The sequence below is a fragment of the Antarcticimicrobium sediminis genome (assembly GCF_004348975.1).
GTDB lineage: Bacteria > Pseudomonadota > Alphaproteobacteria > Rhodobacterales > Rhodobacteraceae > Antarcticimicrobium > Antarcticimicrobium sediminis.
In genome coordinates this window covers 286,368-508,307 of the sequence record NZ_SMFP01000001.1, presented here as the reverse complement: position 1 = coordinate 508,307, position 221,940 = coordinate 286,368, and the positions used below count along the sequence as shown (strand labels likewise).

At 64.1% G+C, this 221,940-nt stretch carries 226 protein-coding genes, 4 tRNA genes and 2 pseudogenes (2 of these 232 running past the window's edge); 150 read left to right on the top strand and 82 right to left on the bottom strand.

Annotated features, from left to right (window positions below):
• From rsmH to murD, 7 genes are all read left to right on the top strand, one after another.
• Positions 1-279, top strand: partial view of a 16S rRNA (cytosine(1402)-N(4))-methyltransferase RsmH gene (gene rsmH, locus E1B25_RS02425; protein ID WP_132827077.1) — the 3' portion only. 720 nt of this gene lie to the left of the window's left edge; the window shows 279 of its 999 coding nt (coding positions 721-999); its start codon lies off the left edge, out of view; the stop codon is at positions 277-279.
• On the top strand, positions 276-629 hold the full coding sequence (gene ftsL, locus E1B25_RS02420; protein ID WP_132827076.1) for a cell division protein FtsL: 354 nt from the start codon (positions 276-278) through the stop codon (positions 627-629). Before rsmH ends, ftsL begins: the two co-directional genes overlap by 4 nt.
• Positions 626-2,410: a peptidoglycan D,D-transpeptidase FtsI family protein gene (locus E1B25_RS02415; RefSeq protein ID WP_132827075.1), complete on the top strand. Its 1,785-nt coding sequence runs from the start codon at positions 626-628 to the stop codon at positions 2,408-2,410. The genes ftsL and E1B25_RS02415 overlap by 4 nt, the downstream gene beginning before the upstream one ends.
• Positions 2,411-2,438: 28 nt before the next feature.
• Complete coding sequence (locus E1B25_RS02410; protein WP_132827074.1) at positions 2,439-3,920, top strand: UDP-N-acetylmuramoyl-L-alanyl-D-glutamate--2,6-diaminopimelate ligase; 1,482 nt, start codon at positions 2,439-2,441, stop codon at positions 3,918-3,920.
• Positions 3,917-5,326 (top strand): UDP-N-acetylmuramoyl-tripeptide--D-alanyl-D-alanine ligase, encoded by a 1,410-nt coding sequence (locus E1B25_RS02405; RefSeq protein ID WP_132827073.1) that lies wholly within the window; start codon positions 3,917-3,919, stop codon positions 5,324-5,326. Before E1B25_RS02410 ends, E1B25_RS02405 begins: the two co-directional genes overlap by 4 nt.
• 30 nt (positions 5,327-5,356) lie before the next feature.
• On the top strand, positions 5,357-6,439 hold the full coding sequence (mraY, locus tag E1B25_RS02400) for a phospho-N-acetylmuramoyl-pentapeptide-transferase (RefSeq protein ID WP_132827072.1): 1,083 nt from the start codon (positions 5,357-5,359) through the stop codon (positions 6,437-6,439).
• Positions 6,440-6,649: 210 nt separating this feature from the next.
• Entirely contained in the window at positions 6,650-8,050 is a 1,401-nt protein-coding gene (gene murD / locus E1B25_RS02395) for a UDP-N-acetylmuramoyl-L-alanine--D-glutamate ligase (protein ID WP_132827071.1), read from the top strand.
• 304 nt (positions 8,051-8,354) lie between these two features.
• Here the strand turns inward: murD and E1B25_RS02390 are convergent, their stop codons facing one another.
• Complete coding sequence (locus E1B25_RS02390) at positions 8,355-9,536, bottom strand: BaiN/RdsA family NAD(P)/FAD-dependent oxidoreductase (protein ID WP_132827070.1); 1,182 nt, start codon at positions 9,534-9,536, stop codon at positions 8,355-8,357.
• Between the two features lie 131 nt (positions 9,537-9,667).
• Here E1B25_RS02390 and ftsW point away from each other — a divergent pair, with 131 nt between their 5' ends.
• The 17 genes from ftsW (at position 9,668) to E1B25_RS02305 (ending at position 28,964) form a co-directional block, all read left to right on the top strand.
• The gene (gene ftsW, locus E1B25_RS02385; protein ID WP_132827069.1) at positions 9,668-10,831 is read left to right on the top strand and encodes a putative lipid II flippase FtsW; all 1,164 of its coding nucleotides are present in this window, start codon (positions 9,668-9,670) and stop codon (positions 10,829-10,831) included.
• Positions 10,832-10,901: 70 nt separating this feature from the next.
• Positions 10,902-12,011, top strand: coding sequence for a UDP-N-acetylglucosamine--N-acetylmuramyl-(pentapeptide) pyrophosphoryl-undecaprenol N-acetylglucosamine transferase (locus tag E1B25_RS02380; RefSeq protein ID WP_132827068.1), 1,110 nt, complete (start codon positions 10,902-10,904; stop codon positions 12,009-12,011).
• Positions 12,008-13,405 (top strand): UDP-N-acetylmuramate--L-alanine ligase, encoded by a 1,398-nt coding sequence (murC, locus tag E1B25_RS02375; protein WP_132827067.1) that lies wholly within the window; start codon positions 12,008-12,010, stop codon positions 13,403-13,405. The genes E1B25_RS02380 and murC overlap by 4 nt, the downstream gene beginning before the upstream one ends.
• A gap of 47 nt (positions 13,406-13,452) precedes the next feature.
• Positions 13,453-13,806, top strand: coding sequence for a hypothetical protein (locus E1B25_RS02370; protein WP_132827066.1), 354 nt, complete (start codon positions 13,453-13,455; stop codon positions 13,804-13,806).
• Positions 13,799-14,992 carry an APC family permease gene (locus E1B25_RS02365; protein WP_132827065.1) on the top strand — a complete coding sequence of 398 codons (1,194 nt, stop codon included), beginning with the start codon at positions 13,799-13,801 and terminating at the stop codon, positions 14,990-14,992. The genes E1B25_RS02370 and E1B25_RS02365 overlap by 8 nt, the downstream gene beginning before the upstream one ends.
• Positions 14,989-15,258, top strand: a complete 270-nt coding sequence (locus E1B25_RS02360; protein WP_132827064.1) for a DUF2484 family protein — start codon at positions 14,989-14,991, stop codon at positions 15,256-15,258. Before E1B25_RS02365 ends, E1B25_RS02360 begins: the two co-directional genes overlap by 4 nt.
• On the top strand, positions 15,255-15,515 hold the full coding sequence (locus E1B25_RS02355) for a DUF2484 family protein (protein ID WP_132827063.1): 261 nt from the start codon (positions 15,255-15,257) through the stop codon (positions 15,513-15,515). The genes E1B25_RS02360 and E1B25_RS02355 overlap by 4 nt, the downstream gene beginning before the upstream one ends.
• Positions 15,516-15,637: 122 nt before the next feature.
• The gene (gene murB, locus E1B25_RS02350; protein ID WP_132827062.1) at positions 15,638-16,579 is read left to right on the top strand and encodes a UDP-N-acetylmuramate dehydrogenase; all 942 of its coding nucleotides are present in this window, start codon (positions 15,638-15,640) and stop codon (positions 16,577-16,579) included.
• 136 nt (positions 16,580-16,715) lie between these two features.
• A complete protein-coding gene (locus E1B25_RS02345) occupies positions 16,716-17,609 on the top strand; it encodes a D-alanine--D-alanine ligase (RefSeq protein ID WP_425358915.1) in 894 nt (297 codons plus the stop codon).
• Positions 17,597-18,487 (top strand): cell division protein FtsQ/DivIB, encoded by an 891-nt coding sequence (locus tag E1B25_RS02340; protein WP_132827060.1) that lies wholly within the window; start codon positions 17,597-17,599, stop codon positions 18,485-18,487. Before E1B25_RS02345 ends, E1B25_RS02340 begins: the two co-directional genes overlap by 13 nt.
• Before the next feature lie 3 nt (positions 18,488-18,490).
• On the top strand, positions 18,491-19,825 hold the full coding sequence (gene ftsA / locus E1B25_RS02335; RefSeq protein ID WP_132827059.1) for a cell division protein FtsA: 1,335 nt from the start codon (positions 18,491-18,493) through the stop codon (positions 19,823-19,825).
• A gap of 466 nt (positions 19,826-20,291) precedes the next feature.
• Positions 20,292-21,965: a cell division protein FtsZ gene (ftsZ, locus tag E1B25_RS02330; RefSeq protein WP_132827058.1), complete on the top strand. Its 1,674-nt coding sequence runs from the start codon at positions 20,292-20,294 to the stop codon at positions 21,963-21,965.
• Between the two features lie 212 nt (positions 21,966-22,177).
• On the top strand, positions 22,178-23,098 hold the full coding sequence (gene lpxC / locus E1B25_RS02325; RefSeq protein WP_165937532.1) for a UDP-3-O-acyl-N-acetylglucosamine deacetylase: 921 nt from the start codon (positions 22,178-22,180) through the stop codon (positions 23,096-23,098).
• Positions 23,099-23,238: 140 nt separating this feature from the next.
• Positions 23,239-24,081 carry an outer membrane protein assembly factor BamD gene (locus E1B25_RS02320; protein ID WP_132827057.1) on the top strand — a complete coding sequence of 281 codons (843 nt, stop codon included), beginning with the start codon at positions 23,239-23,241 and terminating at the stop codon, positions 24,079-24,081.
• A gap of 36 nt (positions 24,082-24,117) precedes the next feature.
• Positions 24,118-25,761: a DNA repair protein RecN gene (recN, locus tag E1B25_RS02315; protein WP_132827056.1), complete on the top strand. Its 1,644-nt coding sequence runs from the start codon at positions 24,118-24,120 to the stop codon at positions 25,759-25,761.
• Between the two features lie 244 nt (positions 25,762-26,005).
• Positions 26,006-27,694, top strand: coding sequence for a chloride channel protein (locus E1B25_RS02310; RefSeq protein ID WP_132827055.1), 1,689 nt, complete (start codon positions 26,006-26,008; stop codon positions 27,692-27,694).
• A gap of 190 nt (positions 27,695-27,884) precedes the next feature.
• Positions 27,885-28,964, top strand: coding sequence for a calcium-binding protein (locus E1B25_RS02305; protein ID WP_132827054.1), 1,080 nt, complete (start codon positions 27,885-27,887; stop codon positions 28,962-28,964).
• 121 nt (positions 28,965-29,085) lie between these two features.
• On the opposite strand, the gene E1B25_RS02300 is transcribed toward E1B25_RS02305, so the two are convergent.
• Positions 29,086-29,430 carry a DUF427 domain-containing protein gene (locus E1B25_RS02300; RefSeq protein ID WP_132827053.1) on the bottom strand — a complete coding sequence of 115 codons (345 nt, stop codon included), beginning with the start codon at positions 29,428-29,430 and terminating at the stop codon, positions 29,086-29,088.
• Between the two features lie 121 nt (positions 29,431-29,551).
• On the bottom strand, positions 29,552-31,342 hold the full coding sequence (locus E1B25_RS02295; protein WP_132827052.1) for an aminopeptidase P family protein: 1,791 nt from the start codon (positions 31,340-31,342) through the stop codon (positions 29,552-29,554).
• Positions 31,343-31,720: 378 nt separating this feature from the next.
• Here E1B25_RS02295 and E1B25_RS02290 point away from each other — a divergent pair.
• Positions 31,721-31,969, top strand: a pseudogene (locus E1B25_RS02290) (integrase core domain-containing protein); the annotation flags it as partial.
• 24 nt (positions 31,970-31,993) lie between these two features.
• Here the strand turns inward: E1B25_RS02290 and E1B25_RS02285 are convergent.
• The 13 genes from E1B25_RS02285 to cobS (E1B25_RS02225) form a co-directional block, all read right to left on the bottom strand.
• Positions 31,994-32,069: transfer RNA gene (locus E1B25_RS02285), tRNA-Ala, on the bottom strand.
• A 48-nt stretch (positions 32,070-32,117) separates the two neighbouring features.
• Positions 32,118-32,702, bottom strand: a complete 585-nt coding sequence (locus E1B25_RS02280; protein WP_132827051.1) for a hypothetical protein — start codon at positions 32,700-32,702, stop codon at positions 32,118-32,120.
• A gap of 224 nt (positions 32,703-32,926) precedes the next feature.
• Positions 32,927-33,781: a F0F1 ATP synthase subunit gamma gene (locus E1B25_RS02275; RefSeq protein WP_132827050.1), complete on the bottom strand. Its 855-nt coding sequence runs from the start codon at positions 33,779-33,781 to the stop codon at positions 32,927-32,929.
• On the bottom strand, positions 33,778-35,301 hold the full coding sequence (locus tag E1B25_RS02270) for a F0F1 ATP synthase subunit alpha (protein ID WP_132827049.1): 1,524 nt from the start codon (positions 35,299-35,301) through the stop codon (positions 33,778-33,780). The genes E1B25_RS02275 and E1B25_RS02270 overlap by 4 nt, the downstream gene beginning before the upstream one ends.
• Positions 35,291-36,028: a F0F1 ATP synthase subunit B family protein gene (locus E1B25_RS02265; RefSeq protein ID WP_132827048.1), complete on the bottom strand. Its 738-nt coding sequence runs from the start codon at positions 36,026-36,028 to the stop codon at positions 35,291-35,293. Before E1B25_RS02265 ends, E1B25_RS02270 begins: the two co-directional genes overlap by 11 nt.
• A 4-nt stretch (positions 36,029-36,032) precedes the next feature.
• Positions 36,033-36,278, bottom strand: a complete 246-nt coding sequence (locus E1B25_RS02260) for a F0F1 ATP synthase subunit C (protein WP_132827047.1) — start codon at positions 36,276-36,278, stop codon at positions 36,033-36,035.
• A complete protein-coding gene (locus tag E1B25_RS02255) occupies positions 36,278-37,009 on the bottom strand; it encodes a F0F1 ATP synthase subunit A (protein WP_132827046.1) in 732 nt (243 codons plus the stop codon). The genes E1B25_RS02260 and E1B25_RS02255 overlap by 1 nt, the downstream gene beginning before the upstream one ends.
• Positions 37,006-37,311 carry an ATP synthase subunit I gene (locus E1B25_RS02250; protein WP_132827045.1) on the bottom strand — a complete coding sequence of 102 codons (306 nt, stop codon included), beginning with the start codon at positions 37,309-37,311 and terminating at the stop codon, positions 37,006-37,008. The genes E1B25_RS02255 and E1B25_RS02250 overlap by 4 nt, the downstream gene beginning before the upstream one ends.
• Entirely contained in the window at positions 37,293-37,586 is a 294-nt protein-coding gene (locus E1B25_RS02245) for an AtpZ/AtpI family protein (RefSeq protein WP_132827044.1), read from the bottom strand. Before E1B25_RS02245 ends, E1B25_RS02250 begins: the two co-directional genes overlap by 19 nt.
• Complete coding sequence (locus tag E1B25_RS02240) at positions 37,583-37,987, bottom strand: F0F1 ATP synthase subunit epsilon (RefSeq protein ID WP_132827043.1); 405 nt, start codon at positions 37,985-37,987, stop codon at positions 37,583-37,585. The genes E1B25_RS02245 and E1B25_RS02240 overlap by 4 nt, the downstream gene beginning before the upstream one ends.
• Positions 37,984-39,432, bottom strand: coding sequence for a F0F1 ATP synthase subunit beta (gene atpD, locus E1B25_RS02235; RefSeq protein WP_132827042.1), 1,449 nt, complete (start codon positions 39,430-39,432; stop codon positions 37,984-37,986). Before atpD ends, E1B25_RS02240 begins: the two co-directional genes overlap by 4 nt.
• Positions 39,433-40,226: 794 nt before the next feature.
• Complete coding sequence (cobT, locus tag E1B25_RS02230; RefSeq protein ID WP_132827041.1) at positions 40,227-42,098, bottom strand: cobaltochelatase subunit CobT; 1,872 nt, start codon at positions 42,096-42,098, stop codon at positions 40,227-40,229.
• Positions 42,099-42,323: 225 nt separating this feature from the next.
• Entirely contained in the window at positions 42,324-43,310 is a 987-nt protein-coding gene (gene cobS, locus E1B25_RS02225) for a cobaltochelatase subunit CobS (RefSeq protein ID WP_132827040.1), read from the bottom strand.
• Between the two features lie 306 nt (positions 43,311-43,616).
• Here cobS (E1B25_RS02225) and msrB point away from each other — a divergent pair, with 306 nt between their 5' ends.
• Positions 43,617-44,087: a peptide-methionine (R)-S-oxide reductase MsrB gene (gene msrB, locus E1B25_RS02220; RefSeq protein WP_132827039.1), complete on the top strand. Its 471-nt coding sequence runs from the start codon at positions 43,617-43,619 to the stop codon at positions 44,085-44,087.
• 27 nt (positions 44,088-44,114) lie between these two features.
• On the opposite strand, the gene E1B25_RS02215 is transcribed toward msrB, so the two are convergent.
• Positions 44,115-44,741, bottom strand: a complete 627-nt coding sequence (locus E1B25_RS02215; RefSeq protein WP_132827038.1) for a DnaJ domain-containing protein — start codon at positions 44,739-44,741, stop codon at positions 44,115-44,117.
• Between the two features lie 125 nt (positions 44,742-44,866).
• On the opposite strand from E1B25_RS02215, the gene E1B25_RS02210 reads away from it, so the two are divergent.
• Positions 44,867-45,124, top strand: coding sequence for a BolA family protein (locus tag E1B25_RS02210; protein WP_132827037.1), 258 nt, complete (start codon positions 44,867-44,869; stop codon positions 45,122-45,124).
• Positions 45,125-45,178: 54 nt separating this feature from the next.
• Here E1B25_RS02210 and E1B25_RS22480 read toward each other — a convergent pair whose 3' ends face one another.
• Positions 45,179-45,868 (bottom strand): DUF4177 domain-containing protein, encoded by a 690-nt coding sequence (locus E1B25_RS22480; protein ID WP_245510584.1) that lies wholly within the window; start codon positions 45,866-45,868, stop codon positions 45,179-45,181.
• 212 nt (positions 45,869-46,080) lie between these two features.
• Complete coding sequence (locus E1B25_RS02200) at positions 46,081-47,835, bottom strand: serine protease (RefSeq protein WP_132827036.1); 1,755 nt, start codon at positions 47,833-47,835, stop codon at positions 46,081-46,083.
• A gap of 168 nt (positions 47,836-48,003) precedes the next feature.
• Here E1B25_RS02200 and E1B25_RS02195 point away from each other — a divergent pair, with 168 nt between their 5' ends.
• The 7 genes from E1B25_RS02195 (at position 48,004) to folP (ending at position 57,680) form a co-directional block, all read left to right on the top strand.
• Positions 48,004-48,936, top strand: coding sequence for a glycine--tRNA ligase subunit alpha (locus E1B25_RS02195; protein ID WP_132827035.1), 933 nt, complete (start codon positions 48,004-48,006; stop codon positions 48,934-48,936).
• Positions 48,937-49,054: 118 nt separating this feature from the next.
• Positions 49,055-49,600: a DUF6446 family protein gene (locus tag E1B25_RS02190; protein ID WP_132827034.1), complete on the top strand. Its 546-nt coding sequence runs from the start codon at positions 49,055-49,057 to the stop codon at positions 49,598-49,600.
• Positions 49,601-49,676: 76 nt separating this feature from the next.
• On the top strand, positions 49,677-51,896 hold the full coding sequence (gene glyS, locus E1B25_RS02185) for a glycine--tRNA ligase subunit beta (protein WP_132827033.1): 2,220 nt from the start codon (positions 49,677-49,679) through the stop codon (positions 51,894-51,896).
• A 335-nt stretch (positions 51,897-52,231) separates the two neighbouring features.
• Entirely contained in the window at positions 52,232-54,781 is a 2,550-nt protein-coding gene (locus E1B25_RS02180; RefSeq protein WP_132827032.1) for a putative PEP-binding protein, read from the top strand.
• A 186-nt stretch (positions 54,782-54,967) separates the two neighbouring features.
• Positions 54,968-55,615, top strand: a complete 648-nt coding sequence (locus tag E1B25_RS02175; protein ID WP_132827031.1) for a cell wall hydrolase — start codon at positions 54,968-54,970, stop codon at positions 55,613-55,615.
• A 131-nt stretch (positions 55,616-55,746) separates the two neighbouring features.
• A complete protein-coding gene (locus E1B25_RS02170; RefSeq protein WP_132827030.1) occupies positions 55,747-56,682 on the top strand; it encodes a dihydroneopterin aldolase in 936 nt (311 codons plus the stop codon).
• Complete coding sequence (gene folP, locus E1B25_RS02165; RefSeq protein WP_132827029.1) at positions 56,679-57,680, top strand: dihydropteroate synthase; 1,002 nt, start codon at positions 56,679-56,681, stop codon at positions 57,678-57,680. Before E1B25_RS02170 ends, folP begins: the two co-directional genes overlap by 4 nt.
• A 215-nt stretch (positions 57,681-57,895) precedes the next feature.
• Here the strand turns inward: folP and ilvC are convergent, their stop codons facing one another.
• Positions 57,896-58,918, bottom strand: a complete 1,023-nt coding sequence (gene ilvC / locus E1B25_RS02160; protein ID WP_132827028.1) for a ketol-acid reductoisomerase — start codon at positions 58,916-58,918, stop codon at positions 57,896-57,898.
• 132 nt (positions 58,919-59,050) lie between these two features.
• Between ilvC and E1B25_RS02155 the strand changes: the two genes are divergently transcribed.
• The 3 genes from E1B25_RS02155 (at position 59,051) to E1B25_RS02145 (ending at position 61,154) form a co-directional block, all read left to right on the top strand.
• The gene (locus E1B25_RS02155) at positions 59,051-59,506 is read left to right on the top strand and encodes an Lrp/AsnC family transcriptional regulator (protein WP_132827027.1); all 456 of its coding nucleotides are present in this window, start codon (positions 59,051-59,053) and stop codon (positions 59,504-59,506) included.
• Positions 59,503-59,961, top strand: a complete 459-nt coding sequence (locus E1B25_RS02150; protein ID WP_132827026.1) for an Lrp/AsnC family transcriptional regulator — start codon at positions 59,503-59,505, stop codon at positions 59,959-59,961. The genes E1B25_RS02155 and E1B25_RS02150 overlap by 4 nt, the downstream gene beginning before the upstream one ends.
• A gap of 68 nt (positions 59,962-60,029) precedes the next feature.
• Positions 60,030-61,154, top strand: coding sequence for an aminotransferase class V-fold PLP-dependent enzyme (locus E1B25_RS02145; RefSeq protein ID WP_132827025.1), 1,125 nt, complete (start codon positions 60,030-60,032; stop codon positions 61,152-61,154).
• Positions 61,155-61,227: 73 nt separating this feature from the next.
• Here the strand turns inward: E1B25_RS02145 and E1B25_RS02140 are convergent, their stop codons facing one another.
• Positions 61,228-62,088, bottom strand: coding sequence for a helix-turn-helix domain-containing protein (locus tag E1B25_RS02140; protein ID WP_132827024.1), 861 nt, complete (start codon positions 62,086-62,088; stop codon positions 61,228-61,230).
• A gap of 104 nt (positions 62,089-62,192) precedes the next feature.
• On the opposite strand from E1B25_RS02140, the gene E1B25_RS02135 reads away from it, so the two are divergent.
• Genes E1B25_RS02135 through E1B25_RS02125 form a run of 3 tightly spaced genes read left to right on the top strand, consistent with a single transcriptional unit; the run spans position 62,193 to position 64,209 of the window.
• Entirely contained in the window at positions 62,193-62,396 is a 204-nt protein-coding gene (locus E1B25_RS02135; protein WP_132827023.1) for a DUF2061 domain-containing protein, read from the top strand.
• Positions 62,389-63,285, top strand: a complete 897-nt coding sequence (locus E1B25_RS02130) for a fatty acid desaturase (protein WP_132827022.1) — start codon at positions 62,389-62,391, stop codon at positions 63,283-63,285. The genes E1B25_RS02135 and E1B25_RS02130 overlap by 8 nt, the downstream gene beginning before the upstream one ends.
• Before the next feature lie 21 nt (positions 63,286-63,306).
• Positions 63,307-64,209, top strand: coding sequence for an EamA family transporter (locus E1B25_RS02125; RefSeq protein WP_132827021.1), 903 nt, complete (start codon positions 63,307-63,309; stop codon positions 64,207-64,209).
• 48 nt (positions 64,210-64,257) lie between these two features.
• Here the strand turns inward: E1B25_RS02125 and E1B25_RS02120 are convergent, their stop codons facing one another.
• Together E1B25_RS02120 and E1B25_RS02115 are read right to left on the bottom strand one after the other, a co-directional pair.
• Positions 64,258-64,968, bottom strand: coding sequence for an NUDIX hydrolase (locus E1B25_RS02120; protein ID WP_132827020.1), 711 nt, complete (start codon positions 64,966-64,968; stop codon positions 64,258-64,260).
• Between the two features lie 32 nt (positions 64,969-65,000).
• Positions 65,001-65,399 carry a DUF983 domain-containing protein gene (locus E1B25_RS02115; protein WP_132827019.1) on the bottom strand — a complete coding sequence of 133 codons (399 nt, stop codon included), beginning with the start codon at positions 65,397-65,399 and terminating at the stop codon, positions 65,001-65,003.
• Positions 65,400-65,608: 209 nt separating this feature from the next.
• Here E1B25_RS02115 and E1B25_RS02110 point away from each other — a divergent pair, with 209 nt between their 5' ends.
• From E1B25_RS02110 to E1B25_RS02095, 4 genes are read left to right on the top strand one after another with little or no spacing between them, the layout of a single operon-like run.
• Positions 65,609-66,211: an EF-hand domain-containing protein gene (locus E1B25_RS02110; RefSeq protein ID WP_132827018.1), complete on the top strand. Its 603-nt coding sequence runs from the start codon at positions 65,609-65,611 to the stop codon at positions 66,209-66,211.
• A 5-nt stretch (positions 66,212-66,216) separates the two neighbouring features.
• Positions 66,217-66,882, top strand: coding sequence for an RNA polymerase sigma factor (locus tag E1B25_RS02105; RefSeq protein WP_132827017.1), 666 nt, complete (start codon positions 66,217-66,219; stop codon positions 66,880-66,882).
• Positions 66,875-67,270 carry a hypothetical protein gene (locus E1B25_RS02100; RefSeq protein ID WP_132827016.1) on the top strand — a complete coding sequence of 132 codons (396 nt, stop codon included), beginning with the start codon at positions 66,875-66,877 and terminating at the stop codon, positions 67,268-67,270. Before E1B25_RS02105 ends, E1B25_RS02100 begins: the two co-directional genes overlap by 8 nt.
• Before the next feature lies 1 nt (position 67,271).
• Positions 67,272-67,751 (top strand): periplasmic heavy metal sensor, encoded by a 480-nt coding sequence (locus E1B25_RS02095; protein WP_245510583.1) that lies wholly within the window; start codon positions 67,272-67,274, stop codon positions 67,749-67,751.
• A 42-nt stretch (positions 67,752-67,793) separates the two neighbouring features.
• Here E1B25_RS02095 and E1B25_RS02090 read toward each other — a convergent pair whose 3' ends face one another.
• The 8 genes from E1B25_RS02090 to E1B25_RS02055 all read right to left on the bottom strand — a co-directional run bounded on the left by E1B25_RS02090 (position 67,794) and on the right by E1B25_RS02055 (position 76,966).
• Positions 67,794-69,221 carry a diguanylate cyclase domain-containing protein gene (locus E1B25_RS02090; RefSeq protein WP_132827015.1) on the bottom strand — a complete coding sequence of 476 codons (1,428 nt, stop codon included), beginning with the start codon at positions 69,219-69,221 and terminating at the stop codon, positions 67,794-67,796.
• Between the two features lie 182 nt (positions 69,222-69,403).
• Complete coding sequence (locus E1B25_RS02085; RefSeq protein WP_132827014.1) at positions 69,404-71,608, bottom strand: 3-hydroxyacyl-CoA dehydrogenase NAD-binding domain-containing protein; 2,205 nt, start codon at positions 71,606-71,608, stop codon at positions 69,404-69,406.
• Between the two features lie 24 nt (positions 71,609-71,632).
• Complete coding sequence (locus E1B25_RS02080) at positions 71,633-72,844, bottom strand: acetyl-CoA C-acetyltransferase (protein WP_132827013.1); 1,212 nt, start codon at positions 72,842-72,844, stop codon at positions 71,633-71,635.
• An 11-nt stretch (positions 72,845-72,855) separates the two neighbouring features.
• Complete coding sequence (locus E1B25_RS02075; protein WP_132827012.1) at positions 72,856-73,494, bottom strand: glutathione S-transferase family protein; 639 nt, start codon at positions 73,492-73,494, stop codon at positions 72,856-72,858.
• 319 nt (positions 73,495-73,813) lie between these two features.
• Complete coding sequence (locus E1B25_RS02070) at positions 73,814-74,026, bottom strand: hypothetical protein (protein ID WP_132827011.1); 213 nt, start codon at positions 74,024-74,026, stop codon at positions 73,814-73,816.
• A 55-nt stretch (positions 74,027-74,081) separates the two neighbouring features.
• The gene (locus tag E1B25_RS02065) at positions 74,082-75,863 is read right to left on the bottom strand and encodes an acyl-CoA dehydrogenase C-terminal domain-containing protein (protein ID WP_132827010.1); all 1,782 of its coding nucleotides are present in this window, start codon (positions 75,861-75,863) and stop codon (positions 74,082-74,084) included.
• A gap of 59 nt (positions 75,864-75,922) precedes the next feature.
• Positions 75,923-76,324 carry a MerR family transcriptional regulator gene (locus tag E1B25_RS02060; protein ID WP_132827009.1) on the bottom strand — a complete coding sequence of 134 codons (402 nt, stop codon included), beginning with the start codon at positions 76,322-76,324 and terminating at the stop codon, positions 75,923-75,925.
• 273 nt (positions 76,325-76,597) lie between these two features.
• Complete coding sequence (locus E1B25_RS02055; protein ID WP_132827008.1) at positions 76,598-76,966, bottom strand: MerR family transcriptional regulator; 369 nt, start codon at positions 76,964-76,966, stop codon at positions 76,598-76,600.
• Between the two features lie 122 nt (positions 76,967-77,088).
• On the opposite strand from E1B25_RS02055, the gene E1B25_RS02050 reads away from it, so the two are divergent.
• From E1B25_RS02050 to E1B25_RS02040, 3 genes are read left to right on the top strand one after another with little or no spacing between them, the layout of a single operon-like run.
• Positions 77,089-77,508, top strand: a complete 420-nt coding sequence (locus E1B25_RS02050; RefSeq protein ID WP_132827007.1) for a PaaI family thioesterase — start codon at positions 77,089-77,091, stop codon at positions 77,506-77,508.
• Positions 77,508-78,032, top strand: a complete 525-nt coding sequence (locus E1B25_RS02045) for a PaaI family thioesterase (protein ID WP_132827006.1) — start codon at positions 77,508-77,510, stop codon at positions 78,030-78,032. The genes E1B25_RS02050 and E1B25_RS02045 overlap by 1 nt, the downstream gene beginning before the upstream one ends.
• The gene (locus E1B25_RS02040; protein WP_132827005.1) at positions 78,029-79,360 is read left to right on the top strand and encodes an MATE family efflux transporter; all 1,332 of its coding nucleotides are present in this window, start codon (positions 78,029-78,031) and stop codon (positions 79,358-79,360) included. The genes E1B25_RS02045 and E1B25_RS02040 overlap by 4 nt, the downstream gene beginning before the upstream one ends.
• Before the next feature lie 150 nt (positions 79,361-79,510).
• Here the strand turns inward: E1B25_RS02040 and arsC are convergent, their stop codons facing one another.
• The 3 genes from arsC to E1B25_RS02025 are packed head-to-tail and all read right to left on the bottom strand — an operon-like array spanning position 79,511 to position 81,245.
• Entirely contained in the window at positions 79,511-79,855 is a 345-nt protein-coding gene (gene arsC, locus E1B25_RS02035; RefSeq protein WP_132827004.1) for an arsenate reductase (glutaredoxin), read from the bottom strand.
• Complete coding sequence (locus E1B25_RS02030) at positions 79,852-80,910, bottom strand: quinone-dependent dihydroorotate dehydrogenase (protein ID WP_132827003.1); 1,059 nt, start codon at positions 80,908-80,910, stop codon at positions 79,852-79,854. The genes arsC and E1B25_RS02030 overlap by 4 nt, the downstream gene beginning before the upstream one ends.
• Positions 80,907-81,245 (bottom strand): DUF952 domain-containing protein, encoded by a 339-nt coding sequence (locus E1B25_RS02025; protein WP_132827002.1) that lies wholly within the window; start codon positions 81,243-81,245, stop codon positions 80,907-80,909. The genes E1B25_RS02030 and E1B25_RS02025 overlap by 4 nt, the downstream gene beginning before the upstream one ends.
• 128 nt (positions 81,246-81,373) lie before the next feature.
• Between E1B25_RS02025 and E1B25_RS02020 the strand changes: the two genes are divergently transcribed.
• Complete coding sequence (locus E1B25_RS02020) at positions 81,374-82,948, top strand: bifunctional metallophosphatase/5'-nucleotidase (RefSeq protein WP_132827001.1); 1,575 nt, start codon at positions 81,374-81,376, stop codon at positions 82,946-82,948.
• A gap of 61 nt (positions 82,949-83,009) precedes the next feature.
• Here the strand turns inward: E1B25_RS02020 and E1B25_RS02015 are convergent, their stop codons facing one another.
• Positions 83,010-84,755 carry a tetratricopeptide repeat-containing sulfotransferase family protein gene (locus E1B25_RS02015; RefSeq protein ID WP_165937531.1) on the bottom strand — a complete coding sequence of 582 codons (1,746 nt, stop codon included), beginning with the start codon at positions 84,753-84,755 and terminating at the stop codon, positions 83,010-83,012.
• 113 nt (positions 84,756-84,868) lie between these two features.
• Between E1B25_RS02015 and E1B25_RS02010 the strand changes: the two genes are divergently transcribed.
• Positions 84,869-85,543: an SOS response-associated peptidase gene (locus E1B25_RS02010; RefSeq protein ID WP_132826999.1), complete on the top strand. Its 675-nt coding sequence runs from the start codon at positions 84,869-84,871 to the stop codon at positions 85,541-85,543.
• Here the strand turns inward: E1B25_RS02010 and E1B25_RS02005 are convergent.
• Positions 85,540-86,022 carry a MarR family winged helix-turn-helix transcriptional regulator gene (locus E1B25_RS02005; protein WP_132826998.1) on the bottom strand — a complete coding sequence of 161 codons (483 nt, stop codon included), beginning with the start codon at positions 86,020-86,022 and terminating at the stop codon, positions 85,540-85,542. The two genes, E1B25_RS02010 and E1B25_RS02005, sit on opposite strands and share 4 nt — an antisense overlap.
• A 142-nt stretch (positions 86,023-86,164) precedes the next feature.
• On the opposite strand from E1B25_RS02005, the gene mnmH reads away from it, so the two are divergent.
• Positions 86,165-87,235 (top strand): tRNA 2-selenouridine(34) synthase MnmH, encoded by a 1,071-nt coding sequence (mnmH, locus tag E1B25_RS02000; protein WP_132826997.1) that lies wholly within the window; start codon positions 86,165-86,167, stop codon positions 87,233-87,235.
• A gap of 118 nt (positions 87,236-87,353) precedes the next feature.
• On the opposite strand, the gene selD is transcribed toward mnmH, so the two are convergent.
• From selD to E1B25_RS01925, 15 genes are all read right to left on the bottom strand, one after another.
• Positions 87,354-89,516 (bottom strand): selenide, water dikinase SelD, encoded by a 2,163-nt coding sequence (gene selD / locus E1B25_RS01995; protein ID WP_132826996.1) that lies wholly within the window; start codon positions 89,514-89,516, stop codon positions 87,354-87,356.
• A gap of 24 nt (positions 89,517-89,540) precedes the next feature.
• Positions 89,541-89,936 (bottom strand): Na+/H+ antiporter subunit G, encoded by a 396-nt coding sequence (locus E1B25_RS01990; protein WP_132826995.1) that lies wholly within the window; start codon positions 89,934-89,936, stop codon positions 89,541-89,543.
• 13 nt (positions 89,937-89,949) lie between these two features.
• Positions 89,950-90,219: a K+/H+ antiporter subunit F gene (locus E1B25_RS01985; protein ID WP_132826994.1), complete on the bottom strand. Its 270-nt coding sequence runs from the start codon at positions 90,217-90,219 to the stop codon at positions 89,950-89,952.
• Positions 90,216-90,713 carry a Na+/H+ antiporter subunit E gene (locus E1B25_RS01980; RefSeq protein ID WP_132826993.1) on the bottom strand — a complete coding sequence of 166 codons (498 nt, stop codon included), beginning with the start codon at positions 90,711-90,713 and terminating at the stop codon, positions 90,216-90,218. The genes E1B25_RS01985 and E1B25_RS01980 overlap by 4 nt, the downstream gene beginning before the upstream one ends.
• The gene (locus tag E1B25_RS01975; RefSeq protein ID WP_132826992.1) at positions 90,710-92,266 is read right to left on the bottom strand and encodes a monovalent cation/H+ antiporter subunit D; all 1,557 of its coding nucleotides are present in this window, start codon (positions 92,264-92,266) and stop codon (positions 90,710-90,712) included. The genes E1B25_RS01980 and E1B25_RS01975 overlap by 4 nt, the downstream gene beginning before the upstream one ends.
• Positions 92,263-92,607 carry a Na+/H+ antiporter subunit C gene (locus tag E1B25_RS01970; RefSeq protein ID WP_132826991.1) on the bottom strand — a complete coding sequence of 115 codons (345 nt, stop codon included), beginning with the start codon at positions 92,605-92,607 and terminating at the stop codon, positions 92,263-92,265. Before E1B25_RS01970 ends, E1B25_RS01975 begins: the two co-directional genes overlap by 4 nt.
• Before the next feature lie 4 nt (positions 92,608-92,611).
• The gene (locus tag E1B25_RS01965) at positions 92,612-95,467 is read right to left on the bottom strand and encodes a monovalent cation/H+ antiporter subunit A (RefSeq protein ID WP_132826990.1); all 2,856 of its coding nucleotides are present in this window, start codon (positions 95,465-95,467) and stop codon (positions 92,612-92,614) included.
• Positions 95,468-95,664: 197 nt separating this feature from the next.
• Positions 95,665-95,910, bottom strand: a complete 246-nt coding sequence (locus tag E1B25_RS01960) for a MoaD/ThiS family protein (RefSeq protein WP_132826989.1) — start codon at positions 95,908-95,910, stop codon at positions 95,665-95,667.
• Positions 95,903-98,152: a xanthine dehydrogenase family protein molybdopterin-binding subunit gene (locus tag E1B25_RS01955; protein WP_132826988.1), complete on the bottom strand. Its 2,250-nt coding sequence runs from the start codon at positions 98,150-98,152 to the stop codon at positions 95,903-95,905. Before E1B25_RS01955 ends, E1B25_RS01960 begins: the two co-directional genes overlap by 8 nt.
• Positions 98,152-98,631: a (2Fe-2S)-binding protein gene (locus tag E1B25_RS01950; protein ID WP_132826987.1), complete on the bottom strand. Its 480-nt coding sequence runs from the start codon at positions 98,629-98,631 to the stop codon at positions 98,152-98,154. Before E1B25_RS01950 ends, E1B25_RS01955 begins: the two co-directional genes overlap by 1 nt.
• The gene (locus E1B25_RS01945; protein ID WP_132826986.1) at positions 98,628-99,494 is read right to left on the bottom strand and encodes an FAD binding domain-containing protein; all 867 of its coding nucleotides are present in this window, start codon (positions 99,492-99,494) and stop codon (positions 98,628-98,630) included. The genes E1B25_RS01950 and E1B25_RS01945 overlap by 4 nt, the downstream gene beginning before the upstream one ends.
• 143 nt (positions 99,495-99,637) lie before the next feature.
• Positions 99,638-100,333 (bottom strand): CbiX/SirB N-terminal domain-containing protein, encoded by a 696-nt coding sequence (locus E1B25_RS01940; protein ID WP_132826985.1) that lies wholly within the window; start codon positions 100,331-100,333, stop codon positions 99,638-99,640.
• Between the two features lie 188 nt (positions 100,334-100,521).
• The gene (locus tag E1B25_RS01935) at positions 100,522-101,370 is read right to left on the bottom strand and encodes a class III extradiol dioxygenase family protein (RefSeq protein ID WP_132826984.1); all 849 of its coding nucleotides are present in this window, start codon (positions 101,368-101,370) and stop codon (positions 100,522-100,524) included.
• A 2-nt stretch (positions 101,371-101,372) separates the two neighbouring features.
• On the bottom strand, positions 101,373-101,732 hold the full coding sequence (locus tag E1B25_RS01930) for a protocatechuate 4,5-dioxygenase subunit alpha (RefSeq protein WP_132826983.1): 360 nt from the start codon (positions 101,730-101,732) through the stop codon (positions 101,373-101,375).
• Positions 101,733-101,746: 14 nt separating this feature from the next.
• Complete coding sequence (locus E1B25_RS01925; protein ID WP_132826982.1) at positions 101,747-102,625, bottom strand: amidohydrolase family protein; 879 nt, start codon at positions 102,623-102,625, stop codon at positions 101,747-101,749.
• Between the two features lie 153 nt (positions 102,626-102,778).
• On the opposite strand from E1B25_RS01925, the gene E1B25_RS01920 reads away from it, so the two are divergent.
• The 11 genes from E1B25_RS01920 (at position 102,779) to E1B25_RS01870 (ending at position 114,582) form a co-directional block, all read left to right on the top strand.
• On the top strand, positions 102,779-103,990 hold the full coding sequence (locus E1B25_RS01920; RefSeq protein WP_132826981.1) for a LysR family transcriptional regulator: 1,212 nt from the start codon (positions 102,779-102,781) through the stop codon (positions 103,988-103,990).
• 97 nt (positions 103,991-104,087) lie between these two features.
• Positions 104,088-104,489 carry a protocatechuate 4,5-dioxygenase subunit alpha gene (ligA, locus tag E1B25_RS01915; protein WP_132826980.1) on the top strand — a complete coding sequence of 134 codons (402 nt, stop codon included), beginning with the start codon at positions 104,088-104,090 and terminating at the stop codon, positions 104,487-104,489.
• The gene (locus tag E1B25_RS01910) at positions 104,489-105,340 is read left to right on the top strand and encodes a class III extradiol dioxygenase subunit beta (RefSeq protein WP_132826979.1); all 852 of its coding nucleotides are present in this window, start codon (positions 104,489-104,491) and stop codon (positions 105,338-105,340) included. Before ligA ends, E1B25_RS01910 begins: the two co-directional genes overlap by 1 nt.
• A 46-nt stretch (positions 105,341-105,386) precedes the next feature.
• The gene (locus E1B25_RS01905) at positions 105,387-106,331 is read left to right on the top strand and encodes a Gfo/Idh/MocA family oxidoreductase (protein WP_132826978.1); all 945 of its coding nucleotides are present in this window, start codon (positions 105,387-105,389) and stop codon (positions 106,329-106,331) included.
• Positions 106,332-106,411: 80 nt separating this feature from the next.
• Positions 106,412-107,980, top strand: a complete 1,569-nt coding sequence (locus E1B25_RS01900) for an acetolactate synthase large subunit (RefSeq protein WP_245510582.1) — start codon at positions 106,412-106,414, stop codon at positions 107,978-107,980.
• Between the two features lie 230 nt (positions 107,981-108,210).
• Positions 108,211-108,405: a hypothetical protein gene (locus E1B25_RS01895; protein ID WP_132826977.1), complete on the top strand. Its 195-nt coding sequence runs from the start codon at positions 108,211-108,213 to the stop codon at positions 108,403-108,405.
• Between the two features lie 22 nt (positions 108,406-108,427).
• Positions 108,428-109,690, top strand: a complete 1,263-nt coding sequence (locus E1B25_RS01890) for an imelysin family protein (protein WP_132826976.1) — start codon at positions 108,428-108,430, stop codon at positions 109,688-109,690.
• Between the two features lie 76 nt (positions 109,691-109,766).
• Positions 109,767-110,777: a hypothetical protein gene (locus tag E1B25_RS01885; protein WP_132826975.1), complete on the top strand. Its 1,011-nt coding sequence runs from the start codon at positions 109,767-109,769 to the stop codon at positions 110,775-110,777.
• A gap of 116 nt (positions 110,778-110,893) precedes the next feature.
• A complete protein-coding gene (locus E1B25_RS01880; RefSeq protein ID WP_245510581.1) occupies positions 110,894-112,468 on the top strand; it encodes a di-heme oxidoreductase family protein in 1,575 nt (524 codons plus the stop codon).
• Positions 112,469-112,471: 3 nt separating this feature from the next.
• A complete protein-coding gene (locus E1B25_RS01875) occupies positions 112,472-113,488 on the top strand; it encodes an imelysin family protein (RefSeq protein WP_132826974.1) in 1,017 nt (338 codons plus the stop codon).
• Between the two features lie 2 nt (positions 113,489-113,490).
• Positions 113,491-114,582: a DUF1513 domain-containing protein gene (locus E1B25_RS01870; protein WP_206338487.1), complete on the top strand. Its 1,092-nt coding sequence runs from the start codon at positions 113,491-113,493 to the stop codon at positions 114,580-114,582.
• A gap of 145 nt (positions 114,583-114,727) precedes the next feature.
• On the opposite strand, the gene E1B25_RS01865 is transcribed toward E1B25_RS01870, so the two are convergent.
• The 5 genes from E1B25_RS01865 to E1B25_RS01845 all read right to left on the bottom strand — a co-directional run bounded on the left by E1B25_RS01865 (position 114,728) and on the right by E1B25_RS01845 (position 118,692).
• Positions 114,728-114,802 (bottom strand) — tRNA-Glu (locus E1B25_RS01865).
• A gap of 175 nt (positions 114,803-114,977) precedes the next feature.
• Positions 114,978-115,052, bottom strand: a tRNA-Glu gene (locus E1B25_RS01860).
• Between the two features lie 111 nt (positions 115,053-115,163).
• Positions 115,164-116,906: a single-stranded-DNA-specific exonuclease RecJ gene (gene recJ, locus E1B25_RS01855; RefSeq protein ID WP_132826972.1), complete on the bottom strand. Its 1,743-nt coding sequence runs from the start codon at positions 116,904-116,906 to the stop codon at positions 115,164-115,166.
• A 125-nt stretch (positions 116,907-117,031) separates the two neighbouring features.
• Positions 117,032-118,318 (bottom strand): homoserine dehydrogenase, encoded by a 1,287-nt coding sequence (locus tag E1B25_RS01850; RefSeq protein ID WP_132826971.1) that lies wholly within the window; start codon positions 118,316-118,318, stop codon positions 117,032-117,034.
• Between the two features lie 89 nt (positions 118,319-118,407).
• A complete protein-coding gene (locus E1B25_RS01845; RefSeq protein ID WP_132826970.1) occupies positions 118,408-118,692 on the bottom strand; it encodes a hypothetical protein in 285 nt (94 codons plus the stop codon).
• A gap of 100 nt (positions 118,693-118,792) precedes the next feature.
• Between E1B25_RS01845 and E1B25_RS01840 the strand changes: the two genes are divergently transcribed.
• Positions 118,793-119,383 carry a TetR/AcrR family transcriptional regulator gene (locus E1B25_RS01840; protein WP_132826969.1) on the top strand — a complete coding sequence of 197 codons (591 nt, stop codon included), beginning with the start codon at positions 118,793-118,795 and terminating at the stop codon, positions 119,381-119,383.
• Between the two features lie 7 nt (positions 119,384-119,390).
• Here E1B25_RS01840 and E1B25_RS01835 read toward each other — a convergent pair whose 3' ends face one another.
• Positions 119,391-120,371 carry a hypothetical protein gene (locus E1B25_RS01835; protein WP_132826968.1) on the bottom strand — a complete coding sequence of 327 codons (981 nt, stop codon included), beginning with the start codon at positions 120,369-120,371 and terminating at the stop codon, positions 119,391-119,393.
• Between the two features lie 272 nt (positions 120,372-120,643).
• On the opposite strand from E1B25_RS01835, the gene E1B25_RS01830 reads away from it, so the two are divergent.
• A complete protein-coding gene (locus E1B25_RS01830; protein ID WP_132826967.1) occupies positions 120,644-121,114 on the top strand; it encodes a hypothetical protein in 471 nt (156 codons plus the stop codon).
• Here E1B25_RS01830 and E1B25_RS01825 read toward each other — a convergent pair.
• The 3 genes from E1B25_RS01825 to E1B25_RS01815 are packed head-to-tail and all read right to left on the bottom strand — an operon-like array spanning position 121,111 to position 123,898.
• On the bottom strand, positions 121,111-121,662 hold the full coding sequence (locus E1B25_RS01825; RefSeq protein ID WP_132826966.1) for a TadE/TadG family type IV pilus assembly protein: 552 nt from the start codon (positions 121,660-121,662) through the stop codon (positions 121,111-121,113). The genes E1B25_RS01830 and E1B25_RS01825 overlap by 4 nt on opposite strands.
• A 5-nt stretch (positions 121,663-121,667) precedes the next feature.
• The gene (locus tag E1B25_RS01820; RefSeq protein WP_132826965.1) at positions 121,668-122,204 is read right to left on the bottom strand and encodes a TadE/TadG family type IV pilus assembly protein; all 537 of its coding nucleotides are present in this window, start codon (positions 122,202-122,204) and stop codon (positions 121,668-121,670) included.
• Positions 122,201-123,898 (bottom strand): pilus assembly protein TadG-related protein, encoded by a 1,698-nt coding sequence (locus E1B25_RS01815; RefSeq protein ID WP_245510580.1) that lies wholly within the window; start codon positions 123,896-123,898, stop codon positions 122,201-122,203. The genes E1B25_RS01820 and E1B25_RS01815 overlap by 4 nt, the downstream gene beginning before the upstream one ends.
• 383 nt (positions 123,899-124,281) lie before the next feature.
• On the opposite strand from E1B25_RS01815, the gene E1B25_RS01810 reads away from it, so the two are divergent.
• From E1B25_RS01810 to E1B25_RS01755, 12 genes and pseudogenes are all read left to right on the top strand, one after another.
• Positions 124,282-125,709 (top strand): Glu/Leu/Phe/Val family dehydrogenase, encoded by a 1,428-nt coding sequence (locus E1B25_RS01810; protein ID WP_132826963.1) that lies wholly within the window; start codon positions 124,282-124,284, stop codon positions 125,707-125,709.
• 221 nt (positions 125,710-125,930) lie between these two features.
• Positions 125,931-127,184: a sarcosine oxidase subunit beta family protein gene (locus E1B25_RS01805; protein WP_132826962.1), complete on the top strand. Its 1,254-nt coding sequence runs from the start codon at positions 125,931-125,933 to the stop codon at positions 127,182-127,184.
• A 60-nt stretch (positions 127,185-127,244) separates the two neighbouring features.
• Complete coding sequence (locus E1B25_RS01800; protein WP_132826961.1) at positions 127,245-127,508, top strand: sarcosine oxidase subunit delta; 264 nt, start codon at positions 127,245-127,247, stop codon at positions 127,506-127,508.
• Positions 127,505-130,435: a sarcosine oxidase subunit alpha family protein gene (locus E1B25_RS01795; protein WP_132826960.1), complete on the top strand. Its 2,931-nt coding sequence runs from the start codon at positions 127,505-127,507 to the stop codon at positions 130,433-130,435. Before E1B25_RS01800 ends, E1B25_RS01795 begins: the two co-directional genes overlap by 4 nt.
• Complete coding sequence (locus E1B25_RS01790) at positions 130,428-130,973, top strand: sarcosine oxidase subunit gamma (RefSeq protein WP_132826959.1); 546 nt, start codon at positions 130,428-130,430, stop codon at positions 130,971-130,973. Before E1B25_RS01795 ends, E1B25_RS01790 begins: the two co-directional genes overlap by 8 nt.
• Positions 130,974-131,013: 40 nt before the next feature.
• Positions 131,014-131,349: a hypothetical protein gene (locus tag E1B25_RS01785; protein WP_132827239.1), complete on the top strand. Its 336-nt coding sequence runs from the start codon at positions 131,014-131,016 to the stop codon at positions 131,347-131,349.
• A 198-nt stretch (positions 131,350-131,547) separates the two neighbouring features.
• On the top strand, positions 131,548-133,530 hold the full coding sequence (dnaG, locus tag E1B25_RS01780) for a DNA primase (RefSeq protein ID WP_132826958.1): 1,983 nt from the start codon (positions 131,548-131,550) through the stop codon (positions 133,528-133,530).
• 170 nt (positions 133,531-133,700) lie between these two features.
• The gene (rpoD, locus tag E1B25_RS01775; RefSeq protein ID WP_132826957.1) at positions 133,701-135,686 is read left to right on the top strand and encodes an RNA polymerase sigma factor RpoD; all 1,986 of its coding nucleotides are present in this window, start codon (positions 133,701-133,703) and stop codon (positions 135,684-135,686) included.
• Positions 135,687-135,981: 295 nt separating this feature from the next.
• Positions 135,982-136,395 carry a hypothetical protein gene (locus E1B25_RS01770; protein ID WP_132826956.1) on the top strand — a complete coding sequence of 138 codons (414 nt, stop codon included), beginning with the start codon at positions 135,982-135,984 and terminating at the stop codon, positions 136,393-136,395.
• Positions 136,392-136,829 carry a hypothetical protein gene (locus E1B25_RS01765; protein WP_132826955.1) on the top strand — a complete coding sequence of 146 codons (438 nt, stop codon included), beginning with the start codon at positions 136,392-136,394 and terminating at the stop codon, positions 136,827-136,829. The genes E1B25_RS01770 and E1B25_RS01765 overlap by 4 nt, the downstream gene beginning before the upstream one ends.
• Positions 136,830-136,902: 73 nt before the next feature.
• Positions 136,903-137,280 (top strand): annotated as a pseudogene (locus tag E1B25_RS01760) (secondary thiamine-phosphate synthase enzyme YjbQ); the annotation flags it as partial.
• A 487-nt stretch (positions 137,281-137,767) separates the two neighbouring features.
• On the top strand, positions 137,768-138,343 hold the full coding sequence (locus tag E1B25_RS01755) for a hypothetical protein (RefSeq protein ID WP_132826953.1): 576 nt from the start codon (positions 137,768-137,770) through the stop codon (positions 138,341-138,343).
• A 49-nt stretch (positions 138,344-138,392) separates the two neighbouring features.
• Here E1B25_RS01755 and E1B25_RS01750 read toward each other — a convergent pair whose 3' ends face one another.
• The gene (locus E1B25_RS01750; protein ID WP_165937530.1) at positions 138,393-139,097 is read right to left on the bottom strand and encodes an XRE family transcriptional regulator; all 705 of its coding nucleotides are present in this window, start codon (positions 139,095-139,097) and stop codon (positions 138,393-138,395) included.
• A 95-nt stretch (positions 139,098-139,192) separates the two neighbouring features.
• Between E1B25_RS01750 and E1B25_RS01745 the strand changes: the two genes are divergently transcribed.
• The 52 genes from E1B25_RS01745 (at position 139,193) to ribD (ending at position 176,039) form a co-directional block, all read left to right on the top strand.
• Positions 139,193-139,474 carry a hypothetical protein gene (locus E1B25_RS01745; RefSeq protein WP_132826951.1) on the top strand — a complete coding sequence of 94 codons (282 nt, stop codon included), beginning with the start codon at positions 139,193-139,195 and terminating at the stop codon, positions 139,472-139,474.
• Entirely contained in the window at positions 139,471-139,983 is a 513-nt protein-coding gene (locus E1B25_RS01740) for a hypothetical protein (protein WP_132826950.1), read from the top strand. Before E1B25_RS01745 ends, E1B25_RS01740 begins: the two co-directional genes overlap by 4 nt.
• Positions 139,984-140,093: 110 nt before the next feature.
• On the top strand, positions 140,094-140,252 hold the full coding sequence (locus tag E1B25_RS22065) for a hypothetical protein (RefSeq protein ID WP_165937529.1): 159 nt from the start codon (positions 140,094-140,096) through the stop codon (positions 140,250-140,252).
• Positions 140,252-140,491, top strand: a complete 240-nt coding sequence (locus tag E1B25_RS01735) for a helix-turn-helix domain-containing protein (RefSeq protein ID WP_132826949.1) — start codon at positions 140,252-140,254, stop codon at positions 140,489-140,491. Before E1B25_RS22065 ends, E1B25_RS01735 begins: the two co-directional genes overlap by 1 nt.
• Positions 140,484-140,735, top strand: a complete 252-nt coding sequence (locus E1B25_RS01730; RefSeq protein WP_132826948.1) for a hypothetical protein — start codon at positions 140,484-140,486, stop codon at positions 140,733-140,735. Before E1B25_RS01735 ends, E1B25_RS01730 begins: the two co-directional genes overlap by 8 nt.
• Positions 140,732-141,565: a ParB/RepB/Spo0J family partition protein gene (locus E1B25_RS01725; RefSeq protein ID WP_132826947.1), complete on the top strand. Its 834-nt coding sequence runs from the start codon at positions 140,732-140,734 to the stop codon at positions 141,563-141,565. The genes E1B25_RS01730 and E1B25_RS01725 overlap by 4 nt, the downstream gene beginning before the upstream one ends.
• On the top strand, positions 141,562-143,721 hold the full coding sequence (locus E1B25_RS01720) for a transposase domain-containing protein (RefSeq protein WP_132826946.1): 2,160 nt from the start codon (positions 141,562-141,564) through the stop codon (positions 143,719-143,721). The genes E1B25_RS01725 and E1B25_RS01720 overlap by 4 nt, the downstream gene beginning before the upstream one ends.
• 59 nt (positions 143,722-143,780) lie before the next feature.
• Positions 143,781-144,521 (top strand): AAA family ATPase, encoded by a 741-nt coding sequence (locus E1B25_RS01715; RefSeq protein ID WP_132826945.1) that lies wholly within the window; start codon positions 143,781-143,783, stop codon positions 144,519-144,521.
• Positions 144,518-145,084, top strand: coding sequence for a hypothetical protein (locus E1B25_RS01710; protein WP_132826944.1), 567 nt, complete (start codon positions 144,518-144,520; stop codon positions 145,082-145,084). Before E1B25_RS01715 ends, E1B25_RS01710 begins: the two co-directional genes overlap by 4 nt.
• Entirely contained in the window at positions 145,081-145,452 is a 372-nt protein-coding gene (locus E1B25_RS01705) for a hypothetical protein (protein WP_245510579.1), read from the top strand. The genes E1B25_RS01710 and E1B25_RS01705 overlap by 4 nt, the downstream gene beginning before the upstream one ends.
• Positions 145,452-145,973 (top strand): hypothetical protein, encoded by a 522-nt coding sequence (locus tag E1B25_RS01700; protein ID WP_132826943.1) that lies wholly within the window; start codon positions 145,452-145,454, stop codon positions 145,971-145,973. Before E1B25_RS01705 ends, E1B25_RS01700 begins: the two co-directional genes overlap by 1 nt.
• Positions 145,966-146,187 carry a hypothetical protein gene (locus tag E1B25_RS01695; RefSeq protein ID WP_165937528.1) on the top strand — a complete coding sequence of 74 codons (222 nt, stop codon included), beginning with the start codon at positions 145,966-145,968 and terminating at the stop codon, positions 146,185-146,187. Before E1B25_RS01700 ends, E1B25_RS01695 begins: the two co-directional genes overlap by 8 nt.
• Entirely contained in the window at positions 146,180-146,830 is a 651-nt protein-coding gene (locus E1B25_RS01690) for a DUF3164 family protein (RefSeq protein WP_245510578.1), read from the top strand. The genes E1B25_RS01695 and E1B25_RS01690 overlap by 8 nt, the downstream gene beginning before the upstream one ends.
• A gap of 9 nt (positions 146,831-146,839) precedes the next feature.
• On the top strand, positions 146,840-147,067 hold the full coding sequence (locus E1B25_RS01685; protein WP_132826940.1) for a hypothetical protein: 228 nt from the start codon (positions 146,840-146,842) through the stop codon (positions 147,065-147,067).
• Positions 147,064-147,306 (top strand): hypothetical protein, encoded by a 243-nt coding sequence (locus tag E1B25_RS01680; RefSeq protein WP_132826939.1) that lies wholly within the window; start codon positions 147,064-147,066, stop codon positions 147,304-147,306. The genes E1B25_RS01685 and E1B25_RS01680 overlap by 4 nt, the downstream gene beginning before the upstream one ends.
• Before the next feature lie 31 nt (positions 147,307-147,337).
• Positions 147,338-147,475, top strand: coding sequence for a hypothetical protein (locus tag E1B25_RS22060; protein ID WP_165937527.1), 138 nt, complete (start codon positions 147,338-147,340; stop codon positions 147,473-147,475).
• A gap of 11 nt (positions 147,476-147,486) precedes the next feature.
• Positions 147,487-147,750 carry a hypothetical protein gene (locus tag E1B25_RS01675; protein WP_165937526.1) on the top strand — a complete coding sequence of 88 codons (264 nt, stop codon included), beginning with the start codon at positions 147,487-147,489 and terminating at the stop codon, positions 147,748-147,750.
• On the top strand, positions 147,747-147,908 hold the full coding sequence (locus tag E1B25_RS22055; RefSeq protein WP_165937525.1) for a hypothetical protein: 162 nt from the start codon (positions 147,747-147,749) through the stop codon (positions 147,906-147,908). The genes E1B25_RS01675 and E1B25_RS22055 overlap by 4 nt, the downstream gene beginning before the upstream one ends.
• A complete protein-coding gene (locus E1B25_RS01670; protein ID WP_342635582.1) occupies positions 147,905-148,348 on the top strand; it encodes a phage protein GemA/Gp16 family protein in 444 nt (147 codons plus the stop codon). Before E1B25_RS22055 ends, E1B25_RS01670 begins: the two co-directional genes overlap by 4 nt.
• Positions 148,345-148,599 carry a hypothetical protein gene (locus tag E1B25_RS01665; protein ID WP_132826937.1) on the top strand — a complete coding sequence of 85 codons (255 nt, stop codon included), beginning with the start codon at positions 148,345-148,347 and terminating at the stop codon, positions 148,597-148,599. The genes E1B25_RS01670 and E1B25_RS01665 overlap by 4 nt, the downstream gene beginning before the upstream one ends.
• The gene (locus E1B25_RS01660; RefSeq protein WP_132826936.1) at positions 148,596-149,192 is read left to right on the top strand and encodes an MT-A70 family methyltransferase; all 597 of its coding nucleotides are present in this window, start codon (positions 148,596-148,598) and stop codon (positions 149,190-149,192) included. Before E1B25_RS01665 ends, E1B25_RS01660 begins: the two co-directional genes overlap by 4 nt.
• On the top strand, positions 149,185-149,562 hold the full coding sequence (locus tag E1B25_RS01655) for a helix-turn-helix domain-containing protein (protein WP_132826935.1): 378 nt from the start codon (positions 149,185-149,187) through the stop codon (positions 149,560-149,562). Before E1B25_RS01660 ends, E1B25_RS01655 begins: the two co-directional genes overlap by 8 nt.
• 97 nt (positions 149,563-149,659) lie before the next feature.
• Positions 149,660-150,580: a glycoside hydrolase family protein gene (locus E1B25_RS01650; RefSeq protein WP_132826934.1), complete on the top strand. Its 921-nt coding sequence runs from the start codon at positions 149,660-149,662 to the stop codon at positions 150,578-150,580.
• A 1-nt stretch (position 150,581) separates the two neighbouring features.
• Positions 150,582-150,998 carry a hypothetical protein gene (locus E1B25_RS01645; RefSeq protein ID WP_132826933.1) on the top strand — a complete coding sequence of 139 codons (417 nt, stop codon included), beginning with the start codon at positions 150,582-150,584 and terminating at the stop codon, positions 150,996-150,998.
• A 14-nt stretch (positions 150,999-151,012) separates the two neighbouring features.
• Complete coding sequence (locus tag E1B25_RS01640; RefSeq protein ID WP_132826932.1) at positions 151,013-151,354, top strand: DUF2730 family protein; 342 nt, start codon at positions 151,013-151,015, stop codon at positions 151,352-151,354.
• Positions 151,351-151,650, top strand: a complete 300-nt coding sequence (locus tag E1B25_RS01635) for a VpaChn25_0724 family phage protein (RefSeq protein ID WP_132826931.1) — start codon at positions 151,351-151,353, stop codon at positions 151,648-151,650. The genes E1B25_RS01640 and E1B25_RS01635 overlap by 4 nt, the downstream gene beginning before the upstream one ends.
• 3 nt (positions 151,651-151,653) lie before the next feature.
• Positions 151,654-152,235 carry a phage protein Gp27 family protein gene (locus E1B25_RS01630; RefSeq protein WP_132826930.1) on the top strand — a complete coding sequence of 194 codons (582 nt, stop codon included), beginning with the start codon at positions 151,654-151,656 and terminating at the stop codon, positions 152,233-152,235.
• Positions 152,232-152,429 (top strand): hypothetical protein, encoded by a 198-nt coding sequence (locus E1B25_RS01625; RefSeq protein ID WP_132826929.1) that lies wholly within the window; start codon positions 152,232-152,234, stop codon positions 152,427-152,429. The genes E1B25_RS01630 and E1B25_RS01625 overlap by 4 nt, the downstream gene beginning before the upstream one ends.
• Positions 152,426-152,722: a ubiquitination-like system serine protease family protein gene (locus tag E1B25_RS01620; protein WP_132826928.1), complete on the top strand. Its 297-nt coding sequence runs from the start codon at positions 152,426-152,428 to the stop codon at positions 152,720-152,722. The genes E1B25_RS01625 and E1B25_RS01620 overlap by 4 nt, the downstream gene beginning before the upstream one ends.
• Before the next feature lies 1 nt (position 152,723).
• Positions 152,724-154,400: a hypothetical protein gene (locus tag E1B25_RS01615; RefSeq protein WP_132826927.1), complete on the top strand. Its 1,677-nt coding sequence runs from the start codon at positions 152,724-152,726 to the stop codon at positions 154,398-154,400.
• Positions 154,400-154,654: a hypothetical protein gene (locus E1B25_RS01610; protein ID WP_132826926.1), complete on the top strand. Its 255-nt coding sequence runs from the start codon at positions 154,400-154,402 to the stop codon at positions 154,652-154,654. The genes E1B25_RS01615 and E1B25_RS01610 overlap by 1 nt, the downstream gene beginning before the upstream one ends.
• A gap of 9 nt (positions 154,655-154,663) precedes the next feature.
• On the top strand, positions 154,664-156,307 hold the full coding sequence (locus E1B25_RS01605) for a DUF935 domain-containing protein (RefSeq protein ID WP_132826925.1): 1,644 nt from the start codon (positions 154,664-154,666) through the stop codon (positions 156,305-156,307).
• Complete coding sequence (locus tag E1B25_RS01600; RefSeq protein ID WP_132826924.1) at positions 156,300-157,451, top strand: phage head morphogenesis protein; 1,152 nt, start codon at positions 156,300-156,302, stop codon at positions 157,449-157,451. Before E1B25_RS01605 ends, E1B25_RS01600 begins: the two co-directional genes overlap by 8 nt.
• 4 nt (positions 157,452-157,455) lie before the next feature.
• Entirely contained in the window at positions 157,456-157,950 is a 495-nt protein-coding gene (locus E1B25_RS01595) for a phage virion morphogenesis protein (RefSeq protein ID WP_132826923.1), read from the top strand.
• A 102-nt stretch (positions 157,951-158,052) separates the two neighbouring features.
• Positions 158,053-159,120, top strand: coding sequence for a phage protease (locus E1B25_RS01590; protein WP_132826922.1), 1,068 nt, complete (start codon positions 158,053-158,055; stop codon positions 159,118-159,120).
• On the top strand, positions 159,120-159,587 hold the full coding sequence (locus E1B25_RS01585) for a hypothetical protein (RefSeq protein WP_132826921.1): 468 nt from the start codon (positions 159,120-159,122) through the stop codon (positions 159,585-159,587). Before E1B25_RS01590 ends, E1B25_RS01585 begins: the two co-directional genes overlap by 1 nt.
• A 12-nt stretch (positions 159,588-159,599) precedes the next feature.
• Positions 159,600-160,493, top strand: a complete 894-nt coding sequence (locus E1B25_RS01580; RefSeq protein ID WP_132826920.1) for a Mu-like prophage major head subunit gpT family protein — start codon at positions 159,600-159,602, stop codon at positions 160,491-160,493.
• Between the two features lie 14 nt (positions 160,494-160,507).
• Positions 160,508-160,897: a hypothetical protein gene (locus E1B25_RS01575; protein WP_132826919.1), complete on the top strand. Its 390-nt coding sequence runs from the start codon at positions 160,508-160,510 to the stop codon at positions 160,895-160,897.
• Between the two features lie 106 nt (positions 160,898-161,003).
• On the top strand, positions 161,004-161,432 hold the full coding sequence (locus E1B25_RS01570; RefSeq protein WP_132826918.1) for a gp436 family protein: 429 nt from the start codon (positions 161,004-161,006) through the stop codon (positions 161,430-161,432).
• The gene (locus E1B25_RS01565) at positions 161,432-161,863 is read left to right on the top strand and encodes a phage tail terminator protein (protein WP_132826917.1); all 432 of its coding nucleotides are present in this window, start codon (positions 161,432-161,434) and stop codon (positions 161,861-161,863) included. Before E1B25_RS01570 ends, E1B25_RS01565 begins: the two co-directional genes overlap by 1 nt.
• On the top strand, positions 161,860-162,000 hold the full coding sequence (locus E1B25_RS22050; RefSeq protein WP_165937524.1) for a hypothetical protein: 141 nt from the start codon (positions 161,860-161,862) through the stop codon (positions 161,998-162,000). The genes E1B25_RS01565 and E1B25_RS22050 overlap by 4 nt, the downstream gene beginning before the upstream one ends.
• A 1-nt stretch (position 162,001) precedes the next feature.
• A complete protein-coding gene (locus E1B25_RS01560; protein ID WP_132826916.1) occupies positions 162,002-162,937 on the top strand; it encodes a phage tail tube protein in 936 nt (311 codons plus the stop codon).
• 11 nt (positions 162,938-162,948) lie between these two features.
• On the top strand, positions 162,949-163,278 hold the full coding sequence (locus E1B25_RS01555; protein WP_132826915.1) for a hypothetical protein: 330 nt from the start codon (positions 162,949-162,951) through the stop codon (positions 163,276-163,278).
• A gap of 62 nt (positions 163,279-163,340) precedes the next feature.
• The gene (locus E1B25_RS01550; protein WP_245510577.1) at positions 163,341-163,625 is read left to right on the top strand and encodes a DUF1799 domain-containing protein; all 285 of its coding nucleotides are present in this window, start codon (positions 163,341-163,343) and stop codon (positions 163,623-163,625) included.
• 1 nt (position 163,626) lies between these two features.
• On the top strand, positions 163,627-166,200 hold the full coding sequence (locus E1B25_RS01545; protein WP_132826914.1) for a phage tail length tape measure family protein: 2,574 nt from the start codon (positions 163,627-163,629) through the stop codon (positions 166,198-166,200).
• Complete coding sequence (locus tag E1B25_RS01540; protein ID WP_132826913.1) at positions 166,197-166,619, top strand: hypothetical protein; 423 nt, start codon at positions 166,197-166,199, stop codon at positions 166,617-166,619. The genes E1B25_RS01545 and E1B25_RS01540 overlap by 4 nt, the downstream gene beginning before the upstream one ends.
• Entirely contained in the window at positions 166,616-167,131 is a 516-nt protein-coding gene (locus E1B25_RS01535) for a hypothetical protein (RefSeq protein WP_132826912.1), read from the top strand. Before E1B25_RS01540 ends, E1B25_RS01535 begins: the two co-directional genes overlap by 4 nt.
• Positions 167,128-167,541 carry a C40 family peptidase gene (locus E1B25_RS01530; RefSeq protein ID WP_165937523.1) on the top strand — a complete coding sequence of 138 codons (414 nt, stop codon included), beginning with the start codon at positions 167,128-167,130 and terminating at the stop codon, positions 167,539-167,541. The genes E1B25_RS01535 and E1B25_RS01530 overlap by 4 nt, the downstream gene beginning before the upstream one ends.
• Positions 167,542-170,871, top strand: a complete 3,330-nt coding sequence (gene gpJ, locus E1B25_RS01525) for a TipJ family phage tail tip protein (RefSeq protein ID WP_132826910.1) — start codon at positions 167,542-167,544, stop codon at positions 170,869-170,871.
• Between the two features lie 6 nt (positions 170,872-170,877).
• Positions 170,878-174,132: a hypothetical protein gene (locus E1B25_RS22475; RefSeq protein ID WP_132826909.1), complete on the top strand. Its 3,255-nt coding sequence runs from the start codon at positions 170,878-170,880 to the stop codon at positions 174,130-174,132.
• Positions 174,133-174,468: 336 nt separating this feature from the next.
• On the top strand, positions 174,469-174,936 hold the full coding sequence (nrdR, locus tag E1B25_RS01515; RefSeq protein ID WP_132826908.1) for a transcriptional regulator NrdR: 468 nt from the start codon (positions 174,469-174,471) through the stop codon (positions 174,934-174,936).
• Positions 174,933-176,039, top strand: coding sequence for a bifunctional diaminohydroxyphosphoribosylaminopyrimidine deaminase/5-amino-6-(5-phosphoribosylamino)uracil reductase RibD (gene ribD / locus E1B25_RS01510; protein ID WP_280960238.1), 1,107 nt, complete (start codon positions 174,933-174,935; stop codon positions 176,037-176,039). Before nrdR ends, ribD begins: the two co-directional genes overlap by 4 nt.
• Before the next feature lie 140 nt (positions 176,040-176,179).
• Here the strand turns inward: ribD and E1B25_RS01505 are convergent, their stop codons facing one another.
• The 3 genes from E1B25_RS01505 to E1B25_RS01495 all read right to left on the bottom strand — a co-directional run bounded on the left by E1B25_RS01505 (position 176,180) and on the right by E1B25_RS01495 (position 180,715).
• On the bottom strand, positions 176,180-178,189 hold the full coding sequence (locus E1B25_RS01505) for a capsular polysaccharide biosynthesis protein (protein WP_132826907.1): 2,010 nt from the start codon (positions 178,187-178,189) through the stop codon (positions 176,180-176,182).
• Between the two features lie 4 nt (positions 178,190-178,193).
• The gene (locus E1B25_RS01500; protein ID WP_132826906.1) at positions 178,194-179,327 is read right to left on the bottom strand and encodes a polysaccharide biosynthesis/export family protein; all 1,134 of its coding nucleotides are present in this window, start codon (positions 179,325-179,327) and stop codon (positions 178,194-178,196) included.
• A gap of 95 nt (positions 179,328-179,422) precedes the next feature.
• Positions 179,423-180,715, bottom strand: a complete 1,293-nt coding sequence (locus E1B25_RS01495; protein WP_132826905.1) for a capsule biosynthesis protein — start codon at positions 180,713-180,715, stop codon at positions 179,423-179,425.
• A gap of 211 nt (positions 180,716-180,926) precedes the next feature.
• On the opposite strand from E1B25_RS01495, the gene E1B25_RS01490 reads away from it, so the two are divergent.
• The 6 genes from E1B25_RS01490 to E1B25_RS01465 all read left to right on the top strand — a co-directional run bounded on the left by E1B25_RS01490 (position 180,927) and on the right by E1B25_RS01465 (position 185,319).
• Complete coding sequence (locus E1B25_RS01490) at positions 180,927-181,514, top strand: riboflavin synthase (RefSeq protein WP_132826904.1); 588 nt, start codon at positions 180,927-180,929, stop codon at positions 181,512-181,514.
• 182 nt (positions 181,515-181,696) lie between these two features.
• Positions 181,697-182,818, top strand: a complete 1,122-nt coding sequence (gene ribB, locus E1B25_RS01485; RefSeq protein ID WP_132826903.1) for a 3,4-dihydroxy-2-butanone-4-phosphate synthase — start codon at positions 181,697-181,699, stop codon at positions 182,816-182,818.
• Positions 182,819-182,821: 3 nt separating this feature from the next.
• Positions 182,822-183,373: a 6,7-dimethyl-8-ribityllumazine synthase gene (locus E1B25_RS01480; RefSeq protein ID WP_132826902.1), complete on the top strand. Its 552-nt coding sequence runs from the start codon at positions 182,822-182,824 to the stop codon at positions 183,371-183,373.
• Positions 183,370-183,858: a transcription antitermination factor NusB gene (gene nusB / locus E1B25_RS01475; RefSeq protein WP_132826901.1), complete on the top strand. Its 489-nt coding sequence runs from the start codon at positions 183,370-183,372 to the stop codon at positions 183,856-183,858. Before E1B25_RS01480 ends, nusB begins: the two co-directional genes overlap by 4 nt.
• A gap of 128 nt (positions 183,859-183,986) precedes the next feature.
• Entirely contained in the window at positions 183,987-184,319 is a 333-nt protein-coding gene (locus tag E1B25_RS01470; protein WP_132826900.1) for a hypothetical protein, read from the top strand.
• Positions 184,320-184,863: 544 nt separating this feature from the next.
• Positions 184,864-185,319, top strand: a complete 456-nt coding sequence (locus E1B25_RS01465; protein WP_132826899.1) for an MmcB family DNA repair protein — start codon at positions 184,864-184,866, stop codon at positions 185,317-185,319.
• On the opposite strand, the gene E1B25_RS01460 is transcribed toward E1B25_RS01465, so the two are convergent.
• Positions 185,309-185,497 carry a DUF6324 family protein gene (locus E1B25_RS01460; RefSeq protein ID WP_132826898.1) on the bottom strand — a complete coding sequence of 63 codons (189 nt, stop codon included), beginning with the start codon at positions 185,495-185,497 and terminating at the stop codon, positions 185,309-185,311. The two genes, E1B25_RS01465 and E1B25_RS01460, sit on opposite strands and share 11 nt — an antisense overlap.
• A gap of 162 nt (positions 185,498-185,659) precedes the next feature.
• On the opposite strand from E1B25_RS01460, the gene E1B25_RS01455 reads away from it, so the two are divergent.
• Positions 185,660-185,736 (top strand) — tRNA-His (locus tag E1B25_RS01455).
• A gap of 63 nt (positions 185,737-185,799) precedes the next feature.
• On the opposite strand, the gene E1B25_RS01450 is transcribed toward E1B25_RS01455, so the two are convergent.
• Positions 185,800-186,108, bottom strand: a complete 309-nt coding sequence (locus E1B25_RS01450; protein WP_132826897.1) for a DUF6476 family protein — start codon at positions 186,106-186,108, stop codon at positions 185,800-185,802.
• On the opposite strand from E1B25_RS01450, the gene E1B25_RS01445 reads away from it, so the two are divergent.
• On the top strand, positions 186,107-187,153 hold the full coding sequence (locus E1B25_RS01445) for an RluA family pseudouridine synthase (RefSeq protein ID WP_132826896.1): 1,047 nt from the start codon (positions 186,107-186,109) through the stop codon (positions 187,151-187,153). The two genes, E1B25_RS01450 and E1B25_RS01445, sit on opposite strands and share 2 nt — an antisense overlap.
• Here the strand turns inward: E1B25_RS01445 and E1B25_RS01440 are convergent.
• Positions 187,104-187,808, bottom strand: coding sequence for a DUF4386 domain-containing protein (locus E1B25_RS01440; protein WP_132826895.1), 705 nt, complete (start codon positions 187,806-187,808; stop codon positions 187,104-187,106). The two genes, E1B25_RS01445 and E1B25_RS01440, sit on opposite strands and share 50 nt — an antisense overlap.
• Positions 187,809-188,128: 320 nt before the next feature.
• Here E1B25_RS01440 and rpoH point away from each other — a divergent pair, with 320 nt between their 5' ends.
• Positions 188,129-189,025, top strand: a complete 897-nt coding sequence (gene rpoH / locus E1B25_RS01435) for an RNA polymerase sigma factor RpoH (RefSeq protein ID WP_132826894.1) — start codon at positions 188,129-188,131, stop codon at positions 189,023-189,025.
• A gap of 282 nt (positions 189,026-189,307) precedes the next feature.
• Positions 189,308-189,577 carry a DksA/TraR family C4-type zinc finger protein gene (locus E1B25_RS01430; protein ID WP_132826893.1) on the top strand — a complete coding sequence of 90 codons (270 nt, stop codon included), beginning with the start codon at positions 189,308-189,310 and terminating at the stop codon, positions 189,575-189,577.
• 52 nt (positions 189,578-189,629) lie between these two features.
• Here the strand turns inward: E1B25_RS01430 and E1B25_RS01425 are convergent, their stop codons facing one another.
• From E1B25_RS01425 to E1B25_RS01415, 3 genes are all read right to left on the bottom strand, one after another.
• Positions 189,630-191,465 carry a M3 family oligoendopeptidase gene (locus E1B25_RS01425; RefSeq protein ID WP_132826892.1) on the bottom strand — a complete coding sequence of 612 codons (1,836 nt, stop codon included), beginning with the start codon at positions 191,463-191,465 and terminating at the stop codon, positions 189,630-189,632.
• Between the two features lie 154 nt (positions 191,466-191,619).
• Positions 191,620-192,576 (bottom strand): alpha/beta fold hydrolase, encoded by a 957-nt coding sequence (locus tag E1B25_RS01420; protein WP_132826891.1) that lies wholly within the window; start codon positions 192,574-192,576, stop codon positions 191,620-191,622.
• The gene (locus tag E1B25_RS01415; protein ID WP_132826890.1) at positions 192,576-192,866 is read right to left on the bottom strand and encodes an SCP2 sterol-binding domain-containing protein; all 291 of its coding nucleotides are present in this window, start codon (positions 192,864-192,866) and stop codon (positions 192,576-192,578) included. The genes E1B25_RS01420 and E1B25_RS01415 overlap by 1 nt, the downstream gene beginning before the upstream one ends.
• Positions 192,867-192,934: 68 nt before the next feature.
• On the opposite strand from E1B25_RS01415, the gene E1B25_RS01410 reads away from it, so the two are divergent.
• From E1B25_RS01410 to E1B25_RS01385, 6 genes are all read left to right on the top strand, one after another.
• Complete coding sequence (locus tag E1B25_RS01410; RefSeq protein WP_132826889.1) at positions 192,935-193,516, top strand: tetratricopeptide repeat protein; 582 nt, start codon at positions 192,935-192,937, stop codon at positions 193,514-193,516.
• Positions 193,517-193,549: 33 nt separating this feature from the next.
• Complete coding sequence (locus tag E1B25_RS01405) at positions 193,550-196,531, top strand: helicase-related protein (protein ID WP_132826888.1); 2,982 nt, start codon at positions 193,550-193,552, stop codon at positions 196,529-196,531.
• 5 nt (positions 196,532-196,536) lie between these two features.
• Positions 196,537-196,923 carry an RNA-binding S4 domain-containing protein gene (locus E1B25_RS01400; RefSeq protein WP_132826887.1) on the top strand — a complete coding sequence of 129 codons (387 nt, stop codon included), beginning with the start codon at positions 196,537-196,539 and terminating at the stop codon, positions 196,921-196,923.
• A gap of 64 nt (positions 196,924-196,987) precedes the next feature.
• Positions 196,988-197,326, top strand: a complete 339-nt coding sequence (gene fdxA, locus E1B25_RS01395) for a ferredoxin FdxA (RefSeq protein WP_132826886.1) — start codon at positions 196,988-196,990, stop codon at positions 197,324-197,326.
• Between the two features lie 279 nt (positions 197,327-197,605).
• On the top strand, positions 197,606-198,115 hold the full coding sequence (locus E1B25_RS01390; RefSeq protein ID WP_132826885.1) for a CarD family transcriptional regulator: 510 nt from the start codon (positions 197,606-197,608) through the stop codon (positions 198,113-198,115).
• A 151-nt stretch (positions 198,116-198,266) separates the two neighbouring features.
• Positions 198,267-199,070 carry a potassium channel family protein gene (locus E1B25_RS01385; RefSeq protein WP_132826884.1) on the top strand — a complete coding sequence of 268 codons (804 nt, stop codon included), beginning with the start codon at positions 198,267-198,269 and terminating at the stop codon, positions 199,068-199,070.
• Between the two features lie 10 nt (positions 199,071-199,080).
• On the opposite strand, the gene cobS (E1B25_RS01380) is transcribed toward E1B25_RS01385, so the two are convergent.
• Positions 199,081-199,848 carry an adenosylcobinamide-GDP ribazoletransferase gene (gene cobS, locus E1B25_RS01380; RefSeq protein WP_206338495.1) on the bottom strand — a complete coding sequence of 256 codons (768 nt, stop codon included), beginning with the start codon at positions 199,846-199,848 and terminating at the stop codon, positions 199,081-199,083.
• Between the two features lie 85 nt (positions 199,849-199,933).
• On the opposite strand from cobS (E1B25_RS01380), the gene cobT (E1B25_RS01375) reads away from it, so the two are divergent.
• Positions 199,934-200,950, top strand: a complete 1,017-nt coding sequence (cobT, locus tag E1B25_RS01375) for a nicotinate-nucleotide--dimethylbenzimidazole phosphoribosyltransferase (protein WP_132826882.1) — start codon at positions 199,934-199,936, stop codon at positions 200,948-200,950.
• 53 nt (positions 200,951-201,003) lie between these two features.
• On the opposite strand, the gene E1B25_RS01370 is transcribed toward cobT (E1B25_RS01375), so the two are convergent.
• Together E1B25_RS01370 and E1B25_RS01365 are read right to left on the bottom strand one after the other, a co-directional pair.
• Positions 201,004-202,890, bottom strand: a complete 1,887-nt coding sequence (locus E1B25_RS01370; RefSeq protein ID WP_132826881.1) for a monovalent cation:proton antiporter-2 (CPA2) family protein — start codon at positions 202,888-202,890, stop codon at positions 201,004-201,006.
• A 21-nt stretch (positions 202,891-202,911) separates the two neighbouring features.
• Complete coding sequence (locus E1B25_RS01365) at positions 202,912-203,367, bottom strand: Lrp/AsnC family transcriptional regulator (protein ID WP_132826880.1); 456 nt, start codon at positions 203,365-203,367, stop codon at positions 202,912-202,914.
• Between the two features lie 147 nt (positions 203,368-203,514).
• Between E1B25_RS01365 and hppD the strand changes: the two genes are divergently transcribed.
• Entirely contained in the window at positions 203,515-204,630 is a 1,116-nt protein-coding gene (hppD, locus tag E1B25_RS01360) for a 4-hydroxyphenylpyruvate dioxygenase (RefSeq protein WP_132826879.1), read from the top strand.
• A 115-nt stretch (positions 204,631-204,745) separates the two neighbouring features.
• Here hppD and tpiA read toward each other — a convergent pair whose 3' ends face one another.
• The 4 genes from tpiA to rimK all read right to left on the bottom strand — a co-directional run bounded on the left by tpiA (position 204,746) and on the right by rimK (position 207,991).
• Positions 204,746-205,495: a triose-phosphate isomerase gene (tpiA, locus tag E1B25_RS01355; protein WP_132826878.1), complete on the bottom strand. Its 750-nt coding sequence runs from the start codon at positions 205,493-205,495 to the stop codon at positions 204,746-204,748.
• Between the two features lie 152 nt (positions 205,496-205,647).
• Positions 205,648-206,052 (bottom strand): HesB/IscA family protein, encoded by a 405-nt coding sequence (locus E1B25_RS01350; RefSeq protein WP_132826877.1) that lies wholly within the window; start codon positions 206,050-206,052, stop codon positions 205,648-205,650.
• A gap of 99 nt (positions 206,053-206,151) precedes the next feature.
• Positions 206,152-206,514, bottom strand: a complete 363-nt coding sequence (locus E1B25_RS01345) for an SUF system Fe-S cluster assembly protein (protein WP_132826876.1) — start codon at positions 206,512-206,514, stop codon at positions 206,152-206,154.
• Between the two features lie 70 nt (positions 206,515-206,584).
• Complete coding sequence (gene rimK / locus E1B25_RS01340) at positions 206,585-207,991, bottom strand: 30S ribosomal protein S6--L-glutamate ligase (RefSeq protein WP_132826875.1); 1,407 nt, start codon at positions 207,989-207,991, stop codon at positions 206,585-206,587.
• Between the two features lie 296 nt (positions 207,992-208,287).
• Here rimK and tgt point away from each other — a divergent pair, with 296 nt between their 5' ends.
• A complete protein-coding gene (tgt, locus tag E1B25_RS01335) occupies positions 208,288-209,418 on the top strand; it encodes a tRNA guanosine(34) transglycosylase Tgt (RefSeq protein ID WP_132826874.1) in 1,131 nt (376 codons plus the stop codon).
• Between the two features lie 12 nt (positions 209,419-209,430).
• Here tgt and E1B25_RS01330 read toward each other — a convergent pair whose 3' ends face one another.
• Positions 209,431-210,123 carry a winged helix-turn-helix transcriptional regulator gene (locus E1B25_RS01330; RefSeq protein WP_132826873.1) on the bottom strand — a complete coding sequence of 231 codons (693 nt, stop codon included), beginning with the start codon at positions 210,121-210,123 and terminating at the stop codon, positions 209,431-209,433.
• 181 nt (positions 210,124-210,304) lie between these two features.
• On the opposite strand from E1B25_RS01330, the gene E1B25_RS01325 reads away from it, so the two are divergent.
• Positions 210,305-210,679 carry a group I truncated hemoglobin gene (locus tag E1B25_RS01325; RefSeq protein ID WP_132826872.1) on the top strand — a complete coding sequence of 125 codons (375 nt, stop codon included), beginning with the start codon at positions 210,305-210,307 and terminating at the stop codon, positions 210,677-210,679.
• A 37-nt stretch (positions 210,680-210,716) separates the two neighbouring features.
• Here the strand turns inward: E1B25_RS01325 and E1B25_RS01320 are convergent, their stop codons facing one another.
• Positions 210,717-212,177: an SLC13 family permease gene (locus E1B25_RS01320; RefSeq protein WP_132826871.1), complete on the bottom strand. Its 1,461-nt coding sequence runs from the start codon at positions 212,175-212,177 to the stop codon at positions 210,717-210,719.
• A gap of 233 nt (positions 212,178-212,410) precedes the next feature.
• Here E1B25_RS01320 and lon point away from each other — a divergent pair, with 233 nt between their 5' ends.
• Positions 212,411-214,825, top strand: coding sequence for an endopeptidase La (lon, locus tag E1B25_RS01315; RefSeq protein ID WP_132826870.1), 2,415 nt, complete (start codon positions 212,411-212,413; stop codon positions 214,823-214,825).
• Between the two features lie 269 nt (positions 214,826-215,094).
• On the opposite strand, the gene E1B25_RS01310 is transcribed toward lon, so the two are convergent.
• Entirely contained in the window at positions 215,095-217,407 is a 2,313-nt protein-coding gene (locus E1B25_RS01310; RefSeq protein ID WP_132826869.1) for a chemotaxis protein CheA, read from the bottom strand.
• A 138-nt stretch (positions 217,408-217,545) separates the two neighbouring features.
• Between E1B25_RS01310 and E1B25_RS01305 the strand changes: the two genes are divergently transcribed.
• Entirely contained in the window at positions 217,546-218,256 is a 711-nt protein-coding gene (locus E1B25_RS01305) for a thiamine diphosphokinase (RefSeq protein WP_132826868.1), read from the top strand.
• Here the strand turns inward: E1B25_RS01305 and E1B25_RS01300 are convergent.
• Complete coding sequence (locus E1B25_RS01300; RefSeq protein WP_132826867.1) at positions 218,186-219,118, bottom strand: DMT family transporter; 933 nt, start codon at positions 219,116-219,118, stop codon at positions 218,186-218,188. The two genes, E1B25_RS01305 and E1B25_RS01300, sit on opposite strands and share 71 nt — an antisense overlap.
• A 193-nt stretch (positions 219,119-219,311) precedes the next feature.
• Complete coding sequence (locus tag E1B25_RS01295; protein WP_132826866.1) at positions 219,312-220,685, bottom strand: L-serine ammonia-lyase; 1,374 nt, start codon at positions 220,683-220,685, stop codon at positions 219,312-219,314.
• Between the two features lie 167 nt (positions 220,686-220,852).
• Here E1B25_RS01295 and E1B25_RS01290 point away from each other — a divergent pair, with 167 nt between their 5' ends.
• Positions 220,853-221,940: the 5' portion of an NADH:flavin oxidoreductase/NADH oxidase gene (locus tag E1B25_RS01290; protein ID WP_165937522.1), read on the top strand. It continues 76 nt past the right edge of the window; 1,088 of the gene's 1,164 nt are visible here — the first part of the coding sequence; the start codon lies at positions 220,853-220,855; the stop codon falls past the right edge of the window.

Below are 221,940 nucleotides of genomic sequence, written 5' to 3'. Positions count from 1 at the left end.
ATCGAGGATCGCATGATCAAGCGCTTCCTGCAGTCCCGTGCCGGGCAGACCGGGCGCGGCAGCCGCCATGCGCCCGAGGTCGAACATGTCGATCCGCAATTCATTCTGCGCCCGCGCAAGGCGATTGCGCCGGACGAGCAGGAATTGGCGGACAACCCGCGCGCGCGCTCGGCCCGGTTGCGGGTGGCGGTGCGCACCGAAGCGCCCGCCGGGGCAATCGATGCGCGCGAGATCGGGATGCCGCAACCCAAGCCGGAACCGAAGGGAAGAGGGCGATGAGGGGCATAGCCTATGTTCTGACCGCGCTGGCGGTGTTTGGTCTGGCGTTCTGGGCCTATCGCGAAAACTATGCCACGCAACAGGTGTTGAAAGAGACCCGCGCGCTGCAACATGAGATCGGCGCGGCGCAGTTGCGGCTGGGCATGCTGCGGGCGGAATGGGCCTATCTCAACCGGCCGGATCGGCTGGCGGAACTGGCGGCGCTTAATTTCGACCGGCTGGGGCTGTTGCCGCTGCGCCCCGACCAGTTCGGTCGCGTTGACGAGGTCAGCTATCCGCCCAAGCCGCTGCTGCCGATTCTCAACCCGGTTGATGTTTCGACCATGGCCGCCGACGAGGAACAGCCATGACCCGCACGCCGCTGCGCCCACTGGCCCGTATCCTTCCGGCCCGGGCCAAGGGCGAGAACCCCGATATTATCGAACGCGAGAATATCCGCCGCCGCCATACCGAGATGCAGGACCGCTCCCGGGTGCGGGCCGAGGGGCGCTTGCTGGTGCTGGGGTTGTTCTTTTTCAGTGCGTTCCTGGTGGTCGGGGCCCGTATGGGGTTGATGGCGGTCTCGGAGCCCGAAGAGCCGGTCGCCAGCGCCCATGGGGCCGCCATCGCGGCGCAGCGGGCGGATATCGTTGACCGTCAGGGGCGGATTCTGGCAACCAATTTCGAGACCCATTCGCTGTATGCCCAGCCGCCCGAGATGGTCGACCCGGTGGCGGCGGCGCGCGGGCTGGTGCAGATTTTTCCCGATCTGGACGAGGAGCGGTTGCGGAAGGATTTCACCGGCAAACGCAAATTCGTCTGGATCAAGAAACGGATCAGCCCGGAGCAGAAACAGGCGGTGCATGATCTGGGCGATCCCGGGTTGTTGTTCGGCCCGCGCGAGATGCGGCTGTATCCCAATGGCAAGCTTGCCGCCCATGTGCTGGGCGGGGCCGGGTTTGGCCGCGAAGGGGTGAGCGCGGCAGAGGTGATCGGTGTTGCCGGGGTTGAAAAGCAGTTTGACGACTATCTGCGCGACCCGACCAATGGCGCGCAGCCGCTGGCGTTGTCGCTCGACCTGACGGTGCAGGCGGCGACCGAACAGGTGCTGCTTGGTGGCATGAAGCTGATGAATGCCAAGGGGGCGTCCTCGATCCTGATGGATGTGCATACGGGCGAGGTTCTTTCGGTCGTCAGCCTGCCGGATTTCGACCCCAACAACCGTCCGCGCCCGCCGGTGTCGGGTGACCCCAGCGACAGCCCGTTGTTCAACCGGTCGGTGCAGGGGGTGTATGAGCTGGGCTCGACCTTCAAGATCTTTGCGATTGCGCAGGCGTTGGATCTGGGGCTGGTCTCGCCCGAGACGATTATCGACACCTCTGGGCCGATGCGGGTGTCCGGTTATCCGATTGGCGAGTTTCACAACAAGAACTATGGCAAGCTGAGCGTCACGGATGTGATCGTGAACAGCTCCAACCGGGGTACCGGGCGGATCGCGCTGGAGATCGGGCCGGAGCGGCAAAAGGCGTTTCTGGACGCGCTGGGCATGCTGGACCCGACGCCGTTCGAGATCGTCGAGGCGCATGGTGGCCAGCCCTTGGCGCCCGCACGTTGGACCGACCTGAGCACGGTGACGATTTCCTATGGCCACGGGTTGTCCACGACCCCGATGCATCTGGCCGCCGGATATGCCGCCATTGCCAATGGTGGGCAGTATGTCAGCCCGACGATTCTAAAGCAGAACGGCCCGCAGCACGGACCCCGGGTGTTGTCGGAACAGGCCGCCGCTGACGCCCGCAGGATGCTGCGCAAGGTGGTGACAGATGGCACTGCCAGCTTTGGCGAGGTGCCGGGATACGCGGTGGGCGGCAAGACCGGCACCGCCGACAAACCCAAGCCGCAGGGCGGTTACTATAAGGACAAGGTGATCGCCACCTTTGCCGCGATCTTTCCGTCGCATGATCCGAAGTACGTGCTGGTGGTGACGCTGGACGAGCCTTCTGTGCAGGCCTATGACGAGGAACGGCGCACGGCGGGCTGGACCGCGGTGCCGGTCGCGGCCGAGTTGATCGGGCGGGTGGCCCCGCTTTTGGGGTTGCGACCTGACATTGAACCCGCCCCGCGCGCTGCTATAACGCTGACATCCAACTGAGCATCACGAAAACCGCGGACGGGGCATCATGGGCATTGCGGCAAAATCACTGAGCCAACTGGCCCTGACCGCCCGGGGCGGGCGCGACCCGCAGATCACCGGGCTGGCGGTGGACAGCCGACAGGTGCGCGACGGGTTTCTGTTCGCAGCACTGCCGGGCACGCGGGTGCATGGCGGCGAATTCATCCAATATGCGCTGCGCATGGGGGCGGCGGCAGTGCTGACCGATAGTGCGGGCGCGGCGTTGGCCGAAACCGAGCTGGCCGCTTCGGGCGTGGCGCTGGTGGTGGTCGAGGATCCGCGTCAGGCGCTGGCCTGTACCGCGGCCCTGTGGTTTGGCGCGCAGCCCGAGGTGATGGCGGCGGTGACCGGCACCAATGGCAAGACCTCGGTCGCCACCTTCCTGCGCCAGATCTGGTCCGGGTTGGGGCGTCAGGCGATCAATCTGGGCACCACCGGGGTCGAGGGGGCGTGGAGCGCGCCGCTGCAGCACACCACACCCGAGCCGATCACCCTGCACCGGGTGCTGGCCGAGGCGGTGGCGCATGGCATTACCCATGCGGCGATGGAGGCCTCGTCGCACGGGTTGGAGCAGCGGCGACTGGACGGGGTGCAGCTCAAGGCGGCAGCGTTCACCAATTTCACCCAGGACCATCTGGATTATCATGAAAGCTTTGAGGCCTATTTCGCCGCCAAGGCGGGGCTGTTTCGTCGGGTGCTGTCGCCAGATGGGACGGCGGTGATCAATCTCGAGGACCCGCGCGGCGCCGAGATGCGCGCGATTGCGGTTGCGCGCGGGCAGGCGGTGTTGAGCGTGGGGCGCGAGGCCGGGGATCTGCGTCTGCTGGCGCAGCGGTTCGATGCCACCGGGCAGGATCTGCGTTTCGCCTGGGCCGGGCAAAGCCATCAGGCGCGGCTTGATCTGATCGGCGGGTTTCAGGCGGAAAACGTGCTGGTGGCGGCGGGGCTTGCGATCGCCTGCGGTGCCGAGCCCGAGGCGGTGTTTCGCACCCTGTCGGAGCTGACGACGGTGCGCGGGCGGATGCAGCTTGTCGCGACGCGGGACAATGGCGCGGCGGTGTTCGTCGATTACGCCCATACCCCCGATGCGGTGGCGACCGCGCTCAAGGCCTTGCGCCCGCATGTGATGGGGCGGTTGGTGGCGATTGTCGGGGCCGGTGGGGATCGCGACCGTGCCAAGCGCCCGTTGATGGGGCGGGCGGCGTCCGAGCATGCCGATCTGGTCTTTGTGACCGATGACAATCCGCGCAGTGAGGTGCCCGCCAGCATCCGCGCCGCCGTGATGGAAGGCGCGCCAGAAGCCGTTGAGGTGGGCGATCGCGCCGAGGCGATCCTGCGCGGGGTTGACGCGTTGGAGCCGGGCGATGCACTTTTGATCGCAGGCAAAGGCCATGAGACCGGCCAGACCGTGGGCGACGATGTGCTTCCCTTCAATGATGCCGAACAGGCCAGCGTGGCGGTGGCCGCGCTGGACGGGCGGACGGTATGACCCTGTGGACCGCGCCTGAGGCAGAAGCCGCCACCGGAGGTCGGGCGCAGGGCGACTGGGCGGTGAGTGGCGTTTCCATCGACACCCGCACCCTTGCTCCGGGCGATCTGTTCGTGGCGCTCAGCGCGGCGCGCGATGGCCATGACTTCGTGGCGCAGGCGTTGGAAAAAGGGGCGGGGGCCGCTTTGGTCAGCCGTATCCCCGAGGGGCTCGCCCCCGATGCGCCGCTGTTGATCGTCGCGGATGTGCTCAAGGGGTTGGAGGCCTTGGGCCGGGCCGCGCGGGCGCGCACCTCGGCGCGGGTGGTGGCGGTGACCGGCAGCGTCGGCAAGACCTCGACCAAGGAAATGCTGGCGGCGATGCTGTCGGAACAGGGCGCGACCCATGCCAGCGTCGCCAGTTACAACAACCATTGGGGGGTGCCCCTGACCCTGGCGCGGATGCCGCGCGAGAGTGATTTTGCCATCATCGAGATCGGCATGAATCACCCCGGAGAGATCGCGCCGCTGGCGTGTCTGGCGCGCCCGCATGTGGCGATGATCACCACCGTGGCCCCGGCGCATCTGGAGGCCTTCGACAGTATCGCAGGTATCGCGCGCGAAAAGGCGGCGATCCTTGACGGGGTGGAGCCGGGCGGCATCGCGGTGCTGAACGCGGATCTGGAGCAATCTCCGATCCTGTTCGCCAAGGCTGCCGAATGCGGCGCGCAGGCCGTGGGCTTTGGCGCAAAGGCCAAGGAGTATCGCCTGATCTCGGCAGAAATCACGGGCGACGAGACCCGCGTGCAGGCCGAGACCCCTTTGGGGCCTATGGCGTTTTCGCTGGCGACGCCGGGGCAGCATTTCGCCATGAACGGGCTGGGCGCGCTGGCCGCCTGCGCGGCGCTGGGGGCGGATCTCCAGCGTGCCGCCGACAGCCTGGCGCGTTGGACCCCCTATCAGGGACGTGGCGCGCGCGAGCGCATTGCCTTGCCGGGCGGCACGCTGACGCTGCTGGATGATTCCTATAACGCCAACCCGGCCTCGATGGCCGCCGCGCTGGCGGTGCTGGCCGCCGCCCGCCCCGAGGGGCAGGGCCGACGCATCGCGGTGCTGGGCGACATGAAGGAGCTGGGGCCAGAGACCGAGCCGTTGCATGCCGCGTTGGCCCGACTGCCGGCGATGGCGGCGGTGGACAGGGTGCATTGCATCGGCCCGTTGATGGGCGCGTTGCATGCCGCGCTGCCGGTCGAGAAACGCGGGCTACTGAGCGCGAGCAGCGCCGAACTGGCGGCGCAACTGGCCGAGGTGGTGGGCGCTGGCGATGTTGTCTTGGCCAAGGGATCGCTGAGCATGGGGCTGGCGAAATGCGTTGACGCCCTGCGTGGAATGGGCCAAGGGAACGCTCTTTCACGCGACAAGACGTAAGAACAAGACGTAAGAATAGGAACGGCTCACATGCTTTATTGGTTGACCGCGCTGTCGGATGGCGGGGATTTCTTCAACCTCTTCCGCTACATCACGTTTCGGGCGGGTGGGGCGTTCCTGACGGCGTTGCTGTTCGGCTTCCTGTTCGGGCGGCCGCTGATCAACGTGCTGCGCAAGCGGCAGGGCAAGGGCCAGCCGATCCGCGAGGATGGCCCCGAGGGGCATTTCTCCAAGGCTGGCACACCGACGATGGGTGGTCTGTTGATCGTGGGCGCGCTGGTGACGGCGACGGCGCTTTGGGCGCGGCTTGATAACCCGTTCGTGTGGCTGGTGCTGTTCGTCACGCTGTCCTTTGGCGCCATCGGCTTCGCGGATGACTACGCCAAGGTCTCCAAGCAGAACACCAAGGGGGTGCCGGGCAAGCTACGGCTGGCGCTGGGCATTCTGGTCGCGGTGATTGCCGCGCTTTGGGCCGCGCATAACCATCCTGAGGCGATGCAGAACCAGCTGGCCTTGCCGGTGTTCAAGGATGTGCTGGTTAATCTTGGCGTGTTCTATGTGCCGTTCTCGATCTGCGTGATCGTGGGGGCGGCGAACGCGGTCAACCTGACCGACGGGCTGGACGGGCTGGCGATCATGCCGGTGATGATCGCGGCCACCACGCTGGGCATCATCGCCTATGCGGTCGGGCGGATCGACTTTTCCGAGTATCTGGACGTGCATTACGTGCCGGGCACCGGCGAGATCCTGATCTTTACCGCCGCGCTGTTCGGCGGCGGGCTGGGGTTCCTGTGGTACAACGCCCCCCCTGCGGCGGTGTTCATGGGCGACACCGGCAGTCTGGCTCTGGGCGGGGCGCTGGGCGCGATCGCGGTGGCCACCAAGCACGAGCTGGTGCTGGCCATTGTCGGCGGGCTGTTCGTGGTCGAGGCGATGTCGGTCATCATTCAGGTGTTGTATTTCAAATGCACCGGTCGCCGTGTGTTCCTGATGGCGCCGATCCACCATCACTATGAGAAAAAGGGCTGGGCCGAGGCTACCATCGTGATCCGGTTCTGGATCATCTCGCTGATTCTGGCGATGATCGGGCTGGCGACGCTGAAGGTGCGCTAAGCCGCTTTGAGGGGCCGGGGCGCGCGCCGCCCCGGGCCGAAAAACGCCGGTGGAGATTGCCGATGTCGGCGACAGTTTTTCCTGCCTTGCTTCTTCTTTGTTCAAATACTCATGTCCCGCGTCGGGGGCGGTGCAGCACCGGCTCTGCGCGCGCTTCCCATCCCCGTGGCGATGCGCTAGCCAATCGGCAGCAAAGGGAAAGGATATGTCATGATCCCGGTACGCGGATTTCAGGGCGCGAAGGTCGCCGTTCTTGGGTTGGGGCGGTCCGGCCTGTCAGCGGCGCGGGCGTTGCGCGCGGGCGGGGCCGTGCCGCTGTGCTGGGATGACAATCCACAGGCGCGGGCGGCGGCCGAGGCCGAAGGCTTTGCCTGTGTCGGGCTGACTGGGCCGGGGGCATTTGACGGGATCGCGACGCTGATCGTCTCGCCCGGGATCCCGCATCTTTATCCGATGCCGAACCCGGTGGTCGCGGCGGCACTGGAGGCGGGCGTGCCGGTGGACAACGACATCGGCTTGTTCTTCCGCTCGCTGGCGACAGCGGACTGGGACATGATCGACACGCTGCCGCGCGTCGTGGCGGTGACCGGGTCGAACGGCAAATCGACCACGGCGGCGCTGATCGACCATATCCTGCAAGAGGCCGGGCGGCCGGTGCAACTGGCCGGGAATATCGGGCGCGGCGTGCTGGATCTTGATCCCCCCGGCGAGGGCGCGGTGGTGGTGCTGGAACTGTCCAGCTATCAGACCGATCTGGCCCGCGCGTTGACCCCGGATGTGGCGGTTTTCACCAATCTGTCCCCGGATCATCTTGACCGCCACGCCGGGCTGGGGGGCTATTTCGCGGCCAAGCGGCGGCTGTTCGCCGAGGGCGGGCCGGATCGCGCAGTGATCGGGGTCGATGAGGTCGAGGGCCGGTTTCTGGCCGGGCAGTTGACCGAGGGGGCGGCGGATGACCGGGTGATCCGGGTCTCGTCGGGGCAGAAGCTGACCGGGCCGGGCTGGCAGGTGTTTGCCCGCAAGGGGTTCTTGTCGGAATACCGCAAGGGGCGCCAGATCGGGTCGATCGATCTGCGTGGCATCGCCGGTTTGCCCGGCGCGCATAATCACCAGAACGCCTGTGCCGCCTATGCCGCCTGTCGCGCACTGGGCTTGGCGCCCAAGCTGATCGAGGCGGCGCTGCACAGTTATCCCGGCCTGCCGCATCGCAGTCAGGTGATCGCCGAGGCGGGCGGTGTGACCTATGTGAATGACAGCAAGGCCACCAATGTGGACAGCGCCGCCAAGGCACTGGGCGCGTTCAAGCGGATCCGCTGGATCTGTGGCGGGTTGGAGAAAGAGGGCGGATTGGGCGCGCTTTTGGGCCAGACCGGGGCGGTGGCCAAAGCCTATGTCATCGGGCGCGAGGCGGCTGCCTTTGCGATGCAGCTTGATGTCGAGGCCGAGGTTTGCAGCACCATGGCGGTGGCGGTGGCGCGCGCGATGGAGCAGGCCGAGCCGGGCGATACCGTGCTTTTGGCCCCGGCGGCGGCAAGCTTTGATCAATACGACAGTTTCGAGCGGCGCGGCGAGGATTTCGCGGCCGAGGTCGAGATGCGGCTGAGGGGGTAGGGGCGGCGGCCGGCCTATATAGGGGTAGGAGGCGGTCAGGTTTTCGTCCTGTACAGGAGCGCAAGCAGAGCCGGGCGCGCGCCTGCCCGTGGGATGGCGCTTGTGACCGATGAGTGGTGCGCTTTATCGCGCCCAAATCATCCTCGCTGTGAACGCAGCGCGACATTGCCAAAGCGCCAGCCCGCCGGGACGGGCAGGCGCGCGCCCGGCGCCTTTGGCGCTATTCGGGCGCGGGTGGTGGGTGCCCATGGGGGCGGTCGGGCGCTGCCTAGGCGCTTTGCGCCTTTGGTACGGGCTTAGGAGGTTACCCTCGCGCCGCGATTGCCGTTCCGGCGGCATGGCCCGAGGCCCAGGCCCATTGGAAATTATACCCGCCAAGCCAGCCGGTGACATCCACCGCCTCGCCGATGGCGAAAAGGCCGGGCACTGTTTTGGCTTCCATCGTTTTTGACGACAGCGCGTCGGTGTCGATGCCCCCCAGCGTGACCTCGGCGGTGCGATAGCCTTCGCTGCCCGAGGGCGTCAGCCGCCAGTCCGAGAGCCGGGCGCAAAGCGCCTTCAGCGCTGTGTCGGACTGATCGGCAAGATTGCCGGACAGACCAAGGTCGGGGGCCAGATGCTCGACCAGCCGCGCCGGAAGATGGCGGGCCAGATCGGTGCTCAAGGCGCGGCGCCCGGCCTCTTGTCGTTGCGCGCGCAGGGTTTCAAACAGGGCCATGTCAGGGATCAGGTTCACCGCGATCTCTTCGCCCTCGCGCCAGTAGGAGGACAGTTGCAGTACCGCCGGGCCGGATAGGCCGCGATGGGTGAACAACAGCGCCTCGTCAAAGCTGGCGCGCGCGTTCGACAGCCGCACCGGCAGCGCGACGCCGGCCAGCGGCGCAAACCGCCCCTCGGCAAAGGTGAAGGGCACCAGCCCCGGGCGGGTCTCGCATAGCGCCAGATCGAATTGTCGGGCGATGTCATAGGCCAGCCCGGTTGCCCCCATCTTGGGGATCGACTTGCCCCCCGTGGCCAGCACCAGATTGCGGCAACTCACGGGGACGCGTCGCCCGTCGCGCTCAAAGGTCAGGGAAAAGCCGCTGTCGGTCTTGCTCAGATCCACCAGCGCGGTGGAGAGCCACAGCTCTGCCCCCGCCTGTTCCATCTCGGCGCGCAGCATGGCGACGATCTGGGTGGCCTTGCCGTCGCAGAACAACTGGCCCAGCGTCTTTTCATGCCAGGCGATGCCGTGGCGTTCGACCAGCGCGATGAAATCCCACTGGGTATAACGGGCCAGCGCCGATTTGCAGAAATGCGGGTTCTGCGACAGGTAGTTTTCCGGCCCGGCATGCAGATTGGTGAAATTGCAACGCCCGCCGCCGGAGATGCGGATCTTCTCGCCCGGGGCAGGGGCATGGTCGATCAGCAGCGTGCGCGGCCCGGCTTGGGCGGCGCACATCAGGCCAGCGGCTCCGGCGCCCAGAATGACGGTGTTATACTCCATCCGCGCCGCTTGGCGTGGATTACTGCGAAAGGCAAGAGGAACGGGCTGGAACGAATACGCGTTTCGCGGTATCGTGCGGTGAGCAGACCCGGAAAACCGGGCGGACAGAGGCAGCAAACGGCAGGATTTCCATGACCGAGATGGTCTATGGCGCGGTACCCGCGCAACGGGGCGAGCCCATTCTTCCCAAATGGTGGCGGACGCTGGACAAGTGGTCGATGACCTGTGTCCTGATCCTGTCCGGTATCGGATTGTTGCTGGGGCTGGCGGCGTCGCCGCCGCTGGCCGCGCGCAACGGGTTCGATCCCTTTCACTATGTTGAACGGCAGGCGGTGTTCGGCGCGCTGGCAATGGCGGCGATGCTGTTGACCTCGATGATGTCGCCGACGCTGGTGCGGCGGCTGGCGGTGCTGGGCTTTGTCGGCGCCTTTGCGGCGCTGGCATTGTTGCCGGTGTTGGGTACCGATTTCGGCAAGGGCGCGGTGCGCTGGTACAGCCTGGGCTTTGCCAGTGTGCAGCCTTCGGAATTCATGAAGCCGGTCTTTATCGTGGTGGCGGCGTGGTTACTGGCGTCGAGCCAGCAGATCAACGGCCCGCCGGGCAAGACGTGGTCGGCGATGTTGTGCGTGACCATCGTGGGCATGTTGGTGATGCAACCCGATTTTGGTCAGGCCTCGCTGGTGCTGTTCGGCTGGGGCGTGATGTATTTCGTCGCCGGTGCGCCGATGACGCTGATGGTCGGGATGGCCGGGGCCGTGGTCATGGGGGGTACGATTGCCTATTCCGCCTCTGAACACTTCGCACGGCGCATCGACGGTTTTCTCAGCCCCGAGGTCGATCCGACCACGCAGTTGGGCTATGCCACCAACGCGATCCGCGAAGGCGGGCTGTTCGGCGTTGGCGTCGGCGAGGGGCAGGTGAAATGGTCGCTGCCCGATGCCCATACGGATTTCATCATTGCCGTCGCGGCCGAGGAATACGGGCTGATTCTGGTGATGATCATCATCGCGCTGTATTGTTCCATCGTGGTACGTTCGCTGCTACGGCTGATGCGCGAGCGTGATCCGTTCATCCGGTTGGCGGGCACCGGTCTGGCCTGTATCTTCGGGGTGCAGGCGATGATCAACATGGGGGTCGCGGTGCGGCTGTTGCCGGCCAAGGGGATGACGTTGCCCTTCGTCAGCTATGGCGGCTCGTCCTTGATTGCGGGCGGTGTTGCTGTCGGAATGCTTCTGGCCTTTACCCGGACCCGGGCGCAGGGCGAGATCGGCGAGATCTTGCGCGGTCGCGGCTGAAGGGCTGGCGGCGCGGGACGATTTGCGCGATTGCCGGGCGGGACCAGAAGATAATTGCAGGACATAGCCCATGGCACAAAAGCTGCTGATGATCGCCGCCGGAGGCACCGGGGGCCATATGTTTCCCGCCCAGGCGCTGGCCGAGGCGATGCTGAGACGCGGCTGGCGGGTCAAACTGAGCACGGATGCGCGCGGCGCGCGCTATACCGGCGGGTTTCCCCATTCGACCGAGATTACCCAGGTTTCGAGCGCGACATTCGCGCGCGGCGGGGTGCTGTCCAAGGCGCTGGTGGCGCCGAAACTGGCGGCTGGCGTACTGGGCGCGGCGTGGTCGATGCAGCGCGATCGCCCGGATGCGGTGGTGGGCTTTGGCGGCTACCCGTCGATCCCGGCGCTGGCGGCGGCGACATTGCTGGGCTTGCCGCGGATGATCCATGAACAAAACGGCGTGCTGGGGCGGGTGAACCGGATCTTTGCCCGCCGGGTGGCGCAGGTGGCCTGTGGCGTCTGGCCGACCGAGTTGCCGCCGGGCGCCGTGGGCGTGCATGTGGGCAACCCGGTGCGCGCCGCCGTGCTGGCACGGGCGGGGGCGGGCTATATTGCGCCCGGCGATTACCCGATGTCGATTTTGGTGATCGGCGGCAGCCAAGGCGCGCGCATCCTGTCCGATGTGGTGCCCGAGGCCATCGCGGCGCTGCCGCCGGAAATGCTGCGCAATATCCGGGTCAGCCATCAGGCCCGCGACGAGGATGGCGTGCGCGTGGCGGCGTTCTATGCCGGGCATGGTATTGATGCCGATGTGCAGCCGTTCTTCAACGACGTGCCCGCGCGCATGTCCGAGGCGCAATTGGTGATCTGCCGCGCCGGGGCCTCGACCATCGCCGACCTGACGGTGATCGGGCGGCCCTCGATCCTGATCCCCTATGCGGTTGCCGCCGGCGACCATCAGACCGCCAATGCGCGCGGGCTGGTCGAGGCCGACGCGGCGATCCTGATCCCGGAAAAGCGGCTTGATGTTGCCAGCCTGAGCGAGCAGATCACCGCCGTTCTGTCCAACCCCAAGGCCGCGCTGCAGATGAGCGTCGCGGCGTTGGGCGTTGGCATGCCAGACGCCACCGAGAGGTTGGTGGCGCTGGTCGAAACCCTGTCCGCAGCCCGCCCCGAGAAGGAAAGCGCATGACCCCTGCCACCAAATTGCCCACCAATATCGGGCCGATCCATTTCGTCGGTATCGGCGGCATCGGCATGTCGGGCATCGCCGAAGTGCTGCTGAACCTCGGCTATCAGGTGCAGGGATCGGACCTGAAAAGCACCCCGATCACCGAACGGCTGGCCGGTCTTGGCGCAAAGGTGTTTGAGGGGCAGCGGGCGGAAAACCTCGAGGGCGCCGAGGTGGTGGTGATCTCTTCCGCGATCAAACCGGGCAACCCGGAACTTGACGGGGCGCGGCGCCATGGCTTGCCGGTGGTGCGCCGGGCCGAGATGCTGGCCGAGCTGATGCGGCTGAAATCCAATGTGGCCATTGCCGGTACCCATGGCAAGACCACCACCACCACGCTGATGGCCGAGGTGATGGTGGCGGGCGGCTTTGATCCCACGGTGGTCAATGGCGGCATCATCCACGCCTATGGGTCGAACGCGCGAATGGGGCAGGGCGAATGGATGGTGGTCGAGGCCGACGAGAGCGACGGCACCTTCAACCGCTTGCCCGCGACCATCGCCATCGTCACCAATATCGACCCCGAACATATGGAACATTGGGGAAATTTCGACCATCTGCGCGACGGGTTCCATCAGTTCGTCTCGAACATCCCGTTCTATGGGCTGGCCGTCTGTTGCACCGATCATCCCGAGGTACAGGCGCTGGTCGGGCGGATCACCGACCGGCGCGTGACCACCTATGGGTTCAACGCGCAGGCCGATATCCGCGCCGTCAACCTGCGCTATGACAACGGGGTGGCGCATTTCGACATTGCGCTACAGACCGAGGACGCGGTGATCGCGGGCTGCACCCTGCCGATGCCGGGCGATCACAACGTCTCGAACGCGCTGGCTGCCGTTGCCGTCGCGCGTCATCTGGGCATGAAACGCGACGAGATCCGCACCGCACTGGCCAGCTTTGGCGGCGTCAACCGGCGCTTTACCCGAGTGGGTGTGGTGAACGGCGTTACCATCATCGACGATTACGGCCACCACCCGGTCGAGATCGCCGCCGTGCTCAAGGCGGCGCGTCAGGCCACCAAGGGGCGGGTGATCGCCGTGCATCAGCCGCACCGGTATTCGCGACTGCATTCGCTGTTTGACGATTTCTGCGGCTGTTTCAACGAGGCTGACGTGGTTGGTATTGCCGAGGTTTATGCTGCCGGAGAAGATCCGATTCCGGGCGCCAGCCGCGACGATCTGGTCGCCGGGCTGATCCGTCATGGCCATCGCCATGCCAGCGCGATAGGCTCGGAACAGGATCTGGCCGCGCTGGTGCGGGCAGAGGCCAAGCCGGGCGACATGGTGGTCTGCCTTGGCGCCGGGACCATCAGCGCTTGGGCCAATCACTTGCCGGAGCTGCTGAAGACGTAGAGACATGTTCGGGGGACGGTAAGTAGAGACATGTTCGGGGGACGGTAATGGGTCTGGTGGTTATTCTCGTCTTTTTGCTTGGTTTCGCCGTTGTACTGGGCGCCACATTCGTCCTTGCCCGCGCCGTGGCCCGCCGCACCCGCCTTGCCCTGTCTGTTCCGCTGCTGATCGGTACCAGTTTGGGGCTGCTTGCGCTTAATCCCTATTGGATCTCGCTTGGTCCTGAGGCCCCGGATGCCGAGCTTGACCGTTTTGTCCTCTGGGTCCTTCTCGGCCTGCCGTGCGCGATCGGGCTTGCCGTCGGGGCCGGGGTGGGCGGGCTTTCGCGCCCTGCGCGCGGCCCCTCCTCGGGCGGGGGCGAATGGGACCGACGGGGTCACGCGGGGGCCCCGGATGAGTGAAGCCCATCTGAAACGACGCATTGGCACCGGCTTGCTGACCGCCTATGGCGTTGGCGTCATGGTCGGGGCGGGGATCTATGTGCTGACCGGGGTCGCAGCCGGGGTCGCCGGGGTCTGGGCGCCACTGTCGTTCCTGTTGGCGGGGCTGGTCGCGGTGCCCTCGGCGCTGGCCTTCGCCGAGTTGTCGGCGCGCATACCCGAGGCGGCGGGCGACAGTTCCTATATCGAGGTGGGCCTGCGCCAGCATTGGCTGGCGGTGCTGATCGGCTGGATCAATATCGTGGCGGGCACGCTGGCGGCGGCAGCGGTGCTGCGCGGCGGCGTCGGGTATCTGACCGCAATCGTGGATATCCCCTTTGTCTGGGGGGTGATCGGCCTTGGCGCGGCGATGACCTTGGTCGCGCTTCTGGGGGTGCTGGAAAGTCTGGCCTTTGCCGCGGTGCTGACCGTGGTCGAGGTGTTGGGGCTGCTGCTGGTCGCGGGGGCCGGGTTCAATGCGGAGCCGGTGGCCGACTGGATCGCGCCGCCTGCGCCGGTGTGGAGCGGGGTGGCCGCCGCCACGGTGTTCGGCTTTTTCGCCTTTATCGGCTTTGACGACATGGTCAACATGGTCGAGGAAACCAAACAGCCCGAGCGCGCCATGCCGCGCGCGATCCTTTGGGCGTTGGCTTTGACCGCGATCTTGTACGCGCTGGTGTCGCTGGCGGCGGTGCGCGCGGTTCCGAGCGATGTGCTTGGCGCCTCGGAGCGACCGCTGGCGCTGGTTTGGGAGGTCGGCACCGGAACCTCGGCGCTGTTCCTGTCGGCGATTGCGGTGGCGGCGGCGCTGAACGGGGTGCTTGCACAGATCGTGATGGCGGCGCGGGTGCTGTTCGGGCTGGGCAAACGCTCGCCGGGGTTGTCGGTGTTTCGCCATGCACACAAGCGGTTCGGAACGCCGGTGCTGGGCACCATCGTGGTCGGGGCGGCAACCACCGCATCGGCGCTGACCCTGCCGGTGGCGACACTGGCCGGGATCACGACGCAGGCGCTTTTGATCGTCTTTGCCATCGTCAACGCCGCGCTGATCGGGGTGAAGCGGCGCGATCCGACCGGCCCCTTTGTGGTGCCCGTCTATGTGCCTTGGCTGGGCATGGCCGCCTGTCTCGCCGCCTTTGTCGCCTCTTTCCTGGGGGCCGGGGGATGAGCGCGCCGCTTGTCGCCGCCTGTCTTTGGGTGCTGGCCGGGGTGGGGGTGGCGATGTTGCCGATGCGGCGGCAATTCCTGCCTGGTGGGATGTTGCTGCTTGGCGCGCCGGCGCTGCTAATCTGGATCGGGGCGGTGCATGGGCTTTGGGCCGGGTTGGCGGCGACGCTGGCGGTGCTGTCGATGTTTCGCCGCCCCCTGCGCGAGGTGTTGCGCAGGGTGTTGAGGCGGGCGTCGGGACGGGCGTCGGGACGGGGGGGGCAATGACGCTGTCGCTGGTTCTGGCCTGTGTCTGGGCCGTGGTGGCCAATCTGGGCGCGATGTTGCCGAGCCGCGACAACCACTGGCGCGACGCCTATGTGCTGATCGGGCTGGGGGCGCCGCTGTTGGGATTTGTCCTTTATGAAAACGGCCTCTGGATCGGGCTGTTGGTGCTGGGCGCGGCGATGTCGGTGCTGCGCTGGCCGGTGATCTATCTGGCCCGCTGGCTGCGGCAGTGGGGTCGGCGCCGGGGAGGGCGGTAGGGCTGTGGTCGGTTTCAGGGGGCTTTGCCCCCTCGGCCTGCGGCCTCACCCCCAGAGTATTTGCGCCAAGAAGAAGGTGGCCGGGTTGTTCTTGATCCGAGGGGGCGCTAGCAGGGGGCATGATGTTTGATGATCTGCCTGAGGTGCGCGGGCGGCTGAGCCGGCATAAACCGCTGCGTGATTTGACCTGGCTGCGCGTGGGCGGGCCGGCGGATGTGTTGTTCCAGCCCGCCGATGCCGATGATCTGGCGGCGTTTCTGGCCGCACTGGCCCCCGATGTGCCGGTGTTTCCCATGGGGGTGGGCTCCAACCTGATCGTGCGCGACGGCGGCTTGCGCGCGGTGGTGATCCGGCTGGGGCGCGGCTTCAACGGGATTTCGGTTGCGGGCAACCGGGTGCGCGCGGGGGCGGCCGCGCTGGATGCGCATGTGGCGCGCAGGGCGGCAGAGGCCGGGGTCGACCTGACCTTTTTGCGCACCATCCCGGGCTCTGTCGGGGGGGCGGTGCGGATGAACGCGGGGTGCTACGGGTCTTACGTGGCTGATGTGTTCGTTTCGGCCCGTGCGGTGACGCGCAGCGGCGAGGTTGTCACGCTAAGCGCGCAGGATCTGTGCTTTGGCTATCGTCAGAGTCATCTGCCTGAGGGGATGGTGCTGATCGAGGCCATGTTCGAGGGCGCGGCGGGCGATCCTGAGGCTTTGCTGGAGCGGATGGAGGATCAACTTCGCAAGCGCAACGAGAGCCAACCGACCAAGGCGCGCAGCGCCGGGTCGACCTTTCGCAATCCTGCCGGATTTTCCAGCACCGGGCGCGCCGATGACGTGCATGACCTCAAGGCGTGGAAACTGATCGAGGATGCCGGGATGCGCGGCGCGCGGCTGGGCGGCGCGCAGATGAGCGAGAAACATGCCAATTTCCTGATCAACGCGGAGGCGGCCAGCGCCGCCGATCTTGAGGGCTTGGGCGAAGTGGTGCGAAAAAAGGTTTACGAAACAACCGGCATACAGCTAGAATGGGAAATCATGCGGGTGGGCGAGCCAGAAGGTGGGCCAGCCGCAGAATAACACCCCGAACGCGACACCCCACAGGCAAAAAGGGGGCGCGGAGTCCGGGGGAAGGAACACGGGCCGCAAAGGTCCGGGCATTTTGAGGCACAAAGTGGGTCAGTCGAGCGGAAAGACCCCCCTTGTTGCGGTATTGATGGGTGGCCCCTCCGCCGAACGCGAGGTGTCTCTCTCCAGTGGGCGCGAATGCGCTACCGCACTGCGGGGCGAAGGGTATGAGGTGGTCGAGCTGGATGCCGGCCCGGACCTCTGTGAACACTTGCGAGATATCTCTCCCGATGTCGTCTTCAACGCGCTGCATGGCCGTTGGGGCGAGGATGGTTGCGTTCAGGGTATGCTGGAATGGTTGCGCCTGCCCTATACCCATTCGGGGGTTCTGGCCTCGGCCTTGGCGATGGACAAGCAGCGCAGCAAAGAGGTGTTCCGTAGCGCGGGTCTGCCGGTGGTCGAGAGCCTGATTGTCGACAAATCGGCGGTAGAGGCGGCGCATGTGCTGGCCCCGCCCTATGTGGTTAAACCCAACAACGAGGGCTCTTCGGTCGGCATTTATATCGTGCAGGAAAGCGCCAACGCGCCGCCGCGGCTGGATGCGGCGATGCCGGCGCAGGTGATGGTCGAGCAATATGTCCCGGGCCGCGAGCTGACCACCACGGTTGTGGGGGGGGGCGACACCGATCCCGGCGCGGTGACGGTGACCGATATCCTGACCGATGGCTGGTATGATTACGACGCAAAGTACAAACCCGGTGGCTCGCGCCATGTGGTGCCCGCCGATCTCCCGCGCGAGATCTTTGATCTGTGTCTTGAGTATGCGCTGCGCGCGCATCGGGCGCTGGGCTGTCGCGGGGTCAGCCGCACCGATTTTCGCTGGGACGAGGCCCGCGGAGCCGAGGGGCTGTTTCTGCTGGAGGTGAATACCCAGCCGGGCATGACGCCGACCTCGCTGAGCCCCGAGCAGGCGGGGGAAATCGGGATGACCTTTGGCCAGCTTTGCGCCTGGCTGGTAAAGGATTCCTCATGCAACAGGTAGGGCAAGCCCCGCGCCGGATCCAAAATCGGGCCGATCCGGCGCCGTCGCGGCTGAATTACCGGGTGCAGCGCTGGATGTTGACGCCGGGGATCCGGCTGGGGTTGCGCATCGGGATCCCGTTTTGCCTGTGTTTCGCGTTGGGCTCGGCCTTTATGGCCGATCCGCAGCGGCGTGATGCGCTGAACCTGTTCCTGTCCGATCTGCGTGCCTCGATCCAGGAGCGGCCCGAATTCATGGTCGGGCTGATGGCGATTGATGGGGCCGGCGGCAACCTGTCCGAGGATATCCGCGAGGCGGTGGCGTTGGATTTCCCGGTCAGTTCCTTTGATCTGGATCTCGAACAGATCCGCCAGCGGGTCATAGAGCTTGACCCGGTCGCGGCCGCCAGTGTGCGGATCCGCCCCGGCGGCATCTTGCAGGTGGACGTGAGCGAACGCCAGCCCTCGGTGATCTGGCGCAGCCGTGCCGGGCTGTCGATGCTGGATGAGGCCGGGGCGCATGTGGACAATATCGCGGCGCGGCTCTCGCGTCCGGACCTGCCGTTGGTCGCCGGTCAAGGGGCCGACCTTGCGGTTCCCGAGGCGCTGGCGCTGATCGCGGCGGCGGGGCCGCTGGCCGACCGGCTGCGCGGCTTGGTGCGGGTGGGTGAGCGGCGCTGGGATGTGGTGTTGGACCGGGGCCAGCGCATCCTGCTGCCCCCAGACAAGCCGGTGCGCGCGCTGGAGCGGGTGCTGGCCTTGAGCGAGGTGCGCGATCTGCTGGATCGGGACGTGACCGTGGTGGATATGCGCCTGCGCGCGCGGCCCACGGTGCGGATGTCCGAGACTGCGGTCGAAGACTGGTGGAAAATAAGAAAAATAAACGGATATGGGCAGTAGCAGATGACAGATCTCTATCAATCCCAACGGGCGATGCGGCAGATGCGCCGGCAAGCGATGCAGCGCGGTGTGATCGCCATTCTGGATGTCGGCAGTTCCAAGACGGCCTGTCTGATCCTGCGGTTCGACGGGACCGGCAAGCTGAGCGAGGACAATTCGATCGGCTCGCTCGCGGGGCAGAGCGGGTTTCGCGTGGTCGGTGCGGCGACGACCCGGTCGCGTGGGGTGCAGTTTGGCGAAATTACCGCCATGCAGGAAACCGAGCGCGCAATTCGCACCGCGCTTCAGGCGGCACAGAAAATGGCCGAGATCCGGGTCGATCACGTGATCGCCTGTTTTTCGGGGGCGAGCCCGCGCTCTTACGGGCTGGATGCGACGGTCGAGTTGGAAGGCCAGGTGGTGACCGAGGCCGAGATCGCCCGTGTTCTGGCCGCCTGCGAAGTGCCTGAATATGGCGCCGGGCGTGAAGTGCTGCATGCGCAGCCGGTGAATTTCGCGCTGGACAACCGCTCTGGCTTGATCGATCCGCGCGGCCAGCTTGGCCGTAATCTGGCGGTGGATATGCATATGTTGACGGTGGATACGTCCGCGATCCAGAACCTTGTCCATTGCATCAAGCGGTGCGATGCGGAATTGGCGGGCATCGCCAGTTCGGCCTATGCCTCGGGGATCTCGGCGCTGGTCGAGGACGAGCAGGAGCTGGGCGCGGCCTGTATCGACATGGGCGGCGGCAGCACCAGCATTTCGATCTTTATGAAGAAGCACATGATCTTTGCCGATTGCGTGCGCATGGGCGGCGATCACATCACCGGCGACATTTCGATGGGGCTTGGGGTGCCGATGGCCAATGCCGAGCGGATCAAGACCTTTTGCGGGGGCGTGCATGCCACCGGGGCCGATGATCGCGACATGATCGATATCGGCGGCGATACCGGCGATTGGGAACATGACCGGCGCACCGTGTCGCGGGCCGAGCTGATCGGGATCATGCGGCCCCGTGTCGAGGAGATCCTGGAAGAGGTGCGTGTGCGCCTTGACGCGGCCGGCTTTGATCACCTGCCCAACCAGCAGATCGTTCTGACCGGCGGGTCGAGCCAGATCATGGGGTTGGACGGGCTGGCGAGCCGCATCCTTGGCCAGCAAGTACGCTTGGGGCGGCCGTTGCGGGTGCACGGGTTGCCGCAATCGGCCACCGGACCGGGGTTCGCGGGCGCGGTGGGGCTGGCATTGTTCGCGGCGCATCCGCAGGACGAATGGTGGGATTTCGAGGTGCCGGTAGACCGCTATCCGGCGCGCTCGTTGCGCCGTGCCGTCAAGTGGTTCCGCGACAACTGGTGATCGGGCCAAAGGGTCTGGCTGGAGTCAGACATTATGCGCCCCAAAATGCGCCCCAAAATGCGTCCCGGCAAACCGACTGGGACAGGGGCGGATTTTGGTGGCCTGCCTGAAACCGGCATGCTATCTTTTGAACAAGCCACACGGATAAGAAGTGGCTGGAGGGTCGAGCAGAGACCCCACACATTTTGAAACGAGGGCTGCGCCGACCGCGCCTGCCCTTTTGCGCACCGCGCTGCTGTGCTCTGGCCTCTGGCCGGGGCCTATTGGTGTGCGGTCGCTGACCCGCAAGATATGGATGCTTTGGCAAGATGCCGCCGGTACATGCCAGTTTTTTGCCATATTTTGTGTGAATCTCTTGTTTTCTTGGTGACCTCGCGCTGCGATCTTGTTATCGTCTCCTGTAGGCAGACCCGTCCGGCAGAGACGGTGGCGTGATGACAACCGATTGTGAACAGGCGGACAGAGCATGACATTGAACCTTTCGATGCCCGGACAGGAAGAACTGAAACCGCGGATTACCGTTTTCGGTGTCGGGGGCGCTGGTGGCAACGCCGTCAACAACATGATCGAAAAAGAGCTTAGCGGCGTCGAGTTCGTTGTCGCCAATACCGACGCGCAGGCGCTGCAACAAAGCCACGCGCCGAACCGAATTCAGCTGGGCATCAAGGTGACCGAGGGGCTGGGCGCCGGGGCGCGCGCCAGTGTCGGTGCAGCCGCTGCCGAAGAAAGCATTGAGCAGATCGTCGATCATCTGGCCGGGTCGCATATGTGTTTCATCACCGGCGGGATGGGCGGCGGCACCGGTACCGGTGCGGCGCCGATCATCGCGCAGGCCGCGCGGGAGCTGGGTGTTCTGACTGTCGGCGTGGTGACCAAGCCGTTCCAGTTCGAGGGCGCCAAGCGGATGCGTCAGGCCGAAGATGGGGTCGAGGCCCTGCAAAAGGTCGTCGATACGCTGATCATCATTCCGAACCAGAACCTGTTCCGGCTCGCCAATGAAAAAACCACCTTTACCGAGGCCTTCTCGCTGGCCGACAACGTTCTTTATCAGGGCGTGAAAGGGATCTCCGACCTGATGGTGCGTCCGGGCCTGATCAACCTCGACTTTGCCGACGTTCGCTCGGTGATGGACGAGATGGGCAAGGCGATGATGGGCACCGGCGAGGGCGAGGGCGAAGATCGCGCGGTTCAGGCCGCCGAAAAGGCGATCGCCAACCCGCTGTTGGACGAAATCAGCCTGCGAGGCGCCAAGGGCGTGCTGATCAATATCACCGGCAGCCATGACTTGACCCTGTTCGAACTGGACGAGGCCGCCAACCGGATCCGCGAAGAAGTGGACCCGGAGGCGAATATCATCGTCGGCTCGACACTCGATACCGCGATGGAAGGCAGAATGCGGGTCAGCGTTGTTGCGACCGGCATCGATGTCACCGAGGTGCACAGCGACATTCCCGTCGCGCGTCGCCCGCTGTCGCAACCGCTGAAAAAGCGGGTTTCGGCCGAAGAAAGCCGCGAGCCGCAAGCGCCGCTGGAACTCGACACTCCGCTTGTTGCTGACTCCGTGATCGAGGAACCGGCGCAGGCGACGGACCCCGTTGCGGCCGAGCAAGCGCATGAACCCAACCTGTTTGAGGGGCTGGATGAGACCGTTGCGCAGGAGACCGCGTATCAGGATAACGGCTACGCCGAAGATGTCGCGCAACAGGATGACGGCTTGCCGCCGCCGGCCTATCGCCCGGCGGAACCGGTCTTTGATCCGCGCTCGGACATCGAAGAGGACGGCGCCGAAAATTACATTGCGCCCAGAGCTCCGGCGCCGGGCACCCCGTCGCCCGAGGCCTTGGCCCGGCTGCATGCTGCCGCCCGCAATGCACCGCGCACGCCGCAGCAGGGTCTGCATCAGGCAGCGGCCCCCGCGCCGCAGGAAAAAGGCCGCTTTGGCTTCAACCGGCTGATTGACCGGATGACGGGCCATGCCGGTGACACCCCCATGTCAGGGGGGGCAGGTGCTGCCGCGCAACCGGCGCGCCAACAACCGCAGATGCAGCGGTCCGAAGGGTCGGCGCAACCTGCAGCCGCGCCGGATCCAGATCAGGAACGGATTGAAATTCCCGCGTTCCTGCGCCGCCAAGCCAACTGAACACGTTGAACTTTTGTTCGAGAAAGCCACCCGGATGGGTGGCTTTTTTCGTTATATAACAGGGTGTTAGATCGAGTTAAGCGGGCTTTTGCCTAAATGTTTCAATGATGTTTCATTCAGTTACAAAGATTGAGTTGAGCCAAACGGAGTGGGCGACTACTTCAGATGCACCAGCGCTTGGGATCGCCGGACGCCACAGTAAGAGGCCGACTTTGCAACATACGCTCAGAACATCGGTGACCTTCAAAGGGGTCGGTTTGCACTCAGGGGCTCCGGCAACCATGGTAATCCGTCCGGCTGCGGCTGGGTATGGCATCTGGTTCAAACGGACCGACATTGCCTTGGGCGATGCGCTGATCCCGGCTTTGTACTCGGCTGCGGAACAGACGCCGCTTTGCACACGATTGATCAATGCCGCTGGCGTGGCGGTCTCGACCGTCGAACATGTGATGGCGGCGCTGGCGGGCTGTGGTGTCCATAATGCTCTGATCGAAATTGACGGCCCCGAGATTCCCATTCTCGATGGTTCTGCCGCTCCCTTTGTGCGTGGCATAATGGCGCGCGGTGTGCGCGGCCAGATGACGCCAATTCTGGCCTATCAGGTGCTGCGGCCGATCACGGTCGAGCGGGACGGCGCGCGGGCCTCGCTGCGCCCCGCCGACCGGCTGGAGATCGAGTTTCATATTGATTTCGCTGACGCCGCCATTGGCCGACAAAGCAAAACGCTCGACATGGGTAACGGAACCTTCGCGCGTGAACTGTGCGACAGCCGTACCTTCTGCCGACGTGCCGACGTGGAGCATATGCATGAACATGGTCTTGGCCTTGGCGGGACGCTGGAAAATGCGGTGGTGGTCGATGGCAATACCATCCTGACCCCGGGCGGTCTGCGTCACGCGGACGAGGCGGTTCGTCACAAGATGCTGGATGCGCTGGGGGATCTGGCGCTGGCTGGCGGCCCGATCCTGGGCCATTACGTGGGCGAGCGCGCGGGCCACACCCTGACCAATGCACTGCTGCGCGAACTGTTCAGCGCGCCCGACGCGGTGCGGGCGGTTCTGTGCGATGATCAGACCACTGCACGCCTGCCCGGCAAGGGTTTGGTGTGGGGCGAGATTCCCGAGGTCGCCTGAACCTGTGATCCGCTCTGACAAAGCCTGACACCTAGGCGCGTTTAAGGCGTTTTGCACCGGAAATTAATGTGCTAGACCGAGCCCCGAACAGGCGGCCCGAACAGCTGGACCGCCTTGCAAGGCGATGAGGATTGGCAAGTATGATCGGCGTCAGGTCTGGGGCAAAAGTCATCGGGGCATTCATTCTGATGGCCGTTCTGGCCTCGTGCGGCGGTGGGCCGGTGGACAAGTCTCAGAACCTGGAAGGGTTCGGCCCCGAGCAGATTTATGAGCGTGGCGAATTCGAGCTGACGCGCGGGCGCACCGGCGATGCCGGGTGGTATTTCTCTGAGATTGAGCGGCTTTATCCCTATTCCTCATGGGCCAAGCGCGCGTTGATCATGCAGGCGTTTTCCTATCACAAGGGACAGGATTACCCCGAAAGCCGTGCCGCCGCGCAGCGCTATATCGACTTTTATCCGACCGACGAAGAAGCGGCTTATGCGCAGTATCTTCTGGCGTTGAGCTATTATGACCAGATCGACGAGGTCGGCCGCGACCAAGGGCTGACGTTTCAGGCGTTGCAGGCGCTGCGCACGGTGATCGAGGTGTATCCCGACAGCGAATATGCCACGCCCGCGATGCTGAAATTCGACCTCGCCTTTGACCACCTTGCGGCGAAGGAGATGGAGGTCGGTCGCTATTACCTTCGGCACAAGCAGTATGCGGCTTCGGTCAACCGGTTCCGCGTCGTGGTCGAGGATTTCCAGACCACCACCCATACCGCCGAGGCGCTGCACCGTCTGGTCGAAGCCTATCTGTCGCTGGGGCTGATCGAAGAGGCACAGACCGCCGGGGCGATTCTGGGCTATAACTATCAGGGCTCCGTTTGGTACGAGGACAGCTACAAGCTGTTGACCGCGCGGGGGCTAAAGGCCCGGAGCATCGGCAACAACTGGCTCAGCCAGATTTACCGCCAATCGGTTCAGGGGAAATGGCTCTGATCCGGGTGCTGTCTGACGGGAACTGGGGCCGGGGCTATGCTGCGCTCGCTTGATATCCATGACATGCTGATCATTGACCGGCTGGAGCTGAGCTTCCAGCCGGGTCTTAACGTGCTGACGGGTGAGACGGGCGCAGGCAAATCGATCCTGCTCGACTCGCTGGGGTTTGTGCTGGGCTGGCGTGGCCGGGCCGAATTGGTCCGTCAGGGCGCCGCCCAGGGCGAGGTGGTGGCGGTGTTCGATCTGCCGCCAGACCACCCCGCGCATCACGTGCTGCAGGAGGCCGGACTTCCTGACGCGGATGAACTGGTGATGCGGCGGATCAATACCGTGGACGGGCGCAAGACCGCATGGGTCAACGACCGACGCTGTTCCGGCGAGGTGCTGCGCCAGCTGTCCGATTCGCTGGTCGAACTGCATGGCCAACAGGATGATCGCGGCCTGCTGAACCCGCGCGGCCATCGCCTTTTGCTGGATGCCTTCGGCGGGCTCGATGTGGCCGGGTTGCGCGCAAGTTGGCGCACCTTGCAGGCGGCGAAAAAGGCGGTGAACGAAACCCAGGCGGCGCTGGATGCGGTGCGCGAGGAAGAAGATTTCCTGCGTCATTCGGTGGCCGAGCTTGACAGCCTTGCCCCACAGCCCGGCGAGGATGGCGATCTGGATATCACCCGCCGCCGCATGCAGGGGGCCGAACGTATCCGCGATGATGTGGCCCGCGCCTTTGCGCTGTTGGGCGGGCAGGGGGCCGAGGGCGCGATGGGCGAGGCGTTGCGCTGGCTCGAAGGCGTGGTGCAGGACGCGGACAAGACCTTGGAGGCGCCGATCGCCGCGCTGGGGCGCGCCATGGTCGAACTGGGCGAGGCGCAGGACGGCATAGAGCGCAGCCTTTCGGGGCTGGAGTTCAGCCCGGCGGAGTTGGAACAGATTGAAGAGCGGCTGTTCGCGATCCGGGCGCAGGCGCGCAAACATGGGGTTCAGCCCGACGAACTGGCCGGGTTTTCTGACACGTTGCATGCGCGACTGGCCGCGCTCGACGCGGGTGAGAGTGATCTGGAGGACCAGCGCGCTGCGCTGGCGCAGGCGCAAGCCGCCTATGACGCCGCCGCCGAAGCGCTGAGCGCGGCGCGGGCCGAGGCGGCGGTGCGGCTGGACACGGCGGTGATGGCCGAACTGGCGCCGCTGAAGATGGAGCGCGCGGTGTTCGAGACCCGGATGTCGCGTGCCGAGCCGGGCCCCGATGGGGTCGACACCGTGGCCTTTACCGTTGCGACCAACCCTGGCGCACCGGCCGGGCCGCTGAACAAGATCGCCTCTGGCGGCGAACTCAGCCGGTTTCTGTTGGCGCTCAAGGTCTGTCTGACCGGAGTGGACAGCGGCGTGACCATGATCTTTGACGAGATTGACCGCGGCGTCGGGGGCGCGACGGCGGATGCGGTGGGCCGACGGTTGGCCGCGCTGGCCGCGAACGGGCAGGTTCTTGTGGTGACCCATTCGCCGCAGGTTGCGGCCCAAGGCGCGCATCACTGGCGGGTGGAAAAACGGATCAGCGATGGCGTGACCCTGTCAACCGTGACGCCACTTGCCCCAAAAGACCGGGTGGACGAGATCGCCCGCATGGTCGCCGGCGACACCATCACGGAAGAAGCCCGCGCCGCCGCGCGCGCCTTGTTGAGCGCCTGACACAGCAGCCTGATCCGGCCCCGCGCCCTAGAGAATAGTGCAGCACGCTGCAGGACGCTGCGGCGGGTCCGGGCGGCGCGGAGATTGCAAATTCAAGTGTTATGCCAGCTCCAGCGGCTAAATCTGCGCCTTGATGCGGAAATTTCCAGTTTTCCACAGCGCCGGGGGTGAGGCGGAGCCGCAGGCATCTTTCCGCCGCGCGCGCATTGCCCTAAACAGGGGCGACGCAAGCAACGGATAGCCAATGGCCGATCCCCGCCGCCCGATTCTCGCACAGCAATTTGACCTGGCCGTCCGGGCGTTTCGCGACGGCTGGCATATTCTGCGCTATCGTGGTCCCAGTCAGATCCAGTTCTGGTTCATCGCGCTGGTCATCGGCATCGCCGCCGGATTCGGTGCGCTTGGGTTCCGCATGGGAATCGATGCGCTTCAGGCGTGGCTCTATGGCACCGAGGACGTGCAGCGTCTGCACAGCTATGCCGAACATTTGCCGTGGTACTGGATCTTGCTGATCCCGGTGGCGGGTGGGCTGGTCGTGGGGGTGATTTTGCATCTGTTCACCCCGGACGGGCGGGTGCGCGCGGTGGCCGATGTGATCGAGGGCGCGGCGATGGGCAACGGGCGGGTGGAGAAACGCGCGGGGTTTGCCTCGATTGCTGCGTCGCTGATCACGCTTGGCTCTGGTGGCTCGTCCGGGCGCGAAGGGCCGGTGGTGCATATGGCCGGGGTGATGTCGACCTGGATCAGCAACCGCATCCACGCCGATGGCATCACCGGGCGCGACCTGCTGGGCTGCGCCGTCGCCGCTGCCGTTTCGGCCAGTTTCAACGCCCCGATCGCCGGTGCCCTGTTCGCGTTGGAGGTGGTGCTGCGCCATTTTGCGGTGCATGCCTTTGCCCCCATCGTCATTGCCTCGATCGCGGGCACGGTGATCAGCCGGATGGAATACGGGGATGTGACCGAATTCGTGCTGACCACGCCCGGATCGTTGCAATTTTATGTCGAACTGCCTGCCTTCCTGATCCTTGGTCTGCTCAGCGGGCTGATCGCGGTGCTGCTGATGCGTGGGATTTTCCTTGCCGAGGATGTCGGCAGCCAATTGCAAGGCTGGCTGCACCTGCCGCGCTGGCTGCGCCCGGGGGTGTCCGGTGCGATGCTGGGGGGGCTGGCGATCTTCTTTCCCCATATCATTGGCGTCGGATATGAAACCACCAGCCTCGCGCTGTCCGGGGCGTTTCCGCTGCGCGAGGCGATCGTGTTCGCACTGGTCAAGGCGCTGGCGGTGGCGATCACCTTTGGCGGGCGCATGGGGGGCGGGGTGTTTTCGCCCTCGCTGATGGTCGGCGCGCTTTCGGGGTTGGCGTTCGGTTTGGTCGCAACCGGGGTGTTGCCGGACGTGTCAGGCACGTCGACGCTGTATGCCTTTGCCGGAATGGGGGCGGTGGCCGCCGCCGTTCTGGGGGCGCCGATCTCGACCACGATGATCGTGTTCGAATTGACCGGCGACTGGCAGATCGGCATCGCGGTGATGGCCTCGGTCAGCCTGTCCACCGCGCTGGCCTCGCGGCTGGTGGATCGGTCCTTTTTCCTGACCCAGTTGGAGCGGCGCGGCATCCATCTGGCCGCCGGGCCGCAGGCCTATCTGCTGGCGATGCTGCGGGCCGGTGCGGTGATGCGCCCGGTGACCGACCCGCGCTGTGCCGAAGAGGGGCCCTGCCGCGAGATGGTCGCACAGGGCCTGTGTATCGAAGCCAGCGCCACGCTGGAGGCCGCGATGCCGATCTTTGACCGTGCCGAGGTCGACTTCGTGCCGGTCATTCTGCGTGGCACCGATGAGGCTCCGCCAGAGATTCTTGGCGCGCTGTATCAGGTCGATGCGCTCAAGGCCTATAATCGCGCCCTCGCGGCCACGGCCGCCGAAGAGCATTCCTGATAAACCGGAAACAATCGGGCGGCTCCGTGTCGATTATCCCGATATGGTGTTGAATTACTAAAATTAAATCATTGTTTTCAATGAAGTACACTAATCCCCTGTACGGACGGTCAGAAATAGTAAATAAGTTGTTAATATATCATTAACGCTGCTGCTCTCTGTGCCGCACCATTTGTTGGGAGATGTTTCCATGGCTGCATCCGATTTCACCCTCTACCCCGATTTCCAATTGTTCACCGCAATCAATGGTGGCGCTTCCATCGTGCTGACCGGAACCAGCGGCGATGATCGGTTGATCGGAACCGGTGGCGACGATGCCATCAACGGCGGGGATGGCGACGACGAAATCCGCGGCTATGGCGGCGATGACAGCCTGCGCGGCGGCAATGGCGACGATTTCCTCAATGGCGCTGGCGGCAATGACGAGCTGCGTGGCCATCTGGGCGCCGACACCCTCTCGGCCGGGCCCGGTGACGATTACGCCGAGGGCGGCTATGGCAATGACACGATCTGGGGCCATGACGGCAACGACGTGCTGTATGGCGGGTTCGGCGATGACGAGATCGGCGGCGGCGATGGCGACGACCTGATCTGGGGCGATGATGGCAATGATGTCCTGTCTGGCGGTGCGGGCGTGGACCGGATCGTGGGCAATGCCGGGGATGACATCATTCGCGGCGGCGCCGATGCGGATGAAATCTATGGCCGGCTTGGGGCCGACCGCCTTTATGGCGACGATGGCAACGACATGATCTGGGGCAATGTCGGGGCCGATACGCTGTCGGGCGGGGCTGGCGATGATGTTCTGCGCGGCGGCAAGGGCAAGGACACGCTGGATGGTGGCCTGGGCGATGATGTGCTGCGCGGCGGCGCCCGCGCCGATTCCCTGGGCGAAGAGCTGCTCTCGGCCGGCGGGGCCGACATGGGGGCCGATGTGACCAGAGGCGGCGCCGGTGACGACACCCTGGTCGGCGATTACGACGATCTCCTGTTCGGCGGTGCTGGGACCGACACGTTCATCATGGTAAAATCCGACCTCTATGACGGGGCAGAAATCGCGGATTTCGACTTGGCGGCGGGCGAAACCCTGACGCTGATGGCGACGGACGGCAGCGGCTATAGCGCCGCAGATCTGGCCGCCAATGTGTCGCTGGCCGCAAGTGGGACGGGCACGGTGTTGTCCTATGACGGCGATGCGGTTGTGCTTCTGGATGATGTCACCGTGGCCGAGCTTGAGGCCAGTTCGGACTGGCTTTTGCCCTCCGCCTGATCTGGCCGCCTAATCTGGCCCGCTGCGCCCGGTACGCCGGGCATATGAGAATAGAAAAACGCCCCGGCCGTTCATGGACCGGGGCGTTTTTTCGTTTCGGCGTCCTCCACCAATGGGGCGTTCAGATCTGTTCCACCTTGACGCTTTCAGAGGTGTAGAAGGCCAAATAATCCTTGATCTCCGCCACCGCGTCGAGCGGGGTTTCATAGGTCCAGACCGCATTCTCTGCGACCGAGGATTTATTGACGATGGAATAGTAGTTGGCATCCCCCTTGTGCGGGCAATGCGTCACCTTGTCGGTGCGGTCAAGAAAGGCCATCGCGACATCCCCGCGCGGGAAATAGATCACCGGCGGCAAATCGCCCTCGCTCAGTTCCAGCGCGTTGGTCGTCTCTCCCAGCACCGCCCCACCAGAGCGGACCGTCCACAACCCCGGTACTTTGCGAATTTTGATATGCTTTGCCATCTCTCGTCCTTCCCGTACATTCTCGTTCGTCTCTTTGCTTGGCCGCGCTTTGTAACACGCCAGTGTCATTGCAGTCACGTATTTGGGGCGACTGCGACGCTGCTGCCCGTTTGACGGTACGTCAAAGCGGTGCGGTCGCCGCCCGGAGCCAGTCCCGCGTCGTATCGCCGACCCGAGGCCCGATCTTTTCGGCGACTTCAGCGTGATAGGCATCAATCCAGGCGCGCTCGTCAGTACTTAGCATTTCGGTCACGATCAGCCGCCGGTCAATCGGCGCAAAGGTCAATGTGCGCCAGCGCAGCATCGCGCGCTCGCTATCGCCGCCGGGCAGGGCGGGGGCGGGCTCTACCACGATCAGGTTTTCGATGCGGATGCCAAAGGCCCCCTCGCGGTAATAGCCGGGCTCGTTCGACAGAATCATCCCCGGCTCAAGCGGCACGTCGCTGATCCGGCTTAGCCGCTGCGGTCCTTCATGCACGCTCAGATAGGCGCCAACGCCATGGCCGAGCCCGTGGTTGAAATCCTGCCCGGCCAGCCAAAGCGGTTGCCGCCCGATTGCCTCGATATGCTGCCCGGCAAGCCCTTGGGGCCAGCGCAGACGCGACATCGCGATCATGCCCTGCAACACGCGGGTAAAGGCGGCGCATTCCTCGTCGCCGACCGCACCGATCCCGATGGTGCGGGTGATGTCGGTGGTGCCGTCCAGATACTGACCGCCGCTGTCCAGCACCAGCATTTGCCCCGCCTCCAACCGGCTGTCGGTCTCTTCGCTTACCCGATAGTGCATGATCGCACCATTGGGTCCGGTCCCGGCGATGGTGTCGAAACTGATATCGCGCAGCGCGTTGTCGCGGCGGCGGCAGTCTTCCAGCCGCGTCACCACGTCAATCTCGCTGACGCTGCCCGGGGCCTGCGCGTCAAGCCAGCACAGCAGGTCGACCATCGCCGCCCCGTCGCGCAGATGCGCCTCTGCCGCGCCCTTGATTTCGGCGGCGTTCTTGCGCGCCTTGGGCAGGGCACAGGGTTCGGCCCCATAGGCCGCGCGTGCGCCCAACACATCGGCCAGACGCTGCGGCGCGGTGCTTTTGTCCAGCCGCACCGGCCCCTCTAGCTCTGCCAGCCGGACAAGAAAGGCATCGGGCTCGGCCACGGTGACGGCCTCCCCCAGATGATCGCCCAGATCCTTCAACTTGGCGGCAGCCATGAACAGCTCGACCCGCCCATCGTCATGCAAAAGGGCAAACCCATGCGCCACCGGGTTACGCGGAATATCAGAGCCGCGGATGTTCAACAGCCACATGATCGAATCCGGCAGGGTGATCGCCGCCGCCCGGTGCCCGGCCTTGCGCAGATCTGCGGCCAGGCGCGCGCATTTCGAGGCGGCGGTTTCACCCGCGAATTCAATCGGATGCGGCTTCACCGGTTGCATCGGCACCGGCGGCTGGTCGGACCAGATCCGGTCCACCAGATTGTCGCTGCGCACCATCTCGATGCCGGTGCCGTCCAGCGCGGCGCTGCTCCGTTCGATCTCGGCCACCGTGTGCAACCATGGATCATAGCCGACGCGCCCGCCCTGCGGTAATTGCTCTACCAGCCAATCGGCAAGCTGGATCTCGGGCCAAGGCACCGGGGTGAACGCGGCGGCCACCTGCGCCTTGACCTGTGTGCGATAGCGTCCGTCGATGAAAACGCCCGCCACATCGCGCAGCGCGGCACAGAACCCGGCAGAGCCGGTGAACCCGCTCAACCAAGCCAGTCGCGCGTCATGGTCAGAGACATACTCGCCCTGATGCGCGTCCGCCCGCGGCACAAGAAAACCATCCAGCCCCTCGGCTTCCAGTTCCGCGCGCAGCAATGCCAGCCGCGGTGGCCCCTGCTCGGGGCGCGCGGTCACGTCGAATGTCTGGAACATGGGGTCTCCTGTCGAATATAAACCTGCGGCGCGGATCATGAGGCCTGACCGGATCGGAGGCAAGGGCAGGGGGCATTCGCCCCAACACGGCCCTTGTCTTGCCGCTCTGCCGCCCGCTGCATCGTGATCACCAGAGGGCGCGTGCGTCACACCTTCTTCTTGGTGAAAATACTCCCGCCGGAGGCGTAGGGTGGAATAGTGCAACCATTTGAAACAAAATACTTTATGTCCGTATCTCTTCGCGGTCTGGGTGATGCGGAGGGCATCGCTGCTGGTATGTGTTGGATTGGCGGTGAAGAGCCTTGTTTCGGGCGAGCGCTTCATATTGGGCAGCAGCCATTTTTGGCTTCATCTAGTCCCTGACAGGCCATGCTGAACTGGGCGAATGGTCAGGTCGAGCGGATGAACCGGACGATCAAGGAGGCGACCGTCAAACGCTTCCATTACGAAAACCACGACCAGTTGCGCACGCACCTCACCGACTTCATGGCAGCCTACAACTTCGCCCGCAGACTCAAGACCCTCAACGGGCTCACGCCTTACGAATACATCTGCAAGATCTGGACTTCAGAGCCAGATCGATTCATCCTAAATCCGATCCACCAAATGCCGGGACTAAACACCTAAATTCATCTTGTTAACTTGATGATTTGGTGGAGCCGAGGGGAATCGAACCCCTGACCTCGTCATTGCGAACGACGCGCTCTCCCAACTGAGCTACGGCCCCAACGCCCCGATAAATCGCCGAGAATCGCGGCGAATGCAAGAGGAGGCGTTAGTCTAGCAACGCCAGAACCGGCCCGAACATCTCCAACAACGCCGAGCGCAACAGCACCTTGTTGGAATGCACCGCTTGGGCGATCGACGTGAAGTGGCTGTTGCTCTGCCCGGCAGAGCGCAACAGCGTTGTCTCGGCCTCTTCCAGCGCACGGGTCAGGTCGCGTTTGGCCGCGGGCACCGCTTCGGGGGTGATGGCGCGGTAGCTCTGAAACCCCTGGTGGCTGCGCGAAGCGGTCGGATCGGCATGGCGGGCAACGATTTGATCCAGCGTGTCTTTGACCCCTTCCAGCGCCAGTCTGGCGGGACGATAGGCGGGTATCCCGGCCATTTGGTTGGCTGCCCGCATATAGACCTGCCGGTAGCAATCGAAACGATAGACCGTTTTGAACCGTTGGCAGCTGTTGAAGCCGTTGTTCAGGCTGTGCATCACCGATTTGGTGACCCGGCCAGAGATCCCGCCCACCGATCCGTCACCACCGCCACCACCAGCGCCGCCGCCGCCATAGCCACCGGAAGGGGCGGCGGCTGCCGGTCCGGTCAGCGCAAAGGAAAGGATAAGAAACAGGATACGAAATATCATACGGGCCTCCGCAGCAGAACATACCACGGCGAAGGCCGGTGTCGAGGTCTGAGAGAAACGTGTTCGAGATGTCTGCGGTGCCGAAAGGTTGGGGGGAGCATGAGGCAGGCACGCATCTGAAGGTCCCGCTCGCGGTCTTGGAGCGGTGGGCCTGCCGGCGGCCATAGGAACGGTCCGCGACCCGTCGCCGCACGCTCGCTGCACTGTAGGCTCCACGCGCCGCGTTACCTTGCGTCGCGCGCGGTGGCGGCGCCGGTCCCCAGTTCGATGATCTCGGCGGTGATCGCCTCCTGCCGCACCCGACGCAGCGTCGCCTCGAACTCTGCGAGTTCGCGCGTGATCTGGCTGCTTGCTGCGGACATGGCTTCCATGCGCGCTTCGTTCTCGGCGGCAAAGGCATGCAGTGCTGCCTTGCAGACCTGCGCATGGAGGTAATCCCCGCTTAGGCTGTTGATCAGCGCATCGGTGGACAGCTGGGTCAATGGGCGTGTCGCCTCGGGCGGTGGCAGGTCTGACAGGTCGATTGGCAACAGAACCGTGCGGACGATTTGGGATTGCCCGGCCTCCCACCCGGCATGGATCATATCCATGCGCTCGAAACGGCCCTCGTCGAGCGCGCGGAAGATCGCTTTGGCAACCCCGTCGGCCAGTTTCGGAATGCCGGGCGTATGCGAGGACATCGGCGCGGACCAGACCGGAGCGAGCCCGCGCGCCGTTGCGATGGACAGGCCACGGGTGCCGACCAGAAACAGGCTGGTGGCCGATAGATCGTCGTCAATGCTGTCCAGCACGCGTTCGCTGAAGGCCCCGGCAAAGCCCTGTTCGGCACAGAACACCAGCAGGCCGGTGCGCGCGTCGGCTTGGCCCCCGGTGGGGTCGGTCGGGGATGTGAGGCCCGCAGGGCCAAGCACGCTGGACATGGCGGCGGCAATGGTCGCGGTATAGCTGTCGATCGCTTCGATCTCGGCGCGGGCGGTGCGGGCGCGGGCGGCGGCGATGCCCTTCATCGCGTTCACCACGGCCCCCAACTGGCGAATGCCGTCGATCCGGGCGCTGACATCGGCAAGACGTTCGGTCATGTCGCGGGGTCTTTGACGCCGAGCGAGGCGGCAAGGCGGGTGATCGCGGCCATCACGGCGTCCCGCGCCTCGTCCTCCAGTTTTCCGGTCTCGGCAATGGCGCTGAGGGCCTTGGCGGCGTCCCGGTCGAGCACAGACGGCAGCCCGGCGCGAAAGGCAGCCACAGCATCGAGCGGCAGGGGGTCCAGCAGCCCCGTTTGGACGGCCAGCAAAAGCGCCACCTCATCGGCGAGGCGAAGCGGCGCATTCTGCGGCTGACGCAGGATCGCCCGGATCCGTTCCCCCCGTTTGAGCTGCTCGCGAACCCGGCCCTCCGGCATGCCGCCGAATCGGGTGAAAACCTCGAGCTCCAGAAACTGCGCATAATCGAGCCGCAGCGTGCCCGCAGCGTCGCGCAGCATGGGCGCCTGCGTCTTGCCGCCGACGCGGCTGACGCTCAGCCCGACATCGACCGCCGGTTTCTGCCCTTGATGGAACAGATCCGCATTCAGCACGATCTGGCCATCGGTGATCGAGATCAGGTTGGTCGGGATATAGGCCGACAGGTTCCCCGCATCGGTTTCGGCAATCGGCAAGGCGGTCAAAGACCCGCCGCCCCGCGCCTTGGACAGTTTCGCCGCCCGTTCCAGCAGGCGGGCATGGATATAAAAGACATCCCCCGGATAGGCTTCGCGCCCGGGGGATTGTCGGGTCAAAAGCGCGATTTCACGGTGGGTGGCGGCGTGTTTGGACAGATCGTCGATCACCAAGAGGGCGTGTTGCCCCTTGTCGCGGAAATATTCCGCCATCGTGGCCCCCGCATAGGGGGCGATCCATTGCAGGCCCGGCGCCGAGGCAGAGCCTGCGACCATCACGATGCAGCGCTCAAAGTTTCCATGGGTCTGCAAGGCGTCGATGGCGCGGCGCACGCTCGATGTCTTTTGCCCCACGGCAACATAGACGCAGATCATGTCGCTGTGCGCCTGCGCGATCATGGCGTCGATGGCCAGTGTCGTCTTGCCGGTGGAATGGTCGCCCACGATCAGTTCGCGCTGGCCGCGACCAAGCGCGAACAGGGTGTCCATAACAACCATTCCGGTTTGCACCGGTTCGGTCACAAGGTCGCGTTCGATGATCGAGGGCGCCGGGCGCTCGATCGGCCAGCGCTCCTTGGTCTCGATCACGCCCTTGCCGTCGAGCGGTCGGCCCAGCGGGTCCACGATCCGCCCGAGCAGCGCTTCGCCGACGGGAACGCTCACCACCTCGCCGGTGTCGAAGACGGCATCGCCCGCCTCGACCTGGGTTCCGGCGTCGATAAACACGCAGCCAATCAGATCCGGGTCAAGAACCCGGGCGAATCCGAACTGGCCGCCCTCGAACCGCAGAACCTCGTCAAGGCGAACGTCGCGCAACCCCGAGACCAGCGCCACACCGTCCCCGATCTCCTCGACGCGGCCGCGTTGCTCGGCGCGCGGACCCAACGTGGCGCCCTGCACCGTGTGTCGTGCGGTGGTGAACCAATCCGACGGGTCAGGCGGCATCCTTCAGCTCCTTCAGAATCCGCTCGAGGTCTGCGCGCCAACTGTTCTTCAGCACGAAATGCGCACTGCGCAATTCGAGCCCGGCGATCAGGTCGGGTTCGGTGACGAACTGCAGTTGGGGCGCCCCGCCCAAGGCTTCGGCGACCTCGCGTTCGATCCGGGCCTTCTCCGCATCCGCTAGATCCGTTGCCACGACGAGGGTCAGGTCGGACGTGGTATTGACCAGCGCCGCGCGGTCGGACGCGGACATGCCCGTGATCGCCTTGACGAGTTGGGCAAGGAACGCAGCCTGCACCAGAGGTGTCGCCAGCTGATCGAGAAGCTTGGCGGCGATGTCGATCGAAAGCTCGGAGGCGCGCGCCGCGTTTTCCTTGCGCGCGGTCTCGGTCTCGCGCGCGATAGAGGTCTTGGCGGCTTCCATAAGGGCGTCGGCCTTTGCCTGCGCTTCGGCGAGCGCGACCTTTCTGGCCGCCTCCGCCGTCGCACGGGCCTCGGCAAGGATGTCCTCGCGTTCCTGCACCATGCCGGCGCGGGTTGTGGTCACGTCATGCAGCGCGGCATTTGCCTTTGCCTGCGCGGTTTTGCCTTCGTCCAGCATGGCCTGCGCCACGTCTTGGCGCCGGGCGATGGCACCGGCGACGGGTCGCCAGAAGACACGACCGAGAAGCCATACAAGAATCAGGACGTTGACGGCCTGAAGGCCCAGTCCCCACACGTCGAGCGTCATACCGTCATCCCAGCAGCGGGTTGGCGAAGAGCAGCAAGAGCGCGATCACCAGACAGTAGATGGCTGTCGTTTCGATCATTGCGAGACCGACAAACAGCGTCCGCGAGATGGTATTCGCGGCCTCTGGCTGCCGGGCGATGGCGTCCATCGCAGCGGCGATGGAACGACCTTCGGCCAGGGCAGGGCCGAGGGCGCCGAAGGAGACGGCGAGGGCAGCACAGAAGATGCTGACAATTGCAGCGTAATCCATCAGGTATCCTTGTTCGTTGGGGAGGGGGCGAGGGCGGTTTTGGGCGCTGGGGCAGTTTCGGGCGCTTTTGTCTGGCCGTCCTCGACGGTGGCGGTGATGAACGCCAATGCCAGCACCGCGAAGATATAGGCTTGAACCAGACCGGTCAGAAGATCGAGCGCCATAAGCGGGACCGGCACCAGAAGGCCCGCCAGCGACGCGACGATGCCAATGACGAACACCCCGCTCATCACGTTGCCGAAGAGGCGGACGAACATGGAAAAGACACGCGTCACGCTTTCCAGCATGTTCAACGGGATCATCACCGGATTGGGCGCGGCAAAGGATTTCAGCCAGCCGCCCACACCCCCGGCGCGTATGCCGAACCAGATCACCGACAGAAACACCAGCAAGGCCAAGGCCGCATCGGTTTCCAGACGCGCGGTCGGCGGTTCGATTCCGGGCAGAAGCGAGGACCAGTTCGCAATCAATACGAACAGGAACAGCGTTCCGATGAACCCGCGATAGGGTTTCGGCGAAGCGCCGGTCGTCTCGGTTATCTGGGCGTCGAGCGTGGCGACCAGCAATTCCAGCGCGGCCTGCCGCCTGCTCGGTCTGAGATCGAGACGCCGGGTCAGCAGGAACGCCCCAAGCACCAGAACCACCATGATCGCCCATGTCGTGACGATCGCTTGCGTGATCGGAACCGGTCCCAGCAGGAACAGAACGTTCGACTCGAGAGGGGAATTCATGTGTTACCCGCCTGTACTCGTCGCAGCATCCAAGCCTTTGCACAGAGGATCCCCGCCAACGCCACAATCAAAGCAAGACCGCCCGCCAGCACGGCGACATAAAGCCCCACACCAAGAAAGATGAATCGGCCCAAGGTCAGCGCCAGACCAAGAAACGGACGCTCGCCCCGGACGAGAAGGTCGGCGGTTGCGCGCAGGGCGCGAAAATGGACGACCCCCAGGACGATCCCGCCCGCAAAACAGACGGGCAAGATCAGAAACAGCGGGACAGTGTGCAGGTCGATCATCGTGCGTTCATCCATTTCCACGCGGTCCAGCCACCAAGGCAGAGCCCGAGTAGCATCAGCGGCGCGCTCCAGAAGATGCCGGCATCAAACCGCTCGTCAAGCCAGCGCCCGAAGAATAGACCTGCGAGCGTTGGCACCACAAAGATCCAGCCCAGCACACCGATCTGTGCCAGACGGCGGCCGACCGACATGTCCCCCTCGCGCAGCCAGCGGTCGCGTTGCGCGCGGTGCCGGCGGATTTCCTCGACCAGCGGATCTGTTTCGGGGGTCTCCGGGTGATCTTTGGTCATCGGCCCTGTCCTGCACCCGGTTGCAACCGGCTGATCATCCGGCGGATGGCATGCAATTGCAGGCGCATCGTTTCGACATGTTCAACCCGTTCCGCGTCGTCGTCGGCCTTGAACCGGGCCAGGACCTGCGCGTCCAGCGTTGCAAGGTCGTCACCCGCCACCGCCGCGCGGGTGGCGACGGCGACGGTGCTGCCGCCAGTCACGGTCAGAACTCCGCCGCGCAGGGCGCAGAACCGTTCGACCCCGGCTTTTTTCCAGCTGAGGATGGACACGGTGAGCGCGGTCAGGAACGGGGCATGGCCGGGCCAGATGCCGAAGCTGCCGCTTGCGTCTTCGGCCCGCAGGCTGTCGGCCTCCTCGTCCACCACGACGGACAGGGGGGTTACGATCCGCAGCCTCATGCCGCGTCCTCGGCGGATTTTGCGGCGGCTTCTTTCTTTTTCGCGTCTTCCAGTGTGCCAACCATGTAGAGAGAGCTTTCGGACCAGTCGTCGGTCACGCCGTCCAATATGGCCCGGCACCCCGACAAGGTCTCGGCAAGCGGGACGCTGGCACCCGGCATGCCGGTAAAGGCCTCTGTCACCATGAACGGCTGGGTCAGGAACCGCTGCAACCGCCGGGCGCGCTTCACGATCAAGCGGTCGGCGGTGCCAAGTTCCTCGACCCCCAACAGTGAAATGATATCGCTCAGCTCGTGGAACCGCGCCAGCGCCTGACGGACAGCCTCGGCGGTCTGATAGTGGGCGTCGCCGACAACCTGCGGATCAAGCAGGATGGAAGACGAGCCCAAAGGGTCGATCGCCGGATAGAACCCTTCGGACGCCTGCGCGCGCGACAGCTTGATGACGCAATCCATATGGCCGGAAATCGTGGTTACGGCGGGGTCGGTGAAATCGTCGGCCGGGACGTAGACGGCCTGAATGGCGGTCACGGCAGAGCCCGCCACTGAAGCAATCCGTTCCTGCAGACCTGCAACCTCACTCGCCAGCGTCGGTTGGTAGCCCACGCGCGAGGGCAGGCGGCCCAAAAGACTCGAGACCTCGGCCCCCGCCTGCACGAAGCGGAAGACGTTATCCATCAGCAAAAGCACGTTCCGGTGTTTCTGGTCGCGAAAGTATTCCGAGATCGTCAGCGCGGTCAGCGGCGCGCGCCAGCGCGCTCCGGGTGGTTCGTTCATTTGGCCGTACACCAGCACGGTGCGTTCCAGAACGCCCGAACCTTGCATTTCGGTCAGCAATTCGTGCCCTTCGCGCGACCTCTCGCCGATGCCCGCAAAGACCGAGATACCCTCGTATTTCTCCACCATGGCGCGGATCAGCTCCATCACCAGAACGGTCTTTCCAACGCCGGCACCGCCGAACATCGCGGCCTTGCCGCCCTGCGCCAAGGGTGTCAGCAGGTCGATTATCTTGATCCCCGTTTCGAATATCTCGGTGGCGCTGCTTTGAGATTTCAGAAGCGGCGGCAGCGCATGGATCGAGCGTCGCGGAATATCATCTGGCAGCGCTGGCCCGTTGTCCTGCGGATTGCCCACCACATCCAGAAGCCGCCCAAGGACGGCTTGGCCCACAGGTATTGTGACCGGCTCTCCGGTGGCATGCACCGATACGCCACGGGCAAGGCCGGCCGTCGATTGGAATGCCACCGCACGCACCGTGGACTGATCGAGATGGCTGTGGACTTCGAGAATGAGATCCGTCGGCCGGTCCCATTCCGCCACGAGCGCAGAATTGATCGGGGGCAGGGGGAGATCGGCAAAGACGACATCCACGACGGCACCACGGACGGCATGCACGATGCCGCTAGTGGACAGGGGCACGGCGGTGATCTCGTCTTGCTCTGGCATACGCTTGGGGTCCTTTGGATGGCCAGATCGGTCGCTCTCGAACCTTCGAGCTTAGGTGCCGACATCTGGCGTCACATTGATCTATGTCAGCATGGCGTTTCACATCTATCCGGTGGATTCTGGAGCGCAACGCTTCGGGCTGAAACGCCTCGGATCGAAACGGCTCCGGCCGCCAGCCCTGATCCGCGCCCCGGGGCATCCCTTCGGCAGCCTAAACCCCGCCGTCATTCCAGGCGATCATTCCAGGCGATGCAAAATAGCTGAGAACCACCATGTCCGGATATGTCGCGACCATCGACCGTCTGCTGAACCGCGCCGGGTTTGCTGCAGGCGCCAACTCACGTGTGGTCTGGCGCATCAAGAACACGACAACGAACAAATAATCCAACAAAGGGCGCGCGCGTGCCGTTCGCAGGGAGGGGACACTCGAGAACAGCATAAGAGCCGCCGCTCTGCGATCCTGTCGACGGCTTAGAAGATCGGCCGTGCGCCGCAAACGCTGTGTGGGTGCGCAAAGACAGTTGGAGCGTGCCGTTTTTATGGGGGGATATCTCTGGAAACTGGCGTCGCCAGTTGGCAACATGTCTGCGGCGGCAAAGGTGAAAATATGTGCCCATTTCAGGCCCCCTGATGCGGCGAACAAGCCGTGGTTATTGGGCCGAATATGTAACACACATGTGCTACACGCTAGAGCTAAAATAAGCCAACCAATTGATTAAAAACGGATATTTCCGGACTTTCCTCTGACTGCTCCCGCCGGAGGCGCAGGCTGACGCCCGCGCCCCGGTGCGGGGTCAGCTCGCTTTTCTGATCCCCATGATCCGTGCCCGTGCACGGGGATCGGAATCAAACAGCGCCGCAAGTTGCTCGGTCATCGCCCCGGCGAGCTGATCCACATCGGTGATCGTTACCGCGCGGTCATAATAGCGCGTCACGTCATGGCCGATGCCGATCGCCAACAGTTCGACCATCTTGCGTTTCTCGACCATCGCGATCACATCGCGCAGGTGCTTTTCAAGATAGTTCGCCGGGTTCACACTGAGCGTGGAATCATCCACCGGCGCACCGTCCGAGATCACCATCAGGATCTTGCGTTGCTCGCGCCGCGCCGCCATCCGCCGATGCGCCCATTCCAGCGCCTCGCCGTCGATGTTTTCCTTCAGCAGCCCTTCTTTCATCATCAGGCCGAGGTTGTCGCGCACCCGGCGCCACGGCGCATCCGCGCTTTTGTAGATGATGTGGCGCAGGTCATTCAGCCGTCCGGGCTGCTGTGGTCGGCCTGCATTCAGCCAAGCCTCGCGCGCCTGTCCGCCCTTCCAGGCGCGGGTGGTAAAGCCAAGGATTTCCACCTTCACGTCACAACGTTCCAGCGTGCGTGCCAGCACATCGGCGCAGATCGCCGCGATCGAGATCGGCCGCCCCCGCATGGAGCCGGAATTGTCCAGCAGCAGCGTCACCACGGTGTCGCGAAACTCGGTATCCTTCTCGCGCTTGAAGCTGAGCGGCGTGGTCGGGTTGGCCACCACGCGGGCCAACCGCCCGGCATCCAGCGTGCCTTCCTCAAGGTCGAATTCCCACGACCGGCTCTGCTGCGCCTGCAAACGCCGCTGCAGCTTGTTGGCCAGCCGCCCGACCGCGCCTTTCAGCGGGTCAAGCTGCTGATCGAGATAGGCGCGCAACCGCTCGAGCTCGGCGGGTTCGGCCAGATCCTCGGCGGCGATTTCTTCGTCGTGGGCGGCAAGATAGACCCGGTAGTTGGGGTCGGCGTCCGACGCGGCCGGCGGTGGCGGCGGGTCTTGCGGCGCGTCGCCTTCCGGCAGCTCGGCCTCATCGCCCATCTCGTCTTCGGCGTTTTCGTCCATGCTGACCTGCGCCTGGTCTTGCTGTTCGTCTTGCGATTGCTCGGGATCGGCCTCGGCCGACTGCTCGTCCTGATCGTCGTCACCGGTGCTGTCGGGATCGGGCTGCTCGTCGGCGTCTTCCTCGGCCTGATCCTCCTGATCCTGATCTTGTTGGTCGGGGTCTTCCCCCAATTGGTCGGCATAGCCTAAATCGGAGATGATCTGGCGGGCAAAGCGGGCAAAATCCGATTGATCGGACAGTCTGTCCTGCAGATCCTCCAGCGTTCCGCCGGCCTGTTGTTCGATGAAACCGCGCCACAGCTCCATCACGTTCTGCGCGCCCGCTGGCATGTCGCGCCCGGTTGCCAGATGCCGGATCAGGAAGCCGGCGGCGGCGGGCAAGGGGGCCTCCGAGGCCTCGGTCATGCTGTCAAAGCCACGCCGCATCGCCTCGTTGCCGATCTTGGCGTCGATATTGCTGGCGGTGCCGGGCATGTCGCGCGCGCCCATCGCCTCGCAGCGGGCAGTCTCCATCGCCTCGTACAGATCGCGCGCCATATCCCCCGGTGGGGCATAGCGGGCGTGCACACCTTCGTCGTGATACTTACGGTGCAGAGCCAGCGCGTCTGCGGTGCCGCGTGCCAGCAGCACCTCGTCGCGGGTCATGCGGCGGCTGACCTGCGGCAGCCGCATCGAGTCGCCCGACAGCCCGGCGGGATCGACCGAATAGCTTACGGTCAACTCGGGGTCGTTCGCCATCACCTTGGTGGCTTCGGCCAGCGCCTTCTTGAACGGATCGGCGGGGTTGTCGGTGGGTTTGCTCATGCGGGGTCTGGTCCGGTCTTTTGTATACCCGCGCAACCTAGAGCCATTCCCGCGCCTTGACCATAGGGGCCGGTGAAACAGAGCCTTTCGGTCGGGCACCACAGCGTCGCGGCAGGCGGTAATTCGCGCTTGCGCCACTCCTTGGACGAAGCAAGGGCGCGGACCGTTGCCGATCCACGCCCTGTTGTCGTTCGAATGGGGCAGGGCCCGAAAGCCCCGGTTGCCCTAGACCAGTGCGGCGCTTGCCGCGCTTTCCGGCAGTTCTTCGTCGAAACAGCGCTGATAGAACTCGGCCACTGTCTGGCGCTCCAACTCGTCGCATTTGTTCAGGAACGTCAGCCGGAACGCATAGCCCACATCGTGGAAAATCTCGGTGTTCCAAGCCCAGTTGATCACCGTCCGCGGGCTCATCACCGTGGAGAGATCGCCGTTCATGAAGGCGGTGCGGGTCAGATCGGCCACCGTGACCATCTGACCAACGGTCTTGCGACCCTTTTCCGAGTTGAAATGCGGCGCCTTGCCCAGCACGATCATGGTTTCCGCGTCATGGCTGAGATAGTTCAACGTTGCCACCAGCGACCAGCGGTCCATCTGGGCTTGGTTGATCTGCTGGACCCCGTGATACAGGCCCGTGGTGTCACCCAGACCCACCGTGTTGGCGGTCGCGAACAGGCGGAAATAGGGGTTCGGCGTGATGATTTCGTTCTGATCCAACAGGGTCAGCTTGCCGTCATGCTCCAGCACACGCTGGATCACGAACATCACATCGGCGCGGCCGGCGTCGTATTCGTCGAACACGATCGCAACCGGGTTGCGCAGCGCCCAAGGCAGGATGCCCTCGTGAAACTCGGTCACTTGCTTGCCGTCGCGCAGTTTGATCGCGTCCTTGCCGATCAGGTCGATCCGGCTGATATGGCTGTCGAGGTTGACCCGAACCGCAGGCCAGTTCAGCCGCGCCGCCACTTGTTCGATATGGGTCGATTTACCCGTGCCGTGATAGCCTTGGATCATCACCCGGCGATTATGGGAAAAGCCCGCCAAAATTGCCAGCGTGGTGTCTGGATCGAATTTATAGGTGGTGTCGATCTCAGGCACGCGATCCGTTGCCTCGGCAAAGCCCTTTACCGTCATGTTCGTGTCAATGCCGAACACATCGCGCACCGAAATGGTTTCGGTGGGCTTTGCGTTTTGGTTCGTCGCGCCGTCAGCCATCTGCCAGTCCTTGATCCCTGCTCGTGTTCCGCCCTCTGGTGCAACATATCGTCGCCAGAGGCAAGGGGAAGGCGCGCGGCGCAGAAACCCCGCGTCACGGCGCCGCGTGCGCGGATCTGTGCCACAGACGCGCAACAGCCGCACAACAGACGCCGGATCGCCCGCCATTGGGGGCTGCGATCTTGGCGCTCTGTCGCAGTTGCGTATCCCGCTATGGCCGCAGATCGTGGGGACCGGACCGCCGCGTTCTGCTATGATGCTGCTATGATGCGGGCAGGTTTCCCGCCCTGACCGAAAGAGGATGTCATGCACCGTCGAACGTTTCTGACCGCCGCCGCTGGAATCTTCTCCATGCTGGCCGCCCGAACCGCCGCTGCCGAAGAGAGCTTCGAGATCACCCGGACCGAGGCCGAATGGCGTGCCATGCTCACGGATCTGCAATATGCTGTAATGCGGCAAGAGGCGACCGAGCGCGCCTATTCCTCGCCGCTCGACAAGCAATACGGTGCAGGAATTTATCACTGCCGGGGCTGCGACCTGCCGCTGTATTCCTCGGATCACAAGTTTGACAGCGGCACCGGCTGGCCCAGTTTTTTCGAAAGCCTGCCGGACGCAATTGGCACCAGAACCGACCGCAAGCTGCTGTTTATGGCGCGCACCGAATGCCATTGTCGCCGCTGCGGCAGCCACCTGGGCCATGTCTTTGACGACGGCCCGGCGCCCACAGGCAAACGCCACTGTATCAACGGCGTGAGCCTTGTGTTCAGACCGGCCTGACGCGGGCGTACCGCCGGTTCGCAGGCCTTAATTCTTGAAGTTGCGGCTTTCCTTGAGTTGATCCCACGCCCAGACCACCTCTTGCAACTGCTCTTCCTGGCTGCGGTCGCCGCCGTTCATATCCGGGTGCAGCACCTTGATCAGCTTCTTGTAGGCGCGGCGCACCTCGGTCTTGGTCCAGTTGTCCTTGGCCTCGAGAATTTCGACCGCGCGCCGTTCGGTCGGTGGCAGGCGACGGTTGATCGTGCCGCCCTTGCCGGGGTTGCGGGTGGCATTCGCACCTAGCACCTGATGCGCATCCTCGATCCCCAGTCGCGCCCAGGCGCGGGTTTCCGGATCGCCCATCGGCCGTGTGGCGCGTTCCCACACCTTGTCCTTGGTGGCCTGCGCGTTGATCTCGGCCTCGGTGGTGCCTTCGAAAAAGTTCCACTTCTGGTTATATTCGCGCACATGCTGCTGGCAGAACCAAAGATAGTCATCCAGCACGTCCGGCGCCTTGGGCGCGCGGAACTTGCCCGGCTCCTGACAGCCGTCATGGTCGCAGGTCCGGGTCGAGGTCTCCGACGCGCCAGATACACTTCGCCTCCCGCGTGGGTTGCGTTTCTTGGAATTTGATACTGACATATCGAAGCCAAAAGGATCCGGTTTTGACATGCGCTGCTCCTTTTCGAGGGGGCGTTCTGGACTCGGACGCCAGAGTTTAATCTAAGTGGCGGCAGATAGAAGAGGGATCGGCAAATTTTTTGCCGTATGAGCGGAAAATGGGCGTAAGTACAGAAATGGGCGTAAAAACAGAAATTGAAACCCGGCTGCGGGCGGCCTTTGAGCCATACGCGCTGGAGGTGATCGACGAAAGCGAAAGTCATCGTGGCCATGCGGGATATCGCGACGGTGGTGAAAGCCACTTTCGCGTAGTGATCCGCGCCGCTGGTTTTGCCGGGAAAAGCCGACTCGCGCGGCATCGCGCGGTGCATGCGGCATTGGGGGCCGAGTTGATCGGCCGCATCCACGCGCTAGCGCTTGAGATCGACGACTAGTCTAGGGATCGTCTAACCTAGGGGATCGTCGTTGAGTGTCGCGGCGCGGCGCGCTCAGGCGCGTCCGCTGCCCGCATCCGTATCATCGCTGTTTTCGGTCTTGTCGTCCGTGGCGCTACCGGGTTTGTCGGCACTCGCGTCGAAGGCTGCGCGGGCTTTTCGGGCCCGCGCTTTCAGGGCGGCCCCAAGACCGGCGCCTTCTGCGGTGTCCTCCACCCCGTTGTCCTCCACCCCGTTATCCTCGGTCTCGTCCATATCCGTCTCGGCGTGCAGCGGTGGCTCGCCCGGAGTCACCGGCCAGATCGCTGGTGCGCCGGGCTCTGGCGGTGCCAGTGCCGTGCGGTCCAGTGCGGTGGGGTCCGGTGTCGGGAAGGCGGGGTCTGCTGCGGCGGCAATCCCTGCAGCGGCAAGTGTTTTGAGATCTGGCGTGATGGGATCTGGGGCCACTGGATCGGGGGCTGTGAGATCGGGTGCCTCCATCAGCCGGGGTTGAAACGCCTCGCTCGCGCCGTCCTTCAGGCGGCGGAACACCAGCACGTTGCGCCAGTTCACGGTCGATCCGGTCAGCCCGCTGCGCTCGTCGCTGGGCAGCAATTCGGCGCGCAGATATTCCCACCCGTCGGCGCCCATGTCGTTGAGCGTGGTCTCGATCGCCAGCGAAAATCGCGCCTCAGGCGTTCTCACGCCCTTGGCCTTGCGTCCTTTTGCCGGGGCCGGGATGACCTTGTATTCGTAGCGGGGCATGGATTTCCCTATCGATGGTTGCGGCCAATCTAGCAGCTTGCCGCGCAGGGGAAAGGGGGCTCTGCCGACCATTCCCCGCAGCGGCGGCTCTCCCGGGATATTTCGGTCAGAAAAGACGCAGGAGCCGGGTCGTGGAAAGGGGGGGCACATGAAAACGCCCGGGCAGGGATCAATCCCGCCCGGGCGTGTGCCTTAATCTCAGGGGCTGAGGTTTAGTCCCAGCAGCCCACCAGAACGGTCATGCCGAGCGCCAGCTTGCTCAGATCGTCCGGCGGCAGCGGCGTCGAGGCGGGCATCTCGGTGCCGATCTCCAGCCCGGCCGCGCTCAGCATCGCGCGGATGACGCCGGTATCGGCGGCAAAGCTGACATCCTCGGGCAGTCGCTGGCTGTCGTTCATCGGCGGCAACAGCAGACCGACCACACCGCCGGCAGTGTCGAACACCGGCCCGCCAGCGTCCCCCGGCAGCGGTGCCAGTGCCAGTCGCGTCAGCTCCGGCTCGCCGGCCAGCCCCTTGAGGTCGGCCACCGTGCCGAAGGTCAGCGTCGGTGCGCCCAGCAGCCCGCCATAAGAATAGCCCGAGACCGCCACCTCCGATTGCAACCGCGGCTCGCCGCTGCGCAACCGTGCCACCGTCATCGGTGCCAAGGCCTGTTCGGGACGCAGCAGCGCCAGCCCGTGGGCGGCGTCGAGCGCGGCGACCTGCGCGGGATAGTCGTGGTCCAGCGTGATCCGGCTGCAGCCCTCGACCGCCTCTGACGTGGTCAGAACCAGCCCCGAGGCGTCAATGTAAAAGCCCGAGCGCGACCGCTTGGGTTTGCGTACAGTCAAGCCGGAAATCAGGTCAACGTTCTGCGGCGCATCGGCCCCGGCACCGGGATCAAGCACGCCTTCGGTCGGCTCGAAACTGGCCTGCATCTGCGCCAGCACACGGCTGCGGCGATCCTCGTCACCCGCCGGCCAGATCAGGGTAAAGCCCTTGATGCGTCCTGCGGTCAGCTTGGCCTCGGAATAAGAGACAACCCCCTTGCCGCGCCCTTCGAGGGTAAAGCTGTTGCCATCGCGCGACCGCGGCCCCTCAAGCGGGACGATCTCCAGCGTCTGCATGATGTCGTACAGGCCATAGAGTGTGGCCTGATCGCCGGGTTGGCTGATCAGCAGCACCCGCACGCCGAGATCGTCGGCGGCGTCATAATGGGCAAAGGGCGATTCATAATGCGAGAATTTCACCACCCCCATCGGCAATTGCATCGTGATCCCGGCCCGGCGGTCGGTATGGGCGCGCATGCCGACGCTGATCAGCGGCGCATTGTATTCGTCCATCAGCGACTGGCGCTGGCGGGTGGTCAACACGCCCGTGGGCTCGTGTCCGCGCGCCGCCTGCCAGTCCGACATTGCCGCCCGTGTGCCGCGCCCAAAGGAGCCGTCGATCGACGAGGCATAGAACCCGGCCGCCTTCAACGCCACCTGCAACGCGCGCCGTCCGTCGGCGTCAAGCGCCCGCTCGCCACGCCGTGCCTCGGCCAGAGTCTCATCCGGGATCGCGGCGGGCTGTGGGGGGAGCACGGAAGCCGCAGTAGATTCAGAGGCGGGGTCGGTCTGGGCCAACGGTGTCTGGGGAACCGGGGCGGTGAGCTGCGCATTATCGCCCACCGGCCAGAATTGTTGGCCGAACGCCCCGGAGTCCACCACATAGCTGTCCTGCGGGATCTGGCCCTGCAGGCGATAGACCCGCAGCACCCGTTCCGCGTCGGGGCGCGTATAGGGCCCCAGCGCGATGCCGTACCAACCGCCGCCCAAGGCAAAGCCGTTGACATCGGCGAGACGGCCAGCGAACTGGCTGGCGCGCTCTTGCGCGGTAAGCAGGCTTGGATGGGCCTCGACCTGAACCCAGGCGACCTCCTGCGCGAGGGCAGGGCGCAGCAGCCCAAAGACAAAAATCACGAACGCGGCAAACAGTCTGGGCATTATCGCTCTCTTGCTGGGTCAAATACGAATATCAAAAGCAGATAATCAGGAATTCAACCCGTTGACCATGGTCTAAAAGCCACCGAATTCCCCCTGTTGCGCGTTGACCCCTGTCTGTAGGCGGCATAGGAAAGGCGCGCCTTGCACGGTACAGGAAAGAGCGGCCCCATGACAGAAAAACCAACGCCCCCGCGCTCCTTTCAGGAGATCATCCTGCGCTTGCAGACCTATTGGGCGGCCAAAGGCTGCGCCGTGTTGCAGCCCTATGACATGGAGGTTGGCGCCGGCACCTTTCACCCCGCCACCACCCTGCGCGCGCTGGGGTCGAAATTCTGGGCGGCGGCCTATGTGCAGCCGTCGCGCCGCCCCACCGACGGGCGCTATGGCGAAAACCCCAACCGGTTGCAGCATTATTACCAGTTTCAGGTGCTGATCAAACCCAGCCCGCCGGATCTGCAGGCGCTGTATCTTGGCAGTCTCGAAGCCATCGGCATCGACATGGACCTGCACGACATCCGCTTTGTCGAAGACGACTGGGAAAGCCCGACGCTGGGCGCCTGGGGGCTGGGCTGGGAGGTCTGGTGCGATGGTATGGAAGTGTCGCAGTTCACCTATTTCCAGCAGGTCGGCGGCCATGACTGCAGGCCGGTCTCGGGCGAGCTGACCTATGGGCTGGAGCGTCTGGCGATGTATGTGCTGGGCATCGATCACGTGATGGACATGCCCTATAACGACCCGCAATCGCCGATCGCGCTGAAATATGGTGACGTGTTCCGCCAGACCGAGCAGGAATACAGCCGCTTCAACTTTGACGTCGCCGAGACCGATATGTTGCTGCGCCATTTTGAGGATGCCGAGGCCGAATGCGAGTCGATCCTGTCGCATCCGCAGATCGACCCCAAGACCGGCAAACGGATCATCATGGCGCATCCCGCCTATGATCAGTGCATCAAGGCCAGCCACCTGTTCAACCTGCTGGACGCGCGCGGCGTGATCTCTGTCACCGAACGGCAGGCCTATATCGGTCGGGTCCGAGCCCTGGCCAAGAAATGTGCCGATGCCTTTGTCCAGACCGAGGCCGGCGGGTACGTGGCGGCATGACCCGCGCTCAGGTCGGTCGCGACAGGGATCATGGACTGGCTGTGCCGCACCGCCTTTCCGCCTGCGTTCTGTCCGCCCGCCGTTTTCCGCAGGTGGCGCGCCGGGCTGGAGGGATATCATGAACGGTAAACTTGTCGCCTCCCTGATCCTGCTCATCGCCCTCGTGGCGGGCGGCGCGATCTATTATCTCCAGATGTATGGCTATTATGACCGTGTCATCCCGACGCCCGGCCAAGACGTGCAGCTTGTCGCCCGCAACAGTGATGTCTCGGAACCCATCGCCTATACCGATTTTCAGGCCATCGACGCGAACAGCTCTCCGATCCGCTATCGCGCCTGTTTCACCACAGATCTGAGCGCCGATACCCTCGCTGCCACCTATGTTGAGCGTCAGGGCGGCGAGCCGCGCGTCGCGCCCGGCTGGTTCGACTGTTTTGACGCCAAGGCGATCGGCGCGGGGATCGAGGCGGGAACCATCCGCGTGTTCCTGTCGCGCAAGAATATCGACTATGGCGTCGACCGCGTTGTCGGCATCAGCTCTGACGGCCACGGCTGGGCCTGGCATGAGCTGAACGATTGCGGTGACAAGAACTATGATGGAACCCCGGTGGGGGAAGAATGCCCATCGCGACCGCAGCCGGGGTCGACGGGGGCAGGGGGATGAGCCCGCTCTTGCCATTTGTGACCCGACGCTTGTATCCGCTGACCGACCGCCTCTCCCGAATACCCGAGGACATCCCATGCCTGACCTTCTGATCGAACTGTTTTCCGAGGAAATCCCGGCCCGTATGCAGGCGCGCGCCGCCGAGGATCTGAAAAAGCGGATGACCGATGGCCTGGTCGAGGCCGGGCTGACCTATGCCGGAGCCGCCGCCTTCTCGACGCCGCGCCGCCTGACGCTGACGCTTGAGGGGCTGCTGGCCGAGTCGCCCACCCTGCGCGAAGAGCGCAAAGGCCCCAAGGTCGGCGCGCCCGACAAGGCGATCGAAGGCTTCCTGCGGGGGGCCGGCCTGACCCGCGATCAGCTGGAAGAACGCGACACCCCCAAGGGCGCGGTCTATTTCGCCAGCATCGAAAAGCCCGGCCGCCCGGCTGCCGAGATCGTGGCCGAGGTGCTTGAGGCAACCATTCGCAATTTCCCCTGGCCCAAATCCATGCGCTGGGGCACCGGCACCCTGCGCTGGGTGCGCCCGCTGCATTCGATCCTGTGCATCCTGAGCGATGAAGCCGGGGCGCAGGTTGTGCCACTGGATATTGACGGCATCATCGCCGGTGACAGCACCGAGGGCCACCGCTTCATGGCACCGGGGCGGTTTTCGGTCACCTCGTTCGACGATTACGCCGCCCGGCTCAAACGCGCCCATGTGACCCTGTCATCGGTCGAGCGCGCCGATCACATCTGGGCCGACGCCACCAACCGCGCCTTTGCCGCCGGTCTGGAGGTGGTCGAGGACAAGGGGCTTTTGGCCGAGGTCGCCGGTCTGGTCGAATGCCCCGTGGTCTTGATGGGCGAGATTGGCGAGGATTTCCTCGACCTGCCGCCCGAGGTGCTGCAAACCTCGATGAAAGAGCATCAGAAATTCTTTTCGGTGCGCGATCCGAAATCCGGTCGCATCGTCAAATTCGTCACCGTCGCCAACCGCGAGACCGCCGATCACGGCGCCACCATCCTTGCGGGTAATCAAAAGGTGCTGGCGGCGCGGCTTTCGGATGCCAAGTTCTTCTGGGAAAACGATCTGCGGGTGGCGACATCCGATCTCGCCGTCTGGACCGGGTCGCTGGAAAACGTGACCTTCCACAACCAACTCGGTAGCCAGGGCGAGCGTATTCGCCGCATCGCCGCGCTGGCCCGCGATCTGGCCCCCGCCGTGGGCGCCGATCAAAGCGATGCCCAACAGGCGGCCGAGCTTGCCAAGGCGGATCTGTCGTCGGAAATGGTCTATGAATTCCCCGAACTTCAGGGCGTCATGGGCCGCTATTACATCGCCGCCGCCGGCCTGTCCGACCAGATCGCTGCCGTGGCAGAAGAGCATTACTCGCCGCTCGGCCCGTCGGACGATGTGCCCACCGCGCCGCTTTCGGTCGCCGTGGCGCTGGCCGACAAGCTCGACACGCTGACCGGCTTCTGGGCCATCGACGAGAAACCCACCGGCTCCAAAGACCCCTTTGCGCTGCGCCGCGCCGCGCTGGGTGTGATCCGGCTGGTGTTGACCAATGATCTGCGCCTGCCGCTTGACCGCTATATCGACAGCCAGTTGGTCCGGGTCCAAGGGCAAATAGATGATGCCCTTCCGAATGAAGATGTTTCTCAGCTACTTGGCGAAATAGCCAATCACGGCGTTTTTGGAGCTGCTTTTCTGACGGTTAAGGAAAAGGTCGGTGGCTTGCCAGCCACTGCCTTTTTGAAGCTGAAAGACCATGTCCCCGATCTTTCGACCGACTTGATGGCGTTCCTGCATGATCGGCTCAAGGTCTATCTGCGCGATCAGGGCATCCGCCACGACGTGATCGATGCCTGTATCGCCATGCCGGGGCATGACGACCTGAATCAATTGGTCAAACGTGCCACCGCCCTGGGCGCGGTGCTGCAGACCGAGGATGGCGAAAACCTGATCCAGGGCTTCAAGCGCGCCAACAACATCCTGACCCAGGCCGAGGAAAAGGACGGGGTCGAATATTCCTTCGGGGCCGATGCCAAATTCGCCGAATCCGACAGCGAACGCGCCCTGTTTGCAGCGCTCGACGCCGCCCAGACCCAAATTGCCCCCGCGCTCGACTCCGAGGATTTCCCCGAGGCAATGGCCGCGATGGCCGCTTTGCGCGGTCCGATCGACGCCTTCTTTGACGAGGTGCAGGTCAATTCCGACAATGAAACCCTGCGCCGCAATCGTCTGAACCTGTTGCACCAGATTTGCACCACCTGCGGAAAGGTGGCTGATCTGACCCGGATCGCGGGCTAAGCCGCAGGGGCGGGGGCCGGTTCCAACCTTACCCCGCCCGCGCCTTTCCCGCCGCCTTCCATCTCTCCCCACCGGCTTTTCCTTTCACCAAAAATATCCTCGCCGAAGGCCGCGCCCCATTCGGGGCGCGTTCTTGCCGCTGCTGCCGCCCGCACAGTGCGGCGTGCAGCCGCGCCCGACACCGGACAAGCACCCCGGATAAAAACGGGCAGGGGACAAAGCCGACGCGTCCACCCGCATGGCCCCATCATGCTGCGCCGACGCCGCTGCTGACCACTTTCCCTTGCGCGCGCCGCGCGCGGGCCTATGCTGCGGGCATAGCGATAGGTGCCGCAGTGCAGAATGATCCCCTCACCACCCTCGTCGCCCCCGATGCGCCGATTGACGCCGCCACCCATGGGGGGCGGGCCAAATGCCTGCAACGTCTGGTGCGGCTCAACCTGCCAGTGCCGCGCACCATTTCGCTCTCGTTCACGGCGGTCAAACGCATCGCGGCGGGGCAGATGCCGGATATCGACGCGGTGAATGAACAGTTCGACGTCGGCGCGCTGCTTTGCGTACGCCCCTCGTCCGAGGATCCCGATTGGGGCGGTCCCGGCGCGGTGCTGAATATCGGCATGAACGACGCGCAATACGCAAAACTGTCCGAAAGCCTTGGGCCCAAGGCCGCCGCCGTGCTCTATTCCCGCTTCGTGCAGGGCTATGCCACCCATGTTGCGCGGCTTGATCCCGACCTGTTTGGCTTTGATCAGGACGAGGGCCCCAAGGGCCTGCAACGCATGCTGCGCACCTATGAGGACGAGGCTGACGAGCCGTTCCCGCAGTCGCGCACCGACCAGCTCAGCGGCGTGTTGCGCTCCATGGCCCGCGCGTGGGAGGGGACATCGGCCCGCCTGTTGCGTCAGGCCAAGGGCGCGCCGGCCGATGCCGGGCTTGGCCTTGTGGTGCAAGAGATGATCCCGGGGCTGGGACAGCGGGAATGCGGCTCGGGCGTGTTGCAACTGATCGATCCGATCACCGGGTTGCAACAGATCACTGGCCGCTATCTGAGCCAAAGTCAGGGGCGCGACGCGCTGGGGGCCGGGGCTGCCGCGCTCTATCTGGAGAAAGACCCGCGCGGCGCCTCGCTGGAAGAACTTGCCCCGGAGGCGTTCGAGGCGCTTAAACGCGACGCTGCCTTGATGCGCTGCAAACTGCGCGAAGAGATGCAGGTGGAATTCGTCATTCAGGACGGCGCGGTGCATATCCTTGACGGGGTGCGGGTGCCGCGCAGCTCACGCGCGGCGGTGCGTATCGCGGTGCGCCTGGCCGAGGATGGTATCATTTCCCGGCAAGAGGCGGTGATGCGCATCGAGGCGAATTCGCTGAACGAACTGCTGCACCGTCAGGTTGCCCCGGACGCGGCCCGCGATGTGCTGGCCAATGGCATTGGCGCCAGCCCGGGCGCCGCCACCGGGCGCATCGTGTTCTCGGCCACCGCCGCGCAGGCCAGCGCCGCCCGGCGAGAATCCTGTATTCTGGTGCGCCGCGAAACCGCGCCGGAAGATGTGCGCGGCATGCATGCCTCGGTCGGGGTTCTGACCGAAAAGGGCGGCATGACCAGCCACGCCGCCGTGATCGGGCGCGGGCTGGGCCTGCCCTGTATCGTCGGCGCGTCCGAGCTTGGCTTCAACACCCGCGATAAGATCCTCAAAGCGCCCGACGGACGGGTGCTGCGTGAGGGCGATATCATCACCATTGACGGCAGCTCTGGTCAGGTGCTGGCCGGTGAACCGGCGATGTTGGAAGCAACGCTCGACGATGCGTTCCAGACGCTGATGGCTTGGGCCGATGCGGCGCGCGATATCGGAGTGCGCGCCAACGCCGACACCCCCGCCGATGCCCAGACCGCGCGCAATTTCGAGGCCGAGGGCATCGGGCTGTGCCGGACCGAACACATGTTTTTCGACTCCGGTCGCCTGACCGTAATGCGCGAGATGATCTTTGCCGATACCAGTGCCGGGCGCGCCGGTGTGCTGGCGCGACTGCTGCCGATGCAACGCGAGGATTTCATTCAGCTTTTCCGCATCATGGAAGGCCGCCCGGTCTGCATTCGCCTGTTCGACCCGCCGCTGCACGAATTTCTGCCTGCCAGCCGCTCTGGCCAGCGTGAATTGGCCGAGGCGCTGGATCTGCCGGTGTCCGACGTGACCCGCCGGATCGAGGCGATGGCGGAATACAACCCCATGCTTGGTCTGCGCGGCGTGCGCCTTGGGGTCACCGTGCCCGAGATCTATGAAATGCAGGCCCGCGCCATTTTCGAGGCGACGCTGGAGGCCAACCGCTCTGGTGCGCCGGTGGTGCCCGAGATCATGATCCCGCTGGTTTCGGCCAAGCGCGAGGTCGAGTTGATCAAGGCGCGGATCGACGCCGTCGCCGCCGCCGTGCGCTCCGAGCGTGGGCAGGAGTTCACCTTTCGGCTTGGCGTCATGGTCGAAACCCCGCGCGCCGCGCTGCGTGCCGCCGAGATCGCACCCTATGTCTCTTTCCTCAGCTTTGGCACCAACGACCTGACGCAGATGACCTATGGCCTGTCGCGCGATGATGCCGGGCGGTTCATGTCCGATTATGTACGCAAGGGCGTCTTCCCCGAAGACCCGTTCCATGTGCTCGACATCGAAGGGGTGGGGGAACTTTTGAAGCTCGGCGCCGAACGTGGTCGCGCTGCCAATCCGGCGTTGACGGTGTCGATCTGCGGCGAACACGGCGGCAACCCCGAATCAATCGCCTTTTGCCGCGAAGCCGGGTTCGATTACGTCTCCTGCTCGCCCTTCCGGGTGCCGGTGGCGCGTTTGGCCGCGGCGCAGCTTGCCATCGCCGCAAAAACCGGTGCAGATCCCGGTTAATCCCCTGTTAACATGTGCGGTTGCGCGCCCCACCCCGGGCGCCGCCGCCATGCCGTCAGGGTGGTGACGGGTTCGCAAAACGCCTGAATTCCGGGCGGAACTGGACTTTACAATCCATTTGGGCTAGGTCGCCCACTGCGCTTGCTGTGGGGAGGCTTGGCGCAATCAATGCGTTGTGGGGTTCCGATGAACAGACTTCTGACCGCTGCCGCCGTGATTTGCACGGTGTTCTCTCCTTTGGCCGTGCAGGCCGACACCGGCCTTCGGGGCCTTTTCCAGCGCGAGCAATCGACGCTCGACGCCGTTCCCGGAAGCCGGTTGAAATCGCTGCTCAACGTGTCGCGCCCGAAACGCGACAAGGGCAAGCAAGCGCCGCTTGCCTTCTCCCAGTCCTGGCTCGATGGCCAACCTCAGGCCGAAGGTGGTGAAAACTGGGAATGCCTGTCCGAGGCGCTTTATTTCGAGGCCCGCGGCGAAACCGTCAAGGGCCAGTTCGCGGTGGCCGAGGTGATCATGAACCGGGTGAAAAGCGCCCGTTTTCCCAACAGTCTTTGCGGCGTGATCCGTCAGGGCACCGGCAAACGGTATCAGTGCCAGTTCACCTATACCTGCGACGGCCATGCCGAGGTGATCTCTGAACCCAAGGCGTTTGAACGGGTTTCCAAGGTTGCGCGCGCGGTGATGGATGGGCGCGCCGAAGATCTGACCAAGGGGGCCACATATTACCATACAACGGCGGTGAACCCGCGTTGGGCCCGGGTCTTTGAAAAGACCACGCGGATCGGCGTCCATATCTTTTATCGCAATAACGTCCGCACTGCCTCGTCCGACTAGGGGGACGGGGGACGGGCTGACTGTAGCGCACGCCGTTTTCCGCGTCTGGTGCGGCGCCTACGGGCCTGTTACAAGGCGGCGCACAGCCTATACCCCGGGCTGATACCGCCCCGGACCAAAGGCTAAAACTTATGACCACCGAAATCCGTCTCGCCTTCGCACACCCTTCGGAGCGGGCTGCGGCCACCGCGCCACGCGGGCCGCTTGACCGCATCTCGGTGCGCGACCATGTGGTCGAGGTCGAGATTGGCGCGTTTCAAGCCGAACGTGGCACCACCCAACGGGTCTGTTTCAATGTCGTGGTCGAGGTCGAGCCGCTCACCGGGCCGATCGACGATGATGTCGATCGCATCCTGTCCTATGACCGGGTGACCGAGGCGATCGAACACGAACTGGCCGACGAGCGGTTGAACCTGCTTGAAACCCTCGCCGAACGCATTGCCGAGCGTATCTTGCTGGAACCGCAGGCAATCCGGGCCTTTGTGCGCGTTGAAAAGCTTGATCGTGGCCCCGGTGCCTTGGGGGTCGAGATCGTGCGTGCCCGCACCCAGACCGCGCATGGCCCGCTGGTTGAGGATGACCGCCCGCATCCGCGGCTGGTCTATCTCTCCAATGCGGCCGTCGCCTCTCAGAACCTGTCCGGTTGGCTCGACCAGTTGGAACAGGGCGACTGCCCGCTTGTGCTTTGCGTCGGGGCGCCTGATCTGCCCACGCCGCGCACCGGCCACCGCATGACCCAGCGCCGCATCGACCTTTTGGCGATTGAACAAAACGCATGGGTTCTGGCCGCCCGTGATCCGCGCTGTGTCGTGGTCGAAACCCGGACCGAGCTTGATTGGGCCATGAAGCATGGTCAGATCAGCGTTTGGGCGCCGTCAAAGATCGTGCTCGATGCGGTCGACGGCCCCACGGCCCAGCCCGGCGACGGGGTGGCACTGGCGACATGGTTCGCCACCAGTTTTGCCGCCAAAGAGATGCTGGTGATCGGGGCCGCATTGCCCGCCGATGCGTCTGCGGATTCGGGCCTGCCGTTGCGCGCAGCTTCGGTCGGGCAGCAAACCCTATGACCTTTTATTATCGCCCCTTGGTTCAGTATGGAGCGGCCCGCCCCGACGATGCACTGCCATTGGCTGGCGGCCCGCTTTGGTTCACCCATGTCGAGGCCTTGGCGCGCGGGCAGGGCGCGCGTGTTATTCCGGCTTGGGAGGTGCCCGATCACGATCTCGAACCGCTGGTCGCCCGGCGTGCGCCGGTGGCTGGATTGCCGATGAACCGGCCCGCGATCATGGGCATCCTCAACACCACGCCGGACAGCTTTTCAGACGGCGGCAAACATCACGCCGCCGATGCCGCCCTTGCCGGTGCGCACGCCATGATCGACGCCGGGGCCGACATTCTTGATATCGGCGGCGAATCCACCCGCCCCGGTGCCGCCGAGGTGCCCGCCGACGCCGAAATCGCCCGCACCGCGCCGGTGATCGCCGCGATCCGCCGCGACAGCTCGATCCCGATCTCGATCGACACCCGCAAGGCCGCGGTCGCGCGCGCCACGCTCGATGCCGGGGCCGATCTGGTGAACGACGTGGCGGGTTTTACCTTTGACGCCGATCTTGCGCCGCTTTGTGCTGAGCGGGCGGTTCCGGTCTGCGTCATGCATTCGCAGGGCGACCCGGAAACCATGCAGCAGGATCCGCAGTACGATAACGTGCTGCTCGACGTTTACGATTTCCTTGCTGAACGCATCGCAGTGTTAGAGCGGCAGGGCATTGCGCGTGCCCGCATCGTCACCGATCCCGGCATCGGCTTTGGCAAGACGCGCGACCACAACCTGACCCTGCTGCGCGGTCTCTCCCTGTTTCACGGGCTTGGCTGCCCCATCTTGCTTGGCGTTTCGCGCAAGAAGTTCATCGGCACCATCGGGCAGGAACCCCGCCCCGAAGCCCGCGCGCCCGGCTCTATCGCCGTGGGGCTTGCCGGGCTGGCGCAGGGGGTGCAGATCCTGCGCGTGCATGACGTGCGTGAGACAGTCCAGGCGCAACGCCTGTGGCTGGCCGCGCGGGGGTAGCGCGCGCCGAGGTTCGACCAGAGTAATCCCCAGCGCACACAGGGCCGGAGCGGTTCCGCTTTGGGCGCGGATCATCATGTATTTCCGATGCGTTTTCAGGGGCCTGTCGCCTCAAGCGCATCTGAAACGAGAGAGGGGCCCCGGCTGCATGCCGAGGCCCCCTGTCTATGCGGCGAGGACGCGGAGATTGCCCCGCGCCGCTTGGTTTTCGGCGCTTAGTTCTTGTCTTTGTCGACCAGCTTGCCAGCGGTGATCCAAGGCATCATCGCACGCAGTTTGCCGCCGACCTGCTCGACGAGGTGTTCGTCGTTGATCCGGCGCGTCGCCTTGAAGAACGGTTGGCTGACCGAGTTTTCCAGCATGAAGTCACGGACGAATTTGCCGTTCTGAATATCGGTCAGAACCTCTTTCATCCGCGCCTTTGTTTCCTCATAGGGCAGCACCCGCGGGCCGGAGACGTATTCACCGTATTCCGCCGTGTTCGAGATCGAATAGTTCATGTTGGCGATGCCGCCTTCATAGATCAGATCGACGATCAGCTTCATCTCGTGCAGGCACTCAAAGTACGCCATTTCAGGGGCATAGCCCGCCTCGACAAGGGTTTCAAAGCCCATGCGCATCAGTTCGACCACACCACCGCACAGCACGGCCTGCTCGCCGAACAGGTCGGTTTCGCATTCCTCGCGGAAGTTGGTTTCGATGATGCCCGAGCGGCCGCCGCCGATGGCCGAGCAATAGGACAGGCCCAGTTCCAGCGCCTTGCCGGACGCGTCCTGATCAACGGCCACCAGACAGGGCACGCCGCCGCCTTTGGTGTATTCGCCGCGCACGGTGTGGCCGGGGCCTTTGGGGGCCATCATGATCACGTCGACGCCGGGTTTCGGCTCGATCAGACCAAAATGCACGTTCAAACCATGGGCAAAGGCGATTGCGGCGCCGTCTTTCAGGTTGTCATGCACGTATTTCTTATAGGTTTCGGCCTGCAGTTCATCGGGCATGGTGAACATGATCAGGTCGCACCATGCGGCCGCCTCGGCGATGCCCATGACCTGCAGCCCTTCGGCCTCGGCTTTCTTGGCGCTCGACGAGCCTTCGCGCAGGGCGACGACAAGGTTCTTGGCGCCCGAGTCGCGCAGGTTCAGCGCGTGGGCGTGGCCTTGAGAGCCATAGCCGAGGATGGCGACTTTCTTGTCCTTGATCAGGTTGATGTCGCAATCGCGGTCATAATATACGCGCATATCGTCTCTCCGGTTTGTGTTTTGTCCCGGGTAACATGCCCCTATCTCAACGTAAGATCAGCAACGGAATTTGATTCCTTTTCAGGTTCTGTTAGAAAACGTTTCGCCAATCAGGTGAATCGCGGGAAATTCATGCTCGATGACACAGACAGGCGCTTGTTGCGCCATCTTCAGGCTGATCCGGCGCAATCCGTGGCCGAACTTGCCCGCGCCTCGGGTGTGGCGGCAAGCAAGGCTTACAAGCGGTTGGAGCGGTTGCAGGCCATGGGCGTTCTCAAGGGGCAGCGCGCGGTGATCGACTGGCGCGCGCTGGGTTACGTGGTCGAGGTGTCGTTGCGCGTCAGTCTCGACAAGACCGAGTCGCGCGCCTTTGACGAATTCATCGCCGCCGCCCGCGCGGTGCCGGAAGTGTCCGAGATCCAGACCTTTCTGGGCCGGGTCGATGTGCGTTTGACGGTGCTGGCGCGCAGCATGCAGCATTACCAAGAGGTCTATCGCGGCCGTATTCTGACCCTGCCGCATATCGTAGATGTAGAGGCGTTGATGCATGTCTCGACCATCAAGGACGTGGAGGCATTACCGCTGTGATTGATCTGGACGACACCGACCGTGCCCTTTTGCGCGCGTTGCAACAGGATGCCACGCTGACAGCGGCGGAGCTGGGGCGGCAATCGGGGGTCAGCCAGTCTGTCGCCTGGCGGCGGGTGAAACGGCTGACCGAGGCGGGGGTGATCAAGGGGCGCCGGCTGGATCTTGATCGCGAGGCGCTGGGCTTTGGCGTGACCGTGTTTCTGGGCATCAAGCTGGTCGCCAAGGGGCATGGCAGCCTTGAAAATTTTGAGCGTGCGGTGTCCGCCATCCCCGAGGTGCAGACGGTGCAGCACGTGTTGGGCCGCTATGATTACCGGTTGCAGGTGGTGGCGCGGGATCTGTCGGATTTCGAACGTGTTCTGCGCCGTCGCATCATGACGCTGCCCGGCGCGGGAGAGGTCGAGGCCAATGTGGTGCTGAGCGAAGAGCGGCGACCGGGCCCGATCGGCTGAACGGCGCAGCTTTGTCTTTGCCCGTGGCGCTGCCGCGCGCTATGAGCAAGGAAACAAGGAGATTGCACATGGCGCTGCTCGATACCGTTGACCCCAAAGGGTTGGAAGAATTCTCGGTCGTGTTCACCGACCGCTCGCTCAATCACATGTCCGCCACCTTTCAGCAGGTGATGCGCGATATCTCTGAGATGCTGCGCGAGGTGTATGGCGCCCATGGCGTTGCGCTGGTGCCCGGTGGCGGCACCTATGCGATGGAGTCGGTGGCGCGTCAGTTCGCCCGTGGGCAAGCGGCGCTGGTGGTGCGCAACGGCTGGTTCTCCTATCGCTGGTCCCAGATCATCGAAACCGGCGGGCTGACCGAGACCGCCACGGTGATGCAGGCACGCCAGACCGGCAACGCCCGGCCCGCGCCCTTTGCCCCGGCCCCGATCGAAGAGGTGGTTGCCGCCATCCGCGCGCAAAAGCCCGGCATCGTCTTTGCCCCGCATGTGGAAACCGCTGCCGGTGTGATCCTGCCAGACGACTATGTCACGGCGTTGGCCGGCGCCGCGCATGAGGTCGGCGCGCTGATGGTGCTCGATTGTGTCGCCTCGGGCTGCGCTTGGGTGGATATGGGCGCGACCGGGGTCGATGTGCTGATCTCGGCGCCGCAAAAAGGCTGGAGCGCCTCTCCCTCTGCCGGGCTGGTGATGTTGTCAGAGCGTGCCGAGGCACGGCTGGCCGAGACCGAAAGCGACAGTTTCGCGCTCGATCTCAAGAAATGGCGGCAGATCATGCAGGCCTATGAAAACGGCGGCCACGCCTATCACGCCACCCTGCCGACGGATGCGCTGCGCGCCTTTCGCGATACGATGGCTGAAACGCGCGCCTATGGCTTTGACAAACTCTGCGCGGCGCAATGGGAGTTGGGCAACGGCACCCGCGCGATGCTGAAAGACAAGGGCGTGGTCTCGGTCGCTGCCGAGGGCTTTGGCGCGCCGGGGGTTGTGGTCAGCTATACCGAGGATCCCGATATTCAGTCCGGCAAGAAGTTCGCCGACTTGGGGTTTCAGATCGCCGCCGGTGTGCCGCTGAAATGCGATGAGCCGGAAGATTTCAGAACCTTCCGGCTGGGGCTGTTCGGGTTGGACAAGCTTTATGATGTGCCGGCGACATTGGCGCGGCTGAAAAACGCGATCGATCAGGTGCTTTAGGCGGAACGCGGGCTGTGTCCCGCATCTGTGACAGTGCGGCGGGGGGCTAAGGCCCCCCCGTCGCAAGGTGCGCTCAGATGATCTGTTCGCGCAGGTGGCGCAGATGGTCGGGCAGCGCGCGCGCGGTTGTCGTGGCCTCGCGCACAAGATGGTCGAAATGGCTGGTAAAGGTTTCGATCCGATCCCGGTCGCGGAAGGCGACATAGTGCCCGCCCGCATAGAAGACGCACAAAAGCGGCCCGAATATCGTGACCGGCGCGGAATACAGGCGTCTGGAATCGAACAGATAGATGCGCAGGCGCGGATAAAGCTGTTCTGACAGTATGAGGAACCGGTCGATCTGGTCGCGGCGCAGGTCGGCCGGGATACCCGCGTAATAGCCGGTGGCGCGGGCAAAGTTTTCCAACTCGTACAGCGGCAGGGCGATTTCATAATCCGATTGCGATCTGCGCATCCAGGTCAGCCGATCCTCTGACGCGCCAATCGCCTGATCGGCGGTGCGCCCCAGATGCGGGGCGTATTCCCATTCCAGCATCGCTCGCGTCTTGAGCATATCGGGAAGCGCGGCCGGCACATGGCGGATCTTGTAGCCCGCCGCCTCGCGGTGCCAGTCATAGATGCGCTCATCAACCAGCGCACGGGCGGCTTCGGTCAGGCTGAGACTGGCCTGAAGCAGATCGGCGGCGCTTTCCGGGCGGTCCGACAGGCTGAGCAGCCAATCGGCCGAGACCCCGAGCGCGGCGGCGCAGGCCCCCACAACATGCGCATTGGGCAACCGCGCACCCTCATCGCCCAGAAGTTGCGAGATGGTGGAGCGGTCAACCCCGACGTCGCGGGCCAGCGCGCTTTGGGTCAGGCCAGCGTGCCGCATCGCTTGGCTCAGGCGGTCACGGAATTGCAGGGCGCGCAGGCGCTTGTCGATTTTTTCCGGCATGAAGTGATAAATATCACAGATTGTGAGAATTGTTAATCATATTCAGAATGGTCACATGCCGCGGCGCAGCGTTAGCTGAGGTCGAAACAGGGCATGAGGGCAGGATGGAAACGCGCAAGCGATCTTTGGTCAAGGCGGTGATCTGGAACCTGATCGGGCTGACGGTGATGGCGGTGGTGGGGCTGATTGCCACTGGGTCGGTGGCACTCGGCGGCACAATGGCGTTGATCAATACCGGCGTGGGTCTGGTCATGTATGTGGGATATGAACGGCTCTGGGCCAATATCGGCTGGGGCCGCCATGTCTGAGTCCCGCTCAAACCGGCCCACGGCACCGGAATGGCGGACCCTTGCGCTGATCCTTGGCTGCTACGCCTCGGCGCTGGGGCTGCTCTTTGCACCGCTGCCATCGGGGCTGGTGGCGGTTCTGTTGGTGCCGGTGCTGGTATTGCATTCGTCGTTGAGCCACGAGGCCTTGCATGATCATCCGTTCCGGGCGCGCGTCGTGAACGAGGTGCTGATGGCGCTGCCGCTGACCTTGGTGATCCCCTATGGGCGGTTTCGCGATCTGCATCTGGCGCATCACCTCGATGCACGTCTGACCGATCCCTATGACGATCCGGAATCGAACTATCTCGACCCGGTGATCTGGGCCGGGCTATCGCGGTGGAGCCGGGGGCTTTATGCGCTGAACAACACCTTGCTGGGGCGCATCCTGTTGGGCCCGGCGATTGGGCAGGCGCGGTTCATGGCCGGGGATTGGGCGCAGCGCCGGGTGCGGGCGGTTTGGCAGGCTTGGGCGCTGCACCTGCCGGGGGCCTTGGCCGTGCTTTGGGTCGTGACGGTCGCACCGCTGCCGCTTTGGACTTATCTGCTGGCGTGCTACGGGGCGCTGGGGGTGCTGAAGATCCGCACCTTTCTGGAGCATCGTGCGCATGCGCAATCGCGGGCCCGCACGGTCATCGTCGAGGATCGGGGGCTGTTGTCCTTTCTCTTTCTGAACAATAACCTGCACGTGGTTCATCACATGCATCCCACCGCCCCGTGGTACCGGTTGCCGCAGCTTTATCGGGTTGGCCGCGCGCGGTATCTGAACTGCAACGAGCACTATGTCTATCGCTCCTATGGCGCGGTGATCCGCCGCTTTCTGCTTTGCCGCAAGGATCCGGTGGCTCATCCGCTCTGGCGGCGGGGGTGATTTGCGGGCAGAAGGGCGGCCATGAGTTTATGGATCCCTGTCACCCTTGCTGCAGCGAGCTTTCAGACCGCGCGCTTCATGCTGCAAAAGACCCTGAGCACGGTGCGTCTTTCGGCCACCGGCGCGACATTTGCGCGGTTTCTCTATTCGGCGCCGGTGATCGTGCTGGCGCTTGCCATCTATCTTTGGGCGAGTGGGCGCGGGATGCCGGATCTGGGCCTGCGGTTCTGGCTGTTCGCAATGCTCGGCGGCACGACCCAGATCTTTGCCACCATCTGCGTCGTGGCGCTGTTCAAACAGCGCAATTTCGCGGTCGGCATCACCTTCAAGAAGACCGAGGTGATCCAGACCGCGCTGCTCGGGCTGGTGGTGCTGAACGATCAGATCAGCGCGGGCGGCTGGGTCGCGATCTTGTTGGGATTGGGCGCGGTGCTGGTGCTGTCGCGCGCACCGGGCAGCACCGGCGCCTGGTGGCTGCATCTGGGCAATCGCGCTTCGGCGCTTGGGCTGGGCTCGGGCGTCTTGTTCGCCTGTTCCGCGGTCAGCTACCGGGGCGCCTCGCTGGAGCTGCGCGACCCAGATCCGGTATTCCGGGCCGCCGTGACACTGGCCTGCGTCGTCTGCTTTCAGCTGCTGTCGATGGGGTTTTGGATGCTGTGGCGTGACCGGGCCGAATTGCGGGCAGTCTGGGCCGCACGTAACACCGCCGCCTTTGTCGGGCTGACCAGCATGGGCGGCTCGTTCTGCTGGTTTCTGGCCTTCACCTTGCAGAACGCGGCCTATGTCAAGGCGCTGGGGCAGGTCGAGCTGTTGCTCAGCCTGCTGGCCTCGACACTGGTATTCCACGAAAAGATCACCGCCCGCGAGATCGCCGGAATGGGTCTTCTTGGGCTGTCGATCCTGGCGCTGGTCCTGACGATCTGAGGTCTGGCTGAGCCGGGGCTGAACGTGGGCTGAACGCGGGCCGCGCGCTCAGTAATGCTCGGGCATGGGATAGCCCTTGAGCTGCAGAAACAGGCTTTCTTCCTCGTTATTGCGGAAAAAGGGCACTGATTTCGGTGGCTCAACGTGATGCGCCCGTGCCGCGACCTCGGCCAGAACCACCTCGGTGATAAAGGGCAGGTCGAATTTGCGCGCCTCTTTCAGCGGGATCCACTGCAGATGCGAAAGCTCGTCGCAGGCATCGGTGAAATCGTCCAGATCGTTTTGGATCGCGCCGGCATCGACAAGGAAAAACCGCGCATCAAAGCGACGCGGCCGCCCCGGTGGGGTGAGGGCGCGGAACACGAATTGCAGCGCCTCGGCCGAGGGGATGTATCCGGTCCGGGCAAAGCTTTGCCAGTCGGCGGGGGTGTCTCCCGGCCAGACACCGGGCTTGCCCAGCACAAGGCCGGTTTCTTCCCACAACTCGCGCACGGCGGCGGCGGAGAGCGCGTTTTGCATCCCCTTGGGTGCGTTATCTTCCAGCCGGTCGTGGCAGACCTTGGGCAGGGGGGCGGCCAGCGGGATATGGGCATCGCCGGGATCGACAGCGCCGCCGGGAAACACGAACTTGTTGGGCATAAAAGCGGCCTTGGCGCCGCGCTGCCCCATCAGGATGGCGGGATTGTCCATCCGGTCGCGCAGCACGATCACCGTGGCGGCGTTGCGCACCGCGGTCTTGTCCTGTGGTGTACTCGTCATGTCCCCTCCATTTCTTCGCGCCGTCAGATCGCTCAGTCGGACCCGCCGAACCCGTTCATCCGCCGCGCCCATTGAAAGGCGACAACCGCGCCCTTCAGTCGGGGCAGAAGATAAAGCGACAGCACCAGACAGCCAATTGCAAAGATCGCGAACAGTACAAGAGGATCGGGGCGAAACGCTTCGAACACGATCAACAACAGCGGCGCCATCAGGTGGCCGACGATCAGGATCGTCAGATAGGCCGGGCCATCATCGGCGCGGTGATGGTGAAAGTCCTCGTCGCAGATCGAGCAGTTGTCGTTCACCTTGAGAAAACTGTGCAGCACCTCGCCCTCGCCGCAATTGGGGCATTTGCGCCGAAATCCGCGAAACAGCGCGGGCCAAAGCGGACGGTCGGTTTCGATATGTGCTGAAATAGTCTGATCGGTCATGAAATTCTCTCGCTGATTGCGTCCAATCTGGGGGCTGCAGATGCAAAGGGAAAGGGAGACAGGCAATCTTGCGTCCCGATGTCGCAAAGGATGTCGCAGATTTGGCCCGAAAATAAAATGATGAATTTTGCGACGGACTTTGCGTGGTGCGACGTTTGAAGGATATGAACGGCGACAAAGGGTCGTCGCGCATCAAAAGGAACGCAGATATGAAACATCGTCATTTCATTGCAGGATTGGTTCTGTCGGCAGGTGTGCTGGGGACCGGCGCGGTTTTGGCTCAAGGTCAGATGAATGGTCAGATGGGTGGGCATGGCATGCATCAGCGTCCCACCTTTGAGGAACTGGACGCCAACAAGGATGGCACCCTGACCTCGGAAGAGATGCTGGCGCACGCCCAGTCCCGGTTCGCCACTGCCGATGCCGATGGCGACGGCAAGCTGAGCCTTGAGGAAATGCAAGCGCAGGCGCGCAAGCGGGCCGATGACATGGCCGCGAAGATGCTCAAACGGATGGACCAGAACGGCGACGGTGCCGTGACATTCGACGAGATGCCCGGCCAGCGCCGTGAAAGCCGTATGGAACAGATGTTCTCTCGCTCTGATGCGGATGGCAGCGGCGGTCTGACCAAGGAAGAGTTTGATCGCGCCCACGACCGCATGGGCCGCGATGGGGACCGCAAGGGCGGTCGTATGGGCCGGGATATGGACCGTAAGGGCGACCGCATGGGGGACCACAAGCGGATGCACGAGCGCCGGATGGGTGGCGACTGCGATGGCCCTGCACGCCCGCAGAAAATGGACAACAACTAAGTCTGATGGCCCGGATCGGGACCATATCCGGGCCAAAGGGCGTGCGCGGCGGACCTGCCGCGCCGCCCGACGGCCGCAACCAGCCGCGGGAGGGTGGGGATGCGTCCCTGTCCGATGATGCTCTGGTCGCCTTGTTCGCCAATGGCGACGAGCAGGCGGCGCGGCATCTGACCGCCCGGCTGGCCCCACGGACTCTTGCGGTTGCCCGGCGCGTGCTGGGCGATCGCGACGAAGCCGAGGATGTGGCGCAAGAAGCGATGATGCGGCTTTGGCGCATGGCACCAGACTGGCAACCGGGGCAGGCGCAGGTCTCGACCTGGCTGTACCGGGTGACGCTGAACCTGTGTCTTGACCGCAAGCGGCGCGGCAAGCGTGTCGGAGCGCTGCGGCTGGACGACGTGCCAGATCCGCCGGATCCGGGCCGTACGGCGCCCGAGCGGATGCAGGACGGGGCGCGATCGGATGCGTTGCAGAGCGCGCTGATGACCTTGCCCGAGCGGCAGCGTCAGGCGGTGGTTCTGCGCCATATCGAAGAACTTTCGAACCCCGAAATCGCGGGGATCATGGAGATCAGCGTCGAGGCGGTCGAAAGTCTGACCGCCCGGGGTAAACGGACACTGGCTGCGGCATTGGCCGGGCGACGGGAAGAACTGGGGTATAGCGATGGCTGAGAACGACATCAAAGACGCCTTTCTGGAGGCGCATTTCGCGGCGGCCCGGCGTGTGGATGCCGGGATGCCCTTGGCGCTGGAGGCGCGGATGCTTGCCGATGCCGCCCGGGTGCAAGCCCAGCAGGTGCCGGTGATGCGTCCCGCAGCTGAATCACCGCGCCGGGGTATCGCCGGTGCCGCTGCCGGATTGGTGCAGCATTTCATGCGGGTGCTGGGCGGTTGGCCGGCGCTGGGCGGGCTGGTGGCGGCCTCTGCCGCCGGGGTCTGGATCGGTGTTGCGCCGCCGGATTTCCTGCCCGACCCGGTCGGGTTGATGGTGCAATACGACACCGAGGTGAACATGTTGGACAGCTATGAGCTGTCTTCGGTATTGCCGGAGGAAGGATAAGATGACCGAGTTAATTGATCGCAAACCGCCCCGGATGCGCCCGTGGCTGCGGGTGCTGTTGGGGGTGTCTCTGGCGCTGAACCTTGCTGTGGCAGGGCTGGCCGTGGGGGCCGCGATCCGCTTTGGTGGGCCAGAAAAGGCGCGCGCGCCGCAGCCACTGGGGGCGATGCTCTATCGTGAACTGCCGCGACAGGATCGCCGGGCCTTGCGCGACGACAATTTCGGGTCACGCGCCGAGCGGGCCGAGCGTCGGCGTCAGGACAACGCTGAACTGGACGCGGCGCTGCGTGCGGTGCCGTTCGATCCAGAGCGCGTCGCGGCCTTTCTGGACGAGCAGGCCAGTCGACATCACGATCTGGAGCAGGCGATGCGCAAGGCTTGGCTGCACCGGGTTGAGGGCATGAGCGTGGCCGAGCGCGCCGCCTATGCCGACCGGCTGGCCGAGGCGATGGCGCGTCACGAACACAAGGACAAACGCTGATCCCGCCACTGATGGCGCCGCTGATCCTGTGGGCGCGCGGCCTCAGACCTGCGCCGGGGCAACCGAAATCTGGTTGCGCCCGGCGTCTTTGGCCGCATACAGCGCCCGGTCGGCCTGACGGATCAGCGCCGCTGCCGGCTCGCTCCCTTGCTCCGGACAGGGGCCAAACGCCAGCCCGATGCTGAGGGTGACAGGCACCGGCGTGGAGAGGCCGGGACCGCGGATCGGGGTTTGATCAAACCGCTGACAAAGCTGCGCGGCCCCCTGCTCAGCCGACGCGCGTCCGGTGCAGGGGATTACGATCAGAAACTCATCTCCGCCATAGCGCGCGATCATGGCATCGGGCGGCAGCGCTTGGCGCAATCTGCGCGCCGCCGCGATCAGAACCGCATCTCCGACCGGATGGCCGTGGCGGTCATTGACCGCTTTGAACCGATCGAGATCGGCCAGCATCACGGCCAGCATACCGCAGCGCTCTGCCGTCGTGCGCAATGCCTCGCGCAGATGGGGCAGGGCGTGGCGGCGGTTATAAAGCCCGGTCAGCGGGTCGTGCAGCGCCGCGCGCATCCCGTCCTGCACGCTGCTGTGCAACTGCTCGGCGCGGGCCTTGCGCCGCAGCTGCGCCGCCAATCGCAGCACCAGTTCCTCCGGATCGAACCCCGGTGCGGTCACGTCATGCGCGCCGCGATCAAGCGCCGCGGCGGCCAGTCGGGCGGCATCCTCCCGTGGTATCCCTGCCGGGGGCACCGCGATCACCGCCATGTCGCGGGTGGACCCGCCCGCGCGCAGCCCGGCCAGCAGGGGCAACGCATCACCCGGCGCATCCGACGCCAGTTCGATCACTGCGGCGTCCGGGCAGGGAGAGATCGGGAAAGAGCCGGCCGCGCCGATGCGATGGCAGACAATCCGGTGATGCGGCGCAAGGCGGTTCAGGGCGCTGCGCCAGCGATCTGCCATCGCGCCAGTGGTTGTCAAAAGCGCGATCTGCGCCTGCGTTGCGCGATGGGCAAAGCCCGCCGCAGGCTCTGACAGGCCGGTCAGCGTGTCGGCCGCTGCAACCCCGGCGACCCCTGCGGTCAGGCGCAGCCCCTCGGCGCTATAGCCGGTGCGGATCAGGCTGCGGATGCGGGCCTGGAGCAACCGGTCATCCACCGGAGGGCAAAGCGCGTCGTCGATTCCCGCCGCCAGCGCCTTGAGCCGTGCGGCGCGGTCGTTCTGGGCGGTGAGCGCGATCATCGGGACCTGCCGTACCTCCGGCGCGCTGTGCAGCCTTGCCCGGAGCCCCGGCGCATCGCCGTCGGGCAGGGTCATGGCCACCAGAATCAGATCAAGCCGCACCCGGCGCGCCAGAGCCAGCGCATCGCAAAGCCGCGTCGCCATCACCACCCGGTACCATGCGGCACCGAGTTGCAGTTCCAACATCAGGCGCCGGGTGGCGTCGGCGTCGGCGATCAGAATGGTTCCATGCAAGGTCGGGCCGCCTTTTGTCCTGTCCCGCCGCGCTGTGCCCCGGATGGGGGGCGGGGGAGTATGGCAAAACTGTGGCCGAGCTTGGTTAACATCCGGTTTCACAGGCTTGGCACCCGGTCCCGGCATCGAAAAAGCCCGGCCCCACAGGGGGCCGGGCCGAAGTCATGCGTGTTTGAAGATGATCAGGCGGCGGTCTGCTTCTCTGGGCTGAAGCGGCCATAGAAGGTCTGGCCCTTGTCCGCCATCTCGCGCAGCAGTGGCGGGCAGGCGAAGCGTTCGCCGTATTTCGCTGCCAACTGGTCGCAACGCTCGGCGGCGTAGGGGGTGCCGATGATGTCGAGCCAGCTCAGCGGGCCACCCGACCAAGGAGCAAAGCCCCAAGCCAGGATCGCGCCCACGTCGCCCTCGCGGATGTCCATCAGAACGCCTTCTTCCAGCGCCCGAACCGCTTCCAGAACTTGCGAGAACATCAGCCGTTCCTGCACCTCGATCAGGTCGGGTTGCACGTCGGCCAGCGGATATTTCTCGGCCATGCCGGTCCAATAGCCGGTGCGCTTGCCCTTCTCGTCATAGTCAAAGAAGCCCGCCTTGGACTTGCGCCCCAGACGCCCCAGCTCCTCCAGCCAGAAGATCAGATCATCCGCCGGGCTGTCGGGATAGGCATCGCCCATCGCCGCCTTGGTCGCGCGCGCGATCTTGGCGCCCAGATCAATCGAGGTCTCGTCGTTGAGCTGCACAGGCCCCACCGGGAAGCCAAGCTGTTCGGCGGCATGATCGATCAGCGGCATGGCGACGCCCTCGGTGATCATCCGCAGACCTTCGTTGATATAGGGGATGATGCAGCGGTTGCAGTAGAAGAACCGCGCGTCATTCACCACGATCGGCGTCTTGCGGATCTGGCGCACGTAATCCAGCGCTTTGGCCACGGCCCGATCCCCGGTTTCCTTGCCCTTGATGATCTCGACCAGCAGCATTTTCTCGACCGGCGAGAAGAAGTGGATGCCGATGAACTGCTCGGGCCGCTTGCTGGCCTTGGCCAGATCGGTGATCGGCAGGGTCGAGGTGTTGGAAGCAAAGATGCAGTCTTCGGGAATGATCGCCTCGACCCGCTGGGTCATCTCGGCCTTGACTTTGGGATCCTCGAACACCGCCTCGATGATCAGATCACAGCCTTTGAGGTGATCCAGATCAGGGGTGGCGGTGATGCGGGACAGCATCGCCTCTTTCTTCTCGGCCGTCACCTTGCCGCGCTTCATCCCCTTGTCGAGGTACGCCTCGGTATAGGATTTGCCCTTGTCGGCGGCTGCTTGGTCACGGTCGATCAGCACGACCTCCATGCCCGCCTGCGCCGAGACCAGCGCAATGCCCGCGCCCATCATGCCGGCACCCAGAACGCCCAGCTTTTTCACCCGTTGATCGGGAATGTCCTTGGGCCGCACAGCGCCTTTCTCCAGCGCCTCCTTGTTCAGGAACAGCGACCGGATCATCGCGCCCGACGATGGGTTCATCAGCACATGGGTGAACCAGCGCGCCTCGATCTTCAGCGCGGTGTCGAAATCGACCAGCGCGCCTTCATAGACCGCCGACAGCAGCGCCTTGGGCGCAGGGAACGCGCCCTTGGTCTTGCCGTTGACCATGGCATTGGCGCCAACAAAGGTCATGAAGCCCGCCGGGTGATAGGGAGCGCCGCCGGGCATCTTGTAGCCCTTGGCATCCCATGGTTTGACGATATCAGCGTCCTTGGCGTTCAACACCCACTCTTTCGCGGCGGCGAGCGGGTCGGTGACCACCTCGTCGATCAGCCCAGCGGATTTCGCCTTGGCCGGCTCCACCATCTTGCCTTCCAGCAGGAAGGGCGAGGCCGCCATCGCGCCCAGTTTGCGCGCCAGCCGGGTGGTGCCACCGGCCCCGGGGAAGATGCCGATCAGGATTTCGGGCAGGCCGATCCGCGCCTTGGGATTATCGGCGACAAAGATGCGATGGGTCGCCAGCGGCAGTTCAAGCCCGATACCGGCTGCGGTGCCGGGCAGGGCGGCAGCGATCGGTTTGCCGCCCTTCTTGGTCTTGCGGTCCATGCCGGCAAGTTCGATTTTTCGCAGCAGGGCGTGCATCTGCATGATGCCGTCGAACACACCGCGCGCCGGATCGTCGCCCGCGTCGTCCTTCATCTTGGCCAGCAGGTTAAGATCCATGCCACCGGCGAAAGAGCCCTCCTTGCCCGAGGTGATGACGATCCCCTTGATGGCGTCATCGGCCAGCGCATCATCGATGCAGGCCTCCAACTCGGCCAGCCCGTCGAAGGACATCACGTTCATCGACTTGCCCGGTACGTCCCAAGTGATGGTGGCGACGCCGTCTGCGTCTTTGGTCAGGGTAAATTCAGCCATATTTCCAGTCTCCCGTTCCGTCGCTTACACGCGCTCGATGATGGTGGCCGCGCCCATGCCCGACGCGATACAAAGGGTGGCAAGACCCACCTGCTTGTCCTGACGCTCCAATTCATCCAGCACGGTGCCGATGATCATCGCGCCGGTGGCGCCCAGCGGGTGGCCGAACGCGATGGCACCGCCGCCGACATTGACCTTGGAGGCGTCCACGTCAAACGCCTGCATGAAGCGCAGCACGACGGCGGCAAAGGCTTCGTTGACCTCGAACAGGTCGATGTCGCCGATCTCCATGCCGTTGTCCTTGAGGATCTTCTCGGTCACCGGCACCGGGCCGGTCAGCATGATGGTGGGATCGGTGCCGATCTTGGCGGTGGCCTTGATCCGGGCGCGGGGCTTGAGCCCGTATTTCTCGCCGAATTCCTTGTTGCCGATCAGCACGGCGGCAGAGCCGTCGACGATGCCGCTGGAATTGCCCGCGTGGTGCACGTGGTTGATCTTTTCCATATGCGGGTATTTCAGCAGCGCGATCTTGTCGAAGCCCGGCATCTGCTCGCCCATCATCTGGAACGAGGGATTGAGCGCGCCGAGCGTCTGCATGCTGGTTTCCGGGCGCATGTATTCGTCCCGATCCAGAATAGCCAACCCGTTCTGGTCGCGTACCGTGATCACCGACTTGGCAAAGCGGTCCTCGTCCCAGGCGACCTTGGCGCGGCGCTGGCTTTCCACCGCCAGTGCATCCACATCCGCGCGGCTAAAGCCATATTCGGTGGCGATGATGTCCGCCGAAATCCCCTGCGGCACAAAATAGCTGTCCATCGCCAGCGTCGGGTCCACCGCGATGGCGGCGCCGTCGCTGCCCATGGCGACACGGCCCATCATTTCCACACCACCGGCGATATAGGCAGCGCCAGCGCCGCCCTTGATCTGGTTTGCGGCAAGGTTCACCGCCTCCATTCCGCTGGCGCAGAACCGGTTGATCGCCAGCCCGGGGATCGATTCATCAAGATCCGAGGCCAGAACGGCGGAGCGTGCCAGGCAGCCGCCCTGTTCCATCACCTGGGTGACATTGCCCCAGATCACATCCTCGACCGCGTGGCCGTCGAGATTGTTGCGCTCCTTGAGCGCGTTCAGCGTCAGCGCGGACAGCCGCAACGAGGTTACCTCGTGCAGGGCGCCGTCCTTGCGGCCCTTGCCGCGCGGGGTGCGCAACGCGTCATAAATATAAGCATCTGTCATGGGTCGTCTCCTTATGCGCGGTCCGACGGGTTGCCGGGCATCAGATCATAGGGGTGTTTCCAGCCGGGCTGCTCGGAAAGCCGCGTCAGCCAGGCGTCGATATGGGGCCACTCGGCCCGCTCGAACCCAAAGGGCTCGGGATAATACAGATAGCCGCAACAGCTCAGATCGGCGTTGGTGATACCATCGCCAACGATCCAGTCGCGGCCCTCAAGATGGGCGTTCAGCACATGATAGGCGGCCTTGAGACGGCCCAGGTTGAACCCGATCACCTCGGCCGGGCGCTTGTCCTCGGGCAGGAAATTCATCAGGAACCGGGTCATGCCCGCCTGCGAACTGAGCTTGTGATTGTCCCACAGAACCCAGCGCAGAACCTCATAGCGCTCGGCGTCACTCGCGCCGCCGAACTTGCCGGATTTGTCGGTGACATATTGCTGAATCACGCCCGACTGGCTGAGGTGAAACTCACCGTCCACCATCACCGGAGCTTCGCCCAAGGCGTTGATGTTATTGCGATACTCCGGCGCGCGGGTCTCGCCGTTGAAGAAATCGACATAGACCGGCTCCCACGCCAGCCCGCTGAACTGCAACGCCAGCGCCGCCTTGTAGGAATTTCCGCTTTCGCCGAAACAATAAAGTTTGATGGTCATCTTTCAGGCCCTCCCCAGGCGCGATTGGCTGCTGTCGGAATTGAGTATTTGCAACAAGAAGAAGCAGAAGGCACCGCCCCCCGGTAACGAGGGCTTAACGAAGATCGGCGCATCCTGCCCCCGCGGTACAGGCTGGAGAGCCGATGACCGCACAAGGAGAAGCCCCGCCGTCCCGCCCTGTCGCGCCCCAGCAGGATGGGTGCCGGATGGCGGGGTGCTCCGGGTCGCTTCTTCTTGTTCAAAATACTCCCGCCGGAGGCTTCCAAGCTCAATGCCCGGGTGCTTCGCTGCAACATTATGATCCTCCCCCGTCGCGCCCTCACCGTTTTCGTGCGTCCAACTCGGAATTGAACTGGCGCAGCCGGTGCCCCAGACGCTCGTCATCAATAACGGCGTCGAAATTCTCGAACAGGAACGACAGCGCTTCGCCCTCGTCGAGCCCGGCCTCGGCGGCAAAGGTTTTAAGCCGCCGGTAGCCGTCTTCGGTCATGGCGGCGGGAAAGCGTCGGGTCAGGCGGAATCGTTTGGGCATCGGGTCTCCTCCGGTCGCAACGGGGTCCGGGCACTGGCCCGGACCCCCGAAAGGTTCAGAACTGCGCGGCGTCGAGCCCCATCACCGTATCTGCGCCGCTCTCGATGCGGCTCAGGTGCAGGGCGGTGGCGGGCAGGCGGCGCGCCATATAATAGCGCCCCGTCATCAGTTTGGTCTCATAAAAGGCAGCATCCGCGCCCCCGTCCGCCAGCGCGGCATTGGCCGCCTTGGCCATCCGCGCCCACATCAGGCCAAGGCAGACATGGCCGAACATATGCATGAAGTCATAAGACCCCGAGAGCGCGTTGTTGGGGTTCTTCATGCCGTTCTGCATGAAATACATCCCCGCCGCCTGCAGATCCTTGGAGGCATTTTTCAGCGGCTCGATAAAGTCGCGGTCATACTCCGCATCGCTGCCGCTGTTGTCCTTGCAGAAGCTTTTCACCATGTCGAAGAAGGCCATCACGTGCTTGCCGCCGTCCTGCGCCAGCTTGCGGCCGACCAGATCCAGCGCCTGCACCCCGTTGGCGCCCTCGTAGATCATCGCGATGCGGGCGTCGCGGGTATACTGCGACATGCCCCATTCCTCGATATAGCCATGGCCGCCATAGACCTGTTGCGCCTGCACGGTCATGTCATAGCCCTGATCGGTGAGAAAACCCTTGATCACCGGGGTCATCAGCGACACCAGCCCATCGGCCGCCGCATCGCCGCCGCGATGGGCCTGATCGATCAGCATCGCACCCCAAAGGATAAAGGCGCGGGCGCCCTCGGCAAAGCTTTTCTGATCCATCAGGCTGCGGCGGATGTCGGGATGCACGATCAGCGGATCGGCCGGCCCGTCCGGGTTCTTGACGCCGGTGACGTCGCGGCCCTGGAGGCGGTCCTTGGCATAGATCACCGCGTTCTGATAGGCGGCCTCGGCCTGGGCCAGCCCCTGCATGCCGACGCCGATCCGGGCCTCGTTCATCATGGTGAACATGGCGCGCATGCCCTTGTGTTCCTGCCCGAGCAGGTAGCCCACCGCGCCGTCATAGTTCATCACGCAGGTGGAGTTGCCGTGGATCCCCATCTTTTCCTCGATCTTGCCGACCGAGACGGCGTTGCGCTCGCCAAGGCTGCCATCCTCGTTGACCTGAACTTTCGGTACGATGAACAGCGAGACACCTTTGATCCCGTCGGGGCCGCCGGGGATCTTGGCCAGCACCAGATGGATGATGTTCTCGGCCATGTCGTGATCGCCAGCCGAGATGAAGATCTTCTGCCCGGTGACGCGATAGCTGCCGTCACCCTGCGGTTCGGCCTTGGTGCGCATCAGCCCCAGATCGGTGCCGCAATGGGGTTCGGTCAGGTTCATGGTGCCGGTCCATTCACAGGACACCATTTTCGGCAGATAGGTGGCTTTTTGCGCGTCCGAGCCATGAGCGAGGATGGCGCTGGCGGCGCCATGGGTCAGGCCCTGATACATGGTAAAGGCCTGGTTGGCAGCCGAGAACATCTCGCCCACGGCGGTGCCGATCACATAGGGCATGTTCTGGCCGCCGAACTCTTCGGGCATATCAAGCCCGGGCCAGCCGCCCGCCTTGACCTGCTCGAACGCCGCCTTGAACCCGGTGGGGGTATAGACCACACCGTTTTCATGCCGACAGCCCTCGGTGTCTCCGACCATGTTCAGCGGGTGCAGCACCCCGGAGCTGATCTTGCCAGCCTCTTCCAGAATGGCGTTGGTGAAATCGGCTTCCAGATCCTGATAGCCGGGAATGTCGCTCTTGGTCACGGCGAGCACATCGTGCAGGATGAACTGCATATCCTTGGTGGGTGCGGTATAGCTGGGCATGTCGGGCCTCCCTCAGAATTTCGGTATGGTCGGTATGGGGTGTATCAGGTCGGGCGGGTCTATTCGGCCGCCTTGCGGGTTTCGGTCATCGAAGCAATCACGCGCTCGCCCCATTTAAGCTGCGCTTGCAGGTCGGTGATCGCGTGGTCCAGTTCGGCGCGCTGGTTCTCCATGTCGCTCAGTCGGTCGCGTGCGATGTCATAGGTGCGCGACAACTGGGTCAACTGCTGGTCGCCGACATAATACAGATCAAGCAACTGGCGGATCTCTTCGAGGCTGAAGCCAAAGCGTTTGCCGCGCAGGATCAGCTTCAGCCGGGCGCGGTCACGTTTGGTGAACAGCCGCTTCTGACCCTGACGTTCGGGGAACAGCAGCTCTTTTGATTCGTAAAACCGCAGCGTGCGCGGGGTCACGTCATAGGCATCGCACATCTCGCGGATCGTCATCAGCTTTTTTGTCATCTTCGGTCTCTCGACGTCGGGGGCGCGCAGGTTTCTCTGTCTGGCTGGTCTCTCTGCCTGAGATCTGTGCGGTCATGGGCCAGCATACAACAAGATGTTGACGTTTACGTAACCCATACGTTGCGTCACTTTCGTCGTGACGTGAGATCACGGCGCCGATCCGGAAACGGGGAAGGCCATGCCGACGGATCCAGCGCTTTCACACTGAATTCGTTCATGAAATTCTGGAAATGGGCGCTTGCTGCGGCCCGGGGGCTGGCCCGGTGCTGTGGCTCAGGCCAAGCTGCGCAGGATGTCTTTGCGCAGCTGCGCCAACTCGCTCAGCGCCTCTTCGGTCTGGACCTGCTGCTCCTGCAGGGCCTTGGTCTGGCGATCGGCCATCTCGATAAAGGCGGCAAGCTGCGCCTGCGTGCCCTCGTTTTCATAGATCAGCAGCCACTGGCGAATTTCTTCAAGCTGAAAGCCGAACTTGCGGCCGCGCATGATCAAGGTCATGCGGGCCCGCTCGCGCGGGCCATAGTAACGGGACCGTCCCTCGCGCTCGGGCGTCAAAAGCTCGATATACTCGTAATACCTCAAGGTGCGCGGAGTCACATCGAACTCAGTGCACATTTCCTTGAACGACAACCGATCATCAGACATTCATCTTTCTCCCACGCGGCGCAACTTATGGCGACGTCGCGGCAAGCGCAATGCCCCCGGGGCTTGCACTTGGCGCATGGGGCGGATGATATAGACCCAAAGCCGAGACAGGAGCATTCCCCGTGATCGACAAGGTCAAAATAGCGCGACAATTCATCGAAGCGGTCCCGCATGCCAGCGCGCTGGGCATGGAGCTGAGCGAGATTGATGACGGGCGTGCGGTAATCAGCATGCCCTATGACAAGCGCCTTGTGGGCGATCCCGAAACCGGGGTGATCCATGGCGGCGCGGTCTCGGCGATGATGGATACCTGCTGTGGTGCGGCGGTGATGAGCCACCCGTCCGCCCCCGGCGGTACCGCCACCATCGACCTGCGCATCGACTATATGCGCGCGGCCACTCCGGGGCAGCGCATCACCACCACCGCCACCTGCTATCATATCACCCGCAGCGTCGCCTTTGTCCGTGCCACCGCAGTGGACGATGATGCCGACCGCCCCGTTGCCACCGCAACCGGCACCTTTACCGTGGAGAAACGCTGATGGCCCGTCCCCGTCCGGAACCGATCCAGGTGGTCAAACAGCGCCGCGACTCGGCGCTCAAGGCGCTGGTCGACGCGGTGCCCTATATCCGCTTTCTCGGCATCGAGTTCGATCGCCGCGGCGATGAGCTGACCGCCGTTCTGAATTACGACGACAAGCTGATCGGCAACCCGTTTCTGCCCGCGCTGCACGGCGGCGCCACGGCGGCCTTTCTGGAGGTGACGGCGATCATTGCGCTGGGCTGGGCGCAGGTCTGGCCGCAGATCGAAAGCGGCGCGCTGGATCCGCAGGACATGGCCGCAGGCAGATTGCCGCGGATGCCGAAGACGATTGATTTCACGGTCGATTACCTGCGCTCGGGCTTGCCGCGCGACGCCTATGCACGGGCGACGATCAACCGCTCGGGGCGCCGCTATGCCTCGGTTCAGGTGGCGGCCTGGCAGGACCATCATGACAAGCTGTATGCCCAGGCGACGGGCCATTTCCTGATGGCGCCACCACCGCCGACGGACGAGACCGCGTGACGCAGACCACCCCCGTGCCGCTGGGGGAGATCACCCACACCCGGGTGCTGCGTATCGCGATCCCCATCGTATTGTCGAATATCACCGTGCCGGTGCTGGGCGCGGTCGATACCGGTGTGGTTGGCCAACTGGGTCTGCCCGGCCCGATCGGGGCGGTGGGTCTGGGGGCGATCATCCTCTCAGCGGTTTATTGGATCTTCGGATTTCTGCGCATGGGGACCGTGGGTCTGACCAGTCAGGCGCTGGGCGCGGGGGATCGGGGCGAGGTCTCGGCCCTGCTGACCCGGGCGCTGCTGATCGGTGTGGCGGGCGGCGCGGCGCTGATCGTGTTGCAGGTGCCGCTGTTCTGGGCGGCGCTGCGCGCGGCCCCCGCCACGGCCGAGGTCGAGGCGCTGAGCACCGGCTATATGCGGGTGCGGATCTGGTCGGCCCCGGCGGCCATCGCGATCTATGGCATCACCGGCTGGCTGATCGCGCAGGAACGGACCCGCGCGGTGCTGCTGTTGCAGCTTTGGATGAACGGGCTGAACATCGTGCTCGACCTGTGGTTCGTGCTTGGGCTGGACTGGGGCGTGCAGGGCGTGGCCATCGCCACCTTTCTCGCCGAATGGTCGGGGCTGGCGCTGGGGCTGTGGTTCTGCCGCGCCGCCTTTGCCCGGCCCGGCTGGCGCGATCCGGCGCTGGTGTTCGAACCGGCCCGGCTCAAGCACATGATGGCGGTGAACGGGGATATCCTGATCCGGTCCTTGCTGTTGCAGGCGATGTTCGTCAGCTTTCTGTTCATCGGCTCAAGCTTTGGCGACGTGACGCTGGCGGCCAATCAGGTGCTGATGCAGTTCCTGACCTTTTCCGCCTTTGCGCTTGATGGGTTCGCCTTTACCGCCGAGACGCTGGTGGGGCAGGCGATGGGCGCGCGCGCGCGCGACCGGATTCGCCGCGCGGCGCTGATGACTGGCGGCTGGGGGCTGGGCAGCGTGCTGGTGCTGTCCCTGGTCTTTGCCACCGCGGGCGGTGCGATCATTGACCTGATGACCACCGCGCCCGAGGTCCGGGTGCAGGCGCGCGGTTTTCTGGCCTATGCGGTCGCGGCCCCACTGGCCGGTGTGGCGGCCTTCATGCTGGACGGGATCTTCATCGGTGCCACCGCGTCGCGGGACATGCGCAACATGATGGCGGTCAGCTTTGCCATCTATGCCGCGGCACTGGCCCTGCTGGTGCCGACGTTGGGCAATCACGGGCTATGGCTGGCGCTGTTGATTTCATTCGTCGCGCGCGCGGTCACGCTTGGGCTGCGCTATCCGGCGTTGGAGGCGCGGGCATCCGGGTAGGAGCCCCGGATCTTACCGCGGCGTCGAGGCGGTGGGGTTTGCAGGTTGAGTATTTGCAACAAGAAGAAATGAGTATTTGAAACAAGAAGAAGCTGCCACGGAAGGACGTGGCGCGCGCGGCTCTGCCTGACGTCTGCGCGTCAATCGGGGTCAGAGCAGCTGCAACACCTTTTCCGGCGGGCGGCCGATGACGGCGCGGTTGCCCGAGATCGCCAGCGGCCGTTCGATCAGGATCGGATGATCCGCCATCGCGGCCATCAGCCGGGCGTCGTCATCACTTTTGGACAAGCCGAGGTCCTTGAACAGCGCCTCGCCGGGGCGCATCATCTCGATCACCGGCGGCATGCCAAGCGCAGCGCGGGCGGCGGCGAGCTCTGCGGCGCTGGGGGCGTCCTCAAGATAGCGCCGGACCTGAATCTCGGCGCCGCGCTCTTGCAGCAGCGCCAGAGCCTGACGCGATTTCGAACAGCGCGGGTTGTGCCAGTATTCGATCATAGCCACTCCTCTCGGCTGCTGCCGACGGCCTCGGCGACGTTTGCGAACCCGTCCCGCGCCAGCAAGGCGTCGAGCCCGGCGGTGATCTCGCGCACCAGGCTCATGCCCTGATAGACCAGCGCGGTATAAAGCTGCACGGCGCTGGCCCCGGCGCGGATCTTGGCATAGGCCTGCTCGGGTGAAGAAATGCCGCCGACCCCGATCAGCGGGATCTGCCCCTCGGTCAGGGCGCTGAGGCGCGCCAACACGCGGGTGGATTTTTCAAACAGCGGCGCACCAGAAAGCCCGCCGGCCTCGTCCCGTTGCGCGCTGCTCAGCCCGTCGCGCGACAGCGTGGTATTGGTGGCGATGATGGCGTCCACGCGGCTGGCGCGCGCCACATCGGCGATATCGGCCAGCTCGGCCTCGCTTAGATCCGGCGCGATCTTGAGAAACACCGGGATCGGGCGCGCCAGCGCATCGCGTGCCGCCATCACCCCCGCCAGCAGCGCCGAGAGCGCCGCCTTGCCCTGCAGATCGCGCAGCTTCTCGGTATTGGGAGAGGAGACATTGACGGTCGCAAAATCCAGATGTGCGCCGCAATGGGCCAGCACCCGGGCGAAATCGCCGGCGCGGTCGTCGCTGTCCTTGTTGGCGCCCAGATTGAGGCCGATCACCGCGTCTTTCGGGCGCGTTGCCAGCCGCGCAGCGATCACCTCCATGCCGTCGTTGTTGAAGCCGAAGCGGTTGATCGCGGCGCGGTCCCCGGTCAGGCGGAACAGGCGCGGTTTCGGGTTGCCGGGCTGTGGGCGCGGGGTGGCCGCGCCAACCTCGATAAACCCGAAGCCGCAGCGGGACAACGCGGACAGCACTTCGGCGTTTTTGTCATAGCCCGCCGCCAGACCAACCGGGTTGGGTAGTGCGATTCCCGCAAGGTTTGTGCGCAGGCGCGGCGAGGTGAGGGGGCCGGGGGCGGGCACCAGACCCATCTTCAGCGCCTTGATCGACAGCCCATGCGCGATCTCGGGGTCGACCCGGTGCAACAGCGCCAGCCCGGCCTTTTCCACCAGCGTCACGCCATCCCCTCCGGAAAACGATGCGCGCCGTCCTTTAGCAGCAGTGGCTTGGCCCAAAGCACATCTGTTAGCCGCAACGTGCGATACAGATGCGGGAATTTCGCACCGCCGCGCGAGACCTCCCATTTCAGGGCGTCCCCCAGCGCGGCACTGTCGCAGGCCAGCAGCATCAGCCCCTCGGCCCCGGCGAAATGTTTGGCGGCGGTCTCGGCGGCCTGTCCGGCGGTCGAGAAATGGACAAAGCCATCGGCCTTGTCGATCGGCGCGCCCTCGGTCTCGCCCGCCTGTTGCAGGCTGGCCCATTCGTCGGCGCGGAATATCTTGTAAATCAGCATGCTCGCGGTGATGCCCCGACGGGGCGGTGGAATCAAGCGTGATCCGCCGCGCAGGGGTGGGCGAATCTTTGACACGAACGCCGCGGCAGAGCAGCATTGCCCTGAATTTTCACCAGGGAGATTTTGCCATGACAATGCGCTTTATCACTCCGCTCGCGGCGCTGGCCCTCAGCGCGGGCGCGGCGGCGGCCGATTATCAACTGACCATTTTGCATACCAACGATTTTCACGCCCGGTTCGAGCCGATCAGCAAATACGACAGCGGCTGCTCGGCCGAGGATAATACCGCGGGCAAATGCTTTGGCGGCTCTGCCCGGCTGGTCTCGGCCGTGGCCGAGGCGCGGGCACGTTCAAACAATTCGATCCTTGTCGATGGTGGCGACCAGTTTCAGGGCACGCTGTTCTATACCTATTACAAGGGCAAGGTCGCGGCCGAGATGATGACCAAGCTGGGCTATGACGCGATGACCGTGGGCAACCACGAATTCGACGACGGGCCAGAGGTGCTGCGCGGGTTCATGGATACGGTCGGCTTTCCGGTGCTGATGTCGAATGCGGATTACTCTGGCGAGGCGCATCTGGCGGGCAAGCTGTTGAAATCCACGGTGATCGAGCGCGGCGGCGAAAAGCTGGGGCTGATCGGGCTGACGCCCGAGAATACCGATGAATTGGCCAGCCCCGGGGCCAATGTGCAGTTCAGCGATCCGGTGCCCGCCGTACAGGGCGAGGTTGACCGGCTGATTGCGCAGGGCGTCAACAAGATCATCGTGCTTAGCCATTCCGGGTATCGCGTCGATCAGCGCGTCGCCGCCGAGACCACCGGCGTCGATGTGATCGTGGGCGGGCATACCAACACCTATCTCAGCAATGTCTCGGACCGGGCGGTCGGCCCCTATCCGACCATGGTCAACGGCGTGGCGATCGTATCGGCCTATGCCTATGGCAAGTTTCTGGGCGAGTTGAACGTGACCTTTGACGATGCCGGCACATTGATCGAGGCGCGTGGCGAGCCTTTGATCATGGATGCGGGCGTGAGTGAGGACGGCGCCACCGTCGCGCGCATTGCTGAGCTGGCCCAACCGCTGGAGCAGATCCGGCAACAGGTGGTGGCCGAGACCCTCGAAGCCGTCGAGGGCAGCGGAGCGGTGTGTCGGGTTCAGGAATGCGCGATGGGCAATCTGGTCGCCGATGCGATGCTGGACCGGGTCGCCGCCCAGGGCGCGCGCATTGCCATCGCCAATTCCGGCGGGCTCAGGGCGGGCATTGACGCGGGCGAGGTGACGATGGGCGAGGTGCTGACAGTGCTGCCGTTCCAGAACACGTTGTCGACCTTCGAGATCACGGGCCAAGGTCTGATCGACGCGCTGGAGAATGGCGTCAGCCAGGTTGAAGAGGTGGCCGGTCGCTTTCCGCAGGTGGCGGGCATGAGTTTTACATGGGATCCCGCCGCGCCGGTGGGGGCGCGGATTTCCGACGTGAGGCTTTCCAGCGATGATGGCCCTGTGCCGCTTGATCCGGGCGCGACCTATCTGGCGGTGACCAACAACTATGTCCGCAATGGCGGCGATGGCTACAAGATGTTCTCAGGCGATGACAAGAACGCCTATGACTTTGGCCCGGATCTGGCGGATGTGACGGCCGAATATCTTGCCGCGCACGCGCCCTATCAGCCCTATACCGATGGGCGGATCACGCGGAAGTAAAACGTGATGGGGGGCCGGGGGGCAGAGCGCGCCCCGGTTGATGTTCGGGTCGAGGCTGGGCTTACCTCTCCAGCCCCGGCCAGAGCGCCGGGTCGAGGCCCGCGATGAACGGGGCCAGTGCCGCTTCGTGCTCACGCCACCGACCGACCGACTTGCGGTGCACCGGCTGGCGTACTTGCCCGGCGCTGAGGGTCAGGACCGCGGCTTCGGTCTGCTCGGGCCGTGCCATTTGCGCCGCCCAGTCCAATCCGCAATAGCTGGCCAGCGTGCGGCTGGCGGCCTCGGGATCGGCGGTCATGTCTTCATAGGACAGATCAAGGATCTGCCCCGGCAGCAGCCGGTGCCAGAACGCCATGATCTCGGCGTAGAGGTTGAAGCGATGCGCCATCGCGCGCAGGTCATAAGTGTAGTTCAGCGCGCGGCCCGAGAAATGCCCGCGCCACATCGACAGCGCCACATCGCGCGGATCGCGGCGCAAATGTACGAAACGCGCCTCGGGATGTACGGTCTTCAGAAATCCGATCAGCCGGTAGTTCTCGGGCATCTTGTCGGTGTAGGCGGCGATCCCCTCGGGCAGGGCAGGGCGCATCCGCTGTTCCTTGTCCAGATAGACCGCGATTTCATCCGCGCCAAAGGGGGTACCCGCCTCGATCAGCGGATACAGCAGTCGCCCGGCCGTGATTTGTTCGCCCAAGGCCTGCACATCGGGATGCGCGCCCAGCATCGTTTCGGCCAGCGTTGTGCCCGAGCGTGGCAGCCCCAGCACATAAATCGGCCGGATCGGCTGCTTTGCTCCGGTCTCCGCGGGTGGGGCGGCAAAACGATCCATGATCGCGCGGTTCAGCGCGCTGTCGCGGATCGCGTCATAGGGCAGCACGCGGGCCATATCGCGGTTGGCATCGTTCAGATAGCGCGCCTCGGTCCCGGTATCGCCCGCCTGCTGGGCGATCCGGGCGAGCGCGAAATTCAGGCTGGCGCGGTCTTGATGGCGGGTCCCCACATGTTTCAACGCCGCGCGCGCGGCTTTGGAGAGCGCGGCGTTCTCCTCGCGGCTTTGCAGCGTCGCCAACTGTTCGATCGCCTCGGAATTCTGCGGCTCCAACGTCAGGATCTGGCGATATTCGTCCAGCGCGGCGGCCGGGTCGCCGGTTTCGACATAGCTTGCGGCCAGACGCATGCGCGCGCCGATGTGGGCCGGGGCCAATCGCACCGCGCGACGGGCGGCATCCTGCGCCGCGTCGTAGCGGGTCTGACGTGCCAGCGGCAGGCTGATATTGACCAGCGTGTCGACATTGTTGGGATCAAGCGCAAGCGCGGCCTCGAAATCCTCCAGCGCCAGATCGGTCAGGCCCAGCGTCGTGCGCAGCACGCCGCGCAGGTTGAAGGTGCGCGGCTGGCGCGGCGCCAGGTCGATGGCACGTGTGGCGGCGGCTTCGGCGGCTTCGGTCTGGCCCAAATTGGCCAGCGCCTGCGCCTGAAGATAGTGCGCCCCTTCGTCCCCGGGGGTGTTCGTGACCATACGCTCAAGCAGCTTCAACGCCTTTTCCGGCATGTCGAGCAGGATCAGGGTCTGTGCCATGTTGCGTTGCGCATCGACAAATTTCGGGTCGAGCCGGATCGCCTTTTGGAACATCGCGATCGCCGCGCGTTGCTGTCCAAGACCGCACATCGCCAGCCCCGCCAGATTGGCAAAGCGCGGATCTTTGGGGTACCGGGCCATGGCGGGTTTGACGGTTTTCAGCGCCGCCTTGTACTCTGCGCGCATAAGCTGGGTCTGGGCTGTCGTGAATGGGGCGTTTTGTGTCATGAAACAGGTACATAAATCGGTTGCTGACAGGTGCAATCCAGTTTGTGCAAACAGAGCGGACATGGCGCAACTCGGCACCACCACGGTTTGCGATCTGAGCAGAGGGGGATGATATGTGTGGACGGCTCGCGGTGACCCTGCCCGGTGAAGCGATGGCGCGGATTTTTGCGGCGCAGCCCGCGAACGATCTGCCAGCGGTTCCCAACTTCAACGTCTGTCCGACGACCCCGGTGCATGTGGTGCGGGCGGGGGATAGCGGTCGTCGCTTGCTGGCGATGCGCTGGGGGTTCCTGCCGCAGTGGTACAAGACCCCCTCAGACGGGCCGCTGCTGATCAACGCCCGCGCCGAGACCCTGGCCGAGAAACCTGCCTTTCGCGCCGCCTGTCGCGACCGGCGCTGCATCGTGGTCGCGAGCGGGTTCTTTGAGTGGACCAAAACCGACGAGGGGCAGCGCCTGCCTTGGTACATGACCCGGTGCGACGGTGCACCGCTGGCCTTTGGCGCGGTCTGGCAGGATTGGGGCGCGCCCGATCCGCAGCCCAGTTGCGCCATTGTCACCACCAAGGCCAACGTGGCGCTGTCGGGGATCCACCACCGTATGCCCCTAGTGCTTGAGGCCGCCGATTGGCCGCTTTGGCTGGGCGAGGCCGGGCGCGGGGCGGCCCGGTTGATGCGACCCGCCGGGGAACAGGTGCTTGCGTTCCACCGGGTCGGGACGGCGGTGAATTCCAATCGGGCAACGGGGGCAGATCTGATCGCGCCGTTGGATCTGCCGGAGCGCGACTAGTCCCGCGGACGCGTGGGGCGGGCGGCGGGGGTTTTCATCGGCGCGCGGCTGTTGCCATTGCCCGCCAGCGTGGCCTTTTTCAACAGCTTGAGGAAAAGCTCTGCCTCGTCCGGGTCGAGCCCGGCCAGGATATCGGGTTGCAGCGCATTCACATGCGGGCGCACCTGCCGCAACAGCGCGGCGCCCTCGGCGGTCAGCGTAAGGTCCTTGGCGCGCCGGTCACTGCGCGAGGTTGTCCGTCGCACCAGCCCGCGCGAATCCAGCCGGTCGATGACCTTGCCCAGCGTGGCGCGGTCATAGGCCACCAGCCCGGCCACCGTGGCTTGGTCGATGCTGGGATGGTCCCGGATCGCGCTGAGCGCGGCATATTGCACCGGGGTCAGGTTCAGTCCGGCCTGTGCCATCCGGTCCATGAAAAGGGCCACGGAAATCTGGTTGAGCCGTCGGATCAGGTGCCCCGGAGTTGACTGGATATCCATATTGCCTCCGGTTGTGTGGGCCGGGACAATGATGACTTCTGTACGGGTGTATTTCAAGTCTGCATCTCGCGGATCGGACGCGATTTTCTCAATCCCCCATCGCCGCGCTTTTCCTTGCCCGCGTGGCGCGGTAGAGGGTCTTATGCCCAAGGAATTTCAAACATTGGCTGAACTGCTCGATCACGGGTTTGATACCGTGATCGACGTGCGCAGCCCGGCCGAATACGCCGAAGATCACCTGCCCGGCGCGATCAACTTGCCTGTGCTCGACAACGAGGAACGGGCGCGGGTCGGGACCATCTACAAGCAGGAGAGCCCGTTTCGCGCCCGCAAGATCGGCGCGGCGCTGGTGTTTCACAATGCCGCGCGCCATATCGAAACGGTGCTGCAAGACAAGACGGGCGGTTGGCGGCCGTTGGTCTATTGCTGGCGCGGCGGTCAGCGGTCGGGATCCTTCGCCTGGATGCTCAGCCAGATTGGCTGGCGCGCCGACAGCATCAAGGGCGGCTACCAGACCTATCGGCGGCTGGTCTATCGCGTGCTCTACGAGGGCCGCCTGCCGCACCGGTTGGTGCTGTTGGATGGCTATACCGGCACCGCCAAAACCGATCTGCTGCATATCCTTGACCGACGCGGGGTGCAGGTGCTGGATCTTGAAGGGCTGGCGGCGCATCGCGGTTCGCTTCTGGGCGAGATGGCCGAGCCACAGCCTAGCCAGAAGGCGTTTGAGACGGCACTTGTCTGTGCGCTCAGCCGGTTTGACCCGGCGCGTCCGGTGCTGGTCGAGGCGGAATCGAGCAAGGTGGGGGAACGGATGGTGCCGCCCGCGATTTGGGCGGCGATGAAAGCGGCGCCCCGGATCGAGGTCGAGGCCCCGCTGGAGGCGCGCACCGCCTACCTGGTGCGGGCCTATGAAGATATCCTGTCGGATTCCGAGCGGCTCTACGCCAAGCTTGATCTGTTGCGCGCCCATCGCGGCCACGCGGTGGTGGATGGCTGGTTCGAGAGGATCGCAGAGGGCGACAAGGCGGGGCTGACCCGGGGGCTGATGGTCGATCACTATGACCTTGCCTATGCCAAATCGCGCAAGACGATCGGGGCCGAGGTTTTGGCCCGGGTGGTGGCGGAGAGTCTGGACGGTGAGGGGCTGGAGGCGGCCGCGTCGGAGATCGAGCGGACGCTTGCGGTCTGGGACGCGGCCACCCGCACATGAGGCAGGCGGGGATGGGGGGCTCTGCCCCCGCGCGCTTTGCGCGCTCCCCCGGAGTATTTTCAACAAGAAGAAGCGCGCGGAGACGGGCTGGGCGCAAGGAAGGATAGGTCGCCGGACGTCAGCTCAGGCTCAGGTGCGGGGGGCCGGGGGTGATCTCTGCGATCCGCGCGGCGCCATAGCCGGCGGCGCGCAGCTGCGCGACCAGCGGTCCGGCCTGATCTGGCGCGACGGCGGCGAGCAACCCGCCGGCGGTCTGCGGATCGAACAGCAAATCGGTGCGCGGGTTGGAAGGCAGTTCGGGGGCCAGCGCCTTGTTGTCCGGGAACAGGGTCGAGCGGTGCCCGGCCAGTGACAGCTCCAACGCGCCGGGCATCAGCGGCACCGCGTCAAGGCTCAGCGTTGCCGCCACGCCGGAGGCCTCGCAGATGTTCAGCAGGTGGCCCGCCAGCCCGAAACCGGTCACGTCCGTCATCGCATGCGCGCCCGCCAGCAGCCGCGCGGCATCGCCCTGGGCCTGTGTCATCAGCGCATAGGCCGAATCGATCCAGTCGCCGCGCGCCGCCCCCAGCATCTCGGCCGCCATCAGCACGCCGGAGCCGATCGGCTTGGTCAAGATCACCGCATCGCCCGGTTGGGCCCCGGACAGCGTGATCGGATCGCGTTCCAGCAGGCCGGTGAGGGTGAAGCCGATGGTCAGATCATCCCCCATGGAGCTGTGGCCGCCGGCGATCTCGGCGCCCGCGTCGTGCAGCACCGCGCTGCCGGCGGCCATGATTTCGGACATGGTGCGGGCCTGAAGTGCGGGCGTCATGCGCGGCAGGATCAATGTGGCCGTCGCGGCTTGCGGGGCAGCCCCCATCGCCCAGATATCCCCCAGCGCGTGAACCGCCGCGATCCGGGCCATCAGCACCGGGTCAAGGGTGACCGCGCGCAGATGATCGGTGCTCAACACCTGCTGCACGCCGCCCAAGGTCAACAGCGCGGCGTCGTCTCCGGGCAGCGCGGTAACATCCTTGCGGGTGCCTTTGGGCAGGGCGGACAGGGCCGCACGCAGCGCCCCGCGCCCCAGTTTGGCGCCGCAGCCGCCGCACATCGGTTTGTCGCCCGGCAACTCGTCAAGCCCGGCAGCGCGGATGCGCGGCGGCGCGGGCTGCTGCATCGCGGGCAGGGCGCGGAACTTGTCCATGAATTTCTGGTCGATCCGGTCTTTCCAGCGCCAGATCAGCGGCCCGGAAAACGGCAGGCCGAAGCGTTCGCCAAGCGCCGATTTGCCGCCGAGCGAGATCAGCTTCAGGTAATCCTTTTGCGGCCGATAGCGGTGCCGGGGCGGTTTGCCCTCGAGCGTGGCGCGCAGGTTGTCGAACAGCACCGGTGCCTCGCGCACCGCATAGACCCCGGCCTTGGGGCGCGGATCAAACGACAGATGGGCGCAATCGCCGGCGGCAAAGACCGCGGGATCGCTGCTGCGCAGATGCGCGTCGACGGTGATGAACCCATCGCTCAGCGCCAGCCCGGTCTGTGCGATCCACGGATAGGCGCGCGCGCCCGCCGCCCCGGTGGTGAAGTCAGAGGCGATGGTGCTGCCATCGGCCAGCTCAATCCCCTGCGCGGTAAGCGCGGTGACCTCGACGCCCTCGCGCAGCGTGATGCCAAGCCGTTTGATCGCGGCGCGCATCCGCCGTGCGGCGCCTTCGCCCAAGGCCGAAAGCGCGCGGCTGCTGTCGATCAGGCTCAGCTCTCCGGGTCGTCCGCGGGCCTGCAGCGTATGCGCCATGGCCAGGATCAACTCGGCCCCCGCCACGCCGCCGCCGATCACGGCGGCGCGCGCCGGGCCATCGCCCGCAAGGTAGCTTTGCCAGCGCGCCGCGAAGGGGCCAAGCGGCTTGGCCGGGATGCCATGCTCGGCAAAGCCGGGCAGGGTGGGCATGTCAGAGGTGATGCCGACATTGACCGAACAGACGTCATAGGCAATCGGCGGGCGACTGGGCACATGGATCAGCTTCGCCTCGGGGTCCAGCCCGGTGCAGGCCCCAAGCACCACCCGCGCCCCGGCAAAGCGCGCCAGTTTCACCAGATCGATATCCAGCGCGTCGCGGTCATAGTGGCCAGCCACGAACCCGGGCAGCATCCCCGAATAGGGCGCTGTGGGGCCGGGGTTGATCACTGTCAGCCGCGCGCCGGGCAGCGGGGCCATGCCCCATTTGCGCAGCACCAGCGCATGGGTATGCCCACCGCCCACCAGGACAAGATCGCGGGTCAGGGGGTGCGGGGGCTGGTGCACGGCGGGGATCCTCTTGGCGCTGGATCAGCTGCGGTCGGTGGGCGCGCTGTCGCTTTTTTGCTTTTCGGGCGCGATATCATGGGTGGCCCATTTCAGGTCCTCCCCAGCCACCGGCAGGCTGTCGGGAGTCTCATGCCGGTGGATATGCGCCTTGGCAATGAAATTCGCCGTGATCGGAGCGGTCAGAAACAGGAACAGGGTGATCAAAAGCTCGTGCCAGGACAGGTGCCCCTCATGGGCATAGGCATGCAGCATCGAGGCGATCAGAACACCGCCGACCCCCAGCGTGGTCGCCTTGGTCGGGGCATGCAGCCGCGACATCGCATCGTTCAGCTTGATCAGCCCGAACGAGCCGACCAGCCCGAAAACGCCGCCGATGACAAGGAAGACCGCGATCAGGATTTCCAGCACTTGGTCCATGATACCCCCCTCCTTATTCGATGATGTTGCCGCGCAGCATAAAGCGCGCGTAGGCCACGGTAGAGACAAATCCCAGCATGGCGATGATCATCGCCGCCTCGAAAAAGATCTCGGTGCTGCGCGACAGCCCATACAGGATCATCAGCGCGATGGCGTTGATCACCATGGTATCCAGCGCCAGCACCCGGTCGCCCACCCCCTCGGCGGTGGCGATCTTCCACAGGTTCATCAGGAAGCCGAGGCCGAAGCACGCGGTGGCGAAATAGGTGGCATAGGTGATCATTCGAAAATCTCCATCAGGCGACGCTCGTAGCGGTCCTTGATCTCGTCCCGCACCGCATCGGGGTCGGGCGCGTCAAGGCAATGGACCAACAGGAAATGCCCCTCGGCCGACAGATCGGCGCTGACCGTGCCCGGGGTCAGGGTGATGGTGCCGGCCAGCACGGTGATCGCCTCGGGGCTGCGCAGTTCCATCGGGATGCAGACCCAAGCCGGGTGGCGATCAGCGTTGCGTTTGAAGAGGACGATCCCGGCCACGATGACATTGGCGACGATGATGTCCCAGATCACGATCGCAAAGTATTCCACGATCTTCAGCGGATGATGCAACTCGGGCCGGTCGGTCCAGTACGGGCGGGTGAGAAAGGGGATCACGATGCCCAGCAGGAAACCAAACAGCAGCGAGTTCAGCGAATAGCTGTTGACCAGCAACAGCCAGACCACGGTGAGCAGGCCGGTCAGATACGGGTGCGGGAAGATCCGGGAAAGCAGCCTCATGATCCGGGCCTTTGCAGAACGGTTTCAATATAATCCGACGGGGCAAAAAGCTGCGCGGCGGTTGCCTCGGTATAGCGCATCACCGGGCCGGCCAGAACCGTCAGCGCCACCAGCGCCGCGATCAGGGCAAAGACCGGCACAAAGGCCAGACCCGGCACCGGTTCAGGGGCCAGCAAGGGATCCTTGTCGGCGGCGTCCTCCTCGTCCTCGGGGCGGGGGAACGGTGCCATGCTGGCGTCATGGGGTTTCCAGAACAGGATGCTTCCGGCGCGCGACAAGCCCAGAATGGTGATCAGCGAGGTGGTCAGGATCACCGCCCAGATGGCCCAGACCTGCGAACTGGCGCGGGCGGCATCCATCACCAGCAGCTTGCCGACGAACCCTGACAGCGGTGGCATTCCGGCCATCGCGATGGCGCCGACGAAGAACAGTGTCGCGATCAGCCCGCTTTGCGCCATCGGGGGCGTCGGCACCAGCGCGCCGCCGCGCCGCTCCAGCACCAGATCCGCGATGAGGAACAGCAGCGCCGCCGTGAAGGTGGAGTGGATGGCATAATACAGCGCCGCCGCCGTGGCCTGTGGCGTGAACAGCGAAATGGCAATCAGCAGCGTGCCCATCGAGGTGATCGCGCCAAAGGCCACCAGCCGCGCCAGGTTGCGCGACCCGAGGATGCCGAAAGATCCGGCGGCAAGCGTCAGCAACGCGGCCGGCAGTAGCCAGGTGCCCACCAGCCCGTCGGTGATCGCAACCCCGGGGCCGAACACCAGCGTGTACATGCGCAGGATGGCATAGGCGCCGACCTTGCTCATGATGGCGAACAGCGCCGCCACTGGCATCGGAGCATTGGCATAGGAGGCTGGTAGCCAGAAATGCAGCGGCAGCACGGCGGCCTTGATGGCAAAGACCAGCAACAGCAGCACCGCGCCGACGCGCAGCAGCGCGGTATCCTCGACCGGCAATTCGGCCACCCGCACCGCCAGATCGGCCATGTTCAGCGTGCCGGTCACCGAATAGAGCGTGCCAAGCGCGATCAGGAACAGGCTGGAGCCCAACAGGTTATAGACCACATATTGCACACCCGCCCTAAGCCGGGTGGTGCCGCCGCCATGGATCATCAACCCGTAAGAGGCGATCAGCAGGACTTCGAAAAAGACAAAAAGGTTGAAGGCATCGCCGGTCAGGAACGCGCCCAGCACCCCCATCAGCTGGAACTGGAACAGGGCATGGAAATGGCGCCCGCGCGTGTCCCAGCCAGAACCGATCGCATAAAGCACCACCGCCAACGCCAGAACCGTGGTCAGCATCACCATCATCGCCGACAGCCGGTCCAGCACCAGAATGATGCCAAAGGGCGCGGGCCAGTTGCCCAGCTCGTAAACGGAAATCGTGCCGTCCATGGCACTGCTCAGCAGCACTAGTGCGATGATGTTCAGCGCCACCACCGAGGCAACCGAGAACACCCGTTGCAGGTCGCGGTGAAACCGCATCACCATGATAATGAAGGGGGCCACCACCGCCGGCAGGACGATGGGGGCAATGATCCAGTGGTTCATGCGTCCTCTCCGCCCTTGTCGGTCATGTTGATGCCGTCGTCACGCGCCGACAGGTACGAGCTGAGCGCGATCATCACCACCACGGCCGTCATCCCGAACGAGATCACGATCGCGGTCAGAACCAGCGCCTGCGGCAGCGGATCGGTATAGGGAACGTCGGCGTATTTGTTCAGGATCGGCGGCTGGTTCAGCGCCAGCCGCCCGGTGGCGAACAGAAACAGGTTCACCGCATAGGACAGCAACGACAATCCGATGATGACCGGAAATGTGCGTTGCCGCAGGATCAGGTAGATGCCGCAGGCGGTCAGGATGCCGACCGCGCTGGCCAGAAGGATCTCCATCTGTTCAGTGCCCCTCGATTGTCTCGGACGCGTCGTCGCGCTCGGGGTTGATGTCCATCGGATGCTCGCTCACGATCCCGGGTTGCCACGCATAGCGCGCCAGGCTTTGCAGCGCGAGCAGCACCGCCCCCAGCACCGCGAGGAACACACCAAGATCGAACAGCGCGGCGGTGGCCAGTTCGAATTTCTCCAGATACGGCAGATGCACATATCCGAACGCGCTGGTCAGGAAGGGTTTGCCGTTGAACCAAGCCCCCATGCCGGTGATCGCGGCCACCAGCACGCCGGTGCCGATGATGCCGTGATAGGGCAGGCGCTGGCGGTCGGTGGCCCAGGAAAAGCCCGAGGCCATATACTGCATCACCACCGCGATCGCGGCGATCAGCCCGGCGATAAAGCCGCCGCCGGGCATGTTGTGGCCACGGAAAAAGATATAGGCCGCCACCATCAGCGCGATCGGCATCATCACCCGGGTGGCCACCACCATCATCAGCGGGTGTGGATCGCCCGCCAGCGGATAAGAGGGTTTGCGGTTCAGCAACCGGGCGCGCACGCCACTGCCCAGCACCGCCTCGGTGATGGCAAAGATGATGATCGCTGCGATGCCCAGAACGATGATCTCGCCAAAGGTATCAAAGCCACGGAAGTCGACCAGGATCACGTTGACCACATTGGTGCCGCCGCCGCCCTTGTAGGAGTTGGCGACATGGTATTCCGAGATCGACGGCATGGCGAAATCGCGGGTCATCAGCGCATAGATCAGCCCGCCGACGCCAAGCCCGGCGGTGATCGAGATCACCACATCGCGGGTGCGTCGCGCCGGGGTGCTTTCGCGCGGTGTTTGCTGCGGCATGAAGTTCAGCGCCAGCAGCAACAGGATGATCGTCACCACCTCGACCGAGATCTGGGTCAGCGCCAGATCGGGGGCCGAGAGATAGTTGAAGGTTAGCGACACGATCAACCCGCTGACCCCGATCAGCACCAGCGCCAGCAGCCGGTTGCGGTGGAAGGCCACGACGCAAAGCGCCGAGCCGACCAGACAGACCCAGCCCAGCACCGGCATCACCGAAATCGGCAGCGGCGTGTGCGTCTGCGGCCCGAGCACGCCGGAAGCAAAGGCGTAATAGGATATGGCCAGCGTGAACACGAGGAAGATCGCCGCATAGCGGGTCAGCGATCCGTCGTGCAGCGTGTCGGTGATGCGCCGCGCGGCGGCGGTGGTGGCGCGGATGATCGCGTCAAAGATCACCTTGGCCTCGGGCCGGGGCAGGTTGTTCCAGATCCCGAGCGCGCCGTGATGTGCCGCCAGCAAAAGCGCCCCGCCCAGAACCGCCGCAATCGACATGTAAAGTGCCGGGGTCAGCCCGTGCCAGAGCGCGGGGTGGAACTCGACCGGTGTGCCGGTCACCGCAAGGGCGGCCGCCGATACGATTGGGGTGGCGATGACATTGGGAAACAGCCCGATCAGCACCACCAGCGCGACCAGAACCGCCGGCGGCAGCCACAGGCCGGGGGTGGGGTCATGCGGCCGGGTGGGGTAATCGTGGCGGGTCTTGCCGAGAAAGACATGCACGATGTAGCGCAGCGAATAGGCGACCGAGAACAGGGCCCCGAACACCGCCAGTGCCGGCACCAGCCAAGGCACACCGGCCCAGACCGCATGGGTGGTCTCTTCCAGCATCATTTCCTTGGACAGGAACCCGTTGAACGGCGGAATGCCCGCCATCGACAGCGCCGCGATCATGGCCAGCGTGAAGGTCACCGGCATCAGGTGGCGCAGCCCGCCCAATTGCTTGATGTCACGGGTATGCACCCCGTGGTCGACGATGCCCGCGTTCATGAACAGCGCCGCCTTGAAGGTGGCGTGGTTGATGATGTGGAACACCGCGCCGACCGCTGCGACCTTGGTTCCGAACCCCAGCAGCATGGTGATCAGCCCCAGATGGCTGACGGTGGAAAACGCCAGCAGCGCCTTGAGGTCATCCTTGAACAGCGCGATCACCGCGCCCAGAATCATGGTGATCAGCCCGACCGAGCCGACGATATAGAACCAAAGGTCGGTTCCCGACAGCACCGGCCACATCCGCGCCATCAGGAACAGCCCGGCCTTCACCATCGTGGCCGAATGCAGATAGGCCGAAACCGGGGTCGGGGCCGCCATGGCGTGCGGCAGCCAGAAATGGAACGGGAACTGTGCCGATTTGGTGAAACAGCCCAGCAGGATCAGGATCAGCGCCGGCGCATAAAGCGGCGAGGCTTGGATCAGATCCCGGTGTTGCAGGATCACGCTAAGGTCATAGCTGCCGACGATATTGCCCAGAATCAGCATGCCCGCGATCATGGCAAGGCCGCCAGAGGCGGTCACCGCCAGCGCCATGCGCGCGCCTTGCCGCCCCTCGGGCAGGTGTTTCCAATAGCCGATCAGCAAGAAGGACGAGAGCGAGGTCAACTCCCAGAATACCAGCAAAAGCAGGATGTTATCAGACAGAACGATGCCCACCATCGCGCCCTGAAACAGCAGCAGGAAGCAATAGAACTGGCCCATCGGATCTTCGCGCGCGAGGTAAAAGCGCGCATAGGTGATGATCAACAGGCCGATGCCCAGAATCAGCCCGGCGAACAGCAGCCCGAGCCCGTCGAGGTGAAAGTTCGCATTGAGCCCCAGCGTCGGCAACCAGTCGAGTCGGGCCGAGACGGTTTCGCCGCGCAGGACCGCCGGGGCGTGCAGCATAAGGCCGATCAGCGCCAGCAGTGTAACGGCAAAGGTCGAGCCCGCGGCGGCATTGCGACCGGCGCGGATCAGCAGGGCGGGGAACACCGCGCCAAGAAATGGCAGGGCCGCGATCAGGAACAGGGACAACGGCAGATCTCCAGCAGGAACGGGCGAATTTGATTTGCACCTTGCCTACGGAAATTTGCGCCGCTGTCCAACCCCGGCAAGGGGAGGTTGATACAGTTTTAGCCGCAAACCGTGGAATTTTTCCAAAATCCCTATCCCCTGCGACCAGCGGGGCGGCGACGGGCCTTGCGCTCAACTCTTGCGCGCGAAGGCGGGGGTTACCCGCCCTTCAGGCGCATCATCAGCACGACTTCGCTGTCGGGCTGCACGGGTTCGGTCAGGCTGGTGGCGATCACCCGACCGTCGACCACCACCGAAACCCCGGCATCGAGTGTCGGGCCCAGCGCCGGATAGTCCCGGCGCAGGGCGTCGAGAATCTCACCGACGGTGCCCCCCTCGACCGCGACGCTGTCGCGGCCCCCGACCAGCGGGCGGAGGCCGGACCAGAGCGCGACGTCAACCATCCGCCGCGCTCTCCAACGCCTCTAACACACGCGAGGGGCGCATCGGCAATTGCCGCATCCGGACGCCGACCGCGTTCGACACCGCGTTGGCAATCGCCGCCAGCGGTGGGCAGATCGAGGTCTCGCCGACCCCGCGCACGCCAAACGGGTGGCCCGGGTTCGGCACCTCGACGATCACCGTGTCGATCATCGGCAGATCCGAGGCGACCGGAATGCGATAATCAAGGAACCCGGCGTTCTGCAGTCGCCCATCCGCGCCATAGATGTATTCCTCGTTCAGCGCCCAGCCGATGCCCTGTGCGGCACCGCCCTGAAACTGCCCCTCGACATAGGTCGGGTGGATCGCCTTGCCGGCGTCCTGCACCACGGTATAGCGCACGACCGAGGTCTTGCCGGTGTCCGGGTCAACCTCGGCATCGACGATATGGGCGGCGAAACTGACGCCCGCCCCCTCTGGCGTGGCCTCGAAATGACCGCAGATCGGGCCGCCGGTGGCGCCCATGGTGGCGGTGATCTCGTCGATATGCAGCGGCTCGAAATCGCCGGCATTGGGGCCAGAGGGCTTGGCATAGCCATCTTCCCAATAGACCGCATCCTCGGGAATGCCCCATTTCGCCGCCGCCCGGCCGCACAGTTTTTGCACCGCGTCCTCGGCCGCCTTGATGGTGGCGAGACCCGAGGCATAGGTCACCCGGCTGCCATGGCTGATCTCGTTATAGCCCAGCGTGGCGGTGTCGGCGATGGTAACGCGGATATCCTCATAGGGGATGCCCAGCACCTCGGCTGCCATCAGCGCCATCGACGCGCGCGAGCCGCCGATATCCGGCGTGCCAACCGCCACCTGCGCGCTGCCATCCTCGGAAAGGGCAAGCGAAACAGCGGTTTCGCCGCCGTGGTTGAACCAGAACCCGCAGGAAATGCCGCGGCCTTGCCCCTTTTTCAGGGGCGCCACGTAATGCGGATGCGCCTTGACCGCCTCCAATGTTTCGACCAGCCCGATGCGCGGCCATGTCGGCCCGAAGCTGGCGCGCGTCCCTTCGCGCGAGGCGTTCTTGAGCCGGGTGTCGATCGGGTCGAGCCCCAGTTGTCCGCACAGCTCGTCGATCACCGATTCCACCGCAAAAGCCGCCATTGGCGACCCCGGTGCGCGATAGGCCGCCTGTTTCGGACGGTTGGACATCACGTCATAGCCGACCTGATGCACATGTTTCAGGTCATAGGGCGCAAAGGCGCACATCGCCGTCATCTCGCAGGGGGCCCCGGGAAACGCGCCGCCCTGCAGGCGGAAGGTGCCTTGCGCGGCGGTGATGGTGCCGTCCTTCTTCATCCCGATCTTGACGTCCATCGAGGTCGACGAGGTCGGGCCGCTGGCGCGGAACACTTCCGAGCGGGTCATCACCAGTTTGACCGGGCGATTGGCCTTGCGCGACAGTGCCAGCGCCACGGGTTCGATGAACACGGTGGTCTTGCCGCCAAAGCCGCCGCCGATTTCGGAGGCGGTCACGCGCAACTGGCTGGTCTCAAGCCCAAGGCAGGCGGCGCAGACCTTTTGCACATACCAATGGCCCTGGGTGCAGCACCAAAGCTCGCCCTTGCCATCAGAGCCGAGCGTGCCAAGACAGGCGTGCGGCTCGATATAGCCCTGGTGGGTGGCCTCGGTGACAAAGTGATCCTCGACCACCAGATCGGCCTCGGCAAAGCCGGCCTCGACATCGCCATGGCCGCTTTCGTAATAGCGCACCACGTTCGGGTGCAACCCCTCGGGAACCGAGGCATCGGCGGCGCCAGCGCGGATCACCGGCGCACCCGCCTGCATGGCGGCATCCACATCCGTCACATGCGGCAGGATTTCGTAGTCGACCTCGATCGCCTTGATCGCGTCGCGCGCGATCAGCGCCGAGGTGGCGGCAACGGCGGCGACGGCATGACCGTCATACAGCGCCTTTTCTCCTGCCATGACGTTTTCAAGGATATCCCCGAACTCGCCCTCAAGCCCGGTGGCGAAATCGGCGCGGGTGACCACGGCCTTGACCCCCTCCATCGCGAGCGCCTTGGAGGTGTCGATCTTGATAATCCGGGCGTGCGCATGCGGGCTGCGCTTGATCGCGGCATGCAACATGCCGGGCGCATAGGCATCGGCGCCGAACTTGGCGCGCCCCGTCACCTTGTCGAGCCCATCGGGCCGGTTCGGGCGGGTGCCGACGTATTTGAAACCAGTGGTTTTCGAGCTGTCTAGCGCCATTACGAGGCCTCCCGCATTTCGGCGGCCGTGTCCATCACGGCGCGAATGATCTTGTCATACCCGGTGCAACGGCACAGGTTGCCCGCCAGCCAATAGCGCACTTCGCTTTCGGTCGGGTCGGGGTTCTTTTCCAGCAGTGCCTTGGTGGCGACCAGAATGCCCGGGGTGCAGATGCCGCATTGCAGCGCGGCATATTCGATGAATTTCTGTTGCAGCGGATGCAGGGTCTCGCCCTCGGCGATGCCCTCGACGGTGCCAATCTCCTTGCCTTCGGCCTCGACCCCCAGCATCAGGCAGGAACAGACCAGCCGGCCATCCACGGTGACCGAACAGGCCCCGCAATCGCCGGTGCCGCAGCCTTCCTTGGCGCCGGTCAGGTGCAGCCGGTCGCGCAGCACGTCCAGCAGCGTTTCGCGCGGATCGCAGAGAAACTCGACCTCGTCGCCGTTCACCTTGGTGGTGACATGTGTCTTGCTCATGCGGTGGCTCCTTTCGCGCGGGAATAGGCGATTTTGGCAGCCCGCCGGGCCAGAACGCCGGCGGTATGGGTGCGGAACTTGATGGTGCCGCGCTTGTCGTCGATCGGGTTGCAGCTGGCCTCGGCCAGATCCGACAGCGCGGTAAGCGCGTCCTCATCCAGCGTCCGCCCCACCAGCGCATCGGCGGCGGCATGGACCACAACGGCGGTGGGGGCGACGGCGCCCAGCACCATGCGCGCCTCGGTGATCACATCGCCGTTGAGCCGCAGGTTGACGGCACAGCCGACCACGGCGATGTCCATCTCGGTGCGCGGGATAAAGCGCAGATAGGCATCCCCCCCCTGTGCCCCGCGCGGCGGAAGGGTCAAGGCGGTGATGATCTCGCCCTTGGCGAGAGAGGTCTTGCCGGGGCCGACGGGGATCTGTTCCACCGGGATCTCGCGGCTGCCCTCGGGGCCGGTCACTGTCACCGCGGCCCCGGCGGCGATCATCGCAGGCACCGAGTCGGCGGCAGGTGAGCCGTTGCAAAGATTGCCCACGGGCGTCGCGCGCCCCTGCACCTGGGTTGAGCCGATCAGGTCCATCGCCTCGACCACGCCGGGCCAGTCGCGGCCCAACTCGGGATGCTCGCTCATCTCGGCCCCTGTCACCGCAACGCCCAACCGCCAGCCGCCATCCTTTGTTCGGGTGATCTCATGGGTGCCGGGAATCGCCTTGATGTCGATCAGTGTGTCGGGGGTGATGATGTCCGAGCGCATCTGGACCAGAACATCGGTGCCCCCGGCAAGGATACGGGTCACGCCCTCGGCCCCGGCGACAAGCGCGACGGCCTCCTCGAAGGTGGCGGGTTTATAGTACTTCATGGGCATTCCTCGCGATTGGCTGGGGCCGGTCAGGGGCTACGGGACCGCGCCTGATCGGGCAACGATACAGGCGGGCGGTCCGGGCGCTTCGCGGGCGACTTTATCGACTATGTAAGCGGACGCAAGCACTGCCCGGCCCCATTTCAGCCCACCAGCGCCCGCGCGATCAGCGCCGGAACGTCGCGGTGCTGGCCTAGCGGCGGCAGGAGTGCACCGGGAAAGGCGGCGGAGGCCAGCGCCTGCGGCACATCCTCGCGGTAATGTCCGCCCGCTGCGGCAAAGAACGGCAGGCACAACGAGCGTTGCGGCAGCCCGCGCGCGGCGTCGGCCAGAAAAGGGGCCTCCTCGACAAAGCCGAACCCCGGCGCGGCCCCCGACCAGAGCGCGGCAAGCGCGGTGCCGAAATCGCGTGCCGCCGCTGCCGCGCGCGGCCCGCGCGCCGACCCATGGGCAGCGATCAGCAAAGATACCTGCGCCGCGCCCCACCCCCGCGCCGCGCATTCGGTGGCCAGATGCGCCGCCGCCAGCACCGGCAGACCCGGGTCGCGACCCAGCGGCGGCAGGACCCGCGCCGGATGCCCCCCCAGCCGCGCCAGCAGCGTCTTGCGCACGAAAAACCCATCGGCCATGAAAAACGGATAGATCACACCCTCGGGGGCCAACCGCTCCAGCGCCGCCTCAAGCGCGCCCGGTGCAGCCAGGGTCGCCGCGCCCACCGAGGCCTGCGCCAACACCTGTACCTGTGCCGCCAGCGCCGCCAGCGCCGCCTCGGCCGGCGCAGGCTCCGAGGGTTGGCCATGGGCCACGAGAATGGCGTTCAGCGGGGTGTCGTCTGCCATGCTCGGGATCTTCGCTCGCTCGCTCGCCTGTCCTGACGCCATAGGGTCCCCGACACTATAGCCCGCGATAACACAGGAGCCAGCGCCGTTCCCGGCACCGCCCCTTTTTCTGGCAAAAAATACTCCGGGGGAGGCGCCGCAGGCGGCGGGGGCAGCGCCCCCACTTCAGCTCCCTCACCCCACTCAGATCATTCCACACATTCCAGCAACATCGTGCCCGCCCCGGTATTGGAGATCGGGATGTGGTAATTGGCGTGTCGCTGCACCACGGTGTCGCCAAGCGCGCCGCGCATCATCATCCACATCAGGAACTCGGTGCCCTGCGCGCCGGCCTTTTCGACCAGCTCCCTGCGGCTGATCTTGGTCAGCGCCTCGGGGTCGGTGACGATCTTTTCCATGCAGTATTGGTCAAAGTCCTTGTTGATGAACCCCGCCCGTTCGCCGTCCAACTGATGGCTCAGCCCGCCGGTGCCCAGCACCACCACCTTGAGATCCTCGGGATAACTCTGGATCGCGCGGCGCAGCGCCTTGCCGAAATCCAGCGCCCGTTTCAGCGTCGGGATCGGATGTTGCACGGTATTGGCGCTGATCGGGATGGTGCGCGGCATGTCCGGGTTGTTCGGCGCGCCGGGCCAGAACAGCTGCATCGGCACGACGAAACCGTGATCCACCGCCAGTTCCTGACAAGACGTGATGTCGAATTCCTGCTCCACCATGCTCTCGATGATGTGCCAGCTCAGCTCTGGCGCACCGGGGAAGGGGGGCAGTTGCGGAATGCCCCAGCCCTCGTCCTCGTTGCGGTACTCCTGCGCGGCGCCGATCGCAAAGGTCGGCATCTTGTCGAGGAAAAAGCCCAGCCCGTGATCGTTGTAGATATTGATCGCGATGTCGGGCTTGTGTTCATCCAGCCAGTCCCGGATCGGCGGATAGCCGTCAAAGAACGGCTTCCAATAGGGATCGTCGAACAGCCCGTTGTGGATCGCATTGCCGACCGCAGGGATATGCGAGGTGGTGAGCCCGCCCAAAATTCTGGCCATGATCAGTCTCCCGCTTTCCGGAGTTTTTCCTTGAATTCTTCCTTGGTCATGCCGGTCTGCTGCGCGCCGATGTCCTGCACGTCGAGCCGGAAGATGCCGGCGAATTTGGCGAGGTAATAGATGTTGCCACCGGCAGCGATCAGCGCCAGCACGTTCTTGTCGCGGCAGGCCTGCTTTTGTTCGTCGTTCAGGCCGAAAGTCTCCATGTAGCCTTCCGGATCGGCCAGATAGGCGGCGCGCGCCTCGGCGGCGTTGAAGGAATAGCACATCTTGTTCAGCGCATAGCCCTTCATCGCCATCTTGCCGTCAAAGATCGTGGTGCCCGGGATCGGGCTGTGATGGTCGAACTCGGTGATGTCCATCCTGTCTCCTCCGCTCATGTCTCGTCCGGCCAGTACAGCCGCATCGGGTTGTCGATCAGCAGCGCCTGTTGCAGCGCCGCGCTGGGGGCGATCCGGGGGATCACGTCCACAAGCTGGCCGTCATCGGGCACATGCGATTTCATGTTCGGATGCGGCCAGTCGGTGCCCCAGAGCACCCGGTCGGGAAAGGCCTCGACCAAATGGCGGGCAAAGGGGATCACGTCGTCATAGGGCGGGCCCGCGATCGTCAACCGCTCCGGGCAGCTGACCTTGGTCCAGATGTTTTCGTTGCGCGCCAGCAGATCAACAAAGCGTTGGAAATCAGGATGATCCACGCCCTTGCTCACATCCGGGCGGCCCATGTGATCGACCACGATGGGCACGGGCAGGCTTTCAAGGAAGGGGATCAACTCTTCCAGATCGGGCGCCTCGAAATAGACCACGATATGCCAGCCCAGCTTGGCGATCCGCTCGGCAATGCCAAGGAACACCTCTTTCGGGGTGGCGTCCACCAGCCGTTTGACAAAGTTGAAGCGCACCGCGCGGACCCCGGCGGCATCCATCGCGCGCAAGTCCTCATCGCTCACATCGGGCGAGATCACGGCAACACCGCGCGCCAGATCGCCGGCCGTCTCCAGCGCATCGACCAGCGCGGCGTTGTCGGTGCCGTGGCAGCTGGCCTGTACGATCACGTTGCGTGAAAATCCCAGATGATCGCGCAGCGCGAACAGCTTTTCCTTGGGTGCATCGCAGGGGGTGTATTTGCGCTTGGGCGAATAGGGAAAGGTATCGGCGGGGCCGAAGACATGGCAATGGGCGTCCACCGCGCCAGCGGGCACCTTGAAATCCGGTGTCTTGGGCGCCGGGTGGAACGGCAGATAATCGGGATCCATTTATGCGGTCTCCTTGGTCTTTCACGCGCTGTGGCAGGGGGCGTCGGGATTGGCCGCGACATTAGGTCCATCGGGGCTGAAAGCGCCAGTTGGAAGCTTGGATGCCTTGATTGGTTTATGTTATAGATGTTGCGAATATACGGGGAGTCTCCAGTGGATTTCGTGTTTCCCAACGTGCGCCACCTGCTGGCGGTGCAGGAGGTCGCGGCACAGCACCGCATCAATCTGGCCGCCACCGCCGTGCACCTGTCGCAGCCAGCGGTGACGCAAGCCGTGGCCAAGCTGGAGACGGCCCTGTCGGCGCGCCTGTTTGATCGTCGCCCCGAAGGGATGTTCCCGACCGAGGTGGGCGAGATTTTTCTGCGCCGGGTCGATCGCGCGCTGGCGCTGCTGAAAGAAGGCGAGCGGCAGGCGCGCAAAAAAGCGCCGCGCCCCGGCCCGGTTGGGCGGCGCGATTTCCACCGGCTGACCACGGCGGTACAGCTTCGCGCGCTGACGGCGGTGGCCCAGACCGGCAATTTCAGCCATGCGGCGCAGCAGCTTGGCGTTTCGCAACCCGCCGTGCATCGCGCCGCCCGCGATCTGGAGCGGCTCTCGGGGCTGGTGTTCTTTGATCCGGTGCGTCGGGGCGTGATGCTGACCCCCGCCGCCGAGGTCTTTGCCCATCACGTGCGGCTGGCCAAGGCCGAGATCCGGCAGGGGCATTTTGAGGTCGGGGAGTATCTGGGGCGGGATTCCACCCATATCGCCATCGGGGCGATGCCGCTGTCGCGCACCGCGATCCTGCCCGCGGCGATCGACCAGTTGCTGCGCGAAAGCGAGGGGCGGTTGCAATTGCAATGCGTCGACGGCCCCTATGGCGCGCTGCTGCGGGATCTGCGGTTCGGTGATCTTGATGTCTTGATCGGGGCGCTGCGCGATCCGCTACCGGCTGACGATGTGGTGCAGGAGCCGCTGTTTGAGGATGCGCTTTCGGTGGTGGCGGCGCGCGGCCACCCGCTGGCAGGCAAGCCGGGTCTGACGCTTGCGGACACGCTGGCCTATCCCTGGATCGCGCCGCCGCAGCCGACGCCCACCGGCACCTATCTGTATGAAAGTCTACGCATTCCGCAGCTGCCCGACACGCCGGTGCGGGTGGTGGCCAATTCGCTGGTGCTGGTGCGCGGGCTGATGATGCGGGGGGATTACGTCACCATCATGTCGCACAAGCAGATCGAGGTGGAACAGCAATACGGCATCATGGCGCCGCTGCCCATCGACCTTGGCGACAGCGCCCGGCCCATCGGTCTGACGTACAGGGCCAACTGGCGCCCGACCCCGACGCAGGCACGGTTTCTGGATATGATCCGAAATCAGGCTAGGTGAGTGCATCTATAACAGAAACGAATGCAAACCCCCGGCATTGAATTTTGGTCCCAAGGCCGGGGCTGATAGGGGAGGGCCCGACAGGGAGAGATAGCTGATGACCGAGCGCACCGAAAAACCCTATGACGACATTCCCGGCACCTTCGTGTTCGACGCCGATCGCTCGCGCGAGGGGTATCACCTGAACATGTTCTGCATTTCGCTGCGGCTGGCCGATAACCGCGCCACGTTTGGCGCCGATGAGGGCGCCTATCTGGATCGCTATCCGATGACCCCGGCGCAGCGTCAGGCCGTGCTGGACCGCGACTGGATGGAGCTTTTGCGGCTGGGCGGGAATATCTATTACACCTCAAAGCTGGCGGCCAATGACGGCATCACCTTTCAGGAACTTGCCGCCAAGATGACCGGCGTGCCCAATGAAGAGTATCGCGACATGATGCTTCAGGGGGGCCGCCCGATCGAGGGCAACCGCTATAAATCCGAATGGGAGAAGACATAATGGCGCGGATCACCGCAGGGGTGGGCTGTTCCCACGTGCCCGCCATCGGCGTGGCAATGGACACCGGCATCACCGATCAGCCCTATTGGAAACCGCTGTTCGACGGGTTCGTCAAAAGCCGCGAATGGATGAAGGACAACAAGCCGGACGTGATCTTTCTGGTCTATAACGACCATTGCACCGCGTTTGACGCCTCGTGCATCCCGACCTTTGCGCTGGGCTGCGCGGCAGAGTTCGCCCCCGCTGACGAAGGCTGGGGCCGCCGCCCGGTGCCGGTGGTCAAGGGCCATCAGAAACTGGCCAGCCATATCGCGCAATCGGTCATTCTGGACGAATTCGACCTGACCATCATGAACGAGATGGAGGTCGATCACGGCTTGACCGTGCCGCTGTCGGTGATGTTCGGGGAACACGGGGTGGACGATGAATGGCCCTGTCCGGTGATCCCGCTGGCGGTCAACGTGGTGCAATACCCGGCCCCGACCGGCAACCGCTGCTATAATCTGGGCAAGGCGATCCGCCGGGCGATCGACAGCTATCCCGAAGATCTCAACGTGGTGATCTTTGGCACCGGCGGCATGTCGCACCAGTTGCAGGCCGAACGTGCCGGTCTGATCAACCCGGAATGGGACAACCGCTTTCTCGACTCCATGGCGAACGACCCCGAGGCGGCGCGCCAGATCACCCATCTGGAATACCTGCGCGAGACCGGCTCCGAGGGCATCGAAATGGTGATGTGGCTGGTCATGCGCGGGGCGCTGGACGAAAAGGTAACCGAGGTTCATCGCCACTATCATGTGCCCGCCTCGAACACGGCGGTGGGGCATATCATTTTGGAAAACCACGAGTAGACCCCGACTAAACGACGACGAAACTGCGGCGAACGGAGAGAGTGTTATGAGAATTTGCGTGGCCGGTGCCTATGGCGCCTTTGGTATCAAGCATCTGGATGCGCTGGCCAATATCGACGATGTCGAGGTGACCTCGGTGATGGGGCCGAGCAAGGCCAAGATCGAAGCCTTTGCCGCCGAACGTGGCATTCCCCATGCCGCCGACACCCTTGAGGAATGTCTGGCGCGCGAGGATGTCGATGCGGTGATTCTGGCAACGCCGACCCAGATGCACGCCGCACAGTCGATTGCCTGCATGGAGGCCGGCAAACATGTGTTGGTCGAGATTCCGATGGCCGATAGTCTGGCCGACAGTCTGGCGGTGGTGGAAAAGCAGCGCGAAACCGGTCTGGTCGCGATGGCCGGTCAGGTGCGCCGCTTCAACCCCAGCCACCAATGGATTCACAACAAGGTTCAGGCCGGCGAACTGACCATCCTGCAGATGGATGTGCAGACTTATTTCTTCCGCCGAACCAACACCAACGCCAAGGGCGAGCCGCGCAGCTGGACAGATCACCTGCTGTGGCATCATGCCTGCCACACCGTCGATCTGTTCCAGTATCAGACCGGCGGAACCGCAGTCGAGGCGTTCGGGCTGCAAGGGCCGCTGCACCCTGATCTGGGCATCGCGATGGATATGGCCATCGGGCTCAAGGCGCCCTCGGGCGCGATTTGCTCGCTGTCGCTGAGCTTTAACAACGACGGGCCGTTCGGCACCTTCTTTCGCTATATCTGCGACAAGGGCACCTATCTTGCGCGTTATGACGATCTCTATGATGGCAACGAAACCCAGATCGACCTGAGCGGCGTGACGGTGTCCAACAACGGAATCGAGCTGATCGACCGCGAATTCGTCGCGGCCATTCGCGAGGGGCGCGAACCCAACGCCTCGGTTGCCCAGACATTGCCCGCGATGGAGACATTGGACCGAATCGAGCGCGGCCTTAAGTAGCCGAAACCGATTCCGATCTGGCGCCGCCCCCTGCGGCGTGGAATGGTATGGGGCGGGGCCATTTGGCACCCGCCTTTTTCATGTTCAATGACCGGAGAGAGCCGATGAACGGTGCCGAAAGCCTTGTGCGCAGCCTGCTTGCCAGCGATGTGGAGGTTTGTTTCACCAATCCCGGCACGTCCGAGATGCATTTTGTCGCCGCGCTGGATCATGTGCCGGGCATGCGCTCGGTGCTGGCGCTGTTCGAAGGGGTGGCGACCGGGGCGGCGGATGGCTATTGGCGCATGGCGCGCAAACCGGCCTCGACGCTGCTGCATCTGGGGCCGGGCCTCGCCAACGGGCTGGCCAATCTGCACAACGCAAAAAAGGCCGGGTCCGGCGTGGTCAATATCGTCGGCGAACATGCCGCGAGCCATGTCGCGCTGGATGCGCCGCTGACCTCGGATATCGAGGGGATCGCGCGGCCGGTCTCGCATTGGGTGCGCAGCTCGTCCTCGGCGGTCGATGTCGGGTTTGACGCCGCCCGCGCCGTGCGGGCCGCGCGCACCGCACCGGGACAGGTGGCGACCCTGATCTTGCCCGGCGATACCGCATGGAGCATGGGCGGCGCCGTGGCCGAGGCGCTGGCCCCACATGCCCAGCCCCGGCTCGACACCGGGTTGGTGGATCAGGCGGCGCAGGCGCTGGATGGGCCGGACAGCCTGTTGTTGCTGGGCGGTAGCGCGATGTCGGCGCAGACGCTGGAGCTGGCGGGACAGATCGCGGCGAAAACCGGCTGCACCCTGATGTCGGAATGGGCCAGCGCCCGGGCTGAACGTGGTGCCGGGCGGGTGGCGATGGCCAAGGTGCCCTATCCGATTGATCTGGCGCTGGAGACCTTGGCACCCTACCGGCGCATCGTGCTGGTCGGGGCGCGCGCGCCGATCGGGTTTTTCGCTTATCCGGGCAAGCCCGCGCGGCTGACCCACCCCGAGGCCGAGATCCTCGAACTGGCCGGGGCCGCGTCGGATCTGACGGCAACGCTGGATGCGCTGGTGCAGGCCACCGGGGCAGGGGGCTCTGTCGCGCATCTGGCGAAAGCCGATCTGCCCGATCTGCCGCCGCTCGGCCCGCTGACGCCGGACAGCCTTGCGCCGCTGATCGCGCGCGCGATCCCGGAAAACGCCATCGTGGTGGATGAATCCATCACCTCCGGGCGCGGGCTCGGGGCGGCCACAACGGGGGCGGCGCCGCATAGCTGGCTGAACAACTGCGGCGGCTCCATCGGCTATGGGCTGCCGGTTTCCATTGGCGCTGCCATCGCCCGTCCCGATCGCAAGGTGCTGGCGCTGATCAGTGACGGCAGCGCCATGTATACCCTCCAGGCGCTGTGGACGCTGGCGCGCGAAGGGCTGGATGTGACCGTCGTGATCTTTGCCAACCGCAGCTATAATATCCTGCGCGGCGAGCTGAGCAATGTCGGGGTGCAGAACCCCGGCCCCCGCGCCATCGACATGCTGTCGCTGGATCGCCCGACGCTGGGTTGGGTCGATATGGCGCGCGGCATGGGGGTGGAGGCCTCCCGGGTCGAGGATACCGCCGCATTCGCCCTTGCGCTGGAGGCGGGGCTTTCGACCCCCGGTCCGGTGTTGATCGAAGCGGTGATGTAAGGGGCCGCCCTTAGCCCGGCCTCAATTCACTAGGATTCAAAGTGCGCAGCACCGCCGGGCAATCGCCCCGGCGGGCTGGTGCTTTGCGGCTGTTCCCTCCGGCCGGAACATACCGGTTTACGCGCCGAAAAACCTTCGTTGACAAACCTGACTTAATCGCTCAGTTATACTCTCGCACAGCCACTCTGCCCCCGGTAGGGAAGCCCGCAAGACAACCAAAGGGGGCTTTGATGCCGCGTGAAACCCATCCATCAGACTGGAACGTACCGCTGTCGACACCGCTGTCGGCCCTGTGCTGTGCCGAGCGCTGCGCACAGATCGAAAGCTGTGGCGAGGCGGCGTGTTTCCTGCTCGACTGGTTGGACGATCTGTACCGTTCCACATCGATGCGTCCCGACGCATCCATGCGGACCCGGCCCCGATAAACCGACCGAGAGGACAGACAAGATGAAATCCAAACTGCTTTGTGCGACGCTGCTGGTTGGCTGCGCCGGGACTGCCGCCTATGCCGTCGAAAAGGCCGAGGTGATCAACACCTATGCCAATATCGCCCAGGCCGCCTATGGCGACAGCGCCGCCACCGCCCATCGGTTGCAGCGGGCCGTCGAGACGTTGATCGCCGCCCCCTCGGCGGAAAACCTGCAAGCCGCGAAAGCCGCGTGGCGCGCCGCCCGCGTGCCCTATCAGCAGACCGAGGCGTTCCGCTTTGGCAACCCGATCGTTGACGAGTGGGAGGGCAAGGTAAACGGCTGGCCGCTGGACGAGGGGCTGATTGATTACGTCGATGCCGCCTATGGCGGGGCGTCGGACGAAAATCCGCTGGCGGCGCTGAACGTGGTGGCGCAACCCAAGCTTTCCATCGCGGGCCGCGAGGCGGACGCAAGCAAGATCACCCCGGCGCTGATCGAAACCACGCTGCACGAGGCCGACGGGATCGAGGCCAATGTGGCAAGCGGCTATCACGCCATCGAATTCATGCTCTGGGGGCAGGATCTGAACGGCACCGGTCCCGGTGCTGGCATGCGCCCTTGGACCGATTATGCCAGCGGCGCGGCTTGCAGCAACGGCAATTGCGACCGCCGTGCCCAGTATCTCAAGGCCGCGACCGACCTGCTGGTCAGCGATCTGGACTGGATGGCGGCGCAATGGGCCGAGGGCGGCGCAGCGCGGGCCAATCTGATGCAGAACGAGAATGCCGCCGTCTCGGCGATGCTGACCGGCATGGGCAGCCTGTCCTATGGCGAACTGGCGGGCGAGCGGATGCGGCTGGGCCTGATGCTGAACGACCCGGAGGAAGAGCAGGACTGTTTCTCTGACAATACCCACAACAGCCATTTCTATGACGGAAAGGGCATCCAGAACGTCTATCTGGGACAGTACGTGCGCATGAATGGCGAACAGGTTTCGGGCCCCTCGCTGTCGGATCTGGTGGCGGAAACGACCCCGGCGCTGGATCAGGAAATGCAGGCCAAGCTGACCACCACGGTCGACGCGCTGGGCCGGATCAAGATCGCCGCCGAATCCGGGCTGGCCTATGACCAGATGCTGGCGCGCGGCAATGCGGCGGGCGAGGCGCTGATCATGGGCGGTGTTGACGCGCTGATTGATCAGACCAAGACCATCGAGCGGATCGTGACCTCGCTGGAGCTGGATCAGGCGGGGTTTGAGGGCTCTGACAGTCTCGACAATCCGAACGCCGTTTTCCAGTAACTCACCAATCCCACCAATTTCACGGCCAAGCCAGCCCCGCGCAAGCCCGGCCTTACTCCTTAAGAAAGACACTTCCATGAGTAAGACCCTGACTGCGGCGCTGGCCCTTGGCGCGCCTGTTCTATTCAGTGCCTCTGACGTCTTGGCGCAGGAGAGCCGCCGCTTCACTTGGGACGGTGAGATCGAAATCGACTATGAATCGATCTTTGACTCCGACGTTCCCGCCAATGAAAGCGATACTGCCTATGGCTCTGGCGAATTCAACGCTGCCTATGCCCTGACAGATCGGGTCGCGATCTTTGGCGGGCTGACCTTCGAGGAGCTTGAGAACGCAGCCGGCAACACCGGGTATGGCTTCTACTTTCACGAGTTGGGCCTGCAATTCGAGACTGGCGCGGCCAGCTTCCAGATCGGCAAGGTGCACCCGGAATTCGGCACGGCGTGGGACACTGCGGCGGGCTTCTACGGCTCGGCACTGGCCGAGGATTATGAGTTGAGCGAGCAGATCGGTGTGCTGGCCGAACTCGACCTTGGCACCGCCGGTACGCTGGCGATGGGCGTGTTCTATGCCGACGACACCGGGCTGAGCGATTCCCTCGGGTTCAACCGGGGCCGCAACACCACTGCCGCAGGGGGTGCGGGCAACACCGGCACGCTGAACAACGCTTCGCTGCAATGGTCGAAAGACTGGGGGCAAACCTTTGCCTATGTGGGGGCGCGGTTCCTCACTGCCGGAACCGGCGACGTGAGCGACGAAACCGGCATCGTCGCCGGTGTCGGCCATTCGCTGGGCAACGGGCTCGACCTTTTTGGCGAAGTGGCGGCCTTTGATGGCTATGGCGGCAGCGCCGACGACGCCACCTATGCCACGCTCAACGCGGCCTATGCGATTGGCGAGCTGACCCTCTCGGGCACCTATGCCATGCGTGACGTGGATAGCGCCGGGCGCACAGATCTGGTCTCGCTCGCCGCCGAATATGAACTGACCAATGGCATGACGCTGGGCGGCGCGCTGGCGCGGGTCGATGACGCCGGGGTCGCAGACACGCTGTTCGGGGTCAATCTGGTGATCCCGTTCGGCGGATAAGAGAACAGGGGCGGGCCGGGGGGACATTGTCCTTTGAACCCGGCCCGCGACCGGTGCACCCTGAAGCGCAGACAAACCGGGGCAGGGGGCACCGCCCTACGCTGAAAGAGACGACAATGTTGAAGATGATGTGGAGATACAAACGCCCCCCCGCCGCCCGCAACGGTTGGCTGCTTGCCGGGCTGTCCCTCATCGGGCCGGCGGCCTCTGGTCATGGCCTGATCGGGGCGGATGCGGATCCGCATCTCGCGCCTGCGCCCCCCAGCGCGGCACAGGCGGTGCGGGCGGCAACGGCCCTGCGCCCGGTGCGCGATTTTTCCGGGCCCGAGCCGTTCGAGGCCAACCCCGCCGGCGCCGCCACCGTGCGGCGCGCGGACAAACAGGCCTTTGCCCAGCCTGCCGCCACCTTGGATTTCGAGAGTGAGCTCGATTTTCGCACCGGCAAGTCGCTGTTCGAAAAGCTCTGGGTGTCGTCGCCGTCCTCGACGCTGGCCTCTGACGGGCTGGGGCCGCTTTACAACGCGCGCGCCTGCGAAAGCTGCCATATCCGCGACGGGCGCGGCCACCCACCGGCCCAGGGCGAGGTGCCAGTAGGGTTGGTGCTGCACCTGTCCCGCCCGGTGGTGGCCGAGGCGGTGGGGGGCGAGGCGGGGGTGGCCCGGATCCCCGACACGCATCCGATCGCTCCCGATCCGGTTTATGGCCGGCAATTACAAACCCGCGCGCTGCGTGGTCTGTCCCCCGAATACCGCCTCTCGATCAGCCATGACACGATCGAGATCCCGCTGGCGGGCGGCGCGCGCGCGACCCTGCGCGCCCCGCACTACCATCTGAACGATCTCTCCTATGGCCCGCTGGCAGCCGACACCATGATCAGCCCGCGCGCCGCGCCGCAGATGATCGGGCTGGGCCTGTTGGAGGCGATCCCGGCAGCCGATATCCTCGCCCAAGCAGACCCCGAGGATGGCGATGGCGACGGCATCTCGGGGCGGGCCAATATCGTCTGGTCGATGACCTATCAGCGCCCGATGCTGGGCCGGTTCGGGCACAAGGCGGCCCAGCCCAGCCTGCGCGATCAAAGCGCGCGCGCCTTTGCCGATGATCTGGGCATTTCCACCCCGCTGCTGACTGCCGGATGGGGCGATTGTACAGCGGCGCAGGCGGCGTGCCGCAGCGCGCCGCATGGTGACGCGGATGCGCGGGTGTTCGAGGTGGACGCAACCGGGCTTGATCTGGTGACGCGCTATGCCCGCAACCTCTCGGTGCCCGCCCGACGCAATCCGGGCGACCCGCAGGTCTTGCGCGGCAAACAGGTGTTCCATGACACCGGGTGCAACGCCTGCCACCGGGCGAAATTCATCACCCATGTGCTGCCGGAGCAACCGGCGCAAAGCTTTCAACTGATCTGGCCCTATTCCGACATGCTACTGCATGACATGGGCCCCGGTCTGGCCGACAATCGCCCCGAGGGCCGCGCCACCGGGCAGGAATGGCGCACCGCCCCGCTTTGGGGGATCGGCTTGACCGAAACGGTCAGCGGTCAGGCCAGCTTTCTGCATGACGGGCGCGCGCACACCCTGCTTGAGGCGATCCTTTGGCATGGGGGCGAGGCGCAGCCTCATCGCGACCGGGTGATCGCGCTGCCGCCCGCCGACCGTACCGCCCTGATCCGTTTTCTGGAGAGCTTGTAACCCATGCGACATCTGATTTCCGCCCTTGTCACCACGGTCTTTTCGCTGGCTGCGCTCCCCGCGCTGGCGGGGGGGCAGACCGACGCGATCCTTGACCGCCACGTGCTTCCGAAGATGCAGACGCTGGCTGAAACCACGGCGGCGCTCGATACCGCCGCGCGTGCCGATTGCACCCTCGAGGGCGTCGCGCTGCGTTCTGCCTTTGGCACCGCTTTTGACGCATGGATCGCCGTCAGCCATCTGCGCTTTGGCCCGGCCGAGACGCAGGCGCGCGGCTTTGCGCTCGCTTTCTGGCCGGATACGCGCGCCATGACGCCCAAGACCCTGCGCGGGTTGATCGCCGCTGCCGACCCGGTGGTGGACAGCCCTGCGCGCTTTGCCACCGTCTCGGTCGCGGGCCGGGGATTCTATGCTCTGGACTACCTGCTCTATGATCCCGAGATCTCGGCGCTGGGCACGGCCGCCTATCGCTGCACCCTGCTGCGCGCGATCACCGCCGACATAGCCACCACCGCCGCCGAGTTGAGCCGGGATTGGAGCGAACACTATGCCGGGCTGATGCGCACTCCGGGGCCGGACGGCCCCTATCAGAGCGATGAAGAGGTGTTGCAGGAATTCTTCAAGGCGCTCACCACCGGGTTGGAGGTTAACGCCGATCTGCGGCTGGGTCGGCCCATGGGACAGATCGGCAAGCCGCGCCCGCTGCGGGCCGAGGCGCGCCGCTCGGGTCGCTCGCTGCGGCATGTGGTCATCTCTTTGAAATCGCTGGAGGAACTGTCTGATCTGCTGGCGGGGCAAGACGCCGATCTCGCGGCGCGGATGTCCCATGGTTTTGACACCGCGCTGGCGCGGGCAGAGCAGCTGGAGGACCCGGTGTTCGCCGGGGTCGCCACGCCGCAGGGGCGGCTGCGGGTCGAGGTGTTGCAACAGGCGATCACGGCCATTCGCACCGCGGCCAATGAAGATATGGGGCCGGCGCTGGGCGTCGCGGCCGGGTTCAATGCGCTGGACGGAGACTGACCATGACATCACGACGCGGGTTCCTGATCGGGATGCTGGCCACCGGGCTGACCCCAGTGGCCACATGGGCCGATGCGGGGGCGCCCGATTACCTGTCGGCCGGGCAGGGGCCAGACGGGACGCATTTCCTTTTTGGCCTCTCCGCCGAGGGCGCGATTCGGTTCCGCCAAGCGATTCCGGGGCGCGGTCATGCCGCTGCCGCCCATCCGCATCGGGCACATGCGGTCGGCTTTGCCCGCCGTCCTGGCACCTTTGCCTTTGTGCTCGATTGCGTCACCGGCCAGACCGTGGCCGAGCTGAGCGCCCCGGCGGGCCGCCATTTCTATGGCCACGGGGTGTTTTCCCGCGACGGCGCGCGGCTTTTCACGACCGAGAACGACTATGACACCGCCGCCGGGGTGGTCGGGGTCTGGGACGTGGCGGCAGGATATACGCGGCTGGGTGAAGTTTCCTCTGGTGGGGTTGGTCCGCATGAGATCCGGCTGATGCCCGATGGTAAGACGCTGGTAATCGCCAATGGCGGGATCGAGACCCATCCCGACAGCGGGCGCGCCAAGTTGAACATCCCGGTGATGCAGCCGAATCTCAGCTACCTCGACCTTGAAGGGCGGCTGCTCGAAGCGGTTGAACTGCCACCCACGCTGCATATGAATTCGATCCGCCATATTGACCTGCGCGCAGACGGGCTGGTGGGCTTTGCCATGCAGTGGCAAGGCGGGCAGGGTGGGCAGGACGGGCAGCCCCCGGTTCTGGGCCTGCATCGGCGCGGCAGTGCTCCGCGTCTGTTGGGGGGCGGCGGGCCAAGCGATGCGCTGAACGGCTATGGCGGCAGCGTGGCGTTCTCCGGCGACGGGGGCTTGCTCGCGGTGTCCTCTCCGCGCGGCGGCATGGTGCAGGTCTATGACGCGCAGAGTGGCGCATTGGCGCACAGCTTGGGGCTGGCGGATGTCTGCGGGGTGGGGGCGGCCCCGGGCGGATTTATCGTCTCCTCCGGTAGTGGCGCGTTGGTGCGGCTGCGGGACGGGCAGGCGCTGCCGCTGGATCGGGCCGAGGTGCGATGGGACAATCATCTGGTGCGGCTGGCCGGGGCTTAGCCGCACCCCGAACGAAGCCCGAACGGGTCTGTACGATCCGCGGCGAAAACTCCCCGTTTGCGCGGCACGATGCAGCTGGGCGCGGCAGGTGCGAAACCTGCGGTTCACGCGATCCGCGACGTAAGGGAGAAGTGGCAGAGAGAAATGGTAGCCCGTAGGGGAGTTGAACCCCTCTTTCCAGGTTGAAAACCTGGCGTCCTAACCGATAGACGAACGGGCCACGGTGAGCGCCTGACTATGCAATTGCGCGACCGGACGCAAGAGGGAGAAAGCAAAAAGTTGCGGGCAATGTCAGGTCGCTGCCGACAGCGCCTGCGTGGCCGCGCGCCGGGGTGACGACCGCATGTCACGCGCGCTTTTGGCGCGTTTCAGATTGTGATTTCGTGGCGGGAAAATGGTAGCCCGTAGGGGAGTTGAACCCCTCTTTCCAGGTTGAAAACCTGGCGTCCTAACCGATAGACGAACGGGCCACGCTGTGGTGTGCGGTTCTTAAGGCAATCGCGCCGCACCCCGCAAGACAAAATCTGCCCTAAATCGAAGATTTTTTGCCTCTGCGCGACTTGGCAGGGTTCAGAGCGCGATTACGCCTCGGCCGCGTCGTCAAGGCGCAACTGCACGCTTTGTCGTCCGCCCCATGTATTGATCTCCAATCGCCCGGCCAGATGGAACCGCGCGCCGCCATGGGCCTCCAGCCGGGGGCCCAGATCGCTGTCAAAGGCACCGAAGGCGATGGCGTCCAGTTTGCCCTGCATGCCGTCGCTCAGCGACAGTTTCAGATGCGAAGCGCCGACCCGCTTGGCAAAGCGGATCTGAAGATCGGGCAGGGCAAAGCGCGGGGCCGGGGCCCCGGCGCCGAACGGCCCGGCGCGTTCGATCTGTTCGATCAGCTCGACCGTCGCGGCCCCCGGCATCAGCGCGCCGTCCAGCTTCAGATCGCTCGGGCCCAACTGATCCGCGCCTTGCCGCGCCAAAAGTTCGGAGAGCCGTTCCATTGCCTCTTCCAACCGGTCGCGCGCCACGGTCAGCCCGGCGGCCATCTTGTGCCCGCCGCCCTTCAACAGGAACCCGTCCGCGGCCAGCCGCTGAATCGCCGCACCCAGATCAATCCCCGAGACCGAGCGGCCCGAGCCCTTGCCCTCGTCCCCGTCCAGCCCGATCACGACGGCGGGGCGACCGGCGGCCTCTTTCAGGCGCGAGGCGACGATGCCGACAACGCCGGGATGCCAGCCTTCGCCCGCAGCCCAGACCAGCGGCGCGTCAAACCCGCGCTCTTCAGCCTGCGCCATCGCGGCGGCGCGCACCGCCTCTTCGATCTCGCGTCGTTCGGTGTTGAGTTGATCGAGCCGTTCGGCAAGGGACTGGGCCTCGCTGATGTCTGCGGTCGCCAGCAGCCGCGCGCCCAGATCGGCCTTGCCGATCCGCCCGCCCGCGTTCACCCGTGGCCCCAACAGAAAGCCCAGCGAATAGCTGCTGGGCGCCGAATCCATCCGCGCCACATCCGACAGCGCCACCAGACCGGGGCGGCGCCGCTGCGCCATCACCCGCAACCCCTGACGCACCAAGGCCCGGTTCGCCCCGATCAGCGGCGCCACATCGGCCACTGTGGCCAGCGCCACGAGATCCAGCAGCGACATCAGATCGGGGCCAAGGGCTTCGCCCGCCTCGCGCAACTGCCGCCGCGCCTCGACCAGCATCAGGAACACCACACCAGCGGCGCAGAGATAGCCCAGATCGCCGCTCTCGTCCTGTCGGTTCGGGTTTACCACGGCCACACAATCGGGCAGCGTCTCGCCGCCGAGGTGGTGGTCCAGAACGATCACATCGGCGCCCTTGGCCGCCGCGATCGGTTCAAAGCTGAGCGTGCCGCAATCGACGCAGACGATCAGATCATGGCGCGCCGCAAGCGCCCGCATCGCCGGCTCATTGGGGCCATAGCCTTCGTCGATCCGGTCGGGGATATACAGCGTGGCATCGCGCCCCATCGCCCGCAGCCAAACCAGCAACAGCGCGGCGGAACTGCCGCCATCCACGTCATAGTCGGCAAAGACGGCGATGCGCTGGCCGCGCCGTACCGCATCGACAAAGCGGGCGGCGGCGGTCTCCATATCCTTCATTGCGCGCGGATCTGGCAGTAGGTCGCGCAGCTGCGGGGTCAGGAACGCCATGGCCTCTTCGACCGGCACGCCGCGGCGAGCCAGCACCTGACACAGCGGGCGCGGCAGCTCGGTGGCCTGCGTCATCGCCTCGGCGGCGCGATCCAGCTCGACCGAGGGCCCGACCCAGCGTCGCCCGCTCAGCGATTGTTCCACCCCCAGAAATGCCACGTGCGTCCCTCCTATGCCAAACCGTCGGGCCAAAGTGGCCAACGCCCCTGCGCCCGCCACCGCACAGGCGGGGGGCGGCAAAGATCACCTTGGATGTCCGAAACGGCGACGCTGACTGCGCCGGTTCAGATCTGTTCGATCCGCAGCGCCACCGGCTCCGAGGCGACCACATCGGTCACGGCCATCGCCTCCAGCGCGTGTTCAAGCGCGGCGGGCGTGGTCTTGTGGGTGACGATCAGAACCGGCGCGGTGGTCTCGGAATGGCTGTATTGACGCATCCGGTCGATCGACACGCCGGCCTCGCCCAGGATCGCGGCGATCTTGGCCAGCGCGCCGGGTTTGTCCAGCAGCGACATGCGCAGGTAATAGGGGGCGGGCAGGCCGGTCTGCGCCGGGGTCGCATCCGCCAATGTCACGGCAGGTTGCCCGAACACCGGCATCCGGCATCCCCGCGCCAGATCGCAGATATCGCCCAGCACCGCGCTGGCGGTCGGGCCCTCGCCGGCACCGGGGCCGCGCAGCACGATCTGTTCCACCGCGTCGCCCTCGATCACCACCATATTGGTGCCGCCTTCAAGCTGGCCCAGCGGCGAATTGGCCGGGACCAGACAGGGCTGCATGCGCTGCACCAGCCCGCGCGGGCTGCGTTGCGCCACACCAAGCAACTTGATGCGATAGCCCATGTCGGCGGCCTGACGGATATCCTCCAGCGTCACCCGCTGGATGCCCTCGATCTCGACTCCGGCGAAATTCACCTTGGTGCCAAAGGCGATCGAGGCCAGGATCGCCAGCTTGTGACTGGCGTCGATGCCGCCCACGTCAAGGTTCGGGTCGGCCTCGAGAAAGCCCAGCTTGTCGGCCTCCTCAAACAGGGCATTGTACCCTTGGCCGGTCGCCTCCATCCGGGTGAGGATATAGTTGCAGGTTCCGTTCATCACCCCCATCACGCGGGTGATCTCGTTGCCTGCCAGCCCCTCGGCCAGCGATTTGATCACCGGGATGCCGCCGGCCACCGCCGCCTCGTAGCGGATCGAAAGGCCCGCCGCCTCGGCCTGTTCGGCCAGCGCCTGCCCGTGCAGGGCCAGCAACGCCTTGTTGGCGGTGACCACATGCTTTCCGGTGGAGAGCGCGGCCTCGGTCGCTGCCTTGGCGGCCCCCTCGGAGCCGCCCATCAATTCGACAAAGACATCGATATCGTCGCGCCGGGCCAGCGCCACCGGGTCGGTTTCCCAGTCATAGCCGGACAGGGTCACGCCGCGATCCTTGTCGGCGTCGCGGGCGCTGACGGCGATGATCTCGATCCGGCGGCCGGTGCGGGCCTCCAGCAGCTTGGCTTGTTTGCGCAAGATGCGGACAACGCCGACACCGACTGTGCCCAAACCGGCGATTCCCAGGCGCAAAGCGTTCGTCATCGTCGTTGAATCCTTTGGTCTGTCTCAGAATGCTGATCCGTGCCTTAGCCGGTTCGCTTAGGGGGTGCAACGGCAGCGGCGGTTGCGGATCAGTCCGACGGTGCGGTGCGCAGCCGGTCCGCCCGCGCCTTGAGCAGGGCGCGTCGTCGGGTCATCTCGCGTTCCAGCTGCTCGGCGCTGTCGGGCGTGGCCGCATCCGTGGCCAGCGCCGTTTCCAGCGGGATCAGGGCCGGGTAGGGGGCATCGCGCAGCGCCTCGGTGCGGGTCTGGTCCAACTCGGGCACCTCGCGGGTGCAGCCGGCAACGGCGAACAGCAAGGCCAGAGCGACCACGGCGGTCGGGAGGGGGTGGGACGTGTGTCGCGGCTGAAACATGGCTGATCCGGTATCTGGGCGTGCCCTTTCATGCCTGCTGCGGGCAAAAGGCGCAAGCTGGGGGTTTTTTCTGAACATACGTTCAGATAACGTTCCGGGGATGGCACGCACAACAGGTTCCCATTCCGATATTACCGGTCCGCGCATCCAGGAGGCGGCGCTGCGGCTGTTCGCGCAGCACGGTTATGCTGCCGTCTCGATGCGCCAGATCGCGCGCGAGGTCGGGGTGCAGGCGGGCGCGCTTTATAACTATACCCCTGACAAGCAAAGCCTGCTGTTCGGGCTGATGCAGGATCATATGCGCGCGTTGCTGGCGACATGGGCGGCGCAGCCGCAGGGGCGGGACCCTTGCGCGGCGCTTGAGGCGTTCACGCGGTTTCACATCCGGTTCCATCTGGAACGCCCGGACGAGGTGTTCATCGCCTATATGGAGTTGCGCAACCTCACCCCCGAAAATCACGTCGCGATCAGCGATCTGCGCGGGCGCTACGAGGATGCGCTGGAGGCGATCTTGAAACGCGGGGTCGCGGCGGGTCTGTTCGACGTGGCCGATACCAAGATTGCCACCCGGGCGGTGATCGCGATGCTGAACGGGGTCAATACCTGGTATCGGGCCGATGGGCGGCTGTCGCAGACCGAGGTCGAGACAACCTATTGGGACATGGTGCGCAAGGCGGTGGCGCCAGCCTGAGCCGGCGCTATTTCCACTGCTTGAACTCCTTGAGCAGGCCCTGACGCTCCTTCTCGTGTGATTTGTACTTTTTGACCTGAGATCTGTACGCGCTCAGCGCCGCATCGGCCTGTTTTTCGACCTTGGCGATATCGGTTTTCCACGTCGCGGTGGCGCGCGCCAGCCGGTCGTATTCGGTGGCCACGGCATTCAGCCTTTTGCGCACCTCTTTGACAATCTTTTCGGCCTGCCCGATCTCGTCGGTATCCATCTTGAGCGAGATCACCGCAGAGGCGGCGCCGGTCAGTTTTCTGGATCCTTTGGACAGCTTGTCGGCAAGATCCACGGATTCGCCCGCCACCGTGTTGGCGGTGCCCAGGGGGCTGCCGGAACTGGGGCCGAGCGCCCCGTCGATCACCGAATGCACCACCACGCCACCCAGAGCCACCCCGATCCGGGCGCCCCAGCTGACCGGACCAAGACAGAAGGAAACGGCGGTCACCGCGACGTTCAACCCGGTTTGCCATTTGGCTTCGGTGACCTCGTTCTTGGCTTTCTTCAACAGTTTATGAAGCGCGGTCAGCTCTTTCTCCAGCGCCTTGCAGCGCTTGTGCATCTCCTTGATCCAATCCGCCAGAAGCGAAAGCAGGGTGGCGGCAAGCGCTGCGAATCCTGCTGTCATCATCGCTTCGTGTTTTGAATTGGCCTCTTCCAACACGGTCAGGGCGAGCACGTATTTCGAGTAGGTCTTGATCAGATCCTTGGAGTCCTTGGCCTTGCCGAAGACAACCTTGTTCCACGCGGCGTTGAAATCGCCCTGACATTTGTCAAGACGGGTATAGTCGGCCTTGTAGGTGCTGAGCGTGGTGGAGGAATAGTATTTCACGCTCGAGGAGGCGAGCACCGTTTTGGCGGTTTTCAGCCCTGCCAGCGCGTCCTTCTCGATCGTTTCAATGTATTTCTGGACAAGGGGGCTGTTGACGAGATCCTGTGCGGTCTTGGCGGCCATGACCGGTTCCTTTCGCTGCAAAATGGCATCTTCAAAATGAGATCCCCCGACTAAAACGTCGGGATGGGAGACCCATACACCGAAAAGGAGGGGCGGGTCCGCGACAAAATGGCGGACTGCGTTTGCACCGTGTCAGGGCCGACACTGGGCCAGAGGGCACGTGGGGTGGGGGGCGACTGATTGTGCAGAGATCGACGCGCTGCACGGCGAACGGCCTGTTCGCGGGCGCCTATTTCGGGTAAGCCGCCGGCTCAGACAGGCGGAGGGGCCCCATGGAAGATGACATTCTGGCGACGGTTCGAGTATCGGCGCTGCGCCGTTGGCTGGGGATCGGGGTCTTGCTGATCTTTGGTGGGATGGTGATCTATGTCGCCCTTGCCACGCCGCCCGAACCGCAATGGCAGGTGTTCCTGCTGCTGATCGGGGCCGGCGCGCTTTGGCTCGCGGATCGGATGCGGCGCGCCACCGAGCACCGGCTTGAGCTGACCCGGACCGAGCTGCGCAGCAGCGACGGCACCCGTCTTGCCGCGATTGACGAGATCGAAACGCTGGATCGCGGGACGTTCGCGTTCAAGCCTTCAAACGGGTTCGTGATCCGTACCCGGGCCGCCGGGCCCCGCACTTGGCGCCCCGGTCTGTGGTGGCGGTTGGGCCGGCGGGTGGGGGTCGGCGGGGTGACCGCGGCGTCACAGACCAAGGCGATGTCAGAGATACTGTCGGCGGTTCTGGCCGAACGGGCCTAGCTGCTCGACCATTTTATCTGGTTCACGAAACGGGGCCGGGTGAAGATGAAATTGTCCAGATCGCGATCGCCCACCCCGACATCGAAGATCGGTTGATAGGTCGATTGGGTCTCGATCAGGATAACGCGCTCGCCATCGGGCATGACCGGAAGGCGGGCTTCGACATCGGAGATGTCGGAGTTTTTGCGCTCTGAGGCATAGCCGCGATTTTCGGACCACACGACATAATAGCGGTCGTCGTCCTCGTCCCAGCGCACCACGGTGACCCGCAGCTTGACCGTGCTGGTGGAGCGGGCCATCAGTTGCAGAACCTCTTCCATGCTGTCGACATAGGTGTCGTTGATTGCTTCTGTCTCGCGCGAGATCATGTCACCGATCGCATAGGCGGCCTTGAGGTTCTGTGCGCTTTGCCGAAAGCCGTCGAAGTAAACAAACGTGGCCATGAAGGCCCAGAACAGGAACGGCATCACCAGCACGAATTCGACCGACACGCTGCCGTGGGTATCGCCGAGAAACCGGCGCAACACTGAGGGGAGTTTCCTGCGCATCATCCTTACCTCGGTTCTTGCACGAAAACGGTGGTCGAGGTCAGGGAGAACTGCCCATAGGCGTCCTTGACCAGGCTGCCGCCCAACCCCGTGGTCGGAAAGATCGGGTCGACCATGGCGCAGGCGCGCAGGACCATCAGGTCGTTCTCTTGTCCGTTCACGAAATTGCGCACGGGCGAGACCTCTTCGGATTGGTCGGTGCAGTCTGGCGTGTCGCTGAGCCCGGTCCAGGCGCGCGGATCGACCTGGATCATTTCCAACCGCAGGCTGCTTTTGCAATCGCGGATGAAGGCGGCGCGATCGCAGATCATGTCCTTGATGTCGTCATGTTGCGGCGCGGTGCCGGTGCCAAGGCGAATTTCACGCACGGTCATGTCCATCGCGCGGTCCAGTACCGATTGCTGCAGGGTGACGAACCCCAGTTCGATCCCGGAAAGCAAGACGGCGAGAACGGCCGGAAAGGTGATGACGAATTCGATCGTGACGTTGCCATCCTCGCGCCGCCAGAACCGGCGTAGCTTTCTGCTTAAGTGTCCAATCATTGTGTCAACCTCAGTTTGCGGATCGACGAAGCGATCGAGGCGAAGGCGTCAGAGATCTCCAGCCCGTCCACGTCAAAGAAATGGCTGGAGGAACTGGCGCAATCCTCGAGCACGGCCAGCCCGTTTGACGGCGCCTCGAACCCGATGGTGAAGACCATGATGTCCTGTGCCTTGGCCGCGTCGCAGATCGCCTTGGTCCGCGTGTCCTTGGTGGTGTCGTTCACATAGTTACCGTAGGGGCCATAATACCATTCGTTGCGCGCCGGGTAATATCCCATCGTCGGTTGGAAAATGCTGTCGGCGATCTTCCTCGGAGTTGTGTAGGCGAACAGTTCGCCCATCGTGAGCGAGATCGCCGTGCCGGGTTCGTCCGTGGTTTCGGTGCCGGATTCCACCCATCCCTCGGACTTGCACTTGCCCCTCCAGTTATAATAAGTGCAGCCCCATTCATACTTGGTCGTCTCATAGGTGCCGTTGCCATAGGGGTGGTCGGCCCATTCGTCCAACTCGTTCCAGTAATAGATGTCCTCGAGCAGGTTCAGGTCACCGTCGCGGTCGAGAAGGTCGGGTCCGACGTTGACCGAATAGACCTCTTCCTCGGCATTCCACCAGGCGCCAGTCTCGCCGGTTCGATACTCGTCAGGAAGATAGTATTGCCTGGTGTTTTCCCCGTCGGTCATCAGTACGACGACCTTCAGCGTCTCTCCGCTTTCATAGGTTTGCGGACGGTCGGCGAAATCGGCCGAAACCTCGCCCAAATCGATCATCTTGGCGATCGCTGGCTGAACGCTGGGGTCAAGCAGGGCGGTGCCCCATTTCATGCCGAGGTCGATCGAGGTGTAGCCGCCGGCCGAGAGATCGTTAATGAACGACTTGAGCTTGGTTGCGTCCTTTTGCATGATCATCGCCTCGCGGTCGCTGTCAGGGACGCAGACCGGGTTTTTGATCAGCTCTGGCGGGCTGTTGTCGCGCCCTTCAAAGCTGCTGGTCGTGTAGTCGAAATGCATGGTCCGCTTCAGTTCTGTCGTGGTCGAAAGCGCGGCGCTGTCAAAATCGGAGGAGTCGAAGTTGACGCAATTGGAATAGTTGTGTTCGCTGGTGACGTTGAACTGGTCCAGGAAGACGGCCGGGGTCGAGACCTGTTGGGCATAGGGCACGATCGACATCGACATTTTGCCGTCTTCGGTGTTCTCGACCATCGTGTCGACGAATTCCTTTGCCGCGACTTTCAGGTTTGTCAGCCGGCTGTTGCTGTTCATCGAGCCCGACACGTCGAGGATCAGCGAAATCTCGACTCCGTCGATGCGTTCCTCGGCCGTGCTGGCGGCCGGGGCGGTCAGCGAGTCAACGCCGGACAGTTTCATGAACTGGGTCTTGTAGTCGGCGGAGGCTGTTGCCGACACGGTGCGATAGCTTAGCCCCTCGTCGACCGTGACACTGGTGAGATACTCGGCCATCCCGGCCTTGCCCAGATAGTCGCGCACAACCGATTCCGGGTCGAGTGTCTGGTCAAGGTCAGCGGCAGCCAGAACGGCGCGGTCCATCGTGTATTGCAGGTTGGCGCGGTCGCGTTCGTATTGCATCAGATCGACGCCGATGCCGCCAAACATCAGGATGATCAGAATGACATAGAGCCCGAAATAGGTCAGGGAGCCGTCCTCGCCCGCACCAAGGCGTCGGGTCTGGTTAACCAACCGGCGCGCTGGACCGGGACGCTTTTCACTGCGGATGCGCTGTCTTTGGGATCTCAAACGCATTGGAACCTCACTCAGAAGTTGTGCATGCCGGGGGGGCCCTGACGCATGTCTCCAAGGCTGTTTTTGCCACCGGAACGTGGCCTAAGTGCGGCAAATACGGGTCATTTCGCGAAAATATGGCCAAATTTCATCGTTTTTTGCGGTTTGGGCCGTTTTTCTCGTGGGCGCCCCTCAGGCGCGCGATCTGCTTTCGAAAGCAGCGACTGAGGCGAGAGTGATTAAAAAGGTCGCAGCTTGTGAACGAAGATCCTAGTCTGCCCCGAGACCCGCCCGAACCGGCGAGTCGTGGTAACCAAGTCTGACGGCAAGGAGAGATGTTCATGGTCCGACAGGAACCGAGTTTTCGCGAAAGTGTTGATCTGATGTTCAACAGGGCGGCGGCGATCATGGACCTGCCGCCGGGGCTTGAGGAAAAGATCCGCGTCTGCAACGCGACCTATACGGTTCGGTTCGGTGTGCGCCTGCGCGGTCAGATTCAAACCTTTACCGGGTACCGGTCGGTGCATTCGGAACATATGGAGCCGGTCAAGGGCGGGATCCGCTATGCGCTGGCGGTGAATCAGGACGAGGTCGAGGCGCTGGCGGCGCTGATGACCTATAAATGCGCCTTGGTGGATGCGCCCTTTGGCGGCTCCAAGGGCGGGCTGTGCATCGACCCGCGCCAGTATGAGGAGCACGAGTTGGAGCTGATCACCCGCCGCTTTGCCTATGAATTGGCCAAGCGCGACCTGATCAACCCGTCCCAGAACGTGCCCGCCCCCGATATGGGCACCGGCGAGCGCGAGATGGCTTGGATCGCGGATCAATATGCGCGGATGAACACCACCGACATCAACGCGCGCGCCTGTGTCACCGGCAAGCCGCTGAACGCTGGCGGCATTGCCGGGCGGGTCGAGGCGACGGGGCGCGGGGTGCAATATGCCCTGCGCGAATTCTTTCGCGATCCGCGCGACGTGGCAAAGGCCGGGCTGTCCGGAGGGCTCGACGGCAAGCAGGTCATCGTGCAGGGGCTGGGCAATGTGGGCTATCACGCGGCCAAGTTCCTGTCGCAGGAAGACGGCGTGCGCATCACCGGTATCATCGAGCATGACGGCGCGCTTTATGATGACAACGGGCTGGACGTGGAGGCGGTGCATCACTGGATCGCGCGCCATGGTGGCGTGACCGGCTATCCCGATGCCACCCATATCGCCGAGGGGGCCGCGGTGCTGGAACATGACTGTGACATCCTGATCCCGGCGGCGCTGGAGGCGGTGATCAACCTGTCCAACGCCCATCGGATCAAGGCGCCGCTGATCATCGAGGCCGCCAACGGGCCGGTGACGGCGGGGGCGGATGAAATCCTGCGCGACAAGGGGGTGGTGATCATTCCCGACATGTATGCCAACGCGGGCGGCGTGACGGTGTCCTATTTCGAATGGGTCAAGAACCTGTCCCATATCCGCTTTGGCCGGATGCAGCGCCGACAGGAAGAGTCGCGCCACCAGCTGGTGGTGGAGCAGCTTGAATCCCTGAGCGATGCGCTGGGCAAGACCTGGTCGCCCAGCCCGGATTTCAAACAGCGATACCTGCGCGGCGCCGATGAGCTGGAGCTGGTGCGCTCGGGGTTGGATGACACCATGCGCAATGCCTATCAAGCCATGCGCGAGGTCTGGCATGACCGCGCCGACGTGACGGATCTGCGCACCGCCGCCTATCTGGTGAGCATCGGCAAGGTGGCGGCCAGCTACCGCGCCAAGGGGCTTTGATCCGCAAGGCATGACGGTTCAGACGGCGCCGGACCGGGGAGTTTCGGCGCCGTTTTGTACGCTCCCGCACTGGCATAGCCCGGGAGACCGGACAACATGGGCGCGGCTGTCGCTAAGGATCTGCCCGATGTCGCGTTTGCGGGGCTGGTGTCGTGCCGCGCTGATGCTAGTCTCGACCTGATCCGATGCGCCACCGTGCGGCGGATTGTCAGGAGGTCGAGATGCGATTTTCAGGGCTGCGTGTCCTCAAGGAGGGGCTGACCGGCAACCGGGGTTGGACCGCCCATTGGCGCGATCCGGAGCCGAAACCGGCCTATGACATCCTCATTATCGGGGGCGGCGGCCATGGGCTGGCCACGGCCTATTATCTGGCGCAGGTCCATGGGCTGCGCAATGTGGCGGTGCTGGAGAAAGGCTATCTCGGCGGCGGCAATATCGGACGCAACACCACCATCGTGCGGGCCAACTACGGGTTGCCGGGAAACTCCGAGTTCTATTCGCATTCCCTGTCCTTGTGGGAAGGGCTGGAACAAGAGCTGAATTTCAACGTGATGCAGTCGCAGCGCGGGGTTTTGAACCTGTTTCATTCCGACGGCCAGCGCGATGCCTATGTGCGGCGCGGCAACGCGATGGTGAATCAGGGCGACGATGCGATCCTGCTCGACCGCGACGGCCTGCGCAAGCGCGTGCCCTATCTCGATTTCGACAATGGGCGGTTTCCGGTTCAGGGCGCGCTGTATCACCCGCGCGGCGGCACCGCGCGTCATGACGCGGTGGCCTGGGGCTTTGCCCGCGGGGCGGACAGCCGGGGTATCGACCTGATCCAGAACTGTGAGGTGACGGGGATCGACGTGGCAAACGGCGCGGTGACCGGGGTGCAGACCAGCCGCGGCGCGATCCGGGCGAAGAAGGTCGGGATCGTGGTGGCGGGCCGTTCAAGCCAGGTGGCGGCGATGGCGGGGATGCGGCTGCCGATCGAGAGCCATGTGTTGCAGGCCTTTGTCACCGAGGGGCTGAAGCCGGTGATCGACACGGTGGTGACCTATGGCATGGGGCATTTCTATATCAGCCAGTCGGACAAGGGCGGGCTGGTCTTTGGCGGTGATATCGACATGTACGCCTCTTATGCCGCGCGGGGAAACCTGCCGGCGGTCGAGCATGTGATGGAGGCGGGGATGGCCTTGATGCCGATGATCGGCAAGGCCCGGGTGCTGCGCAGCTGGGGCGGCATCATGGACATGTCGCCCGACGGTTCGCCGATCATCGACAAGACCGGGATCGACGGGCTCTATCTCAATTGTGGCTGGTGCTATGGCGGGTTCAAGGCGGTGCCGGGCTCGGGCGATTGTTTTGCGCATCTGTTGGCGACCGGGCGGCCGCATCCGGCGGCCGCCCGGTTCCGGCTGGACCGGTTTCGCACCGGGGTCGGGATCATGGACGAAGAGGGCACCGGGGCGCAGCATAATCTGCACTGAGGCGCGGGCGGTGAGGTCGGATATGAGTATTTATACCAAGAAGAAGCAGGGGCGTGCGCAATGAGGATCACCTGTCCGCTGTGCGGCGCGCGCGATCGCCGGGAGTTCTATTATCGCGGCGCTGCGCTGGCGCTGGAACGGCCCGCGCCCGATGCTGGCGAGCAGGCGTGGGACGACTATCTGTTCCTGCGCGAGAACCCGGCGGGCGAGACGCGCGATCTTTGGTATCACGCAAATGGCTGCGGGGCGTGGCTGGTGGTGCGGCGCGACACGCGCAGCCATGCGGTGCTGGAGGTGCGTCTGGCCGGGGAGGGGGCGCAATGAGAGTTGCAGGCAAGGGGGTGCTGGATCGTTCGCGCTCGGTCCCGTTCCGGTTTGACGGGGTGCGCTATGCCGGGCTGGAGGGCGATACGCTGGCCTCGGCGCTGTTGGCCAATGGGGTGCGGCTGCTGGGACGCTCGTTCAAGTATCATCGCCCGCGCGGCGTTCTGACGGCGGGCAGCGAAGAGCCCAATGCGTTGGTTACGGTGGGGCGTGGCGGGCGGCAGACACCGAACACGCGGGCCACGGTGCAGGAGATATACGAGGGGTTGGAGGCGCGCAGCCAGAACGCCTGGCCGTCGCTGAAATATGATCTGTTGAGCGTGAACACCCTCGCCGCGCCGTTCCTTGGCGCCGGATTTTATTACAAGACCTTCATGTGGCCCAAGGCGTTCTGGGAAAAGCTGTATGAGCCCGCGATCCGCCGCGCCGCCGGCTTGGGGGCGCTGTCGGGGCTGCCGGACGCGGATCGCTATGAGCGTGCCTATGCGTTTTGCGATCTGTTGGTGATCGGGGCCGGTCCCGCCGGGCTGATGGCGGCCTTGGTGGCCGGGCGGGCCGGGGCGGATGTGATCCTTGCCGACGAAGACATGCGCATGGGCGGACGGCTGTTGGCGGAAACGCAGCAGATCGAAGGGCGGTCGGGGCAGGTCTGGGCGGGCGAAGTTCTGGCCGAGCTGGCGGCGATGGAGAACGTGCGGCTGATGACCCGCACCACCGTCGCCGGGGCCTATGATCAGGGCACCTTTGCTGCGCTGGAGCGGGTGGGTCATCACCGGGCGCGGGCCGAGGGGCAGCCGTTGGAGTGTTTCTGGCGCATCGTGGCCAAGCGCAGCGTGCTGGCGGCGGGGGCGTTGGAACGCCCGATCGCCTTTGCCGACAACGACCGGCCCGGGATCATGATGGCGGGCGCGGTGCGCGCCTATCTCAATCGCTGGGGGGTATGCCCGGGGCGGGCGGTCACGGTGTTTGCCAACAATGACGACGCGCACCGCACGGCGCGGGATCTGGTCGCGGCGGGTGTCGACGTGGTTGCGGTGATCGACAGCCGGGCGGAGGCGCCGGGCTCGGACCTGTTCGAGGTGCATCGCGGCGCGCAGGTGGTTGGAACCTCTGGTCGGCTGGGGCTGGAGGCGATCACCCTGCGATCCGCAGCGGGAGAGCGCCGGGTTGAAACCGATTGTCTGGCGGTCTCGGGCGGCTGGAACCCGTCGGTGCATTTGAGCTGTCACATGAACGGGCGGCCGACATGGCGCGAGGATATCGCGTCCTTTGTGCCCACACCCGGGGCGGTGCCGGGGATGATGGCGGCGGGGGCCTGCAACGGCGCGTTTTCGACGCTGGCCTGTCTGCGCGAGGGGGCCGAGGCCGCGCGTGCGGCGCTGGTCGAGCTGGGGCGGTCCGTGCCGCCGCTGGATCTGCCCGCGACGGAGGATGAGCCATACCGCCTCACCCCGCTTTGGGCGGTCGCGGGCAAGGGGCGCGCCTGGCTGGATTTCCAGAACGATGTGACGGTGAAGGACGTACGTCAGGCGGTGGCGGAGAATTACCGCTCGGTCGAGCATATGAAACGCTATACCACCCAGGGCATGGCCACGGATCAGGGCAAGAGTTCGAATGTGACGGCGCTGGCGGTGCTGGCGGATGCCACCGGGCGTGGCATTCCCGAGACCGGGACCACCAGTTTTCGCCCGCCATATTCCCCGATTGCCATCGCGGCGCTGGGCGCGGGCGGGCAGGGCAAGGGCTTTGCCCCCGAACGCTTCACCACCAGCCACAAGGCCAGCCGGGAGCGTGGCGCGCCGATGATCGAGGCGGGGTTGTGGTATCGGCCCAGCACGTTCCCGGCCCCGGGGGAAAAGAGCTGGCGGCAGAGTTGTGACCGCGAGGTGCGGATGGTGCGCGCGGCGGTGGGGGTCTGCGATGTCTCGACGCTGGGCAAGATCGACATTCAGGGGCCGGATGCGGGAAAGTTCCTCGATTTCGTCTATGCCAACATGTTCAGCACGCTGAAGGTCGGGCGGGTGCGCTATGGGCTGATGCTGCGCGAGGATGGCACGGTGATGGATGACGGCACCACCGCGCGGCTGGGCGAGCATCATTTCCTGATGACCACCACGACGGCGGCTGCAGGCGATGTGATGCGGCATCTTGAATTCGTCAGCCAGGGGCTGCGGCCGGATTGGGATGTGCGGTTCACCTCTGTCACCGAGCAGTGGGCGCAATTTGCCGTGGCCGGGCCGAAATCACGGGCGCTGCTGAACGAGCTGTTGGACGCCCCGTTGGAGGCGGGCGACTGGCCCTTCATGGCCTGCGGTCCGGTCCGGGTGCTGGGGGTCGCGGGGCGGCTGTTCCGGATCTCGTTCTCGGGCGAGCAGGCCTATGAACTGGCGGTGCCGGCGCGCTATGGCGATAGCCTGTTCCGGGCGTTGGTGGCCCGCGCCGAGGGGCTCGGCGGCGGTGCTTACGGGATGGAGGCGTTGAATGTGCTGCGGCTTGAAAAGGGCTTTATCACCCATGCCGAGATCCACGGGCGCGTCACCGCATATGACATTGGCATGGGGCGGATGGTGTCGGCCAAGAAGGATTGCATCGGCAAGACCATGAGCCAGCGGCCCGGGCTGATGGAGGCCGATCGCGAGCGGCTGGTGGGGCTGAAGCCGGTGGGCGCGGTCAAGCTGATCACCTCCGGTGCGCATCTGTTCGCGAAGGGGGCAGAGCCGGTGCGCGAAAACGATCAGGGCTATGTTACCTCGGCGGCCTATTCCCCGACAGTTGGGCATGTGGTGGCGCTGGGGTTCCTGCGGCGCGGACCCGAGCGGTTGGGCGAGGTGGTGAAGATGGTCGATCACCTGCGCGCGGTCGAGACGCTGTGCGAGGTGGTCGATCCGGTGATCTTCGATCCCGAGGGAGGGCGGATGCGTGGCTGAGCTGAGAGCAAATTCCCCCTGTGCCGGGGCGCTGCCGCTGGTGATCGGATCGGTCATGGCACGCGAGGAAGATTTGGGCGTGATCACCGCGCTGCTGCCCTATCGCGGTCGGGAAACGGCGCTGTCAGAGGCGTTGAAAGCAGCGCATGGCATGGCATTTCCGGCCCCCAACCGCGCGACCGGCAAGGTGGGCGCGCGGGCGATCTGGGCCGGGCGCGATCAGGCGCTGTTGCTGGGGCCTGTGCCCGATCCGGCGCTGTGCGAGCATGCGGCGTTGAGTGATCAGAGCGATGGCTGGGCGGCGGTGCGGCTGGAGGGGGCGGGGGCCGAGGCGGTGCTGGCGCGGCTGGTGCCTGTCGATCTACGCGCGCAGGTGTTCAAGCGCGGCCATACGGTGCGCAGCCAGGTGCAGCATATGGCGGGTTCGATCACACGGGTGGGCGAGCGCGCCTTTCTGATCCTGGTGTTCCGCTCGATGGCGGCGACACTGGTTCACGATTTGAAAACGGCGATGGAAGCGGTCGCCGCGCGCGGGTAGGGTGGGGGCAAATGAGACTCGCTTCTGGAGCTGCCCGATGTTGATCCGCCTGACCCTTGCTGCCGCCCTTCTGGCCACGCCCGCATTTGCCGCCGAGGACAAGCAGGAGGCCTGCCGCTATGAGGGGCAGGTGATGGCGGCGGTGCAAAAGGCGCGGCTGGACCGGGTGGCAAAGACCAAGGTGGCCGAGCATATCGCCGCGAGCGAGCCAACTTGGCCGGACAACTATAATGCCGCGATTCCGCAGATGGTCGACTATGTGTTCCAGATGAAGAAACGCGATCTGAAAGAGAATGATTTCGGCGCCCTGTGGGAGCAGCAATGCCTGCAAACCTGGGATCAGCGTCAGGACATGCTCAAGGCGATGCAGGACTAAGCGCGATCGCGCGGGCTGGCGCGCGTAACAGATGCGTGCAGAACAGGGGGGCGCGTGATCGCCGACGCCTTCTGTTGCCCCGCCCCCTGTAGCGGCTGGGCGAGGCACCGACCGGACCGCGGGCCTTGTGCGGCTTGACGCCCAGATGGCGACGTCTGGCTCTGGACAGCCATCCTTAATGCGAGGATAATTCGACCCATGTCACTGCCCCCCGGATTCCTTGACGAATTGCGCACCCGCATCTCGCTTACGCAGGTGGTCGGCCGCAAGGTGATGTGGGACACGCGCAAGTCGAATCAGGCCAAGGGCGACATGTGGGCGCCGTGCCCGTTTCATCAGGAAAAGAGCGCCAGCTTTCATGTCGATGATCGCAAGGGGTTTTATTACTGCTTTGGCTGTCAGGCCAAGGGTGACGCCATCGGCTTTGTGAAAGAGACCGAAAACGTGTCCTTTATGGAGGCGGTGGAAATCCTTGCCCGCGAGGCCGGGATGGAGATGCCCGCCCGCGACCCCGGGGCGCAGCAGAAAGCCGACCGGCGTGGCCAGTTGGTCGAGGTGATGGAACAGGCGGCGCAGTTCTTTCGGCTGCAGCTCAAGACTGGGGCAGGGGCCGAGCCGCGCGCCTATCTGGCGCGCCGGGGGCTGACAGAGGCGGCGCTTGAGCGCTGGGAGATCGGGCTTGCCCCGGCGGGCTGGCAGAACCTGTGGGATCACCTGCGCGGCAAGGGCGTGGGCGAGGATCTGATCATCGCGGCCGGGTTGGCGAAACCCTCCAACAAGGGCGGCAAGCCCTACGACACCTTCCGCCACCGGATCATGTTCCCGATCCGCGATGCGCGCGGTCGGGCGATGGCCTTTGGCGGTCGGGCGCTGGACCCGAGTGATAATGCGAAATACCTCAACAGCCCGGAGACCGAGCTGTTCGACAAGGGCCGGTCCCTGTTCAACCATGGCCCGGCGCGGGCGGCGGCGGGCAAGGGCCAGCCGCTGGTGGTGGCCGAAGGCTATATGGACGTGATCGCGCTGGTCGAGGCCGGGTTCGAGGCCGCCGTGGCGCCGCTGGGCACCGCGATCACCGAGACGCAGTTGCAATTGTTGTGGCGGATTTCCGACGAGCCGGTCATCGCGCTGGATGGCGACAAGGCGGGGCTGGGCGCGGCAATGCGGCTGATTGATCTGGCGTTGCCGCTGCTGGAGGCGGGCAAGTCGCTGCGTTTTGCGCTGATGCCCGAAGGGAAGGACCCGGACGATCTGTTGCGGTCTGAGGGGGCCAAGGCGGTGCAGGCGGTGCTGGATCAGGCGCAGCCGATGGTGCAGCTGCTGTGGCAACGCGAAACCGAGGGACGCTCGTTTGACAGCCCGGAGCGCAAGGCGGCGCTCGACAAGACCCTGCGCGAGCGGATCAAGGCGATTCGCGACCCCTCGATTCGTAGCCATTACGGGCAGGCGATCAAGGATTTGCGCTGGGATCTGTTTCGCCCGAAGAAACAGCCGCGCCCGGCAACCGGTGGCAACTGGGGGGCAAAAAAGCCTTGGCGCGGTGGCAAACCCGCGCCCCTGCCGGCCTCGGACAGCGCCAAATCTTCGCTGTTGGCGGCGGCAGGGGATGCGGCTGAGACCCATATGCGCGTGGCGGTGATTCTGGCCACGGTGATTTCTGCGCCAGAGCTGATCCTGGAGTTTGAATACCGACTCGAGGCGATGGCCTGTACTGATCGCGACCACGCGCTGTTGCGCGATGTGATCCTGCGTCATGCGGACCGCGCGCCGGACGATCTTCGCGCGGCTATTGCGGCGGCGGCGGGGCCGGATGCCCTTGAAAACCTCTATCGCTTGCGCCATGTGGCAATCAGCCCCTGTATGCGCAAGCCCGGCGATACCGCCTTGGCCCGGATGACCCTGACCGAGGAGCTTGCCAAGATCGAGACGCGGCGCGGGCTGTATGCCGAGGTGGCCGAGGCCGAGGAGGAGATAACCGGGCTGGCCGACGAGGCGGTGACATGGCGTCTGGGACAGGCGGCGGAGGCACGATCAAGATCCTATCGGATCGAATTGGATAATGGGAGTAGTGGGGCGGTTGTCGCCAAGAACGGCTTGGCGCTGGACAAATCTGATGTTGAATACCGCGACAAGGTTTTCGACAATATCGACTTCACCAAGGGGGGCAGATCGCGCGGCTGAGTTGTGGCCCAAGATCCCCGAATCGGTGAGGTTCTGTGAAAACGGGCCGTTGAGGCGGCCTTTTGTAACGTATAGAGGTGGACAATCGGACGAACGGGTGACCGAATCACCAGATCGTTCCAGTGATTCGAACTCGACCGAATCGCCCCAAGCCCCTGCAGGAGCATTGAATGGCAGCCAAGGACACCGAGGACCAGAAACCTGAGGACCAGGAAGCGGAAATCACGCTCGACATGAGCCAGACTCAAGTCAAGAAGATGATCGCCGAGGCCCGTGAGAAAGGGTACATCACCTATGATCAGCTTAATCAGGTTCTACCTCCCGATCAGGTAAGTTCGGAACAAATCGAAGACGTGATGTCGATGTTGTCAGAGATGGGCATCAACATCATCGAGGACGAAGAGGCCGAGGAAGAAGAGCAAAAGGGCTCGACCGAGGTCACCACGACCGAAAGTGCGCGCGAGGTCACGCTGGCCAGCCAGCAGAGCGAGAAACTGGATCGCACCGACGATCCGGTGCGCATGTATCTGCGCGAAATGGGCAGCGTCGAATTGCTGAGCCGCGAGGGCGAGATCGCCATCGCCAAGCGGATCGAGGCAGGCCGGAACACGATGATCGCCGGGCTGTGCGAAAGCCCGCTGACCTTTCAGGCGATCACGATCTGGCATGACGAGCTGTTGTCCGAGGACATTCTGCTGCGCGACGTGATCGATCTGGAGACCACGTTCGGCAACCTGATGGGGGACGACGAAGAGCCCACCGTGCCGATCGTCAACACCGCCGCCGTGGCGACGCCGAAACCGCAGGAAGCCTCCAGTCCGGAGCTTGATGCGGACGGCAACCCCATCGCCAAGGATGACGACGACGACGAAGACGAACAGGCCAACATGTCGCTTGCGGCGATGGAGGCCGCGCTCAAGGATCAGGTGCTGAGCACGCTGTTGGGGATCTCTCTCGACTATGCCCAGCTTTCGGAGATGCAGGACAGCCGGATCGCCGCCACTCTGGGCGATACCGGGGCGTTTTCGGCCAAGGACGAGGCGACCTATCAAAAGCTGCGTTCCGAGATCGTGGAACTGGTCAACGGGCTGCATCTGCACAACAACCGGATCGAGGCGTTGATCGACCAGCTTTACGGCATCAACCGCCGGGTGATGGTCATCGACAGCGCGATGGTGAAGCTGGCCGATCAGGCCCGTATCAACCGCCGCGAATTCATCGAAGCCTATCGCGGGCGCGAGCTGGACCCGACCTGGCTGGACGAGATGGCGCAAAAGCCGGGCCGTGGCTGGAAGATGTTCATCGAACGCTCGACCGACAAGGTCGAGGAACAGCGCGCAGATATGGCGCAGGTCGGCCAGTATGTCGGCCTTGATATCAGCGAGTTCCGGCGCATCGTCCAACAGGTGCAGAAGGGCGAGAAAGAAGCCCGCCAAGCCAAGAAGGAAATGGTCGAGGCCAACCTGCGGCTGGTGATCTCGATCGCCAAGAAATACACCAATCGCGGGCTGCAATTCCTGGATCTCATTCAGGAAGGCAATATCGGCCTGATGAAGGCCGTGGACAAGTTCGAGTATCGCCGCGGCTACAAGTTCTCGACCTATGCGACTTGGTGGATCCGGCAGGCGATCACGCGTTCGATCGCGGATCAGGCCCGCACCATCCGTATCCCGGTGCATATGATCGAGACGATCAACAAGCTGGTGCGCACCGGGCGGCAGATGCTGCACGAGATTGGTCGCGAACCGACACCGGAGGAACTGGCTGAAAAACTCCAGATGCCGCTGGAGAAGGTCCGCAAGGTGATGAAGATCGCCAAGGAGCCGATCAGCCTTGAAACGCCGATTGGCGACGAGGAAGACAGCCAGCTTGGCGATTTCATCGAGGACAAGAACGCCGTCCTGCCGCTGGATTCCGCCATTCAGGAGAACCTGAAGGAAACCACGACCCGGGTTCTGGCCAGCCTCACCCCGCGCGAGGAACGGGTTCTGCGGATGCGCTTTGGCATCGGCATGAACACCGATCACACGCTGGAAGAAGTCGGCCAGCAGTTCAGCGTGACCCGCGAACGGATCCGGCAGATCGAGGCCAAGGCGCTGCGCAAGCTGAAGCACCCGTCGCGGTCGCGAAAGTTACGCTCGTTCCTGGATCAGTAAGGTTTGAAAGGCGCCCCGCGGGGCGCCTTTTTTCATGGTGACACGTTTTCGGCCAGTGTTTGGCGACGATGTTCAGCGCTGCTGAGCCGATCCTCCGGGGCCCTCTGAACGGGCATGACGTTGAGGATGGAGGATGCGGGGACCTGGCGGTTTTGTTTTGCAGCGAGCGATCCGGCCCAGAGATCCGGCCGAGCGGGTTTTCGCGGGCCATCCCCTGCGACCGGATCCCCCCTATTCTCGGGCGGCTGCGCAGGCTAAACTCGCTGTGTCTCCTGAACCCCGAAGGGCCTTGCCTATGAAACCGATTTCCCCTGTTCCGGCGGCGCTGGCGGCTTTGCTTCTTGCCCTGCCTATCCCGGCCGAGGCGTTCAATGCCCGGCGCAACATGCACGTCAATCCGGTCGATGCCGCCGTGTTCGAGGTGATCGCCCCCAGTGCCGCGCCCGCCGACGACTATTGGTGCGGGGCTGCGGATTACGCCCAGCGGGCGCTGGGGATGCCGTGGATCGCGCGGATATATATCGCGCGCGGGCGCGGGCCCAGCGTGACCACCCAGCGGCGCACGGCGGTGCAGTTCACCGTCCAGCCCGAGGTGGCCGGTGTGCAGCCGCTCGATCCGGTCTTTATGCTGAACATGATGAAGCCGGGTGACAACATGACGGTGGCCCACGCGCTGAGCTTTTGCAATCAGCCCCCGGTTCAGGAATGAGCGGGGGTGAGATCAGACGCCGCGCCATCACGGCTCTGGCGGCAGGTCTGATCGCCCTGCCGGGCGCGGCCTTGGCGTGGCGCGCGCTGAACGGGCACGAGGTGCAGGATCTGGGCGGCGGCGTCTACGAGGTGGTGGGCCGGGTCGGCTCGGGCGCGCAGGACTATTGGTGCGGTGTTGGGGACTATGCGATCTCGGTGCTGGGGGTCGCGGCGGCGCAGCGGATCTATATCTGGCACCCGCTCGGACCCTCCACAGTGCGCCCCGGACGCAAGGCGGTGCAGTTCGCGCTTGCGCCCCCCGCCGGGGCCGATACCTCGACCGGATATGCGCTGACCATGCGGCGGGCCGGCGATAATCTGAGCGCGGCGATGGCGCAGCAATATTGTTATGACAACCGGTTCAACGCGATCCTGTGGCGTCCCGGTCTGTGATCGGATTGGGGGCGGGACGGGGCAGGGGCCGCAGGGTCTTGCCACCGTCGCCGCGCCGGGTTTGACTGGCCCCATGGCGCAGAACGAATTTCATCTCACCACCTCCGGTCCGGGGCTTTATGAGTTCACCGAAAAGGTCATGCGCTGGGTCGCGGACAGCGGTCAGTCCGAGGGGCTGTTGACCCTGTTCGTGCGCCATACCTCCTGCTCGCTGCTGATACAGGAGAATGCCGATCCCGAGGTGCAGGGCGATCTGACGGCGTTCTTTGCCCGGCTGGTGCCGCCCTCCACCGATCCCTCGATGTCCTATCTGCGCCATACCTATGAGGGGCCCGATGACATGCCCGCCCATATCAAGGCGGCGCTGCTGCCGGTCAGCCTGAGCATTCCGGTGTGGCGGGGGCTGCCGGTGCTGGGCACGTGGCAGGGGATCTACCTGTTCGAACATCGCTGTAAGTTGACACCTATTATTGCAGGGATACCGGAAGACCCAAGAGGTGGACGGTCTATGACGAATGCGGCCAAAAATCAGGGACTTAGGAAGAATGGCAGGGAGCGGCGGGCCATCGGTGGCAAATTTGCAGTGGGGATAAAATAGGCCGCTTTTCCGGGGCATGGCGGTAAACCACGAGGGTTGCCAGTGGTCGTAGCCAAGAAGAGTGAAAACCTATTTAACGCAGTGTTTTAGAGGTTTCAAACTGCGGTTAATGTTGGCACCTGGTTCAGGTGAACGCGTCGCGGAACATGCCAATGGAGTGGCATGTTCTAAATGCCATTGGCATGTTCATCTTAAGTGTCAGATAACAAAGTATAATCATGTTTTTGGTCAGGGCGTATCGATCAATCAAACATGCCAACGATTTTCGGGGTTGCGGTCATGATCCGGGATCGCGTCCAATGTTGCCGTATTGGTATCGCGTAACGAGGAGAGGCCCAAGATGAAGGTTCTTGCCGCAGCCCTGGTCGGACTTTCCATGTCCGCACCGCTGTCCGCTCAGGCGGATGAAATAACCATTGAACAGCGCTTGAACAAGCAGATCGACTTGGTCTGCATCGCAAATGGCCATGCGCTGCCTGTTCGCCTGGAGCGGCAGAAAGATGGCACACTTACAGCTCTCGACCAATGGGCCGATGCCACGGTGACGACGACAAGGAGGGCTGTCGCGGTCCTGCGTGGCAATGACTTTCTGCACATCTCTGGAGATATGGTGCTGATAGGAGCCATCGATGGGGAGCGGATTGACGGGGAATGCGTCGATCTACGTCCGCTTCTTGAGGATGCACTGTGGTCTCTCGTTCACGACGGCGAAGAGATGGGCGAGCTCGTCACGCGGCAGAGACAGGCTGATTTCGACACGCTAGAGAAGTGCAAGGAAACCGTGGCTTCGAAATGGGTAGATATTCTAATACTAGTGGAGCCTCGCGATTACGTTGGCGCAAAGGCTTCTGAAATCGAAGCGAACCTGAAGAAAGTACAGGATGTCTTCGATGAAATTCACTCTGTTTGCAGGTAACCAATGACGCGTATACAGCTAAGTGCGCGCCTATGTTTAAATTCGACGATCAGACGTTAGATATCACGCCGCGCACCCTTGCAATGGGCTGGAATTCGACGTCGTCAGGGTCGTGGATGAAGATTGGCGGATAGGTTGCATTGTCCGAGATCATTGCGACCCAGTTTTCATTTGAGCGAATGGGCAGTTGCAGGCGTTTGACTACGATCGCTCCGTTGTAGCGGACGATATAGATCCCTGGCACAGACCAGTCAGCCTTGCCGCGGAAATCAACTAGGACATAGGCGCCGTCCGGAATGGTTGGTGACATGCTGTCGCCCCGCACTCTGAGCAAACCAGCGAGATCTGCCACAACTCCATGGCGCATCAACCATGAGCGTGTAAAGGCCATCATATCGGATGCAGCTTCTGACACTGGAATAATACCGTTTCCAGCCGCTGCATCGACATCGAAAACGCCGATGGTCGAGTACTCTTGACTATTGATACGCACCTGACCAGGCAACGGTTTGTTTCCATCGGCTGGACTGATGGAGGGTGCTTCAAGGTCGTCGGATCGCCCTGAGAACAGCCAGTTCATGTCGACCGGGAATATTTCCACTAGCTTGGTCAGGAACTCGTCGTTGACCCGTTGTCGACCCGATTCGATGTCCCGCACTTTCGATGGTTTCACGCCGAGAGCCGAAGCAAAATCATCCTGCGTCATACCGGAGTTCGCCCTAATCACTTTGATTTTGTTGTGAATTTTCGACATGTGTTGCCCAAGTGTGCAATGGAATATTTCCATTGACTAGATGGTGGATATTTTCCATTATCGCTACACAAGAGGTAAGCGAGCGTAGCGAAACAATGACAGAAAAACCCAACTTGTACCAGCCGGGGGCGATCCTTCACGAAGCGATCATCGGCGCCTTCCGAGCTAGCGGATACAATTTCAACGATTGGTGCATCCGCAACGGAGTCACACCATCAGTCGCACGCAATGCCACCTTTGGGCAGTCGCGCGGGCCGAACGGGAAAGCATTGCTTAAGCGTCTGATCGATGCCGCAGGACGTGATTTCGTCGATGGTGCCTATGCAAGGCGTCTGTCGGAGCATGCAGCCCAGTTCAAGGGGGCCGCGGAAAGATGACCGGTTCCTCCCGTCAGACCCGTGCCCTGGTTCAGCTGGCCGATGCGCTGGCTGGTTACGAGTTGATCACCATCGACGCGGTCTCGGCGCGCGTGCTGGGCAAGGGCGATTTCTTCAAGCGTCTCAAACGGGGCGGCGACTGCCGCACCGAAACCTCCGAGCGCGTTCTGGACTGGTTCGACGCAGTCTGGCCGGACGACCTGGACTGGGCTTGCGATCTGCCACGTCCATCAGGTCGGTCCGAAGTGGCCAAGCTGCCGCGTCATAACGCGCAGGCCTTGGCCGATATCACCAATCTGCCGATCTGGTCGAGCGGGCGCCGCCCGGCTTGGTGGCACGATATCCCCGTTCGGTCGTTTCTGACCGATGCACACCGGCAGATGTCGACCCTGCGCGCGGCCAGCCTGGGCGCGAAGAGGTTCGGTGATCGCTGCCCTAAAAAGTCGTCGATCCATTTGTACTGGCAGCGTCTGGACAAGGCTTTCGCCCGTATGGAGGTGACGAAATGAACCAAAATGCCGAACACTTCCACGAAGATAAGCGGGCCACACGCCCCCTTTCGAGCACCTGCTCCGGCGGCGGAACGGGGATACCGCCGTCGGAGACTTTTTCAACGCGGATGTCTGACCTGGTCATCGACGCGTTGGTAGTGATCGCTGGTGCGCTGTTGTTTCGCTGGATCCTCATTATCGGAATGTCCATGCAGGCGGATATGATCGCAGCCCCCAGCGCGGTGCTCGATGACGCCTACTGGATCGAGATCGGGGTGAAACCCTGATGCATCACGGTCGCCTGTCCACCAGCTCTCGCCTGCAACGCGCCCTTACGGTGCTGGAGCAGGCTTGCGGCAAGATCAGCACCTATGAGCTGGCGCGCCAGGCGGACATTTGCGCGGTGAATTCGGTGATTGCCGAGCTGCGCGAGAACGGTGCGGTGATCACCTGTCGGCAGGAGGTCAATCAAGGCCGCCGCCGTTTCTACTATCAACTCATAAAATCCCCGGATCAAAATGACTGAAGCACATATTCCAGACGATCACATACGGAACGCATTTTCTGCCCTCGACCGGATTCTGGGCGAGATGGTGACGCTTCACGCGATGGTTTCGGCGCTCGAAGGTGTCGCGCGCGGAACAACGACCTTTTCCGAGAGAGATGCCATTTCGGTACTCGAAAGGCTGGAAGTGGTCGCGGTCGACTTCGGGGTGCTGCGATCGCACCTAACCGAACTGCGCCTTCACATCCCGGAGGATCAATCATGAAGATCATAAATGGCGGAAATGTGCAAAGGATCGCGCTCGACAAGATCGAGGTTGAGGGGCGCCTGCGTGGTATCCGAGAGGCCTTTGTCGAGAACTTGCTCGCGATGGCTGAGGATACGGGCATCACCACACCGATCCATGTGAGAAAGATCGGCGCACGTTTCGTCTTGATCGATGGCGCGCATCGCCTAGAGGTCTCTCGCCGACTTGGACTGGATGACATCGCTGCCCTAGTGGTGGAATGCCGGGCGGAAGAGGCTCGTGCGATGGAGGCGTCGAATAATCTGGGGGCGGCCCGGATGACGCCACTTCAAACAGCGGTCTTCGTCGCGTCATGGAAGCGCCAGTATTACGCGATGCATCCAGAGAGGAAGCCTGGAGCATTCAAGGGCAATCAGCACACCGGAAATATGGTGGGGATCAATTTGACCCTCACCAAAACTATCGCAGATGCGTTCGGTGTTTCTGAGCCGACGATCAAGCGCGCACTGATGGCTGGTGACCATCTTGATCCGGAGGAAGTTACCGCGTTGGAAGGTGCGCCAGGCAGGATCACGATGGAAGATCTCAAGGCGCTGGCGAAGATCGATGATGCAGAAGAGCGGACGTCGGTTATTTCGATGGTGGCGAGCGGTCAAGCAAAGACGCTTCGAAAGGCGGCAAAGGTTGCGCGAGTCACACCTGAAACCGCCCCTAAAGACCCGGTTGAAGAGGCGTTCAAGGGGCTGTTCGAGCGCTGGAAACGCGCCCCGATGGCCGCACGCCGCCGCTTTATCGAGGAGATCGGTGACGATCTGACATCCATGCAAGATGGGGGGGGCGAATTATGACCGTATCCCCAAATCAGGTCTGGTGGACGGCGCGCGAGTTGGCCGAGGCTGGGCTTCCGGATATGCCGCAGGGTCGCACCGGTGTCGAAGCGATGGCCAAGCGCCTCGATTGGCGCGGTCATGCCGGGTTCGCGCGCCGCCGTCAGGGCCGGGGTGGCGGCTGGGAGTATCACTGGAAGCTGCTACCGATGCGGGCCCAGAAGAAGCTTCTGGCCGAGGCCGCGCCGATGGATACTACGGCCCCGGTGAAGGTCGGGCGGGACGATGCCTGGACTTGGTTTGAGGGGCTGCCCGAGCGCGTACAAGCAAAGGCACGCACCCGGCTGGAGGTGATATCCAAAGTCGAGGCGCTGGCCGGGGCTGGCATCACCAAATTTCTTGCTGTGTCCGAGGTGGCGCGAGCGGATGGCGTGAGCGACCGGACCATCTGGAACTGGTTCGACCTGATCGATGGTGTGCGCCTTGATGATCGGCTGGCCTATCTCGCACCGCGCCATCGCGCCGCGCGCCGCACACCCCAGCGGTCCGAGGTATCGGATGAATTCTGGGATTACCTGAAATCCGACTATCTGCGGCCAGAGCATCCTGGATTTTCTTCCTGCTACCGGCGCGCGACGCGGGTGGCACGTGAGAATGGATGGGTCACGGCCCCTGAGCGCACCATGCGCCGCCGGTTGGAGGCCGAGGTGTCCAAACTCACGATCACGCTGTGCCGCAAGGGTGTAGATGCCCTCAAATCGCTCTATCCCTCCCAGACGCGCGACCGGATGAGCCTGCAAGCGATGGAAGCTGTGAACTCGGACTATCACCGGTTTGATGTCTTCGTGCGTTGGCCTGCCGAGCCCGGATCGGACACTGGTGAAGAGAATATCGTTCGCCCGCAGCTGGTAGCATTCCAAGATCTGTACTCGGGCCGCATCCTGAGCTGGCGGCTGGACCGGACACCGAACAAGGTCGGCGTCAGCATGGCGCTGGGCGACATGATCGAGCGGTTCGGTATTCCGGGCCATGTGGTGCTCGACAACGGTCGAGAGTTCGCCAACAAGTTCCTGACAGGTGGCGTCAAAACACGCTTCCGCTTCAAGGTCAAAGACGACGATATCCCCGGCATCCTGAAGACGCTGGGTGTCGAGGTCCATTGGGCCACGCCCTACAGCGGCCAGTCAAAGCCGATCGAACGCGCATGGCGTGATCTGGCTGAGGATATCGCCAAGGACCCGAGATTTTCGGGCGCCTATACCGGCAACCGCCCTGACGCAAAACCGGAGAACTATGGTGCCGCTGCGATCCCGCTGGAGCGGTTCATCGAAGTCGTTGCTGAGGGGATCGAAGAGCACAATGCGCGGGCCGGTCGGCGCGGTCAGACCACCGCAGGGCGCAGCATCATCGAGACCTTCGAGGAGAGCTACGCAACAGCCCCGATCCGCAAAGCTACACCCGAGCAGCGCCGCCTCTGGCTCATGGGTGCTGAGGGTGTTCGCGCCGATACCAAAACCGGCCTGCTGAAGTTCATGGGAAACGAATACTTCTCGGAATGGATGTACGAGATCGCGGGCCAGAAAGTGGTGGCGCGGTTCGATCCCGCAGACCTGCGCGCAGGGCTCTATATCTATGGTCTCGATGGGGCCTATCTGGGCGAGGCCGAGTGCCGCCTTGCTGCCGGGTTCTTCGATCTTGAAGAGGCTCGCAACCATGCCTCGGCGCGGCGCAAATGGATCAACGCGGAGAAAGAAGCCGCAAAGGCCGCTCGTCGGTTCAATGCGGCCGAGCTTGGCAGTTTTATCGACGGATCCAGCGCTGGAACACCCCCAACAGAGACCTCGATCGAGGCCAAGGTTGTGCGCCCGGCGGCCTTTGAAAAGGTCCGCCGCCCCGCACCAGTGTCGCGCACGGCCAGCGCCGATGAGCAGGCCGCGCGCGAGGCCTTTGTGGCGGATTTTCAGGAACACGCGGTCAAAGCGGAAGCGCAGCGACCAGTAAGCGATGATGCGCGGGTGCGCTTTGCCCGCGCGATGGAGATGGAAGCGCGTCTGGCGGATGGAGATCCGCTCTCGCGTGACCAGGACCGGTGGCTGGAAGGCTATCGGCAGACCCCGGAGTACGCCGCACACAGGTCCGTCATGACGGACCTTGGGGCGGGGCGCTCAGGGAAATGAAGGGTGGCGCGGCGGGGGGCAACCCGCGCGCGCCTGTTGACAGAGCAACGAGGTGAAGAATGACACAGAGCAGTCAGACGAACAACACCCTCGCGCCCCTGCGCAACGTCCTGGCCTTCAGGACGATGCTGCAGCGGCTCGATGATCGCAGCGCCGGATTGGCGGGGATGGGGTGTTTCTATGGGCCTGCGGGCTTCGGCAAGACGATGGCAAGCATCTATTGCGCGAACCAGCGCGGGGCCTGCCTGGTGCAGTGTGAAAGCACATGGACGGTGAAAACACTGTGCCATGTCATCCTGGAAGAACTCGGCATCAAGCCGGCGCGCACGACGCCGGAAATGTCGCGCCAGATCCAGCAGGCGCTGGCGATGGAGAATATCCCGTTGATCGTTGATGAGGCGGATTTTCTTGTCACCAAGAAGTCGGTCGAGATCCTGCGCGACATCTACGAGAAGTCCGGCGTGCCGGTCATCCTCGTGGGCGAGGAAGCCCTGCCCGCAAAACTGCGGCGCTGGGAGCGGATCCACAGCCGCATGCTCGAGCGGGTTGCGGCCGAGCCGCTCGATGATGAGGACTTCGGTCACCTCAAGCGCATTCGCTGCGGCGACATCGAGCTGTCCGGGGAGCTGGAGGCAGCGATCAAGACCGCCTCGAGAGGGTCGGCGCGCCTGATGGTGAACAACCTCGACACGGCCCGTCAGCGCGCCCGCGTTCTGGGCAAGGACAGGCTCGCGCTGTCGGATATGGGATCTGTTCGGATGCACGATGGCACCGCGCCTGAGCTTCGGAGGTTCGGATGACCGCGAAACGAGCTCAGAACCTCACTAAACTCTGGGCGGTGGCCCAGGTCCATAGAGAGTTCACTGCCCATGACATCTCAAGTGCCGGGGGCAGGACGCCTGAGTACGTGCGGCTCGCGTTCAATGATTGGCTGAAGGCGGGATATATCGAAGAGGCTGGATCGCGCGGAGACAAGAAGGTCTTCCGTGTCGTCGAGAGGGGCGGCGTGCCGCCGATGTATGATGCCGACGGTAATCAGATCAGCCTGGGGCGCGATCCCGAGGAGCGCATGTGGTTCTCAATCCGCAAGTCGCACGCTGCCTTCAGCCCGACCGATGTGTGGATGTGGTCGAACAGCGATGCGATCGAGGTGACCCGCCGTGATGCCAGTGCCTATTGCCAGCTGCTGTTGCAGGCCGGCTATCTACGCTGCGAGCGTAAGGCTCGCAGCGATGGCAGGCCGGCGATGTACCGGTTGATCCGGGACGCAGGCCCGCGCGCGCCCCGCGCTCGGCGTGTCCGGGCTGTCTGGGACCCGAATAGTGACCAGTTCACCCTGTTGCGCGGGAGGGTCCCGGCATGATGGAAACTGCATTGGATCGCGCGCGGCGCTGTTGGGGTGCGGAGATCCCGGATTGGATCGAAGGGCTGGCGCAGGCCTGCATGTCGAGCAGCCAGAACCGGGTGGCCCAACGTATGGGGTATTCCGGGTCGCTGATCTCATCGGTGCTGCGCAACCAGTACCCGGGCGACATGACCCGCGTGGAGCAAGTTTACCGCGGCGCTTTCGAGCGCGCCGTGGTCGATTGCCCGGCGCTGGGAGAACTGGCAATGGATCGTTGCCGGTTCTGGCGCAGCAAGTCCCGCAAGCTGCACCCGGCGAATTCGCAGAACGTGATGATGTTCCGCGCCTGCCGGTCCTGCCCGCTGAACAACGGGGAGGACGCCTGATGAAGAGCGTAACTACGCGCCGTGAAACAGTCGTTCAATTGGCTTTGAAGGGGAATCGTCCCTGCGAAATCATAGAACAGACCGGGCTGTCGCGCACGACGATCTATCACGATCTGAAAGTGGCGCGCCGCGCCGGCCAGCATATCCCTGACTTCAACAAACGCGGTATTTCAAAACCGGAACTGGAGCCTTCTGAGCGGCACAAGCAGGTCATTGCGCTGGCTGTCGAGGGAGTGCCGCCGAGACTGATCGCTGAGCAACTCTCGCTCGATTCCGAGGCCGTTTATTACGAGCTGAGGAATGCGCGGCGGCGGGGAACGCAGATCCCCCGGTTCCGGTGTGGCCGCCGTCCGAACGAGTTCCGCATGTTGCGTCTGGAGCCTGAGGCCATGCGTCCCCTCGCCACCCATGCTCTGGCTCGCGGAATGCCAACCGCAAGGCTCGCCGAACGCCTGCTGGAACGGATCGCTGCCGATGATCTTGTCGATGCGGTCCTGGATGATGGGGGCGCGGATGGTTGAGCCAGTGAATGCCGCCGAGGTCCGCCGCTTGGCCAAATCTGCGATCGACAAGGTCGATCTGCATGGCAAGCGCGGGATCACCCTTCTTTCGATGCAGGAGATCGAGGCGCTGGTGATGATCGCCGTGCTCTCCGGCCTTCTGACCCCACGATGCGATGCCGGGACCGGCACCGAAACCACGATGTTCAAAACAGGAGAAACGAGCAGTGAGTGAGTTCAACCCCCATCCCGTTCCCGACGGCCGTATCGAGGCCAACGGGCGCACCTACATGGCCGATGCCAAGAGCGCTCTGGTGCCGCTGGAATTGGTCAAACCCGAGGATCAGCTCGAGGATGAGACTGTCAGGAAGGTCATCGGTTTCGCGCAGGCGATCTCTGACCAGGTGGCCCGTTTCAAGGCACACACGTTCGAGGATATCGGCGCGTTCGATGCGATCCTGGCGCAGGAATACGGTACGTCCAAGGGTGGTGCCAAGGGCAACAAGACGTTGATGAGCTATGACGGTCTGTTCAAGGTTCAGGTGCAGGTCGCGGATAACATCGATTTCGGCCCGCAGCTGCAGGTGGCCAAGGAATTGGTCGACGAGTGCTTGAACGAATGGGCCGCCGATGCCAGGCCGGAAATCCGGGGGATCATCACCAGGGCTTTCAACACCGACAAGGCCGGCCAGATCAACCGCTCGGAAATCTTCATGCTGCTGCATCTGGATATCGAGGATCCGCGCTGGCGCCGGGGAATGGATGCGATCCGCTCCGCGATGCGCGTGGTCGGCTCCAAGACCTACGTGCGCTGCTACCAACGCGAGACCACCGATGGCGGCTGGCAGGCGATCACCGTCGATCTGGCGAAGGCGTAGGGGGCAGAAATGGCGACGTATGAAGTCGAGTTCGTTTTTCGGGTGCATGGAAAGATCACTGTCGAGGCGGCCAGTGTCGATGCTGCATGGGACAGCCCTTGGGAGATTTCCAAGCGCTGCTCCTTTGACCTCAAGAAAGGGGAAAGTGCGCCAGACCTCGCTGGCGATGTCTCGATCACCAACCAGTATCTGGACGAGATCGAGATGGTGCGCAGCGTACCGGAGGCCGCGCAATGAACGAGGAAGAGTTCCGCCGCGCCATCCGCACCCAGATCGATGCCCATATCCAGCGCCTCAGGATCACCTATGCGGTGCTGCTGAGCACCGCTGAGGTCTTGCAGCGTCTGGCCCGCGAGGGTGGCGTTGATGAGATCACGATCAACGCGGCCATTACCGCAGAGGCGGGGCGCGTCGAGGAGGCGTTGGACGATCTGGCCCAGCCCACGAAACCCGCAGTCCAACCCGTTATCCACTGACCAGCATCCGCTGAAACGAAGGAGCTACCACATGCCTGAGTTCAAGACCGATGAATACTGGGAGATCCAAATGGCGATCGCCGTTGCCGATGACCGCGAGCGGCAGTTGCTCGCCCGGCAAGGTCAGCTGCGCGCATCGCATACTGCAACCGGGCAGGTGGCCAAATGAGCCGGCATGCCATGATCCAGATCGATGATGCGCGGTCCCGTCCAGTCGGCATCGAGCGATTGCTGGAACGCGACGACAGGCCGGTCTCTGGTGGCGTCAGCGCGGTGCTTGGGCGCGGGGGCCAGATGATCTGGTCTGAGGCCGCAGATGCCGCTCTGTTGGATGCGCGTCTGGATGATCTGCCCGCGATCGCCCGCAGTCTTGGCATCGCGCTCAGCACCGCCCAGATACGCAAGGATCGCATTGAGCGGCGCATCATGGGGATGATGGCATGAGCACCTTTGTTGGCATCATCATGCTGACGATCGCGATCCTGTTCGCGATCGTCAGCGGTGCCGGCATCGGGCAAGGCGCGCCGGCGTGCCAAACCAAGATGATGCTCGCGATCAGCCTGATATTCGGCGGCGCATCCATTGTGTGGGTGATGTCATGATCGCCCGGACCCTCCAGCGCAAGATCTTCGCCGGCTGCCGGGAGCTGGGGCTCGATGCCGATGCGCGCCACGATCTTCAGCTTGCCGCGACCGGCAAAGAGAGCCTGTCGGAGATGAGCGAGGTTGAGTTGACGCTGGTGATCAACCGCCTGAAGGAAAGCGGGTTCAACGCGACTTCACGGGGCGGTAAAGGCCGCAAGAAAGCCCCGCGCGCCGACATCCGGTTCTGCCATGTGATGTGGCGGTTGCTGCATGAGAATGGGACGGTACGCCAGCCCGGAGCGGCTGGGCTCAATGCTTTCATTCGCAAGCAGTTTGAGAAGGCATGGGGGTACGTGCCGGTCGATATCGACACGATGACCGAATGGTCGCAGATCCGCGACGTGGTCGAGGCGCTGAAGGGCTGGTGCGCACGCGAACAGATCGAGCTGGATCAATGAAGAAGCCGCGCCACCATATCACCGATCACGCCGTCGTTCGTTATCTCGAGCGCGTGAAGGGCGTCGATATCGATGCGCTGCGGTCCCAGATTGGCCGCAAGGTAGATCTGGCGATCGAGATGGGGGCCAATGGCGCTGTCTCTGGCGGCTTCGTCTATCGGATCGAGGCTGGCCGGGTGGTGACGGTGGTCCAACATAGTCAGCCAGAGCGTAAGACCGGCCGCAGCAAATTCACGGGGGATCAGCAATGATCACCCCGTGGCCCTTCGGCAGCCTCACCCCGATGAAATACGGGCGCATCATCGCCGATCCGGCATGGGCCTATGCCATGCGGTCCGACAATGGCCTCGCGAAAAGCCCTGAGGCGCATTACCAGACCATGGATCTGGACGATATCAAGGCCCTGCCGGTGTCGCAGCTGGCTGGGCCCGACTGCTACCTGTTTCTCTGGTCCACCTGGCCGCATCTGCGGCAGGCGCTGGAGGTGATGCAGGCGTGGGGATTTTCCTATGTCACCGGCGGGTCCTGGCACAAGGTCACGAAGACCGGCAAGTCCGCCTTCGGAACAGGTTATGTGCTGCGCTCTTCGACCGAGCCATATCTCGTCGGCAAGATCGGCGCGCCGCAGATCGCCTCGCGCTCGGTGCGAAACGTGATCCTCTCGCCCGAGGAGATCCCGGACGGGATCGAGTCGATCCGGCGCGAGCATTCCCGCAAGCCCCCCGAAATGCGCCAGGTCACCGAGCAGCTGCTGCCCCGGGCCCATGCCTGCGAGCTCTTCGCCCGTGAGGCGTGGGAGGGGCACGACGTCTGGGGCAACGAAAGCGAGAAGTTCGATGACTGAACTGGTGCGGCCGCCCGCGCATATCGCGCCCTATGTTCGCGTGCTTGGGCAGGACGGCGCGCTTGCCTTCCTGCTCGAACTGGGCGGGGCCGAACTTTATATCGCCAAATCCCCGAAGGGCCGCTCGCGCCTGGTGCAGGTCGTGGGGCAGGATAAGGCCGAGGCGCTGGCACGGGTGGCGGATGAGCTGCCAAGCAGGATCCCGACGGCAAAACCATGGATTGCGCGGGTGCTGAAGGCAAAAGGCTTGCCCGTGGCAGAAATCGCGCGCAAACTGCACACCACGGATGTGACCGTGCGCAAATATCTGGCCGGACAATCGGCCATAGCGCAGCCAGATCCCCGCCAGCCCAACCTTCCGCTCGACTGACCCACAAGACCTTGCGTGTGTTTTGAACACGCGCGACGCCCGACAATGGTCCTGAAGCCATGGGGCAAATACGGCCCCTCTCATCTCCGGGGCCAGCATGAACACCAGCACAAAAGGCATCGCATTTCTTGAGCGCCACGAAGGGGTGGTGCTCAAGGCCTATCGCGATCCAGTCGGGATCTGGACGATCGGTCCGGGGCTCACCGCAGCCTCGGGTGTCATCACCCCCAAGTCGGGCATGACCATCACCCTCGATCAGTCCCGCGCGCTGACCGCAACCGCACTCTCCCGCAATTACGAGCCAGCCGTCGCCAAAGCGATGCCGGGCGCCAACCAACACGAGATGGACGGCGGCGTCAGCTTCCACTGGAACACCGGCGCGATCACCAAGGCGAGCTGGGTCGCGCGCTGGCGCGACAAGGACTGGCCCGGCATGCGGTCCAAGATCATGCTTTGGGTGAAGGGGGGCGGCCGGGTGCTGCCCGGCCTGACGCGTCGCCGCGCCGAGGAATGCAACCTGATCCGCTACGGTGTCTATGAGGGCGATCCCGGCCTCAACCCAGCGCGCGGGCTCGCGAAGGTCGTTCTGCCGGTCCAGCCCCGCGAGATCGAGGAAATCCGCGCCGCGTTTTCCAAGCTGGGCTATGAGCCCGGAAGCGACACCCGTGGCGTCGAGAAATCAGCGGTGATCGTGTTTCAGAGCGATCACGACCTGACCGCCGATGGCATCATCGGCAAGGCGACGCTCTCAACCCTGCAACGCCGCATCGACGCCAGCGCGAAGACCGTCACCGCCGCCGCCGTGACGGCCACCGCCACGGGCAGCGCGGCCGGGGTGCAGACCGATGTTCTGGGCGACGTGATCTCCAGCCTGCCGGCTGTCGAGTGGACCAGCACCGGCGTTGGCATTCTGGGCGCGCTGCGACTTGCCTGGCTCGCCTATTCCTATCGCGACGCCATCGCCGCCAAAATCCAGACCCGCATGCCCGGGCTGGCAACCTTCCTGAGGAGTTTCTGAGATGAACGCGTTTTCCGATCTACTGGCCCCGCTGATGCCTGTCGTGCTGCAGGTGGTGTCCGCCCTGCTTGGGGTGCTGCTGATCCGCCTGACTGGCGTCGCCAAAGAGCGCTGGGGGATCGAGATCGAAGCCCGCCACCGCGAGACGCTGCACTCTGCGCTGATGACGGGGATCACGGCAGCGCTGTCCAAGGGTGTGACCAACAAGCAGGCAATCGCGGCTGCCGTCAGCCACGCCGTACAGCGCGGCGCACCGGATGCAATCAAACGGTTCGGCCTTTCCGAAATGGATCTGGCAGACATGGCGCAGGCGAAGCTGCAAGATGCGTTGAGCGCCATGCCATGGGTCGGCGTTGATGCCCCGGAGATCGGCGCCGAGATCGCTGACACAGGCGATATCCAGACCTCGGCGCGCTGAGAGGCCGGACCGGGATGTTTGATCTGGATACCACAGTCACCCTGCCGTTGATCGTCTCGGTCCTGGCCATCGCGTTCACCTGGTATCGCACCCGGCGCAGCGCTGTTGATGAGCTGTTTCGGGCTGGCCGCAAAAGAATGGAAACGCTCGATTCGAGACTGTCAGCGGTCGAGCAAACCTTGGGCGCGATGCCGAACAAGGAACACCTCCACGAGCTGCAGCTGGCGATCGAGCGCCAGACCGGCGCGCTGAACACGATGCAGGCCGTGATGACCGGCAACAACAAGGTGATGGAGCGGCTCGAGCAGATCGTCTCGCGCCATGAAGATCACCTCCTAAACGGAGCCTCGAAATGAGCGGCTATAGTGACACCCTTCGCAAACATCGTCGGCTGGCGATCCTGCGCCATCTGGAAGGCTGTACGGATTACACCTCGAATGCCTCCATTCTGACCGATGTGCTGGATGGGGTGGGCGTGACATCCAGCCGATCCCAGGTTGTGACCGAGGTGGTCTGGCTCGCGGACAACGGCTTTGTCACCAACCAGGACAATGACGGTTTCGTCGTGGTCGAGGCGACCCAAAGCGGTGTGGAGATCGCGCGCGGCCGGGCGATGCACCCGGAAATCCAGCGCCCCAGTGCGAGGCGCTGAGAGATGCCGCCGCCACGCAAGGTTGATCTGCTGCCGCCCGAGCTGAAGTCTTGGCTTCAGGAAGAGCTGAAGGTTCGCGGCTTTGCGGACTACGTCGAGTTGTCCGAGGCGCTGAATTTCCGTCTGGAAGAGGAAGGGCTCGAGCTGCGCATCGGCAAGAGCGCGATCCATGCCTTCGGCCAGGAATATGCCGAGTTCGTAAAGTTCCAGGACGAGGCCAGTGCATGGGCCGCGTCGTGGATGAATGACAACGGGCTGGAGGAAGAGGCGCAGCGCCACAACGTGCTGTTCCAAATGATCACCACGCTGGCCTTCAAGGTCATGCAGTCGCAGATGCTGAAGGATGGCGGCGAGATCGACCCGCGCGAGCTGCACTTCCTCGGCAAGATGCTGAAGGACGTGATGTCCAGCTCCGGCATCCGCGAGAAGCTGATGGTCGAAGAACGCAAACGCGTCGCGCTCGAGGCCCGCCAGGAGGCCGAGGCCGAAATGTCAGACCGGATGACCGGCGCGATCTCCGAGGCCGGCCTGTCCGAGGATCAGGCGGACTTCATGCGCCGCAAGGTTCTGGGGCTGGAGGTATGAGCGAGTCCGGTATGGCAAATGGCACCAAGGTTCTGGTCGGCGATCTGAACTGGCGCAAGGGGGCACTGCGCCCCATTCTCGCGGCATTGCTGTTCGGGCGGCGTGAGCGGTTCGATCATCATGGCATCATCTGCACATTGGCGTGGTGGCAGGAGAAGCCTTACCTGTTCCGAGTCCGGGAGGCGCGCACATGATCCGCGCCATCCGCTATCGCGATGCGCAGAGGTTCCGCCAGGAGCGGCTGCCGGGATCGACGTTCTTCGACCTCACACAAGGTAGCGAAGAGGCGGCGGCGTTGTGGTTCTATTGCCCCTGCGGCTGCGGCACACCCGTGCGTATCCCCGTGGGCATCCGCCACAAGCCTGCTGAGAGCCCGAGCTGGAACTGGAACGGATCGCTCAATGATCCGACGCTGAGCCCTTCGGTGAATCGGATCGACTGCGGCTGGCATGGCTGGCTGATCGATGGCTATTGGCAGGCGTGCTGAGATGACCAGCACCCAGCCCATCGCCAATACCGCCCCGACCACGCCGATCCTGACGCGATCGCCCGATGACCTGCCGCAGGAGCTGCCGCGCGGTGCGGAGATCCCCGAGGATCTGAACCCGCTGTCTGAGGGCATCCTTATGGCGCATCAGAAAGAGTGGCTGGAGGACAAGAGCGAGCTCAAGATCGCGGAGAAGGGGCGACGCACCGGCATTACCTTCGCCGAGGCGCTGGATGACACGATCATCGCTGCCAGCAACCGCAAGGCAGACGGCTCCAACGTGTTCTATATCGGCGACACCAAAGACAAGGGCCGCGAGTTCATCGGCTACGTGGCGCATTTCGCCAAGGTAATCGCCGGTGAGCTGGTCAAGATCGAGGAGTTCATCTTCAAGGATGAGCGCGCCGACGGCACCTCGAAGGACATCAGCGCCTATCGCTGCAGCTTCGCCAGTGGGTTTCGGGTTGAGGCGCTGTCGTCGAACCCGGCAAATATCCGGGGCCTTCAGGGCGTGGTCGTGATCGACGAGGCGGCATTCCACCGGGACGTGCGCGAGGTGATCGACGCCGTGAACGCCCTGCTGATCTGGGGCGGCAAGGTACGGGTAATCTCCACACACAACGGCCACCTGAACCCGTTCAACGAGCTGATCCGCGAGGCCCATGCGGGCAAGAACCCGTTCCACGTCCATCACATGCCATTTGCCCTGGCGGTGCAGAACGGGCTGTTCCGGCGCGTCTGCCTGATGAAGGGCACGCCATGGAGCCAAGAGGCGCAGGACGCGTGGGAAGCCAATATCCGAGGCTCCTACGGCGCGCGCACCGCGGCGATGCGTCAGGAACTCGACGCGATCCCGGCCGAGATGGAAGGCGCGGCACTGACCCGCGTGCAGATCGAGGCCTGCATGGGGCAGAACATCCCGCTGCATCGCTGGTCGCAGGGCGATGACTTCAAGAACGCCCCGGACGAGACCCGCAAGGCCAAGGCATTACAGTGGTGTGAAACCCACCTGAAACCGGTGTTGAAAGCACTGGATGAAAACCTTCAGCACTTCATGGGCGAAGACTTTGCCCGATCGGGTGACGTCACCGACATCGTCATTTTTGAGCAGAGCGCGGATCTGGTACGCCGAGCCAAGCTGGTCGTGGAGCTGCGCAACATCCCCTTTGATCAGCAGCGCGATATCTTGTTTTACGTCTGCGATATGATCCCGCGCTTTGCCAAGGGCGCGATGGATAAGACCGGCAACGGGGCCTATCTCGCCGAGAAGGCCGCGCAGCGCTATGGCGAGCGGATCATCGAAGTGGCTTTCAGCCGCGAATGGTATGCGCGCGAGATGCCGGCCTATATCGAGGCTTTTGGCGACAAGACGGTGCTGCTGCCGGCGCATGCCGATGTCTTGGCCGATCACCAGGCGCTGCAGTTCGTCGATGGCATCATCCGGGTGCCGCGTGATTTCCGGTTCAAGGGATCGGACGGGTTTGACCGTCACGCCGACAGCGCCATCGCCTGCGCGCTGGGGTATTTCGCCAGCCGTCAGGATTACACCGAGTACGGCTATCGCGGGCTGGGCGAGGCGCGCGACGGTGCCGTTGATGCGTTCAACGATCCGGATCACGAGGATGGGCGCGGCTGGTGGACGCCGCCGCTCGGGGCCGGGATGCGGGGCTTCGTCTGATGGCTGACACTGTGAAACTGAATATCCCAAAGGATGCCGCAGTGCATGTCATGTGCCAAGATCTGCACAAGATACGTGAGGGGCTGGCAGCGATGGGCCTCCACGCGCACATTCTCGATCAGGTGAGCAAAAAGCTGAAAGAGCAGGCGATGGAAATCGAACGGATGCATTCCGACCGCCAGTACATCATCGGTCACAATGACGGATGGGATGCTGCGATGGCCACCGGCCTGCCCGGTAACGAGACCAAATAGGAACCTTCAATGGCCAATAAACCGAAACTGCTCGACCGCTTCGGCAACCCGGTTCAGCGCATGCAGCTCACGCAGGAGGTTGCCGCCCCCACCATCGGCGGGGTGCGCTCCCCGATCTCGGGATATCCGGCGGATGGGCTGAACCCGCTGCGGCTGGCCGCGATCCTGCGCGAGGCTGATCTTGGTGATCCGCTGCGCTATCTGGAGCTGGCCGAGACGATCGAGGAACGCGATCCGCATTACCTTGGGGTCATCGGCACCCGGAAACGCTCGGTCAGCCAGATCGAGATCACCGTAAAGCCCGGGGGCGAGTCCCCGGCGGATGAGAATATGGCCGAGATGGTGCGCAACTGGCTCGATCGCGACGAGCTGGCCGACGAGATCTTCGACATCCTCGACGCCTTGGGCAAGGGGTACTCCTTCACCGAGATCATCTGGGAGCGCTCCGAGGGGCAGTGGATGCCGTCGCGGCTGGAATGGCGCGACCCGCGCTGGTTCCGGTTCGAGCGCCATAATCTGGCCACCCCGCTGCTGATCGATGAAAACGGTCAGGAGCGCCCGCTCGATGGGTTCAAGTTCATCTTCGCGGCGATGAAAGCGAAGTCCGGCCTGGTCGCGCGCTCCGGTCTCGCCCGGGTCGCCAGCTGGGGCTGGATGTTCAAGGCCTACACCCAGCGCGACTGGGCGATCTTCACCCAGACCTATGGCCAGCCGCTGCGGGTCGGTAAATTCGGCGCCGGGGCCAGCGAGGCCGATCGCGACACGCTGTTCCGGGCGGTCTCCAACATCGCCGGCGATTGCGCGGCGATCATCCCCGAGTCGATGACGATCGATTTTATCGAGGGCGGCAACATCGGGGCGGCGCACCAGCTCTACCTCGAGCGCTCCGACTGGCTCGACAAGCAGATCTCCAAAGCAGTGCTAGGCCAGACCGCGACCACCGATGCCGTCACCGGCGGTCTGGGGTCCGGCAAGGAACACCGCGAGGTGCAGGAGGATATCGAGCGCGCCGACTGCATCAAGCTCGCGGCCATTCTGAACCGGGATCTGATCCGGCCATGGGTTCAGCTCGAATACGGTCCGCAGAAGGTCTATCCGCGTCTCGTGATCGCCCGGCCGGACGAGGAGGACCTCGCCGCCTTCTCCACGGCGCTGGCCCCATTGGTGGAGCGCGGCCTTCGCGTGCGCCAATCCGAGATCCGCGCAAAGTTCGGCCTGTCCGCACCCGACGATGGTGACGAAATCCTCGGGCCGTCGCCCCAATCCGACCCGAAGCCGCAAGTTGCACCGCCCGGAACCGGCGATATCTCTCTCCAGAGCGCCGTTAAATACCCATTTAATACCCTCTCGGGCCGCGCGGGACCGCTGACCGCTCTCGCGGCGGAAGGTGCCTCAGCGGGCCGCTCAGCGTCCGAAGCCCCGGAGGAGCTTTTATCCGATCGGCTGGCGAAAGAGGCCGCGCCGCACATGGAGGCGATGCTGGGACAGATCGAGGCGATGATGGGCGCGGCCCGCTCGATCGAAGAGTTCCGCGAAATGCTGCTCGCAGGCTTCCCGGATCTCGATGCCGATGACCTGGTGCAAGTGATGGCCCAGGCGCTGACTGCCGCCGATCTTGGTGGCCGCGCGGCGGTGGAGCAGGAAAGTGGCTGACGTCGTCGCCACGTTCCGCCGCCCCTTCGCCGAACAGGTCGCGGCCTATCGGCTGCGGCTTGGCGAACTTGTGCCCACCACTGCCTGGGACGACATTCGCCACAACGCGCATGACCGCGCCTTCATGGTGGCCGGGGCGACGAAGGCCGATCTGCTCGCGGATCTGGCGCAGGCCGTCGACAAGAGCATCGCAGAGGGGCGCAGCCTGGAAGAGTTCCGCCGCGACTTCCGCTCGATCGTCGAGAAGAATGGCTGGTACAACTGGACCGGCGAGGGCACCAAGGCTGGCGAGGCATGGCGCACCCGCGTGATCTATCGCACCAATGCCGCCACCACCTATTCAGCCGGGCGGCTGGCGCAGCTGCGCGAGGGTGGGTTCAAGTATTACGTTTACCGCCACGGCGGCTCCGCACATCCTCGCCTGCATCACCTGGCTTGGGATGGTCTGATCCTGCCGGCCGATCATCCGTTCTGGGATACCCACTTCCCCCCTAATGGCTGGGGCTGCAGCTGCTACGTCATCGGGGCACGCTCGATCGAGGGCGCAAAGCGGGTCGGCGGCGATCCATCTCTGGAGTTGCAGCCGGGCTGGGAACAGCTCGATCCGAAGACCAGCGCGCCCAAGGGCATCGGCAAGGGCTGGGACTATTCCCCTGGTTCGTCCGCAACCGATACGATCCTCTCTCTGCGCGACAAACTCGATACGCTCCCCGAGCGCCCCTCGATCGACCTGATCCAGAACTGGATTGCCCAGGGCAGCTTCTGGGACTGGTTCCAGTCACCCAACGGCATTTGGCCGCTGCTGCGATTGACGCCCGAGGATGCCAAGGCGATCGGCAGTCCGCGCCTGGTCGCGGATCTCACCGCTGAGACCGCGCAAAAGCAGTTGCGCGCATATCCGGACCTGACCGCTGCGGATTATGCGCTGGCGCAGCAGGCGGTGGGGCGGGCGGCGCTGCGGGCGCAGGATAGCCCGCGCAGCCTGATCTTTGTTCAGGATATCCCGGGCGAGTCCGGCACAGTTCTTGTGGTCAAAGCCGCACGGCGTGGTGAGGGCATCGTCGTCACTGACGTCAGGCGCATGAGTCGGGCTGAGGCGAACCGCGATCAGGCGCTGGCCGGGCTGCTGGGCAAAGGGGAGTGATCTGATGATCAAGATCGGTCTTAACGATGACATCTCCGGGATGCTCGAGCAGCTCGCGACGCGGCTGACGGATATGACCCCGGTAATGCAGGATCTCGGCGAACTACTGACCGAGTCGACAAAGCAGCGGTTCAAAGATGGTGTATCGCCCGATGGAGCGACATGGGCCCCCAAGTCGCAAACGACGATCGAGGCCTACGAGGCGCGCAAGGATAAGGTGGATCTGCGCCCCCTATTCGGCCCCTCCGGTCGCCTGTCCTCAGAGATCCACTATGTTGCCGGCGCGCATAGCGTGGAGCTGGGATCGTCGCTGATCTATTCGGCCGTGCAGCAGCTGGGCGCGGATAAAGGGGCGTTCGGATCAATGGCGAACGACAGCCCGATCCCTTGGGGCAATATCCCCGCGCGCCCGTTCCTCGGGCTTTCAGATGATGACCAGATCGCCATCACCGAAACAATCCAGAGCTGGCTTTTAGGCGGAACCGACAGCGCGCATTGACCCAAGCGCCGCGCCGCGTCATCCTGCCCCCGACCGGATAGATCACACCCCCGCAACCCGTTGCCGGTGTTTTGGATCTGCCCAGGTGGCGATGATCGCACCATGGTCAAACACTCCAATATCGCCTTGATGAATGCAATCGCGCTCCCCCAAGAGGGGGGCGAGGTGCCGCAGTGGGTGCATGTGCTGCCGAAAGCCGGCCGCATTGAAACCCATCGTGGCGACGGCCCCTACAGCTATTCCGGCGCCAATGAGCTGATCGCAGCCAGCATGGGACGCAAGTCGCGTGTGATCGTCGACGTGAACCACTCGACCTTCACAGCCGGTGTAAAGGGCGGCGATGCCCCCGCACGCGGCTATGTCACGGCAATGGAAGAGCGTGCCGACGGCATCTGGGCCCAGATCGACTGGACCGAAAGCGGCCGCGCCCTGATGGCAGATCGCGCCTACTGGGGGATCTCCCCCGCGTTCAAGCATGACCGTCAGGGCCGGATCCTCGCGATCCTGAACGTATCTCTCACCAACGAACCCAACCTGCGCGGTCTGACTGCGCTCAACATGGAGACCGAAATGCTCCTTTCGGAACGACTGGCCGAATTGCTCGGCCTGGGCGCGGATGCCACCGACGATCAGATCGTCGAGGCTATCGAGGCCCTGAACACGGGGGGCGACGAAGACATGTCCACCGCCCTGCAATCGCAATTCAGCCAGGTTGGCATCGCGCTGGGTCTCGAGGCCGAAAGTGATGCCGCCGCCGTTCTGGCTGCCGCAACCAAGGCCGCAGCTGGCGGGAGCGGTGGGGATCAGACGATCATCGCGCTCCAGACCGAGCTGTCGAGCGTCACTACGCAGTTCAATGCGCTGCGCAGCGATATCGCATCCGAGCGCGCGACCAGTTTCGTGGACGCGGCGATCGAGGCTGGCCGGGTTGGCATTAAGCCGGTGCGTGATCGCTATATCGCCATGCACATGGAAAAGCCCGCCGATACCGAAACGCTGATTAACGCGATGCCGATCCTCGGCCCCAGTGGCGCGCTGCCCACCCCGCCGCGCAATGATGGCGAGATCGCGCTGCAGTCCGAGCACATTCAGGCTGCACGGCTGCTGGGCATCGATACCGAAAGCTACGCCGCCACGCTGAAGGCCGAGCGTAAAAAGGAGGCAATCTGATGACTACACTTTCCGCTGACCGCAACACGCCCCGCCGTGACGGCGACGTCCTGACAGGCCTCGTTGCAGCCTCGACGCTGGTCTATGCCGGCTCGCTGGTGATGCGTAATGCCGCCGGCTATCTGGTCAAGGGCCAGACCGCCACCGGGCTGGTGGGTGTTGGCCGCGCCGAGGAACGCGTCGACAATGCGTCGGGCTCCGCCGGTGATCTGAGCGCGAGCTATCGCCCGGGCGTCTATCGCTTCGCCAATTCGACCAGCACCGACGAGATCACCATCGCCGAGATCGGCGACACGTGTTTCGCGGTGGATGACCAGACGGTCGCAAAGACCGATGGCACCGGCACCCGTTCCCCCGCTGGCATTATCGAGGATGTGGACACCCTGGGTGTCTGGGTCCGTGTCGATGAGGCCGTGACCCAAGCCCGCGCTGTCGCCGATGCCGCATTCGTGCTCGCTAGCGCATAAGGAGAGATCGACATGCTGATCAACGCCAATAACCTCGCCGCGCTGCGTACCGGCTTTTCCACCGCCTTTCAGAACGGGGTCAGCCAGCACCCTTCGCAGTATGATCGCATTGCGACCATAATCACTGCGACCCAAAAGGAGCAAAAATATGGATGGTTGGGGCAAGTTCCGAACATGCGCAAGTGGATTGGACCTCGTGCCGTGCAGAACCTGTCGCAGTCTGATTATGCGATCAAGGAAGAGCCGTGGGAACTGACCATTGGCGTCAATCGTGACGATATCGAGACCGACAATCTTGGTATTTATTCGCCGATGTTCAGTGAAATGGGGCGGTCGACGGCGGCGAACAAGGACATTTTGGCATTCAGTATGCTCAAGAATGGCTTCACCACCCCCTGCTATGACGACCAGTATTTCTTCGATACCGATCATCCAGTTCTCGATGAAGACGGCGCTGTGACCTCGGTCGCCAACACAAATGGTGGTTCGGGCACACCCTGGTTCCTGCTTGACGTCACCCGCGCGCTGAAGCCGATCATCTTCCAGATCCGCAAAGATGACGAATTCGTCGCGATGGATGATCTGACGACGACCAACGTATTTCGAAACAAGGAATTCGAGTACGGCGTCGATGCTCGGTATAATGCTGGCTTTGGCTTCTGGCAGTTCGCATATGGCTCCAAGCAAACGCTGGATACCACCAATTACGGCACCGCGCGCGCAGCCTTGTCCGGCATGAAGGGGGATCATGGCCGCCCGCTGGGGCTGACGCCCAATCTGCTGGTGGTGCCGCCCACGCTGGAAAGCGCCGCTCGCAAGCTGCTCAACTCCGAATACGCCTCGGGTGGCGAGACCAACGAGTGGAAAGGCACCGCCGAGCTGCTCGTCGTGCCCTGGCTCGCGTAAAGGAGGGCTGAGCAATGGCTGAGAAGAGCGAAGCCCGCATCGAGCTCGAAACCCGCGCACATGCGCTGGAAGTCAAGTTCGCCGCCAATATCGGCGACGAGACACTGGCCCAGCGTGTGCAGGAGGCCGCCGAGGCCGCCCAGGACACCGCGGCATCTGATGCCGGCCAATCCGGGGCAGCGGGCGCTGCCCCCCAGCCCACGCCACTCCCGGATCTGCCAATCCCGGACCAGATCATGCGGGTGATCGGCCCCAAAGGCGGCTTCCGTCGTGCCGGGCGCACTTTCGGGCCGGAGCCGGTCGACATCCCTCTCGAGGATCTGAGCGAGGCCGAACAACAGGCGCTCAGCTCCGAGCCCAAGCTGATCGTCGCGATGATCGCGGTGGACGGCTCGATCGAATAAGCGGCCCTCCTCCTCCCTGGCCGCTTTTGCTCTGGATACAGGGCCTGCCCGGCGGCGGTGCGTATCGCCGCCGGGATCATGACCACCCCATTTCGGAGCCATCCGCGTGACCTATACCTCGCAATCAGATCTGACGGACCGTTACGGCGAGTCGCTGCTGATCGATCTGACCGATCGCGCCGCGACCCCCACGGGCGCGGTGGTCACCGCCACGGTTGACCGGGCGCTGGCCGATACGGATGCGATGATCGATGGCTATATATCCGGGCGCTATGTGCTGCCGCTGGCCGAGACGCCGCCGCTGATTGCTGATCTGGCGCAGATGATCGCGATCTGGAAGCTGCACGTCTATGAGCCGAACCCCAAGATCGAGGCCGATTACAAGGCCGCTGTAAGGTCCCTTGAAGGCATCGCCTCGGGCACCATCCGTCTGCCGGTTGCGGGCGTCGAGCCCGAGGGCACCGGTGGCGGCGGCGCACGGGTCACCGATCGGGAACGCCCGATGACCGAAACCAATCTCAAGGGCTTCATTTGATGATGGAGAACGTCATCACCCGCCTTGATACGCAGGTCGCAGATCTGACCGGCAAGGTCGAGGGCGCTGCCGCCTTCGCCGCAATGATGAAGGGCGGGCGCGGCCCCCATAACATGCCCGCCGCCTTTGTCCTGCCGCTGGGCTTGCAGGGCGGGCGCGCAGAGGCCTCCTCCGGGATGTTCGTCCAGAGCTATGCCGAGAGCATCGGCGTGGTGCTGTTTCTGCAGGCCACCGACCCTCAGGCTGAGCGCGCGCTCGACCGGCTGCGCCCGCTGATTGCCCAGGTGATCGACGCGATCGCCGGCTGGGCCCCGGGCAATACGGTCGGCGTGTTTGGCCTGTCGCGCGGCGCGCTGATCGGCGTTCAGGGCGGACGTCTCGCCTACCAGATCGATTTCTCCATCCAGGACCAGCTGAGGATTGCCTCATGAGCACCAAGAAGACCCCTCACCAGCTGCCCCAATCGGGGGGCAGCTATACCGTCGACACCAAGGGCAAGCTGAACAAGCAGGCACCTGCCGCCCCCGCGCCGGTAAAGCCGGCTGTCGCACCCGAGAAGGAACGCTGACATGGCCGCACCAATTTTCTGGCGCAAGAAGATCCTCGTTGCCAAGATCGAGACCACCTATGGCACCGACGCCAGCCCCGGCGGGGCCGACGCGATCCTTGCCACCGACGTGAACCTTAAGCCGATGGAGGGCAATGACGTTTCGCGGGAGTTGGAAACGCCCTTCATGGGGGCCCAGGGCACGATCCCGACCGAGCTGCACGCGATGCTGAGCTTCAAGGTCGAGCTCGAGCCATCGGGCGCGGCGGGGACTGTGCCGGGTTGGGGCGCGCTGCTGCGCGCCTGCGCCATGGCCGAGACGATCTCGGCGTCGACATCGGTCACCTACAATCCGGTCTCGGATGGGCACGAGTCGATCACCTTTTACACCTATATCGGCAACACCCTATATGCTATGATCGGGGCGATGGGCACCTGCACGATTGAGGTTACCGCACAGGGCATCCCCTACCTGAACTTCGAGTTCACCGGGCTCTTCGTGCAGCCCTCCGAGGACACCCGGCCGACCGCCACGCTGAGCGGCTTCAAGAAGCCGGATGTCGCCACCAGCGCCAACACGCCGACCTTCACGATCAACAGCGTCGCCATGGTCATGCGATCGTTCTCTCTTGCCTTGGGCAACCAGGTCGAAAAACGCTTCCTGGTCGGGGTCGAGCGCGTGCTGATCACCGATCGCGCCGAGGCGATCCAGACCACGGTCGAGGCTCAGCCGCTGACCAGCTTCAATCCATTTGCGCTCTCCGCCGCGCAGACCGCCATGGATGTCACGCTGGTGCACGGCACGGCTGCGGGGCGCATCGCCACCCTTAATATGCCGGCCGCGCAGATGCAGCGGCCGCAGGGGCTGGAGAATGCCCAGAACATCACGGAATGGCCGCTGCGGATGGTGCCGCTTTATGCCAGCGGCAATGACCAGTTCACTCTGACCCTGACCTGACGGAGACGCAGATGTTCAATGTAGTTGAGACCCCTGAATTCTGGCGCACGGTCAAGGTCGCGGTGCCCTCTGATGACGGCCATGTGGAGGCCAGCTTCCGGGCCCGCTTTCGCGTTATCGATGAAGAGACCGCAGGCACCTATGACGTGATGCGCTCGGAGGGGATGAAGGACTTCCTGCGTACCGCGACGCTGGAGCTTGATGACATCGCGGGCGAAGGGGGAAAACCCATCCCCTATTCCCCGCAGCTGCTCGATCAGATGCTGTCGCGCAGCTACGTGCGGCTGGCGATGCTGCGCAGCTACTCCGATGCCGTCAATCAGCTTCGCCCGGGAAACTGACATGGGCCGGGCGTGCATGGGCCACGGGCACGCTCGGCCCAACACAAAACAGATCGAGCGAGTTGGAGGCCGATGCCGCCCTTTGGGGGCTGGAGATCGAGCCCCAGGACACCGCGGCATCGGACGGCATCTGGGCCGAGCATCTGCCCGCCCTGCGCGCCTTCCTCGCCGCCGGCACCCAATGGCGCTTCATCGCGATGGGAGAGGGCCGGATGCGCGCCGTCGGGTTGGATTACACCGGGGTCGAAGTAGCGCTGAACCGGGCCGGAATTGAGACCACGCCGCGCATTTGGCGCGACATGCAGGCCATTGAAATAGCCGCGCGCACCGCGTTGAACGAGGGTTAAAATGAGCTTTCAGATTTCGCTGCTCCTCACTGCTGATGGCGATGTCGCTGCCGCCGAGGTGCGCAAAGTCGGCGCGGCAGTGAAGGAAACCGGCGCGGCGGCCGATCAGCTTGACCGCAAAGGGCGCAAGGCGGCGGGCGGCGTGAAGGCGATCGGCAGCGCCGCCAGTGTTGCGGATGCAAATCTCAATCAGATGTCCGTTGCGCAGCGCAGCGCGGCCCAGACGGCCACGGCCATGGGGGTCAGTCACCGAGGGGCAGCCGCCGCAACCGGCAACCTCGTGGCCCAGTTCAACGACATCGGGATGATGCTGGCCGCCGGTCAGAACCCGCTGCAACTCGCGCTGCAACAGGGTACGCAGGTCACCCAGGTGATCGGTCCCATGGGTGCTGCCGGTGCGGCGAATGCCCTCAAGACCGCATTCGTCAGCATGCTGAGCCCGATCAATATGATCACGATCGGCGGCATCGCGGCCGGGGCGGCGATCCTGCAGTGGCTGACCGGTAGCAAGGAAAAGGCGCTCGAACTGGGGGATGCCATCGATGCGGCTGGCGAGGCGATTGACGCGTTCCAGACCAAGTCTGATGCAGCGCGCCTGTCGTTTTCTGGAATGGTGGGCGAGTTCGGGACCGCCGATCCGGTGCTGCGCGCCGTGTTGGCGGATATGGCTGCCCTGGGCAAGATCGACGCCTATCAGTCCATTGATCAGGTGGCAGACAGCGTGCGCGGCTTGGTGCTGGATCTGAGCTTCTATGATGATCGCTCCAGCCAATCGGCGGCGCAGGACTTCCTCGGGCTGAACAGCATCAAAAGCTCGGCCCGCGCGGCCGGGGCGGAGTTTGCCCAGAACCTCGAGATCCTGAGCGCCAGCGAGGAGCCGGCCAAAAAGCTGCAGGCTGCGCTCGATCTGCGCGATCAGCTGCTGGAAACTGCCGGCGGAATTGATCAGCTCAACGGCTCGCAGAAAGAGTTCTACAACGGTCTGGCTGCCGTGATCCGCGACATGATCCTGATGGGAGTCACAGTCGAGGAAACCAGCAAGTCGGTCAGCATCTTCGGCAAGGAAGAGGCCGAGATCTGGGGTGGTATCGTGGCCTCGGCGCAAAAGTACGTTGGCGTTCGCCTGGACGAATACAGCGCCGCGCAAGAGATGCTCACCAGCCTTCGGGAGCAATCCACCATTCAGGCCACCATTGCCGCGTATGGTGAGGACAGCGTGCAGGCCGCCGAAGCGCGCCTAACCGCTGAACGCCGGGTGCAGTCCGAGGCCGTCGATGCTCTCGACGTCTCAAAGGACATGAAGGACGAGCTCATGGCCGCCTGGGATGCGACCAATGGCATCGCATCTGTCGACATGGCTGGCAATATCAGCCTTGCCGCTGATGAGGCGCATCGCCTGACGGTCAATCTGGCAACCGCGCGTGGCAAGTCGATGCTGAGCAATATCCACAAGAACCCGGATTTCGGCGACCCAAGGGGCGAGTCCACCGGCGCGGGCAAAACCGATTACGTCTATCAGGAGGCCGACCTCCCGCCGGTCACCATGCCGTCCAATCCGAGATCGAAGACAAAAAGCAGCGCTGGCAGCAGCCGTGAGCGCGATGCGGTTGCGGATCTGATCGCCGAGTTGGAGCGCGAAAACGCCATCCTGCAAGAGACCGACCCGGTCCAACTGGCGCTGATCGATCACCGCAAGGTGCTGGCCGAGGCCACCGATGCCGAGCGCCGCCAGATCGAGCAGCTGATCATCGCCAACGAGCAGGAAAAGACCTCGGTGGCGGCAGCGGGGGCGGAGCGGCAATTCTTCACAGACACTTCGTTTGATGCGCTCGAAACGCTGATCTCAAGCGGCGGCAGCATGTCGGACATGTGGGACATGGTCGCATCCTCGATCGCCCGCGCGGCGCTGCAAGCAACGCTGCTGGGGACCGGCCCCCTGGCGAGTCTGTTTGGCACCGGTGAGAGCGGTGGGTTGATCGGTCTCGCTGCCGATGCCATTGGCCTGGCCGAGGGCGGATCAGTGCCGGGCGATCAGGTTGTCGCGGTCTCCTCGGGCGAGTTCCGGGTGCCGCGCGATGTGGCCCGCAAACACATGCCGCTGCTTGATGTGATCAATGCCAATCGCACCGCAGCCGCCGGGCTGATCACCGGCCCCGGCAGCGGCACCTCGGACGATGTGCTGATGCGCGCCCAGTCGGGGGATTATATCGTCAATGCCCGCGCCACCTCGCGCAACAGATCCTTGCTCGAGTCGATGGTCTCGGGCAGCCCGATCCAGGCACTGGCGACGGGAGGTGCGGTGGGGGGTGGCATCGCGGTCCCGCCGCCGATGTCCTATGCCGGGCAGTCTGGGGCCGCATCCCAGAATGTGGACAGCCGCCCGGTGATCCAGATCAATAACAATTCCTCCGCTCAGGTCGGGGCGGATGTTGAAGAAAGCACAGACGCCCAGGGCCGGCGCACCTTCAAACTCACGATGGCCGATATGGTCGGCGATGCCATGCGCACCCCGGGTGGCGGCGCGCGCCGGCAACTCGCCTCGATGGGCGTGCGGCCCAAGGCGGCACGACGATGACGGTCGCGGTATGGCCCAGCTCGCTGCCCCGCCCATTGCGCGACGGCTATAGCGAACAGCGTCTTGAGGCGCGTCTCTCCAAGGGCGGCGAGTCCGGCCCGCCGGGCTGGCGGCGGCGCTGGTCCAGTGTCGCCCGTAAGGTTGCCATGGTGATTGATATCCCCCGCGCGGGGTTGGGTGATTTTGAACGCTTCTGGATCGATGATCTGAGCGAGGGCACGCTGCCGTTCTGGATGCCCGCGCCAACGTCCGATGGCTGGCCACTGCTGAGCCCGGATGGCACGCCGGTCCTGCTGCCGGATGGCCGCCCGCTGCTGGTCTCAAAGCAGTGGCTCTGCCTGATGGGCGACAGCACCCCGGTCACCGCGCCCCAGGGCATCCGGTTCCGGGTCGCGTTCAGCGTGACGGTGATGCCATGAGCCGCGTCGCACTGAACGCCCGCATGGCGCCGAATACCGACAAGGTCGAGGTCGCGCTGCTGATGATCGAGCACGAGGCACTGGCCACGCCCGTGCGGCTCTCAACAGACCCGACCGAGCGGCTCTCAACAGATCCGCTGATGTATGGCACGCGCTCGAGCTGGATGGGGGCCGACCCGCTGAGCGAGCCGTTCCTGTTTGTTCTCGCCTCGGCCGAGATCCCCGGCGACCAGGAGGATGCACCGGCGGCGGCGACACTCGTGTTGGAAAACGTCGACAACGATATCGCCGCCCTTCTGCGCTCGGTCACCAGCCGCGCGACGGTCCATATGGCCGTGGTCTTCTCCGACAGCCCTGATCTGATCGAAGCCGAGTTCCGCGATATGCGCCTGATCGCCGCCGAGGGTGATGCCTCCGAGATTTCGCTGTCGATCAGTCGCGAGCCGATCGAGGATGAAAGCTGTCCGAGCGATCGGATGACGCGAGATCGCTTTCCGGGGCTGTTCCTGTGAGCTGGGCGTCCAGATATGTCGGCACCCCTTACGCTGACCATGGCCGCAGCCGCGCTGGCGTCGACTGCTGGGGGCTGGCCTGCGTGGTCTATGCTCAGGAACTCGGGATCGTCCTGCCCTCCTATGCTGGGGCCTATGCCAGTGCCGAAGAAATCGATGAGGTCGACGCCCTGCTTTATGGCGCAAAGGAGCGCCAGCACTGGCGGCAGGTACCATCTGCGCGCCCGTTCGACCTGTTCGAGTTTCGCACCGGTGGCCGCGCGGCGCATGTCGGGATCGCGCTGGATGCGCGCCGGATGCTGCATGTCCATGCCGGTGGCGCGGCCTTGGTCGAGCCCCTCCAGCCCCGCTGGATCACGCGCCGCATCGGCATTTATCGCCACATCAATATGTATTTGAGGGGCGCTTGAATGGCCGTTCCAGTGCTTCTCACATCCCCGCTTCCGGATCCCGGCGCGGCCCGCCAGACCCTTGAATTGCCCGAGGGACTGAGCATCGCACAAATTGTCGAGATCGCACTGCCGGGTGCGCCGGCCAGCGCGATCCGCGTGCTGCTTGTCACCACCAAGGGCGCGGCTCCGGTGGCGCCGGAGATCTGGCACTGTGTTCGCCCCAAGCCCACGACCCATGTGGTATTGCGGCTAGTTCCGACCGGGGACAATATGGGCCAGGTGCTGACGATCGTGGTAGCAATCGCGGCAATGGCGCTGGGGCAATTCTGGGCCGGTCAGCTGATCGGTAAGATGGGCCTCGCTGCTGGTAGCCTCGGAGCCAAGGCATTGACCGTCGGGCTGGTCACCGGGCTGAGCGTGGTGGGGGGGCTGCTCGCCAGCGCGCTGATCCCGGCGCCGGACGAGCCGGAGTCTGAAACCTCCTATCAGCTGTCAGGTCTGCGCAATACCCTGCGCCAGAACGGCCGCGTGCCGATGGTGCTGGGCGAGATCCGCTATGCCCCGCCGTTCGCCGCCCGTTCCTATACCGAGATCGTCGGCGATGAGCAGTACATCCGCGCCGCATTCCTGTTCGGATATGGTCGCCTGCGGATCGAGGATATCCGCATCGGGGACACCTCGATAGAGGACTATGACGACGTCACGATGGAGGTACGCGAGGGCGTCGATACTGACCTCCCGCTCAGCCTCTATCCGCGGCAGGTGCTGGAGGATGCAGTCAGCACCGAGCTTGTGCGCCCCTATCCGCGTGACGACAACGGTGATCCTATCTACTCAGGCGATCCCGAGGAAACCCCGGTTATCCGGCGCACCGCGCCCGATACAGCCTCGGCCAGCGCCATCATCCAGTTCCCCGGCGGCCTGTTCGCGATCGACAATAAGGGCCGCGATGTGACCCTGACCGTTGAGGTCAGAATTCGCCAGCGCCTGGTTGGGGCTGTGAGCTGGTCAGAGGTGACGACGCTCACTGTCCGCGCCTCGAAGAAAGCTGCCTTCTTCCGCCAGTACACTTGGGAACTTCCGACTCGCGGGCAGTATGAAATCGAGGTCACCCGGATGACGGCCGAAAGCCGCGCCTCTGGCTGGCAAACCACCAGCATCTGGGCGGCGCTGCAGTCCCTGCGCCCCGAATACCCGATTGCTATCGATAAGCCGATGGCGCTGCTGTCGGTCCGCATCCGCGCCACCTATCAGCTCAATGGGCAGCTGGATGATCTGAACGCCATGGTGACGCGTTATGCGCCGACATGGGACGGCGAGGCCTGGACGGATGCCCCGACGTCTAACCCCGCCTCCGCCTATCTCTACGCACTGCAAGGCCCGGCCAATGCCTTCCCGGTTGCCGATGCCTCGGTCGACCTCGATCAGGTCGCCGATTTCTACGCGTTCTGCGCGGCCAAGGGGATGGAATATAACGCGATCCACGAGCAGGATGAAACGCTCGGCACTGCGCTCAGCAAGATCAGCAGCGCCGGCCGGGCCTCACCGCACCATTCTGGTATCCGCTGGGGCGTCGTGATCGACCGACCGACTGATCTGGTGGTGGATCATCTCTCGCCACGCAACAGCCGCGAATTCTCATGGTCCCGCACGTATTTCGACCCGCCCGACGCCTTCCGGGTGGCGTTCCTGGACGAGACCCGCGAGTACGAGGAGGCCGAGCGGATCGTGCCATGGCCAGGCCACACCGGCGCGATCGAGCTGACCGAGGATCTGATCCTCAATGGCAAGACCAGCCCCGACGAGGTCTGGATCGAGGCACGTCGGCGCATGTACGAGCTGATCCATCGCCCCGACACCATTCAGGCGACGCAGGATGGGGCCATTCGCGTGGCATCGCGCGGCGATCAGGTGATGGGCTCCTATGACCAACTCGATCGCACACAGGTGGCAGCACGCGTCAAATCAGTCGGCGGCGATTACATCGTACTGGACGAGGTATTGGTGACCGATGAGGGCGTCGATTATGCCATCCGATTCCGCGCCTTTGATGATGACGAGGATGCGACAGGCCATTCGGTCGTGCGCAGCGTCACCGTGCCTCTCTCGGGCGGCGCGGGGCTGCTGCTGAGCGGGACTGGAGAGGTTCCGGAGGTGGACGCTCTGGTCCACTTCGGGCCGCTGGCGAGCGAGAGCCTTGCGCTGCGCGTCAAGGGGATCGAGCCCGGTCAGGACTTTACCCACATCGTCCATATGGTTGCAGCGGCCCCGATCATTGATGAGCTTACCGATGCCGAGGTGCCCCCGGAATGGGATGGTCGCGTCGGATCTGCGGCGACGATCGAGGAGCTGACGCCGGCAGTGCCGCTGTTCAGCAAGATCTCCAGCGGCACGACCGAGACCGGAGATGCCGATGGTGTGCTAGTGATGCTGGCTCCGGGCACTGGCACCGCCGCGATCCTGAGCGGATATGAGGTCGATCACCGCCTCGCTGGCGACACGCTCTGGACGACAGTGAGCACTGATGCGGCCTCGGCCTCTGTCTCGATCGGGGACTATGTCTCTGGCGATGATATCGAGATGCAGGCCCGCGCGATCGCAGTTGGCGATGTTGTTGGCGCCGATACCGCCATCGTGTCGATCACGGTCGGCAGCAATGATGATCCGATCCCGGCGGCCCTCGATGCGGGCTCGATCACTGTCACCGGTAGCCTCGGTCATGCAGTTGTCACCGTGGCGGTCAGCGCGAGTGATGCACCCGCTGAGATCCAGCTGTACCGCGTCCCGAGCGGCGACACGCTCAACACTGCTTTGCATGCGGCTGGCAACCCGTTCGCGGTCTCCGCCGGGGCGACGGTGCAGCATATCGATGGCGACGGCACCCGCGAAAACATCCTGTTGAATGGGGATTTCGGCGACAGTTCAGCCTGGACAGCAGGGACCGATTGGGCGCTGGTCACGGGCAATGCCCTGCATGCCTCCGGCTCCGCAGGTGACCTGACACAGGCCATCGCATTCGATGCCGGCACCACCTATCGGGTGGGATATGTGCTCGCCTCATATGTCGCGGGCAGCGTCACGCCGATGCTGTTGGGCGGCTCTGATCGCTCTGGCGTCGCCACCTCGGCCGATGGGCTCCACACCGATGCTATCCAGGCGGTGACGGGTAACATCACCCTGGCGTTCCGCGCCGATTCGAGCTTCGATGCCGCGATTTCCGACATCACCCTCTTCGCCCAGACCACCGCCTCGGTCGATGCGGGAGAATACGACTATTACCTCGCGCCGCTGAATGGCGACGCAGTTCCGGGGCCCGTTTCGGGCCCGCTAACAGTACAGATCAGGTAGAATTCTATGGCAGACGCAGGCATCAAATCAGACACCCTCGATATCACCGCCGATATTGATGATGTCATCGGTCACAAGGACACCTCTATGGTGCGATTGCCGATAGCATTGCTGGCGGCACAGGTAGCCGGATCTGCGGATATCGCCAAAAGTTCCGATCTTACACTGGCAGAGGCCCGGATCACGGCACTTGAGACCATACCGTCCAACCTGAAACTCAAGGGCGGATGGGACGCATCTAGCGGGTCATTCCCCGGCGCCGGCGCGGCTCTTACCGGGCACTATTGGGAGGTGGATACCGGAGGCACTGTGGACGGTGTGACGTTTGTCAAGCACGATACGATCACTGCTCTGATCGACAGCGCCAGCGCCTCGACGTATGCCGCAAACTGGTATCGTAAAGAGGGCGGCGTGGTCACGCAGGACGATCTTGACCTCAAGGCCGATTCCGCTGACGCGGCGCTGACCGGGACGCCGACCGCACCAACAGCAGCCGCAGGGACCAACACGACGCAGATCGCTACGACAGAATTTGTCTCGGCTCTGTCAAATTCGATGCTGATTGAACAGACCGCTAAATCTGAAATACTGTTGACATATACCGGGAGCGTGTCGAGTGGCGCAGAATATTGGGATGGATCTGCCGCCGCCGCAGACGTATCTGCGGGCGGGGTAAATATACCGGCTGGACAGACTGGCGACCTGAGTTTGATCCGATACCAATTCCCAATCAGCGAGGACCAGCGCGCGCTGTATGCCGGTAGGACCGTAAAATTCATTGTCCCCATTGCCACGTCGAGCGGTCTAATGGATGCGATACCGGCGTGGACGTATGGCAGCGGTGCCTCGCCGACTACGGGAACTCTGGTTAATCGTCAGATCACCAAGATTACCGACACGCTTGCGATTTTCTCATACGACTATACGTTTATCGGAACCGAGACCCTGCTGAATAGTTACATTCGGGTGAGTAACCCAGCGGCGACATTCGGCGTGGATCACCACTGGCACGGCGGGCCTCTCGGATATTTCATCCCTTTGGATGAAGACGGTTTCGGTGATGTAATTGCAGAATTCTTGGCACTAAATAACGCCCAGCAGTCCGGAATCATCGCTACAGATTCCGCACCAAAAATGACTACGCCTATGGCATACCCAACGACCATTGTGGTGCAGGCGAATGGAGGTGCCGCACTAGTCAATGGCTCCGACTATTTGGAGGGGTTCTCCGTCGGAGATAGTGTCACAGGGTTCCAGTCTTTGGTCACGGCTGTAAACACGCTGAGCCACGGCACCGCGCAGAACCTCGCGGGAAAAACTGTTCGTTTTTTCCTTGAGCTAGAGACGAGTGCGGATGCGCTCATGCAGCGCGGATATGCGGCCTCTGTAACATCGCAAATAACATCTGGGATGGCAGGCAGCCTCGGTGTGTTCACAGACCTGAAACTGACACAGATCACGCCCACGCGGGCGCTCGCATCCGTTGACGTTGTGCTGACTGGACGCGAGGCCAACGTCCGGCTGACAGTGCAGCAAAACACCAACAACGCTGGTACTGGAGCGGCGCACACTATCACGCCTAGATCGTCATTTTACACCGTTATTGGGGCCAATGGATTCTCTGAGGTAATCCAACAGGCGGTCGCAGACACACCTGACTATATCCGCACGGTTGTGATCAATCCTGATGGGTCTGGTGATTATACGACGCTCAAAGGTGCCATCGACGGTCTGGGGGTTCTTGGGCAGGGCGTCGGCGGAATGGGCGTCAATAAATATCGGCGCGTGAAATATGAGGTCCATGAAGGAATTTATTCTGACATTGAGTATTTCCTCCCAGCCTACGCCGATATTGTCGGCGTTGGCCGTATGGAGAATACTTGGTTCAAGGGGTATCAGGCCGCAGACTCTTCAGTATCCGACATTACTGACAATTCCACTTTCTACCTCAATGAAACTACCCGGCTGATAAACATCAAAGTAACCTGCCAGAATATGCGTTATCCGATCCACTCGGACAGCTCTGCCTCTCTCAAACGAGCAATGCAAAACATACAGGGCTGCCATGTCGAGCATCTCGGCAATGGTGAGGCTCGACAGTGGCAGACCGACAATGGTGGAGACCCGCTGCTCATATGGACCGCTGAACAGGGCATTGGGTGCGGCACACACAGCGGTGAGAAAATCTATTCGAGCGGGACGAATTGGGTAGGTGGTGCTGATGTTGACGGCGACGATGGAACTGGATTCGGTTTTCACACCAACAAAGATTTTGCAGAGGGGAATTACGTTGAATTGGACCACTGCCGTCTAACCCACGGGAACGGAGGTAACGCATTCGCGATGTCTGAACTGGGCAGCAAGACGCCGCATGAGGTCGTTTTGCGCGGGTGCCAGATCGACGGGAATGTGCTGGTGAAGAGTGGCGGGTATTTGACAACTTCCCCGCTGGTGGATCACGGGAACGGCACCGGAATGTGTCGTGTTACTGCGTCCGGGTGTTCCCCGTTTGCGTGGACTTCCTCGCAGGACAACAACGTGCTTGAATTGCGCGGCACTGCTGGCGCATCGAGCGCGGTCGCGGTCAGCGGAACGGCTGCGGAAGTGCTATTTGGCGATCAGCCTGATGTAGCCGAGGGCGGAACAAATTATGCGGCTCGGGTCTACTCGGGTCACAAGATCAACAAATTGGCGGCGCACGGGCTGGCCGCCCGGCTGGGCGATCTGTCGGCGGGATCGCTGACGCTGACTGTCACGCTGGACGGCGGGTCGCCTGTCGATCTGACGCTGGACGCTGATTACAGCGGCGATAGCAACGCGACGATCATCGCGGCGCTCAATGGTCTGATGACCGGCGCGGGCGGCGGGGCAACGTTTTACGAGTCCACGCCATACCAAAACGAGGCCCCTGTGATCCAGTTGGACAGGGAGGCCACTGTGAAAAATAGCAGTGCCGACACGGTGATAATCAAAGGTATGGCGGTCGCCTACGACGGCGCGAAATACCTTGGCCGGATTGCGACCAGTGCTGATGCCCGACCACTCATTGCGGGTATTGCGCTGGAGAATATCGCGCCGGGGCGTTTGGGGAGGGTGCTGAGAACGGGATATATTGCTTCTGAGCAGGTGCTATTTTCCACGTCGCCAAGTATCGCATTCGGCGACGATTTCGGAGTGTCTGCCACTGCTGGGCAGATTGTCGAGGGCGCAGGAGTCACGCTACTGCGGGCTATTTCGGGGACCGTGCTGGAAATAGTCTAACACAACCGGCGCGGGGTTTCGGGTGCCAGCCCGGTCCCGCGCCTGTCCGCCCCCTGTTGAAGCGATGTTTAACGGCGTTTCAACAGGTCTCGCATTGAAAGTCTTTGCTGCAACATTCAGTGTCAAACACTGCAAGAATCGGTGGCAAGCTACAATCGCACCGCCCCGCATCAACGCCGGGTTGCGGCGCATCTGGGGTAAGAGCCGCTGCTGCAACCTATCCATAGCGGTGACATTTCCCCTCTACCCAAACCCTAGCGGGTCGCCTATAGTTGTGGATAAGTGCGCCACAGCGCCCACAATCAGAGGCCGATCAGAAAACGAGGGGGACGGCTCATGCGCTGCCCGTTTTGCGGAAACATAGATACGCAGGTCAAGGATTCCCGGCCCGCCGAGGATCACGCGGCGATCCGGCGGCGGCGGTTTTGCCCGGCTTGCGGCGGTCGCTTCACCACCTATGAACGGGTGCAGCTGCGCGATCTGGTGGTGATCAAGACCAACGGCAAACGCGAGGATTTCGATCGCGACAAGCTGGAGCGCTCGATCCGGATCTCGATGCAGAAACGCCCGATTGATCCCGAACGCATCGACCAGATGATTTCCGGCATCGTGCGACGGCTTGAAAGCATGGGCGATACCGACATTCCCTCCAAGAAGATCGGCGAGATCGTGATGGAGGCCTTGGCGCGGATCGACACCGTGGCCTATGTGCGCTTTGCCAGCGTCTACAAGAACTTCCAGGCCGCTGATGATTTCGAAAGCTTCGTGCACGAGCTGCGACCCCACGCAGCACCGGAAGAGTGAGCCAAAGCGATAGGCGCTTCATGGCGCTGGCCCTGTCGCTGGGCCGGCGCGGGCAAGGTCAATGCTGGCCGAACCCGGCCGTGGGCTGCGTCATTGTGCGCGACGGTCGCATTGTGGGGCGCGGAACCACAGGCCCCGGCGGGCGCCCGCATGCGGAACCGATTGCGCTGGCGCAGGCTGGCGATTTGGCGCGTGGGGCGACGGCCTATGTCACGTTGGAGCCCTGTTCGCATCACGGACAGACCCCGCCCTGTGCCGACGCGCTGATCGCCGCCGGGATTTCCCGGGTGGTGGCGCCTTTGCAGGACAGCGACGCAAGGGTGTCGGGGCAGGGGTTTGAACGGCTTCGGTTGCACGAGGTCGAGGTCACCACCGGCGTGTTGGCCGATCAGGCTGCGCGCGATCACGCGGGCTTTTTCCTCAAGACCGAACAGGGCCGACCGCTGGTCACGCTGAAACTGGCCAGCAGTTTCGATGGCCGCATTGCCACCGCGACCGGGCAAAGCAAATGGATCACCGGACCACAGGCGCGCCGCGCGGTGCATGCGCTGCGCGCGCGCCATGATGCGGTCATGGTGGGAGCAGGCACGGCGCGGGCCGATGACCCCTCGCTCACCGTGCGGGATCTGGGGGTGACACGCCAACCGGTGCGGGTGGTGATCTCGCGCCATCTGGACCTGCCACTGATGGGGCAACTGGCGCGCGGCGCTGGCGAGGTGCCGGTCTGGCTTTGCCATGGGGCGGGCGCTGATATTGAACGCATCCGCGCCTGGGATGGGCTGGGCGCAAAGCTTCTGCCCTGCGCGGCCAAGGGGGTGCAGATCGATCCGCATGACGCGCTGCGTCAGCTTGGGGCCGCCGGGCTGACCCGTATTTTCTGCGAAGGCGGCAGCGCGTTGGCGGCGTCGCTGCTGGCCGAGGATCTGGTGGATGAATTGGTCGGCTTTAGCGCCGGGCTCGCGATCGGCGCCGAGGGGTTGCCGGCGATCGGCGCGCTGGGGTTGAGCCGTCTGGACGAGGCGCCGCGGTTCAAGCTGATCGAAACCCGCGCGCTCGGCCCCGACGTGATGACCCGCTGGACCCGGGCGCTGGACCCGGTCTGAGCCTGATCCCGATCTCCCGCAACGCCATCCGATCCGCCCTTCTTCTTGGTCAAAATACTCCGGGGGAGGCCGCAGGCCGGGGGCAGAGCCCCTCTTAATCCCCTAAGCGCAGCCCCACCCAGAACCGTCAACCCGCCCGCCTACCGCCAGAGATGGGCGTAGGTGGCGAACAGCCCTTGCAGTTTTGACAGCGTCCGGTTTGCCAGCGCGGGGCGGGGGACTTCGCCCCGGCTCAGCCGCTCCACGATCACCTCGACCGGGCAGGGCAGGCCGGTGAGCGGATCGCGGTAGCGCGGGTAATCGATGAGGGTGGCGTGGACCAGACCTTCCAGCCCGGGCCGTGCGGTGCGACGCGCGGGCACCACGCCCAGATCGCGGGTCAGGCCCCAGCCAGCATAGAACGGGGCGCCAAAGGTAACCACCCGGACCCCGCGCAAAAGCGCCTCGAACCCGATGAGCGAGGTCATGGTCCAGACCTCGTCAACCTCGGCCAGCAGGGCTGTGGGCTCGGCATGGGCGGCGATCAGATCGGCCAGTCCTTGCGCTTCGACGGCGCCTTGGCGCAGTCCAGCCTCCACATCCGGGTGGGGTTTGTAGATGATCACCGCCTCCGGGTTGGCGTCGCGCGCGGCCAGCAACAGTGCGCGGTTGGTGTTCACCTCGCCCGCGCCGGTGCGGATCGAGGCGTCATCCTCGACCTGACCGGGGACAAGGATGCGGCGACCGGGGGGCAGATCGTACACTTCCCCCCCCAGATTGTACTTGCTGAGCCCGGCACCGGTCAGCGCTGCGATCAGCCGTTCGGCGCGCAGGCTTTGGTCGGTGCGCAGCGTGGCGCGGGTGGCGATCATCTGTTCCAGACGCGAGGGGCGGCGGGGGTCGTAATAGATCCCCAGATCGTCACTCACCAGTGACAGCGGCGGCACCAGATCTGCCCCCAGCCCGCGCGATCGCAGGAAGCCGTCCTCGATCCGCGCGGCGCTGTCGTCCGGGTCGGCGCGGGTGGCCCAGACCATGCGGCGGCGGTCGGTGTCGGCCGCTCTGGCTGGATCGTCGGAAAAGATCATGCGTTTTTCGCGCCCGAACATGGATTGTACGGGGCGGCGTTTCCACAGGCGCATGCCCGAGGCGACCCAGCCGTGACGATCCTCGCGCCAGGCACGGACCTGCGCCTCCAGCGTGTCGAGAACGGTTTCCAATTCGCAAAGCTTGTCGCGATAGGGGTCGTACCATGTGGGATAAAGCATCATCGCCGCCGCGAACAACTGGACGCGGGTCAGGGATCGCTGGCGACGCGGCACCGGGTCTTCGTCCTCGGTCAGGCCCCAGCCGCCATAGAAGGGCTGGCCAAAAACGCGGGGCCTGTGACCGGCGAGGATTGCCTCGAACCCCAGTTGTGACGAGACGGTATAGACGCCCACGGCGCCCTCAAGCAGGGTCCAGGGATTCACCGCATTGCTTAACAGCGTTACCCGGTCGCTGGCGTCCTGTGCGTCGAAATGGCCGGGGCGATAGCCGGCCTGAGTTTCCGGGTGGGTCTTGATCACCACCGGCATGCCGGGGTGTTCAAGTTGGGCAAAGACCAGCATTTCGCGAAACCGGGCCCGGTCGGCACCGCTGGCGGTGACCGAGGCATCGCCCAAGGTCTGGTCCACCACCAGCACATAGGGTGGAGCGGGCAGCGGGGCGTCGGGGTCAAAGCCGCTGTATTTGGTAAGGCCAATCTCGCGTATCCGGGCGATGGCGTCGCGCGCCCGGTTCAGCAGTGCGCTGTCATCAAGCGGGGCGGTGGCAAGGATCTGTTCAAGGTCTGAGGGCGGGCTGGGATCGAAATGCGCCCCGGACCAGTCAAGTGTCAGACCCAGCGGTGGCTCGCCTGCGCGGCCGGGATGCAGCGAGCGCAGAAAGGCGTCTTCGACCCGTAGCACCGGCACGTCGCGTTTGGCCGCCACGGCAAACCCGCGATGGGCGGTCGGGCTGGCACCCCAGACGGCGACACCATCCTCGGGGCCGGGCAGGCCAAGCCGGATCCGGTGGCCGGACAGGGCGAGGATACGGCGCACCCGGCGTTGGGTCAGGAAGCCGCTGTTGTAAACGAAAAGCCGGGGGCAATTGCCCCCGGCTTTCCCCGTGCCCTCGTGGCCGGTCATGATATCAGCCGCCGGCCAGCGACGAGATGCTGGAGACCGGGGTGATCGAGCCCGCGATCAGCGAAATGGTCTTGGTCCATTGCGCATAAGGGGCCTCGGTCACATAGAGCGTGTCGTCGTCGCGGATCGCAAAGTCGCGAGCCACGAACATGCCGTTGGGTTCCGTCAGGTTGAGCACATAGACCATGCGTTGCGCGCCGCTCAGGTCGTCGCGGCCCAGCACCTGACCCGCGATCTCGGCGGGTTCGTTGCGGAAGATAAAGACTCCGGTGGGATCGGAGGAGGTCGAGATCAGCCCGCCGACCTGTGCGATCGCCTCGAGCGCAGAAAGCTCCTGTGTCTGGAACTGCACGCGCGCCTGGGCGCTGGTGGCCCCCAGCGCGGTAAAGGCGCGGGTGTCTTCTTCGACCAAAATCCGATCCCCGCCACGTAGGGCGATGTCGAGGCTGGGATTGTCGTAAAGATCCTGAAACCAGATCTTTCCTTGTTCATTGCCACGGTTGACCACGATTTGCGCCACTTCGGGGTTGACCGTCACGCCGCCGGCCTTGGCCAGCATGGTGGTGAGGGTGCGTGTCGGGCGTTCGATCGGATAGATGCCGGGCCCCCCCACGGCGCCGACCAGGGATACGGTCGAGCCATCGCCGGCGACGCGGCGCACCTGCACCTGCGGATCCGGGGTCTGGTCCTGCAGCCGTTCGGTGATCATGTCGCGGAGCCGGTCAGGGGTATTGCCCGCCGCGCGCAGCCGCCCGGCATAGGGGACAAAGATGAACCCGGCGCTGTCGACCTGCACCTCGTCCAGAATGGTGGCATTGGTGCCGGCGCTGGCCAGCAACCCGTCGTCGACGTTTTCCCAGATGGTCAGGCCAAGGATGTCGCCGGGGCGGATGGTGTCAGAGGTCAGGCGTCCGGCACTTTGGAAGGTGCTGGAAAAGCCCAGTGCGGGCACCACAGCCGTGGCGCGGGTGACGCGATCGTTCACCGACACGACAAAGGCATCGCCCTCTTTCTGGACCGATCCGGCAAAGATTTCACGTTTATTGGGGCCGACGCGCGGCAAGGCGCAAGATGCCAGCAGCGCAAGCGCAGCCAGCAGCGCGACGGGCTTAGCCCACCGGGAAGTCACGGGTTTCACTGCTCGGTCTCCTCGACCTGTTTTATTCTGCCTCAGGTTTTTTCTTTAATGTATCGGAATCCCGCACAAAAATCCAGTCCCACCGCGCAGGGGTGTCAGGTCACGGCGCGCAGGTGTTGCCGTGGTGCCGCTGTGCCCGATTTCAGGGCGTCGTAGGGATCTTCTGGCGACAGCATCATATCGACCACATGGCGCAGCAATTGACGCCGACCGCGGCGGGAATAAAAGCCGCCGGGCACCTGACTGGTTTCCAGCAGGAAGCGGCGGTAATCCTTGTAGGCGCGGTTGTCGGGCCGGGCGGCGCAGGCAAAGAACTCGCTCAACGGCTGGCCCGAGACGAACTCGGGCTTGGCATAGACGGCGCGCCCGAACACCTTGATCGGGATGCCGCGCCACAGCACCTGCTGGCCAGCGGTCGAGTTGACGGTGACCGCGCTGCGGGCATCATTGAGAAGCTGTGCCAGCTTGCCGCCGCGCACGTAATGCACCCGTCCTTCGACGCCGAAGTGTCGGGCCAACCGCCGGGCCTCGGCGCGCACCGGCACACGCCCGTCTTCGAGCGGATGGGCCTTGATCACAAGGTGGTGGTGGCGCGGGGCGCCGGTGGCGAAGCCTTCGATCATCTGCGACAGGAATTCGGTCATGGTTGCAAAGGGGGAATGCATCTGGAACGAGCTGTCATGTTCCAGTTGCAGCAGCACCAGATGATAGGGAAAGCCGCCGTCGCGGATGCGTCGGGTGGCAAGGCGGCGTTCGATGGCGTGAACCGGCATCAGCAGCAGGCGGCGCAGATAGAGCTGGAATTCCTTGGTCACGGTGAGGTTGCGATGGGGGCGGAAATTGCGGTAGCCGCGGTTCCAGAACATCACGAACCAATGATAGAGCGCGCCATAGACCACATGGTGGCGGGTGTCGCCCCAATGGGCGGGGGGCAGCGGGGCCTCCATATCCGAAAGGGCCAGCGCGGTTTTCATCTCGGGGATGGTCATGTCCATAAGGCGCGAATTGCCGTTGGAGCCGCCGCGTTCATAGGTGGCCCAATAGGGGCGCATATAGCCCTCTTCGAAGACATGCACGGTGATGCCGCGGGCTTGGGCGGCGCGCACCGCTTCGGCATGGACCGGGCGGGTGTCGCCGTACAGTACAATATCGGTGATCTGGTGCGTTTCCAGCAGGTGATCGATTTGCTCGGGCCACTCCGACGGCGTGCCGCGATAGGGGATATAGCTGGCCCCGTGGCGCCAAAAGGCGCGGTCGCCGGCATTGAAGCCGACGCGCCAGACGGTGGCGCCAGTCGTGCGCAGCATCTGGGCGAGTCCATTGAAGAAGGGGCCGTGCGGTCCCTGCAGGAACAGGAAAATACGCTGGGTCTGGTCCTGTCGGGTCATGTGGTCTTCCACTCGCTACGATACCTGCGAGGTCGCATATACCTGTTTTTTCTGGCGAAACTATGACCGAGCGGGAGGGGCCGCGCAAGCGGCGGCTTGCGGGCGCTCGCACGACTTGTCAGGGTGCTTGTCAGGTGGGCTTTTCGGGGGGGCTTGCCGGGCGCGGGCGGGGCAGCTACCTAACGGGCGGATCGGATGCAGGAGGCGCGCCATGTTCACAGGGATCATCACCGATATCGGCACAGTGACCGAGTTGGAGCAGCGCGGCGATTTGCGGGCGCGGATCCGCACCGGCTATGACACCGCGACGATCGACATCGGGGCCTCGATCGCCAGCGACGGCGTTTGCCTGACCGTGATTGATCTGGGGGCGGATTGGTACGATGTGGAGATCAGCGCCGAGACGCTGTCCAAGACCAGTCTGGGTGGCTGGCGCAGCGGCCACAGGGTGAATCTGGAACGGGCGCTGAAGGTGGGCGACGAGTTGGGCGGGCATATCGTCTCGGGCCATGTGGACGGGGTGGCCGAGGTGATCGCCATGACCGACGAGGGCGACAGCACCCGCATCACCTTTCGCGCGCCGCATGCGCTGGCCCGGTTCATCGCGCCCAAGGGATCTGTCGCGCTGAACGGCACCTCGCTGACGGTGAACGAGGTCGAGGGGGATACCTTTGGCATCAACGTCATTCCCCATACCCAGACCGCGACAACCTGGGGCGCGGTCAAAGTCGGGGATCAGGTGAACCTCGAGGTGGACACGCTGGCGCGCTATGTGGCGCGGTTGAACGAGGTCAGCTAGGGCGTCGATGTCTTGGCAGAGGACGGGCCGTCGATGGGGCCGGTTGGGAGGCCTGCGCAAAAGTCCGTCTAACGCGCCGCTGCAGGGCGGGTCTGCGCCCCATGACAGGCGGGCGGGGCTGGCATTCAGGGGCGCTGTGGTCTATCTGCGCAGGGAATAGTGCAAGAAAAGGCCGCTGCCCCATGAGCTTTGAAACCCCTGGTCCGGTCGAGACCGGTCTGCGCGACGCGATCAGCCCGATCGAAGACATCATCGATGCGGCGCGTCAGGGCCGGATGTTCATTCTGGTCGATCACGAGGATCGCGAGAACGAAGGTGATCTGGTGATCGCCGCCGAGTTCGCGGATGCCGCGGCGATCAACTTCATGGCCACCCACGGGCGCGGGTTGATCTGTCTGCCGATGACCGCCGAGCGGGTCGACCGCTTGGGTCTGCCGATGATGGCGATGAACAATTCCTCGCGCCACGAGACCCCTTTCACCGTTTCGATCGAAGCACGCGAAGGCGTCACCACCGGGATTTCCGCCGGCGACCGGGCGCTGACCGTCGCCACCGCGATCAACGAGCAGAACACGATGGCAAGCCTGGCAACGCCGGGCCATGTGTTTCCGTTGCGCGCCAAGCGCGGCGGCGTTCTGGTGCGGGCGGGCCATACCGAAGCTGCCGTTGATATCGCCCGCTTGGCCGGGCTCAACCCGGCTGGCGTGATCTGCGAGATCATGAAGGAAGACGGCACCATGGCGCGGCTGCCGGATCTGGTGCGTTTTGCCCGCGACCACGGGTTGTTGATCGGCACCATTTCGGACCTGATCACCTATCGGGCACGACATGACAATCTGGTGTTCGAGACCGCGCGCCAGACCGTGACCTCGGAATATGGCGGGGACTGGGAGATGCGTATTTTCACCGACCAGACCCACGGGATCGAGCATGTGGTGATGATCAAGGGCGATATCTCGACGCCCGAACCGGTGCTGACGCGCACCCATGCGCTGCACGAGGCGTCGGATGTTCTGGGGCTGGGGCCAAGATCGGCGCGGGAACTGCCGCGCGCGATGGATATGATTGCCGAGGCGGGGCGCGGGGTGGTCTGCCTGTTCCGGCAGCCGCGCAATGCGCTTTACTCGACCGAGGAGGAAGGCCCGCGCACCATCAAGCAAACCGGGCTGGGGGCGCAGATCCTGTCCAACCTCGGGCTGCGCGATCTGATCCTGTTGACCGATAATCCGCGCACCCGCTATGTCGGGCTGGACGCGTTCGGGCTGACCATTGCGGGCACACGCCCGATTTTGACAGAGGGCTGAGAAATGGCCGGACATGAAACCCACTATACCCTGACGCGGCCTGTCTTTGACAAGCCGGTCAAGCTGCTGATCGTGGTGGCGCCGTATTACAAGGATATCGCCGACAACCTGATCGCCGGTGCCAAGGCCGAGATCGAAGCGGCCGGTGGCAGCTGGGATGTTGCCGAGGTGCCCGGCGCGCTGGAGGTGCCCACCGCCATCGCCATGGCCGACCGCTATTCCAATTTCGACGGTTTCGTGGCGTTGGGCTGCGTGATCCGGGGCGAGACGACCCATTATGACACCGTGTGCAATGATTCGAGCCGGGCGCTGCAACTGATGGGATTGCAGGGGCTGTGCATCGGCAACGGCATCCTGACGGTCGAGACCCGCAAACAGGCCGAGGTCCGCGCCGACCCGGCGGATCAGAATAAGGGCGGCGGCGCGGCCGCTGCGGCCTTGCATCTGATCGCGCTCAGCCGTAAGTGGGGCGGCCAGAAAGAGGACGTGGGCTTCAAGCGCCCGTCCGATACCTTCCTCCTAGCCGGGGACAACGACGGATCCACCACCGCATGAGCACCACGGGCGCGCCCCTTTCGGGCAATCAGAAACGCAAGATGAAATCAGCCGCGCGGCTTTATGCTGTGCAGGCGCTGTTCCAGATGGAGCATTCCGGCCAGACCACCGAGCAGGTGGTGACCGAGTTTCTTGATCACCGCTTTGGCGCGGCGGTGGAGGAGGACGGCAGTGAGTTGATCGAGGGCGATGTCGCGCTGTTTCGCAAGCTGATCGGCGATGCTGTCAATTATCAGGCCAAGATCGACCAGATGACCGATCGGGCGCTGGTGGCGAAATGGCCGATCGCGCGAATCGATCCGACCTTGCGCGGGCTATTCCGCGCCGCCGGGGCCGAACTGACCCAGTCCAGCACGCCGCCCAAGGTGGTGATCAGTGAATTCGTGGATATCGCGCGGGCGTTTTTCCCCGACGGGCGCGAGCCGAAATTCGTCAACGCCGTTTTGGATCACATGGCGCACGAGGGCCGGCCCGAGGCGTTCTGAACCGCGCCGGGCGGGGTCGTTCCCGCTCTCTCCTTTCGGCGGGAAGCCGCCCTGCGACGAGATGCGCAGCCAATCGGCATGGACGGCGGCCGCAAGCGTGCTACCATTGCGGTATTGGAGATTGAGACATGCCCAAACTGATCAAGCTTTACATCCGCAATGTCATTATCGGGTTCGCCATTGCGGCGGCCTTTGTGGCGATGCTGCTGTGGTTCAACGTGATGAACATGTGGCATCTGGTCAGCACCTCTGACGTCGGCATACTGGCGGTGCTGGTGCTGTGGTTGGCCCATGGCGTCGTGTTTGCCGGGGTGCAGTTCGCTTGGGCGGTAATGTCCATGGCCGAGCGCGACGAGAGCGGCCCGCGTGGCAATACGCCGGTTCGGATCAAGGAACTTCACCCGGTTCCGGTTGAAGCCAAAAGCGCTCCGCGCGCCCGTCACTTGCCGCGCCGCAACTGAGCCGGCCGCCTGAACCGACAACAGCCTGAACCACCGGTGTGACACTGCGTGCAACCGTCCGGATCCCTTCCGGGTCGGTTGCTTTGTTGTGCTGTATGAGGGGCTCAAAGGGCTGAGGGGCGCGGCTTTTCGATCTTGGTCGTGCGGGGGGGCGTCGCGCAGGACACAGTCGGTCAAGCTTGGTCGTGCAGGGGGATATGTGACGGGACCACCAAGCAACCGTGTGGTTATGATTCCCGAGGACCTGTATGTACAGGTGGGCGCCAGGTAATCAGGCCAGGACCAGAACAGAGCCAGCTCCCTCGGAATTGCTTAAGGCCACCGGAATGCAACCGTTCACGAGAAGGGCAGTACCCGTCACCCCTTACAGATAGGAGGTCTGTGAGGCTGGGGCAAGGGGCGATCACCGCAAAGCGGAGCGTCGGCGGCAAGCCGCGGTTTGAGTATTTTTAACAAGAAGAAGCAGGGGCGCGGCGCCGGGATCCGCGGGCGGGTGGGCTTTCGCAGGCTTGATTTTTGTTCATGGATTGTTCACATTCCTCAGATGCAGGTAAGTTTGCAACCCGGTCAGCTTCTGGCCCGCGGCGTGGCGCGTCATCTCGCGCGGTGCGGCTTTGTGTCGGTGGAGGAATTCGTTCCCAGCCGCGGGCTGCGGGTGGACGTGATGGGGCTGGGCCCGAAGGGCGAGCTTTGGGGGATCGAGTGCAAGTCCAGCCGCGCCGATTTTCAGTCCGACAGCAAATGGCAGGGCTATCTGGAGTGGTGCGACCGTTATTTCTGGGCGGTGGACATGGCGTTCCCGACCGAACTGTTGCCCGAGGGCAGCGGGCTGATCCTTGCCGATGCCTATGACGCCGAGATTGTCCGTATGGGCCCGGAGGACAGGCTGGCCCCGGCGCGGCGCAAGGCCATGATCCAGAAATTCGCCACCCATGCGGCGCGGCGATTGCAGGCGTTTCGAGATCCGGGAGTGGCCGGGGTGGTGGGCGTCAGTCTGTGATGGCGCGCGCAGCCTGAGCGGCGGCCCGAATCTCTTCCGCGATTTCTTCGGCTTCTTCGGGTTCGAAATCCATCGGAACCTCGACCCCTTGGGATTCGATGAAAATGCGCACCATGCCCTTGTCCGTGGGCCCGATCTGCATGTTGGCTTCGATGTCGCGTTCGGTATTGATGCTCATGGTGGCCTCCGATGACTAGGCACCCCTGCTAGCGCGCGGCGGTTTGGGAATCAAGCAGGGTCGCGCGCGCGAGGGCGGTGGCGGGCCGGTTGAACAAACATCGCAAAATGATTGGTAAAGCGCTTGCATTCACCGGAGCGGTTGGCTAAATCGCCACCCAGTGCCGCCTTAGCTCAGTTGGTTAGAGCGCTGGATTGTGGATCCAGAGGTCCCCCGTTCAAGCCGGGGAGGCGGTACCATTAAACTCCGAAAATTGATGATGTGAGAGCGGCGCTTTTCTGGGCCGCTCCTTGTGGGCCGCTTTAGTCGATTTCGACGCTTTGGCGCAGGTTGCCGGAGGTTGCGTCGAAGATCAGGATGCGCTGATCGTCGGTGACAATGGCGTACCAGCCGGGGCCCATGGTCACCGCCTGCGCCTTGGCGCCGTCTGGCAGGGTGATCTGGTCGGGCAGGGGCGGCGTGCGGCCCGACAGCCGCGTGACAAGCAGGCCGACGACCACTACAACGCCGACGATCATCACCACGGTGAGCGTGGTGACGAGAAGGCGCAACAGACGCAGGGGGCCCGGTTCGGGCACGGCGTCGTCGGATTGGGGCAGGGGATCAGTCATGGCCAGCCGTATTGTCGGTTTCGAGATAGCGGCCGATCCGCCGCCCCGCCTTGATAAGGCGCTTGCGCGGGATGTGCCAGACGAAGCGGTGCTGTCGCGCACCCGGTTGGCCCGGCTGATCGTGGCGGGGGCGGTGCAGGTGGATGGCACCGTCGTGTCCGACGCCAAGGCCCGGGTCGGCGAGGGCGCGCAGATCGAGATCGTGGTCGAGGAGGCGGAAGAGAGCCATATCGGCCCCGAGGACATCGCGCTGAACGTGGTGTTTGAAGATGACGAGTTGATCGTGGTGAACAAGCCGGCGGGCATGGTGGTGCATCCGGCACCGGGAACGCCCTCGGGGACGCTGGTCAATGCGCTGCTGCACCATTGCGGCGAGGATCTGTCCGGCGTGGGCGGGGTCAAACGGCCCGGCATCGTGCATCGGATCGACAAGGAGACCAGCGGACTCTTGGTGGTGGCCAAGACCGACGCGGCGCATCAGGGCTTGGCGGCGCAGTTCGAGGCGCACACGGTGGAGCGACTGTATCAGGCGATCTGCTATGGCGTGCCAGAGGCCAGCGATCCGCGTCTGAGGGGTATCAAGGGCGTGAGTTTCGAGCCCGGCAACATCATGAAGATCACCACCCAACTGGCCCGCCACAAGACCGACCGGCAGCGACAGGCGGTGCTGTTTCAGGGCGGGCGCCATGCGGTGACGCGGGTGCGGGTGGAAGAGCGATTCGGCACACCGCCGGTGGCGGCGCTGGTGGCCTGCTGGCTGGAAACCGGGCGCACGCACCAGATCCGGGTGCATATGACCCATGCCGGCCATGGTCTGATCGGGGATCCGGTCTATGGCGGGCGACGCAAGCTGCCGGCAAAGGCCCTGCCCGAGGCGACGCTGGAGATGGTGCGCAGCTTCCCCCGTCAGGCGCTGCATGCGGCGGTTCTGGGGTTTGAGCATCCGGTGACGGGCGAGGCGCTGCGATTCGAGGCCCCGCTGGCGCAGGATATGATCAACCTGTTGACGGCGTTGCGCGGGGGCGTCGCAGACCCCGCGCCATGAGCCAGATGCAGAAGCCGGATTCGGCGAGCAGTGGCAGCGCATAGGCAGGCTGCATCGCGGCGTTCAGCCCCGGTGCGACCAGCGCCGTGAGGCTGCCGGCAAGATAGATCGCGCCGGAAGCGGCGAGCGCCAGCGGGATCAGCCGGCCGGCCAGTCCGGCCCCGCGCAGCATCGCGGCCATCACGGCGCAGTTCACCCCGAAGAAGACAAGGCCGAGATCATAGCCCAGAGCGTGCAGGGTGAGGGCGCGGTCCAATTGTGCGGGGGCGAGGGCGTCGGCCAACGTCAGGGGCAGCAGCGCCGCGCCGATCAACGCCGCTTGTACCAGCCGCAGGGCAAAGGCCAGCGGCGCCAGCACCGGCGCGCTAGCGGCGAACAGGCGCAGGAAAACCGCTGCGATCCCCACATCGGCCAGCAGCATGGTCAGGTCTGCGACGATGCTGAGCCGCCACAGAACCGGCGCCGCCGTGATGGCCTTTTGGCTGAGCTCGGGGAGGCCGGGGGTAATCAGCGCGCCGCGCGCGATGCCTTCGCTCCAGACGCCGCAGCTGATGATGACGAGATAAAGCAACCCGGCGGCGGTGAAGAGCACTCTGGTCGATTCCGGCAAGAGGGCCGGTGTCGGGGCGGTCAAAACATTGTGAAGCTGGGGCATTTCGGCGGACCTTGGGTTCGAGCGTGGCTACTGTATCCCACGGAGCAGAGCATCAAAATCCCACGGAGCAGAGCATCAAATTCGGAAAATTTGCAGGCGTTTCATGCGAAATTGCATGAAGATTACATGCGGCACGGGGCCGATTTGCCCAAGCTGAGACGTCAAGTCTGTGCTAAAAATGCGATCCCTGCGACGGAACTGTGCCGCGTTGGCGTGTAAGGTATAGTGTGGCAAGTCCGGATGGATGGTCCCCTTGAAAGGGCCGCGTGGCCTGCCTAGGTAAATGTTAAGTGAATAAACATCGAGGACGACAGACAACAATGGCAAACTATGCAAATCTGCCGGCCCCGACCCCGGAAGGCGGTCTGAACCGTTATATGCAGGAGATCCGCAAGTTTCCGCTGTTGGAGCCTGAAGAAGAATACATGCTCGCCAAGCGCTGGGTCGAGGAGCAGGACACCGCATCGGCCCACAGGATGGTGACCAGCCACCTGCGGTTGGCCGCCAAGATCGCCATGGGCTATCGCGGCTATGGTCTGCCGCAGGCCGAGGTGATCTCGGAAGCGAACGTGGGCCTGATGCAGGCGGTCAAGCGGTTCGACCCGGAAAAGGGATTCCGGCTGGCCACCTATGCGATGTGGTGGATCCGCGCCTCGATTCAGGAATACATCCTGCGCTCGTGGTCGCTGGTGAAGCTGGGGACCACCAGCGGGCAGAAAAAGCTGTTCTTCAACCTGCGCAAGGCCAAGGCCAAGATCGGGGCGCTGGAAGAGGGCGACCTGCGCCCGGAGAATGTCCAGCGAATCGCGCATGATCTCGGGGTGACCGAGAAAGAGGTGATCAGCATGAACCGCCGGATGTCCGGTGGCGATGCCTCGCTGAATGCCACGGTGGGGTCCGAGGGCGAGGGCACCATGCAGTGGCAGGACTGGTTGGAGGACGAGGATGCCGACCAGGCGGGCGACTATGAGGCGCGCGACGAGTTGGAAGCGCGGCGCGAGCTGTTGGCGCAGGCCTTGGGCGTGCTCAATGATCGTGAGAAGGATATCCTGACGCAGCGGCGGCTGGCCGAGAAAACGGTCACGCTGGAAGAGCTGAGCGGGCAGTACAATGTCAGTCGCGAACGCATCCGTCAGATCGAAGTGCGCGCGTTTGAAAAGCTGCAGAAGAAGATGCGCGAACTGGCCAAGGAAAAGGGCATGCTGGCCACGGCGTGACGCCGCACCCGGCCGGGGGTCGGTATTGACCCCGCTGCTTTTGGACCCCGCTCTTGTGAAAGGGCGGGGTTTTTGTTTGCGCGATTTTGAGTGCGTTTGAGTGCCGTCGCCGCGGGGCTGGTGGGGGTGTTTGGGGGAGGAAGGGGCGCTGCCCCCGCCGCGGCTAGGACCGCGTCTCCCCCGGGATATTTTCGGTGAAAGGAAAATTCAGGGCTGTCGGCGTCACCGCTCTAGGCAAATGCGCAAGAGCCGCCTAGATTCAGGCGATCAGGAGGGGCTGACATGGCCGGTGGTTGGACGCGCGATGGCGCGGTGAGCGAACAGATCGAAGCTTCGATCAATGACGAGCTGTCGCGGCTCAAGGCGCGGCGCGGACCGGTGGGCGAGAGCCTGACCCATTGCGCCGAATGCGAGGAACCGATCCCCGAAGCGCGCCGCGCGGCAATCCCCGGCGTGAAGCTGTGTATCGAGTGTCAGCAGGAGCGCGACGGCGTCCGTCAGGCCCGCGGCGGCATCAACCGGCGCGGGTCCAAGGACAGCCAGCTGAAGTAAGCGGCGGCGCGCTTTGCACGCCGCCTGCCTGTTCAATGTCAGCGAGGGGGCGTTAGTCCTCCATCGCTTCCAATTCGTCGATAAAGCCTTCGATCATGCTCAACCCCTTGTCCCAGAACTTGGGATCGGAGGCGTCGAGGCCGAAGGGGGCTAGCAGTTCCTTGTGGTGTTTGGATCCGCCCGCCTTGAGCATGTCGAAATACTTGTCCTCGAACCCTTCCGCCCCTTCGGCATAGACCGAGTAGAGCGCGTTCACCAAGCCGTCGCCGAAGGCATAGGCATAGACGTAGAAGGGCGAGTGGACGAAATGGGGGACATAGGCCCAGAAGGTTTCGTAGCCATCCATGAAGTCGAATGACGGCCCGAGGCTTTCGGCCTGCACAGACATCCACAGGGCGTTGATGTCGTCGGGGGTGAGCTCGCCACCGCGCCGCGCCGCATGCAGTTTGCATTCGAAATCATAGAACGCGATCTGGCGTACCACGGTGTTGATCATATCCTCGACCTTGCCGGCCAGCAGCACCTTGCGCTCGCCCTGGTCCTTGGCGGTGTCGAGCATCTTGCGAAAGGTCAGCATCTCGCCGAAGACACTGGCGGTTTCGGCCAGCGTCAGGGGGGTGGAGGACAGCAGTTCGCCCTGACCGGCGGCCAGCACCTGGTGCACGCCGTGGCCCAGTTCATGCGCGAGCGTCATCACGTCGCGCGGCTTGCCCAGATAGTTCAGCAGCACATAGGGGTGCGCGTCGGTCACGGTGGGGTGGGCAAAGGCGCCCGGCGCCTTGCCCGGTTTGACCCCGGCGTCGATCCAGCCCTTGGAGAAGAACGGCGCGACGATCTCGCCCATGCGCGGATCAAAGGCGCTATAGGCGCTCATCACCATCTGTTCGGCTTCGTCCCAGCCGACTTTGCGGGTTTGCTCCATCGGCAGCGGCGCGTTGCGATCCCAGACCTGCATCCGGTCCAGACCAAGCCATTTGCGCTTGAGCTCGTAATAGCGGTGGCTGAGGCGCGGGTAGGCGGCGACGACGGCGCTGCGCAGGGCCTCGACCACCTCTGGCTCCACATCGTTGCTCAGGTGGCGGGCCATCTGTGCGCTCGGCATGCCGCGCCAGCGATCGACGATCTCTTTTTCCTTGGCCTGGGTGTTATGCACCCGGGCAAAGGTCTTGATCGTGTCGCCAAAGACGCGGGCCAACTCCTGCGCGGCGGCCTCGCGGGTGTCGCGGTCTTGCTCTGTCAGCAGGTTCAGGGTGCCTTCGATGCCCAGCGTTTCGCCCTGCACCTCGAATTCCAGCCCGGCGATGGTTTCGTCGAACAGCCGTTCCCAGGCGTCGCCGACCACGCCGAGATCATGCAGGAATTTCTCCAGCTCGTCGGAGAGCTGATAGGGTTTCATCGCGCGGATGCGGCGGAACACCGGCTCGTAGCGCGCCAGATCGGCGTTCTCGGCCATCAGGGCGGTGAGGTGGTCATCCTCGAGCCGGTTCAGTTCCAGCGAGAAGAACACCAGCGGCGTGGTGAAATTGGTGATCTTTTCCTGACAGTCGGACAGGAACTTGGCTCGCTCCGCATCGGTGGTCTGCTGGTAATAGCGCAATCCGGCGTAGGACATGATGCGCCCCGCGACCTGAGAAATCTTTTCGTCGCGCAGCACGCAGTCGAGCAGGCCCTTGGCATCAAGCTCGGCCAGTTTGCCCTCGTAATCGGTGGCGAAACTGGCGCAGGCCTGTTCCAGCCAGTCCAGATCGCGCTTCATCTCGGGGGCATTCTCGCTGGTGTAGAGATCGCTCAGATCCCACTCCGGCAGGTTGCCCAGCGGAGCGGCGCCGGTCTCGGGTTTTTCGAAGGTCGGGGTCTTTTCGAACAGCGGGACGGCGAAGGGCTGCATGGGATACCTCTGTGTTGTCTGTAGTTTGATTAAGCGCGCGGCGGGCCGGGTTCAAGCCATTGCGCCGAAACGCGCCTGCGGCGCGGGCCTCCGGCGGGGATATTTCGGGTGAAAGGAAGGGGGCGCGGTGCGGCGGGCTCTGCGGCCGGCGCGCTTAGATGTCGGCCGAGGTGGCGTCTGAAAACAGGGCGGCGATGCGGTCAAAGACATGGGCGCGGATGGCCGGCCCCTCCATCATCACCTCGTGCTGGGCGCCTTCGACCATCTCAAGCTGGCCGCCGGGCCAACTGGACATGCGGTTGCGGATGGCGTCTGCGCTGACAATGCTTTCGCAGCTTCCCAGAAAGGTGACGCAGGGCTGCGCCGGGGCCGGTTGGCGGGAAAGGTCCGCGGTCTCTTTCAGAGCGGCGCGCATCCATTTCAGGCTGGGGCCGCCCAGACCCAAGTCCGGATGCGCCGCCAGTTGCGCCTGCATCAACGCGTACATCTGCGGATCACCGGTCAAGGCGTTGCCCTCGAACCCTTGGGTTTCGACATAGTTCTGCGGTTTGGTCGAGGGCATCAGCCGCGCGCCAAGGCCCAGCAACGGGCCGATATAGGCCGCGCCAAAGGCCATCGGGCGCAGCAGCGCTGGCATCCGGATGCCCCACATCGGGCCAGTAAAGGCGCAGGCCTGCACAGGTGCCCCGTCGATCAGCGCGCGCAGCCCGATACAGCCGCCCATGGAGTGCGCCAGCAGGTGAAATGGCTGTGGCATGTCAAGCTGGGTCGCGGCGGCGATCATCGCCTCAACATCCCGTTGATAGTCTTGAAACCGCTCCACATGGCCCGGGCGTGGATCCTCTACGAGCCGGTCGGCCAGCCCCTGACCGCGCCAGTCGATCACCACCGTGGCAAAGCCGCGCGCGGCCAGATCGGCGGCGGCGGGGCCGTACTTCTCGACGTATTCGGTGCGGCCGGGAAACAGCAGGACAGTGCCCTGCGCCGGACCGTCGGGGCGCCAGCACCCGATGCGGATACGCACCCCGTCGCAGCAGCGCAGCCACCAGGCCGCGCCGCCGGGTGGGGCACCGGCCACGTCGTCGAAAAGCGGGGCCGGGGCCAGATCCATCAGGCCAGAACCGAGGCCAGTTTCATCGCCAGCCCCATATCGCCGTCAATGGCGAGCTTGCCGCTCATGAAGGCGCTGGTGGGGTTGGTTTCGCCCGACACGATGCCTTGGAAGGTTTCCGCATCGGCGGTCAGGGTCACGTCGGCGTCCTCGTCCGAGACCCGCGCGCCAGCGGCGTCGAGCACGATCGCGCCGAGATCGGCGACCTGCAGCTTGGCCGTGCCGTCGAAGGCGCCGCCCGAGAGTTTTTCGTTCAGTTCGGCCGCAGCCTTTTGCAGAAAGTCGTTCATGGGATCCTCTTTCGTGTTGTGCGGCCCCTCTGGTATTTGGCGCCTGCCACGTTACATTGCCCAGTATTATGAGTGTTAAACACCACAATCTCAAAGGTATCGTGACGGCAACTGTCCTGTTTGCCGCGATTTGCCAGCCATTGGCGGCGCAGAGCGCTGGCAACGGGGCCGGTCAGGACGACGAGAGCGCGCTGCTTTCGGCGCTGGCCGAGGCTGGCCCGGACGAGGCGCTGCGGTTGGAGCGGCAGTTGCAGGCGCTTTGGAGCAAGAGCGGGTCTGCCGCGATGGATCTGCTGCTGAAACGCGGGCGCGAGGCCTTGGAGAGTGGCGATACCGACGTCGCGATCGAACATCTGACCGCGCTGACCGATCATGCGCCGGATTTCGCCGAAGGTTGGCACCTGCGGGCCTCGGCCTATTTCGAGGCCGGGCTTTATGGGCCTGCGGTGGCCGATCTGGAACATGCGCTGGCGCTCAATCCCAACAATTATGGTGCGATCTTTGGTCTGGGCACTCTTCTTGAGGGATTCGGGGACACGCAAAACGCTTATCGCGCCTATCAGCGTGCGCAGGCCTTGCATCCCTATCACAAGGACGTAATCAAGGCGCTGGAACGGCTGAAGCCCGAGATCGAAGGCAAGGCGCTGTAACCCCGCTGTGCGGGCCAGCATGAGGCAGGATTGATGGGCAACGGGACATCCCGGATCGTGGCTGTGCTGGGGCCGACCAATACCGGCAAGACGCATTATGCGATTGAACGCATGCTGGGGCACCGCACCGGCGTGATCGGTCTGCCGCTGCGGTTGCTGGCGCGCGAGGTTTACGACCGCATCGTCGCGGCGCGCGGTCCCTCGGTGGTGGCGCTGGTCACCGGCGAAGAGCGGATCGTGCCGCCGCGGGCCCGCTATTGGGTCTGCACGGTCGAGGCGATGCCCGACGGGATGGGGGCGGATTTCGTCGCGGTGGACGAGATCCAGCTTTGCGCCGATCCTGAGCGCGGCCATGTCTTTACCGACCGGCTGCTGCGGGCGCGTGGCCAGCATGAGACCTTGTTTCTGGGCGCCGACACCATGCGTGGCCCGATCGCGGCGCTGGTGCCCGAGGTGCAATTCATGCGCCGGGACCGGATGAGCCAATTGACCTACTCAGGTTCGAAAAAGATAAGTAGAATGCCCCCGAGAAGCGCAATCGTGGGGTTTTCGGTTGAGAATGTATATGCCATCGCCGAGCTGCTTCGCCGACAAAAGGGCGGTGCGGCGGTCGTTATGGGGGCGCTCAGCCCGCGCACGCGCAATGCGCAGGTGGCCCTGTATCAGAATGGCGAGGTGGATTATCTGGTCGCCACCGATGCCATCGGCATGGGGTTGAACCTCGACGTCGATCACGTTGCTTTTTCAGCACTTTCCAAGTTTGACGGTCGGAGGATGCGACCGCTACAGCCGAATGAGCTGGCGCAGATTGCCGGACGCGCCGGGCGCGGAATGTCGGATGGCACCTTTGGCGTGACGGGGGATGCGCGGCCACTGGACGCGGAGGTCGCCGAGGCGATCATGGAGCACCGCTTTGCACCGCAGAAAAAGGTCAACTGGCGCAACTCGGCGCTGCAATTCGGCTCGGTCGCGCGGCTGATCCAGACGCTGGAAGAACCCCCGAAGCATGAGGTTCTGGTGCGCGCCCGCGAGGCCGATGACCTTGCCGTGCTGAAAACCCTGGCGCAACTGCCCGAGATATCGGCGCGCGCCAGCGACGGGCCCGGTGTCCGGTTGCTTTGGGATGTGTGCCGCATTCCCGACTTTCGTGGCATCAGCCATGCGGAACATGCGGGGCTGCTGGAGGTGATCTTTGGCCATCTGCATCAGGGCGGGGTGATTCCCGACGACTATATCGCCCGCCAGATCCAGCGGATTGATCGCATTGACGGGGATATCGACACATTAAGTAAACGATTGGCCTTTATCCGGACTTGGACCTATGTGGCACAGCGTCGGGGATGGGTTGGTGACGAAAGCCATTGGCGCGGGGAAACGCGCGCTGTAGAAGACAGGGTGTCTGACGCGCTACATGAACGTCTGACGCAACGATTTGTGGATCGGCGCACCAGTGTGCTGCTGCGCCGGCTCAAACAGAAGGAGGCCCTTTTGGCCGAGGTGAACGACAAGGGTGAAGTGACGGTCGAGGGCGAATTCGTCGGACGGCTGGATGGGTTTCGGTTTTCTCCGGACAAGGAGGCTGCTGCTGGCGCCGAGGCGAAGACCGTGAAAACGGCGGCGCTGCAGGCCTTGGCGCCGCAGTTCCATTTGCGGGCTGACCGGTTCTACAACGCCCCCGATACCGAGATCGACTATACCGATCAGGGCGGGCTGATGTGGGGCGAGCACGCGGTGGGCAAGCTGGTTGCCGGCCCCGAGCCGTTGAAGCCGCAGGTCGAGGTCTTTGTCGACGAGGCGGCCGGGCCGGATGTGGCGCAGAAAGTGCAGCGTCGCTTGCAGCATTTCATCGATCGCAAGATCGCCGCGCTGTTCGAGCCGCTGCTGACCTTGCAGCGTGACGAGATGTTGAGCGGGCTTGCCAAGGGCTTTGCCTTCCGCATGGTCGAGTCGATGGGCCTGTTGTCGCGCGCGAGCGTGGCGCAGGACGTCAAGGCGCTGGATCAGGAGGCCCGCGGTGCCCTGCGCAAACATGGTATCCGCTTTGGCCAGTTCACCATTTTCATGCCGTTGCTGCTGAAACCGGCCCCGACACGGTTGCGCCTGCTGCTTTGGGCGCTGTCGCGGGGGCTGGATGATTTCCCCGATGCGCCGCCGCCGGGGCTGGTCACGGTGCCGACGCTCAAGGATGCCCCCGAGGGGTATGACATCATGTGCGGCTATCGCGCCGCCGGGGAACGTTCCATCCGCATCGACATGCTGGAACGGCTGGCCGACATGCTGCGGGCGCAAGACAGCCGTGGCGGGTTCGAAGCGACGCCGGACATGCTGTCGATCAGCGGCATGACGCTAGAGCAGTTCGCCGACCTTATGCAGGGGCTGGGCTATCGCGCTGAAAAGGGCGAGCGGCCAAAGGTCAAACCCGTGGACGCGGCCGCCTTGGCTGCAAAACCGGTTGATGCGCCTTTGGGCGAAACGCCGGTGGCTGAGGCATCTGCTGTGACAGAGGCGGCATCTGAAGACACCGGGGCAGCGGAACCGGCGGCGGACGCCGTCACCGAAGCCGTGCCTGCGGACGCGGCTCCGGCAGAGGAGACGGTCGAGGCGGCCCCCGAAGCGGTAATCGAATCGCCAGCGGAAACCCCACCTCCAACCGAGGCGACGGTCGAGGCCGCTGTGGACAGCGCAGCCGACGCCGATGTCCCCACTGACGCCAGCGCCGAGACGGCGGTCGCGCCTGAGTTGGAGGTTTTCTATACCTTCACCTGGGCCCCGCGCAGTAGCAACCGTGGCCGACCACAGGGCCGGGGCAAGCCTCAGGGGAAACCGCAAGGCAAGGCTGGCGGCGCCGGTGGCGGCAGACCGCGCGGCAAGAAACCCCAAGGCGACAAGCCGCAAGGGGATCGCAAGCCGCAGGGCGCCAAGTCGTTCTCGGCGCGTCCGCCGAGGGCGGAAAAACCAATCGACCCGGACAACCCCTTCGCCGCCGCGCTGATGGGGCTGAAAACCGACAAGTAAGGCGCATGACTGCGCCTGAAATCGGGGCCGGGGCCAAGCTGAGGCTGGACAAATGGCTTGTCTATGCCCGGTTCTGCAAGACCCGCAGCGTCGCTGCGGCGCTGGTTGGTGCCGGTCATGTGCGGGTGAACGGGGCGCGGGTGCAAAAGCCCGCGCTGCCGGTGGGGCCGGGGGATGTGTTGACCCTGACCCTGCCGCGCGTGGTGCATGTGCTGCGTGTCGAGGCACCGGGCCTGCGGCGCGGTCCGGCGCGCGAGGCGCAAACACTATATATGCAATTGAGCGAAACCCGGGATGACGCCCCGCCTAATCCTCGTTTCGAGGGAAAAGGGCGCCCCAGCAAGCGGGCGCGGCGGGCGCTTGATCTTTCCCGCGGGGGCGGGACCGATTGACGCCTTGAAGATTTGCGCGCGCTGCTCTAGCTAGAACTGCGAATGTTCAGACGGAAACCTGCCCATGACCTATGTTGTGATCGACAACTGCATCGCCTGCAAATACACCGACTGTGTCGAGGTTTGCCCCGTGGATTGTTTCTACGAGGGCGAGAACATGCTGGTTATCCATCCCGATGAATGCATCGACTGCGGCGTGTGCGAACCTGAATGCCCAGCCGATGCCATCCGTCCGGATACCGAGCCGGGCATGGAGGCCTGGGTCGAGTTCAACCGCAAGTTTTCCGAGATGTGGCCGGTGATCATCACCAAGAAGGATCCGCTGCCCGACGCGGAAGACCGAGACGGTGAGACCGGCAAGCGGGACAAGTATTTCTCCGAGGCCCCCGGCGAGGGTGGCTGAGTGATTCGAGCCTGACGCTGCGTTGGGCGATTTAAAATATGATGGCAAACCCTTGAGATGAGGCGCATTTCAGGATTGCTGGTGGACGTCCCCTTCCGGGACGGGGTATTTTGTGCTATATATGGTCAGCACAGTTTATAGGAACACCCGGATCCCCGATGAAAGCTCGCACTGGGGCGGTTTGATTTAATCCAAAATGCAGCGTGACGGGACACGACATGTGGCCCGTGGCTGTATTTTTGTCGCCTGCCTGTCCGGACGATAACAAGGAAGACCTGAATGACCAAATCAAAGAAACTCGAATTCCGCCCGAACGAATACGTTGTCTACCCGTCCCATGGTGTCGGGCAGATCGTTTCGATCGAAGAGCAGGAAGTGGCCGGCATCAAGCTGGAGCTGTTCGTGATTTCTTTCGAAAAGGACAAGATGACTCTGCGGGTTCCGACCAACAAGGCGACCGAAGTGGGCATGCGCTCGCTCAGCTCGCCCGATGTGATCGATCAGGCCATGCGGACGCTGAAAGGCAAGGCCAAGGTCAAACGCGCCATGTGGTCGCGCCGTGCCCAAGAGTATGAGCAAAAGATCAACTCTGGCGACCTGATCGCAATCGCCGAGGTGGTTCGCGACCTGCACCGCACCGATGACCAGCGCGAACAAAGCTATTCCGAGCGTCAGCTTTACGAGGCCGCGCTGGAACGTTTGACCCGTGAAGTGGCCGCCGTCTCTGGTGGCGACGAAATCTTGGCCGCCAAACAGGTGGACGACGTCCTGATGTCGCGCGCGGCCTGATCCGCGCCGAATCTAAGCGACCCTGACCGCGTCAGTTTTGGCCGCGCCCGCAATCCGGGCGCGGTTTTCTCTTTGTGGCGCAGGTGGTTCGCCCTGTTTTCTCACCCAGTTTTACTTGCGGTCCGGCCCCGCTTTGCGGTTAGTTCGATCTATGACTCAGGATCCTGACACAGAAGAGACGAGCAACGGCCTGAAAACCCGCGTCAAACGTCTTTACAAGGGGGCAGAGCCGCGCTCGGTCCGGTTCCGCTATGGGCTGATCGTATTTGACGCGGTGAGCATTCTTTATTTCATCGTCACCGCGCCGATTTCCGTCTCACTGACTGTGCATATGATCAATGCGGTGATGGGGATCATGATCCTGCTGGATTTCTCGGCCCGGGTCTGGATCGAGCGCAATCGCAAACGCCTGTTTCTTCAAGTCCATACGTTGGCCGATATCGTGGTGATCGCGGTGCTGATCCTTGATCCCTTCCTGTCCCATAACCTCGCCTTTCTGCGCATCCTGCGGGGGCTGCGGTTGATCCATTCTTATCACCTGTTGCGTGATCTGCGTCGGGATAGCCCGTTCTTTCGGGCGCGCGAGGATGCGGTGGTCGCTGCGGTGAACCTGACGGTGTTCCTGTTCGCCACCTCGTCGGCGGCATATGTGTTGTTCTTCGATCATCAGCCGGGGGCGGCGGCCTATATCGATGCGATCTATTTCACGGTTGCGGCGCTGACCACCACCGGCTTTGGCGACATCACGCTGCCGACCCCGCTGGGCAAACTGTTCTCGATCTTCGTGATGGTGTTCGGCGTTGCGCTGTTCGTGCAGCTGGCGCGCGCCCTGTTCCAGCCGCAAAAAGTGCGGTTCCGCTGCCCGGAATGCGGGCTGTTGCGCCATGATCTGGACGCGGTGCATTGCAAGCATTGCGGCCATATCCTGAAGATCCCGACACCGGGGGCGGATTAGCGGGGGCGGATTAGGATGCGCCGCCCAGCGACAGGAAGGCCAGCAGCGCGGCGATCTCGGCCAGTTGCTGCGACGCCCCCAGAATATCGCCGGTCTGCCCGCCCAGTTTGGCCCGCGCCAGCGCGCCCATGCCCAGCACCGCCAGCCCGGCCCAAAACGCTGCCGCGACGGCTGCGCTGCCGCTAAGAAGCAGCGCCAAGACAAGGGCCAGTGCCGCCGCACTCAGGGCGGTGCCGCGTCCGGGGCGGCCCACCGCATGGGACAGCCCCCCGGCGCGGGCATGGGGCAGGGCGGCCATCAGGGCTGGCATTCCGGCGCGCGACAGCAGGGCGGTGGCCAGTACCGCGCCCCAGGCTTGGGTCTCGATCAGCGCCGCGAGGGCAGCCCAACGTAGCCCGGTGCACAGGATCAGCGCCAGCACGCCATAGCTGCCGATGCGGCTGTCCTTCATGATCTCCAGCCGCCGCGCCCGCGTCATCCCGCCCCAAAGCCCATCCGCGCTGTCGGCCAGCCCGTCCTCATGCATGGCGCCGGTCAGCATCACCTGAGCCGCCAGCACCAGCCCCGCAGCCACCGCAGGCGGCAGCCCGAGATGGATCGCAAACGCCCCTAGTGCGCAGGCGGGGGCGGCCACCGCGATCCCGACCAGCGGAAAGGCCCAACCCGCCTGCGCTTGCCGGGCAAAGGCCGCCTCCGGGAGACGCGGCAGTGGCAGCCGGGTCAGCAGGACCAGCGCCAGCGCGATATCACGCCAAGTTCCGGCCAGAATGTCGCTTATTCGCACGGGCGCTCCTTTCCGGGGTTGAGACGGGCGATCACAGGGTTAAACACCGGGGTCTCACCCGATGCAACGAGAGTGGCCCATGCTTCCAGAATTCAATGATCTTGACCAGTTTCGCGCGGTTCTGGCCGGCGCGCCTGAACCCGATACCGCCGCCCGCGCGGGGGCCGAGGCGCATAACAGCGCCTTGACCAAACCTCCCGGCGCATTGGGGCGACTGGAGGAGTTGGCGATCTGGTATGCCGGGTGGCGTGGGGAGGCGCGCCCGCAGATCGTTGCGCCGCAGGTGATCGTCTTTGCCGGCAACCACGGGGTGACGGCGCAGGGGATTTCGGCCTTTCCCGCCGATGTGACCGTGCAGATGGTGGCCAATTTCAAGGCTGGCGGTGCTGCGATCAACCAATTGGCGCAGGCTGCAGGCGCGCAGATGGATGTGGTCGCGCTGGAGCTGGACCGGCCCACTGCCGATTTCACCCAAGGACCCGCCATGACCAAGGCCGAGCTTGTCACCGCCCTGCGCGCGGGCTGGGCCGCCGTCGACCGCGACGCCGACCTGTTGGTGGTGGGCGAAATGGGGATCGGCAACACCACCTCGGCTGCCGCGCTTTGCCGCGCGCTTTATGGTGGCACGGCCGAGGATTGGACCGGCCCCGGAACCGGGCTGGACGCGGCGGGCGTGGCGCATAAGGCGCGGATCGTCGAGCAGGCGGTGGCGCTGCATAAATCGCAGATCCATGATGGGCTGGACGCGTTGGCCTGTCTTGGCGGGCGCGAGATCGCGGCGATGTCGGGGGCGATCGCCGCAGCCCGGATGCGGCGTATCCCGGTGCTGCTGGACGGCTTCATCTGTTGCGCCGCCGCCGCCTGTCTGGCCTCGGTGAACGCCCGCGCGCTGGATCATGCGCTGGCCGGTCATCAAAGCGCCGAGTTCGCCCATCCTGCGCTGCTGGCGCGGCTGGGGCTGGACCCGCTGTTGTCGCTGGGGATGCGTCTGGGCGAGGGCTCAGGCGCGGCGCTGGCGATCCCGGTGCTGCGCGGTGCGCTGGCCTGCCATTCCGGCATGGCGACCTTTGCCGAGGCTGGCATTAGCGCCGGCTAAGGCGGCGAGACGCCCAGTCTTTCCCGGCACTGTCCAAGACGGTGCCGGGCGGCTCAGGCGGATTTCTTCGCATTCTCCTGCGCAAGCTCAAGCAGGGCGGCTTCCAGCTCCTTTTCCAACTCGGTGGCGCGCTGGATATAGGCGGGATTTTCGCTTGCCGGGACGCCGGGGTTCCAGACCTTGGCCAGTTCCTGCACGGTATAGCGGTCGTGGGTATAGAACATCTGTTCGGCCTGCGCCGCCTCGTATTCGCTGAGCCCGATATTCTCCAGCACATAGCGCCCGGCCCGCAGCGAGCTGTCGAACATCTCGCGCACGATGTCGTTGGCCCCGGCGCGATACAGCTCGAACACATGATGCCGGTCATGGGCGCGGGCGACGATATGCAGATCGGGCCGTTCGCGGCGGGCAAAAGCGACCAGCTTGACCACGTTTTCCGGATCATCCAGCGCCACCACCAGCACCCGCGCCTTGGCCAGTCCCGCCGCCTTGAGCAGTTCTGGCCGGGTCGGATCGCCAAGGAACCCCTTGACCCCGAACCGTCGCATCAGCTGGATCGTCTCCATGTCGTGATCCAGCACGATGGTCTTGACCCCGCTGGCGCGCACCAACCGGTTGACGATCTGGCCGAACCTACCGATCCCGGCGATGATGACGGGGCCCTGTTCGTCGATCTTGTCCGCCTGATATTTCGGCGCCACCTCCTTCATGCGTTTGGACAGCAGGTCATAGGCGATGAACAGCAGCGGCGTGATCAACATGGTCAACGCCACCACCAGCAGCAGTTTTTCCGACAGTTGTTGCGGGATCACGTTCTGCTGGGTCGAAAAGGCCAGCAGCACAAAGCCGAATTCGCCCGCCTGCGCCAGCCCAAGCGTGAACAACCAGTGATCGCGCCCCCTCAGATTGAACGCACGCCCCACGAAATACAGCACCGTGCCCTTGGCCACGATCACCAAGAGCGCCAGACCGATCAGGTCGAGCGGATCGGCAAGGAAGGCGCGGTAATTGATGCCTGCCCCAACGGTGATGAAGAACAGCCCCAACAGCAGCCCCTTGAACGGTTCAAGGTCGCTTTCCAATTCATGGCGGAACTCGCTGTTGGCCAGAACCACACCGGCCAGAAACGCCCCCAGCGCGGGCGACAGGCCGACCAGCGTCATCAGGAACGAGATGCCGACCACGATGACCAGTGCCAGCGCAGTATACATCTCGCGCAGATGGGCGGCGTGAATATAGCGGAACACCGGCCGGGTGAGATAGACACCGGACAGGATGATTGAGGCCACCGCGCCAAGGGTGATCAGCGTGACCGCCCAACCCGGCAGCCCCTCGACCAGAGACAGCCCCCCCTGAGTTGCCCCGTGGGCGACCTCTTCAGCGACGCGCTGGATCGAGCCGTCGCCATTCAGAACGACCCCCAACGGGGCGATCGCCAGCAGCGGCAACAGGGCCAAAATCGGGATCACCGCGATATCCTGCGTCAGCAGTACCGAAAACATCGAGCGCCCGCCCCCCGTCTGCATCAGCCCCTTTTCCGACAGGGTTTGCAGCACGATGGCGGTCGAGGACAGCGACAGCGCCAGACCGACAGCGAGGCCCACCTCCCAGGTTTCACCCGCCAGAATGGCCGCGGCCATCAAGGCCAGTGTGGAGAACAGCAGTTGCAGCCCGCCCAACCCGATCAGCCGGTGGCGCATGTCCCATAACGCGCGCGGTTCCAGCTCCAACCCGATCAGGAACAGCATCATGACCACGCCAAACTCGGCGAAATGCTGCAAATCCTGGGTTTCCGAGCCCACCAGCCCCAGCACTGGCCCGATGATGATGCCGGCGGCCAGATAGCCCAGCACGGATCCCAGCCCCAAGCGCGCGGCAAGGGGCACGGCGATCACCGCCGCGGCCAGATAGATTGTGGCCTGGAACAGGAAGTTCTCCATTCAGTTGGTCCTTTTCGGGCGTCAGGTGGGCAACGGCGCGTCGCGTTTGAGCTGATCCATGACGATCTGGCTTTGCACGCGTGCGACAGCAGGATGCGGCAGGATGATCTCGTGAAGCAAGGTGTTGAGGGACGGCAGGTCGGCGCAATAGATCCGCAGCAGATAGTCGGCTTCTCCGGTCATGGTCCAGGCGCTGATGATCTCGGACCGGGTGCGTACCAGCCGCGAGAAACTTTGCGCCTGTTCGGGGCCATGGGAATGCAGATGCACCTGAATGAACCCTTGCACCTGCAACCCGAGCTTCAGCGGGTCAAGCCGGGCGCAATAGCCGGTGATATAGCCTTCGGCCTCCAGCCGCTGGCGGCGGCGGCCGGCCTGACTGGGCGACAGGTTCAACAGATCGCCCAACTCCTGTGCGGTCAGGTGGGCGTCCTTTTGCAGCGCGTCCAGAAGGCGCGTATCGGCTTCATCCATCATATGCGGTGTTTCCTTGGATACCGTTGAAGTAATGCATAAAACCCGCGCATCTTCAATGGAATGCGTAGAATAATGCGCAAATTACCTGCTCATCATGCTGTATTTTAAGCGCCAGAGAACATGACAGCCCCCAGAAGGAGACGCGCTATGGGACCGTTCCCGCATAATGCCCCGAAAACGGTGATCAGCGCCGAGAACCCGGCCGGAACCGACGGGTTCGAATTCGTCGAATTCGCCCACCCCGATCCGCAAGAGTTGCGCGATCTTTTCACCGAGATGGGGTACGAGATGGTCGCCCGGCACAAGACAAAGCCGGGGGTCGAGCTGTGGCAGCAGGGCGATATTACGTACATTCTGAACGCCGAAACCGACAGTTTCGCTGCCCGCTTCGTGGCCGAGCATGGCCCCTGCGCCCCGGCGATGGGCTGGCGCGTGGTGGATGCGCAGGTCGCCTTTGATCACGCGGTCAAGATGGGGGCAGAGCCGTATGAGGGCGACGACAAGACGATGGACGTGCCCGCGATCAAGGGCATCGGCGGCAGCCTGATCTATTTCATCGACCAGTACTATGAAACCTCGCCCTATAACGGCGAGTTCGAGTGGCTGAAACAGTCCAAGCCGGCGGGCGTGGGGTTCTATTACCTCGATCACCTGACCCACAATGTTTACAAGGGCAATATGGACAAGTGGTTCCAGTTCTATGGCAAGCTGTTCAACTTTCGCGAGATCCGCTTTTTCGACATCGCAGGCAAATATAGCGGCCTGTTGAGCCGCGCGCTGACCTCGCCCTGTGGCCGCATTCGTATCCCGATCAACGAGGATCGCGGCGAGAAGGGGCAGATCGTGGCCTATCTGAACAAGTACAAGGGCGAGGGGATTCAGCACATCGCCGTAGGCACCGAGAATATCTATGACTCCACCGATGCCATCGCGGCGCGCGGGATCAAGTTCATGCCAGCCCCGCCGGAAACCTACTATGAGTTAAGCCATGACCGCGTCAAAGGCCATGACGAGCCGGTCGAGCGGATGAAGACGCATGGTATCCTGATCGACGGCGAGGGCGTTGTGGACGGCGGCGAGACCCGGATCCTGCTACAGATTTTCTCCAAGACGGTGATCGGGCCGATCTTTTTCGAGTTCATCCAGCGCAAGGGGGATGACGGCTTTGGCGAGGGCAATTTCAAAGCGCTGTTCGAATCAATCGAGCGCGAACAGATCGCAACCGGCGAGTTGAGCGCGGCCGACGCGACCGCCGCCGAGTAAGGGCGCCGAGTAAGCACGTATCACGGGAGCACACCTGAACATGAAACGCGCCGCGGGGTGGATCCCTGCGGCGCGTTTTGGTGTCTTGGTAGCGTGTTGTTCTGAGTTGTGGCGATCAGGCGGCGTCAAGCGCCGTGATGATGGGCGAGAAATCCTCTGCCGTCAGACTGGCACCGCCCACCAGCGCCCCGTCCACATTGGGCACGGCAAAGATCTCGGCGGCATTGTTGCCCTTGACCGAGCCGCCATAGAGCAGCCGGACCGAGCGGCCGACGCCGGGACCAAAGCGCGCCTCAAGCCGGGTACGCAGGAAATCATGCACTTCGCCGATCTGGGCCATGGTCGGGATCTTGCCGGTGCCGATGGCCCAGATCGGTTCATAGGCGATGACGAGATTTTCGCCGGTGGCCAGATCGGGAACCGATTCCGACAGCTGCCCGCCGATGATGTCGAGCGTATTGGCGGCTTCGCGCTGGGTCAGGGTCTCGCCGACGCAGATAATCGTGGCAAGCCCGGTTTCCATCGCCAGACGGGCCTTGGCGCGCACCTCGGCGCTGGTTTCGTGGTGATCGCTGCGCCGCTCTGAATGGCCAAGGATGACATAGCGCGCGCCAGCGTCCCGCAGCATCTCGGCGCTGGTATCGCCGGTATGGGCGCCAGAGGGTGCGCTGTGGCAATCCTGTCCGCCGATGGTGATGGCGGTGCCGGCGGCGCTTTGGGCTGCGCGGTGGATCAGGGGGGCCGGGGGGCAGATCAGGATTTCGCAACCGGGGGCCGGGTGGGCCTTGGCCAAGGCCTGCAAGGCGTCGAGCGAGGCGCTCGTGCCGTTCATCTTCCAGTTACCAGCCGCCATTTTCTGCCGCATTCCCGACCCCCTGTACTGTGTTCCGATCTGTCCTAACATCGGGGGAGGGCGGAGACAATTGGACAGGCGCGCGTTCGCCCGTCAGGCGGGATGCCCCGCATCGCGCGGGCGCATCGGGGCGCCCCAATAGGTCGGGCAGCCTCGTTGTGGATCTAGGCGTCGGCCCCGGATTCAGCCCCGGAGTCTGCTTCAGATTCTGTCGGATCGGGCGAATCCTTGAACTTGATGGATTCGCCGCAGCCGCAGGCCTCAGAGACGTTGGGGTTGTTGAATTTGAACCCGGCTTCCAGCAGGTTCACCTCATAATCGATCTCGGTTCCGAACAGGAACATCTGCGCCATCGGGGCGATCATCACCCGCGCGCCATCCTGCTCGACCACCTCGTCGTTGGGGTCGGTCGCGTCCACATAGGCCATGGTGTATTCCATGCCCGCGCAGCCGCCCTTTTTGACGCCGATGCGCAACCCGGCATGGCCGGCCTTGTCCATCAGTTTGGCGATTTGCGCCGCAGCGCTGGGGGTCATCGTGACGGCTTGCTTGCCGGGTATGCCAAACATGTGCGTCTCCTTCATGTTTAACCTAGTCGGCCCGGTGGCCGCTCTCAAGGGGGTAGGGCGAAAAGGACAGCCCGAAATCCGGGTCGCCCGTTCAGAACGTTACATAAAGCCCAGCTCCAGCCGGGCTTCGTCGCTCATCATTTCCATGCCCCAGGGCGGTTCCCAGCTCAGTTCCACATCCACCTGCTTGACGCCGGCGATCGGTTCGATCGCATCTGCGACCCAACCTGGCATGTCGCCAGCCACCGGGCAGCCCGGCGCGGTCAGCGTCATGATCACGCGCACCTCGCTCTGGTCGTTGATCTCAATCGTGTAGATCAACCCGAGTTCGTATATATTGACAGGGATTTCAGGGTCATAGACCGTCCGGCAGGCTTCGACGATCTGCTCGTAAAGCGGGTGATCGACGGTCGATGGCGCGATCAACGGCGCGCCTTCCAGCGGTTCGGGAGATTTGGTCATATGGGCCTCGGTGTCTTTTCCTGAGCAATTATATAGGGAATACTGCGCCGGGCGTCCAGAGGGCGCGATCTTAACCGGGGCGTTTGCGGCGCGGCACCGGTCCGGGGCGGACTCTCTGCTCGATCTCGTCATAGAGTTTGCCGACCAGATCCTTGCCGGTGGCGCGTTCGATTCCCTCGAACCCGGGCGAGGAGTTGACCTCCAGCACCTTGGGACCGTCATCACTGCGCAGCAGGTCGACACCGGCCATGTTCAACCCGAACGCCTTGGCGGCGCGCACGGCAGCCTCGCGCTCGGGTTTGGTGATGCGGGCAATGCTGGCCTGCCCACCCTGATGCAGGTTGGAGCGGAAATCACCATCCGCCCCGGTGCGTTTCATCGCCGCCACCACCTTGCCGCCGATCACCAGACAGCGCACATCTTCGCCCGCAGCCTCCTTGATGAAATGCTGCACAAGGAAGTTTGCCCGCAACCCGCGAAAGGCCGAGATCACGGATTCGGCGGCCTTGGTGGTCTCGGCCAGAACCACGCCTTTGCCCTGTGTGCTTTCCAGCAGCTTTACGATCAGCGGCGCACCGCCGACCAGCCCGATCAGATTGCTGGTGTCCTTGGGCGAGGCGGCAAAGGCCGTCGTCGGCATGCCGATCTTGTGCCGCGCCAGCACCTGATGCGCATGCAGCTTGTCGCGGCTGGCGGTGATGCCGGCGCTGCCGTTGATGCAATAGGTTCCGATGGTTTCAAACTGGCGGATCACGGCGGTGCCATAGGGGGTGATCGAGGCCCCGATGCGCGGGATCACCGCGTCATAGCGCGGCAGGCGCTGGCCGTCATAATGCACCTCGGGTGCCAGCGCGTTGATCGTCATGTAACAGCGCGTGGTATCGATCACCTCGACCGAATGGCCGCGCGCCTCGCCGGCTTCGACCAGACGGCGGGTGGAATAATTGTCCTCGCGGCTCATCACGGCGATGCGCAGGGCGCGCTTGGGGGCGGCCTGACGGACCCGTGCCGAGTGATAGACATCATGGCTCAACTCGGGTTGCAGGTGCCGTTCGGTGGGCACGATCGAGATATGGTCGGTGAGCGCCTGACGACCCAGCAACATGCGGTTGGTCATGCCAGAGCGGTCGGTCAGCGTGATCTCGATCGGCCAGGACTGGCCCGCGACCTCCAGCGCTGTGGTGATGACATAGCGCAGCTCGGATTCACCGTTCGACGAGGTTACCTCGCGCCGGTCGGTGATCAGGGCCGAACAGGGGATCTCCAGATCGTTGCGGCCCGGGATCGGGTGCACCGAAAAGCGGACCTTGGGTGCGGTGGAGGGGCCAAAAACCTCGATATCATAGGCATGTAGCGCCGAGGTGCGCGCACCGGTGTCGATCTTGGCGCTGATCGCGGGAAGACCCAGCGCGGGCAGTGAAATCCACTCCTCCCAACCAAAGGTCAGCGGATTGGGGGTGTCGGGGGAATCGGTCATGGCGGCGGGCCCTTTGCTGTCCTGCGCTTTGACGCCTCCCTAGCGGTTTGTCGGGGCCGCGCAAGGGGGCATCTGGCGTTGCCTGTCCGAGGGCAGGGTCGCAGGTGTCACCGGGTTCGGTCAAGGGCGGGCTGCGCCGGTCCGGGTCAGAGCCAAAGTGATGGCCCGCGCCAATGAGGTCAGCAAGAGAGGGCGCGGGGGCAAGGCGCGCAGGCACCGGGGCCTTGCCAGCGCGCCGGCTTTGCCGCAAAACCGGTCGCAACACAGAAAGGCCCCGCACAGAAAGGCCCGGCGCGATGACGAAACGATTTTCCTTTCAGCTCAACGCCACCGACGGCAAGGCCCGCAGCGGTGTGATCGACACGCCCCGGGGCCAGATCCGCACGCCGGCCTTCATGCCGGTGGGCACGGCGGCAACGGTCAAGGCGATGATGCCCGAAAGCGTGGCGGCGACCGGCGCCGACATTCTGTTGGGCAATACCTATCACCTGATGCTGCGCCCCACGGCCGAGCGCATCGACCGGCTGGGCGGGCTGCACAAGTTCATGAACTGGTCCAAGCCGATCCTGACGGATTCGGGCGGCTTTCAGGTGATGAGCCTCGCCTCTCTGCGCAAGCTGACCGAAGAGGGGGTCACCTTCAAATCCCATGTCGACGGCTCAAAGCACCATCTTACCCCGGAACGCTCGATGGAGATCCAGCGGCTTTTGGGCTCGGACATCGTGATGTGTTTCGACGAATGCCCGGCGCTGCCCGCCGAGCGCGACCGGATCGCAGACTCGATGCGCCTGTCGATGCGTTGGGCCGAACGCTCGCGTGACGCCTTTGGCGACCGGCCCGGTTACGCGCTGTTCGGCATCCAGCAGGGCGGGCTGGAGCGTGACCTGCGCGAGGAAAGCGCCGAGGCGCTCAAGGCGATCGGCTTCGAGGGATATGCCATCGGCGGGTTGGCGGTGGGCGAGGGGCAGGAGGCGATGTTCGATTGCCTCGATTATGCCCCCGACACGCTGCCGCAGGATCGCCCGCGTTACCTGATGGGGGTGGGCAAACCCGACGATATCGTCGGCGCGGTGGCGCGCGGGGTCGATATGATGGATTGCGTGCTGCCGTCGCGCTCGGGGCGCACCGGGCAGGTGTTCACCCGCCGTGGCGTGCTCAACATCAAGAACGCCCGCCATCAGGACGATCCGCGCCCGCTGGATGAACACTGTAGCTGCCCGGCGTGTCGCAACTATTCGCGCGCCTATCTGCACCACGTGTTCCGCAGCCACGAGATCATCAGCTCGATGCTGATGACATGGCACAACCTGCAATACTATCAGGATCTGATGCAGGCTATGCGCGACGCGATTTCCGAGGGGCGCTTTACCGCTTGGCAGGCAGAGTTCCATGCACAGCGCGAACAGGGTGATATCGAACCGTTGTGAGTTTGGGCTGGCTCAGGGCACCCGCTTGCGTTCACCGGCAAACGGGCTGAGGCCCAGCCAGCCCTGCATGCTGCGTCCAAGGGCGGGATCGCCGTCATATGTGATCTTGTCGGCGGCGTCCGACACCGTGGTCAGCCCCATCCAGATCGCGGTCATGGTGCGCAGATCGGTGGTCACGTATAGGTCGACATCAAAGCCCGGAGGCGACTGGCACAGATCGACCGTGCCATCGGCCTCGACCACCAGCCACCAGTCGCGTTTGGACGTCGCCAGCTCTGGATAGCAGACCTGAACCACGATGCGCCGGTCCGGCAGCGGGGCAGGGTTCAGACCGCGGCGCATGTCCCACATCAGTAGCGAGGGGTCGAGGTTTTCCAGCGAGGGGCGCGATTCGACCCAGCGCTGCCCCCAGAAGCCGAACGCCTCGATCACCGGGCGCAGCTCGCGCCCGGCCTCGGTCAGCCGGTATTCCAGAACCTCGGGCTGTTCCGGCACCGGGTGGCGGGTGACGATGCCCGCCTCTTCCAACTCGCGCAGGCGGCGTGACAACAGGCTGGGCGACATCCGTGGCACCCCGCGGCGCAGCTCGTTGAACCGGGTCGACCCGGCGATCAGCTCGCGCAACAGCACCATCGTCCAGCGGGTGCACAGCACCTCTGCCGCCATCGCGACCGGGCAGAACTGCCGGTATCCTGTCTGGCTCATCCGCGCGCCCTCCTGCATCCGTCCGGCACAGAGCCGCCGGCACGTCCCGACTAGTACAGTTCCTGTACTATCACGGCGCGAGGGGGCTGGGTAGAATCGTTGCCATGGGACACCGGCGGCGCTTGGGCAAAGGGCCCACGCCGCGATGTTGCGAACAGGACCGGACCTCAGGAGGACGACAATGGAACGCAGTCTGTACGAACGCCTTGGCAGCGGTGCCGGGATCAAAGCCATCGTTACCGACGTGGTCGAGGCGCATATGAACAACCCGGTGATCCAGGCCCGGTTTCTGCCCTATCGCGACGATCCGGACAATCTGGCGGCGGTCTCGCAGCAGCTCAGCGATTTTCTCTGCGCCGGCAGCGGCGGGCCCGAGGTCTATTCCGGGCGCAGCATGGTGGAGACCCATCGCGGCATGAACATCAGCGCCGAGGAATATATGTCCGCGACCGACGACATCATGGCCACGCTGGCCGCGCATGGCATCGACGAGGGCACGCGCAACGATGTGCTTGCCATCGCCTATGCGCTCAAGGGCGACATCATTCGGGTGTGAGGGGGGCCGGGTCGGAGGAGGGCGCAACCCGCCCGGCTCAGAGCCCCAGCGCCCACCGCGCCACCAGCCACATCGCGGCGGTGATCACCAGCGTCGCGATCAGGTTCAACCAGATCCCGGCGCGGATCATGTCGCCCATGTGCAGCCCCTCATAGCCGAACACGATGGCGTTGGGGGGCGTGGCGACCGGCATCATGAAGGCCATGGACGAGGCCAGCGCCACGGGCACCATCAGCCATTCCACCGGCAATCCCATGCCGGTGGCGACCGCGCCGAGGATGGGTAGAAAGGTGGCGGTGACGGCGGTGTTCGAGGTCACTTCGGTGATCATCAGCGTGACCCCCGCCACCGCCAGAACCAGCACCCAGAGCGGCACCTCGGCCAGCCCGGAAAAGCCGCCGCCGATCCAGTTGGCAAGCCCGGTGCGCTCGAACCCGGCGGCCAGCGCAAGCCCGCCGCCAAGCAGCAGCAGGATGCCCCAGGGCACCGTGCTGGTGTGTCGCCAGTCCAGCAGACGCGCGCCCGATCCGTCGCCTGCAGGCAGGACAAAGACCGCGATGGCGGCAGCGATGGCAATGCCGGCGTCGTCCAGCGGCAGGCCCAGTACGCCGCGAAACATCCAACCAAACGCGGCCAGGGCGAACACCCCGGCGACGCGGCGTTCGGGGCGGCGCATCGGCCCCAGCGCGCGGCGCTCCTCGGCGATCACAGCTTCGGCTCCGGCGGCGTCAAGATCGCCGAAATGGAACAGGGCGCGGGTCAGCAGCAGATAGCAGATCGCCAGCATCACCACAGCCACCGGCACGCCGATCATCATCCAGCGGCCAAAGCCCAGCTCGATCCCGTAGCTGCTGCTCAGGACGCTGGCCAGCAGCGCGTTGCCCGGTGTGCCGATCAGCGTGCCGACCCCGCCGATCGAGGCGGAATAGGCCACCGACAGCATCAGCGCCACGCCAAAGCGGCGCGCCGTCTCGCCATCAGAGGTGCGGGCGCCGATCAGCTCGATCACCGGCAGGGCGACGGCGAACATCATCACCGTGCTGGCGGTGTTGGAAATCCACATCGACAGCACCGCCGTGGCCAGCATGAAGCCCAGCAGAATGCGGCGCGGCGCCGCCCCCATCGCCGCCACGATGCTCAGCGCGATGCGCCGGTGCAACCCGTGGCATTGCATCGCCGCCGCGATCATGAAGCCGCCCAGAAAAAGAAAGATCAGCGGGTTGCCGTATTGCGCCGTCACCGTGGCTACCGGGGCAATTCCCAACCCCGACATCACCGGAATCGGCAGCAACGCCGTCGCGGGCAGCGGGGCGGCCTGTCTGATCCACCAGATCACCATCCATGCGGTCAGCCCGGACAGCCACCACGCCGGCAGCGTCATCCCCGCCGGGGCCGGCGACAGCCAGGCCGCCAGCATCACCAGCGGCCCGGCCAATAATGCCAGCATGCGCAGCCGCTGCGCCCGGTTTCCGTGTTTGGGGTGAAGCCTGTCGGCCATCTGTCGCGATCCCGTCCAACTCTGCTTATACCAGAACCTTATCCCTAGCAGTCCCCGCCTGAGCGAGCCAGAGGCGACAAAGGCGGGCCCGTCGGGGGCGTGATGAGGGCCAATGACAGCAATGCGCGCTTGAAACCCCGGGGTATGTGCCCCAGATTACTACTCCATAAGAGGAGACGCGTTGTGCTGCCTGATTCAGGGGCCGGGCGTCTTGCCAAGAATAAGGACCGAGCATGCAAGAGCCTCTCAATTCTTCCTATCCCGTGCTGCCGCTGCGTGACATCGTGGTGTTCCCTCACATGATCGTGCCGCTTTTTGTGGGGCGGGAAAAATCTGTCCGGGCGCTGGAAGAGGTGATGGCCGACGACAAGCAGATCCTGCTGTCGAGCCAGATCGACCCGGCCGAGGACGATCCCGATATTGACGGCATTTACAAGGCCGGTGTTCTGGCCAACGTGCTGCAATTGCTGAAATTGCCCGATGGTACCGTCAAGGTGCTGGTCGAGGGCCAGGCGCGTGTGCGCATCACCGAATATCTGGAAAACGACTCCTTCTTCGAGGCGCGCGCCGAGTACCTGACCGAGATGCCGGGCGACGTGACCACGACCGAGGCGCTGCTGCGCACCGTGGTGGATGAGTTCGAGCGCTATGCCAAAGTGCGCAAGAACATCCCCGAAGAGGCGCTGACCGCCGTGGGCGAATCTGCCGATCCGACCAAGCTCGCCGATCTGATCGCAGGTCATCTGGGCATCGAGGTGGATCGCAAGCAGGAGCTGCTGGAAACGCTGTCGATCTCGGAGCGGCTGGAAAAGGTCTATGGCCTGATGCAGGGCGAGATGAGCGTTCTGCAGGTCGAGAAAAAGATCAAGACCCGGGTCAAGAGCCAGATGGAGAAGACCCAGCGCGAATATTATCTGAATGAGCAGATGAAGGCCATTCAGAAGGAGCTGGGCGACGGCGAAGAGGGCGAAGGCGAAATTGCCGAGCTGGAAACCCGTATCGCCGAGACCAAGCTGAGCAAAGAGGCCCGCGAAAAGGCCGAGGGCGAGCTGAAAAAGCTTAAGAACATGTCGCCCATGTCGGCCGAGGCCACCGTGGTGCGCAACTATCTCGACTGGATGCTGTCGATCCCGTGGGGCGTCAAATCCCGCGTGAAAAAAGACCTGACCCGCGCCGAGGAGATCCTCGACGCCGATCACTATGGTCTGGAAAAGGTCAAGGAACGGATCGTCGAATACCTCGCGGTGCAACAGCGCTCGAAAAAGCTCAAGGGCCCGATCATGTGCCTTGTCGGCCCTCCGGGCGTCGGCAAAACCTCGCTGGGGAAATCGGTGGCGCGCGCCACCGGGCGTGAATTCATCCGGATTTCTCTGGGTGGGGTGCGCGACGAGAGCGAGATTCGCGGTCACCGCCGAACCTATATCGGCTCGATGCCGGGCAAGATCATTCAGGCGCTGAAAAAGGCCAAGACCACCAATCCGCTGATCCTGCTCGACGAGATCGACAAGATGGGTCAGGATTTCCGTGGCGACCCGGCCAGCGCCATGCTGGAGGTGCTGGACCCGGAACAGAACTCGTCCTTCGTGGACCACTATCTTGAGGTGGAATACGATCTGTCGAACGTGATGTTCCTGACCACGTCCAACACCTATAACATGCCCGGGCCGTTGCTGGATCGGATGGAGATCATTCCGCTGTCCGGCTATACCGAGGATGAAAAGCACGAGATCGCCAAGGCGCACCTGATCCCGAAGCAGATCAAGAATCACGGGCTCAAGGCCAAGGAATTCACCCTGACCGACGAGGCGCTGCGGGCGATCCTTCGCACCTATACCCGCGAGGCCGGGGTGCGGAACCTGGAACGCGAGATCGCCAAGATCTGCCGCAAGGCGCTGACCCAGATCATCCGGAAACAGGCCGAAAGCGTCGTCGTCACCGCCGACAACCTCGACGAGTTTCTCGGCGTGCCCAAGTATCGCTTTGGCTTGGCCGAGAAAGAGGATCAGATCGGCGTTGTCACCGGGTTGGCCTATACCAGCGTCGGCGGCGAGTTGCTGTCGATCGAGGCGTTGCGCCTGCCGGGCAAGGGCCGGATGAAGACCACCGGCAAGCTGGGCGATGTGATGAAGGAATCGATCGAAGCGGCGGCGTCCTATGTCCGCTCGGTCAGTCCGCAACTTGGCATCAAGCCGCCGCGCTTTGATCGCTGGGATATTCACGTGCACGTGCCCGATGGCGCCACCCCCAAGGACGGGCCCTCGGCGGGGCTGGCGATGGTGACGGCGATCGTCTCGGTGTTGACCAAGATCCCGGTGCGCAAGGATATCGCCATGACCGGCGAGGTCACCCTGCGCGGCAACGCGACCGCCATTGGCGGGCTTAAGGAGAAACTGCTCGCGGCGCTGCGTGGTGGCGTCAAGACGGTGCTGATCCCGCAGGAAAACGAAAAGGATCTGCCGGACATCCCCGACAACGTGAAAGAGGGGTTGGAGATCATCCCCGTCAGTCACGTCTCCGAGGTGCTGAAACTTGCGCTGGTGCGCGAGCCTGAACCGGTGGATTGGGACGAGGCGGCCGAGGAAGAGGCCGCCGCCGCCCGCGCCGCCGCGATGCCCACCGGGGGTGGTGTCGGGGCAACCGCGCACTGAGGATTGCATGGTGCCGCAGCGTTAAAAGCGACTTGTCTTAATACGTGACAGGGGCGGACCTTCGGGTCCGCCCTTTGTCGTCGCGGGGTCTGATCGGGGCTGGGGACTGCGGTGGTTGCGGGTCCTGGCCCAAAGCGTTGATCATTGTGAGGGGGCGCAAATGAAAGTGAGGGGGCGCAAATGAAAAGGCAGGCCACTGGCCTGCCTTTTCCCCCAGGTGTTGCGCGGCGATGGTGGTGCCGCGCAGCGAAACTTGGATCGCTGTCGTCTCAGCCCGCCGCGCGTGAGGCAGGCTGGAACCCGATTTCGTGCGAGGCGACGAAACGCCCGTTTTCGGTTTTCACGATCTTGCCCTGACGCAGCAGCATCCCGAAGGAACGCAGACCGTCCTCGCGGCTGAATTCATCCTCGGCTACTTCGCGCGCCTTGTGGATCAGCTGCGGGCGGGTGAACTGGTCGCGGCCCTCGACGAACTGCATATAGGCTGCGGCGGCTTCCAGAAGCTCGGGCAGATCCTGCACCCCCATCTCGTCGGCGAAAGCGGCAAAGCCGTCGTCGATACCCGTGGCGATAGGTTCTTGGACCGGGGTGGCGACGCGGCGCGGGCGTACCGGACCGGTCGTGGCCGCCAGTTTGTCGACCCGTTGCTCGGCCACCAGCTTGAGCGGCGCGGGCTTGCCTTGTTCGGCGGCCTCGGGACGCGGCCGGCGGCTGGCACCGGGGCGGGGGCGGCGCGGCTGAACCACGCGGGCAAGGTCTTCGCGATAGGCGGCGGCGTCGGGGTTGGTGTCGACGCTGCCACCGGCAGAGCGTTCGGCCTGGGTGGCGGCGACGGCGGCGCGCAGATGCGAATAGGTTTCGCGTGTGTTTGCGGCCTCGGGCGCATCCAGCTTTTCGCCGACAGCCGCCATCAGGCGCGACAGGTCAGAGCCGTCGTCTTCGGCCGGGGCCTGCGCCGGTTGTGCCGTGTAGTCGATGTCGTCGTCGTCGTCGTCTTGGTCGTCGTCATCTTGCGCGGTTTGTTCCACCGGGGTGGCGGTTTGGGCAGTGTAGCTGTTGCCGCGCAGTTCGGCCTCGACCTCGGCCAGTTCGCGCATCAGCTCGTCCTCGTCCTCCTCGGGCAGGGTGCTGGGCGGCAAGTCCACGCTGGGAACGATCGGGCGCGTGGTAGCAACAGGCGCAGCCACTTCGGCGTCTTCTGCTATCTTGTCCGCGGCGGCGTCATAGGCGTCGCGCTTGACGGTCATCACATGCGGATGGCGGCGGCGGTTTGCGCCCCGGCCGCTGATCCCGCTCAGCATGTTGTGGCCGGGCGCAGAGAGGTCCTTGTCTTCCGGCAGGGACTCGAGATCGGCGAACAGGGCGGTGTCGTCGGCGTTCGGTGCGAATTCCACGTCGCGGGCTGCGCGGGCTTGCAGTTCGGCTTCGGCGCTTGCGGCAGCCTCGGCTTCGGCGGCTTTTTGCGCGCGGGCCATGCGACGGCGCAGCCGGGCGGCGCGGCGCGGATCGATCTCGTCAATGCTGTCTGCGTCCTGATCCTGTGCAACGGCCTCGGCCGGCTTTTCTTCGTGCTGGATCTCGTCTTCAACGGCATCGTCATCAAAGTCATCTTCGGCGTCGGTCTCGAAGGCGTCGTCTTCGTCTTCCAGCTCGGCTTCGTCGTCGTCCTCAAACGCGTCCTCTTCATACGAGTCGTCCTCGAACGAGTCGGCCTGCTCAACGGCCTCCTCAGTCGGAGCGGCGGCCAGGCTGTCTTCGAAATGTTCGTCTTCGCTATAGTCGAGTTCGACCGAAGATGCGTCGTTGCGCGACACCACGGCGCGGATGCGGCGAAGCTTGGCGGCGATGCTGTCAGGGTCGGTGGCGACTTCGGGGGTGACCAGCTCGGCGTCCAGTACGTCAGGCTCGACCGTGTCGTTCTCGTCCTCGACGTGCTCAGCTTCGACCTGGATGTCGCTCTCGATCTCGTCGATCTCGGCGGCCTCCTCCTCGTCGGTTTGCGTCGCGGTCGGGGCGGCGGGAACATCCACCGTCTCGGCCGGTGTTTCGATCTCGGGGGCGTCGACCTCAGGGGTTTCCTGTTCTACGACCTGTGTTGCGTCCTGTACCGGTGCAGGTTCGGCGCAGGCTTCCGTCTGGGCCGCCGTTTGGGCTTCCGTCTCGGTTGTCGTCGAAAGGGTGTCCTCGGCAACCGGCTGGGCCTCTTTTGCCTGCGGGGCCGGTGCAGATACGGGCGTGTCTACAGGGGCGGCTACAGCGGCGTCTGCGGGGGTGTCTGTGGGGGCAGGGGCCGATGCGGCGCCGGTGAGGGCGGCGGGAATCCCGGCCTGGGCGGTGCGCAGCACATAACCCGATCCTTCGCGGCGAGCCTCGACATGGCGAGAGACCTCCCGCTCGGCGATGCGGGCAAGCATCTCGGTATCGGGCTGCGGCGGTTCGGCCCCGAAATATCGGTCATCCGAGGCGAGGTCGCGGAAATATTCCGCGATCGCCGTCATGGTATCGAATGAGTCTTCGAATCCTTCCAGCGTGCACGAAAACGTGCCGTAGGAAACGGTCAACACCTTGTTACTCTGTACCATAGGCTGCTCGTCCTTTTCAGTATTATTGAACTGACCTAACACCCGCCAGTGGACAAATTCGGCCCGAATCTGTGCCAATCACCGTATCATTTTGTGGCTAGATTGTGATCTGTTTCCAAAACGCCCATTAATGTCACCATGAATCAGGTAATTGTACAGTCCTCTCTCCCGGTTACCCTGATCGGCGGGGGGGCGCTCGGTGTCGACGATCTGGAAACAGCGCTGGCGCTTGCTCCGGCGCTGATTGCGGCCGATGGCGGGGCCGGGGCGGCGCTTGCGGCAGGATATATGCCCGAAGCGGTGTTTGGCGACTTTGACTCCCTCGCGCGGGTCGATCTGGATCGCATTCCGTCCGACCGGTTGTTTCCGATCCGGGAACAGATGAGCACGGATTTTGACAAGACGCTGCGCTCGGTCTCGGCCCCTGTGATGCTGGCCGTGGGGTTTCTCGGGGCGCGGGTGGATCACCAGTTGGCGGCCTTCAACGTGCTGGTCCGCTATCCCGAACGGCCCTGCATCTTGCTGGGTGCCAGCGAAGTGGTGTTTCATGCCCCGCCCAGCCTAACGCTGGATCTGGCGCCCGGAGCGGTCGTCTCGCTGTTTCCGATGCGGGCGGTGACCGGGCGGTCGCAGGGGTTGGACTGGCCGATTGATGGGCTCGAGATGTCGCCGGACGGGCGCATCGGCACCTCGAACCGGGCGACGACCGGTGTGGTGCGGATCGAAACCGACGGTCCGGGCCTTTTGGTCATCGTGCCGCGCGATGCCTTGGCGGCGGTCACACGGGCGCTTGCCCCGGACGCCGTTCCACCCGCGCCAGCGCCCGGGCCACGGCGCGTTCGCGCATGACGATATAAAGGCCGGCGCCGACGGTGATGCAAATGCCGAGGCCAGCCAGCCCGTCGGGCAGGTCGCGAAAGATCAGCCAGCCAAAGGCGGTGGCAAAGGGGATCTCAAGATATTGCATCGGGGCCAGTGTCGAGGCTGGAGCATAGCGCAGCGACCAGGTCATCAGCAGATGCGCGCCGGTGCCGATACCGCCGATCGCGGCCAGCAAGAGCCAGTCGCCACCGCTGGGCATGGCAAGCGCAAGCGGCGCGATCCCGGCGCGATCCCCGATCAGCACGATTGGCAATAGAACCACCGTGGCCATCACACCGCTGATGGCTTGCAATCCGATCGGATCGGTGTCCTTGGCCAGTTGCCGGGTGACCAGAATGAACAGCGCGAAAAAGACCGCGACCCCCAGCGGGAACAGGGCGGGCCAGCCGGCCTCGGCGAAACTGGGTTGAATCACCAGCAAGGTGCCGCAGAACCCCACGGCGCAAGCGACAAGTCGGCGTAGGCCAACCTCTTCGCCCAACACGAGCTTGCCCAACAGCAGCATCAGAAAGGGCATGACAAAGGCGATGGCGATGGCATCCGCCAGCGGCAGGTATTTCAGCGCGGTGAACATGCAGGTGATGCCGCCGATATGCAGCCCGGTGCGCAGCGCGGTTAGCCACAGGATCCGCCCGCGCATCCGCCACAACCGTCCGGTGGCGATCACCAGCGGGATCAGCAGCGCCGCTTGGATCACAAAGCGCACCAGCACCAGTTGACCCAGCGACATGGTCGCGCCCAACAGCTTGGCCACGGCGTCACCCAGCGGCGCGAGCAGGCAGAACCCCAGCATCAAAAGGATACCCAGAACGGGCCGGTCTTTGGTCATGCGCGCCACGCTAGGGAGCAGCGCTTAACAGTGCAAGTAAGCAAAGGGGATGGGGCACAGTATACTAAGGTGGGGCATAAAGTAGGTAGGGCTGCGCCTGCCGGGGGGCAGCCCGGCGTGCCGCCGGGCGCAACCTTGTCTCGGGCGACACCTTGTCAAAGGAAGGCATCCAAGTCGGCGCGTCCCGCGCCCGTCAACAGTTCGGCACATTCACCGCCAAGCCGCCGAGCGAGGTCTCCTTGTATTTCTCGCTCATGTCTTCGCCGGTCTGGCGCATGGTCTCGATACAGGCGTCGAGCGGGACAAAATGGCTGCCGTCGCCGCGCAGGGCAAGGCTGGCCGCGCTCACCGCCTTGATCGCGCCGAGCCCGTTGCGTTCGATACAGGGCACCTGCACCAATCCTTTCACCGGATCACAGGTCATGCCCAGATGATGCTCTAGCGCGATCTCGGCGGCGTTCTCGATCTGCGCGGGGGTTCCCCCCATCACCGCGCAAAGCCCGGCGGCGGCCATGGCAGCGGCGCTGCCGACCTCGGCTTGACAGCCGGCCTCGGCCCCCGAGATCGAGGCGTTGTATTTCACCAGCCCGCCGATCGCGGCGGCGGTGAGCAGAAACTCCTCGATCCGCGCGGCGCTGGCCCCGGGCACATGATCAAGCCAATAGCGGATCACCGCAGGCACCACACCCGCCGCGCCATTGGTCGGCGCGGTCACCACCTGACCCCCGGCGGCGTTCTCTTCGTTCACCGCAAGGGCATAGACGGCAATCCAGTCGTTGATGGTATGCGGCGCGGTCAGGTTCATGCCGTATTCCGCTTGCAGCGCGACATGGATATCATGCGCTCGCCGCTTCAGGTTCAGCCCGCCGGGCAAGATGCCGCGTGCCGCAAGCCCGCGTTCGATACAGGCGTTCATCACCTCCCAGATCCGGGCGCTGCCGCTGCTCAGCCGCTCGGGGCCGCCGCGCGAGACTTCGTTGGCGCGTTTTAGCTCCGCAATGCTCTTGCCCCTTGCACGGGCCATTTCCAGCATTTCGAGCGCAGATTTGAACGGGTAGGGGACTGGCGGACCTTGGTCGGTGTCGCGCCCTTCGGCCAGTTCTTCTTCGCTCAGCACGAACCCACCGCCGATGGAGTAATAGACCTGTTGCAGGATCACGTCGCCTTGCGGGTCGGTCGCCATCAGGATCATGCCGTTGGCATGACCCGGCAAGGTTTGGTCATAGTCAAAGATCAGATCATGTTTCGGATCGAAACGCAGATCGCCCAGATCGTCGTGATGGATCACCTTGTCCGCGCTGATCGCGGCCAGCGCCGTCTCGGCCTTGTCCGCGTCATAGGTTTCGGGCACGACTCCGGCGAGCCCGAGAATGGTGGCGCGGTCGCTGGCATGGCCGACCCCGGTAAAGGCGAGCGAGCCATGCAGCGAGGCGCGCAGACCGGAAAACTCGAACGGTGAGGCGCGCATCAGGTCAAGAAACCGTGCGGCGGCGACCATTGGCCCCATCGTGTGCGACGAGGAGGGGCCGACGCCCACCTTGAACATGTCAAAGACTGAAAGAAACATCGGGTGGCCGATCCTTTGCGGTGGATGCCCCTGTCGTACTCGAAGCGGGGCGTGCGTCGGCTGCACCAAAGCGACATTTCCGATCGGAAACAAGTCATCTGTGACACCGATTGCACCGCAGGCGCGCCGGGGATAGCGTGCGCGCGATGCACCCCCCCGGAGGCCCCATGCCCGAAACGATGACCGATACGCCGCACCTGTTCCGCCCGTTCACCCTGCGCGGCGTTACCGCCCGCAACCGCGTGGTGATTTCGCCGATGTGCCAATATGCGGCGCATGAGGGACATCTGGAGGACTGGCATATGGTCAACCTCGGCCGTTTCGCAACGGGCGGCGCCGGGATCGTCTTTACCGAGGCGACGGCTGTACAGAAAGCGGGTCGTATTACCCATGGCTGTGCCGGTCTGTGGTGCGACAGCCAGATCATCGGCCATGCGCGGGTGGCGCAGTTCGCGTTGTCCCACGGGGCGATTCCGGCGGTGCAACTCGGCCACGCCGGGCGCAAGTCGGGGATGCAGCGGCCCTGGTTCGGCAACGGGCCGTTGACTGACGCGGATATTGCCCGCGGCGACATGCCGTGGACCCCGGTTGGCCCCTCGGAAATCCCGGTGGCCGAAGGCTGGCCGATGCCCCATGCGCTGAGCGAGAATGACATCGGCGAGCTGATCGAGGACTTCATCGCCGCCACCCGCCGGGCTTTGGCCGCAGGCTACAAGATCGTCGAGATCCACGGCGCGCATGGCTATCTGATCCATTCGTTTCTGTCGCCGCTGTCGAACCGGCGCAGCGACGCCTATGGCGGCGACCTTGAAGGGCGGATGCGGCTGGCGCTGGAGGTGGCGCAGGCGGTGCGCGCGACATGGCCCGAGGATCTGCCGGTGTTCTTTCGCACCTCTGCCGTTGATGGCGACCCCGAGGGCTGGACCTTGCCCGATACGGTGGAACTGGCGAAACGGCTCAAGGCGCTGGGCGTCGATGTGATGGATTGCTCTTCCTCGGGGATTGCGGGGGCGGCGACCGCCAGTGGCGGCGGCAAGCGGCAACCGGGGTTTCAGGTGCCCTATGCCGACGTGGTCCGGCGCGAGGCCGGGATGCAAACCATGGCGGTCGGCCTGATCACCCATCCGCAGCAGGCCGAGGAGATTTTGGCGGCGGGGCAGGCCGATCTGATCGCCATCGGGCGCGAGGCGCTGGTGGATCCGATGTGGGCGCTTCATGCGGCGCAGGCGCTGGGCCATGACGCCGACTACAGCAC

What these genes read in the sequence shown, in the direction of transcription:
- ftsL (WP_132827076.1), top strand. Translation starts at nt 276, where the DNA reads ATGAGGGGCATAGCCTATGTTCTGACCGCGCTGGCGGTGTTTGGTCTG.
- E1B25_RS02415 (WP_132827075.1), top strand. Translation starts at nt 626, where the DNA reads ATGACCCGCACGCCGCTGCGCCCACTGGCCCGTATCCTTCCGGCCCGG.
- E1B25_RS02410 (WP_132827074.1), top strand. Translation starts at nt 2,439, where the DNA reads ATGGGCATTGCGGCAAAATCACTGAGCCAACTGGCCCTGACCGCCCGG.
- E1B25_RS02405 (WP_132827073.1), top strand. Translation starts at nt 3,917, where the DNA reads ATGACCCTGTGGACCGCGCCTGAGGCAGAAGCCGCCACCGGAGGTCGG.
- mraY (WP_132827072.1), top strand. Translation starts at nt 5,357, where the DNA reads ATGCTTTATTGGTTGACCGCGCTGTCGGATGGCGGGGATTTCTTCAAC.
- murD (WP_132827071.1), top strand. Translation starts at nt 6,650, where the DNA reads ATGATCCCGGTACGCGGATTTCAGGGCGCGAAGGTCGCCGTTCTTGGG.
- E1B25_RS02390 (WP_132827070.1), bottom strand. Translation starts at nt 9,536, where the DNA reads ATGGAGTATAACACCGTCATTCTGGGCGCCGGAGCCGCTGGCCTGATG.
- ftsW (WP_132827069.1), top strand. Translation starts at nt 9,668, where the DNA reads ATGACCGAGATGGTCTATGGCGCGGTACCCGCGCAACGGGGCGAGCCC.
- E1B25_RS02380 (WP_132827068.1), top strand. Translation starts at nt 10,902, where the DNA reads ATGGCACAAAAGCTGCTGATGATCGCCGCCGGAGGCACCGGGGGCCAT.
- murC (WP_132827067.1), top strand. Translation starts at nt 12,008, where the DNA reads ATGACCCCTGCCACCAAATTGCCCACCAATATCGGGCCGATCCATTTC.
- E1B25_RS02370 (WP_132827066.1), top strand. Translation starts at nt 13,453, where the DNA reads ATGGGTCTGGTGGTTATTCTCGTCTTTTTGCTTGGTTTCGCCGTTGTA.
- E1B25_RS02365 (WP_132827065.1), top strand. Translation starts at nt 13,799, where the DNA reads ATGAGTGAAGCCCATCTGAAACGACGCATTGGCACCGGCTTGCTGACC.
- E1B25_RS02360 (WP_132827064.1), top strand. Translation starts at nt 14,989, where the DNA reads ATGAGCGCGCCGCTTGTCGCCGCCTGTCTTTGGGTGCTGGCCGGGGTG.
- E1B25_RS02355 (WP_132827063.1), top strand. Translation starts at nt 15,255, where the DNA reads ATGACGCTGTCGCTGGTTCTGGCCTGTGTCTGGGCCGTGGTGGCCAAT.
- murB (WP_132827062.1), top strand. Translation starts at nt 15,638, where the DNA reads ATGTTTGATGATCTGCCTGAGGTGCGCGGGCGGCTGAGCCGGCATAAA.
- E1B25_RS02345 (WP_425358915.1), top strand. Translation starts at nt 16,716, where the DNA reads ATGGGTGGCCCCTCCGCCGAACGCGAGGTGTCTCTCTCCAGTGGGCGC.
- E1B25_RS02340 (WP_132827060.1), top strand. Translation starts at nt 17,597, where the DNA reads ATGCAACAGGTAGGGCAAGCCCCGCGCCGGATCCAAAATCGGGCCGAT.
- ftsA (WP_132827059.1), top strand. Translation starts at nt 18,491, where the DNA reads ATGACAGATCTCTATCAATCCCAACGGGCGATGCGGCAGATGCGCCGG.
- ftsZ (WP_132827058.1), top strand. Translation starts at nt 20,292, where the DNA reads ATGACATTGAACCTTTCGATGCCCGGACAGGAAGAACTGAAACCGCGG.
- E1B25_RS02320 (WP_132827057.1), top strand. Translation starts at nt 23,239, where the DNA reads ATGATCGGCGTCAGGTCTGGGGCAAAAGTCATCGGGGCATTCATTCTG.
- recN (WP_132827056.1), top strand. Translation starts at nt 24,118, where the DNA reads ATGCTGCGCTCGCTTGATATCCATGACATGCTGATCATTGACCGGCTG.
- E1B25_RS02310 (WP_132827055.1), top strand. Translation starts at nt 26,006, where the DNA reads ATGGCCGATCCCCGCCGCCCGATTCTCGCACAGCAATTTGACCTGGCC.
- E1B25_RS02305 (WP_132827054.1), top strand. Translation starts at nt 27,885, where the DNA reads ATGGCTGCATCCGATTTCACCCTCTACCCCGATTTCCAATTGTTCACC.
- E1B25_RS02300 (WP_132827053.1), bottom strand. Translation starts at nt 29,430, where the DNA reads ATGGCAAAGCATATCAAAATTCGCAAAGTACCGGGGTTGTGGACGGTC.
- E1B25_RS02295 (WP_132827052.1), bottom strand. Translation starts at nt 31,342, where the DNA reads ATGTTCCAGACATTCGACGTGACCGCGCGCCCCGAGCAGGGGCCACCG.
- E1B25_RS02280 (WP_132827051.1), bottom strand. Translation starts at nt 32,702, where the DNA reads ATGATATTTCGTATCCTGTTTCTTATCCTTTCCTTTGCGCTGACCGGA.
- E1B25_RS02275 (WP_132827050.1), bottom strand. Translation starts at nt 33,781, where the DNA reads ATGACCGAACGTCTTGCCGATGTCAGCGCCCGGATCGACGGCATTCGC.
- E1B25_RS02270 (WP_132827049.1), bottom strand. Translation starts at nt 35,301, where the DNA reads ATGCCGCCTGACCCGTCGGATTGGTTCACCACCGCACGACACACGGTG.
- E1B25_RS02265 (WP_132827048.1), bottom strand. Translation starts at nt 36,028, where the DNA reads ATGACGCTCGACGTGTGGGGACTGGGCCTTCAGGCCGTCAACGTCCTG.
- E1B25_RS02260 (WP_132827047.1), bottom strand. Translation starts at nt 36,278, where the DNA reads ATGGATTACGCTGCAATTGTCAGCATCTTCTGTGCTGCCCTCGCCGTC.
- E1B25_RS02255 (WP_132827046.1), bottom strand. Translation starts at nt 37,009, where the DNA reads ATGAATTCCCCTCTCGAGTCGAACGTTCTGTTCCTGCTGGGACCGGTT.
- E1B25_RS02250 (WP_132827045.1), bottom strand. Translation starts at nt 37,311, where the DNA reads ATGGATGAACGCACGATGATCGACCTGCACACTGTCCCGCTGTTTCTG.
- E1B25_RS02245 (WP_132827044.1), bottom strand. Translation starts at nt 37,586, where the DNA reads ATGACCAAAGATCACCCGGAGACCCCCGAAACAGATCCGCTGGTCGAG.
- E1B25_RS02240 (WP_132827043.1), bottom strand. Translation starts at nt 37,987, where the DNA reads ATGAGGCTGCGGATCGTAACCCCCCTGTCCGTCGTGGTGGACGAGGAG.
- atpD (WP_132827042.1), bottom strand. Translation starts at nt 39,432, where the DNA reads ATGCCAGAGCAAGACGAGATCACCGCCGTGCCCCTGTCCACTAGCGGC.
- cobT (WP_132827041.1), bottom strand. Translation starts at nt 42,098, where the DNA reads ATGAGCAAACCCACCGACAACCCCGCCGATCCGTTCAAGAAGGCGCTG.
- cobS (WP_132827040.1), bottom strand. Translation starts at nt 43,310, where the DNA reads ATGGCTGACGGCGCGACGAACCAAAACGCAAAGCCCACCGAAACCATT.
- msrB (WP_132827039.1), top strand. Translation starts at nt 43,617, where the DNA reads ATGCACCGTCGAACGTTTCTGACCGCCGCCGCTGGAATCTTCTCCATG.
- E1B25_RS02215 (WP_132827038.1), bottom strand. Translation starts at nt 44,741, where the DNA reads ATGTCAAAACCGGATCCTTTTGGCTTCGATATGTCAGTATCAAATTCC.
- E1B25_RS02210 (WP_132827037.1), top strand. Translation starts at nt 44,867, where the DNA reads ATGGGCGTAAAAACAGAAATTGAAACCCGGCTGCGGGCGGCCTTTGAG.
- E1B25_RS22480 (WP_245510584.1), bottom strand. Translation starts at nt 45,868, where the DNA reads ATGCCCCGCTACGAATACAAGGTCATCCCGGCCCCGGCAAAAGGACGC.
- E1B25_RS02200 (WP_132827036.1), bottom strand. Translation starts at nt 47,835, where the DNA reads ATGCCCAGACTGTTTGCCGCGTTCGTGATTTTTGTCTTTGGGCTGCTG.
- E1B25_RS02195 (WP_132827035.1), top strand. Translation starts at nt 48,004, where the DNA reads ATGACAGAAAAACCAACGCCCCCGCGCTCCTTTCAGGAGATCATCCTG.
- E1B25_RS02190 (WP_132827034.1), top strand. Translation starts at nt 49,055, where the DNA reads ATGAACGGTAAACTTGTCGCCTCCCTGATCCTGCTCATCGCCCTCGTG.
- glyS (WP_132827033.1), top strand. Translation starts at nt 49,677, where the DNA reads ATGCCTGACCTTCTGATCGAACTGTTTTCCGAGGAAATCCCGGCCCGT.
- E1B25_RS02175 (WP_132827031.1), top strand. Translation starts at nt 54,968, where the DNA reads ATGAACAGACTTCTGACCGCTGCCGCCGTGATTTGCACGGTGTTCTCT.
- E1B25_RS02170 (WP_132827030.1), top strand. Translation starts at nt 55,747, where the DNA reads ATGACCACCGAAATCCGTCTCGCCTTCGCACACCCTTCGGAGCGGGCT.
- folP (WP_132827029.1), top strand. Translation starts at nt 56,679, where the DNA reads ATGACCTTTTATTATCGCCCCTTGGTTCAGTATGGAGCGGCCCGCCCC.
- ilvC (WP_132827028.1), bottom strand. Translation starts at nt 58,918, where the DNA reads ATGCGCGTATATTATGACCGCGATTGCGACATCAACCTGATCAAGGAC.
- E1B25_RS02155 (WP_132827027.1), top strand. Translation starts at nt 59,051, where the DNA reads ATGCTCGATGACACAGACAGGCGCTTGTTGCGCCATCTTCAGGCTGAT.
- E1B25_RS02145 (WP_132827025.1), top strand. Translation starts at nt 60,030, where the DNA reads ATGGCGCTGCTCGATACCGTTGACCCCAAAGGGTTGGAAGAATTCTCG.
- E1B25_RS02140 (WP_132827024.1), bottom strand. Translation starts at nt 62,088, where the DNA reads ATGCCGGAAAAAATCGACAAGCGCCTGCGCGCCCTGCAATTCCGTGAC.
- E1B25_RS02135 (WP_132827023.1), top strand. Translation starts at nt 62,193, where the DNA reads ATGGAAACGCGCAAGCGATCTTTGGTCAAGGCGGTGATCTGGAACCTG.
- E1B25_RS02130 (WP_132827022.1), top strand. Translation starts at nt 62,389, where the DNA reads ATGTCTGAGTCCCGCTCAAACCGGCCCACGGCACCGGAATGGCGGACC.
- E1B25_RS02125 (WP_132827021.1), top strand. Translation starts at nt 63,307, where the DNA reads ATGAGTTTATGGATCCCTGTCACCCTTGCTGCAGCGAGCTTTCAGACC.
- E1B25_RS02120 (WP_132827020.1), bottom strand. Translation starts at nt 64,968, where the DNA reads ATGACGAGTACACCACAGGACAAGACCGCGGTGCGCAACGCCGCCACG.
- E1B25_RS02115 (WP_132827019.1), bottom strand. Translation starts at nt 65,399, where the DNA reads ATGACCGATCAGACTATTTCAGCACATATCGAAACCGACCGTCCGCTT.
- E1B25_RS02110 (WP_132827018.1), top strand. Translation starts at nt 65,609, where the DNA reads ATGAAACATCGTCATTTCATTGCAGGATTGGTTCTGTCGGCAGGTGTG.
- E1B25_RS02105 (WP_132827017.1), top strand. Translation starts at nt 66,217, where the DNA reads ATGGCCCGGATCGGGACCATATCCGGGCCAAAGGGCGTGCGCGGCGGA.
- E1B25_RS02100 (WP_132827016.1), top strand. Translation starts at nt 66,875, where the DNA reads ATGGCTGAGAACGACATCAAAGACGCCTTTCTGGAGGCGCATTTCGCG.
- E1B25_RS02095 (WP_245510583.1), top strand. Translation starts at nt 67,272, where the DNA reads ATGACCGAGTTAATTGATCGCAAACCGCCCCGGATGCGCCCGTGGCTG.
- E1B25_RS02085 (WP_132827014.1), bottom strand. Translation starts at nt 71,608, where the DNA reads ATGGCTGAATTTACCCTGACCAAAGACGCAGACGGCGTCGCCACCATC.
- E1B25_RS02080 (WP_132827013.1), bottom strand. Translation starts at nt 72,844, where the DNA reads ATGACAGATGCTTATATTTATGACGCGTTGCGCACCCCGCGCGGCAAG.
- E1B25_RS02075 (WP_132827012.1), bottom strand. Translation starts at nt 73,494, where the DNA reads ATGACCATCAAACTTTATTGTTTCGGCGAAAGCGGAAATTCCTACAAG.
- E1B25_RS02070 (WP_132827011.1), bottom strand. Translation starts at nt 74,026, where the DNA reads ATGCCCAAACGATTCCGCCTGACCCGACGCTTTCCCGCCGCCATGACC.
- E1B25_RS02065 (WP_132827010.1), bottom strand. Translation starts at nt 75,863, where the DNA reads ATGCCCAGCTATACCGCACCCACCAAGGATATGCAGTTCATCCTGCAC.
- E1B25_RS02060 (WP_132827009.1), bottom strand. Translation starts at nt 76,324, where the DNA reads ATGACAAAAAAGCTGATGACGATCCGCGAGATGTGCGATGCCTATGAC.
- E1B25_RS02055 (WP_132827008.1), bottom strand. Translation starts at nt 76,966, where the DNA reads ATGTCTGATGATCGGTTGTCGTTCAAGGAAATGTGCACTGAGTTCGAT.
- E1B25_RS02045 (WP_132827006.1), top strand. Translation starts at nt 77,508, where the DNA reads ATGGCCCGTCCCCGTCCGGAACCGATCCAGGTGGTCAAACAGCGCCGC.
- arsC (WP_132827004.1), bottom strand. Translation starts at nt 79,855, where the DNA reads ATGATCGAATACTGGCACAACCCGCGCTGTTCGAAATCGCGTCAGGCT.
- E1B25_RS02025 (WP_132827002.1), bottom strand. Translation starts at nt 81,245, where the DNA reads ATGCTGATTTACAAGATATTCCGCGCCGACGAATGGGCCAGCCTGCAA.
- E1B25_RS02020 (WP_132827001.1), top strand. Translation starts at nt 81,374, where the DNA reads ATGACAATGCGCTTTATCACTCCGCTCGCGGCGCTGGCCCTCAGCGCG.
- E1B25_RS02015 (WP_165937531.1), bottom strand. Translation starts at nt 84,755, where the DNA reads ATGACACAAAACGCCCCATTCACGACAGCCCAGACCCAGCTTATGCGC.
- E1B25_RS02010 (WP_132826999.1), top strand. Translation starts at nt 84,869, where the DNA reads ATGTGTGGACGGCTCGCGGTGACCCTGCCCGGTGAAGCGATGGCGCGG.
- E1B25_RS02005 (WP_132826998.1), bottom strand. Translation starts at nt 86,022, where the DNA reads ATGGATATCCAGTCAACTCCGGGGCACCTGATCCGACGGCTCAACCAG.
- mnmH (WP_132826997.1), top strand. Translation starts at nt 86,165, where the DNA reads ATGCCCAAGGAATTTCAAACATTGGCTGAACTGCTCGATCACGGGTTT.
- E1B25_RS01990 (WP_132826995.1), bottom strand. Translation starts at nt 89,936, where the DNA reads ATGGACCAAGTGCTGGAAATCCTGATCGCGGTCTTCCTTGTCATCGGC.
- E1B25_RS01985 (WP_132826994.1), bottom strand. Translation starts at nt 90,219, where the DNA reads ATGATCACCTATGCCACCTATTTCGCCACCGCGTGCTTCGGCCTCGGC.
- E1B25_RS01980 (WP_132826993.1), bottom strand. Translation starts at nt 90,713, where the DNA reads ATGAGGCTGCTTTCCCGGATCTTCCCGCACCCGTATCTGACCGGCCTG.
- E1B25_RS01975 (WP_132826992.1), bottom strand. Translation starts at nt 92,266, where the DNA reads ATGAACCACTGGATCATTGCCCCCATCGTCCTGCCGGCGGTGGTGGCC.
- E1B25_RS01970 (WP_132826991.1), bottom strand. Translation starts at nt 92,607, where the DNA reads ATGGAGATCCTTCTGGCCAGCGCGGTCGGCATCCTGACCGCCTGCGGC.
- E1B25_RS01960 (WP_132826989.1), bottom strand. Translation starts at nt 95,910, where the DNA reads ATGGTTGACGTCGCGCTCTGGTCCGGCCTCCGCCCGCTGGTCGGGGGC.
- E1B25_RS01955 (WP_132826988.1), bottom strand. Translation starts at nt 98,152, where the DNA reads ATGGCGCTAGACAGCTCGAAAACCACTGGTTTCAAATACGTCGGCACC.
- E1B25_RS01950 (WP_132826987.1), bottom strand. Translation starts at nt 98,631, where the DNA reads ATGAGCAAGACACATGTCACCACCAAGGTGAACGGCGACGAGGTCGAG.
- E1B25_RS01945 (WP_132826986.1), bottom strand. Translation starts at nt 99,494, where the DNA reads ATGAAGTACTATAAACCCGCCACCTTCGAGGAGGCCGTCGCGCTTGTC.
- E1B25_RS01940 (WP_132826985.1), bottom strand. Translation starts at nt 100,333, where the DNA reads ATGGCAGACGACACCCCGCTGAACGCCATTCTCGTGGCCCATGGCCAA.
- E1B25_RS01935 (WP_132826984.1), bottom strand. Translation starts at nt 101,370, where the DNA reads ATGGCCAGAATTTTGGGCGGGCTCACCACCTCGCATATCCCTGCGGTC.
- E1B25_RS01930 (WP_132826983.1), bottom strand. Translation starts at nt 101,732, where the DNA reads ATGGACATCACCGAGTTCGACCATCACAGCCCGATCCCGGGCACCACG.
- E1B25_RS01925 (WP_132826982.1), bottom strand. Translation starts at nt 102,625, where the DNA reads ATGGATCCCGATTATCTGCCGTTCCACCCGGCGCCCAAGACACCGGAT.
- ligA (WP_132826980.1), top strand. Translation starts at nt 104,088, where the DNA reads ATGACCGAGCGCACCGAAAAACCCTATGACGACATTCCCGGCACCTTC.
- E1B25_RS01910 (WP_132826979.1), top strand. Translation starts at nt 104,489, where the DNA reads ATGGCGCGGATCACCGCAGGGGTGGGCTGTTCCCACGTGCCCGCCATC.
- E1B25_RS01905 (WP_132826978.1), top strand. Translation starts at nt 105,387, where the DNA reads ATGAGAATTTGCGTGGCCGGTGCCTATGGCGCCTTTGGTATCAAGCAT.
- E1B25_RS01900 (WP_245510582.1), top strand. Translation starts at nt 106,412, where the DNA reads ATGTTCAATGACCGGAGAGAGCCGATGAACGGTGCCGAAAGCCTTGTG.
- E1B25_RS01895 (WP_132826977.1), top strand. Translation starts at nt 108,211, where the DNA reads ATGCCGCGTGAAACCCATCCATCAGACTGGAACGTACCGCTGTCGACA.
- E1B25_RS01890 (WP_132826976.1), top strand. Translation starts at nt 108,428, where the DNA reads ATGAAATCCAAACTGCTTTGTGCGACGCTGCTGGTTGGCTGCGCCGGG.
- E1B25_RS01885 (WP_132826975.1), top strand. Translation starts at nt 109,767, where the DNA reads ATGAGTAAGACCCTGACTGCGGCGCTGGCCCTTGGCGCGCCTGTTCTA.
- E1B25_RS01880 (WP_245510581.1), top strand. Translation starts at nt 110,894, where the DNA reads ATGTTGAAGATGATGTGGAGATACAAACGCCCCCCCGCCGCCCGCAAC.
- E1B25_RS01875 (WP_132826974.1), top strand. Translation starts at nt 112,472, where the DNA reads ATGCGACATCTGATTTCCGCCCTTGTCACCACGGTCTTTTCGCTGGCT.
- E1B25_RS01870 (WP_206338487.1), top strand. Translation starts at nt 113,491, where the DNA reads ATGACATCACGACGCGGGTTCCTGATCGGGATGCTGGCCACCGGGCTG.
- E1B25_RS01850 (WP_132826971.1), bottom strand. Translation starts at nt 118,318, where the DNA reads ATGACGAACGCTTTGCGCCTGGGAATCGCCGGTTTGGGCACAGTCGGT.
- E1B25_RS01845 (WP_132826970.1), bottom strand. Translation starts at nt 118,692, where the DNA reads ATGTTTCAGCCGCGACACACGTCCCACCCCCTCCCGACCGCCGTGGTC.
- E1B25_RS01840 (WP_132826969.1), top strand. Translation starts at nt 118,793, where the DNA reads ATGGCACGCACAACAGGTTCCCATTCCGATATTACCGGTCCGCGCATC.
- E1B25_RS01835 (WP_132826968.1), bottom strand. Translation starts at nt 120,371, where the DNA reads ATGGCCGCCAAGACCGCACAGGATCTCGTCAACAGCCCCCTTGTCCAG.
- E1B25_RS01830 (WP_132826967.1), top strand. Translation starts at nt 120,644, where the DNA reads ATGGAAGATGACATTCTGGCGACGGTTCGAGTATCGGCGCTGCGCCGT.
- E1B25_RS01825 (WP_132826966.1), bottom strand. Translation starts at nt 121,662, where the DNA reads ATGCGCAGGAAACTCCCCTCAGTGTTGCGCCGGTTTCTCGGCGATACC.
- E1B25_RS01820 (WP_132826965.1), bottom strand. Translation starts at nt 122,204, where the DNA reads ATGATTGGACACTTAAGCAGAAAGCTACGCCGGTTCTGGCGGCGCGAG.
- E1B25_RS01810 (WP_132826963.1), top strand. Translation starts at nt 124,282, where the DNA reads ATGGTCCGACAGGAACCGAGTTTTCGCGAAAGTGTTGATCTGATGTTC.
- E1B25_RS01805 (WP_132826962.1), top strand. Translation starts at nt 125,931, where the DNA reads ATGCGATTTTCAGGGCTGCGTGTCCTCAAGGAGGGGCTGACCGGCAAC.
- E1B25_RS01800 (WP_132826961.1), top strand. Translation starts at nt 127,245, where the DNA reads ATGAGGATCACCTGTCCGCTGTGCGGCGCGCGCGATCGCCGGGAGTTC.
- E1B25_RS01795 (WP_132826960.1), top strand. Translation starts at nt 127,505, where the DNA reads ATGAGAGTTGCAGGCAAGGGGGTGCTGGATCGTTCGCGCTCGGTCCCG.
- dnaG (WP_132826958.1), top strand. Translation starts at nt 131,548, where the DNA reads ATGTCACTGCCCCCCGGATTCCTTGACGAATTGCGCACCCGCATCTCG.
- rpoD (WP_132826957.1), top strand. Translation starts at nt 133,701, where the DNA reads ATGGCAGCCAAGGACACCGAGGACCAGAAACCTGAGGACCAGGAAGCG.
- E1B25_RS01770 (WP_132826956.1), top strand. Translation starts at nt 135,982, where the DNA reads ATGAAACCGATTTCCCCTGTTCCGGCGGCGCTGGCGGCTTTGCTTCTT.
- E1B25_RS01765 (WP_132826955.1), top strand. Translation starts at nt 136,392, where the DNA reads ATGAGCGGGGGTGAGATCAGACGCCGCGCCATCACGGCTCTGGCGGCA.
- E1B25_RS01755 (WP_132826953.1), top strand. Translation starts at nt 137,768, where the DNA reads ATGAAGGTTCTTGCCGCAGCCCTGGTCGGACTTTCCATGTCCGCACCG.
- E1B25_RS01750 (WP_165937530.1), bottom strand. Translation starts at nt 139,097, where the DNA reads ATGTCGAAAATTCACAACAAAATCAAAGTGATTAGGGCGAACTCCGGT.
- E1B25_RS01745 (WP_132826951.1), top strand. Translation starts at nt 139,193, where the DNA reads ATGACAGAAAAACCCAACTTGTACCAGCCGGGGGCGATCCTTCACGAA.
- E1B25_RS01740 (WP_132826950.1), top strand. Translation starts at nt 139,471, where the DNA reads ATGACCGGTTCCTCCCGTCAGACCCGTGCCCTGGTTCAGCTGGCCGAT.
- E1B25_RS22065 (WP_165937529.1), top strand. Translation starts at nt 140,094, where the DNA reads ATGTCTGACCTGGTCATCGACGCGTTGGTAGTGATCGCTGGTGCGCTG.
- E1B25_RS01735 (WP_132826949.1), top strand. Translation starts at nt 140,252, where the DNA reads ATGCATCACGGTCGCCTGTCCACCAGCTCTCGCCTGCAACGCGCCCTT.
- E1B25_RS01730 (WP_132826948.1), top strand. Translation starts at nt 140,484, where the DNA reads ATGACTGAAGCACATATTCCAGACGATCACATACGGAACGCATTTTCT.
- E1B25_RS01725 (WP_132826947.1), top strand. Translation starts at nt 140,732, where the DNA reads ATGAAGATCATAAATGGCGGAAATGTGCAAAGGATCGCGCTCGACAAG.
- E1B25_RS01720 (WP_132826946.1), top strand. Translation starts at nt 141,562, where the DNA reads ATGACCGTATCCCCAAATCAGGTCTGGTGGACGGCGCGCGAGTTGGCC.
- E1B25_RS01715 (WP_132826945.1), top strand. Translation starts at nt 143,781, where the DNA reads ATGACACAGAGCAGTCAGACGAACAACACCCTCGCGCCCCTGCGCAAC.
- E1B25_RS01710 (WP_132826944.1), top strand. Translation starts at nt 144,518, where the DNA reads ATGACCGCGAAACGAGCTCAGAACCTCACTAAACTCTGGGCGGTGGCC.
- E1B25_RS01705 (WP_245510579.1), top strand. Translation starts at nt 145,081, where the DNA reads ATGATGGAAACTGCATTGGATCGCGCGCGGCGCTGTTGGGGTGCGGAG.
- E1B25_RS01700 (WP_132826943.1), top strand. Translation starts at nt 145,452, where the DNA reads ATGAAGAGCGTAACTACGCGCCGTGAAACAGTCGTTCAATTGGCTTTG.
- E1B25_RS01695 (WP_165937528.1), top strand. Translation starts at nt 145,966, where the DNA reads ATGGTTGAGCCAGTGAATGCCGCCGAGGTCCGCCGCTTGGCCAAATCT.
- E1B25_RS01685 (WP_132826940.1), top strand. Translation starts at nt 146,840, where the DNA reads ATGGCGACGTATGAAGTCGAGTTCGTTTTTCGGGTGCATGGAAAGATC.
- E1B25_RS01680 (WP_132826939.1), top strand. Translation starts at nt 147,064, where the DNA reads ATGAACGAGGAAGAGTTCCGCCGCGCCATCCGCACCCAGATCGATGCC.
- E1B25_RS22060 (WP_165937527.1), top strand. Translation starts at nt 147,338, where the DNA reads ATGCCTGAGTTCAAGACCGATGAATACTGGGAGATCCAAATGGCGATC.
- E1B25_RS01675 (WP_165937526.1), top strand. Translation starts at nt 147,487, where the DNA reads ATGATCCAGATCGATGATGCGCGGTCCCGTCCAGTCGGCATCGAGCGA.
- E1B25_RS22055 (WP_165937525.1), top strand. Translation starts at nt 147,747, where the DNA reads ATGAGCACCTTTGTTGGCATCATCATGCTGACGATCGCGATCCTGTTC.
- E1B25_RS01670 (WP_342635582.1), top strand. Translation starts at nt 147,905, where the DNA reads ATGATCGCCCGGACCCTCCAGCGCAAGATCTTCGCCGGCTGCCGGGAG.
- E1B25_RS01665 (WP_132826937.1), top strand. Translation starts at nt 148,345, where the DNA reads ATGAAGAAGCCGCGCCACCATATCACCGATCACGCCGTCGTTCGTTAT.
- E1B25_RS01660 (WP_132826936.1), top strand. Translation starts at nt 148,596, where the DNA reads ATGATCACCCCGTGGCCCTTCGGCAGCCTCACCCCGATGAAATACGGG.
- E1B25_RS01655 (WP_132826935.1), top strand. Translation starts at nt 149,185, where the DNA reads ATGACTGAACTGGTGCGGCCGCCCGCGCATATCGCGCCCTATGTTCGC.
- E1B25_RS01650 (WP_132826934.1), top strand. Translation starts at nt 149,660, where the DNA reads ATGAACACCAGCACAAAAGGCATCGCATTTCTTGAGCGCCACGAAGGG.
- E1B25_RS01645 (WP_132826933.1), top strand. Translation starts at nt 150,582, where the DNA reads ATGAACGCGTTTTCCGATCTACTGGCCCCGCTGATGCCTGTCGTGCTG.
- E1B25_RS01640 (WP_132826932.1), top strand. Translation starts at nt 151,013, where the DNA reads ATGTTTGATCTGGATACCACAGTCACCCTGCCGTTGATCGTCTCGGTC.
- E1B25_RS01635 (WP_132826931.1), top strand. Translation starts at nt 151,351, where the DNA reads ATGAGCGGCTATAGTGACACCCTTCGCAAACATCGTCGGCTGGCGATC.
- E1B25_RS01630 (WP_132826930.1), top strand. Translation starts at nt 151,654, where the DNA reads ATGCCGCCGCCACGCAAGGTTGATCTGCTGCCGCCCGAGCTGAAGTCT.
- E1B25_RS01625 (WP_132826929.1), top strand. Translation starts at nt 152,232, where the DNA reads ATGAGCGAGTCCGGTATGGCAAATGGCACCAAGGTTCTGGTCGGCGAT.
- E1B25_RS01620 (WP_132826928.1), top strand. Translation starts at nt 152,426, where the DNA reads ATGATCCGCGCCATCCGCTATCGCGATGCGCAGAGGTTCCGCCAGGAG.
- E1B25_RS01615 (WP_132826927.1), top strand. Translation starts at nt 152,724, where the DNA reads ATGACCAGCACCCAGCCCATCGCCAATACCGCCCCGACCACGCCGATC.
- E1B25_RS01610 (WP_132826926.1), top strand. Translation starts at nt 154,400, where the DNA reads ATGGCTGACACTGTGAAACTGAATATCCCAAAGGATGCCGCAGTGCAT.
- E1B25_RS01605 (WP_132826925.1), top strand. Translation starts at nt 154,664, where the DNA reads ATGGCCAATAAACCGAAACTGCTCGACCGCTTCGGCAACCCGGTTCAG.
- E1B25_RS01595 (WP_132826923.1), top strand. Translation starts at nt 157,456, where the DNA reads ATGATCAAGATCGGTCTTAACGATGACATCTCCGGGATGCTCGAGCAG.
- E1B25_RS01590 (WP_132826922.1), top strand. Translation starts at nt 158,053, where the DNA reads ATGGTCAAACACTCCAATATCGCCTTGATGAATGCAATCGCGCTCCCC.
- E1B25_RS01585 (WP_132826921.1), top strand. Translation starts at nt 159,120, where the DNA reads ATGACTACACTTTCCGCTGACCGCAACACGCCCCGCCGTGACGGCGAC.
- E1B25_RS01580 (WP_132826920.1), top strand. Translation starts at nt 159,600, where the DNA reads ATGCTGATCAACGCCAATAACCTCGCCGCGCTGCGTACCGGCTTTTCC.
- E1B25_RS01575 (WP_132826919.1), top strand. Translation starts at nt 160,508, where the DNA reads ATGGCTGAGAAGAGCGAAGCCCGCATCGAGCTCGAAACCCGCGCACAT.
- E1B25_RS01565 (WP_132826917.1), top strand. Translation starts at nt 161,432, where the DNA reads ATGATGGAGAACGTCATCACCCGCCTTGATACGCAGGTCGCAGATCTG.
- E1B25_RS22050 (WP_165937524.1), top strand. Translation starts at nt 161,860, where the DNA reads ATGAGCACCAAGAAGACCCCTCACCAGCTGCCCCAATCGGGGGGCAGC.
- E1B25_RS01560 (WP_132826916.1), top strand. Translation starts at nt 162,002, where the DNA reads ATGGCCGCACCAATTTTCTGGCGCAAGAAGATCCTCGTTGCCAAGATC.
- E1B25_RS01555 (WP_132826915.1), top strand. Translation starts at nt 162,949, where the DNA reads ATGTTCAATGTAGTTGAGACCCCTGAATTCTGGCGCACGGTCAAGGTC.
- E1B25_RS01545 (WP_132826914.1), top strand. Translation starts at nt 163,627, where the DNA reads ATGAGCTTTCAGATTTCGCTGCTCCTCACTGCTGATGGCGATGTCGCT.
- E1B25_RS01540 (WP_132826913.1), top strand. Translation starts at nt 166,197, where the DNA reads ATGACGGTCGCGGTATGGCCCAGCTCGCTGCCCCGCCCATTGCGCGAC.
- E1B25_RS01535 (WP_132826912.1), top strand. Translation starts at nt 166,616, where the DNA reads ATGAGCCGCGTCGCACTGAACGCCCGCATGGCGCCGAATACCGACAAG.
- gpJ (WP_132826910.1), top strand. Translation starts at nt 167,542, where the DNA reads ATGGCCGTTCCAGTGCTTCTCACATCCCCGCTTCCGGATCCCGGCGCG.
- E1B25_RS22475 (WP_132826909.1), top strand. Translation starts at nt 170,878, where the DNA reads ATGGCAGACGCAGGCATCAAATCAGACACCCTCGATATCACCGCCGAT.
- nrdR (WP_132826908.1), top strand. Translation starts at nt 174,469, where the DNA reads ATGCGCTGCCCGTTTTGCGGAAACATAGATACGCAGGTCAAGGATTCC.
- E1B25_RS01505 (WP_132826907.1), bottom strand. Translation starts at nt 178,189, where the DNA reads ATGACCGGCCACGAGGGCACGGGGAAAGCCGGGGGCAATTGCCCCCGG.
- E1B25_RS01495 (WP_132826905.1), bottom strand. Translation starts at nt 180,715, where the DNA reads ATGACCCGACAGGACCAGACCCAGCGTATTTTCCTGTTCCTGCAGGGA.
- E1B25_RS01490 (WP_132826904.1), top strand. Translation starts at nt 180,927, where the DNA reads ATGTTCACAGGGATCATCACCGATATCGGCACAGTGACCGAGTTGGAG.
- ribB (WP_132826903.1), top strand. Translation starts at nt 181,697, where the DNA reads ATGAGCTTTGAAACCCCTGGTCCGGTCGAGACCGGTCTGCGCGACGCG.
- E1B25_RS01480 (WP_132826902.1), top strand. Translation starts at nt 182,822, where the DNA reads ATGGCCGGACATGAAACCCACTATACCCTGACGCGGCCTGTCTTTGAC.
- nusB (WP_132826901.1), top strand. Translation starts at nt 183,370, where the DNA reads ATGAGCACCACGGGCGCGCCCCTTTCGGGCAATCAGAAACGCAAGATG.
- E1B25_RS01470 (WP_132826900.1), top strand. Translation starts at nt 183,987, where the DNA reads ATGCCCAAACTGATCAAGCTTTACATCCGCAATGTCATTATCGGGTTC.
- E1B25_RS01465 (WP_132826899.1), top strand. Translation starts at nt 184,864, where the DNA reads ATGCAGGTAAGTTTGCAACCCGGTCAGCTTCTGGCCCGCGGCGTGGCG.
- E1B25_RS01460 (WP_132826898.1), bottom strand. Translation starts at nt 185,497, where the DNA reads ATGAGCATCAATACCGAACGCGACATCGAAGCCAACATGCAGATCGGG.
- E1B25_RS01445 (WP_132826896.1), top strand. Translation starts at nt 186,107, where the DNA reads ATGGCCAGCCGTATTGTCGGTTTCGAGATAGCGGCCGATCCGCCGCCC.
- E1B25_RS01450 (WP_132826897.1), bottom strand. Translation starts at nt 186,108, where the DNA reads ATGACTGATCCCCTGCCCCAATCCGACGACGCCGTGCCCGAACCGGGC.
- E1B25_RS01440 (WP_132826895.1), bottom strand. Translation starts at nt 187,808, where the DNA reads ATGCCCCAGCTTCACAATGTTTTGACCGCCCCGACACCGGCCCTCTTG.
- rpoH (WP_132826894.1), top strand. Translation starts at nt 188,129, where the DNA reads ATGGCAAACTATGCAAATCTGCCGGCCCCGACCCCGGAAGGCGGTCTG.
- E1B25_RS01430 (WP_132826893.1), top strand. Translation starts at nt 189,308, where the DNA reads ATGGCCGGTGGTTGGACGCGCGATGGCGCGGTGAGCGAACAGATCGAA.
- E1B25_RS01425 (WP_132826892.1), bottom strand. Translation starts at nt 191,465, where the DNA reads ATGCAGCCCTTCGCCGTCCCGCTGTTCGAAAAGACCCCGACCTTCGAA.
- E1B25_RS01420 (WP_132826891.1), bottom strand. Translation starts at nt 192,576, where the DNA reads ATGGATCTGGCCCCGGCCCCGCTTTTCGACGACGTGGCCGGTGCCCCA.
- E1B25_RS01415 (WP_132826890.1), bottom strand. Translation starts at nt 192,866, where the DNA reads ATGAACGACTTTCTGCAAAAGGCTGCGGCCGAACTGAACGAAAAACTC.
- E1B25_RS01410 (WP_132826889.1), top strand. Translation starts at nt 192,935, where the DNA reads ATGAGTGTTAAACACCACAATCTCAAAGGTATCGTGACGGCAACTGTC.
- E1B25_RS01405 (WP_132826888.1), top strand. Translation starts at nt 193,550, where the DNA reads ATGGGCAACGGGACATCCCGGATCGTGGCTGTGCTGGGGCCGACCAAT.
- E1B25_RS01400 (WP_132826887.1), top strand. Translation starts at nt 196,537, where the DNA reads ATGACTGCGCCTGAAATCGGGGCCGGGGCCAAGCTGAGGCTGGACAAA.
- fdxA (WP_132826886.1), top strand. Translation starts at nt 196,988, where the DNA reads ATGACCTATGTTGTGATCGACAACTGCATCGCCTGCAAATACACCGAC.
- E1B25_RS01390 (WP_132826885.1), top strand. Translation starts at nt 197,606, where the DNA reads ATGACCAAATCAAAGAAACTCGAATTCCGCCCGAACGAATACGTTGTC.
- E1B25_RS01385 (WP_132826884.1), top strand. Translation starts at nt 198,267, where the DNA reads ATGACTCAGGATCCTGACACAGAAGAGACGAGCAACGGCCTGAAAACC.
- cobT (WP_132826882.1), top strand. Translation starts at nt 199,934, where the DNA reads ATGCTTCCAGAATTCAATGATCTTGACCAGTTTCGCGCGGTTCTGGCC.
- E1B25_RS01370 (WP_132826881.1), bottom strand. Translation starts at nt 202,890, where the DNA reads ATGGAGAACTTCCTGTTCCAGGCCACAATCTATCTGGCCGCGGCGGTG.
- E1B25_RS01365 (WP_132826880.1), bottom strand. Translation starts at nt 203,367, where the DNA reads ATGATGGATGAAGCCGATACGCGCCTTCTGGACGCGCTGCAAAAGGAC.
- hppD (WP_132826879.1), top strand. Translation starts at nt 203,515, where the DNA reads ATGGGACCGTTCCCGCATAATGCCCCGAAAACGGTGATCAGCGCCGAG.
- tpiA (WP_132826878.1), bottom strand. Translation starts at nt 205,495, where the DNA reads ATGCGGCAGAAAATGGCGGCTGGTAACTGGAAGATGAACGGCACGAGC.
- E1B25_RS01350 (WP_132826877.1), bottom strand. Translation starts at nt 206,052, where the DNA reads ATGTTTGGCATACCCGGCAAGCAAGCCGTCACGATGACCCCCAGCGCT.
- E1B25_RS01345 (WP_132826876.1), bottom strand. Translation starts at nt 206,514, where the DNA reads ATGACCAAATCTCCCGAACCGCTGGAAGGCGCGCCGTTGATCGCGCCA.
- rimK (WP_132826875.1), bottom strand. Translation starts at nt 207,991, where the DNA reads ATGACCGATTCCCCCGACACCCCCAATCCGCTGACCTTTGGTTGGGAG.
- tgt (WP_132826874.1), top strand. Translation starts at nt 208,288, where the DNA reads ATGACGAAACGATTTTCCTTTCAGCTCAACGCCACCGACGGCAAGGCC.
- E1B25_RS01330 (WP_132826873.1), bottom strand. Translation starts at nt 210,123, where the DNA reads ATGAGCCAGACAGGATACCGGCAGTTCTGCCCGGTCGCGATGGCGGCA.
- E1B25_RS01325 (WP_132826872.1), top strand. Translation starts at nt 210,305, where the DNA reads ATGGAACGCAGTCTGTACGAACGCCTTGGCAGCGGTGCCGGGATCAAA.
- E1B25_RS01320 (WP_132826871.1), bottom strand. Translation starts at nt 212,177, where the DNA reads ATGGCCGACAGGCTTCACCCCAAACACGGAAACCGGGCGCAGCGGCTG.
- lon (WP_132826870.1), top strand. Translation starts at nt 212,411, where the DNA reads ATGCAAGAGCCTCTCAATTCTTCCTATCCCGTGCTGCCGCTGCGTGAC.
- E1B25_RS01310 (WP_132826869.1), bottom strand. Translation starts at nt 217,407, where the DNA reads ATGGTACAGAGTAACAAGGTGTTGACCGTTTCCTACGGCACGTTTTCG.
- E1B25_RS01305 (WP_132826868.1), top strand. Translation starts at nt 217,546, where the DNA reads ATGAATCAGGTAATTGTACAGTCCTCTCTCCCGGTTACCCTGATCGGC.
- E1B25_RS01300 (WP_132826867.1), bottom strand. Translation starts at nt 219,118, where the DNA reads ATGACCAAAGACCGGCCCGTTCTGGGTATCCTTTTGATGCTGGGGTTC.
- E1B25_RS01295 (WP_132826866.1), bottom strand. Translation starts at nt 220,685, where the DNA reads ATGTTTCTTTCAGTCTTTGACATGTTCAAGGTGGGCGTCGGCCCCTCC.